Below are 230,686 nucleotides of genomic sequence, written 5' to 3' on the forward strand. Positions count from 1 at the left end.
AACTGAACTCACTACCGAACCCACTAGTAAACTCACTACCAACCCCAACCCAGCATCACCGGTAACCAGTCCCTTTGAAGACTTTATTGCCATGCTCAAGTTGGTATTACGGCCCTTGGTATACAGCTTTATGGGCGCGATGTTTTTGTACGTACTGATCGAACAAGGCATAGGTACCTGGCTGCCCACTTTTAACAGTGAAGTGCTCAGACTACCCGCGAGTATCGCCGTGCAGATCACCAGTTTATTTGCGCTCAGTCTGGCCTTGGGGCGTTTGGGTGCGGGCTGGCTGCTGCGTTTTATTCCCTGGCACCTGTTTCTCGCCGGCTGTATTTTGGCTATGGCAACGCTGGTTATTCTCACCCTGCCCCTCGCCCACAATGTGGAAGCCAAGGCCGACAGCCACTGGTTTAACCTGCCGTTGGCGGCTTATATTTTCCCGCTGATTGGTTTGTTTATGGCGCCCATCTACCCGCTGCTTAATTCGCTAGTGCTCAGCTCCCTGCCCCAGCGCCAACAATCATCCATGACGGGTTTGATTATTATTTTCTCCGCCTTGGGCGGCACTACCGGCTCGATTATCACCGGCACGGTGTTTAATCAGTTCAGTGGCCAAACTGCGTTTTATTTAGCGCTGATACCTATGGCTTGTATTTTTCTGCTTATTTTTCATTTAAAACGCATAAGCAAATAACGTAAACCGGCGCGCGGTTGTATAAAACAAACGACTTACATACCATGCACCCAACAGAATCAGGGTGTTGTTATCTCATGAGTAAAATGTCATCGCCGCCAGTCTCCATTGCCGACATCGCACGACGCGCCGGAGTGGCGGAATCTACCGTCTCCCGCGCACTGAATAACAACCCGATTATCAACGAACAAACGCGGGAAAAAATTCAGGCGCTCGCGCGCGAAATGAATTACAAACTCAACACCGGCGCCCGCAATTTACGCCTGCAACGCAGCCATGCTATTTCAGTCGTAATTAACGCCCAAACCCACGACGGCCAAAAATTTTCTGACCCGTTTATGATGGATATGATCGGCGCAATTGCCGATGAATTACATCAGCATAATTACAGCTTATTGTTTTCCAGCCCCGCCATTACCAGCGACGATTGGCATTCCCATCTGCTCAGCTCCAAACGTTCCGATGGCATTATTGTGATAGGCACAGGGCGCGACGATACGCCGCTGCAAAAACTGCACGCTATGGGTGATGCACTGGTGGTATGGGGCGCCGCAACACCGGATACGCAATATTGCGTGGTGGGCAGCGATAATTATCAGGGCGGCCAAATTGCGGCGCAGCATTTACTCCAACGCGGCTGTAAACGTTTGGTTTTTTTAGGCGATATTGCCCACCCGGAAATTAACCAGCGCTTTCAAGGTTATTTTGATGTCCTCAAAAAAGCGGGATTAGCAACTCAGGAGCGCCACGTGCAAGCGGCGTTTTCCATTGAATCCGGTTTTAATCACGTGAATGAATTACTGCAAGGCGAATTGGATTTTGATGGCATTTTTGCCGCAAGCGACAACATCGCCATGGGTGCGATTAACGCTCTGCAACAACAAGGTTATCGCGTACCAGAGGATGTTTCAGTCGTAGGTTTTGACGATATTCCTATCGCCCCGTTCTTTAGCCCACCGCTGACAACCATTCGCCAGAATATTCACGCGGGCGGAAAATTATTGGTAGAAAAAATTCTTAAACAAATTAACGGCGATGAAACCGTGAGCTCGCAAATGCTCGCCACGGAATTAGTCGTACGCAGCTCTTAATATTGAAAATAATCTTGGGACTGATACCGAGAATGAAGCTGAACTTGATGGGCGACGCGTAATGCGTAATGCGCATCAAGATTTGATTACCCTTTAAATCCCTTACCCACCACATACACTTCGCGCGAACGCGGGCGCGATGCATCGGGCTTACGAATCACCACTTTTTCAAATGAAGTACGCACTTCTTTCACGTAATCATCGTAGCCTTCACCGTGAAAAACCTTGGCGACAAAATCCCCTTTAGGTTTTAACACACTGCGCGCCATATCCAGTGCAAGCTCAACCAGGTACATGGACGATGCTTGATCTACCGCATCCACGCCGCTGATATTGGGCGCCATATCCGAGATCACCACATCAGCGCGGTTACCGCCGAGCTTCTCCATGATTTGATTAAACACCACCTCTTCCGTGAAATCACCCTGAATAAAATCCACGTGCTCCAATGAATCCATCGGCAAAATATCCGACGCGATCACCCGCCCTTTTACCCCGACCAAACGCCCAGCGATTTGCGACCAGCTACCCGGAGCCGACCCCAAATCCACCACCATCATAGCGGGACGAATCAGCTTATCTTTTTCATTCAACTCCAGCAGCTTATAAGCCGCGCGCGCGCGATAGCCGTCCACTTGCGCCTTTTTAACATAGGGATCGTTGACGTGTTCTTCCAACCAACGGTTACTGCTTTTGGATCGAGCCATAAATATCACAAGTGTTCTGGAGAGATGGGCGTAGGCTCACAGAAAATGAGCCCAAAAGGGTTGCTATTGTATGCCCTAAGGAACGATAAAACAAAAGCACTCAGCTACAGCCAGTGACGCATAGCTAGAAACCAGCGTAAAATACGCGCCACTTCATTGCTCTATTATTCTTTTACCTATCCCTTTGCCGGAAAGTTACCGGCCAGGAGCCATTATGATTCGCATTACCGAACTGCAACTGCCGTTGGACCACCCTACCGAAGCTCTGCGCACTGCCATCGTTAAACGCCTGAAAATCAAAGACGCAGATTTGCTTGATTTCACTGTGTTTAAACGCAGTTACGATGCGCGCAAAAAAAATAGCGAGATCATGTTTGTTTACATCATCGATTTAAATGTAACCAACGAAGAGAAAATTCTCAGCCGTTTTGCCGACGACAAAAATATTCGCCCCGCGCCGGACACTAATTACTACCCCGTTGCGGAAGCGCCCACCGATTTAAGCGAGCGCCCGCTGGTGATAGGTTTTGGCCCCTGCGGTTTATTCGCCGCACTCACTCTTGCGCAAATGGGTTTTAAACCGATTGTGTTGGAGCGCGGTAAAGATGTGCGCAGCCGCACCAAGGACACCTGGGCGCTGTGGCGCAACAAGGTACTAACACCCGAATCCAACGTACAGTTCGGTGAAGGTGGTGCCGGTTTATTTTCTGACGGAAAACTCTACAGCCAAATTAAAGATCCAAAGTTTTACGGTCGCAAAGTGATGCACGAATTTGTGCGCGCCGGTGCGCCGGAAGAAATTATGTATGTGAGCAAACCGCACATAGGTACTTTCCGTTTGACCGGCGTAGTTGCCGCGATGCGCGAAGAAATTAAAAGCCTCGGCGGTGAAGTGCGCTTTGAAAGTAGAGTCACTGATTTTCTGATCGAAAATGGCCGCATTGAAGGGGTAACACTGGCCGATGGTGAAACACTGCGCAGCCGTTATGTAGTACTCGCACTCGGCCACAGCTCACGCGATACTTTTCGCAAATTACATGAACGCGGTGTGTATGTAGAAGCAAAACCGTTTGCGGTTGGCTTTCGTATCGAACACCCACAATCATTAATTGATGAGGCGCGTTTGGGCAAATACGCAGGCCACCCTGAACTCGGCGCCGCCGATTATAAAGTTGTCCATCACGCTAAAAATGGCCGCGCGGTGTACAGTTTTTGTATGTGCCCCGGTGGAACCGTGGTAGCCGCCACTTCGGAACCCAATCGCGTTGTTACCAATGGCATGAGCCAATATTCGCGCAACGAACGCAACGCCAACTCCGGCATAGTGGTGGGTATTAATCCCGCAGAAGATTTCCCCGGCGGCCCTCTCGCCGGTGTTGAACTGCAAGAGAAACTCGAATCACACGCTTTTGAATTAGGCGGCAAAGATTACTGCGCACCTGGGCAATTGGTGGGTGATTTTATTCGCGGCAAAGCCTCAACCGAATTTGGGGAAGTCGAACCCTCTTATAAACCTGGCGTGTTGTTGGGTGATTTGGCCTCGTCACTGCCCGATTATGTGATCGAAGCGATACGCGAAGCTCTGCCAGAATTTGGCAAACAAATTCGCGGCTTTGATCGCGACGATGCCATCCTTACCGGCATTGAAACCCGTACCTCATCACCTGTGCGTATTACCCGCGAACATGAATCATTGCAGAGTTTAAATACTCGCGGTTTATACCCCGCCGGTGAGGGTGCTGGTTACGCTGGTGGTATTTTGTCGGCAGGTGTCGATGGTATTAAAGTTGCCGAAGCCGTTGCTAAAGCCATTCTCGCCGATTTACAAGGCCAATAAGATGCAGTTAAAAATCGATGACATTAAAAAACTTCACCAAAAAAAGTACCGTACGGAATTCGGCCATTTTTTGGTGGAAGGTGAACACCTGATTCTGGAGCTGGAAAAAGCCGCCGAGAACAACGCGGCTTTACAAAACTGTGAATTATTTGTAACTGAAAACTACCAACACTTTTCCAGCCGGTTTAAAAAGAATCTGGTCAGCGAAAAAAATATGGCACAGCTATCGGACACCAAAACTCCGCAAGGTATTATCGCCGTCGCACCGCTGTTGCCATCTGCAAAAACCAGCAACCAAAATGAACGTGCGATTTACCTGCATGAAGTGCAAGACCCGGGTAACCTCGGGACTATTTTGCGCAGCCTCGCCTGGTTCGGTAATTTTCGCTGCCTGCTAAGCCCCGGCTCGGTAGACCCCTACAATCCCAAAGTGATTCGCTCCAGCATGGGCGCGATTTTTCATGTACCAATGGAATTGGATGTACCGCTAGAGTCTATCGCGTCGCGTTTTCAATCCATCGCCACCCTAGACATGAACGGAAAATCGCTCAGCGATAATAGCTTCAAACATTTTGATTGTTACGTGTTTGGCAACGAAGCACGCGGTGTGCCACGCGAGGCACTGCAGGCGATGAATGCACAAGCGTTTACCATTGCTGGCTGTGGAGCAATTGAATCGCTGAATTTAGCGTCTGCGGTAAATATGTGTGTATATGAGTTGATGCGTTAAAAACAAAATGCGCAGTTAACCCGTGTAGTCATACTGCGCATTTTGGCCCAATGATTGGATCATCGGTATTAGATAGCTACGCCATCTTTTTTATTAAACAGCCACCACAAGCCTTGTATTGCCGTTGTTGGGAATGCGGTCTCATGGTTGGCTGATTCAATTACTCGCAATTCCAATTTCATCTTGGGCAATTGCCTTAGTTTTAACTGTTCATGGAATCTACGTGCATCACCACGCAAATCATTCTTGGTACTTTCGGAATTCGCATATTCATCCATTCCTACGGAAATAAATACATTAGCAACGACACCACTCGTCAGCGCTTTGGTTTTCGCTTCAAGCGCAAAAATGGTTTTATTGTCCCACCAGAATGAAGGGCTGCCCAAAATATAATTCGCAAAGGTTTCCGGGTGCGTTAATAAAATATAAGCACCAAACAACCCGCCATAAGAATTCCCCAAATAGGTACGGTTCGCAGGATCAACCGAGTAGTTTCCCTCGATATGACCAATAATGGATTCGCGAATAAACCTGAGATGTTTATCTGCTTCACCCGTTGGATCTCTATAACCCTTGGTCACTATTGTGGGTGTGTAATCGCGCTGACGGCTAAACCCCGGACTTACATCGGTCTGCCATGAAATGCCCACATACAGAACATCCTCCATCTTTTTAGCATTTGCCGGATACCGTGCCGCACCAACGGCAATGGGAAATGTATAAGGTGAATCTGTCATATACACCACCGGATACTTTTTCTCCGGCGTATAACTGATGGGAAGCTGGATATGAATCTCATAGCTACGTTTTGTAGCCGGATCTTGCAATATTTCCACCTTGGTACGTGGCATTGTAAATTGATTGGATTCAAGTGCATATGATGCTATTGAAAACATGACCAACGAAATAAGCAACGAAAAACTAATTAAATTCATGTATATAACTTTAACTTTAACCGATTAATTTTTCAGAGGAATTGCCGCCATCAAACCACGAGATAATAATCCGGGAAATACACTGTGATGATTTTCTCCTTTTATAATTTCAACCTGCAAATCCAGCCCGGCATAATTACGCGAGCGCAAGACTTTTTCAAAAGCCAATACATCATCAGCCATTTGTTTATTATTCAAGCTGCTATCATTTTGATCAGCATAAATCATTGCATGTGCACTTAAGGATTTATTTTTTTCTGCGTATCGCTTCTCCATCTCAAAAATCACTTTGTTGTCATACCACAATGAAGGACTGCCAATAATATAGTGATCAAATATCTCAGGTCTGTTGACCAAAATATAGCAACCTAACAAGCCACTAAATGAATGACCAACGAGAATTTTATTATTAGCATCGACACGATAAGAATTTTTCAATAACGGAATAACCTGATCAGCAAGAAAAGCAGTGTACTCTTTCGCATGACCAGAGGCTTTACGTGCTGCTGATGAATGACCGTTAGACTCCTCAGGGGAATAGGTTGGAGTATAATCCCGCGTACGACTGATCGTGCGATCATCACCCTTTGAATAAGAAACACCTACAACAATAGCCTCTTTTACTACATTCCCACCCATTAGAGCCATAGCACCATTGGTAATCGGAAAGCCCCAACTAGTGTCATTAACGATGATTAGCGGATAAGCAGTTTTAGTGTCCCAATAAGACTTTGGCAGCTGTATATAAAGCTCATAATCCTTATTATTGCTATTCGCATGAATACTTCTTGTTTCATACGCAGGATAACCAAAAGGCGGTATTTCGCTGGCATAAACACTAGTTGCAACACTATTAGCTCCTAAAATGCAGGACAACAAAAACACCTTCTTGAATGACATTTAATTTCCTTAGTTATTGGTGATTAGCAATTATTGATTGGTTATTTCGATTTACTGACTAGAGATCAACAAGCACACCCGCTTTCGCAAAAGCCTGATCAAGATACTGTTCATTTTCCGATGGATGACGCAATTCAGACTCAGGAACACCTTTGCTATTGGCGATAGCAGCAACTCGGCCCTGCTTGTGAAATACAGTATTGGGAAAGTTACGGGCGATAGGATCCTCATAGGCTTTTTGAGGAGTAATAATTTTCCAACCTTTAGCGCGCAAATGCGCAATAAGATCACCGACAAACAATGCTGCCGCATCGTTTTCGTGTAAAAGCATTACATGCCGTGGCGAACGCCCGAGAGTTTTTTTAGCGATTGCGTCATAAAACTCGATGGATTCATACAGTGTATCCACATAAAATTTTCGCGCGTTATCGTAATTGAGTGTTTTTTTATCTTCTGCGGCTTTAGTTAGCAGCGAACTAATGTACCAATCAAAATTATCAATAGTAACGTAACCGTCTTTATACCCCAGATCAGTAAGCGACTGCTGCAAAGCAATGATAGCCGCCAAGTCTTTACCGTAATGCAAGTACGGAAAACGATGGTAAGGTAAAAAATTTTTTTGTGACTTCAATAATAAATGCGCTTTATAAACATCGGCAGGGTAATCCAGCAATCCCAGCTCACTGGCTGATTGATGGCTATAGCTGTGATTGGCAAGATGGAAACCAGCAGCAGCGTACTGTTCCAAACGTTGTTGCGTATCTTTATTTATGTAGTCCGCTTTCACGAAAAATAATGTATCTGGAACTTTGGCTTTCACCAATATATCGATCAGCTTTCGGGTTCGCTCGGCGCCGGTCATTAATGCTGAATCGGGTGTTGGCGCATCGTCAAAGGTAAGGGCGATTTCACGAGCATGGCAAAGTGAGCTAGCAAACAGCAGCACGAGGGCTGTTAGGAGAAAATAGTTCATCGCTGATCCAGATTATTATTGGTTATTCCAAAAAGGCACGAGTAAATGACACGAACAGTAATAATAAGTTCCATTACAGCGAAATTCAGGTTTTAGCCTTTAAAACACCGTAGAATGATGTTCTCGCCAAGCGCCCCAGTCTTTCGCATGAGCTGCTTTGTATCACTTTTTATAGGCAAATCATGACAACCCTTCGCGTTCGCTACCAAACCCTTGAGTTTGGCACCACTGATATCCATATTCGTAGCCTGCGCGATAATCAGGAATTTTCTGATGATGAGGGTGCTGCCGCTGCCTTGGGTATTTCGTCGGCATCCTGGCCGATATTTGGCATTGTATGGCCATCGGGTGAAGTGCTGGCACATTTAATGGCGGAATTTGATTTTGCAGGAAAACGAATTTTAGAAGTGGGCTGTGGCATCGCGCTGGCGAGTTTAATCCTTAATCATCGCCGTGCCGATATTACGGCTACAGATTATCACCCTGGCGTGGCAGATTTTCTCAACAAAAATACCCAGCTAAATAAAGATCGTTTGATTCCATTTGTACGCACAGGTTGGAGTGATGCGCTGAGCGACCTGGGCTTGTTTGATGTGATTATTGGCAGCGATTTGCTCTATGAAGCAGAGCATGTTGAATTGCTGGCAGGATTTATCAATCAACATGCAGCAGCCCAATGCCAAGTTATTCTGATTGATCCAGGTCGCGGCCATCACGCCAAATTCAGTAAAAAAATGCTCTCACTGGGTTACTCACACAGCCAAAACAAGGTGCAGGTACACACTCAAGAAGGGCGCCAAAACTTTAGCGGTCAAATTCTTCGCTACCAGCGCATTTGAATCAATTTCAATAGTCAGGTTTTTGCAGCGGACAGTGATAACTTTGTTTTATCTCACCACCATCCACCGAATGCAAATGCACATCAAACCCCCACAAACGGTGCAAATGTTTTAGTACTTCATGGGTTGAGCCAGCCAATGGACGGCGATTATGCATGTAGTGATGTAGGGTCAACGACCTGTCGCCGCGCACATCAACACTGTAAACCTGGATATTGGGTTCGCGATTACCCAAATTGTATTGTCCCGCCAAATTTTCGCGCAGCTTCTTAAAGCCTTTTTCGTTGTGGATTGCATCCACCCGGATTTTTTCTTGTTCGTCATCATCGACAATACTGAACAGTTTTAAATCACGCATTACTTTGGGCGACAGAAATTGCAAAATAAAACTTTCATCTTTGAAATTTTTCATCGCAAACTGCAATGTCTCTTTCCAATTGGAGCCGGCAATTTCCGGGAACCAGTGCCTGTCTTCGTCCGTAGGATTTTCGCAGATGCGGCGAATATCGCTCATCATCGCAAAACCCAGTGCGTAAGGATTAATCCCACTGAAATAAGGATGATCATAAGCAGGCTGGGCCACTACACTGGTATGGGATTGTAAAAACTCCAGAATAAACCCATCAGTTACATAACCGCGCGTATAAAGTTCATTCAATAAAGTGTAATGCCAAAAGGTTGCCCAGCCTTCATTCATGACCTGGGTTTGCCGTTGGGGGTAAAAATACTGGGCAATTTTACGCACTATGCGGATAATTTCCCGCTGCCATGGCTCAAGTAGCGGTGAATTTTTTTCCAGAAAATATAAAATATTCTCTTGGGGTTCAGGGGGGTACCGTGGTACGTTTTTTTCAGGATCTTGCACGGCCGACTTGGGAATGGTGCGCCACAAATCATTGACATGTTTTTGTAAATACTCCTCACGCTCACTTTGGCGGCGCTCCTCTTCATGGGCCGAAATGGGCGAGGGACGTTTATAGCGATCGACCCCATAATTCATAAGCGCATGACACGAGTCCAGAATATTTTCCACTTCACTAACACCATAACGCTCTTCACACTTACTGATATAATTTTTAGCAAACACTAGATAATCAATAATCGAACTGGCATCAGTCCAGGTACGAAATAAATAGTTCCCCTTAAAAAAAGAATTGTGCCCATAACAGGCATGAGCAATGACCAGCGTCTGCATGGTCATGGTATTTTCTTCCATTAAATAGGCAATGCAGGGGTTGGAGTTAATCACAATCTCATAAGCCAGCCCCATTTGACCACGTTTATAGGAGTGCTCCGTACTTAACAGTTGTTTTCCGTAGGACCAATGGTGGTAGCCAATTGGCATACCTACCGATGAATAGGCATCCATCATTTGCTCAGAGCTAATCACTTCAATTTGATTGGGGTAAGTATCCAAACCAAATTCGGCAGCCAGCTCACTCAGCACTGCATCGACATCCCGAATTAAATCAAAACTCCATTCTGATGTGGTAAACAGTGGTTTACTCATGCGACCTTCTTATGAAAAAGTTCACGAAACACCGGGTAGATATCACTAGCATCGCGAATATGCTGCAGCGCAAAACGCTCAGGATATTCTGCATGAATGGTATCGTAGGTTTCCCAGAGCGCTTGATGTTGGTTTTGAGTAATTTCTATGTAGGAAAAATATTGGCAATTGGGTAATAACTCATCAATCAAAATATCGCGGCAAAGATCTGAATCCTCTCCCCAGTTATCGCCATCTGACGCTTGTGCGCCATAAATATTCCAAATTTCGGGAGAGTAACGATCCTGAATAATTTCCTGCATTAAACGCAGTGCGCTGGATACGACTGTGCCTCCTGTTTCACGCGAATGGAAAAAATCGTCTTCATTAACTTCTTTGGCAATGGTGTGATGGCGGATAAAAACTATTTCTATTTTTTCGTAATTTCGCTGCAAAAATAAATACAACAAAATAAAAAAACGTTTTGCAATATCTTTAGTGCCTTGATCCATGGAGCCAGATACATCCATCAAACAAAACATCACGGCTTTGGAACGTGGAATAGGCTGTTTGATATGCAAGTTGTATTTGAGGTCAAAGGTATCCAACCAGGGAATACGGCCAATCGCCTTTTCTAACTTGGCAACAGCTTCCAATAATTCACTCATGCGGGCTTTTTTTGCAGGGGAATCGGGTTGTTTATCCAGAGCGACCAACTCAGCATGCAATTCATCTAACTGGCGCCGCTTGCCCGCGGTTAAGGCGATACGGCGCATGTTCGCCGAGCGTAAAGAGCGCACAATATTAATACGTCCCGGCTGGCCTTCATTGGCGATACCAGCGCGCACGGTTTTAAATTCTTCAAGACCAGACAACTGGCGCTTAACCAGATTAGGTAATTCCAGTCCTTCAAACATAAAGTCCAGAAACTCCTCTTGCGATAAGGTAAACGAAAAGTCGTCCTCCCCCTCACCGGAGTCGCTGGCTTGGCCGCCGCTGCCCTGCCCTTCACCACCCTGCGGGCGCGCAATTTTATCGCCTTCGGAATACTGCTTATTGCCTGGCAATACGCGCTCGTTATACCCACCTTGACCGTGATAAATAGTGGGCTCATTGATATCCCGTGTGGGAATACTGACCTTGCCCCCCTTATCTATGTCGGTAATGGAGCGTTGATTAACCGCATCAGACACAGCTTTTTGAATTTGTTGGCGATAGCGCTGTAAAAATCGCTGACGATTTACCGCGCTTTTATTTTTGGCATTGAGGCGTCGATCAATAATGTAACTCATATTTCAACCTTAAGGTTTACTCACCCACTCCGGCGGCTATTGATGCGAAAACACACATCAATAACCGCCCGATAATCAGTTACTGGGATTTTCTTACTCTCAAATACCACTCAGATAGCAAGCGCACTTGTTTTTCGGTATAGCCGCGCTCCACCATACGCTGTACAAAGTCCTGATGTTTTTTCTTGTCCTGCACCGAGGCTTTGGCATTGAAAGAAATAACCGGCAGTAGATCCTCGGTATTGGAGAACATTTTTTTCTCAATCACTATGCGCAATTTTTCATAGCTACGCCAATCCGGGTTTTTACCGGCGTTATTGGCTTTGGCACGCAACACAAAATTGACAATTTCGTTGCGGAAATCCTTAGGGTTACTAATGCCCGCTGGTTTTTCAATTTTCTCCAGCTCGTCGTTTAATGAAGCACGATTAAGAATTTCACCGGTTTCATGATCGCGATACTCTTGATCCTGAATCCAGAAATCCGCATAGGTAACATAGCGATCAAAAATATTTTGCCCATACTCCGCGTAGGACTCCAGATAGGCGGTTTGAATCTCTTTACCGATAAAGTCCACGTACTTGGGCGAAATGTATTCTTTTAAGGCATTGAGATATTTGTCTTGCACCTCTTTGGGGAATTGTTCCTGTTCAATTTGCTGCTCCAACACATACATTAAATGTACTGGGTTAGCGGCAATTTCTGTTGGATCAAAATTAAACACTTTGGATAAAATCTTAAACGCAAAGCGGGTAGACAAACCTGTCATACCTTCGTCCACACCAGCAGCGTCCTTGTACTCCTGCAAAGATTTTGCGCGAGGATCTGTATCCTTTAAATTTTCCCCGTCATAAATTCGCATTTTGGAGAAAATATTGGAGTTCTCCGGTTCTTTAATACGAGACAACACCGTAAATTGCGCAAGCATACGCAAGGTGTCGGGAGCACAGGGCGCTTTGGAGAGCGAACTGTTTTGCAACAATTTCTCGTAAATTTTCATCTCCTCCGTCACACGCAAACAATAAGGCACTTTGACGATATAAACCCGATCGATAAAGGCCTCATTGTTTTTGTTGTTGCGGAAGTTTTGCCACTCGGATTCGTTGGAGTGCGCCAGAATAATTCCATCAAATGGAATAGCGCCCAGCCCTTCGGTACTATTGAAGTTACCCTCTTGCGTTGCGGTTAAAAGTGGATGCAAGACCTTGATGGGTGCCTTGAACATTTCCACAAATTCCATCAACCCCTGATTGGCGCGACACAAGCCGCCGCTGAAGCTGTAGGCATCCGGATCGTTCTGCGGAAATTCTTCTAGCTGACGAATATCCACCTTACCTACGAGCGATGAAATATCCTGATTGTTTTCATCACCCGGCTCGGTTTTAGTAATCGCAATTTGCTCAAGAATAGAGGGGTAAACCTTCACTACTTTGAATTGGGTAATATCGCCATTAAACTCCCGCAGCCGTTTGGCGGCCCAAGGCGACATAATAGTTTTTAAATAGCGCCGCTGGATACCGTAATCCTCTTGCAGGATTTTTCCATCCTCATCGGCGTTAAACAAACCTAAGGGCGATTCAAAAACCGGCGAACCCTTGATGCAATAGATGGGCATTTTTTCCATTAAGGATTTAAGCATTTCTGCCAGCGAGGATTTACCGCCGCCCACCGGACCAAGCAAATACAAAATTTGCTTTTTCTCCTCCAAACCTTGTGCAGCGTGCTTGAAAAACGAGACTATCTGCTGAATAGCCTCTTCCATACCGTAGAATTCATTAAAGACCTTATAACGCTTCATTATCTTGTTAGAAAAAATTCGACTGAGGCGCGGGTCTTGTGAGGTGTCAACCATCTCGGGTTCACCGATGGCCATTAACATACGCTCCGCAGCGGACGCGTAGACACTGGGGTCTTTTTTGCAGAGCTCCAAATATTCCTGAATTGATAATTCTTCCTGCTGTGTCGTTTCGAAACGCTCGCGGTAATGACTAAAAATACTCATGATCTACCTCGGGTTAGCAACTTAAGCGGCAAAAGACAGACAATCAAACCATTAACAAAATTCCACCCTAAAACGCATTTAAATATTAGGTTCATTCATACTACTAAGCATAGCCCTAAAATTTACAAGCACTCAATGCAATAACAATTTATTGACTCGTATCTCACTGGAAATTTACACTCAAAAAACGCGCCAACTACAGATAAAAATGCGCGATTATTTTTATCCGAGCGTGATTTGAATACACTTATTGATATAGCCATCGCTTATCTATAAACCTATTAATATATACGTAAGTTTTTCAAAATAGGATTGCATGACTTCACTTAGCTGGTTAGATACTAACAACCTCTGGTTTCCCGACCCGTCGCAAGCATTAGAAGATCCGGATGGCCTGGTCGCTGCTGGGGGCGATCTATCACCCGAACGGATTCTGGCGGCTTATCGCAAAGGAATATTTCCCTGGTTTAATCCCGGCGATCCTATTCTTTGGTGGAGCCCCAACCCGCGCACAGTCATCTTTCCCGAACAATTGCACCTATCCAAAAGCCTGAGCAAAACCCTGCGCAAAGGAATATACCGGGTGACTTTTGATTATTGTTTTGAAGCGGTAATGCGCGCCTGCGCTGCGCCGCGCAGTTATGCCGACGGCACTTGGATCAGCGAAGAGATTATTGCGGGCTATTGCGCGTTACATAAACGCGGTTTTGCTCACTCGGTGGAAGTTTGGCAGAACAATGAATTAGTAGGCGGGTTGTATGGCATTGCTTTAGGACGGGTATTTTTTGGGGAATCCATGTTCAGCCGTGCCGATAATGCATCAAAAGTAGGCTTTGCTCATTTGGTGCGGCAGTTACGCCATTGGGATTTTCAATTAATCGACTGCCAAGTGGCTAACGATCATTTATTTAGTTTGGGGGCAATTGAAATCCCGCGTGAAGAATTTCAGCAAATACTGATAAACTTTACTCAGGAACCTGCAGTGTATTCTTTGCCTTGGTCAAGCCTTACGATTGAACCCTGGGCATAACACGGATCTGCGCGAGGCAATCATGTCCGATCTATCTACCCTCAAGTTATTTGCCACCCAACCTCATCCCTGTAGCTATTTGGATGGGCAAGAGGCAACGACGGTTTTTGTGGATCCGGCAGCCGAAATAGACCCTTCGCTTTATACCCAATTGTCACAACTTGGCTTTCGTCGTAGCGGCGCACATTTGTATCGCCCGCAATGCCTGCGTTGTCAGGCTTGCGTGTCCTGCCGTATTCCCGTCAGGTTATTTAAACCTAATCGTTCACAGCGCCGCTGTTTACAGCAGAACAGCGATATTTCACTGAATATCACTAACAATATAAATACTGAAGAGCACTACAGCCTCTATGCGCGCTACATCGAAAACCGCCACCAAAGCGGTGATATGTATCCGCCCTCGGAAGAGCAATACAAGGCATTTTTAACCAGTGAATGGGGAATCACCCAGTTTATTGAGCTGCGGTTAGGTGAAAAACTTATTGGGGTTTGTGTTTGCGACCAACTGGGGGACGGATTGTCAGCGGTTTACACCTTCTACGAGGCTGGGCTTGATCAGCGCAGCTTGGGCAAGTTCGCCATACTGGCGCAGATTGAAAAAGCACGCAGCATGAATCTGGATTATGTCTATTTGGGTTATTGGATAAAGGAATGCGACAAGATGAAATACAAGATCCAATACCGCCCGCTGGAACTATTGGTCAACCGCCGCTGGATGCGACTTAACTAGGCCATTACCGCAGCCGCACAGATCACCGCACGATCTGTGCTCATATTTGCAGCGAAGTTACTGCATAATTCACTCAAAAACTGCCTTTTATGGGCTTTCCCCTTGGCGCCGCTGGTTAATTAAGGCACAATTCACGCCTATTTTTTTACCCCCTCCTGTCGCACCCTGCAACAGGCAAGAACTATTGAAAACCTGAGGAAACTGCCGCATGGCAAAAGACGATTGCATTGAATTTGAAGGCGAAGTGGTTGATACACTGCCCAACACTACCTTCCGCGTAAAATTGGAAAATGGACATGTGGTTATTGCACACATCTCCGGCAAGATGCGCAAAAACTATATCCGTATTCTTACTGGCGACAAGGTCAAGGTTGAGATGACTCCCTATGACCTGACTAAAGGTCGTATTACTTACCGCGCTCGTTAATCCCCCAAGCCCTGCTGAAATGGCAGGACTGATAGAAAAATACCGCGAGTAAGCAACAAAAAAGCCGCAATTAGCGGCTTTTTTGTTTTTTCCCTTTTTCGAATCAGAGCAGATCAAGCTGGTTGTGCGTGCTTGGCATTGACCTCAATAGTGAGCTTGTCTTCCACCGCATCCACATCTACCGTAACCGTTCCACCACCGTGAGACAAAGAGCCAAACAATATCTCCTCCGCCATTGGTTTTTTCAGCTTGTCTTGAATCAACCGTGCCATAGGGCGAGCCCCCATTTTTACGTCGTAACCGTGAATTGCCAGCCACTCACGCGCCGCATCGCTAATGTCGAGCGTTACGTGCTTATCGTCCAACTGGGTTTGCAATTCCATCAAGAACTTATCAACTACCGTTTTGATGGTATTCAAGGTTAGTGATGCAAACTGCACAATCGCATCCAGTCGGTTGCGGAACTCCGGCGTAAACATCTTTTTAATCGCTTCCATACCATCGGTGGTGTGGTCTTGATGGGTAAAGCCGATGGACGCCCGGCTCATCACTTCAGCACCCGCGTTGGTGGTCATAATCAAAATGACATTGCGGAAATCCGCTTTGCGCCCATTGTTATCGGTCAGACTACCGTGATCCATAACCTGCAACAGTAAGTTAAAGACTTCTGGATGCGCCTTTTCAATTTCATCTAACAACAACACGCAATGGGGTTGTTTGGTGATGGCATCCGTCAACAAACCACCCTGATCAAAACCGACATAACCCGGTGGGGCACCAATCAAACGCGATACTGTATGGCGCTCCATATATTCGGACATATCGAAGCGAATTAACTCCATACCCATACATTGCGCCAACTGGCGGCAGACTTCGGTTTTACCTACCCCGGTGGGGCCTGCAAACAGGAAGGAACCAATAGGTTTCTCCGCTGAACCCAAACCGGCGCGCGACAGTTTAATCGCGGTGGACAGGGTGTCGATGGCCTCATCCTGACCAAATACGGTCATCTTCAAATTCTGATCCAGCTTACGCAGCTGTTCTTTGTCGGAAGACGACACACTTTTTGGAGGAATGCGCGCGATTTTGGCAACGACGTTTTCCACATCTGTTACGCCGATTGTTTTTTTGCGCTTGCTGGGCGTTTGCAATTGTTGATACGCACCGGCTTCATCAATTACATCGATTGCCTTATCGGGCAGGAAGCGATCGTTAATATAACGCTCCGCAAGTTCAGCTGCCGCACGCAAGGCAGCATCGGTGTAACGCAAATTGTGATGCTTCTCGAAACGGCTCTTTAACCCTTTCAATATTTGGTATGTTTCGTCGACAGTCGGCTCATTAACATCCACTTTTTGGAAACGACGGGAAAGCGCGCGATCCTTATCAAAAATACCGCGGTATTCCTGATAAGTGGTTGAGCCCATGCAGCGGATTTCGCCGGATGACAACAGTGGCTTAAGCAAATTGGAAGCATCCATTACCCCGCCCGATGCAGCGCCTGCACCGATAATGGTGTGAATTTCATCGATAAACAAAATAGAGTTCTTTTGCTTTTTCAGTTCATTCAGCAAACTTTTGAAGCGCTTTTCAAAATCACCGCGATATTTGGTACCGGCCAATAAAGCACCCAAGTCCAGCGAATAGACAACACTATCCGCCAAGGTCTCGGGCACATCACCATCCACAATGCGCTTTGCCAAACCTTCTGCAATAGCGGTTTTACCCACACCGGATTCACCCACCAACAGGGGGTTATTTTTGCGGCGACGAGCGAGAATTTGACAGACACGCTCCACTTCAAATTCACGACCAACCAACGGGTCGATGCGCCCCTGCATTGCGGCTTCGTTTAAATTACTGGCGAAATTTTCCAGTGGGCTTTGTGAACTTGATTCGCCACTAACGGATTCTTCATCCTGATTTTCTTGCGGAGCTTGATGATCGTGGCTGTGATCGCTACTGCCACTTACTTTGTGAATACCATGGGTGATGTAATTCACCACATCGATACGCGCAATGCTTTGTTGTTTGAGGTAGTAAACAGCCTGGCTTTCCTGTTCACTGAAAATCGCAACCAGCACATTCGCGCCAGTAACTTCTTGTTTGCCAGAAGACTGCACATGAAACACGGCGCGTTGTAATACACGCTGAAAACCGAGCGTAGGTTGGGTTTCCCGCTCAGAGTCGTGTTCGGGGATCAAAGGGGTGGTGGAATCGACAAATTCGATCAGCTCTTTACGTAAACTGATTAAATCTGCCCCACACGCACGCAACACATTCGCAGCCGAATCATTATCGATGAGCGCCAGAAGTAAATGCTCAACAGTCATAAATTCGTGACGCTTGGAGCGCGCACCTTTGAAAGCAAGATTTAAGGTTACTTCCAGATCTTTACTTAACATTGCGCATACCCTCTTCTAACCAACAAATTTAAAATCTCTTCGCACTGCAGTGACCTTATCTAAACCTTCAACAGCTGAATAACATCTGAACAATCCCATAAGCAATCGATATTACAGCCCTAAAAAGATTGTCAAACTTCTTTAGTCACTATCTTCTACCGCTTCTATTTCACACAGCAGCGGGTGCTGATTCTCTCTTGCATATTGATTCACTTGCGCGGCTTTAGTTTCAGCTATATCCCGAGTATAGATGCCACAAACCGCTTTGCCGTGAACATGTACCGTTAACATCACATGTGTTGCTTTCTCGCGCGACATGGAAAAAAACACTTCCAATATTTCCACCACAAAATCCATTGGGGTGTAATCGTCATTTAGCAACATCACCTTGTACATGGGTGGTCGTTTTAGCTTCGGCTTTTCCGTTAGAACAGCAAGGCCGCCATCCGACTCATCAACAGAATGATCATCGTCTTTAGCTAAGGTTAGTTGAAGGTTTTGGAGATTGCCCATAGAGATTCAATACAAAATAAAAATGATTGGTCGACAAGCCGCATTGTACCCCATTGGCATAACAAGCCCTAATGGGCGTTGATACGGATGAATGCTTGACTTTGGGTCAAATGTTGGATAAAAAAAGACCGCCGACGTACACAAATACGTCATATTGTGCAGATTGCGCCTAAATCGTTTTAGTAGGCCGCACAATGCGCATGCTTCACCTGGAGTAGAGCACCAAGTCCATACCCCCGAGTTGTTATAACACTTGGGAAAATAATAACGATAGCGATACCAATTTTTCCTGGTATCGCGCGGACAAAAGGATTCAATCATGCCTACAGGCACAGTTAAGTGGTTCAATAACGCAAAAGGTTATGGCTTTATCCTGGCGGACGAGGGTGGCGAAGATCTATTTGCACACTATTCGGCCATCGCGATGGAAGGTTATAAAACCTTGAAAGCCGGACAGGCCGTTAGCTTTGAGATTACCAAGGGCGACAAAGGCTTGCATGCCGTCGAGATCAAAGTACCTGAAGCCACCGCACAGCCAATTAGCCATCACGCCAAGGCTGTCCCTGCCTAGCTAATAAAAAAGGCATCAAGAAGAAAGCCCCCCGTATCACTACGGAGGGCTTTTCGCGTTGTTCACACTTAATGCAACGCTTTAGAGCTATTACACCAAGCTGGCCAATACCGCATTAAAGGTTGCACTTGGGCGCAAAGCCGCAGAGGCTTTGGCCACATCGGGACGGTAGTAACCACCCAAATCAACCGGCTTGCCAGAAGCAGCTTTGAGTTCATCCACAATCTTGGCTTCGTTTTCAGTCAAGGTTTTGGCTACCGGTGCAAATTGCGCTTGCAATGCAGCATCTTCAGTTTGGGCTGCCAGAGCTTGCGCCCAGTACAAAGCCAGATAGAAGTGGCTGCCACGGTTATCCAATTCACCCGCCGCACGACCGGGAGATTTGTTTTCATCGAGGAACTTGCCGTTGGCTTGATCCAAGGTCTTGGCGAATACTTTGGCTTTGGCGTTGTGAGTCACATTGCCAAAGTGATCCAGGGATTCAGCCAGAGCCAGGAACTCACCCAGTGAGTCCCAGCGCAGATGACCTTCCTCTACAAACTGTTGCACGTGCTTCGGTGCGGAACCACCAGCGCCAGTTTCAAACAGACCGCCGCCGTTCATTAAGGGAACAATCGACAACATTTTTGCCGATGTGCCCAGTTCCATAATGGGGAACAGATCGGTGAGGTAATCGCGTAATACGTTACCGGTCACAGAGATGGTGTCTTTACCGGCACGGATACGGTCGAGCGAGTATTGAATCGCCTCTTCCGGGGTTTTGATGTAAATCTCAAGGCCGCTGGTATCGTGGTCTTTCAGGTAGGTAGTTACCTTGGCGATCAGTTGGGCGTCGTGCGCGCGTTTTGGATCCAACCAGAACACCGCTGGAGTGCCTGATGCGCGGGCGCGATTAACGGCCAGTTTTACCCAATCCTGGATGGGTGCATCTTTCACTTGGCACATACGGAAGATATCGCCCTGCTCAACCGTTTGTTCAATCAACACTTTGCCCGCTGCATCTACTACACGTACAACACCGTCAGCAGCGATTTGGAAAGTTTTGTCGTGTGAACCGTATTCCTCAGCGGCTTGCGCCATCAGGCCTACGTTAGGCACGCTGCCCATAGTGGTTGGGTTAAACGCACCGTGTTTTTTACAATCGTCGATAACCACTTGGTAGATACCGGCGTAGCAGCGATCAGGAATACAGGCTTTGGTATCTTGCAGTTTGCCTTCGGTATTCCACATTTTGCCGGAATCGCGAATCATCGCTGGCATGGAGGCATCTACAATCACGTCGCTCGGTACGTGCAGGTTGGTGATGCCCTTGTCTGAATTCACCATCGCCAATGCGGGGCGAGTGGCGTACAGCGCTTTGATGTCGCCTTCAATTTCCGCTTGTTTATCCGCTGGCAGGGATTTGATTTTAGCGTAGAGATCGCCCAAACCGTTGTTCAGGTCTACGCCCAACTCGCTCAATACCGCCGCGTGTTTTTCCAACACTGGCGCGTAGAACACCGAGACAAAGTGACCGAAGATAATCGGGTCAGACACTTTCATCATGGTGGCTTTCAGGTGTACAGAGAGCAATACACCTTGGTTTTTAGCGTCTTCAATTTGCGCGGCGATATAGCTGCGCAGTGCTTTTTTGCTCAGTACCGAGGCATCAATAATTTCGCCAGCGAGGACTTTTACTGTCTCTTTCAATACTTTAGTGCTGCCATCGTTGGCAACCAATTCGATTTTTACACTGCCCGCCTCAGCGATCAGCGCTGACTTTTCGCTGCCGTAGAAATCACCCGCCGTCATGTGCGCCACGTGAGATTTGGAGTCAGCCGCCCAAGCACCCATTTTGTGTGGGTTTTTGCGCGCGTAGTTTTTTACTGACAGTGGTGCACGGCGATCCGAGTTACCTTCACGCAATACCGGGTTTACCGCAGAACCTTTAATTTTGTCATAGCGTGCTTTGGCGTCTTTTTCATCGTCATTCGATGGTACTTCAGGGTAATCAGGCAGGTTGTAACCCTGTGATTGCAATTCTTTAATCGCGGCCTTCAGTTGCGGGATAGACGCACTGATATTAGGCAGCTTGATAATGTTGGCTTCAGGCGTAGTAGCCAGCTTGCCCAATTCAGCCAGGTGATCACCAATACGCTGGGCTTCGGTCAAACGCTCGGGGAATGCAGCAATGATGCGGCCAGAGAGCGAAATGTCGCGAGTCTCGATGGCAATGCCGGCGGTTTTGGTAAAGGATTGGACTATGGGGAGTAAAGAGTAAGTTGCTAAGGCTGGGGCTTCGTCAGTTTGGGTATAGATAATTTTTGAATCAGTCATTTACAGATGGCTCCATCAATTCATGCGGCTCGGCCTTGTGAGCTCTACCATTAACAGTATGAAAATTTAGAAAAAGAGCCCCGCCACAGGGAACTCCCCCTTGCCAGAGCGCGGCGATTCTACACCTCCACCGCTTTTTATGCATGGATTAGTTGCTATGGCAGTGGGCGCGATCTCGGATAGAATCGCGTTTTTGGTTGATGCCCCGCTCGTTCCCTGTCAATTGTGTAGTGATTTATGGCCACCCTGATTCTGTTCAATAAGCCCTTTGGCGTGCTCTCGCAATTCACCGATGGTGAAGGCCGCGCCACACTCAAAGACTATATCAACGTACCTCAGGTCTATCCCGCTGGGCGGCTCGACCATGATTCCGAGGGCTTGCTACTGCTCACCGACGATGGCGATTTGCAGCACTACATTAGCCACCCCGCCCACAAACAGCCCAAAACCTACTGGGTGCAAGTCGAGGGGGCGCCCAACAGCTATGCCCTGACTAAATTGCGCCAGGGTGTTGAACTGAACGATGGCATGACCCAACCCGCCGAAGTGCGCTTGATTGCCACCCCCAAACTCTGGGAGCGGGTTCCGCCGATCCGCACACGGGTAAATATTCCCACCCAATGGTTGGAAATTGTGATCACTGAAGGGCGCAATCGCCAAGTGCGACGTATGACAGCCGCGGTCGGTCACCCTACCCTGCGTTTAGTGCGGGTTAAAATTGGCAACTGGACACTGGAGGGAATCGAACAAGGTAAATACAAGACTGAAACCGTCAATATTCCCGCATCGGCGATTAAATCCGTTGGGCGAGCAGTGCCACGCAACAAATCGCAACGCCCTGCGCACAATAAACCAGCGGGCAACCAACAGCGGCCAGAGGCTAATCACAAGAGTGATAAACCCGCTCGCCCAGGCACCAACGCGGGCGCCGGCAAAAATCGCACTAGTAAACCGAACGGACAAAAACCCGCCACCCCCAAACCGGCGGTTAAAACTCTAGTGATCCAAAAACCCAAGCGCAAATTGGATACAGACCAATAACGAAAACACCAACAAAAAAGGCGCCAGAGAGGCGCCTTTTTTGTTACTAATCTAACTACCGCTTTGTGCCGCGAACCGCAGCTACTGCTGTTTTGCCTCATCCCAGAGCAGATTCATTTCATCAATCGTCGCGTCGGTTAAGGGTTTGGGCGAATGCGTTTCGATATAGTGAAAACGCTGCTCAAACTTGTGATTGGCGCGACGCAATGCCTGTTCCGGGTCGATTTTTTGGTAGCGGGCAATGTTTACTACCGCAAACAATAAATCACCCAGCTCTTCTTCCAGCGCCTGTTGATCACCCGAGTCCAACTCGGCTTCCACTTCCAGCAATTCTTCACGCACTTTGGCGATGGGGCCGTACACATCATCCCAATCAAAACCCACACTCGCGGCGCGTTTTTGCAGTTTGGCCGCACGGCTCAGCGAGGGAAGATTTAACGGCACATCGGCCAGTAAACCCTGCGCACCTTTGGCAGCACGCTCCTGCTGTTTGATTGCCTCCCAGCGCGCTTTGACATCGACCGGCAAGGTATGGCGATTGTCTACGCGGCTGTGCAAGGTTCCATCGGGAAAGACATGTGGGTGGCGACGAATCAGTTTGGCGACCAAATCCGATACTACGCTCGCAAACTCAAAACGCTGCTCCTCTTTGCCCAACTGACTGTAGAAAATTACCTGAAACAGTAAATCACCCAACTCTTCTTTTAAGTGGACAAAATCCTGCTTTTCAATCGCATCAACCACTTCATAGGCCTCTTCCAACGTGGAGGGGGCGATGCTGGCGTAGTCCTGTTTGATATCCCAGGGGCAGCCGGCTTCAGGGTCGCGCAGGCGCGCCATTAAATAGAGCAAATCGTCGATGCTGTACTGACTCACAAGTTATTCCTGATATTTGCAGCGCGCCTAGTGTTTACGGCGCGCGGAGGCGATGTTGGGCAGCTGGTTGAGTTTGGTGAGTATGCGACTCAACTCATCAAAGCCGCGAATCTCCACGGTCACCTGCATATCCACGGTATTTTTGCGTTTATCCGACAAGGTTTGCATAGCAACAATATTGATGCGCTCGGTATCCAGCAACACGGTGATGTCTTTGAGCAGGCCATAGCGGTCGTAAGCTTCAATCACTATATCCACCGAGTAGAGACTCTGCGGTGTTTCGCCCCACTCCACTTTGATAATGCGCTGGGGTTCATCGGCCTGCAGCTGCAGAATGTTGTTGCAATCCTGACGGTGAATGGACACACCTTTGCCCAGGGTGATGTAGCCAGTGATGGCATCACCCGGCACCGGATTACAACAGTTGGCGATTTGGGTAAGCAAGTTGCCCACACCTTCGATGTAAAAATCCGAATCCTTTTTCTGGCGCGTCGCCTTACTGCTTTTAAACGGAATCAGCGGCTGCTGCGGATTGGCGTCATCCAGTTGTTTTTGCGCGGCATTTAATACCTGACCGACACCAATATCGCTGGCGCCAACGGCGGCGTAGAGGTCATCAAGGCTATTGAAGTGCAGCTTTTGCGCCAGCGCTTCGAAGTCCAAATCCAGCAGCGCCAGACGTTTGAATTCGCGATCCAGCAGCGCCTGACCTTCGGCGATATTTTTATCGCGCGCTTGCTGTTTAAACCAGTGCTGGATTTTGGCGCGGGCGCGCCCCGTATTCACATAACCCAAGGCCATGTTGAGCCAGTCGCGACTGGGTGATTCCAATTTACCGGTAAGAATTTCCACCTGATCGGCATTGGTAAGCTGGTAATTGAGCGGCACTATGCGGTTGTTGACCTTGGCGCCGCGGCAGCGATGGCCGACATCGGTGTGGATTTTGTAAGCAAAATCGAGCGGTGTGGCAGTGCGGGGTAAATCCACCACATGGCCTTCCGGCGTAAAGACGTAGATACGATCCTGATTCACCGCGCGCAGGTCATCCTGCAGGTGAGATGGATCCCCCCCCAACTCCTCATGCCATTCCAGCACCTGGCGCAACCAGGCGATTTTCTGCTCGTAGCCGTCCTGGGTCGCTTTGGTGTCGGTGCCCTTGTAACGCCAGTGCGCACAAACTCCCAGCTCCGATTCCTCATGCATTTCCTGGGTGCGGATCTGGATTTCCAGCACCTTGTTTTCCGGCCCCCACACGGCGGTATGCAGCGAGCGGTAGCCGTTCTCTTTGGGCGAGGCGATGTAGTCGTCAAACTCGTGGGGAATATTGCGCCAGAGGCTATGGACTATGCCCAGTACGGCGTAACAATCGCGCACCGTGGGCACCAAAATACGCACCGCGCGAATATCGTACACCTGTGAAAAGGGAATGCCCTTGCGCTGCATTTTGCGCCAGATGCTGTAAATGTGTTTGGCCCGCCCGCCCACCGAACCTTCAATGCCGGCTTTTTTCAACTCACTGCGCAGCCGCTCCAACAGCTTATCGATATATTCCTGGCGCGCTAACCGGCGCTCGTCCAACAACTTGGCGATGCGTTTGTAATCTTCGGGTTGCAGGTAGCGGAAGGACAAATCCTCCAATTCCCATTTGATATGACCAATACCCAAGCGATGGGCGAGCGGCGCATAAATATCCGCCACTTCACGCGCCACCTGGCGACGGCGGTCAGCTTCGGCGTTTTTCACCGAGCGGATAGCACAGGTGCGCTCGGCCAATTTGATCAGCGCAACACGCACATCATCCACCATGGACACCAGCATTTTGCGGATCTTTTCCGCCTGCTCGACTGCCTGTGAACCTAATACCCGGTCTTCGTGTTCATTGCGTTGATAACTGATGGCCGCCATACGCAGCACACCTTTCACCAGCTTGGCCACGGTTTCACCAAAGCGGTTTTGCAATTCCACCAGCGTAATTTTGTGTTCGCGCACGGCGCGGTAGAGAATCGCGGCCACCAGAGCATCTTGATCCAGCTGTAAATCCGCAAGGATTTCCGCCATCTCCAAGCCGATGCGAAAACAGGAGAAATCCTCGCCCCAGTTGTGATCGTCTTCGGCGTGGATGTCCACCAGCGATAAACTGAGCTCCGCCGCACGACGCAGCTCAGCGCGACTGGTATCGGATTGCAGGGAGGATTTATTCAAGCGGTCGATCCAGGCATCTATATCCACCTGACCATCGGCGGCTATAGGGTGATCTGCTCTGACTTTAACCATGAGGTTCGCCTTACTTATTCTTGCGTGCCACCGGCCGCGCAGGCCGGTCAACACTTAAATTCAATCGAGGTTTGCATGCCCTTCGCTAACAACAGGCGAATGGGTAGTTTTATTTCTTCAGCAAGAACAGCGCCATAGACTCAACATGACTGGTGTGCGGGAACATATCCAGCACACCCACCGCATCCAGCTCATAACCCACCTCGGCGAGCAGCGCTGAATCCCGCGCCAAAGTCGCCGGGTTGCAACTGACGTAGACAATTCGCTTAGGTGAAAGTTGCTTACCTGTTACCCAGCGCTGAATACTGGCAATAATATCTTTTGCACCATCGCGGGGCGGGTCTAACAAGAGCGCATTAATGTTGCCACCCAAGCGCTGCAATTGAGTATGGGTCATATCCGTCAGGTTCGCGGCGATAAATTTTGCGTTGCCGATATGCAAGGTCTCCGCATTTTTGCGCCCACGCAACACCATGGATTCGACCGCCTCAATGCCCACTACCTCCGCGCACTGGCGCGCCATGGGCAGGGTGAAATTACCTATGCCGCAGAATAAATCGAGCGCGCGGTCATCCGGTTTCAGTGCCAATAATTCCAGCGCTTGGGCAACCATCAACTGGTTAACGTGCGGGTTAACCTGGGTGAAATCCTGCGGGTGATAGGCGAGCTTCAGGCCCGCCACTTCATAATGCAAACGTGGGTCGCAGCTATTGCCCTGCAGATCCGTGAGCCCCAGATTGCCATTCGGCTCAAGCCAGACACTCACCTGCTGTTGTGCCGCCAACTGTGCCAGCGAGTGCAGATCCGCCTCAGCCAGTTTTTTAGTGTGGCGAATAATAATCGCGCTATTACTGAGCGAACCATCGGCCTGCCCTTTAACCAGTTCGACATGGGTGACCGCTTTGGCCGCGCGCAATTCGGTGAGCCACACACGCAGTGGCGCGAGCAATTGGTTCAACTCGGGCGCCAATACCAAACACTGATCGACCTGGGTAATTTGGTTGCTGTAGTGCTGACGAAAGCCAAGGCTCACACTGCCATCATCTTCATACCAAACGCCCAAACGCGCACGGCTGCGATAACCGGTATCCGCCAAGGTAATCGGCGCAAGCACACGTTTCGGTTCTACCCCGCCCCAGCGTTTTAATTGCTGCAGCAGCGAATCCTGTTTCATCAGCAACTGCTGGGCCGGTTGCATATGTTGCAACTGACAACCGCCGCACTGTGCGTAATGCACGCAAGGTGGCGCAACCCGCTCAGGCGATGCCTCAATCAGCTGATCAACCCGTGCATCGATAAAACGTGCATGTTCTTCAACCAAGCGTGCACTGACTTTTTCATTCACCAATGCACCGGCGATAAAAATGGTTTTTCCGTCCAGATCGGCCACACCTCGACCATCGTGACTTAAACGGTCGATAGTGAATTCACCCAGGCGTTTATTAAATTGTGGCAACACCTTTTCCGCCGCGCGCGGTTGATTGCGGCGCGGTGCGTCATCGCGCACATAGACTTTGCCATCCGCTTTTTTGGGACGCGGCTTTTTGCCTAATAAACTAGCGCCTTTTTTAGGCGTACCGCCTTTGGATGAGCTGCTATTTTTACCACTGCGATTGGACATTAAAAATTCCCGGTATTACAGAAAGTGACGGGGCGTTGTGCACCGTCGACATAATTACTGACTGAATTGTTCATCAATCCATTCATAACGCTCTCGCTGCCAGCGAATCAACTCATTGACTTCAGTCTCATAGCTGCCCGTGGCGCGAGAGGGATGCATAATCCACGACTCAAAATCAGTGATATCCCAGATTGAATAGTTTTTCTCTTGTGGCTTATCCAACCAAGTTGCACGGGCTTGTGCGTACTGAAAAATTTCTTCCAGCTTGCCCTGGGTTTTTAACAATTGCCATTGCGCTTTGACTTTTGCTTCAAATGCGGGGTCTTGAAATAAACGGTTAAACCAGGGAGCCGGACGGATATGCCAGCCCTCGGTTTTATCGACATTGTCATAACCGGCGTTGCCCATGGCTAAATCGAAATCCCAAATCGGGCCAAAAAATAATTTGCCGTTGCGCTTTTTATACAGATAAAAACTCGCTACAGCGCCATCGGGATTTTTAAACAATTCATTCACTAAAAAATACTGAATAGCAGAATCGACATCGATATAAGCCGCATAGCCAGTATTCGGGTCAGCAAAATTATCACCAAATAATGCAGTTTCAGTATCGGTGATGTATTGCTCAATATAATTGCGCTGTGCAGCCCACGCTGGCTCCAGCAAAGTCTCCGGTGTATCAAGGCAGAAAGGATTCATGCCATGAGCCGAATCCACACAGAAGGTTTCTTCACGCGCTAAATTAACGCCATTTACGCAGTAGCTTTCCCAGAATGCGGTTTGGCAATAATCCCTATGCATACGGAAATCCACTTCCAACAAGTAGCCGCCGGTAATATTGGGAGTCGCTGTATCGCTGTCTTTTAATTCAACAATATTCACGCGATCCCTGGCGACGCGAATATGCTCAGTCAGTTGATAAATACCTTGATACTGACCATTCAAATGCAATTCAACATATTGATTACGCGGGCTGTACTCCATACCCAAACTACGCCCAAAACGAAAGGCAATATCATTGCGCATCAGTGTTTTGTCGGCGTAGTTCGCTAACAAGACCCAGTGCCTGCTCGCCGGCATTCCCAATAATTGGGCGGAGCTGGTTAATTTGAGTCGATAAGGCTTTTTAACCCATGACCAGGTGGAATTACCGCGCCCGCGAATTTCCAACTCACCACTCAGGGTATTTTGTTCATCGCCCGAGAGCGAAAAATTACCAGTGAGGTAATTCTCTTTGGACACAATTGGCGCTGCTCCTGTGGTGGTAATGTCCAAGACCGGCAAGGCCTCCGCTGTTCCCGACGGAAAGTCAGTCGGAATACTGGACTGACTGGCGCTGCTCGTGGACTCAACGGATGACACCGATGCCGAAGTCGCCGCCGAGCTGGTTTGCTCGCTGCTCGACGATGCCAGACTGATCGACAAACTACTGGAGGACAGCACCACACTGCTCTGCTGACTACTTGATGAGAGCGTCGCAGTACTACTTTGCTGGCTGCTAGTGGCTCCCGGCGCAGTTGATCCGGAACCGCCACCGCATGCTTGCAACACACACATAAAAATACTGAGTGAAACCCAACGCATTACCGTCGTCATTGCCGTCATAGTTTTATCCTGATTTATTATTATTTAACAAATGTATGATTATCTAACGAATGACATCCGGGTGCATTCCATGCGTTGCGATCAGCTACCAACCACATCCATATCACTGATTAAACAATCCGGACGATAAATAACGGTCACCGCGATCACAAATAATCGCCACTATCACGGCATTTTCCACCTGTTGGCTCAGTTCCAATGCCGCCGCCACTGAGCCACCGGATGACACGCCGCAAAAAATACCTTCTTTGCGCGCCAGCTCGCGCATGGTTTGCTCTGCCAAGGCTTGGGGCATATTTACAATGCCATCCACGCGGTCGCGCTCGTAAATTTTGGGCAGATAGGCTTCTGGCCAGCGGCGAATGCCAGGAATTTGCGCCCCTTCAGACGGCTGCAAACCAATAATCTGAATAGCCGGATTTTTTTCTTTGAGAAAACGCGAGGTCCCCATAATAGTACCGGTGGTGCCCATGGAGCTGACAAAATGGGTGATGGTGCCACCGGTCTGTTGCCACAATTCCGGGCCAGTAGTGGTGTAGTGGGCAAGCGGATTATCGGCGTTACCAAATTGATCGAGCACCTTGCCCTTACCCTCTGCTTGCATTTTTAGGGCGAGATCACGCGCGCCTTCCATGCCCGCTTCTTTGCTGACTAAAATTAGCTCCGCACCATAAGCCAACATGGAGGCCTTGCGCTCCGCAGTGGAATTGTCGGGCATGATTAAAATCATGCGGTAGCCTTTGATCGCCGCCACCATCGCCAGGGCGATGCCGGTATTGCCGCTGGTTGCTTCAATTAAGGTATCGCCTGGTTTGATGTCGCCGCGCAATTCGGCGCGACTGATCATGGACAGTGCGGGACGATCTTTTACCGAGCCCGCCGGATTATTGCCCTCCAGCTTCACCAGCAAGGTATTGCTGGTCACACCGGGCAGGCGCTGCAAGCGCACCAGCGGAGTATTACCAACAAATGCTTCAATGGTGGGGAATTCCATACTGACCTCGGAGTGGTTAAATCAGGTTACGAGCCGGCTTTTATTTGGCGGAAGGGGCTATGCTTTTCCACGCTACCGTTGCGCAGCCGCGCGGGAGGCGGCTATTCTACCCGCGATCACCCTGCCTGCGAACACTTGGTGTTAAAACTTACTGCTCGCCACTGGACTATTAGCCAATTTCCGGATTACCACAAAAATAAGGCCCGCGTTGTTATGAATCCTGTCAGCAAAAATAAACACAGCAATATTAAATCTGATGTCTGGCGCCTGATTTTTATCCCCTCGTTTATCATCATTATTCTCATCGCCACCAGCCTGACCTATTTGTGTATCTCGCAAATTAATAAATTTATCGATTTACGCGGGAGCTTGCTTGCACAAAAGACTGCGCACCTGCTGCACAAACCCATCCTTGAAAACAATGCCGAATTAATCCAGCACATTTTGGATGCCTCGATTGAAGAACCTTATATACGTGCAATACGCGCTTACCATGCAGATGCCAAACAACATTTTCATAGCGGCCCACAATTTATGGGGGGCGATGATGCAAGTGCCCCGAGCATGGATGCCCCCACCGAATACCGTACCTATCGCACCCTGCGTTTTTCTCACCCACTGGTCAGTCGCGACAATACCAATGCTATCGGTTGGGTTGAGCTGGAATTATTAACCGCGCCGTTTGCAGTAGTGCGCTACGAAGCCATTGTACTCACCATTGCTATTACTATTTTATGTTTGATTATCGGCGCTTACTTTGCGATCTCACTCTACTACCGCATTACTGAACCATTAGAACACATCAATAATGTGGTGCAGGGCTTGGCGCGCGGTCGACTCAATGAGCGGGTTGAGCAACAACACTCGCGCGAGTTTTTAGGGCTTGCTGAATCAATCAATACCATGGCGGATTACATGGAAGCGGCGCAAGCGGATATGCAATCGCATATCGACCACGCGATTGAAGACCTGCGCGAAACGTTGGAAACCATTGAAATTCAAAACGTGGAATTGGACCTTGCGCGCAAAGAAGCCTTGGAAGCCAGCCGAGTGAAATCCGAATTCCTTGCCAATACCAGCCATGAAATTCGCACGCCGCTCAATGGCATTTTAGGGTTTATCAACCTTGCGTTAAAAACGGACCTTAATGAACAGCAGCGCGAATATATGGAAACGATTCGCGACTCTGCGCAAAACCTGTTGACTGTGATTAACGGTATTCTCGATTTCTCCAAGATTGAGTCCGGTAAGCTCACACTGGATTACGCACCGCTGCCGATTCGCCACTCCATCGATGAAGTGCTACATATTTTTGCACCGGATGCACACGATAAAAATTTGGAATTGATAAATTATGTAGAGCGCTGCATCCCTAAAAACTTATTGGGTGATGCATTGCGCTTTAAACAAGTGCTATCCAATTTGGTGAGCAATGCTATCAAATACAGTACGTCAGGTAACATCATCATTGATGTCAGTATTTTGCAGCGTCAGGAAACACAAATCACGCTCAAAGTCTGTGTGAGCGATGAAGGCATAGGGCTGTCGCGCGAAGAGCAGGAGCAATTGTTTAGTCCCTTTATTCAAGCCGATTCCTCCAGCAGTCGCGAGCACGAAGGCACCGGACTTGGCCTCGCGATTTGCAAAGGTTTGGTAGAGCGCATGAACGGCGAAATAGGCGTAGTGAGCGAGCCAGATAAGGGTTCCACCTTTTGGTTTACGGCACGCCTTGGCATAGACAAACGCCAACCTGCCCCCAATCAATTGGCCAACCTGAGCGAATATCGCATTTTGTTGTGTGGCGAAAATCCCGCATCCATCAAACAATTAAATAACTTATTGCACGAGTGGAATGCCAATACGCAGAGCATTCCCGCCATACATGACTGCTTCCCTATGCTGCGCAGTGCCCGCGATGAACATAAAAGTTTTGATTTGTTGATTTTGGATATCCCACCCAACGAGCGCAAAATCCCACCCATTTTATTAAATAATCTCGCTGAGCAACTGCATACTGAATTTAACTGCACACTCATTGCCTGCTGCACCACAGCGCATCAACGATTGTTCCGCTCCTATGCAGAAAAATCCCGCGTATTATTTATTAACAAACCTACATCCTATGATGCACTGCTGCAAACGCTCGGGCGACAACTGGATTTGCACATTAAAGATCTGCGCGAGCAGGATGACGAAGAAGCGCTGCGCCCTAGCGCCAGCGTGTTATTAGTGGATGATAATCCGGCCAATTTGCAGTTGGCTTCAGAATTATTGCGCGGCTTAAATACTCAGGTAGTGCAAGCAAACAGCGGCAAGCAAGCGATTGAAGCCTGCAGCGAACACGAATTCGATGTGATTTTTATGGACATCCAAATGCCCGGCATGGATGGCATGGAAGCGACACGCCATATTCGCGCACTCGAACAAGGTAAACGTCGCACGCCAATTATTGCGCTAACAGCACATACCATTACTGAGCAAAAAGCGGAACTATTAATTGCGGGCATGGATGACTGCATCAGTAAACCCGTCAACGAATCACAACTGGCGCACATTATTAATCGCTGGGCCACGCTTACCGGCAAAAAAGAAGTCGTCATCCAGATCGAAGAAAAAAGCACTAACAAACCAGGAATTCCCACGGAGGATCACACTGGCTCAGTAGATATAAACCTCTGCTTAAAACTCGCCAACAATAAACCGGCGCTGGCACGCGACATGTTAAGTATGCTGTTGGCGGGATTAGAAAGTGAAAAACAACAAATTAATGATGCGCTTAACAACGGTGATTTTGATGAGGCTGGGGAATTGATTCACCGTCTCTATGGCAGTAGCTGTTATTGCGGCGTGCCCCGGTTAAAACACATCAGTGGCCTACTGGACAAATTATTCCAAAGCACACAATACGAACAGGCACGCGATGCAATTCCCGCACTTAATCACGCATTGGATGATTTAATTCGCTGGGGAACCAATAAAGATATAGACGCGCTTTTTGGTTTGGAGAAAACACTCGCCTGATTAATTCAGACAGCATTCTGACCTGCAGTCACCTGACCGCTACGCGGTTTTACTCTGTAGGCTTGTGCTGAACAAATAATTCGCGACTATTGAGTGGACGACTACCAAGCAGTGGTTTGAGTAAGCGTCGCGCTAGTTGTTTGGCAGTAAGGCGAGTGATAGAGCTGGAATAGTCACCGACAGCAATTGCCAATAGCGCTTCACCTTTTAGTAAAAAGTGTTCAGGAATATCAGGAGCCGCACTGAAAAAACCCTCTTGAATATGACACTCATACCACCCTTCCGGCACTATAGCGCAATGGTTACGTGCATCCTGGGTGAAATCCAAGCCATAACCCAACTCCTCCAGCAATCTAAATTCAAAGGCACGCAACAAGGGCTCTATATCCTCACCCATTTGCAGCGCCTGCAAACTATGCTCATAAGCATGATAAATGCCATTATGGCTATCCATCTCTGGCAACAAACGCACCAGTAATTCATTCAGGTAAAAACCCGAATACAAGTGATTCGCCGTGAGTGAGAGGAAAAGGTTGTCCGATTCAAAACTAGTCAGCAACTTCATATCCGTTTTGCCCTGCCATGATACGAGCAGACGGCTAAAAGGATTGAGCAGTTGACGCTTGGGGGTTTTATTTTTACGCACACCACGCGCTACAGCGGTGACACGCCCATAATCGGGCGTGAGCAAATCGATAAGCAAACTGGTATCGCGATAGGGACGCGTGTGAAGGATATATGCGAGCTGCAGATCAACACGCATAAGCAGGCATTAAAACTCGTTATAACCGAGACTGCGCAAGGCGCGCTCATCATCTGACCAACCGGATTTTACCTTGACCCACAATTTGAGCATGATTTTCATCTCAAATAGCTTTTCCATATCAACACGCGCTTCGGTGCCGATTAATTTGATACGCGCACCCTTATCGCCAATCAGAATTTTTTTCTGGCCGTCGCGCTCCACCAAAATAAGCGCAGAGATATTGAGCAAATTACCTTCTTGTTTGAACTCTTCAATCTCAACTGCCATTTCATAGGGCAATTCATCGCCCAATTGACGGGTAATTTTTTCACGCACAATTTCTGCCGCCATAAAGCGCGAGCTGCGATCGGTAATCTGGTCATCCGGGTACATATGCACACCTTCGGGCAAACGCTCGGTGATCAGCGCCTCCAAACGATCCAAATTGGTATTGCGCAGCGCAGACATGGGTACAATTTCCGCGACGTTGAGTTTTTCTGACAGGGTTTGCAAGTGAGGAAGAAGGCTTTCTTTGTCTTCAATTTGATCCACTTTGTTCACGGCCAAAATAATCGGGCAAGGCAAGTGCTGCAATTTTTCAGCAACCGCTTCATCCTCTTCCGTCCAGATAAAACGATCCACAACAAACACCACTACATCGACATCTTTCATCGCGCTGGTGGCCGCTTTGTTCATGTAACGGTTAATCGCTTTCTGTTGCCCAAGGTGCATGCCAGGAGTATCGACAAAAATAATCTGTACATCGCCTTCGGTTTTAATTCCCACCACCGCATTACGCGTTGTTTGTGGTTTGCGCGAGGTAATACTGATTTTTTGCCCAAGTATATGATTGAGCAATGTCGACTTACCCACATTAGGACGACCGACAATGGCGACATAACCGCAGCGACTGGCCGATGAATGTTCTGTATCTGAAGTGAAGGTCATAGAATTACTAAATAAGGGATTAGTTGTAAAAAAGCGCGTAGGTGAACAGGAAGAATCAATCGATTTTTAATTGCGCTAACATTAACGCAGCTGCTTGTTTTTCGGCTTCACGGCGGTTTGATGCTATAGCGCGGGTCGGTTGTTTAGCGAGCACAACGCGGCATTCAATAGTAAACACCTGAGCATGTCCTTCACCACCTACTTCAGCAACTACGTATTCAGGCAAGGGTTGGCGCTGTGACTGCAAATATTCCTGCAAACGGGATTTGGAGTCTTTAGCGCTGGTATTTGCGCTCAACTCATTGAGCCGTGGAGCAAACCAGGTGAGCACTCGCTCGCGGCAAAGATCCAGACCGCTCTCCAAATAGATTGCACCAATAATAGCTTCTACACTATCGGCCAAAATGGAATCGCGGCTCTTGCCACCGGACTTAAGTTCACCTTCACCTAAAATCAGGCAATCACCCAACTCAAACTCTCGCGCCAATAAGGCAAGTGTATCGCCCTTTACAATTTGTGAGCGCAAGCGACTTAACTGACCTTCACGCGCCTCGGGCAAACGTGTAAATAAAGCTTCACCAATAATAAAATTCAGAATGGAGTCGCCCAGGAATTCAAGGCGTTCATTATTGGTAGCGCCATGACTGCGATGGGTTAGCGCCAGCTGTAACTGGCGCTGGTCTTTAAAAGAGTAGCCGAGACGTTGTTCAAGGCGTTGGTATTTAAGTGTTAACACAAGTTATTTGGTCGCTGTAGCAGGCTTACAACATTGACCGGGACGGGAGCTGTCCAGATGATTTTGGAAACTCAACACCAAATCAATATTATAAAAAAGAGGAACACGGGTTTCGTAGTCAATTGTAATCAGCAGGTCTTCACTACGACGGTCAATTTTGATGTTTTTGGTCGGACCTTCACTGCGTACATTGTTGATCAGATAGAAATTACTGAGTTTCTTTTTAATTTCAGCATCGGTCATTTGCTCTACTTTTTCGCCACCCGTTTCCAGCGAACGCAAGGCGGATTCAACGTAACGATTCTCCGCGTAGAGCGGGACCACTTTAAATGCAAACAACAAAAAGAAACCAGCAACCGCGATCACCAGCGCCCACTGCAACATACCTAAACCGCGCTGGCGTTTAATCGTTTTATATTGATTGGCTCGCATCAGGTTTAACTCCGGAGTTGAAAGGATAATAAATTATTGAATTACGCCCGCACGATCAAACGAGGGAATACTGAAGAACGAATCCCAATGCATCCAGACTGCAAAGGCTTTACCCACAATCGCGTCTTCCGACACCATACCCCATTCGCGACTATCCAAACTGTTATCGCGATTATCACCCATCATAAAGTAGTGCCCCGCCGGTACTACCCATGAACCCTGCATGCTTAACCGGCTGGGTCTTAGATATTTATGGGTGGTGAATGTCTTATCGTCAATTTTTTCGCTCGTCATTTTCAACACTGGTGCGCCGGCAGGTAATTGGGCGATCAGCTTCTCTTCCACAACCGTGCCATTAATAGTCAGCTGATGATTGTTGTAAGTGATGTGATCCCCGGGGATACCGATCACCCGCTTAATATAGTATGTCTCTGGCGCATGGGGAGGAAAGAACACCATCACATCGCCACGCTGCGGTTTACCGATGGGGATTATTTCTTTATTTAATACCGGTGCGCGCACACCATAAGCGAATTTATTCACCAGAATAAAATCGCCTACTTCCAAGGTCGGAATCATGGAGCCGGAAGGAATTTGAAAAGGCTCAACCAAAAACGAACGCAGAAAGAAAACAATAAACAGTACCGGAAAAAACGATTTGGAATACTCAACCAGCATCGGCTCTTTGGCAGCAACCGCTTTGGCCTCCTCGTAAGCAGTTTTTTGCTGCTCGGATTCCAACACCATACCGCCAAATTGTTTTTCAACAGCCGCCACCTTTTGCTTGCGCGGGCGAGATAACACCAAGGCATCAAACAACCACACCAGACCAGTAATCAATACCGCGAGCGTGAGGATCAGAGGAAGGTTAATACTGCTCATCAAGTTTCCTTAGTGGGTTATTGGTCTGCGATGACTATTATCGATATTTACTAGCTATCAATTTTCAGTACAGCAAAGAAAGCGGCTTGCGGAATTTCAACGCTGCCCACTTGCTTCATGCGCTTCTTACCGGCTTTTTGTTTTTCCAATAGCTTTTTCTTACGCGTAGCATCGCCACCGTAACATTTGGCTGTTACATCTTTACGCAACGCCTTCACCGTTGAACGCGCAACGATTTGTCCACCAATAGCGGCCTGGATCGCAACGTCATACATCTGACGCGGAATCAGCTCTTTCATTTTCTCGGTGAGTGAACGGCCCATACTGTGGGCTTTATCGCGATGCACAATAATCGCCAAAGCATCAACTTTTTCACTGTTGATCAATACGTCCAAACGCACGAGACTCGCCGCCTGGAAGCGAACAAAACTGTAATCCAACGAGGCATAACCACGACTCACAGATTTCAGTCGGTCAAAGAAATCGGTAACCACTTCATTCATCGGCAACTCATAGCGCACACGCACTTGGGAACCGGTGAACTGCAGATCTTTCTGCACACCGCGCTTTTCGATACACAGAGTGATCACGTTACCCAAATGCTCTTGCGGAACGAGGATATTGGCTTCAACAATCGGCTCACGCATTTCTTCGATAGAACCTGGATCCGGCAATTTGGATGGGTTATCAACAAAGATCACTTCGCCACCACGCTTCACCACCTCAAATACTACCGTTGGCGCGGTAGTAATTAGGTCGAGATCGTATTCACGCTCCAAACGCTCCTGAATGATCTCCATGTGCAACATGCCCAGGAAGCCAACACGGAAACCAAAACCCAGTGCATCTGAACTTTCGGGTTCGTAAAACAAGGAAGCATCGTTCAATGTCAGCTTAGCCAAGGCTTCGCGGAAATCTTCGAAGTCGTCGGAGCTGATCGGGAACATACCGGCATAAACTTGCGGCTTGATCTTCTGGAAACCTTCCAGCGCCTCAACATCAGGGGTTTGCGCGTGGGTGATGGTATCGCCCACGGGCGCGCCGTGAATGTCTTTGATACCGGCAACGACAAAGCCTACTTCACCCGCCTTGAGTTCTTTTAACTGGGTAGGTTTGGGGCTGAATACGCCCACACCGTCAACAATCTGCGCTTTGCCGATGGTTTTGGTAATGATTTTGTCTTTAAGGCGCAGGGTGCCCTGCTTTACGCGCACCAATGAGACAACGCCGAGGTAGTTATCAAACCAGGAATCGATAATCAATGCTTGCAGCGGTGCATCCACATCGCCAACGGGTGGCGGAACCAAGCGCACCAACTCTTCCAATACATCTTCCATACCCAAGCCGGACTTGGCTGAACAACGAACGGCTTCGGTGGCATCAATGCCGATAATGTCTTCGATTTCCTGAGCAACACGATCTGGCTCTGCCTGCGGTAAATCCATCTTGTTCAAGACCGGAATTACCTCCAGCCCCTGCTCGATTGCGGTGTAGCAGTTGGCAACTGACTGGGCTTCTACACCCTGCCCGGCATCCACAACCAACAACGCCCCCTCACAGGCCGCCAGTGAGCGCGATACTTCATAAGTGAAGTCCACATGGCCTGGGGTATCAATGAAGTTGAGCTGGTAGGTTTTACCATCGCGCGCCGTGTAATAAAGGGTCACGCTGTGGGCCTTAATAGTAATGCCGCGCTCGCGCTCCAGATCCATGGAATCAAGCACTTGCGCTTCCATTTCACGGTCACTCAGGCCACCGCACATTTGGATGAAGCGGTCGGCGATGGTGGATTTACCGTGGTCAATGTGGGCGATGATGGAAAAGTTACGGATATGGCTCAGGTCAGTCACAGGCGCTTAACTACTTTAAGATGATTAAAAAGATGAACCCCAACCAGGTTGGGACATGAAAAGAATGGGCGGCATTCTAGCCTATTTGCAGGGTGGGTGCTACGCGACCACTGGACGAGCCGTGACTTATGTTAAACCGCTACCGGGCGCCGTTATTCGCCCGACAGCGGTAGGCAACCGCTAAGGTTTATTTGATGATAATTGACCTGAATACCGGGCGATTTTCGCGATAGAAGCGAATCGCTTGCGGTTCATTTTTAGGCAAACCTTTAACAATTTTGGCGTAATCACCCGTGGATTTGATATCGCTAAACGCCAACTGGGTAATGATATCCCCAACCTGCAACCCGGCTTCTGCCGCAGGGCTGCCCGCTTTTACCTGCTGCACCACTACCCCGGCATCAGCGCCACCGCGCTGGGTACGATCCAAAGGGGCAACAATCAAGCCCAAACTATCCACTGTATTTTGGACAGGTGCTGATGCAGGGCGGCTCGCGGCTTCCTGAGGCGATACCGGCAAAATACCCACAGTAACGTTAAGTGACTGCTGTTTGCCCTTGCGCATAATTACCACCGGCACTTTGGATTTTGGCGCAGTGCGCCCGACCAAATAGGGCAAATCGCTGGATGTATTTACCGCCTGACCGTTGAATTTAATGATCAGGTCACCGGCTTCCAAGCCCGATTTGGCCGCGGGACCGTCGGGGTCAACCTCACTGATGAGGGCACCCATCGGCTTGTCCATCCCCAGCGAACTGGCGAGGTTTTTATCCACATCCTGAATCATCACCCCCAACCAACCGCGATCCACCCGGCCTTTGTCTTTCAACTGGGCAACCACATCGATAGCCAATGACGCCGGAATCGCAAAGGATAAACCGACCGAGCCACCACTGGGTGAGTAGATCTGGGAGTTAATACCCACTACCTCGCCATCCATATTGAATAGCGGGCCACCGGAGTTACCGGGGTTGATGGCAACATCCGTTTGGATAAACGGCACATAATTGCTCTCGCTATGCGCCGAGGGAATACTGCGCCCGATAGCACTGACAATGCCAGCGCTGGCCGAGTAGTCCAAACCAAAAGGCGAACCAATCGCCACCACCCACTGACCTACTTTCAAGGTTTCGTCTTTTGCCAAGGCCAGGGTCGGTAAATTTTTAGCATCGATTTTAAGTAGCGCCAAATCCGAGCGTTCGTCGCTACCGACCAACGTCGCGCTGTACTCGCGCTGGTCATTTAGGATCACGGTGATACTGTCCATTTTGTCGACCACATGGTCATTGGTCAGCACATAGCCATCGGCAGAAATAATAAAACCAGACCCCAATGAACCGCGATCACGCGGCGCTTGGCGGCGCTCCAACAGTTCGCGGAAAATATCTGGCAAGCCTTGCATATCCGGAGGTAAGGCGCGCTGGGGTTCAACAGCCAGACCTTTAGACACAGCGGTAATTTTTACCACCGCCGGTGAATGCTGCTCAATAAGCTGGGTGAAATCCGGCAACTCCGCCGCCTGACTCACCAACGAAACAACACTGATACTCACGATTGCAATAACTGTTTTGATGCCGGACGCCCATTTGGCAGTCAATGTGTGCATGGATGGCTCCTTAGATAAGATGAATTCAGGTCGCAAAGACACTGGCTCGCACATTGAGACTAATGGCAGATAAAATAATTCCAACCCGATCCTGAAAACCGGGTTAAGAATGATTTGGGAATTGTGGTTAAAAAATGCAAGTCCGCGCGCAGCGAGGTGAGGAAAAATTACAGATCGGGCTGTTTGCCGTTATTGAGGTTTTGCTGCTCCACCAACTCTTCCAGCTGACTGGTAGTGACGGACGACGCCCCACTCGCCGCTTGTTTTTCCGCCTCCGCTGCCGCTTTTGCTGCCTGTTCTGCAGCGACTTTTTCCTCCGCTGCTTTTCGTGCAGCAACACGACGCTCCATGTCCTTGCGGGTAGATTCATTTTCAAGGCGCAGGGTGATGCGGCGATTTTTCGCTTGACCTACCTTGTGTTGATTATCGGCAATCGGAAACTGATCGCCGTGCCAGCGTGTGGTGATGGATGCGGCGGGCAAGCCTTTATCAATTAAATAATCAGTCACTAATTCCGCTTGCTGTTGCGACAACTGCTCTGCCGCTTCAGCAGTTTCACGCCTGTCGCTATGCGCATCCACCAAAATACCCAGAACTTTATTGTCGGCTTTAGTGTAACGCACAATTTTGTCCAATTGAGCTTTGGCTGCAGAGCTTAAGGTTGATGCATCGCCCGCGTAATAAATTACCGTACGCGACAGCTGACCAAAAGTATAAGGAATTAAATTGGCAAGGCAGCGCTTATAAGTGGTGTAGCTGGCGGCAAAATTGCGCGCATCAACTATCACCCGCACACTGGTGCCATCCTCATTGGTGCCGGCGCTGCTGAATACCAGATTGGTACCACTTTCGAGTGAAGCAACCATAGTCTTGAGCTGCTCCGCATTTAATCGTACTGGCGTTGTTTGCACGGTAAACAGGGTTTGCGGTGCAACATCGCTACGCCACAAGGGTGGCACTGATTCCAGTTTTACTGCACCCGCAGGAAAGCCTTTTTTAACGCCACGAAACTCAAAAAAACCGGCTGACCCGGCGTTTTGGCCAAAATAAGCGGTGCCAAAAGCGGGAATGTCATGACTGAGACTGCAAGCAAAGGGACCTGACTTGGTACTCCACTCGGCATCCGCAAAGCCAGAGGCATAAGTCTGCGCCTGGCTGAAAGCTGCAGCCAAGGAAGACAAAACGACAAAAACAGCGAGGGTCGTGCATCTGGAGAACAAAAACATGCAATCTCAGCTCAAGCAAAGGGACAGTGTTTGCAGTATAGCCAGCAAGCTACCAATTGCCGATCAGAATTAGGGCTGCGGAGATATGCCGTTTTTGGTAGCATGCGGCCACTTTTCTGCTGTTTATTGCTCACCGCTAGGGAATCACCACTCATGACCCAAACACTGACGCTCACCCGCCCCGACGATTGGCACATTCACTTGCGCGATGGCGCTGCACTGGGCCGCACAGTAGGCGATGCCGCCGGGCAATTTGCGCGGGCGATAGTGATGCCCAATCTGGTGCCACCGGTAATGAATGCGGAGCAAGCGCTGGATTACAAAGCGCGTATTTTGGCAGCACGCCCAGCCGGGAGTCATTTTGAGCCGCTGATGGTGCTCTACCTCACCGACAATACTGACCCAGCCGAAATCGCGCGCGCCAAAGCGGCGGGCGTAAAAGCCTGCAAACTCTACCCTGCTGGCGCCACCACCAATTCGGCCTCGGGTGTGACGGATTTAAACAAGATTTACCCGGTGCTGGAGGCCATGCAAAAAGAAGGTATGCACTTTTTATTGCACGGCGAAGTGACCGACAGTGCAATTGATATTTTTGATCGCGAAAAAGTATTTTTGGATCGCACTTTTAGCCAGGTAGTGCGCGACTTTCCTGCGTTGAAGATGGTGCTGGAGCACATTACCACCGCCGATGCTGCGGAATTTGTTGCCGCCGCCCCCGCCAATGTTGCGGCGACCATCACCGCACATCACTTGCTCTACAATCGCAACCACATGCTCGCCGGTGGTATTCGCCCGCATTATTACTGTCTGCCGATTTTGAAACGCGGCACCCACCAGCAAGCGCTGATCAAAGCCGCTACCAGTGGCAGCCCGAAATTCTTTTTGGGAACCGATTCGGCTCCGCACGCCAAAGACAAAAAAGAAGCCGCCTGTGGTTGCGCCGGCAGCTACACCGCGTTTGCCGCGATCGAACTTTATGCCGAAGCCTTTGAAGATGCAGGCGCACTCGACAAACTGGAAGGTTTTGCCAGCCATTTTGGCGCAGACTTTTACAACTTGCCGCGCAACAGCGACAAGATCACGCTGGCAAAACAAGACTGGCAAGTACCCGATAGCCTGATCATGGGCGACCAACCACTGGTGCCGCTGCGCGCCGGTGAAACCCTGCGCTGGAAACTCCAATCCGGCACGACTACCAGCCAGTTGCACACGGCTTAAGGCGATACAGTGAATCCACCTGAAAACTCTCGCGACCCCGACTCTCCACTGGCACAGCGCTTTCGCGGCTTTTTGCCCGTGATTGTGGATGTAGAAACCGGCGGTTTTAACGCCCAGAGCGATGCCCTGCTGGAAATTGCTGCTGTCACTATCCGTATGGATCAGGATGGTTTTTTACATCGCCACGAAACCTTCTCTTTCCATGTTGAGCCCTTTGAAGGTGCCAACATTGAGCAGGCGGCGCTGGATTTTACCGGCATTGATCTGGACAGCCCCGACCGCATGGCAGAACCGGAATTAATGGTGATGACCGACTTGCTTGCCGCCGTGCGCCGTGCAGTCAAAGAAAACGGTTGCACCCGCGCCGTGATTGTCGGCCACAACGCACATTTTGATTTGAACTTTGTAAATGCCGCGGTGGATCGTTGTCACATAAAACGCAGTCCATTCCACCCTTTCTCGGTGTTCGACACAGCTACCCTTGCCGGTCTCGCCTTTGGCCAAACCGTTCTGGCCAAGGCCTGTAAAGCAGCGGGATTAGAATTCAGTAACAGCGCCGCTCATTCCGCCGCGTACGATGCCGAAAAAACTGCTGATTTATTTTGCTTGATAGCAAACCGGTGGAAAGAGCTGGGAGGTTGGAACCCGGGACTGGATGAGGAGGATGAATAGTCGCAAATCGCGCAGATATTGCCCCCGGTAAGTAAAGAAAATTAAACACACTGGCCTCACCTGATCGAGGCCAGCTAGTGTCGCGTAATGAGCACATGCCATCACTAACGCCGGAAACCTGCCTATGTACAACCGCTCAAATCACTTCGCACGCCTCACCAATCAACACTGCAATCACCTACTAGTCAGCACCCTTATCGCCCTGAGTGCGGGTCTGGCCTTTGCCGCGGAACCGGCCACCGCACCGGCAACTGTAGGACCGCAAGAGCTGATCCAAACATTTGAGGCCGTTTCAGGCGTTCACAAAGGCGTGAGGCGAGGTCACGCCAAGGGCTTTTGTGCAAAAGGCGCTTTTACGGGGTTAGCGGGAGCAAATACATACTCCACATCGCCGATTTTTAATGGCAAAACACATCCCGTAACAGTGCGCTTCTCTCTGGGCGGTGGCAATCCCGCCGCCAGTGACTCTGCCCGTGGCCCTAGGGGTATGGCACTGCAAATCAAATTACCTGATGGCCAATCGCACAATATGGCCATGCTAAGCACCCCCATGTTTCCAGCCAAAAACCCTGCAGTATTTAACGGCCTGCTGCAAACCTTTATTCCTGACCCCAAAACTGGCAAACCTGACCCGGCCAAAACCGCAGCCTATCGCGCAGCAAACCCGGATACCCAGGCCCAAGCTGCATGGCTTGCAAGCCACAATCCCTCGTGGAGCTATGGATCAACTAGTTATTACGGTATTCACACCTTCTTTTTTACTGGTAGCGACTCACAGCGCCACAAGGTGCGCTGGCAATTTACGCCAACAGCAGGTGAAAGATTGCTGAGTGATGACGCACTCGCCAGCGCCGGTACTGACTTTTTGATGAACAACCTGCGCGAACAACTCACGCAGGGGGCCGTCGGCTGGGATATGGAGATCAGTTTGGGAGAGGCAAGCGATAGCGAAGTTGATCCCTCGCAAACCTGGCCCGACACGCGCACCAAAGTCAAAGTGGCGCGATTGGAGATCAGCGCTGCTGATGCCAATGATAGAGATTGTGATGGCGTAAACTTTGACCCCAACCGAGTGACCGCAGGGGTAACGCCGAGTGCAGATCCAGTGCTGCAAATGCGCTCGGCAGCCTATGCCATTTCATTTGGAAAACGCCTAAGCGGTCAATAAACCGGCAAAAGCCTGTCGAGGTCGGATAATCAAGTGCCGAGCTGAATCTCGGGTACATGCCCCGGCGCCAGCGATTGCTTTAACGCTGGCGCTATGACTTCGGCAACACCCTTGGCGATTAATTTTCCGTCCTGATTGTGCGCCTCGCAGTCCAGCGTCACTAACTTAATCTTTTCTTTTATTTCCGCTACCGTGAGAGTTACCGTCACCGTATCGCCAATTTTTACCGGGTGTTTAAAGCTCAAACTTTGGCTGCGATACACGGAACCAGGGCCAGGCAAGCGGGTTGCAATGGCTGCAGAAACCAAGGCACCTGTCCACATTCCATGGCCAATTGGCTCACCAAACTGGGTGGTCGCAGCATAGGTTTTATCCAGATGCACAGGATTTACATCACCGGAACAGGCGGCGAACAGAATTACATCGCGCTCAGTTAAGGTCTTGCTGTAGGTCGCTGTCTGGCCAATAGCGATCGCATCGATTGGGTGGTTTTCAAGCAAATTCATAGTCTTATCCAAAGCGCCGTGTAAAAAAGGCGTACAGTTTAATCCATATCAACTTTATTTAACCGCTATCGCCTGTAGCAGGTGGCTTTCGCGCTGTAAAAACCCCATGGGGGTTGCTATGCTAGCCCCAACGAAAAAATAACAACCTAACTTTTTAGGGAACCAGTAGGAGCCAGTATGTCAAAGTCACAAAAGCTGTTTGTTGTTGTTGACCCCAACGACACCCATCACATCGCACTTGAGCGCGCCATTATTGTTTCTTCCTTAATCCAAGGCACCAAGCCCAAGGTTCACGCCTTTGTCGCTGTGGATGGCGATGCGGTAGATACTCGCTCCGTTAACGATAACCTGTTCCGCGACCTGACCTGGTTCGAACAAAACATCAAGAGCCCGCTGGCCAATGCCGGTATCGAGTACACATTGGAAGTCTCATGGTCGAGCGAGTGGCAAAAATCCATCATGGAATCCGCCAAACGTTTTGATGCCGATTTGATTTACCTGCCAGTACACGCCAAAACCAACAACAGCCGCTTCAGTTTCTCTGAATCCAAGTGGGAACTGTTAAAAGGCGCATACTGCCCTGTGGTATTGATCCGTCCGGGCGCAAAAGCACAGCGTAAAGTGATTCTTGCTGCCGTGAATATGCAAGCACAGCGCGATGTACAAATTGAGCTGAACAAAAAAATCATTGAACAAGCCAAATTCTATGCGGATACCTACGGCGCCGATTTGCACGTCATCAATGGTTATCTGGACTCGCTGAGCTACCCGGATCGCGGCCGTCTGGTTGCACTGACTGGTTTGCCCAACGACAAGATCCATGTGGAAAATGGTTATACCTCTGATGTAGTGTCTGCCCTGGCAGAAGAAATCAGCGCTGACCTGATTGTAATGGGTACTCTGGGTCAAAATGGTATGACCAAAACCCGTCGCGGTAATACCGCCGAGCGCTTGATCGCCGCTGTTGATACCGATGTGATGGTTATCAACCACGGCTAAGTTTTATCCGCTTAATAAAAAACCCGATTATCAAAAGATAATCGGGTTTTTTATTGGCAAGAGATAATCACACTATTATTTTAGCCTCATAAAAATGGCAACCACACCGGCCGCCATTTTTCAATTACATGGACTCGATCAGGATTAGTGCATTGATTCGCCAATCACATTGATCAATTCACCATTACTGGTATCACCACTTAATTCCCAGAAGAAAGTACCGCCCAGGTTTTGTTGATGTACATAGTCCATTTTACCGACCATGGTTTGCGGGGTGTCGTAACTCCACCAATTGCCACCACAGAAAGCGTATGCGGTGCCACCAATAATTCCCGTCGCCGGGCAGGTATTTTTCAATACTTTGTAGTCTTCAATGCCCGCCTCATAACTACCGGTTGCCGCACCAGTCGCTGCACCACCGGGAGCTGCCTGGGTTACCCCAGACCAGCCGCGGCCATAAAAACCTACACCCAACAGAATCTTACTGGCAGGAATACCTTTGGCTTTTAGCAATTGTACTGCCGCGTCCGAGTAGAACTCCGCGGCGGGAATACCAGAGTAACCATAGAGCGCTGAATGCGGGGCAGTTGGCCCTTTAGCCGCAAATGCGCCGAAATAGTCATAGGTCATGGGCATGATGAAATCCAGGTATTGCGCAGCACCGGCATAATCAGCGGCGTTGATTTTTGAAGGCGCTGCCCCAATTGCGGAGGTGACCAGTGCATTGGCACCAAACCGGGTACGCAGTGCCTGAATCAGGTTTTTGTAGGCCGAGAAACCGCTGGTATCGCAGGTCAGACCGCAGTCATTGGGGTATTCCCAATCTATGTCGATACCATCAAATACATCAGCCCAACGTGGATCTTCCACCAGGTTGTAGCAAGAATTGGCGAATGCAGTTGGGTTAGCGGCTGCTTGACCAAAACCACCAGACCAGGTCCAGCCACCGAATGACCAGATAACCTTAATGTTGGGATAGGCTTTTTTCAGTTTACGCAGCTGGTTGAAGCTACCGCGCAAGGGTTGGTCCCAGGTATCCGCAACACCATCAACACTCAAATTGGCGTCGTAGGCGCGCTCATAATCCGCGTAAGCGTCACCAATTACGCACTGGCCATTCTGCACATTACCGAACGCGTACAGAATATGGGTGAGTTGTGCCGCTGAACCACTAGTCGCAATATTTTTCACATGGTAGTTCCGGGCATAAGTCCCCCACTGTGCAAAATAGCCCACTACTTTTTTACCGCCCGCTGAGCCTACTGAACTGCTTGAAACGCTGGATGCAATAGAGCTAGCCACAGAGCTGGAGGATGACGTAGTGATTGAACTTGCTACAGACGAGCTACCCACAGAACTGGTCACCGACGAGGCAGAAGACGTTGAGCACTGACCTTTGTTTGCCCATACACCATCCGCTGAGGAATTTGTTACAGGGTCCTGGCCTTGAGTCCACCACTTGGCTTGATACTTGACGCCATTGCGCGATACCTCGTTGCCACCGGTATAAACCGCCGTGCTATTCCAGGCAGATAAACCCGCACAACCGGCAACCGACGTTACTGATGAGGCAACCGAGGACACCTGACTCACTGCAGAGCTGGCGACTGAACTTGGCGCCACGCTGGATACCGATGAAGAGCTTTCAGTACCACCAGAACAAGCACCCAGACCGCTCCAGGCATTTGTCCATGCCCAACCAGTTCCCGGGGCATAGGGGCCACCGACCGTGCACCAACCACCAACAGTACACGAATATGCACTGCCACCATTTTGTACTACAGCACCCGTTGCGTAGGTACTGCCCGCTTGATAAGGCGCCACACCTGCGCAGTTATACGCCTGTGCCTGAGCAGCAAACAGACCTGCGGTTGATAGCAACCCGACAGTTGATAATAGTTTTAATACCTTAGGGGATTTCATTGACACTTTCCTCAGCATAATTTTTTTATTACGCCGTTTGGTAATTACTGCCCTACCAAACGGACGCCCGATATACCCTCACAGTGATGCGCTCAACACTTATTGCGATGCACACTAAAAACCACATCAGCAAAAAGTCGCGCTCCTTGTAGTATTTTTTCGTCCGCTAACAGCATCCTGCACACCCTCGTCCGCACCAATTTCACTCACAAAAAACGCCCTAAAATGCGCTTTTTATGGGCAAAACAATTCCTTCAGGCGATAACAAACCCTGAGCAAAATCTCAAAAACAGAAAATAAAATTTGGAGAAAAACGCGCCCAACCCTGTAAAAAAAACAGAGCAAAAAAAACAGCACAGAAACAGCAAAAAAACAAACGAACTACAGCTGAAAATAACAGCAGGTTTTTTTAAAACCTGTGTTTTTTATCGATCCCTGGTTTTCTACCTCATTGTTATCGTTGTTATAGCAATAGCAAAACCAACATAAGCTCGAAAAATACACCCAACAGGACAACGTTGTCAACAGGTTGTCATAAAGTTGTTTTATGAATCACAGTTTTATTGGCTGCAGGATTTTGAATGGAAGACTAGGCAGAATGCAGCGATCGTCACTGCTTATAATTTTTGCGCGGAATGAATCACAAAAATAACGGTTACATCCCACAAGAGGCTATAACCGTTTGCAAAGGAATAGAAAATTACTGGCGGGATTTTTTAATCAGATCGTAAGCAGCTTGTATTTCCTGGGAGCGCTCGGTAGCGGCTTTGATCATATCTTCAGGCATGCCCTGCCCGATAAGTTTGTCGGGGTGGTACTCACTCATTAATTTACGATAGGCTTTTTTTAATTCCGCATCACTCGCGCTTTTATCAACTCCCAAGGCTTGATACGCGAGCGTTAGCTCATCGCCACGCACTGCTTCACCGTAGCTGCCACGTTCACGATTAAATGCATCCTGCGCATTTAACATTCTCAATAATTGCTCAAAAGCAAAACGCGAAAAACCAATGCGCTCGGCTAATTGACGTAACACCTGCACTTCTTGTTCATCAAGCACACCATCCGCCATGGCCAAATTCACCAAATTGACCAATAACATGTTATTCAAGTTAGGGCTTACACCGCAGACCTGTTTAAATTCGGCAACTGTCGCATCAAAATCAAAACCGGCTGCGGCCCCCTGTTTAAATAAACGAATGGCTTCGCGACGATGCTCCGGCGTCAGGCCCATTTTTACCATCAACGCTTCTGTTAGTTGCACTTCCGTTTCACTGACTCGACCATCCGATTTGGCAAGGTGACCGAGCAGTAAAAAGACACTATTAAAAAAAGTGGTTTGAATGTGTTCGCGTTGCTGCGCAGTGAGGTTCGGTGTACTTTTATAGCGCCGCCACAACAGAAACACCGCACCGAACACAGCGCCCAGTAATACCCCAACCAAACCAACCAGCAGCAAAATGCCACGTAACACTATGCGCAACACCGCGCCCAATACTTTAATCATGTTTCTCTCGCGAGGGTTAAAAGGAATTATATAAATAGGGAGTTTGCAGTGCGGCTTTTTGAATTGCAGTGTTACGAACTGCAAGACAGCATGGAACAACCGGCCTTGTGCCGCGCCCACTCAGGTCTCTTGGCATAATAGGATTCAAATTCAGGCTGCTCAGCGTAGGGGTTGCGCAACAGCTGTAACAATCGCTCAATTTCAGAGGCATCACCAAGGGTCGCCTTATCGATTGCCTGCTGTGCCAAATAATTGCGCAACACATATTTGGGATTTGTGCGATTCATGAGTGCGCGCCGCGCTTCGTCCGACACATTATGTAACACCGCATCCTGCTGTAAACGCTGCCCATACGCACGCAACCAACTGATCATCGTGCTTTTGGCATCCCTAGTCGGCTCTTGATAATAGGCGAATGCCACTTTATCAAACCATTGTTGATCGCTGTACTGATCAATGTCATCCACTGAATATTGCGCAAGCTGGCGATAAAAAATTGTCATATCAATTTCTGCGGATTGCAGCGCGAGCAATAAATTGTCTGTTAGAGTTTCGTCCTGTGCGGGGTCAAATTGATATAAACCTAATTTGCTCGCCATGTCGCGCTGGGCACAGCGCTCATACTCAATACGGTATTGCTCTAATGCAATTTGCAAAGGTTCGACAGCATTGATGAGCGGATAAATAGCATTGGCCAATTGCGTTAAATTCCACAGCGCAATCCGCGGTTGATTGCCAAAGCGATAACGGCGACCTTGCGCATCGGTAGTATTGGGAGTCCAATCGGGGTCATAACCTTCCAGCCAACCGTAAGGGCCGTAATCAATCGTCAATCCAAGAATCGACATATTGTCTGTATTCATCACACCATGAACAAATCCAACGCGCATCCAGTGCGCGATCAATTGCGCTGTAGCAATACAGACTTCAGTAAACCACTGCACATATATATCGACACCAATGTCATTATTTTTGGCAGACAATAAATGCGGAAAATCGGTGCGGATGGTGAAATCTGCCAAACGTTTTAATAATTGATTGTCACCGCGTGCGGATAAAATTTCAAAATTACCAAAGCGGGTAAAACTGGGCGCAACACGACATACAATCGCACCCTGCTCAAATTCAGGGTTGCCGTCATAAAACATATCGCGCCTGACTTTTTCACCAGTAGTCACCAAACTGAGTGCACGGGTGGTGGGAACACCCAAGTGAAACATAGCTTCACTGCATAAAAATTCGCGCACCGATGAGCGTAATACTGCCAAGCCATCCGCACTGCGCGAGTAAGGTGTGGGGCCAGCGCCTTTTAATTGCAGTGTCCAGTGCTCGCCTTTGCTATTGATCACTTCACCCAAATTAATCGCGCGCCCATCGCCCAACTGCCCTGCCCAATTCCCAAATTGATGACCACCGTAGCAACAGGCGTGAGGCTCCATCCCAGCGAGCAATTGATTGCCCGCAAATACCTGCGCGAATTCCGCTTGTTGAAATATAGCGGCAGGCAAATCTACTAACGCTGCCACTTCTGCTGCGCCCGCCAGAAGTTGCGGATTAGTTACCGATGTAGGATTTACTCGCGAATAAATGGCGCCAACAACCTGACGACGAAAATTTTCAGTTTCCGGATCAGCGGGTAATTGATGCACCAGACGATTATCGAACAGTAGATCATGCAGGGAAGATTTCATAAGGGTTTACGCAAGAAGCGCCCGGCTCCAGACAATAATTAATTTAAAAAATGAGATTAAAACCGAAGCGAAACTTGATGTAGCGAGTGATAAAAAAATAATTACTTTATGCCAAGTAATTCAATTTTGTAGCCATCCGGGTCTTCAACAAACGCGAGGATTGTTGTGCCGTGCATCATGGGGCCCGGTTCACGCACAATTTTTCCACCGCTCGCACGGATTTTGTCGCAAGTGGCATAAACATCATCACACCCTAAAGCAATATGACCGTAGCCCTTACCCAGATCATAACTTTCCACACCATAGTTATAGGTTAGCTCGATCACGCTATTGTTTGCTTCATCGCCATAACCAACAAACGCAAGGGTAAATTTTCCTTCCGGATAATCATGCTGACGCAATAATTTCATGCCCAACACTTGAGTATAAAAGTCGATTGATTTTTGCAAGTTACCCACTCGCAACATGGTGTGAAGAATACGCATCAGATTACCTTTTCATAAACGACATAAAAATGTTAAAAGCGTTGCTTCGCACCGATGGTAATTTGATATTTGCCCAAACCTTCGCGCGCGGTAGTGGGGGTCGCCACATCAATATGCACAACGTTCCCAATACGCACTTTGCTGGAACTTAAACGCAGACCAAAACCGACATTGCTCAGCAGCGGGCTGTAACCATATTGTTCAATGCCCCACGCCTTGCCCATATCAAAAAACACCACGGTGCCGACCCGCATCAGGTTGAAAATGTGGAGATCTGAGAAGTAGCGATGCTCCACGGTAAACACATAGCTTTCATTGCCGCGCTGGTAGTCGGTGGGATAGCCGCGCAAGCCCGTAATATCACCCAAGGTTATCTCTTCGTATTGGGCGAGATCCTGCCCCAGATCGTAACGAAGGCCCATGTACCAACGGCGCTTTTCATCCTGAAAGTAGTTGTAGTTAACATTGAAGCTGACAATGGTTGTATTGACGTCATCCAAACTCGAATAGTGGCGACCGTCCAGAGTAAGGCCAGCTTCCAGGATGTGATGTTTACTCACCTCCATCACGTTGGTGTAAGTGCCTATATAGCGAATGACATCAGCACTATTATCTAGTGTGCGGCCGCCATAACCTACACGCATGGTCATATTTTGCCCGAGTGCAATATCTTCCGGGCGCTGGATTTGGTTTACGTTTTTGAAGACACCGAAACGATTTTCCAGAAATTGGTATTCAACCCAGGGGTAAACCGCTTTGCGTTGTTCGGGGATAGCCTGCAGGGTTTCAGGCGAGGGATAAAAGTTATCTTCCTCGTTAGAAAAACCCACCAACCAGCGCTGGGTATAGTTGGTGCTTATATCACTCGCAATACCAAAATAAACCTGATTGTTCATGGTTTGGTGTTGGAATTCGTTGATCTCGACATCCATATGTCGGATGGTTTCTTCGAGTGTTACATCCTGGGTATAAAAACCAGCAGACCACGGACTCTTCAGTGAATAGAAAGGGCGAGAGACATCGATGATGGTATCGCGGCCATCACTGGTATCGGCGTAATAAAACTTGACTGCAATTTGGGAATTGAAGATATGCGGGTTGCGGAAGTCGTAATTCACTAAATTGCGCTGGGCGTTTTCTTCATAGCCCACAGTAAGACTATTGCCCGACCCCAGAATGTTGCCGTCGGAAATAGCAAAACCCGAGTTGGTTCCCTCGGACTCCTTACTGACCGAAAATTGCGGCTCTAATGCCCAGGCGTCTTGAGTGACGACCACCAAATCGACCTGCTCATCGCACACACTGAGCGGCAAAATATAAGCATTGGTTAAGTAGGGGCGCTTGCGCAGAATACGCTCGCTCTCTTGTACCTGCGATACATCCAAAGGCTGCCCCTCTTCAAAGAGCAGCTGCGCCTCAATTACATGAGGGCGTGTATTGACGTGTAGTTTATTCAGGAAGAGATAGAGGCTGTTATTTTCACGCGGGTCATCCTTATCAAAAATCGACAGGCTGTTGTATTGAATATGGCGAATCCGCTTGCCTTCCATGCCGGCAAATACATTCGTTTCGACACGGGCATGGGCATCGGTAATAGCAAGTTTTTTAGCGCGACTTGAATCAAATGGTACACAGCTGGAATCATCTGCCATAGCAGGCTTATCCGCTTCTGCACTGGCAGCCACTGATAAGGTGGCCAATACCGCCAAGCACCAACATCCAGTTGTACTCAATAACCCTTTACCCGGGGTTTTGCTCATCATAGTGTCTCAGACGCTCGCTTTAGATGACGACAGACAGGTAAACCTTGGACTCAGCAATCACTAGTTAAGTTCAGGATAACAGGCGCGCACCTTAGCATAGGGTAATTCAGGCGCCTAGCAACGCGCTGTAAAGGCTTGTTAGTGATGGTGATGTTCGTGCGCGTCAGTGTTTTCTGCCGCAGATGATGACTGCTGGTGATGTTCATGGGATGGTGAATCGGTAGCCGCAGGTTCCTGGTGGTTGTGATGGTGCCCATGCCCTCCGGAGCCCCAGAGCGTCCAGAGGCCAAAGAGGATAATCATAATCGCCATAGCCCAACGCAGATGACGCAGTTGCAATAGCCTATTAAGCTGTTGGGCTGCCAACCCCGCGAGCAGTAAACTCGGCAAGGTTCCAGCGCCAAATGCCAACATGGTGAAGCCACTCAGTGCCCAGTGCCCCTGCGCCATACTGTAAGCCAGTGCGGAGTAAACCAAACCACACGGCAACCACCCCCAGAGCGCGCCGAGCAATAAGCCTTTGCCGGGATGATTAACGGGCATCAGTCTTTTACCAATAGGCTGGAGATAAGCCCATAGATAGCGGCCAGCAGACTCCAGATAGGTTAATCCATGCCACCAGTTGGCTAAATACAGCCCCATGGCAATCAACAGCAACCCTGCCAGCCAACGCAACCACGCAGCACCTCCCGAGGCGGTAATTTGCTGGGCAAACACACCGACCAACCCCCCCATCAGTACATAACTCAGCAGGCGGCCAATATTGTAGGAGCAGAGGATAATAAAACGACGTCGCGACTCTTGTGCAGGCACCGCCATACTCAAAGCGCCCATGATGCCGCCACACATACCAATGCAATGGGCACTGCTAAACAGCCCCAATAAAAATGCAGTGACCATGACCGACCAATCAATACTCATTCCGCTGTTTTCTCTGCGTCAGTTTTGGCAGAGTCATCTTTTTTAGGCTGTTCAGCATCAAACAGTATGCGATGAGCTTCGGTATCCAGATTGTCGTACTGGCCATTATTGATCGCCCAAAACAGCGCTTTTACCGCCAGCGCGATAAATACAAGCGCACAGGGAACCAAAAAATACAGACTTTCCATCAATAGACCCAGAGTAAAGACACTCGTTTTAAAGGAGGTTAATCCATCAAACGCAGTGCGTTGAAAATCACCACTAGCGAACTGGCAGTCATGCCAATTGCTGCCAACCAGGGCGGAATCATACCCGCCGCAGCCAAGGGTAACGCGAGCAGATTATAGACAAGCGAGTAGCGCAAATTCTGGCGAATAATACCTTTGGTGCGCCGCGCTATATCCAAAGCCTCAGCCAATACCGCCAGACGATCATTGAGCAATACCGCATCGGCACGGGTTTGGGCCAAATCCGACGCGGAAGCCATAGCGACCGACACATCAGCCCCGGATAACACCGGTATATCGTTGATGCCATCGCCAATCATCAGTACTTTATCACCTGCCGCTTGACGCTGACTCAAGTGCGACAATTTGTCGCCCGGTTTGGCACCCGCCATAAACTCATCAATACCGAGATTCCGTGCAAGATGGGCAACAGCGCCGCTCTGGTCACCGCTGAGCAACTCCACCGCAATCCCACGCGACTTGAGGCTGGTGATAAGCGCCGCTGCATCGGGCCGCACTTCATCGATCAAACCTATCCAGGCCAAGGGCTGCTGTTCACTGGCGAGCAACAACCAAAGATGTTGATCATCAGGTAAGGCCAATGGGGGCGTCCCTACAGCAGAACCAAACTGACCGGCAAACTCAATAGTACCCAAGCGATAACCCACACCATCAATTTGCCCTTCCACGCCAGCCGCGGTGGTTTGTTTCACCGCTGTTGCGGTGTAGACATCTTGCCAAGGCATAAACGCCGCCGCCAGCGGATGGTTAGAGCCCGCCTCCAATGCTGCTGCTATGCCCAACAATCTATCGCGCGACAGCGCCACTGATTCAAATAACCGCACGTCCGCCAAGGCAAACTGGCCTTTGGTGAGGGTGCCGGTTTTATCAAAAATAACGCGATTCACACTGTTCAGCGTTTCTATCACGTGGCCGCGCGCTACCAAAAACCCGCGTTTACGCAGGTTGGCGGTTGCTGCCGACAGTGCGGCGGGCATCGCCAAGGCCAGAGCACAAGGGCAAGTCACCACCAGTACCGATAGTGTCACCCAAAGGGCATGCTCGGGGCGATACCAGAACCAAAACGCAAATACGGCGGCACAAACCACCAACAAACGGGCAATAAAAAATCGCGCGATACGGTCAGCACTCAGCACTTGTAGCGGTTTATCGTCAGCGGCCTGGCTGGCCAAGCGCTCAATGGCCGACAACTGGGTGGCAGCACCAAGCGCAGTTACTTCAACTTTCAATGGACTGTGATTATTCAAGGTGCCAGCAATCACCGAATCACCCGGTTTTTTAGTGACGGGCTGGGACTCACCGGTAAGCAACGCCTCAACAACTGCACTTTCACCGGCAACCACCCGTCCATCGCATGGAAACGTATCGCCCGCTTTAACTAAAATAAGATCACCCAATTGCAGGGTTTTGATGGGCATTGATTCTTCGATTTCACAGCCATTTTCCGTGTGCAAACAGCAGGCGGTTAACGGCATGAGTTGGGCGAGATTGCCAAACGCCAACCGGTTGCGATGACGCGCGCGCAACTCCACATAACGCCCCACCAACAAAAACAGGGTGAACATGGATACCGATTCAAAATACACCTCGCCGGTGCTAGTGACGGTGGCCCACACGCTCGCCAGATAGGCAAGGCCAATCGCCAGCGCGACCGGTACATCCATCACTAAATGACGCATCTGAATACTGCGCCATGCGGCCTGGAAAAATGGCCAAGCCGAAAAAAACACCACAGGGGTGGCAACTAACATGGACAGCCAGCGCAAAAAATCCAACCAGAAATCCGTCGCGCCGGTGTACATACCCACCGCCACCATCATCGCCTGCATAGTGCCAAAACCGGCGACACCAATACGGAACAAGGCGATGCGGTTTTCTTTTTTAATTAATTGTTGCTGTTGGTCGTCCGTTGCCGGGCGCGGCACATAACCAATGGCATGGAGCGCAGCGAAGATCTCGCTCAAGGGCGCCTGTTCATCCCAAATCACCATGCAGCGATGCGTAGTGAGGTTCACCGTAACTGATTTAACCGCCGGATTTTGTTTGAGATGGGTTTCGATTAACCAGCTACAGGCCGCACAAGTTATACCTTCCAGCAGCAAGTTAGCCTGTTTGAGGCCGCCCGCTAACGGCAGCACAAACTCGGATTGCACTTCAGGTAAGTCATAAATTGCCCAGCGCTGGGCTACCCCTTGTGGTGATTCGCCGAAGGCTTCCGGGCGCTCACTGGTGGAAGTCCGAAACTGATAAAAACTATCCAAACCGCCATCCACAATCGCCATCGCCACCGCCTGACAGCCGGGACAACACATGAGGCGGATCTCACCTTGAATTTGTACGGGATAATAACTGGCAGCAGGAACCGGCAAGCCGCAGTGATAGCAAGCCTGAGCAGAAGTCGCTGAGGAGGCTGGTGACGCCATGAATGACTCGACTATTTGACGCGTGGCGCCAACCCGGTTTTGTCACTAATACGAAAATCAATTTCTCCACTGAGGGTCCAGGGAGCTTGTTTACGCTGGGCAATGTCGCCGATAGGATAAAGCGTTAGATACCAGGAATACTGGGGCTCAGTAGCCAAAGTGCCACGATATTGGCCTGGCGCAATGGCCTTGAGGTGGATAATTTGATCCTTTTCCTCCTTAACCGGATGTCCCATCATTAACAGGATAGTATCTGGCAAGGACGCAGTATCGCCCACAGCACTGGTAAGGCTAATCATCACATCGCCACTGGTGCGATCAAAACGCAAATCCGCGAGCAACCCTAAATCCCGTGCACGCTGATCCTGCTCCAGTGCCTGGTTGATCATGCGCCCTTCCTTGTAGTAATTATCGATAATCACATCGTCTGCCCCCTTGAGGGCAATGGTAACGGTGATGCTGCACATGATGATGATATAAATCAGCGGGCTGAATACAAACCAAAACCAAAACTCCCGATACCAGGGCTTGGCATTTTCTGCGACTAATTCACTCATAACAAAATACCTGTTAAATCTGGTTAAAGGCCGCTGCCCAATAAAGGATTAAGGCCCAATAAAAGTAGTGGTGTTAATGGCCGTAAGCTCGGGGTTCTCACGTGCACGCACGCGGAAACGAATTTCGCTTTTTCGCGTTTTTAATTCAGATTTGGGAATAGTGACACGTACCGGTACGGTTAGCACCTCCCCTTCCAGCGCAGGCATTGCCCGATACCCCTCAATCACAAAAGGATAATCACCCTCAACTTCCAGGTCGTAAGTATGGGTACTGCGATCCATATTACTGATTTTGATGGTGTAGACGTTCTGGATATCGCTACCCACTACTCGATACATGCGCACACCGCGATCACGTTGGGCTTCAAGCCCGACCGGCACGCGGGTTGCAATCGAATAAACAAAAAGCGAGATCATGATGGTTAACATCAAACCATAGCCCAGCAGCCGCGGCCGGAAGACTTTAGTTTTGCCATTTTGAATTGCATCCTCGGTGGTGAAACTGATCAGACCGCGCGGATAATCCATTTTATCCATCACGCTGTTACAGGCGTCCACGCAGAGGCCGCAATCGATACATTCAGCCTGCAGACCATCGCGAATATCGATATCTACCGGACACACCTGCACACACCAGGAACAGTCAATACAATCGCCCAATCCCTGCGCCTTATAGTCATCACCCACTTTACGTGGGCCGCGCTTTTCTCCACGCAGCGGATTGTAGGAAACAGTGAGGGTATCCTGATCGTACATTACCGCTTGAAAACGCGCGTAGGGGCAGATGTATTTACAAAACTGCTCGCGCATAAAACCGGCGTTCATATAGGTAGCACCAACAAATAATGCAACCCAGAAAAAAGGGACCAGATCCAAATTAAAGGTGAAGAAACTCACTACCAGCTCGCGAATTGGAGTGAAGTAGCCCACAAATGTCAGGGAAGTAATAATGCTAATCGCGATCCAAATAAATTGTTTGGCGCCCTTGCGCCACAACTTCTCAAAACCCCAGGGCTTGGCATCCAGTTTGATGCGCTTGTTACGATCGCCCTCGCAGACAAATTCCGCCCAGATAAACATTTGGGTCCATACCGTTTGTGGGCAGGTAAAACCACACCATACACGCCCCACCAGCACGGTTACCGTAAACAATAAAAAGGCGGCGATTACCAGTAGCCAAGCGAGATACATCGCATCCTGCGGCCAAAATGTCAGCCACAAAATGTGGAACTTGCGCTCAGGCAAATCAAATAACATGGCCGGGCGACCATCAATCACCAACCAGGGTAATAACAAGAAACCCAGCATCAGGGGTACGCCTGTGTAACGGCGCAGGCGCTGGTAAAAACCGGTGATACGGCGCATGTAAATTTTGTCATCCGCCTCGTAGAGATTTACATAGCGGATAACTGGCTCGGACGGCTTATTGTCAGGGGAATTGCTGGCAGGTTTTTCACTCAAGGGAACCACCTCATTGGCTAGCCTCCCGGATAATCCGGGCGAGCTAAACAGATATCAAAAAAAACAGGGCGAAAAAAAAGGCAGGCCTGGGCCCGCCTTCCTTGTATAACAACCAGTTCGCCGGAATCTAGTTGTTGTCTTCTAACGACAAGCTGTACACATAGGCCGCTAGCAAATGGATACGGTCTTCTTTCAGCAGATCTTTCTGCGCCGGCATTACACCATTGCGGCCATGGCGCAAGGTCTGGCGGATAGTGGCAGGCTCGCCACCGTAAAGCCAAATATCATCCGTCAGGTTGGGAGCACCCAGCAATTGGTTGCCCTTACCATCCAGACCATGGCAAGCCGCGCAATTCACATCAAAGTGCTTTTTACCTGCATCTGCTTTGGTTGCATCATGCTCAGCACCGGACAAACTCAATACATATTCAGTGGTTTCCGCGATGCCTTTTTCACCCAACAAGGCAGCCCATGCAGGCATTGCTGCTTTACGGCCATGATTCAAGGTTTCCAGAATTTTGTCTGGTGTGCCGCCATAGAGCCAGTCTTTATCAGTCAAATTCGGAAAGCCTGGGTTGCCACCACCGTCTGAACCGTGGCAAACAGCACAGTTATTAACAAACAAACGGAAGCCCATTTTGAGCGCATCAGGGTTTCTGGCGAGTTCTTCAATCGGCATTTTTGAGTAGACGCCATACGTTTCGGCATAGACTTTTTCCGCCTCAGCCTGATCCCCACGCAACTCCCCTACTGAGGTCCAAGCTCCGGTATCTTTCCACTCTATACCTTTATAAGAACCCAAGCCTGGGTAAATAACCAAATAGACAGCACTGAATATAAATGTCAGCAAGAACATATAGAACCACCACCGAGGTAGAGGGTTATCATACTCCTCAATACCATCGTATTCGTGGCCGGTAGTTTTTGCTTCCGTGCTCTCTTCACCCACCACCGCGCGCTTGCGATTGGCAAAAAGAATCCATAACAGCAACACCAGATTGGTGACTGTCAGGATAATGATCCAAAGACTCCAAAAAGTACTCATAGTTAAATCCGCCCTAATCGATGATTACTTGTGATCATCAGTCTGCTTGTTGTCTGGCTGCTTGGTGTTAGGCTCATCGTCCGCAAAAGGTAACTTTGCATCCTCTTCAAAGCGCTTTTTGAGCTTGGGCGAAAAAGCCCAAAAGCACACGCCGAAGAAGGCGATGGTAACTAACACGGTTGAAATAGCACCAAGTGTACCCGTATCCATTAACGCTTCTCTTTGAGCAAAATGCCCAGGTTCTGTAAGTAAGCAACCAATGCATCCATCTCAGTCACGCCTTTAACTGCAGCTTCAGCACCAGCAATATCTTCCTCTGTATAAGGAACTCCCACTGAGGCTAAAGCACGCATTTTGGCGGCAGTATGTTTGCCATCGAGCTTGTTGTCATACAGCCAAGGGTAAGCAGGCATGATCGACTCAGGCACAACAATACGCGGGTTAAACAAATGCACTTTATGCCAGTCATCGGAATAACGGCCACCTACGCGCGCCAAATCCGGACCGGTTCTCTTGGAACCCCACAAGAACGGGTGCTCGTACACAGACTCACCGGCGACCGAATAGTGACCATAACGCTCGACTTCAGCGCGTAGCGGACGCACCATCTGGGTGTGGCAAACGTGGCAACCTTCACGAATGTAGATATCACGACCTTCCAACTGCACGGCGGTGTAAGGCTTCAAACCTTCGATCGGGGTGGTAGTCTCTTTCAAGAAGAACTGCGGAACAATCTCCACCAAACCACCGAAGCTAATAGCGACGACCATAAATACAGTCATCAAACCAATATTTTTCTCAACTATTTCATGACCTTTCATGGCATTCCCCTTAAACAGCTGGTGCCTGAACAGGCTGGGTAGCATTTGCAGCTGCTTCTTTTTTGGAAGCGCTTACAGTGCGATAAGTGTTGTAGGCCATCACGAGCATACCGGTCAGGAAGAAAGCACCACCAATAAGACGCATGATGTAACCCCCTTTACTGAACACGACGGTTTCAATAAAGCTGTAGGTCAAAGAACCATCGGGGTTGAATGCACGCCACATCAAACCTTGACCGATACCGTTAATCCACATAGCCACTACATAAAGAACAGTACCCACAGTGGCCAACCAGAAGTGCATATTGATCAATTTAACGCTGTGCATTTCTTCACGATTAAAGAGTTTCGGAATCATGTGGTACAGGGCGCCGATAGAAATCATTGCCACCCAACCGAGTGCGCCAGAGTGAACGTGACCCACAGTCCAGTCAGTATTGTGAGAGAGTGCGTTTACGTTTTTAATGGCCATCATTGGGCCTTCGAAGGTAGACATACCGTAGAAGGACAAAGCAACAACGAGGAAGCGCAGGGTTGGGTCAGTGCGCAGCTTATGCCAAGCGCCAGACAGGGTCATAATACCGTTGATCATACCGCCCCAGCTTGGAGCCAACAGAATCAATGACATCACCATACCTAATGATTGAGTCCAATCCGGTAAAGCGGAGTAATGCAAATGGTGAGAACCAGCCCATATGTAAAGGGAGATCAACGCCCAGAAATGCACGATAGACAACTGATAGGAGTAAACAGGGCGACCCGCTTGTTTGGGTACAAAGTAGTACATCATGCCAAGGAAGCCAGCGGTCAAGAAGAAACCTACTGCGTTGTGACCGTACCACCATTGGACCATAGCATCGGCAGCACCGGCATAGGCAGAGTAAGATTTGGTCAGAGTTACTGGCACTGCAGCACTGTTGACAATATGCAGCACGGCAACGGTAAGAATGAAGCCGCCGTAGAACCAGTTAGCTACATAAATATGGGAAGTTTTACGCTTAACAATGGTGCCGAAGAAAACAATCGCATAAGAAATCCAAACGAGTGCAATAAGAATATCAATTGGCCATTCCAGCTCTGCATACTCTTTAGAGGAGGTCATGCCCAGCGGCAAAGTAATTACGGCCAATACAATAACGGCTTGCCAACCCCAGAAAGTAAATGGCACTAACCAACCACCAAACAAACTGGTCTGACAGGTACGTTGCACAACGTAGTAAGAAGTCGCAAACAGCGCACAGCCACCAAACGCAAAAATTACTGCATTAGTGTGCAGGGGGCGCAAACGGCCGAAATGTGTGTAGGGTTGCAGCAAGTCATTCAAACCTGGCCACACCAATTGTGATGCGATAAGCACACCAACGCCCATACCCACTATGCCCCATACAATGGTCATAATGGAGAACTTGCGTACTATATCGAAGTCGTATACTGGAGGATCCCCAGCTACAGTCGCATGACTACCCATAGGACTTTCCTGTTACTTAAAGAGAAATGAAAACTTGTTTGTCTCTGGCCGTGCAACTTACCGCACGGAGCTTCACGGCAATCATCAAGCCTATAACCCTACTGAAGGTGCGGCATTTTGCCTCATGTGTGGCATTTTGTCCCACGCAAGTAGTTACAGGATTGATATTTATCAAATTATTTATACGGAATTAACCCGAACACTTTATTTACCCAGGTAAATAAAGTACCTGCGCTCACAGGAGCGCAGGTTAAAAAGGAAATTACTTCAGCACACGGCCCTTGTTAGCAGCAATACGCATACGCAATGCATTCAGTTTAATGAAACCTTCTGCATCTTTTTGGTTGTATGCACCAGCATCATCTTCAAAAGTCGCTATTTTTTCATCAAACAAGCTGTCGGGAGAACGACGACCGACAACACTCACTGAGCCTTTGTACAGCTTCACGCGTACATCACCGTTTACATGAGTTTGTGACTGATCGATCATCGCCTGCATCATCAGACGCTCAGGACTCCACCAGTAACCGTTGTAAATCATGTCCGCATACTTGGGAATCAAGCTGTCCTTCAAATGGGCAACTTCGCGATCCAGAGTAATAGATTCAATTGCACGGTGCGCACGCATCATGATGGTGCCACCAGGGGTTTCATAGCAGCCGCGAGATTTCATACCCACATAGCGGTTTTCCACGATATCCAGACGACCAACACCGTTCTCACCGCCAACCTTATTCAGGTAAGCCAGTACGGTAGCAGGAGACATTGGCTTGCCGTCGATAGCAACGATATCGCCTTTCTCATAGGTCAACTCAAGGTAAGTCGCCTTGTCTGGAGCTGCTTCAGGGGCAACAGTCCAGCGCCACATATCTTCTTCGGCTTCAGTCCACGGGTTCTCCAGAACCTTGCCTTCGTAAGAGATATGCAGCAGGTTGGCATCCATAGAGTAAGGTGATTTTTTCTTCTTGGAGTAATCAACCGGAATATTGTGCTTCTCACAATACGCCATCAAGGTTTCGCGGGAGGTCAAATCCCACTCTCGCCATGGGGCGATTACTTTGATGCCGGGTTTCAATGCATAGGCACCCAATTCAAAACGCACCTGATCGTTACCTTTACCGGTAGCGCCGTGGGAAATGGCATCTGCACCTACTTCATTAGCGATTTCAATCAAACGCTTTGCAATCAAAGGGCGGGCAATAGAGGTGCCGAGCAGGTACTCACCTTCATAGATGGTATTAGCGCGGAACATAGGGAATACGAAATCGCGGACAAACTCTTCGCGCAAATCGTCAATGTAAATTTGCTTAACGCCTAGCGCCTCAGCTTTAGCGCGGGCCGGCTCAACTTCTTCGCCCTGACCAATGTCAGCGGTAAAGGTGATCACTTCACAGTTGTAGTTTTCCTGCAACCACTTAACGATTACAGACGTGTCAAGGCCACCGGAATAGGCCAACACTACTTTTTTGATAGATGACATGGGGACTCCCGCTAACACTCGTTGACAATTCACAGGGCACGATCACGAGTCGCAATCCGCAGACCGGTACCTTCTTGGGCGCGGGATTGTACTCGCAAGCAGACCAAATTCCCACACTTGCGGCCGTTAAAACCCTGTGCAAAGTCAAATTGAACCCTGTTTTACCCAGCTGCCATCAACTGCTTGCCATACGCGGCTAATTGCTGCAAAAGCAGACGCTGCTCAGCACTGGTGGACTCCGCCTCACTGAGCGTTTTTATCCGCAGATCAAACTCCATCAAAGTCAGAGAAGATTGCGCCTCAGGTGAAGTCAGCCGCCAACGGCAGAATTCCTGCCAGCGTTGCAGCTCTTCGGCACTGAGGCTGGCAGGAAAATTGCGGGCGCGATAGCGAAACAATATTTCCCCCAAACGCGGGTCATTGAATGGAAAGGCGGTATTAGCCAATGTTTCAGGATCAGCATTGCGCACGCGGGTCATTAAACGCTTGTCGTGATCATCAAAAAAACCGCTGTAAAGCAGTTGCTCAGGATCTGTTTTTTCCGCAAAAGAGTTGCTCGAATACAATTGATATAAACGCTGCAGCAAGGATTCGCGCTCACTTAACGTCAGATTGCGCAGAACTTGCCAATGCGCCTCGCAACGCTGCTTATCAATGTGCAAACGCTGGGCAGTGGCATCATCTAGCATCGCTGCCGGTAGTAGCATCGGGGTTTTATTCATGTGCACTTCTTTGAGCGCCAACCGCTCTACCCCTTCGGGTAAATCCTCGGTGCGGGTATAAAGCCGCAGCTGTAATTCCTCGACCGGCAAACTGAGCAAGGCTTGTGGATCGGCGCTCAGATTGTAAGCGATCACCGAATTCTTATTGGTGGGGTGCATAGCTAAAGGCACAATCAACGCCGCGTTGCCGTTCTCACCGGGAAAACGGGAGGAAATGTGCAGCAGCGGTTTGGCAGCATCGATATCAATCATACTGGCGGCAAAACGTTTGTCGCGCAGACGATAAGCGTAATCATAGAGTTTAGGCTGGCGGGTTTTAATCAGCTTGGCCACAGCGATGGTGGCATACACGTCAGAGAGCGCATCATGTGCAGCCTCGTGTTTGAGATTGTTCGCCTGGCTCAGCATTTCCAGCTTGAAGCAAGGGCGACCATCCTCATAATTAGGCCATTCGATCCCTTCCGGTCGCAACGCACGGGTCATGCGCACCATATCTATAATGTCCCAGCGCGAATTACCGTTGCGCCACTCGCGCTCATAGGGATCATAAAAGTTGCGATAGAGGGTATAACGCGTTACTTCATCATCAAAACGGATCGAGTTATACCCCACACCGCAAGTCCCCGGACGCGCGAGCTGACGATGAATAGCGGCAATAAATTCGCACTCTGGCAAGCCCTTGCTCTGGGCGACTTGCGGCAATAATCCGGTAATTAAACAAGCTTCCGGTTTTGGCAATACATCAGGCGCTGGCTGACAATAAATCATTAAAGGCTCATCGATCACATTGAGCGACTCATCCGTGCGCACACCGGCAAACTGCGAAGGGCGATCAATCGCCGGCACTTCGCCCCAAGTTTCGTAATCGTGCCAATAGAGACTAACCGACGATTCATTCTTCATATTATTTATTCCACAATTTTGCCAGACACTCACAGCACCTCACTGCACCAACAACGGGCAATCTAACACCTCCCAAGCAGTTTCCCCTATACTGCCGCCTGATTTTTGTGACCGGATTTTTTAAATTACAAAACCTGCTTTTGATCTGAAATCCCGTCTTTCATTTAACCGCTAAGTCCCGCCTTGGAGCCACTATGAGTGATTTAGATAGCCTGTTTGCCAGCAATGTAAAATGGGCCGAAGATATCAAACGCAAAGAGCCTGACTTTTTTTCCAACCTGGCCAAACAGCAAGCGCCAGAATATTTATGGATAGGCTGCTCGGATAGCCGCGTACCCGCCAACCAAATTGTTGACCTCGCCCCCGGTGAATTATTTGTACACCGCAATGTGGCCAACGTGGTCATTCACACCGACCTCAACTGCATGACTGTACTTAATTACGCCGTTGAGTTTCTCAAAGTAAAACATGTAATGGTAACCGGCCACTATGGCTGCGGCGGTGTAAAAGCAGCACTGGAAAATCGCAAACTGGGGCTAATTGATTACTGGTTGCGCAATATTCGCGATGTTTATTACAACAACAAAGAAATCATGGATCAAATCAGTGATCCCGATGAACGAGTCAACCGCTTGTGCGAGTTAAATGTAGTGCAACAAGTAGAAAATATTGCGCGCAGCAACATAGTCCAAAATGCCTGGGCGCGCGGTCAGGAACTGAGCATTCACGGTTGGATTTACGATATTCACGACGGCATTCTGCACAAACTGATGCCGCCGGTTGATTCAGTAGAACAAATTCCCGAGCAGTATCGCCTCTACTAAGTAGTAAAGACGCCCGTCTTTACCGAGCACCACCTGCATCACTGTGCTTAGCGGTGATGCAGTAATCCCCCGTAATACCCTGCCATAAAACCTATTGTTAGAATCTTTCCCATCGCCCTAGAAAGCCTTGGGTGCTGATCTATACTTGAACCGACTACCACCTCACCCGCAACTGACGAGATAAGCGATGCCCGACGATTCACTGCCCCCCGGCCATCAAAACTCAGCCACACATGTTGCCCGGGAGTCTTCGTCCTATTCATTTGAACGCGAACACCTTGAGCCGGAACAGGTGCGCCAACTCTACAAAGGTTTTCCACTCTCGCTGATCGCCTCTTTGGTTATAGCGCTTATGCTCAGCGTATCCCAGTGGAAAGTAATCGCCCACGCCGACATTATTTTGTGGAATCTGATTTTGAGTAGCGTGTTATTAGCACGCCTCGTGCTCTGGCTCAGCTGGAATAATCTGCATCAGCTCTATTCGACACGCTTTTGGTTAAACAGCTTTCGTGTGGGCGCCTGGCTTACCGGTCTGGCATGGGGTTCAGCCGCTTTTTTATTATTTGCGCCCGAAGCCAGTATTTATCAGGCGCTACTAGCATTTACACTTGCAGGTATTGCAACCGGCTCTATTACTTCACTCACCGTCGACAAATATTGCAGCATCGGTTTTGTGATACTGGCCATAAGCCCACTCAGCGTGGTGATGTTATTACAAGACGGCCCCACGGCCTTTTTCATGTCAGGCATGACGGTCATTTTTATATTTTTTGTCATTGCCGGTACAGCGCGCACTCGCAACACAATGATTGACCAACTCACCAAACAATTTGATTTGCTACGCCTAAGCGAAGCACTGGACAAAAAACAACGGCTCGATCAAATTGTTAACAGCGCACAATCTATCTTTATCAATGAAAATAAAATTCAGGCCGCACTGGAAAATTTATTGCGTGATACGCTGCCATTATGCGATAGCAAACTCGGCTTTATAGGTCAGGTAAATAAAGATGAACAAGGGCAGCCCTATATGCGGGCACTGGTATTTTCCAGCAGCAAAAGCAACGACCTACAGCTGAGTTTGTTTCGTGAAAAAAACCTGCCCACAAATGGAGAGTATCGCAATCTCACCACCATGTTTGGCAGCATAATGCTATCGGGAAAACCGCTGATTACCAGTCACTTGGGGCGCGACTTGCGTGCAGCAGTTCTCCCCCCCGGTCACCCTGCTATTGAAAGTTTTATTGGCATTCCCATTTTTAATGGCAAAGAACAGGTTGCCATGCTCGGGCTGGCCAACGCCCCTGCGGGCTACAGCAGCGACACCATTACCGATCTTGAGCCCATTCTGAAAAGTATCGCCCAATTTGTGCAAACGCTTAATCACCAACAACAGCATGAACAAGATCAAGCCGCACTGGAGGCGAGTAACCAACAGCATCAAACCATTTTGAATGACATTGCAGATGGTGTAGTGATCATTAATAAATTGGGCATTATTGAAAGTTTTAATCACGCTGCAGAAACCATCTTTGGTTATCGCGCCCCGCAAATTATTGGAAAAAATGTCAGCGTGCTCATGCCCGAACCCTATCAATCCATGCACGATGGCTATTTAAAAAATCACCTGCATACCGGCAAGAAAAATATTATTGGTATTGGCCGTGAAGTACGGGGACTACGTCGCAACGGCCAGGAGTTTCCGATGGATCTCATGGTGTCGCGGGTCTATCAACAAGGCGAACCGGTATTTATCGGAATTGTTCGCGATATTACTGAAAAAAAACGTATCGACGATTTACGCACTCAATTTATCAGCGCTGCCAGCCGCGAAATTCTTGGGCCGCTCAACCTTATTAGTGAAGCTATTACACTATTACGCAAACGCGCCGTAGAGGAATTGCCCGAACACATTGCCAACCTCACTGAAATCGCACAAACCAATAGCTATCAACTGCAAAAGCTTATGGGTGATTTGATTGAAATGCAGAATCTTTCCCGTGGAGATATGCCCTTTAATTTAAGCCATCAAGCAGCTTTGCCATTAATTCGCGCAGCGATAAGCCAGCAGCAGACCTTTAGTGATATTTACCAGAGTAAAGCGATTATTACCGAAAACCTGAACAATCCAATGATCCACACCGATGCGCACCGTTTTGAGCAAGCAATTGGTCATATATTGCAATTCTTGTTAAAAGTATCAGGTCGCCATGGTGTGGTGCCGATTGCGCTGTCGGAAGAGCGCGGGCATATAAAAATAGAAATGCGAAGTAATAATCACAAACTGGATACAGATGCGCGCAGCAATCTGCAACAACAACTGGGCAAACGCCCAGGCATTACCCACAGCAATTACAACAACGGCAGCGAATTAGGCCTAACAATAGCCAAAGAAATTATTGAAAAAATGCACGGAAAAATCGAATTGCAGGATTCAGCAGAGGTATTAAATTTCGCGCTAACCTTCCCTCAAGCACCGCAATCCTATTAAAGGCGGTTGCCACTGCCCATGGTTTTTATTTTCTCCAGCAATAGTTCACCCATTTTATCCAAGGCAACTACCTGATCCACACCACCAATTTGCACGGCTTCTTTCGGCATACCATAAACCACACAGCTCGCCTCATCCTGTGCGAGCGTATAACCACCCTGCTGACGAATCGCCAACATACCCTTGGCACCGTCTTTGCCCATACCAGTCAGTAAAACTCCCACTACATTTTTACCGCCCGCGAGCGCTACCGATTCCATCATTACATCCACCGCCGGGCGATGGCGGTGTACCGGCTCTGCATCAGAAAGTTTGACCACATAATCAGCTCCAGAACGCGCCACAATTAAATGATGCCCACCGGGTGCAAGAAACGCATGCCCCGGCAAAATGCGCTCACCGCCCTTGGCCTCAACAACATGCAACCGTGTCAGCTTATTTAATCGCTCGGCAAAAGTGCGTGTAAATCCCGGCGGCATATGTTGGGTCATCACAATACCGGGCATAGCAGCAGGCAACTGCATTAATAAATCCTTAATCGCTTCGGTGCCGCCAGTCGAAGCACCAATTGCGATTATTTTTTCCGTGCTTTGCAAACGTCCGGCAATAGCTATTTTCTGTTCCGGCTTGACGTTGGGGCTTGCATCGCCCTTAAACGGTTTAACTTTTATGGTGGCAGCCGTTTTAATCTTTTCTACAATCAGCTCGGCATATTCACGAATACCACTAGCGATTCCCAATTTTGGCTTGGGAATAAAATCCACTGCTCCCAACTCCAACGCCTGTAAGGTCGCCTCTGCACCGACTTCTGTTAAGGTGGAAATCATAATCACCGGCGTCGGGCGCGCCCGCATCAGCTTTTCCAAAAAACTCAACCCATCCATGCGTGGCATTTCTATATCAAGCGTAATCACATCGGGCACAAACTGCTTTACCATATCCCGTGCAACATAAGCATCGGGTGCCAAACCAACCAACTCAAGACCAGGCGCGGCGCGAATAATTTCCGCCAGCAAACTGCGCACTAATGCGGAATCATCAACAACAAGTACTTTTATCGCCAAAACTATCACCCCATAAAAAAACACTAGGTAAACAATTCGACATCACCGCTTTTGGGTGTGTATTTAACGCGCATACGGTATTCACTTTCACGATCAAGAATAGTGGAGTTGTGAATAGATTTAATTTTCTTAATAAGTACTTTTCCGGTCTGTGGGAAAAAATATACTTTGCGTGGATAAGGCCCAAGCAAGTCCTGCGCCACGATTGGAATACCTTCGTTATGCAAATAATCCAATACAAACTCCGCATTGCGTTCGCCCACATTATTAATTGTTAGGCCGCGCAGCACATTTCCCCCGCCAAATACTTTGGCCTCAAGCCTATTGCGATTGGCGCCAATTTTAAGCAAATGGTTAATTAACAACTCCATAGCGTAACTGCCATAGCGAGCCGACTCAGTTAGCAGGCCGGTTTGGTTACTCTCATCATTCGGCAATAAAAAATGATTCATGCCCCCGGACCCCGAGTAGCGATCACGCAAACAAACGGCGACACAGGAGCCCAGCACAGTAACAATCATTTTATTGGCGGCAGTCACACAATATTCGCCAGGTAAAATTTTTACCGCGTCGCAATCGAAATAACGGTCGTAATAGACATTGGGAGCGAAATGGACATTCTGTTCAAAGTTCATGCCCAACACCTTCAGCCATAGTCCTTGCTGGCTGATAGGTGGTTTTATTCACCAATTTCACCAAGTGACTAGCCTGCGCAAAACTTTCAGAGTGCCCGGCAATATACAAACCATTCGGTCGCAGTAAGCGAACCATACGTTCCAGCAAACTTAGCTGGGTCGGTTTATCAAAATAAATCATTACATTGCGGCAAAAAATAACATCAAACACACCCTGTAATGGCCAATGCCGATCGAGTAAATTAATTTTTTTAAATTCAACCAACCGCCGCAAAGGCTCAATAACTTTAGCCTTGCCAGCATTGCCACCTTTACCGCGAAGAAAAAACTGTTTTTTTTGCTGTAGCGATAAAGAGTCAATGCGATCCATGGAATAAATTCCACGACTCGCTTCAGCCAATACATTGCTATCTATATCTGAGGCGATAATTTCAACCGGAGGATCGTAACGGCCAAATGCCTCAACCAGCGTAATCGCAATGGAATAAGGTTCTTCACCGGTACTGGATGCAGCACACCACACCCGCAATTTGGGTGAACCACTGCGATGTGTTTTGGCATAATCAGCCAGTATATTGAAATGATGGGATTCGCGAAAAAATGCCGTCAGGTTTGTTGTCAGTGCATTAACAAACTCTTCCTGCTCGGCAGGTGTTTGCTCTAAATGATTTAAATAAACGGCAAAATCAACCAGCCCCAACACCCGCAAACGACGCGCCAAACGGCTATAGACCAACTGTTTTTTGCTATCCCCCAAATGAATGCCAGCCTTACGATAAATAATCGCTTTGATTCGCTCAAAATCAGCGTCGCGATAATTAAACTCGCGGTCACGCATTAAAACTCTTCCCATTCATCTTCCTGAGCTGCTTTGGGCGGTGCGAGTTTTTTTGCAGGAGCAGCTTTAACAGGTTTCTTACCGGGCGCACTTAACCGTTTTTTTGGCGCAGGCTCTACAGCGCTATCTACTGCAAGATGAAACTGTGCAACACTTTGGGTTAACTGATCCGCTTGTGCTTGCAAGCTTTCGGCTGCCGCTGCTGCCTGTTCCACTAGCGCCGCATTCTGCTGAGTCATTTCATCCATTTGTGATACAGCAGTAGAAACCTCCTCAATACCAGTGGACTGCTCAGCCGAAGCAGCGGCAATCTCAGCCATAATGTCATTCACACGTTTTATCGCATTCACAATTTCTTTCATGGTATCGCCGGATTTTCCAACCAACTGATTACCACTATCAATTTTTTGTACTGAATCCGATATCAGCGCTTTAATATCTTTTGCTGCATTAGCCGAGCGCTGCGCCAGGGTTCGCACCTCGGATGCAACCACTGCAAAACCACGCCCCTGATCGCCGGCACGCGCCGCCTCTACCGCTGCATTGAGCGCAAGAATGTTAGTCTGGAACGCGATACCATCAATAACACCAATAATGTCAGAGATTTTCCGCGCCGATTCATTAATTGCATTCATGGTGGTGACAACTTGCTGAATCAAAGTACCGCCATCTGTCGCAACTGCCGATGCCTGTTCCGCCAGTACGTTAGCCTGTTTGGCGTTATCGGCATTTAATTTAACGGTGGAGGTTAATTCTTCCATAGAGGAAGCCGTCTCTTCCAAATTTGCCGCTTGCTGTTCAGTGCGGCTGGAAAGATCGGCATTGCCTTGGGCAATTTCACTGGAGGCAGTGAAAATAGTATCCGCTGCCATACGAATTTCACCGAGCATACTGGTGAGACTGGAGGTTGTTTCATTACAATAATTTTTCAAATCGCCAAAGGTGCCCGAATAATCAGCATCAATAGTCTCGGTAAGATTGCCCTGTGCAATCGCGCCCAACACCCGAGCTACGTCTTTCAGGCCTTTATCAGCAGTGGTGACCAAACTATTTAGCCCTTCCGCCAGCTTGAGGAAAAAACCATTTTTACCTTCGGTTTTCAGTCGCACACTAAAATCGCCTGCAGCCGCAGCTTCAACCAAATGATTAACTTCCTGCTCAACCGCAACTTCTTCAGTGCGATCCAACCATTCAACGACAGATCCGAGGCGCGCACCATCTTTGGAAAAAATGGGGTTGGCAACCAACCGAAATGAACGCTTGCCAACAACAATATTGCCGGTGTACGTAGTGGTTAAATTTTCTAGCAACTTCATTTGATGTGCGGGGTTTTTATGGAATATATCCATATTACTACCAACGATTTTATCCACAGAAAAATGCGGTAACACGGACTTAATATCTGCCTCTGCAATACGCAGCATCATCTCCACCGATTTATTCATGTAAATAATTTTTCGTTCCGGGTCGGCGATCATCACATTGGTAGTCGTGGTTTCAAGCGCACCAAGAATCCGGCTCATTTCATGCTCGGCAGCCACCTCTTTGGTTCTGTCTATCCATTCCACAACGGAACCCAAACGCTCGCCAGAATCCGAAAAGATAGGATTGGCAATCAAGCGAAAACTGCAGCCAGCCACTACTATATTACCCACATAGGTATCACGGAGATTGGCGAGCAATTGACTTTGATGTGCAGGGTTGCGATGAAAAATATCCATATTACTGCCCAGCACTTTATCCACCGAAAAATGTGGCAATGCTTTGCGTAATTCGTTTTCTACTGCGCGCAACATTTTTTCGACAGCCTTGTTCATGTAAATAATAGTGCGATCATTGTCAGCAACCATGACATTGGAAGAGGTTGAATCAAGCGCACTTAAAATACGATCCATCTCGCGCTGCGCATTGACATTCTTAATAGCGTTTTGGGTGATATCAGTCGCGTATTTCACAACTTTAATCACTCGCCCATCGGTATCAAGGATTGGATTATAACTAGCCTGAATCCAGACTTCTTTGCCACCCTTGCCGATGCGTTTATATTGGCCAGCCTCAAAATCGCCGCGCGCCAAACATTCCCAAAACTTTCGGTAGGCGTCACTCGCACGATATTCAGGATCTACAAACATACTGTGATGGCGACCTTTAACTTCATCCAAACTATATCCGGTTAACGCCAGAAAATTTTGATTGGCATTGAGGATGGTGCCATCCAATGAAAATTCAATAACCGCTTGCACGCGATGAATCGCCGCCAATTGGCCGCGGACATTCTCCAATTCTTGTGCGTTGACTTTAATCAGATCTTTATCGCCAGCAAATAATTCAAATAGTTTCATGGGTAATTTTCCTTAGTTTTTTGTCGCCGGTGCGTCTGCTGTATCGAATAATCCCAACTCTTCGCTGGATATAAGTTCGTTAATATCAACCAAAATAATCATCTGCTCATTAACACTTGCCAGCCCCAACAAATAACGGCTGTTAAACGCCACGCCAAAATCGGGTGGCGGTCGCAACTGTTCCTTACTCAAACCGACAACATCTGATACGCCGTCTACCACAATGCCCACAATGCGGCTGCGAATATGCAGCACTATCACAATCGTAAATTCGTCGTAAGTTACCTGTCCTACGTTGAATTTAATGCGCAAATCAACAATTGGAACTATATCGCCACGCAGATTAATCACCCCCTTAATAAAGGGCGGTGCATTAGCAATTTTTGTTACCGACTCATAACCGCGAATTTCTTTTACGGTCAGAATATCAATTGCATAATTTTCATCACCCAAACTAAAAGTGAGGAATTCCTGCACGGTACTCGCAGAAATTGATTGCGACAGTTGATCCATACACACGCACTCCCAAACAGAGGTATTGCTAAAGTTTAGCTAGCAGCAGCCAAATGCACCGATTGATTAATCGATAGCGCCAGGGATTCCACATCCAAAATCAATGCAACACTGCCATCGCCTAAAATGGTGGCACCGGCAACACCCTCAACACGTTTGTAATGCTGCTCCAGGCTTTTAATGACCACTTGCTGTTGGCCAACCAAGGCATCCACAAACAATGCAAACCGATGTTTCGCAGTTTCAACCAATACCACAATGCCTTTGGAAACTTCGCTAAAAACAGGCTCCAATTGCATAATGCTGTGCAGCCGTAAGATGGGCCAATATTCATTGCGCACCTGCAGCAACTGATCGTTACTACCTAAGGTTTTAATGTCCTTTTGCGCTGGTTGAATGGATTCCACAATAGAAACCAGTGGAATAATAAATGTTTGATCGCCAACAGATACGCACATGCCATCCACAATGGCCAAGGTCAATGGCAAATGAATAGTAAAACTGGAACCCTGTCCCGCGCGGGATTCAATGTGAATGCGCCCACCTAAACTTTGCACATTGCGCTTCACCACATCCATTCCCACTCCGCGCCCGGAAATATCAGTCACAGCGGCAGCAGTTGAAAAACCTGGCGCAAAAATTAATTGCCATACCTCTTCATCTTTTGGGTTGTCACTAACAGGGATATTATTTTCATAGGCTTTTTCCAGAATGCGCTCGCGATTCAAACCGCCACCATCATCGCTGATACTGATAACAATATTACCGCCCTGCTGCGCGGCGCGAAGCGTCACCTTACCTGCCGGATCTTTACCGCGTTCGCGGCGCACCTCGGGTGATTCAATGCCGTGATCAATACTATTGCGCACCAAATGCGTCAGTGGGTCCACTAACTTTTCGGTTAGGCCTTTATCCAATTCGGTATCGCCGCCCTCGATAATTAACTCAATTTGTTTTCCCAACTTACCGGCAAGGTCGCGCACAACACGCGGGAAACGATTAAACACAAAGGATACTGGCAACATGCGGATTGACATAACCGCTTCCTGAATTTCCCGCGTGTTACGCTCCAATTCACTGGCAACTGCTTGAAATTTTTCAGCAATCGCCCCTTCAAGGCTTTGCCCTAACAAGTTCATCATGGATTGGGTGATAACAATTTCACCCACGAGATTAATGAGCTGATCAACCTTGGCAACATCTACACGAATGGATGAACTCTCTACCGCCACCGATTCTGCGGTTTTATGTTTTACCGGTTTGTGAGAGAGTTCAGTATTTTTTTCTGCAACAGGAATTGCAGCAGATACTGGCGCTATCACTGGTGGTATTGCAGGAACCACTATTGGCGCCGCCGGGACGGATGGAATTTCGTCAAAAAAACCAAAACCTTCATCATCACTAGCAGCCAACAAGCTATCAACAAATCCAAACACCGTATCTTTGTTTTCTGGCACTGATGGCTCATCAAAAAAACCAAAGGATTCCTCGTCGGAAACGGTCGCCGACTCTTCAAAAAAACCATAAGCTTCACTTTCGGACGCAGGAGAGGTTTCGGTAAAAAAACCATAGGCGGGGTTTTCATTTACCGAAGGGTTTGGAAGTGTAGCAGCGCCCGAGGTCACTACTTCAAGCTGTTCAGTGAGTTGATGTACACCAGCCCAATCGATTGCGTCACCATGGCGATAAGCGAGCAGAATTTCTTTTAGTTTATCGACAGCCTGTAAAAATAAATCAACCATGGCTGCAGTAATGGCGAGATTGCCTTTGCGGATTTTATCCAGCAACCCTTCCATAATATGTGTTGCACTGGTTAGCGCATCAAAACCAAAAATTCCGCTACCGCCTTTTATCGAGTGAGCGGCACGAAAGATGCTGTTAAGCATTTCAGCGTCAGGGCTTGTGATATCAAGCTCCAACAGCAGCTGCTCCATCTCATCCAAGTGCTCTTGGCTCTCGTCAAAAAAGACGGTGTGAAATTGTTTCATGTCTATCGACATTTCTCACATCCTTCGCAATACCTTCAGCATTTCCGTAAAGGCGCCGTTTGCTGCGCCCTGATTATTCACCGCAATAAGCGCCCCTACCCCATCACTTTTTTAGCAATTTCCAACAATTTATTGGGATCAAAAGGTTTTACCATCCAACCTGTTGCGCCAGCGGCTCGCCCTTGTGCTTTCATGGCATCGCTAGCTTCAGTGGTGAGCACGACAATCGGTGTGCGCATGTGAGCAGGTAAGGTACGTAAGGATTTAATCAGCGTTAAACCATCCATATTCGGCATGTTCTGATCGGTTAACACAAAGTCATAGCTTTTTGTTTTGCACAAATTCAACGCTTCCAAACCATCTTTCGCAGCAGTAACCGTATAACCGGCGGATTTTAATGTTGCCTCTACCATTTGCCTTACCGATACTGAATCATCGACGATCAATACATGTTTACTCATAGCGCTAGCCCCAAATATATTTCCATTAAAAAGAACTAATTACTGCCCGAATCAAATTACCGGGCGGCACAATCTCCACTGATTGCGCCAAGCCGCGAATTAAATACAAACCGCGCCCGGAAAGTTGATCATCATTATTTTTATCTAACACGGCGGGATCATAACCAACCCCGGTGTCTTTTACGGTGATCATCAAGCTCGGGGTGGCGACATCTTTTAGCCATTCAAGCGATAAGGAAATTGTATCTTTTTCGGTTAATCGCTTTAACCGGCGCTCGCGCTCCTGAAAATAAAACTCAAAGCCATCGGCATTTTCTTTAAACTCAGAGTCAAGCCGTAAAATGCCATGATCAATTGCATTGCTAACCATTTCACTCACAATTAAAAACACTATCTGGCAGACATTTTGATCGACACCCAAATATTGCAGAAACTTATTTACAAGTGGAGGAATTTCACATTCTGCAATCTTGCGCCCAGACAGCTCCACCGCCCAGGAAAAATGGCCAATTCCCGGCTCAATTCGTCTATGCAAAATACCGTCTGTGAGTAGCCGCGAACTACCCAGGAGCATTGCTGCAGGTGTTAAAGTGCACATGGAGACATCATCACTGTAAGTCGCACATCCTGTATGGGCATGTAGCGCTGCTACCAATTGCGCATGCAAATCAGCAGGCTCAGACTCGATAACATCCACCACCCGCTGCATGGAAAAGCAATCTCCAGCGGGGTTTCTCTCTTCTAGCAAACCGTCGGTACAGGCGAAAAAAAATCCGCTTTTAGGAAAACGATAGGTTTCAACAGTTGCTTCAAACTGGTCATCATCAAGAATACCCAAGGCCATGTGACGCGAGCGAAAAGTTTGCTGAATTACACCATTGCTAACCCAGTGCGCAGTTGGCATTCCACCATTCCACACGTGGAGTTCACCTTGATCTTTTTGTACCTGCACAATAATGGCAGCAACAAATCGATCAGGAGGGGTATCGCGGCAGAGTTTTTTATTGAGTTCAGTCACTATGGGCTGCAGATGAAACCCCTTGGCCACCATGCTATTAAAGATGGATACCGCCGGCATTATGGTAATTGCCGCCGAGAGACCATGACCGGTCGCATCTGCCAACATAAAATATAAATCGCCACCGGGAGAGGTGCGCGCCATTGCGATATCGCCACTGAATGAAGCAGAGGATTGCAACCAGGTTTCAACACCTTGAACTTTTTGACTGTTTTGCCCGAGCAAATATTCATAAATGAATTTAGCAATTGCCTCTTCGCGCTCAGCTTCTTTTTTAAACCGCGCCAATTCGGCATTTTGCAAGCTGATGAGTTTTTGCATGGACACCGAATTAATAAGTGCCCTTACTTTTAAAGCCAACAACGACAAATTGATGGGCTTGATAATGTAATCGGCAATACCGCACGCAAAACAATTTTGCAGAAAATCCGGATCCTCATTGACACTAATCATAATGACCGGTGGTATTGAAATATTTTCATTGGCCAGATCGCGCATCAAATTCAGGCCAGTACCATCACCCAACTCGTAATCCAGCAATACCAAATCGATTACAGAGTTATTACTTAGCTCGCGCTTGGCATCGGAAAAGCTGAACGCAGAATGGGTTTGCAGATCCTTACTGTGCAAAAATTCGCATAGCAGTTCATTTAGCAGTTGATCATCATCAACAACTAAAATACGCAGCGTTTTGTCCGACAGTAATTCAGTCATAAGCTTCCAGTGCAGGCAACCATAAAAACAGTAACAACACCAAGTGTTGAGTGAGCAAACTCTACGACAAGAACACTATATGTAGTCGAAAATACGCTGCATGTTGGCCATCGCTAATATTTGTGCAGTAGCTCCCTTTGCACCCTTGATATACATTTTCTTATTAGAGGCCGCAGCGCGACGCTGCCACATCATCATCATGCCCAAGGCAGCACTATCTAAATACTCGACGGCACCAAAGTCGAACACAATTTTGGTGATTCCATTGCCTTCCAGACACTCGGTACACTTTCGTTGGAATTCTTTGTGATAGCCGTAATCAAAACGGTTAGGTAGTATCACAACAGCCTGATTAGTCATAACTACTCCAGTTAAAAGCGCCAAATAAATTAATCAATATCAATAATTTTTTGAATATTTGCCAACCCAAGAATCTCTTTGGGTGCTGATTTCAGATTTTGCATAATTAGCTTGGCATTTTTTGCCTGTACTTTTTTATGCGACATAACCAGCAAGCCAATGCCTGCGCTGTCGATATACTCCATTTCAATACAGTCCAATGTCACATTGCCACCAAAATCCAGGGCAGCAGCAATAGCAGCGTTGAATTCACTGCTGGATGAATAATCAAAACGTTTTGGCATGCGAATTACAGCGGCTGACTGAGTCATTGTTAACTCCCGGATAATTTAAAAAAGATCTACAGAACCGCTTTCTATCGAGGAAGCAGATACTGGATTGTGTTTTTGGCGCGCACCGCTATTCCTGTAGCTAGCAACTTCTTTTTCAAGCCGCTCAGGAAAATTTGCTGCTTGTGTTAACTGTGCAACCAGAGGTTTCAGATCATTTAATTGCGAAATGCTGTAATCGATGTTTTGTCGCGACATATCTTCAAATTGCAAGGCACGGGTTGCATTGTTCAACGCCACAACCAATTGCGCCAAAATGCCTTCCATTTGATGTGTTATCGTTTGATCCGCATCCGCCTTTTGGATTAATTGGGAGCTGATTCTTTGCATTTCTGCCTTGGCCAGTAACACATAGGTCATGTCCTGGGAGGCAACTTGCCCAACCACTTGATCAAGGTCTGCAATTGCCGTAGCAATAGTTCTTAGCTGTTGCTGTATATCGCGACTGAAACCTGCTGAGCGATTGGAAAGTGCGCGTACTTCGTCGGCAACCACGGCAAAGCCACGCCCGGCTTCACCGGCACGCGCAGCCTCAATCGCAGCATTAAGTGCCAGCAAATTAGTTTGGGAGGCTATTTGATCTATGTCTTTTAGCGCACGGATAACGGTAGGCATTTGCTCGGCAATGGCGCCCACTTTTTCCACTAGTTCCATAGACGAAGCGCTAATTTCAACCGTGGTATCTACAAAGCGGTTGAGCAGATCATAGGTGTTTTCTGCAAACAAACTCATGCGCGCTGAAATGGTATTTTTATCCGTTTCATTATCATAAAGCAGGTTATGGATATGGTTTTGCTGCTCATCCAGCAAGGTTTTAATGGCATCAAAAGACTGGACTAACAAGCCAATTGCGTCGGCTTGAATCGCAATTTGTGCGTGTAAACTTTTCTGGGTTTCTGCAACAACCTCGCCCATTATCAGGCTGGCATCCTGCAGGGGGGCAGCGTTGTCTTGCCGTTGAGTGTGGCTGTCGCCACCGCCAACCAATTCAGGCCTGGCATATGAATTGAGCGACAAAACCAATACCACCATAACCAAGGTACTAAATACTGCCGCTAATAAAGGATGAACCCAAACTCCAAGTGCTCCACCGCCAACAAAGGCTGCAGCAATAACGATAATCTGCTTGGTTGGCATAACGGTGGAGATCCCCTGCTTGCTTGCAAAAGAAATGGCGACAGCCGCTGTCACCCCGGTCAATATGATTTAAAAGTAGCAGGTTTATTTTTAGATGCGCGATTCAGCAAGAAACTGAAACAAAATTAATAACGCAAACGATGAGATGGGTAATTCAATACAAGATAAAAACTTAAAAAATATTATTTATATAGCGAAAAACAATTTAAACAGTAGCTCTAAAAAAAAACGGCAACTTGATAGCTGCCGTTTTTCATTTGAGAAGTAATTGCACTTGGGATAATTATTGAACCGAAAGTACACCTTCTTCAATTTTGGCCTTCCAGATTTTCGGCCCGGTGTTATGTACCGATTCTCCGCGCGAATCCACCGCGACAGTTACCGGCATATCTTTTACGTCGAACTCATAAATGGCTTCCATCCCCAACTCAGGAAAGCCGAGCACCTTGGCAGACTTAATCGCCTGGGCTACTAAATAGGCGGCGCCGCCCACGGCCATCAAGTACACCGACTTGTTATCGCGGATTGCTTCTATCGCCGCCGGGCCGCGCTCGGATTTACCGATCATGCCAAGCAAACCAGTTTGTTCGAGCATGGTGCGAGTGAATTTATCCATCCGCGTGGCGGTGGTGGGGCCTGCCGGGCCAACCACTTCGTCGCGGATTGGATCAACGGGGCCGACGTAATAAATGAAGCGGCCTTTCATGCTCACCGGTAATTCTTCACCCTTGGCGAGCATATCGGTCATTTTCTTGTGCGCGGCATCGCGGCCAGTGAGCATCTTGCCGGAGAGCAAAATCGTCTCACCGGTTTTCCAATCCAACACGTCTTCTGGCTTCACTGTATCCAGATTTACGCGGCGCACGCTGTCGCCCACTTCCCAGGTGATATCTGGATAGTCTTCCAACGCTGGCGGCGTTTGGAAGGCCGGGCCGGAGCCATCCAGTACAAAGTGGGCGTGACGGGTTGCCGCGCAGTTGGGAATAATAGCGATGGCTTTGTTGGCCGCGTGGGTTGGATAGTCTTTGACTTTAATGTCCACTACGGTGGTCAAGCCACCCAGGCCTTGTGCACCAATCCCCAAGCGATTCACTTTGTCGTACAGCTCAATGCGCAATTCTTCCGCGCGATTACTCGCCCCGCGCGCTTGCAACTCTTGGATATCCACCGGTTCCAGCAAAGCTTCTTTCGCCAACAGCATGGCTTTTTCGGCAGTACCGCCAATGCCGATACCCAACATGCCGGGTGGGCACCAACCAGCCCCCATTTCCGGCACGACTTTTAATACCCAGTCCACTACTGAATCAGACGGGTTCAACATGGCAAATTTGGTTTTGGCTTCTGAACCACCACCCTTGGCGGCCACATGCACATCAACTGTATTACCGGGAACGATGTTGTAGTGAATTATCGCAGGCGTGTTATCGCCAGTATTTTTACGGGCACCATCCGGGTCGGCGAGAATTGAAGCGCGCAGCACGTTATCGGGGTTCATATAAGCGCGGCGCACGCCTTCGTTGACCATATCGGTCAGGCTCATTTGCGCGTCCCATTGCACATCCATACCCACGGTGACAAACACGGTAACTATGCCGGTGTCCTGGCAAATGGGGCGATGGCCCATGGCACACATGCGCGAGTTAATCAGGATTTGCGCCATCGCATCTTTAGCGGCTTTGCTCTCTTCGCGCTCGTAGGCTTTGTGGATGGCCTGGATGAAATCAACGGGATGGTAGTAGGAAATAAATTGCAGCGCATCGGCGACGCTGTCGATCAGATCTTGCTGGCGAATCACGGTTGGCATAAGCGCATCTCTTGTTGTAGATAAAAAAGTGGCGCCAATTCTACACCATCAACCCCACAACAGGCGCTTGGGTAAATGACTTTATCAGCTTAAAAATTGTGCAATTCGCCAACTAACAACTAGGCTGAATTTAGCGCCACCCTTTAAGGAAGCACCACCTATGAATGCCCTATCACTCCGTTTCAAGCTCAGCCTGAGTATTGCGCTGATCCTCGCATTTAGCATGGGCACCTTGAGTTTCGTCGCCTGGCGTTCGATGTCGAACAACGCGCAAGAATCCATTGCGCGCAGCGCGGAATCCATGAAGGCGACTATTGATAACCGCCTGTTGGAAATCGCCCAGGTGAGCGCGCTGGAAACCAGCTCGCTGCTCAATCGCAACTTTGATGTGGCACTGCACCTGGCCAGTATTTTAAGTGGCACCGCCCACGGCAGTGGCACACCCTACACGCGTGTACAAGTTAAAAAAATGACTTACGACATGCTGGTTGCCACGCCGTCGGCATCATCCATTTACGCCCAGTTTGATAGCAACGGCTACGACAACCTCGACAGTGAATTTTTGGGCGATGCCGAGTACAGCTCGGAAACAGGCAGCCTGGGAATTTACTGGGTCGCAAACACCCAAGGCCCAGTCTCCAGCCAAGTCAGTTACGCCGATCAATACGATGCCACCATTGACACCAATGGCCTGCGTAAAGCCGAGTGGTATTTATGCAGCCGCGACACACGTAAACCCTGCCTGATGGAACCTTATCTTTACGAGGTAACTCCGGGCAATAAAGTTTTACTTACCTCACTGGTTGCACCGGTTTTAGTGAACAATGAATTTCGCGGTGTTGCCGGTATCGATATAGACCTGCCGGTGTTACAAAAAAATATTCTCGCGCAATCTGCCAATTTATATGACGGCCAAACCAGTATGTATTTACTGAGCGAACGCAATAATGTGGTAGCCAGCAGTATGCACCCTGAGTTTGTTGGCAAAGCACTTGTGGCCGGTGATAAAGACTTATTTGATGCACTCGCCGCCAGTAACAAAAACCAATTTATTTACAAGGATCAAATTATCACTGTACAACCCATTAAAGCCGATGCTGTGCGTAGCGAGTGGAAAATGGTGATAGTGACGCCCTCCATTATCGCGTACGACGTGGTGGATGAACTGAGCCAATCACTGCAGGAAAGTAGCTTATCTACAGCAACCAATATGATTGGTCTGGCGTTAATTCTGTTGGTAGTTTTTGTTGGTGTGGTGTCGCTGTGGATTAAACAATCGACCAAACCTATCGTCAACATGAGCAATATGATGCGTGAGCTCGCCAGTTCAGATGGCGATTTAACACGCAAATTAATTCCCTCGAATGACAAGGAATTAATTGATATGGCAGATGGCTTTAATAACTTCACTGAAAAATTACGCACAATGATTCTCGCCTTAAAACAGGATTCCATTCGCCTCAAAGAGCAAAGTAACAGCCTGACCGGAACCTCCAAAAATACACGCTCGGCAACCGAAATACAGGTGGAGCAAATTCAAAATATTATGACGGCGATTCACCAAATGTCAGCTACCGCCAATGAAGTCGCCAAACTCGCCAGTAATACTTCAAGCGATTCACAAGCTTCAGTAAAAGAGATTAATAACGCGCGGGATTTATTCCAACGCACCGTAGAAGAATTTAAAGGCGTAGCGACCGACTTCTCCAACTCCAGTCAAAAAATCCAGCTGGTAGCCGAAAGCAGCAATAAAATCAGTGGCATTACCGATGTTATTCAAAGCATTGCCGCACAAACCAATCTACTCGCATTAAATGCAGCGATTGAAGCGGCGCGCGCCGGTGAACAAGGGCGTGGTTTTGCGGTAGTAGCCGATGAAGTGCGTTCACTCGCGGCACGCACCCAACAGTCCACCGAGGAAATTAAAAATTTAATTCAGGGTTTACAACAACAAGTTGATCAAACCGTTGTACAAATAAACCAAAACACCCAGCGGGTTGGTGACACGCTCGTGGAAGCGGAACATGCCTACGAGCGCCTGACGACAGCTACTCAAGGTATTAATTCGATTACTGATAGCGCCTATCAAGTCGCGGCCGCCGCGGAAGAGCAAAATCAGGTTACAGAAGAAATTAATCGCAACATCTCCGCCATTGGCGATGCAACGCAAGAACTTGAACGCTTGTCGCACAGCGTATTTTCCGCGAGTGGCAATGTGGACAAAATCACGCAGGATATTGACGGGCATTTGTCGCAACTACGCTGCTAGCAAATAGCTATTGCCGTGCATTAAATAAATCACCACCGGACAGGAGATTGACCGTGAAGCTTATTGGTACTTATCAGCTGGCGGCACTGTGTTTAGCAACCGTAAATCTGGCGGCACCAGTGCAAGCAGAGGTATCAGGCAAAGTCTCGTTTGTTAGCAATTATCTCTCCTATGGTTTATCACAAACACAGGATGACCCGGCACTGCAATTCACCACCACCTGGTCGGGCGAATCAGGTTTATATCTAAGCGGTTGGGCATCACAAGTAGATTTTGGAGAGGAGACCGATACCGAAATCGGCGTCTATGCCGGGTACTACAACACATTTTCCGACACACTATCGCTTGACGCAGGCGTCGCCCAATTTTTGTATGAGGGCGCAGATATCAGTGACGATTACAGCTACAACGAAGTTTATGCCACCTTACACACTTCACTATTAAGCCTTGGGTTTCATTACGCATGGGATTATTTTGGCAGCGGAGCCGAGTACACCGTAGTGCAAGTTTCCAAACAATTTCCGCTTAACGATTGGTTCAACTTAACTCTGGGAGCTGACTACGCAGTCACGGGCGATGAAAATAAATATTCAATTCTGGGGGAATCTGATTATTTGCATTATTTTCTTCGTGCAGAAAAAGACTGGCGTGGTTTGCAGTGGAGTTTGAGTGTGCATGAAACCACTATGCCTGAAACAGAAACCGATGAGGCGCGCGCAGTTGCAGGTATTGGTTGGGCTTTTTAAAGAAAAATAGCGAAGAAAATAAGCAGAGTAAAAGCGCCCCGGTAAAAAACCCGGGGCACTGGTGTGGGTGTTTAGGGCTTGGCGGTTAGCTGTTGTTTAATCTGCAACAGCTCGCGATTGGTGCTGCGACGGAAGTCATCAATAGCCGCAATCGCCTCATCATGATTGCGGATACGTGTCGCCAAGCTATCCAACGCTGTCATTTCCAGCGACATTTTGTCCAACTGCTCTTTCAGCTGCTGAACACTTTGGGTTTGCTGGCTAACACTGGTAGCCATGCCATCAATTTTTGCAGCCGCGCCATCGGCAACAGTTTTATTAGCCGCTAGCTCTTGCTTGAGGGAGGCCGCCGTTGTTTTTGCATCTGTTGCGGTTTTTTGTGCATTGGCAACATCTCGCCCCACCGCCGTCGTTTTTTCTGTATTGGCAGCGATTGCTTTGCGATTGGTTTCAACCAAACCAGCGATACGACGCACTTCACCGTCTATTTTCTTCAAGTTGGACTGCAGCGTCACTACCGATGCACTGGACTCCTCAGACGTCATACTCAACTGCTGTTCCAAGCCCTGGATACGTGCATCCGCCTGTTTCAACATGGCTTGCGCTTGAAATAGCTGCCACCCTAAAAAACCTGCACCCGCTGCCGCAACCAACGCGATAACCAGAGCAACAGCTGGCAAACTACTGGATGGCGCTTGAGCATAAACAGGGGCCGATGCCGCTTTACGTGCAGGGCGAGCAGATGCAGGCTCGTCATCATGATCGCGAAGCGGCGCTTGCGGGCGACGCGATGTAGATTCCGCTGGTTCAGACACAGCGCCAGTGGACAATGTGGGTTCTCTGCGTTCCATAACAACAGCTACCTTAACGATGAGTCAGTGAAATAAATGGGTAATAAGTGCGCGCATTTTATAGCAGCAGCCCGCACAAACATAGGCTGCGATTTTTATTTCACGCAATAAAAAACGGGCCCGCAGGCCCGTTTCCAGTGCAAACAACTAATTACTTGGCGTAGTTAGCGTTCACAAATTCCCAGTTCACTAACGCCCAGAAAGCGTTCATGTAGGTTGGGCGCGCATTGCGGTAGTCGATGTAGTAAGCGTGTTCCCACAAATCCACAGTCAGAATGGGGGTCACAGACGCGTCAGTCAATGGAGTAGCTGCGTTGCTAGTGTTAACAATAGCTACTGAACCATCGGCTTTTTTCACCAACCAGGTCCAGCTTGAACCGAAATTGTTGATGGCAGAGTTAGTGAACTCTTCTTTAAATTTGTCGAATGAACCAAAGGCTGCATTGATTGCATCTGCTACTGCGCCAGTTGCTGCGCCGCCACCGTTGGGGCTCAGGCAGTGCCAGTAGAAGGTGTGGTTCCAAATTTGCGCAGCATTATTGAATACACCGCCAGAAGAAGTTTTGATCACATCTTCCAGGCTTTTGCCTTCAAATTCGGTGCCGGGAACCAAACCGTTCAACTTATCAACATAAGTTTTATGGTGCTTGCCGTGGTGAAATTCCAGAGTTTCTTTAGAAATGTGAGGAGCCAGAGCGTCAATTGCGTAAGGCAATGCGGGTAATTCAAAAGCCATGATGTTTCTCCTAATTCACGGTTGTGTAAATTTAGCGTTGTTCAAAATCCGGGGCAAATAATACCAACTAAATGATTTTGGCATTATTAAAAATTTGCTATCGCTATTTAAAAAAAGGTAGAGGCCGAAAACAATTGCGGCCCACTAGGGGCCGCAACTATCGATGGGTCGATTTACATCATACCGCCCATACCACCCATACCGCCCATATCTGGTGCAGCAGGTTTATCTTCTGGCAAATCAGCAACCATTGCTTCGGTAGTGATCATCAAACCAGCGATAGAACCAGCAGCTTGCAAGGCTGAACGGGTTACTTTGGCTGGGTCGAGAATACCCATTTCCAGCATATCGCCGTATACACCAGTCGCGGCGTTGTAACCGTAGTTACCAGTACCTTTCTTCACCTGGTCAGCAACAACAGACGGCTCATCACCAGCGTTGGCAACGATTTGACGCAGTGGAGCTTCCATTGCACGACGAGCAATACCGATACCGGCATTTTGATCTTCGTTGTCACCTTTCAGGTCAGCGATAGCCGCAACAGCACGGATCAGTGCAGTACCACCGCCGGGAACCACGCCTTCTTCTACCGCTGCACGAGTTGCATGCAGAGCATCTTCAACGCGTGCTTTTTTCTCTTTCATTTCAACTTCAGTCGCTGCGCCGACTTTAATTACCGCAACACCGCCAGCCAATTTTGCTACGCGCTCTTGCAGTTTTTCACGGTCGTAGTCAGAAGAAGTTTCTTCGATTTGTACGCGAATTTGTTGAACGCGTGATTTGATTTCTTCCGCGTTACCAGCACCGTCAACAATTACGGTGTTGTCTTTGTTCATGGTTACGCGTTTTGCAGTACCCAAGTGCTCGATGGTAGCGCTTTCCAAATCCAGACCAACTTCTTCTGAAATCACAGTACCGCCGGTCAATACAGCGATGTCTTGCAACATAGCTTTACGGCGGTCACCGAAACCAGGTGCCTTAACAGCAGCTACTTTCACGATACCGCGAATGTTGTTCACGACTAAAGTTGCCAAGGCTTCGCCTTCAACGTCTTCAGCAACGATTACCAGTGGCTTGCCTGACTTGGCAACGCCTTCCAGTACGGGCAGCAATTCGCGGATGTTGGAGATTTTTTTGTCAACCAACAGGATGAATGGATGATCGTGCTCAACGCTCATGTTGTCCTGGTTGTTGATGAAGTAAGGAGACAAGTAGCCACGGTCAAACTGCATACCTTCTACCACGTCCAACTCGTTGTCGAGACTGGTGCCTTCTTCAACAGTGATCACGCCTTCTTTGCCTACTTTTTCCATGGCTTCAGCAATCAACTCACCCACAGAAGTATCGCTATTAGCAGAGATGCTACCGACTTGAGAGATAGACTTGGTATCAACGCATGGCTGGGCGATAGATTTAACGTGAGCAACTGCAGCAGTGATTGCTTTGTCGATCCCGCGCTTCAAATCCATTGGGTTCATACCCGCCGCAACAGATTTCAAACCTTCGTTCACAATAGCTTGTGCCAATACAGTAGCGGTGGTGGTACCGTCACCGGCGTCGTCAGAAGCGCGAGAAGCTACTTCTTTCAACATTTGTGCACCCATATTTTCAAACTTGTCTTTCAGGCTGATTTCTTTGGCAACTGATACGCCATCTTTAGTGATGGTGGGAGCGCCGAAGGACTTCTCCAACACCACGTTGCGGCCTTTAGGGCCAAGCGTCGCTTTAACTGCATCGGCCAGAATATTTACACCGGCCAACATGCGTTGACGTGCGTTATCACCAAATTTCACTTCTTTAGCTGACATATTTTCAATTCCTACAAACTTTTGTTAACCCAAGGAGATCGACGCAATGCGACCTCACCTTACATTTTTTGCAGCGTCTGGTTTACACCAATACGGCTTTGATATCTGACTCGTTGAGGATAACCAACTCTTCGCCATCAATAGTGATAGTGTCGCTACCGGCATATTTACCGAATACCACTACGTCACCTACTTTTACATCCAATGGGCGCAGCTCACCGCTCGCCAATACGCGGCCATTACCTACAGCAACCACTTCGCCTTGATTAGGCTTTTCTTTCGCAGCGCCAGACAAAATGATGCCACCGGCAGTTTTGGTTTCTTCTTCTTTGCGACGAATAACAACGCGATCGTGTAACGGACGAATTTTCATGAACATTTGTCTCCTAAACAAACAGGTTAAACGAGCGAAGAGCCAGACTCTTGATCACAAGAGCGCATGGCTCAGGCTTGATGACATATAGGGATGGTCTTGAAGGTTTCAAGGCCCATCAGTAAGGCCACCGATCTACAGGGTCAACCCGGAAACCGGTAGCCAATAAAGCGGTGAAACCTATGTGGGGTTAGCAATGGGGATTTCAACCTGAGGGGGCAAAAAATCTTGCAATAAAAGTGGTTTCTTTCATTTACGGCAGAAATCAGGGCATCTTTGGCCCTATTGAGCGAAAGGTTATTTAGCAGGGAGCTGTATTAGTTAGAGGGACGCTTATCGTCAGGTGATGCATCGGCTGGCTGATCGATCAATAGACCTTGGTGTTTGGGGTCGCTCTCATCATCGCGGGCAGCAGGCCCTTGATGCTCATAGACAGTGCCCCGCCCAGCAGCGGTGGCGTCACGCTTAAAACCTGCCGGGGTAAAACCCGCCGTGTAAAAGCCACTTGCCGAGGCGCGCATCGCCATTTTGGCCAGCCAACGTTTTAACAGCAACTGCCGAACCAGCGGAATAAAACAGAGCAACGCCAAAAGATCGGTGAGGAAACCAGGGATTATCAACAGCACTGCACCCACCGCTTTAAACAGATTGCCGGCCAACGCCTGCGCGGGCAACTCGCCCTCCATTCGCATGTTTTGCGCGGTGCGCAGCATGCTGGAGGCTCCCAGGTAGCGAAGCAGGTTCACACCAAGTACGATCATCAATGCCAACCAGCCAATCACTGCCAAAGCGCCCACTTCACTGCCGATTTCAATCATCAACCAGAGTTCGATAATGGGCAGTAACAGAATTAGCAGTGGCAGACGCATAACAGATTTCCAATACACATGGCCGGGCAGTTTACCACTTGTAACTCACCCCCAGCGACATTCGCGTGTCCTTGTCCTGACGGGTGGGTTGCGGGTCGGTATCCAACCAGTAATCAATTTTAAATTCAGAATAAATCCGCTCAAGAATCTTGGAACTTAGGCCGGTCGAGGTTTTTAACTGTAGGTTAGGGTCTTGTTCGGTCGACTGCAGCAGTTCGTTATTGTGAAAAAAACCAACCCCCCAAGGAAGGTTGTAACGAAAATCCAGCGCCATGCCCAAGGCCATAAAGTCATCCTCAAGGGCATAGTCGCCCACCAAATCGGCAGGTAATTGGTAGGATTCCTGATGCAACGCCAAACCCGACCTCAGTGATAACGCCATGGTTTTGTTATCAAAGAACTGATAGCCCGTGCCAGAACCAAAGCGCTGGTAGGTACGCATGCCCCGTTGTGGGTCGGCACCGGCAAGCACACTGTTGTACCAAAACCAATGCTCCCCAAAAAACCAATCCAGGGCGTAACGGCTATTCCAGCGCTTTTGGGGGCGCGAGTAGTTCCATGAGGCCCGCGAGAACTCGCCGCCAAACAGGTGGCGAAAATCGTTGCGGCGCAGACTGAATTCCCCTTGGGCATTCCATTCATCCCGCACTTCATTACCGCGCGAGTATGCCCCCCACAGGTTGATCCGCCCCTGATGGGTATAGCTGCCTTTTTTAAACTCTTCATAAGGCATGAGCGTTTTTATGCGCAGCAGAGATGCACGCTTGATGCGGTTGGGATCACCACAGTGATAACGCAAAAACTCCGCATCCATTGGTTGCAAATGACAAGGTAATTTATTGCCATTGATTTTTAATGCAACGTCGCTATGGATATTTTTGATATTGGTCTTTTTAATCTGCTGCTCGCCAAAGTTGGTGGAACGCCACAGCAGATGCTCCTCATCAATACTCACTAACTCGCCTTCCAATCGGTCGCCGTTGAGCAGCTCAACAACGCCGGCAAGGGCGACATCAACCTGCAGCAACAACAGCAAAACAATAAGTGATGTGGTTTTTTTCACAGCGAGACCTTTTACAAGGAATGGTTTATTGGACGGCTAATTATCATTAAAGTGACGCCACACCAGCACTGCAATGCCAGAAATGTTAATAGTGTTAACTTAAGTTTCCTCGGGTTTATTGATGTAAATTCAATATTCACTTGAGCAAAATAGCGAGCCAACTACGCCCCATGAGTAATTCCAGCCAACACAAGGAAGCCATCTACCTTGCATTAATGACCATTCCCGCCGGAAAAGTGGTGACTTATGGCGAATTGGCCAGGCTCGCAGGCTTGCCTGGCGCCGCTCGTCTTGCAGGTACACTCATGGCAGGTTTGAGCGAGAACACCGCCCTGCCCTGGCACAGGGTTATAAATGCACAGGGGCGAATTTCACTACCGGAAAATTCCCCCGCACGAAACATGCAACAGACGCGGTTAGAAGCAGAGGGCGTGATATTTGAGCGAGGGAAAATTAATCTGCGGATTTACAGTTACAATGCTGAGCCAACCCGCTCAAACACTCACAAAAAATGAACACCCGCCCTATGAATTCACCCCAACAAAGCAGTTCCAGTAATACCAATTACAAAGGCTGGCGCGGTATCAAACGCGCCTTTGCTACGCCCTCGGCACTCACTATGCTGTTTTTAGGTTTTGGCTCGGGCTTACCGTTTTTATTGGTGGGCGCCACGCTCTCCACCTGGTTGCGCGATACGGGTGTAGCACTGAGTGTGATTGGCTTGATCAGTTATGCCAGTTTTTTTTACGTGCTGAAATTTTTGTGGGCCCCCTTGGTTGACCGCTACCCGCTGCCATTTTTAGGGCGCCGAAAAGGTTGGCTCGCGCTGTCGCAATTAATGCTAATGGGTGCGCTCGCGGGCATGGCACTAATGGGCCCGCAATCGTCGCTACTATTATTTGTTGTACTGGCGGGGCTGGTTGCGTTTGCCGGCGCTACACAAGACATAGTGGTTGATGCTTATCGCATTGAAGTAGCTCCGGTGGAGTCGCAAGCAGCGCTCGCGGCAACCTATATTTTGGGCTATCGCTTCGGGTTGATTTTATCAGGCGCCATCGCATTGTATTTAGCAGAACTCACTGGTTGGACGGTTGCTTATTTAATAATGGCCACCTGCGTTTTGCTGCCGCTCTTTGCAGGGCTTTTATCCAAAGAACCGGCTGCACAGGAATTAATTGTGCGCGAAATTCGTTTGTGGGATGCATTTATAAAACCGTTTCAGGAGTTTTTCTCGCGCAATGGAATTTGGCTCGGTTTGGCTTTATTAGCGTTCGTCGGGCTATTCAAACTACCGGATCAAATGATTGGCGTCTTGGCCGGGCCATTTTATTTAGACTCTGGCTACACCAAAGCCGATATAGCGACAGTCTCAAAAATTTACGGTGTTTGGATTGGTATCGCAGGCGCATTTCTGGGTGGGATTTGTATAGCCGCATTTAGTTTGCGTTCAATGCTAGTGGTAGCGGCACTTGCGGTATCTATTTCTAACATCACTTATCTATTGATGGCTTACAACCCCGGCCAAAGCTGGGCTTTCTTTGCCACGATCAGTGCCGACAATTTATCGCAAGGCTTTGCGGGTGTTGTGTTAGTCGCGTTTATGTCGAGTCTCACAAATCGCAACTTCACCGCAACGCAGTATGCGTTACTCGTTTCTCTCGCACATTTACCGGGTAAATTTATTGGCGGTTTGTCAGGCTATATCGTGGAAGCCAGCAGCTATTCCGCCTTTTTTATCCTGAGTACATTTTCGGTCGTACCTACCCTGCTACTGCTTGCGTGGATATGGCATCGCATCAAAGACGATAACCAGCAGTAAATCAAGGCATACAGCAATAAAAAGGCCGCCGGATTTCTCCGGCGGCCTTTCAGTTTACAAACAATGTTTTCGAAAACATTTGAATTCTATAAAGCTAGTCCCTGAAGTTTTCAAACTGCAATGGCATATCTATATCTTCTGCGGCACGCAACATGGCTATTGCCTCTTGCAGGTCGTCGCGCTTCTTGCCGGTAATACGCACTTGATCGCCCTGAATAGAAGCTTGCACTTTTAGCTTGCCATCTTTAACCATGCGCACAATTTTTTTCGCCAATTCAGTTTCCACGCCAGTGCGCACCACAATATCTTTTTTTACTTGCTTGCCTGACGTTTTAACCGGCTTAACTTCCAAACATGAAACCCCGATACCATTTTTGTGCAAAGCACTGCGCAGAGAATCCAACATTGCATCGAGCTGATATTCATTATCCGCTGTAATCGTAATTTCATATTCTTTGCGATCAAACTTGGCATCGACACCCTTGAAATCATAGCGACTAGTAATCACTTTACTTGCCTGATCCACCGCGTTGGTAAGCGCATGTTTATCAACTTCGGAAACCACATCAAATGACGGCATAACTAACCTCTTTCATACAAAATTAAATCATTAATAAACCAACAACGGTCACACAACCAGCGTTGCAAACGCAATCGCACAAATCCAGAACAATAGCGAACGCGAATAGAGCGGTAAGCTCGATTTCACCAAGGCAAAAGAATAAGCGGGCTCGGTATGGGTGGTTATTACGTCGCCAGTAAGATCCTCGATAATATCCTGCGTCTCTTCCGCCATTTCCTCTTCCATTTCGGCTTTTTCTTCGCTGTTCATTTGTGCCATAGCCGCTGTTGAACAGTCCGTTGGGGCACCCAGTGCACCGCGCAAACATTCATTCAAGACATAGTCGGATGGACTTTGGGTATCCAATAAATTTTTGCGCAAAGGGCAGGTTTCAAAATTACCGACAAACGCCCAGGTTACGCCCATTAAACGTACCGCCGGCAGTTCAAGTAACCACAACCACTTGCTCGCTGTACCGAAAGCATCACTTTCCAGTGGCGAAAAATCGCGATAGAGCACACTTAAACGATAGAGCAAAGCACCAAATGGTCCCGCGATAAAAAACCAGAAAAGTACAGCAAAACTGCGCTCAAACCCGCGATAGGCAATGACCTTCAATGCCTCCGTATGCAATTCGCGCCAATCTGAAACTTCAGCGCTGTTATGATCCGCCGGAGCATTGCCGCGTAGACGATCAATCAACTGCGCCGCCGCCACACCATCACCCCGTGTTGCAAGTGCAATATATTCGCGTGCATCAACCAAAATGTTGCCGCGCCCCAAGCTATACAACAACACCGGAACATAGAGGAAAAACAACCAGTGTTTACCTGCAAATTCATTGATCAGTAAGAAAATAAATATCAACGCTACCAATGGAATTAGCAGCGCCAAGAGTAGCGGAGGAATGGGCGATGCGGAAAATCCGGGGATTTTTTGCAGGCGGTTGATTAGCCATTTAAACCAGCCATCGTAATGAATGAAGCTGGCAGAACCGAGCCAGTAAACGATTGCAAGAACAACAACCAAGCTGAGAAAAATCATTGTGTTTTATCACTCATCGGTCAATAAATGTGAAGCGAGGGCTTTATTCAAGCGCTCTGCGAAAACGCTGCCAATCAAAGGCGGGGCCCGGGTCGGTCTTGCGTCCGGGCGCTATATGCTCATGACCAGTGATGCGCTCAGGCGTTAGTTTAGGATAAGTCAGCATCAACTGGCGAGTAACTTTCTCCAGCGCGCGATATTGGGCATCGCTGTAAGGCAGCTCATCGGTGCCCTCCAGCTCTATGCCAATACTGTAATCATTACAGTTGGGAACCCCATCAAAACTGGAGGCACCCGCATGCCAGGCACGCGCAGTAAATGGGGCAAATTGGGTAATTGCACCATCGCGCTCAATAAATAAATGTGCAGAAACGGTTAAACCAGCAATAGTCGAAAAATAAGGATGTACATTCGCATCGAGCTTATTTTGAAAAAATGCCTGCACATAACCACCACCAAATTCACCCGGCGGCAAACTGATATTGTGCACCACGAGCAAACTGATATCCGCCGTCTCCGGTCGCTCATTAATATTGGGCGATGGACAAATGCGGGCACCACTTAGCCAACCATCGCAAATCTCAAAAGCATTATTTATCGTCATGATGCACCTGTTTATGCGGGAATGGTGCGATCTTCCGCCCAGCGCCGCAATTGTGAAATCTGCTCAGCCATCACCACCGACAAGGGGCTAGTAGCCGCGATTTCACCTAACAAAATATCAGTAGTCAGCGCCCGCGCTTCTGCGGCTGCTGAATAAAGCGCCGCGATAATCGCCTGCTCAATTTCTGAACCCGAGAAACCGTCACTCGCATCCGCCAAACGCAGCAAATCAAATTGCTGCGCATCGCAGCCACGCTTGCGCAGATGAATGGCAAAAATATCCTGCCGCACGGCTGCCTCTGGCAAATCGACGAAAAAGATTTCATCCAACCGACCTTTGCGGATCAATTCCGGCGGTAAACGCGAAATATCATTACTGGTGGCAACAATAAACACCCGCGAACGACGCTCTGCCATCCAGGTCAATAATGTGCCCAATAAACGTTGCGACACGCCATTATCGTTGCCGTCTTGCGCCATGCCTTTTTCAATTTCATCCAACCAGAGCACACAGGGCGACATGGCATCCGCCAATTTGAGCGCCTCGCGTAGGTTGCGCTCGGTTTCTCCGTGAAATTTATTGTAGAGCGCACCAACATCCATACGCATTAATGGCAAACCCCAAAGCCCCGCTACAGCTTTGGCGGCGAGACTTTTACCACCACCCTGTACGCCGAGTAGCAAAATGCCCTTAGGGCGATCAAGTTTGGAATCTTCATCATTAAAGGCGCCGCGTCGCGTGAGTAGCCAGCGCTTTAGGTTATGTAAACCACCGACATTGGAGAAATCCTCCGTCTGCTGCTCAAAGCTGACCACGCCCTCCATATCCAGTAGCGCAAATTTGGATTTATTGATTTTGGGCAAGTCGTCTTCATTGAGCGAACCATCATTCCAAATCGCGCTGCGCACGAGACGACGCACATCACTGATACTCATGCCCTGCAGATTGTTTACCACTTTTTTGAGGGTGATATTATCGGTTTTCACCCGCGCACCCGCGTGGCGATCCGACCAGTCTTTGGCTTCCTCTCGAATGATCTCCATAATTTTGTCGTCACTCGGCAACGTCAATGCATAGGACGCACTGTAGCGTGACAACTCCGGCGGCAAGCGCAGTTGATAGCTCAGCAGTACCAGCGTATGAGGCACCGCAAAATGATTGAGCGCGATATCTTTTAGCAGGCGCACCACTTGCGCGTTATCCGCCAGAAATGGATGCAAATCGCACAAGGCGAACATAGCGGGCTGGTGCAATTGCTTGATATGACGCAGCATTTCCTCAGGATCATTTAACGCGCTGGCCTTGGGCACCAACTGCGGGCCAAAACTCAAACGAGCCAAACCATCGGTGAGCGACCAGCGATGCAAATCTTTGCCCTGGGTATTTGCTACTTTCAACAATACATCCAGTGCTTTTTTCTCTTCGAAGGTTTCTATCACTACCAATGGGATACGGGCATCCAACAGCAGTTTTATTTCGTTTACATCTTGCACGCTTGTCTCCTTCGAGCAGGAAATGAATTCAAGACGCAAGCATGCAGTGCGACATGCCGGCTTGCAATGGTTTGATGCAACGCAAACAAATGCACCAAGGCATAAGTGCCGAGCCCGGCGATTTCTGTTTAAATAGCCCTATTATTGTTTCAAGGTGACGCACCATGTCCCAGATTAGACACAGTTTCATCGACAACCTGATTATTAATGCCGACCGCGCCCTGCGCACTCTCGCAGCCGGAAGTGACATGTCATGCGAGCGCCCATCACCGGCACAACCCCTGGATGAAGCGGCGCTATCAGAGGCCGAGCGAAAAAAATCTGCAGCACTGATGCGCGTAAATCACACCGGTGAAGTCTGCGCCCAAGCGCTCTATCAAGGGCAAGCTCTCACCGCCAAGCTGCCCCATGTGCGCGCTGAAATGGAACATGCTGCCGCCGAGGAAATTGATCATTTAGTCTGGTGCCAGCAACGTATCGACGCTTTAGGTAGCCATACCAGTTATTTAAATCCAGTATGGTACGGCCTCTCATTCATGATTGGCGCAGGTGCAGGTTTGGTCAGCGACAAGGTGAGTTTAGGCTTTGTCGCCGCAACGGAAGATCAGGTTTGTAAGCATCTGCAACATCACTTGGCTGAGCTACCGCAGGAAGATCTGCGCAGCCGAGCAGTAGTAGAACAAATGCTGGAAGATGAAGCGCGCCATGCCGATATGGCACTCAGCGCTGGCGGTTATCGTTTCCCGGCGCCGGTAAAAGGAGTGATGACACTGGTATCCAAACTGATGACCAGCACCAGCTATCGCATTTAGCTGCCTATCAAACAAAGCTCCTCTACCACCCTGTCAAAAACAACAATGCCCGCACTAAGCGGGCATTGTTATTTTTTGATTCCAGAGCCGCAGTGCGGAAGAAAATCAGGCCTCACGAATCTCATAGGAATGGGTAATTTCCACGCCCCCCGCTTCCAACATGATAGAAGCAGAGCAATATTTGGTCGCCGATAATTCAACCGCACGTTTCACTTGCGCTTCTTTAAGCTCTTTTCCTGTCACCAAAAACTTCATATGAATTTTGGTAAAGGGTGAAGGAACGCCCTCAGCACGCTCGGCTTCCAGTTCACAACGGCAGTCGGTGACTTGCTGACGCGCTTTGGTGAGAATACTCATCACATCGAACGAAGAGCAGCCACCCAAGCCAATCAACAACATTTCCATTGGGCGCACACCGGTATTACGTCCACCGTGATCGGGAGGACCATCCATTAATACTGCGTGACCACTACCTGACTCACCTAAAAATTGAGCACCATCTACCCACTTAACTACTGCTTGCATAGGATTGTACCGCCAGAAAAATCGTGTTTAAAAATAGGCGCTTAGCGTAACACAGCGACCATAGAAATCGAAAATGTCACGAAAATCAACGTACAGCACAGATTTAGCGTTTTTTTGTAGACAATTCATTTGTCTGAGCTTATAACTGCATCACAAATTTTAAGGTTGTTTTGGCATATCTCTAGCTGTACTTTAAGCCTGTGTCATAATAAATTTTATATCCGAAATAGTGATATAAATACTAACTAATTATTACCTTTTATCATTGGAGCCACACCTTGGTCGCTGTCTCACTCACACCGCACATTAAGAATGTGGAAGAATTTCTGGTTCATTGTCATCGCCGTCGTTATCCAGCCAAGAGTACTATTATCTACGCCGGCGACAAAAGCGACTCGCTCTACTACATAGTCAAAGGTTCAGTGACCGTACTGATTGAAGACGATGAAGGCCACGAAATGATCGTTGCCTATCTCAATGACGGTGACTTTTTTGGCGAAATGGGGTTGTTCGATGACAAAGACTCCCGCAGCGCTTGGGTGCGTGCAAAATCGGAATGTGAAGTCGCTGAAATCAGCTATGCCAAATTTCAGGAGATTTCTGAAGACCATCCTGAGTTTTTGTTTGCACTTGGCAGCCAAATGGCGCGCCGCTTGCGCGCAACTACGCGTAAAGTGGGCGATTTAGCATTTTTGGATGTAACCGGTCGCGTTGCCCGTACGCTGCTGGAGCTGTGTAAGGAACCAGACGCAATGACCCACCCCGACGGCATGCAAATTAAAATCACGCGTCAGGAAATTGGTCGCATAGTGGGCTGTTCGCGCGAAATGGTTGGCCGCGTACTCAAGACCTTAGAAGAACAAGGCTTGGTGATGGTGAAAGGCAAAACCATGGTGGTTTACGGTACTCGCTAATACTTTTGCTTAGCTAAAAAACAAAGCCCGCTGAATGCGGGCTTTGTTTTTTCTACTACCGGAAAATCGGCCAATCAATGTAATGCAGTTAAGCGAAAAACTCCGCAAGTGCTGCACCCGGCTCATCCGCACGCATAAATGCCTCACCCACCAAAAATGCATTTACATTCTTGCTGCGCATAGCATGTACATCGGCTGGAGCGAGAATTCCGCTTTCTGTTACCACGATACGGTCGCTACCGATTTTATCCAGCAACTTATATGTCGTTTCCAGTGTTACATCAAAGGTATGCAAATTGCGGTTATTAATACCGATTAATTTATTCGGCAATTCCAGCGCGACATCCAGCTCGGCTTCATCGTGGACTTCCACCAAGACATCCAACCCGATTGATTGTGCCAGCGTATTAAGCTCTGTTAACTTCTCAGGAGTGAGCGCTGCAACAATCAACAATACGCAATCTGCACCCATGGCTCTGGCTTCGTAGATCTGGTACTCATCCACCAGGAAGTCTTTGCGAATCACGGGCAAACTCACTGCAGCGCGAGCTTGTTGCAAATATTCATCAGCCCCTTGGAAAAAATCCACATCGGTTAAGATCGACAAACAGGCGGCACCGCCCTGCTCATAGGAACGAGCGAGTTCGGCGGGCACAAAGTGCTCGCGAATCACACCTTTACTAGGTGATGCTTTTTTAATTTCTGCAATCACACCGGCTTTGCCTTGTGCGATTTTGCTTTCGATCGCTTTTACAAAACCACGCGCAGGCGCTTGTAATGCAGCCTTTGCCTTTAATTGCTCCAGTGAAACCTGCGCTTTGCGCTCCGCAATTTCTTCCCACTTTCGCGCAATAATTTTACGCAGTACGGTTGGTGTGTCGGACATGAATAATTTCCAGAAACAATCGATAAGGTTATTGCAAATATTGGGTAAAAGCAGCGAGCTCACGGATCTTTTCGCCAGCCAAACTGCTGCCAATCGCATCGCGCGCCATTTCCACGCCATCCGACAAGCTGCTCGCCACACCGCTAACATAAATCGCCGCGCCGGCATTGAGCGCAATGATATCCGCCGCTTTTTCAGCATATTGGCCGCGCCGATTACCCAGCGCATCGCGGATCAACAGGAGTGAATCTTCAGCATTGCTAACACTTAAGCCAATCAAACTTTTGGACTGCATACCAAAATCTTCCGGCTTAATAATGTACTCACGAATCTCGCCATTTTTTAATTCGGCGATTTGGGTTTCGGTCGCAAGGCTAATCTCATCCAAGCCATCTTTCGCATGCACCACCATCACATGCTCGCTGCCTAAACGACCCAACACTTCCGCCATAGGTTTGCAAAGCTCGCCATTGAATACACCAATTACCTGACGCTTTACATTGGCAGGATTTGTCATTGGGCCGAGCATATTAAAAATAGTGCGCATTCCCAGTTCTTTGCGCGGGCCAATGGCGTGACGCATTGCGCTGTGATGAGCAGGCGCGAACATAAAACCCACACCAATTTCACGCACGCAGCGCGCAACTTGCTCGGCAGTAATATCCAATTTAATGCCTGCTGCCTCCAATACATCAGCACTACCGGTGGAGCTGGATACCGAACGATTGCCATGCTTAGCCACGCGACCACCCGCTGCCGCCACTACAAATGCACTCGCGGTTGAGACGTTGAATAAATTGGCTCCATCACCGCCAGTGCCACAGGTATCAACCAGGAAATCGACATTAATATCTACCGGTGTTGCCAACTCGCGCATAACCATAGCCGCGCCGGTGATTTCATCCAGGGTTTCACCCTTCATACGCAGGGCAACCAAAAAACCACCAATTTGGGCGGGCGTGGCTCCGCCAGTCATCACAATACGCATCACGGAAATCATTTCTTCCGTGGTCAAATCGATTCGCGCCACCAGTTTTGTTAAGGCTTGTTTGATATCCATTGCCATTACCCTTTTTAGAATGAGCACAGACTTAAAGAATGCGCTGTTTTTGTAGTCAGTAAGTCAGGAGCGATAAATTCAATTTTAATATGCCGTTAAAAAATTGCGCAGCATATCGTGACCATGTTCGGTCAAGATGGATTCAGGGTGAAACTGTACCCCTTCCACAGCCAGGGTTTTATGCTTAACACCCATAATTTCCGCCACGCTACCGTCATCGTTTTGGGTCCAGGCGGTAATTTCCAAACAATCGGGCAGCGACTCCTTTTCAATAACCAACGAGTGATAACGCGTTGCTTGAAATGGATTACTCAAACCCTTAAAAACGCCGAGATTGCTGTGGTACACAGGCGAAGTTTTACCATGCATCACATAGGGCGCACGAATTACCTTGCCACCAAACGCTTGCCCAATACTCTGGTGCCCCAGACAAACACCCAATAAGGGAATTTTACCCGCAAAAGTTTTTATGGTTTCAACCGATATCCCAGCCTCAGAGGGTGTGCAAGGGCCGGGAGAAATGACGATTTTTTCTGGCGCTAAAACAGCTATCTCGGCTACGGTAATTTCATCATTGCGCACCACTTTGATATCAGCACCAAGCTCACCAAAATATTGCACCAGGTTGTAGGTAAAGGAATCGTAGTTATCAATCATCAAAATCATTTTGTTTCACCTTTCACCGCAGACTCACCCACCATATCAACAGCCTTAAATATAGCGCGCGCTTTGTTCATGGTTTCTTTCCACTCCAGTGCCGGCACGGAGTCAGCTACTACACCCGCTCCTGCCTGCACATAGAGCTTGCCGCTTTTAATCACTGCCGTGCGGATAGCAATCGCAGTATCCATATTGCCGTTCCAGGAGATATAACCTACTGCGCCACCATAAATACCGCGCTTTTCAGTTTCCAATTCGTCGATAATTTCCATCGCGCGAATTTTGGGGGCGCCACTCAATGTGCCTGCTGGTAGTGCCGCACGCAATACATCCATTGCCCGCAATCCGTCTTTCAGTTTTCCAGTAACGTTAGAAGTGATGTGCATTACATGGGAATAGCGCTCCACTACCATCTTATCGGTTAGTTTCACACTGCCGATTTTCGCTACACGGCCCACATCATTGCGCCCCAAATCAATCAGCATTAAATGCTCAGCAATTTCTTTGGGGTCATTGACCAATTCAATTTCCAGCGCTTTATCTTCTTCCAGCGTGCGACCGCGGCGACGGGTTCCGGCAATGGGGCGAACCGTCACTTCACCGTCTTCCAACCGGGCAAGAATTTCCGGACTGGAGCCAACGACATGATGATCACCCAAATCCATAAAATACATGTAGGGCGACGGATTCAAGTTGCGTAAGGCGCGATAGAGATTGATTGGCTCGCCTGCAAAATCAATCGACATACGCTGGGATACAACCACCTGCATGGTGTCGCCCGCCAAAATATAGTCTTTAATTTTATTGACGTGATTGTGAAAGTTTTCTTCGCCACAATTAGAAGTGAACAGCGGCTCGCTATTGCGATTATTACCGAGCGATAAATCAGGCGTCACTGGAATTTCGCCGCGCAGTTTTTGCTCCAACTCATCTAACCGCGCACTTGCTTTTACAAACGCATTTTCCACTTCGGGATTGGCATGAATCACAAAAATTAATTTGCCTGCCAGATTATCGAACACCAGCACTTCATCGGACACGCTCAATAAAATATCCGGTGTACCTATGACATCTTTGGGCGAACTCGCTTTTAAATGCGGTTCCACATAACGCACGCAATCATAAGCAAAGTAACCGACCAAACCACCGGTGAACCGTGGTAAGCCAGGCAGTTCCGGTGCTCGATAACGCTCTTTAAAGGCTTCCACAAAAGCAAGTGCATCGGCGCACTCATGGATTTCAATGACTTGGCCATCACGCTCGACCGTAATCTTATCGCCCAGCGCTTTCAATACCGTGCGCGCTGGCAAACCGATCATGGAGTAACGCCCCCACTTTTCGCCACCTTGTACAGATTCGAATAAATAAGAGTATGGGCCAGCTGCGAGTTTGAGGTAAGACGAGAGTGGCGTATCCAAATCGGCAAGGACTTCGCGCATCACCGGAATACGGTTGTAACCTTGCGCAGCTAATTGAGCAAACTGTTCGGAGTTCATGGGATTACCTTTTGCTTGTCACCCAAGCGAGGACAAGACTTTATCGTTATCGGAAATTCGATTTTTTACTGAGCGCTCAGCTCCATTAACAGGAGCTCGTTACGCAAACAGAGAGAAGGCAGGCCGTAAATCAGCAAAAATGACATACGACTAGATGAACTAGCGGCGCCATCGGGCGGCAAGGTAGGTAGCGCACTCTGTAATGAAGAAAGTAGCGTTGTTCACGAGGATGATTCCTGTTGATCGTGAGGGCAAGTGTACTGAATTAATCTGCACGTGCCTACCCTCATTCCACGCAAGAATCTGGAAATTAAACCTGCGCTAATTGCGCGCGCATCTCGGTAATCACCGCATGGTAGTCAGGGGCGTTAAAGATCGCAGATCCAGCCACAAAAGTATCTGCACCCGCCTCCGCCACCTCACGAATATTGGTAAGTCCAACACCACCATCCACTTCTAACCGAATCGGGTACCCGCTGGCATCGATTAATGAACGCGCCGCGCGCAGCTTATCAAGCACATAGGGAATAAACTTCTGCCCGCCAAAACCGGGGTTTACCGACATCAGCAACAACATATCCAGCTTATCCATCACATAATGAAGCTGCTCAAGAGAACTGGCAGGGTTAAGTACTAAACCCGCCTTGCAGCCCTTGTCTCTAATTAACTGCAATGAGCGATCCACATGGCGGGATGCTTCAGGATGAAAGGTAATATATGTCGCACCTGCATCAGCAAACTGTACGATAAGGTCATCAACAGGCTCGACCATTAAATGCACATCAATCGGCGCTGTTACACCATAGTTACGCAGTGCCTTACACACCATGGGGCCAACTGTTAAATTGGGCACATAGTGGTTATCCATCACGTCAAAATGGATAAAGTCAGCGCCTGCTTCAAGCACAGCATCAACCTCTGCCCCTAAACGCGCAAAGTCAGCCGAGAGAATTGAAGGTGCAATTTTGTAATCCCGTTTAAAGTTCTGCATAAATATCCCGATATGAATCAATAGCGGACGACATTCTAGGCGAAAAGCCTGACAACCTACAGCCTGCAAGGTCAAACCATGCCATTATCACGGAATCAAAAACTAATTAGTTTTGCCAATCTCAGTGGTTGGCTGCTCATCACGCTGATATTGATGATAACGAATGTCTATAGCCAAGAACCCGAGAGCGACCAACAGCAAATCAATGAACAACAAGTCGAAGCACAGGCCAGCAACTCCTCAGTGGAAGCAGCGCCTTATGCATCGCGTGCCATACGCGACAAGACCCTCATTGCAAATGCCCTGCAAGACGAAAGCATATGGCTAGACACCGAATACGGAAAAATACTGGCATTGCATCGAATCACAGAGGCAAAGTCGACCTTTGGCGTATTGATATTGCTCCATGCGGCAGAAGATCCACAGCACTGGCCACCCGCCCTGGAAAATTTACGTGCAAACCTGCCACGCTACGGATGGGAAACATTGGCACTGGCAATGCCACCACAAACACCTATGTCAATTCCCGCAAGACCATCTTCTTCATCGTCGAGTGAGCACAACAGTGAAAATATCGACAGCACAACGAATGATAACGACAAGCCAAATCAAACAGCTGAAAACAACTCCGTATCAAGCGCATCAAGCTCCAGCACCAGCTCAGCAAGTATTTCCCGCGAATTTTTGATCTCTGCCTACATAGATGCCGCCATTACGTATTTATCGCAGAAGAACCAATTCAATGTGGTTGTGCTTACTGACAACAGCAGTGCCTATTACAGCTTGGGCAAGTTACTGCCGATGGTTAAGGACAACCCAAAAGATCCAAATACCATTGATGGCCCATTTCAGGCTCTCATAATTGCCAACCTGCAACAGCAGGAACCGCTAACCAAAACCGAGCTGGAAAGTATATTTAACAACGCTCAACTACCGGTAATGGATATATTTTTTGCGGGCGACTATTCAGAACAACAAACAGCACGCAATCTTCACGGGGCGGTTGCTATGCGCCAAAAACTAAACGACTACCAACAACTGAAACTTAACAATCAGCCAACCGTTACCGAAACAGATTTTCAAAGTTTTTTATTGGGGCGAGTGCGCGGCTTTATGCAGAAAAAGGCTAGTGGCGTAGAACTGAAAAAAGAAGAAGATTGATTGGAATGACAAAGAAATACCGCGAAATAAAAAAGCGGTATCAGCATACGCCGAAACCGCCGTTCATTGCTCACTCGATAGTGTACATCCTGTCCACATCGAGTAATTCCCTCTCCCTACTCATCGAGTGAGTGCTCGCATTAGGCGCTTCCCTTGACCCTGCTTGGCCAACCTACCTTCCCTGACGACCTCCTTGTTAGATGCCATTGTCCAGCAAGCAACCATTTCAGAACAGTCGCAAAGTTCACTGTTTTTTGTAGGATATTGCCGCCAATGGTTAGCCGCCATTAGCGCTTTTTTTGCGCGATATTAGCACCATGCATTATCGGTAATTCAGCATACGCAGATGTAACTCACCGATAATCGGGGGCTGTGTCGCACGAGTTGCCAGATAATGGAGGTTAAATAACTGAAAATAATCAATTAGTGCATCTGCCACACATGGTTCGCGCGCCATTTGCAAACATAGACCCGCCGCCTCAGCAGTTGACAAATAATGCTCCTGATGTGATTTGCGCACCGCATAACCTCGCACCAGAACATCCGGCAACTGGACACAGGGCACAGCATCCAACCAACGACTGAGATGAAACATTCTGCCACTTTGCTTCCAGGTGCCATCCAACAGAATAAACGTTGTAATTTTGCCATCCTCAGGCAACGTATAAATTACCTCATGGGGCTTGGAAGCAGTAGTTGCCGCCTCCGTTGGAAATACCAAAACACAACGCCGACGCTCATCATTCAACAGCGCCAACAAGTCTTCCGCAGGCTCAGTTCTGCTCCAACAAAACACATGGGTTTGACCCGGCAAAATATCTGCAATAAGCCGCCCGGTATTAGTAGGTTTGAAAATTTCATCACTGTGCATCAGGAGCACAAACTCACAATTTGTTGACATAGTCGGGCGCCATGGACAAATACAAGCAAATTGCGCCAACTGACATGACTCACAGCGCAAAACAGATTTTCCTCTGGCGAGAAATTCACGGGTTGACCGCGCCAATCGCTGTGCACGCAAATGCAAATATTGATTCGCATATTCACTCACCATGTCATCCACTCCAACCAAGTCAAATCAAAACTCTGGCATTACCCAAAAAATAACAGACGAAAAAAAAGCGCTCAATAAGAGCGCTTTTTTGTTTGGTGCCCTGGGCCGGACTCGAACCGGCACAGCTTTCGCCACTACGACCTCAACATAGCGTGTCTACCAATTCCACCACCGGGGCAAATACGTTAATTACTCTTTTTCTCTTCAACCTGACTAGTACTTGGAGCAGCTTCATTTTGTACTGCAGGCACATCAGAAGGAGCAGGTGCTACGGGAATCTCGCTAGCAGGAACATCAGATGCTGCAGGGATATGTTGCTGCTGTACTGTAGCCGGAACAACCAAACCTTGGGTTGCGACTTGCGACTGATTTTTTGCAATAACTGCCAAACCAAAGCTTGTGCAAAAGAAAATTGTTGCGATTATTGCTGTAGCACGCGTAAAAAAGTTACCACTACCTTCACTTCCAAAAACTGTTTGTGAAGCACCAGCACCAAATGATGCACCAGCGGCAGCCCCTTTACCTTGTTGCAACAAAATCAGACCAATGATGGCAATTGCAGCAAGTGAATGAATAATAAGTACTAATTTTTCCATTGCAAAGCTCTCTTGAGCGTTTGATGTAAAGCAACTATTCAGCAGCTTTACAGATTGCTAAAAACTCGTCGGCATCAAGTGAAGCGCCGCCAAGCAAGGCACCGTCAATATCAGCTAATGCGAATAAATCTTTTGCATTGTGCGCTTTGACGCTACCACCATACAGAATTCTTACTTCTTGGCCTATCTCACCAAGCTGCTTACGTATAAAACGATGAACCTCTTCAGCTTGACAAGGCGTAGCTGTTTTACCTGTACCTACAGCCCACACAGGCTCGTAAGCTACTACTGCATTGCAAAAAACTGACCGATCTACAAGATCAAATATAGCATTAAGCTGTCGACCTATAGTTTGAAGATACAAACCCTTATCACGATCTTCAGTTGATTCGCCAACGCATAGTATTGGGATCAAACCCGCGCCTTGGCATTGAACAAATTTTTCTGCAATTTCACGATCTGACTCGCGCTGCATTCGGCGGCGCTCATTGTGACCAATTATTACAAATTTGCAATCCAAATCTGCAAGCATTAAAGCAGAAACTTCACCCGTGTATGCGCCTTTTTTATACTCGCTTACTGTTTGTGCACCGGTCATAATTTCAGAACCAGAGAGCAAATTCGCAGTGTGCGCGAGATACGGGAAAGGAGGGCAAATTACAACATCGGCGCCGTGCTTACCTTGCCATTCGCCGACAATTGCTTTCAGCAACAGTCCATTTGCATTCAAGTTACCGTTCATTTTCCAGTTGCCAACCACAAGTTGGCGGCGCTTGGCGTTACTTGCTTTAGTCAACAGCAATACCTCCCCCAAAGCGGGCGCTAATGTTAGCCAAGATGATTTCAACATACAACAAAATCTTGGCTTAACATCTGATTTTTATCTGTTTTTTTGTTTTATTGGAGGAAAAATTTTACCACTGAATACAACTCAAGCTGACTGAGCGTATTTTGCACACCCATAACAGAGTGCAACCTCCACCCCCATCAGCAGCCATCAGTTCAATGCGGCTTCGACAGTAGCCGCCAATTCCTGCGCCAATTCTTTTACTTGTTTCTTATCTTCACCTTCCACCATTACACGCACTACCGGCTCAGTACCTGATGGACGCAACAAAACACGCCCGGTACCTGCAAGCTTGTCTTCAGTAAGTTTAACTGCGGCTAGAACGCTGGGATTGCTACTTAAATCAACACGCTTAGTCATATGTACATTGATCATCACTTGCGGCAACTTGGTCATGGATTTTTTAATGCGGTGAAGTGGCTCACCCATAGTGGTAACCGCAAGCAACACTTGAAGTGCAGCAATAATCCCATCACCGGTAGTGGTTACATTGCTACATACGATATGGCCTGAGTTCTCGCCGCCCAAGCGCCAACCATTTTGACGCATCAATTCAATCACATAGCGATCACCCACTTTAGCGCGGGCGAAGGGGACATTGAGTTTTTTAAGGCCCAACTCAAAACCAAAATTACTCATGAGTGTGCCCACAACACCATCACAACCACCAGCGTATTCATGCTGATAAGCTGCAATGATGTAAAGCAATTCATCACCATCAATCAATTCACCTTTGTGATCAACAAAGACCACACGATCACCATCACCATCAAATGCGATCCCCAAATCAGCACCCAACTCAACGACTTTTTCCTGCAAGGCTTCTGGCTTGGTAGAACCGCAACTGCGGTTGATATTTGTACCATTAGGCTCAACAAACAAGGTGGTGATGCGCGCACCCAGCTCAGTAAAAACATCAGGGGCAATATGGTAGGTAGCGCCATTGGCGCAATCCAGAACAATATGCATACCCTTCAGGTTAAATCCCCAAGGCATAGTGCCTTTACAAAACTCGACGTAGCGCCCAGAGGCATCCGCAATGCGACGCGCTTTACCCAATTTTTCAGCAGTCGACATTTGCCCTTCAAGCTGCTGCTCGATCAGAATCTCCAGCTCATCAGGTAATTTACTGCCATTACCACCAAAAAATTTGATGCCATTGTCGACATAGCTATTGTGAGAGGCGCTGATTACTATGCCTGCCTGCGCCTTGAAGGTACGCGTCAAATAAGCAACGCCCGGTGTTGGCATTGGTCCCAACAGACCCACATCTACCCCAGCATTGATCAGGCCGGCTTGCAGTGCAGATTCAAACATATAGCCAGAAATGCGCGTGTCTTTACCGATCAAAATCATATTCTGACCATCAAAGCGATCTTTCAACACACAGCCAGCAGCCCAACCCAGCTTAAGCATAAAGTCCGGGGTTATGGGAAACTCCCCTACCAAACCACGAATACCATCAGTACCAAAATACTTACGAGACATACTTCCTTACTCCGCTAACAATGAGTTACTGCACCCAGCTATTGGTTTACAGCAGCAAGAACCTTTAAGACATCGACCGTTTCGGCGACATCATGAACCCTAATAATCGCAGCACCTCGCTCGGCGGCAAGCATTGCCAACGCAAGACTACCGGCCAATCGCTGCTCTACTGGCCGACCGAGTAACTGCGCAACCATGGACTTCCGCGACATTCCAACCAATAACGGCAATCCAAATCGCGCGAACTCTGGCAGGTGCTTTAAAAGCGCGAGATTATGCGCGAGTGTTTTGCCAAAGCCAAACCCTGGATCGAGCAGGATTTGTTCGCGAGCAATTCCAGCGGCCTGACAAACCGCAAGGCGAGCCTCCAAAAAGCCAAACACCTGCTCAACCACATCACTGTAATTTGGGTTTTGCTGCATAGTGTCCGGTTCACCCTGCATGTGCATCAAACAGACAGGCAACCCCGTCTCCGCAGCTGCAGCAACCGCACCCTCACGCTGGAGGGCTCGCACATCATTAATCAAACTCGCGCCGCGACTAGCAGACTCGCGAATAACCGATGCCGAGCTTGTATCAACCGACACCAGCGCGCCCAATTGCCCGACCACAGCTTCCACCACCGGAATAACGCGATCCAGCTCTTCCTGCACCGAGACAATCGGAGCGCCAGGGCGGGTTGACTCCCCACCAACATCAATTATTTGTGCCCCATCCAACAACATTTGTTCGGCACGACGCAGAGCAAGATCCAATGAGAGCCGGTGATTTTTGTAGTAGCTCCCACCATCGGAAAAAGAGTCGGGCGTGGTATTTAAAATACCCATCACCACAGGGCGGGTCAGATCTAATAAATGCTTACCGCAACACAAACTTGTGACAGAGGGGGAAATTGGTTTCATAGAAAATGATTATTGAAAGTAAGCAGTTATTCTAAAACAAGAACCCCGAGCAAGCTCGGGGTTCTTGTTTGCCACGCCAAGAGATCAATGAGTATTGGCAGGGCCACCGATAGGACCGGCCGGGTTATCGCCTGAACTCCCCTTATCCTTTTCTTTTTCGTCTTTTTCTCGTAGATGACTATTGAAGTCATCGTCATTCCAATCACGTGGTGGGCGCACTTTTCGGCGAGCCATCAAATCATCAACTTGGTCAGCATCAATAGTTTCATATTCCATCAATGCATCTTTCATCGCCTCAAGGATATCGCGATTATCTTCAAGAATCTTTCGCGCGCGCGCGTAACAATCTTCAATGATACGCCGAACTTCTTCATCAATATGCTTTGAAGTATCATCAGAATATTGCTGGCTGGCCATGCCGGGATACATACCCTCCTCTTCACCATAGTGAAGAGGACCCAATTTGGATGACAAGCCCCATTTTGTCACCATGTTGCGCGCAATCGCGGTTGCACGCTCAATATCGTTTGATGCACCAGTAGTGATGCCATCTTCACCAAGGGTCATCAATTCGGCAATTCGGCCACCAAACAAAGTACATATACTGGATTCCAGCGCACGGCGGCTCATGCTGTATTTGTCTGCTTCTGGCAGGAACTGGGTAACCCCCAGAGCACGCCCACGCGGAATAATAGTGACTTTGTGGACTGGATCGTGCTCCGGTACTATGCGACCAACGATGGCATGACCTGCTTCATGATAAGCGGTGTTTTCTTTTTCCTTCTCACTCATCACCATGGTACGGCGTTCAGCCCCCATCATAATTTTGTCACGTGCCTTCTCAAAATCCTCCATGGTAACCAGACGTTTATTACCGCGAGCAGCCATCAGAGCGGCTTCGTTTACCAGGTTTGCAAGCTCCGCCCCTGAAAAGCCTGGAGTGCCACGAGCGATGATAGACGCGCTGATACGCTCATCCAATGGAACCTTACGCATGTGAACTTTCAAAATTTGCTCACGCCCACGGATATCAGGCAGACCAACATACACTTGACGATCGAAGCGACCTGGACGCAACAACGCTTTATCGAGCACGTCAGCACGGTTGGTTGCAGCGATAATAATTACGCCATCGTTGCCCTCAAAGCCATCCATCTCAACCAGTAATTGGTTCAAGGTTTGTTCACGCTCATCGTGACCACCGCCATGACCACCGCCACGATGGCGACCAACCGCATCAATTTCATCGATAAAAATAATACATGGCGCCTGCTTCTTGGCCTGCTCAAACATATCGCGCACACGGCTTGCGCCGACACCCACAAACATCTCAACAAAGTCAGAACCGGAGATTGAAAAGAAAGGCACTTTGGCTTCGCCCGCAATTGCTTTAGCCAGTAGGGTTTTACCGGTGCCTGGTGGGCCAACCATCAGCACACCGCGTGGAATTTGGCCACCTAACCGCTGAAATTTTGAAGGGTCACGCAGGTACTGCACCAGCTCCTGCACTTCTTCTTTAGCCTCATCCACACCGGCAACATCAGCAAAGGTAGTTTTAATTTGGTCTTCACCGAGCAAGCGCGCCTTGCTTTTGCCAAAACTCATAGGGCCGCCCTTACCGCCAGCACCGCCTTGCATCTGGCGCATAAAAAACCAGAAAACCGCGATAATAATAAGTATAGGGAAGCTTGCCACCAACAACTGATTCAAGAGGCTCGGTTGCTCAACCTCGCGCCCTTTAATAGTAACGTTGTGGTTATACAGATCATCAATAAGCTTGGGATCCTGCACCTGAGGGCGTATCGTTTTAAATGTCGTGCTATCTCTATTTATCCCTTCGATAACCAGACCATCTATGGTTACCTCTTTTACCCGATCTTCGCGTACGCTGGCGATAAAATCTGAGTAATTCAACGTGTTACTCGCTGACTGCTTATTGAAGCCCTCAAATACACTAAACAGGACTACGGCGATTACCAGCCAGAGCACGAGATTCTTGGTTATATCGTTCAAGGAAAAATCCTCACAGTTACATCATTTTGGTGAAAGCATCAAACCCCAGCATAGCTCCACAACTTGCGAAACCCCAATGGAATTAGCTAATTCTTACACATCTGCGACATGAAATCGCCGATTTTTCCAAGAATACTCTTGGATATATACCTCCAATTCTATTTCATGAAGGCTTTGATATTGAGTGAATGATTGGGGCCCTAGGAGACGAAAACAAGGTCAAAATAAAATTATCCCAGTGAAAGCACCCACTTTCACCAAAACAGTTCCCCCTAAAAACAAGCCTTGCCCAATGGAATGAAGTAGAATGCGTGCCATTATTTCATTATTACTTCAGGTACATTTATGCCGATCAGCCCAGAGCGCAAAAAACAGTTTCGCACCATTGGCCACAAACTAAACCCTATAGTCACCATCGCCGGCAATGGCCTGAGTGATGGCGTAATAGCAGAGCTTAATCGTGCACTGGATGACCACGAACTGATTAAAGTGAAACTGGCGTTGGCTGAACGCGAAGAGCGCAAGGAAGTAGTCACCAAACTCTTAAACCTGCCTAATGTTGAGCTGATTCAGGAGATTGGCAAAGTAGTTTTACTTTATCGCCACAATAAAAAAGCCAACCCCAAATTATCCAATCTACATCGTTAATAAAAAACCGCCCAACGGCGGTTTTTTTATGACCTGAATTCAACAGCCTAGATGTGCTCAACCTTGTCAATTTCGTAGTCGACATCACCACCTGGTGTTTTTACTACCACCACATCTCCCTCCTCTTTACCTATCAGCGCGCGCGCAATAGGTGAGTTAACGGAAATTTTGTTGGATTTAACATCCGCCTCGTCGTCACCCACAATCTGGTAGGTCATAGACTGCTCAGTATCCAGATTGATCATAGTGACAGTAGTGCCAAACAATACTTTGCCGCTGTGGGGGATTTTAGTTACATCAATAATTTGGGCATTGGAAAGCTTGCCTTCAATTTCATTAATACGCCCCTCACAGAAGCTCTGCTGTTCGCGCGCGGCAGAGTATTCGGCATTTTCTTTTAAATCGCCGTGGGCACGAGCCTCGGCAATGGCGTTAACTATGCGCGGGCGCTGAACTTTTTTCAGGTCTTCCAGCTCAAGGCGCAGCTTTTCTGCGCCCTGTTCTGTCATCGGAAATTTAGTGCTCATGCCTAATCCTTTTAAACGATTCGACTGTGCAAGTCTTGCAGACGGCGCACTTCGATCTCTTTAACTTCTTTAAGTGCCATACACACCGCCAAACCAGCTGCCAGGGTAGTGTTGTAGTACACACGATGGTTTTCTGCGCTGCGGCGAATCGATGATGAATCACGGGTAGCTTGACGCCCTTCAACCGTGTTGATGATCAAATCAATTTCATCGTTTTTGATCATATCAACAATGTGTGGGCGACCCTCCTGTACTTTATTAACAACCTGTACAGTCAAGCCAGCTTGCTCCAACACAGTGGCAGTACCGCGTGTTGCCACGAGTTTAAAGCCAAGCTCAGCCAGATCCTGGCCAACACTGACAATGCCAGCTTTATCCATGTCGCGCACGCTAATAAACGCAGTACCCGAAGTGGGAATGCGGTTGTTGGCGCCCAATTGCGATTTACCATAGGCTTCACCGAAACTGTTACCTACACCCATCACTTCACCGGTGGACTTCATTTCTGGCCCGAGAATAGGGTCGACCGCCGGGAACTTGTTAAAGGGGAATACCGCCTCTTTAACACTGAAATAGTCAGGAATAATCTCTTTGGTGAACCCCTGCTCCGCCAACGACGTGCCCGCTTGACAGCGCGCAGCCACTTTTGCCAGTGACACCCCAATACACTTGGATACAAAAGGTACAGTGCGCGAGGCGCGAGGATTCACCTCAATCACGTAAATCTTGCCGTCTTGATAGGCCAGCTGGGTATTCATCAGGCCGATTACACCCAACTCAATCGCCATTTGTTTTACTTGTTCACGCATAGCGTCCTGCACATCAGCAGGTAGTGAGTAAGGTGGCAATGAACAGGCTGAGTCACCGGAGTGGACACCGCATTGCTCGATATGTTGCATGATGCCGCCAATGACCACTTGTTTACCGTCAGATACCGAATCTATATCCACTTCGATGGCATTATTCAGGAAGTGATCGAGCAACACCGGTGCATCTTCTGACACTTGTACCGCAGTGCGCATATAGGTGCGTAACTCATCTTCTTTGTAGACAATTTCCATCGCGCGGCCGCCCAATACATAGGACGGACGAACTACCAATGGATAGCCAACTTTATCAGCAGCAAGTAAAGCTTCTTCCAGCGAACGAACAATCGCATTTGGCGGCTGCAACAGACCCAACTTGTGGATCATCTGCTGGAAGCGCTCGCGGTCTTCGGCTTTATCAATAGCATCGGGGCTGGTGCCGATAATAGGTACGCCTTCCGCTTCCAGCGCGCGCGCTAATTTCAGCGGAGTTTGCCCACCGAATTGCACAATCACGCCGACTGGTTTTTCTTTATGAACGATTTCAAGTACGTCTTCCAATGTCACTGGTTCAAAGAACAACCGATCAGACGTGTCATAATCGGTCGATACAGTTTCCGGATTACAGTTAACCATAATGGTTTCGTAACCGTCTTCGCGCATCGCCAGTGCCGCGTGTACGCAGCAGTAATCAAACTCGATACCCTGACCGATACGGTTAGGACCGCCGCCAATAACCAAAATCTTTTTCTTATCGCTCGGATTCGCTTCGCACTCTTCTTCATAGGTTGAGTACATGTACGCAGTCGAGGTGGAAAATTCAGCCGCGCAAGTATCAACACGCTTGTATGCCGGGCGAATATTCAAACCTTGACGGTAGTGACGCACCGCCTTTTCGCTAGCCCCAAGGAGCAACGCCAAACGTTTGTCGGAGAAGCCTTTACGCTTGAGCTTGAACAGCTGATCTGCATCCAAATCATTCAGTGACTTACCGCGCAGTGACTGCTCTATATCGATAAGCTCTTTGACTTGTACGAGGAACCAGGGATCAATTTTTGACAGGTTGAAAGCATCGTTAACGCTCATACCCATACGGAAAGCATCACCCACATACCAGATACGCTCGGCACCAGCAGTGGTCAATTCGCGGCGAACTTTGGCAGCGCCCTCTTCGGTGGTGTAATCCACTTTAGATTCAAAACCGGCCGAACCAACCTCCAAACCGCGCAGGGCTTTTTGCAGCGATTCCTGGAAAGTACGGCCAATCGCCATCACTTCGCCCACTGATTTCATCTGGGTAGTCAGGCGTGCATCCGCCTCACCGAATTTTTCAAAGGTAAAGCGCGGCACTTTAGTAACGACATAATCGATTGATGGTTCAAATGAAGCAGGAGTTGCACCACCGGTAATTTCGTTTTGCAATTCGTCAAGGGTATAACCAATCGCCAACTTGGCAGCAATTTTTGCAATCGGAAAGCCCGTCGCTTTGGATGCAAGTGCGGATGAACGCGATACACGCGGATTCATCTCGATCACTACCATACGACCATCAACTGGATTCACCGCAAATTGCACGTTGGAACCGCCCGTTTCCACACCGATTTCACGCAATACCGCAATCGACGCATTGCGCATGATTTGGTATTCCTTATCGGTAAGGGTTTGCGCTGGAGCAACGGTGATCGAGTCGCCAGTGTGAACGCCCATCGGATCAAAGTTTTCAATCGAGCAGACGATGATGCAGTTGTCGTTTTTGTCACGCACAACTTCCATCTCGTACTCTTTCCAACCGAGCAGAGATTCGTCAATCAACAATTCATTGGTTGGTGACAAATCCAAACCGCGCGTACAAATTTCTTCAAACTCGTCCCAGTTGTAAGCGATACCACCACCTGAACCGCCCATGGTAAATGACGGGCGAATGATGCATGGGAAACCGAATTCTTTCGGTGCTTCTTTTGCTTCTTCCAAGGTATGAACGATTTTCGCGCGGGCGCATGAAAGGCCAATGCGCTTCATGGCTTGGTCGAACAAGTTGCGGTCTTCTGCCATATTGATGGCTTCTTCTTTCGCGCCAATCAACTCAACATTGTACTTTTCCAACACGCCGTGTTTAGCAAGCGCCAACGCACAGTTGAGCGCCGTTTGGCCGCCCATGGTGGGCAGGATTACATCGGGGCGTTCTTTTTCAATAATTTTTTCTACGGTTTGCCATTCAATCGGCTCGATGTAGGTTGCATCCGCCATCGCCGGGTCGGTCATGATGGTGGCTGGATTGGAGTTCACCAAAATAACGCGGTAACCCTCTTCACGCAGGGCTTTACAGGCTTGCGCGCCTGAGTAGTCAAATTCACACGCCTGGCCGATTACGATCGGGCCAGCGCCGAGAATCAATACACTGTTTATGTCTGTACGTTTTGGCATGTCTGCTCCGATTAGGACGCCTTGCGCGCTTGCATCAATTCAATAAAGTGGTCGAATAAGGTATCGGCATCGTGTGGGCCGGGGCTGGCTTCAGGGTGACCCTGGAAGCTGAACGCGGCCTTATCGGTGCGATGAATACCTTGCAAGGAACCATCGAATAAGGATTTATGTGTCGCCCTGAGGTTTGCGGGCAAGCTGGATTCTTCCACCGCAAAACCGTGGTTCTGCGCGGTGATCATCACGCGTTTGGATTCCAGATCCTGTACCGGATGATTACCGCCGTGATGGCCAAATTTCATCTTGATGGTTTTGGCACCCGAGGCCAGCGCCAATAATTGGTGACCAAGGCAGATACCAAATACTGGGGTATCGGTTTCCAGAATATTTTTAATCGCTTCGATGGCGTAAGTGCATGGCTCAGGGTCGCCAGGGCCGTTGGAGAGGAAAACACCGTCCGGATTCAGTGCCAGTACTTCAGCCGCTGTGGTTTTTGCGGGCACAACAATCAACTCGCAATCGCGATCCGCGAGCATGCGCAGGATATTGCGCTTAACACCGTAGTCGTACGCGACTACTTTAAATTTCTTGGCTCCAGTCAGGGCTTTATGGCCCTCGCCCAACGTCCAACTACTCTCATTCCATGTGTATGACTCACTCACGGTCACTTCTTTGGCGAGATCCAAGCCCTTCAAACCGCCGAAGGCTTTGGCAGCAGCCAGTGCTTTGGCTTCATCAATGTCATCTCCTGCCATCAGGCAGCCGTTCTGGGCACCTTTGTCGCGCAGGATACGGGTCAAGCGGCGGGTATCGATATCGGCGATACCGATCACATTGCGTGCTTTGAGATAGTCAGAAAGGTTTTCTTGATTACGGAAGTTGCTGGCTAACAAAGGCAAATCGCGAATCACCAGACCAGTAGCCCAAATGCGCTCGCATTCTTCGTCTTCGCTGTTGGTACCGGTATTGCCGATATGGGGATAAGTAAGGGTAACAATTTGCTGGGCATAGGATGGATCGGTAAGGATTTCCTGATAACCGGTAATTGCGGTATTAAATACCACCTCACCAACAGACAAACCTTCAGCACCAATTGCGGTACCACGGAACACACTACCGTCGGCGAGGACCAAAATGGCCTTCTTCGGGGCAGCAAGGGATTCCTGAGTAGTCAAAACAACCTCCTGAGCTGGTTGGGTTTTGGCTTGGAGAACACCAGCAGTCACAAACCCTGCGGGATACCCTTAAAGCAAGCTAATAAATCGTTGTAGGTTCGTCATCCAAATCGCACAGACGTTCAGTTTTTTCAGGCTCAAAAAGTCAGTCGCATTGGCACTTAAAAAGTGAACATCGCGATAAGTTATTGAGTCAAAAGGCAAAATTGATCTGGCTATAAAACGTCTGGTTGTAAAAAAGCGAGATGAAACTCTGATCTCATCTCGCTTTTTTATGTTCTTGTGCGAACCGTTTTGTATTCTTTTGTTGCCCGATATCTGGTCGGGCACAATCTGGCTGCGAATTCTACGGGACTCGCCAGCGGCTGTCCATGGGAATCTGCCTTGATTCGGGCGAAGTCACCTCCCCCCCTTGCAGAACCCTCGTCATGTCCGTTAATTAACCTCACTTAAATAATTATTACTGAGCACCTCCCTAACTCGAGGCTCATAGGAGCAACGCTCGGCATAGTCCATCACAGTAATATTTTCTGTGGCGCTTAGCTGTAAGGACGGATTTGCCCCCAAACTCAACAACAAGGCAACCATATCAGCATTGCAATTATCTATTGCCTTCACCAACGGCTGGGCAACACCGGCATTGACCTCCGTAACCGGCAAACCCTGTCGGTATAAAAACTTCACCATAGTTAAATCATTTTCATAAATAGCATCATTAATAAGACTTCTCTTACTCTGACGGAGTGCAACATCGGCGCTCATCAGGTCTGCACCACCCGCGAGCAGATATTGCACCAAGGCTAATTTTTTATTCGTTACCGCTTTGCGAACTAGTGAGTTATCGTGATGTTTTATCTGCGGGTCCATGCCGCTTTCTAACAGATACTGCAACAAAGAGGGACTTTCATAGAGCACAGCATCCTCTAATAATTTTTGATAGATGCGTAAATTTTCGGCTGAAAAACCGGTGGCGCGCTTACTGACAATATTGATAGGCACCCAAGCCGCAAATTGTTTTTTAAGGGAACTCTTTTGATAGTGGTTGTCGTAATCACAATCCGTCTTACTAGCCGATGAATAATTCCTGCTAATAGCGCCATTGTGGGCAGGACGGCCATTTATATAAAGCTTGGCCTGAACCTCCCAAATGGGATCCCGCCCAAGATCAAGACTATCGACATAACTTTTAAGTTGATACTCGCTATTGGTGACCAGATACTCCTCTGTTTTTACCAGACGCCAAGTATCCTTGTAACTTTGCCTGACAGACCATTCCAGCTTTACTTTCTTCACTGGAATATCCACCAGTGTGGCCAACAACCACATTCGCTGCCCCGGCTGGATATAACATTGGGTAGGCGTATCTCCCTGCAACTCCGATGCAATCACCATCCGATAAACGCTCCAGGATGGAGAAAACCGCTCCATCGCCTTCTCTAACAACAAGACCGCACCGGAGTACCCCGACTCCTGCGCTATATCCACAGCCTGGCGCCCAGCATAATCAACATGATAAGGATCTTGATAAGGCAGCGATTCGGATTCTTCTACCATAGCATCCAAACCGACAAGACCAATGATCGCAAACTCATCACCGGATGCAGCAGCGCGCATCAATGAGGTTTCGCCCAAACGATTACGCCCACCAAGGTAAGCGTAATTACCGCTGGATAAAATGTTCGCAAAACTGATGTCGCTCCATCCGGCACGCTCAACCGAATTGCCGGAGATCATGTGCTCCAGAAGCATTTCAACCAACATTCTATTTTTTGCAGCCAGCGCCAAATCCAGGGGCGAGCGATTCTCCGCATCGCGGATAAATGGATTGGCGCCAATTGCCAGCAAACTCTTGATGGTGTTTTGGCTATTGTTTTTAATTGCCTCCAATAGCACCGTATCACCACCCGCTGTTTTGCGATTGATATTCACATCAGAATAATTAAGCACAACCCCACCTTTTGCGGAGGGCAGTGGGAGCGCTTCATCGCGTTCAACATACCGGCTAAAAACATCGCGCGTTAACTCGTTGCGTAGCTGATTTTCAATATCAATATAGATTTTTGGATTTAACCGTTTTTCATCAAAACGATAAACCAAGGCGGTATTGTTAACCTCTTGCGAATACTGGAATGCACTTGATACATCACCGAGGGTTTTATTGTAATAATCAAAATAACTCGCAGATTGATCGAGGTGGATTGCATGTGCATCAGCAGAAAAATGAATCTTGTCCGCATGAACCATACATTGGCCGGACCAAATTTCAACGGTTAATGGCAGGGTTTTATGCAGCTGCACATCCGGTTTAGTTAACCCATTAATGGCTGACCAAACCCGCCAACGTATCCCCTTCACATCAACCTGTTCACGGTAAAATTCCGCCCCACCCTTGCTCCACCTGAATTCTACCGATGGAGTTTTAATACCAATCAATTCGGAAAAATACACCAGGGAATCACGCTCAGGTTCTACTGCATCCAACAAAAATTCCGGCAGGCGCGCTTTAATACCTGATGTAAAAGTCGCATTCAAGGCAAATCCAGCCTTGGTGCAGGGATTGGTTTCAACCACTATGGAAGATACTGATGAGGATGATGCAGCTGCAACAACTTGCACTGGTGCTGGAGCAGGATTTAAAAACTCAAGCAGTCCGATGCCCTCATGGTTCATCCGGTAATTCACATCGGCTAACTGGAACAGGCCAAATGCGATAAAGGCAGTTACTAATATTTTTTTAGTCATCGAAACTCCATATTCTATCAACTGATCAAATGCATTAAAGGGCGAGGGGAAAAACTTACTGATATTTCTGTTTATACTTTTGCTTCATTTGCTGCAACTCATACTCCAACAACAAGCTTTCATCTTCTGGTGTTAAGGTATCCCCCGCGTTTTTGAGTGCAATGACCCGTCCTATGTCCGAACTGTATTCACCTTTACATTCCTGGTTATGATTAGTGTGTCGGGCAATAAATGTGGCTTCATTTAAAAACACCTCCAGGTCAGCACAATAAATTTGTGTTGTATCCGGCATATCCACAGCCTTCAAAGTGGCAATAGACAACAGCGGTTTAATGCTGTTCGGTTGATTTCCGGAAAGACGAATTTCTTTTAAGTTGGGAAGTGTGGCGAGTGCCTCAAGGCTGGTAACCGCATTATTGGAAAGATCTAGGTTTTCAAGTTCACGCAACTGCGCCAATACATTGATATTGACTATCGCGTTATCGCGCAGGTCAATGGAAGAAAGCTGCTTTAATGCTTCAATACCATCAAGGCTGGCAATGCCTTTATTGGCACACCCCAGCCATTGGAGCTCAACGACAGAATCTATACCGCCTGAACTGGAGGGAGGAATTTTAGCCTGCTCAAGTGCCTGCTCACAGATACAGTTAAACAGTGCAGGATCAGTGAGCTGAAGTTTTTTTAACGAAAGAGTGACCAACTGGACTCTATTTTCAACTTGCTCATCCAGAGCCGAATAATGCGCTTGCTCTTTGCGCTCAGCAAGCCAGAACATAAAGTTCATTCCCAGCACCGGCAACAAGAAAACACTGATCACAATAATAAGAATAATGGCAGAGAAGGTTTTAGAAATTTTAATCTCATTTAGCTTCATTGATGAAATCCATTTAGCAATATTCTTGGAGCCCCGCCACAGGAGTAGAAATTAATAGCTAGTCACAATATGCATTAAACATATTAATGTAAAAATGTTAATTTTTCTTTTTAACAATCCATAATACGACATTGACAACAACAAGCACCAGCGCACCAATCGCCACCCCGGCAACACCATTCAATAGCGATGAAGTGAACCAACCCACTGGTTCAGTCGCAGTGGCTGCATGCTCAATCCAATGATGAATCACGGGAATACTGTGCGTCACGATCCCGCCACCCACCATAAACATGGCGGCAGTGCCCAGTACGGATAAGAGTTTCATCAGGCGCGGCGCGGCGGCTAATAAAAAGTTACCGCAGACCTGTGCGACAGGATTCGACTTTTTACACAGGTGCATACCTATATCGTCCAGCTTCACAATCAACGCAACAAAACCGTAGACACCCACCGTCATCAACACAGCAATGCTCACGACTACGGCAGCTTGTTTGGCAAATGTCGCCGCAGCCACCGAACCCAAGGCGATAACAATAATTTCAGCGGAGAGGATAAAGTCCGTGCGCACAGCGCCTTTGATTTTGTCTTTTTCGAAGGCAACCATATCCACTTCAGGGTTGGCAACCGCTTCGATTAACTCGCGGTGATGCTGGGCTTCTTCTTGCTGAGAATGAAAATACTTGTGTGCGAGCTTTTCAAATCCTTCAAAACACAAATAAGCACCGCCAATCATTAACAGCGGGACGATCAACCAAGGGACAAATGCGCTAATGAATAACGCGGCAGGCACCAGAATCGCTTTATTGAGTGCCGAGCCTTTGGCGACTGCCCATACAACAGGTAACTCACGCTCAGCGCGCACACCGGACACTTGCTGCGCATTGAGCGCCAGATCATCGCCTAACACCCCAGCGGTTTTTTTCGCGGCGACTTTGGTCATTACTGCCACGTCATCAAGCACAGTGGCGATATCATCGAGCAACATCAATAAACTGGAACCCGCCATCGTCTACTCCCTTGGATGATAATTAAAAAAATTAACGCAAACCCAACACATCTTGCATATCAAACAAACCGGACTTTTGCTGTTGCAACCAAACGGCCGCACGCACGGCGCCGTTAGCAAATGCCAATCGACTGGATGCCTTGTGGGTAATTTCTACGCGTTCACCGTCGGCCATAAACATGACGGTGTGATCGCCCACCACATCGCCGCCGCGCACTGTGGCAAAACCTATAGTGTCGCGCGGGCGCGGACCAATTTGACCTTCGCGACCATAGACGGCGACCTTATCCAGATCACGCTCCAATGCATTGGCCAGCACTTCCCCCATACGCATGGCGGTACCTGAAGGTGAATCCACTTTATGGCGGTGATGCGCTTCGTAGACTTCCACATCGTATTCATCGCCCAGCACCCGTGCCGCCAAATCGAGCAATTTAAAACACAGGTTTACACCGGTGGAAAAATTGGCCGAGAGCAGCAAAGGAATTTGTGTTTGATAAGAAAGCAGCTCGGCTTTTTCTGCGGCACTAAAACCAGTGGTGCCAATAACAATTGGTTTGTTGTGCGCAGCGCAAATTTTTACATTATCGAGTGTTGCGAGCGGCGAACTAAAATCAATTAATACATCAAACTGGTCGACCACAGCGGCAATATTATCCACTAAGGTTACGCCCAACTTTCCAACATTGCCCAGCTCACCGGCGTCTACACCAATCAGTGAGCTGCCCGCACGCACAGTTGCGGCGCCCAGAGTGGTTTGCGGATTTTTTTGGGTGGCTTCAATCAGCGCCTTCCCCATACGGCCAGCGGCACCGGCGATTGCAATTCGTGTCATTGCGTTACTCTCAGTAAAAAAGTGATTTCAAAAATTATTCGTCGTCGGCAGCATTAAATAAATGCCCGAGCTTACCTTTTTTGGTTTCAAGGTATTTAGCGTTATGGGGATTGCGCCCGGTTTGATGGGGCAAACGCTCTACAATATTCACACCCATTTCCTGCAGGGCTTTTACCTTGCGCGGATTATTGGTGAGCAATTTGAGTGATTTAATCTGCAGGTGTTCAATCATCGGTTTGAGAATAGAGTAGTCGCGCATGTCAGCGCCAAAACCTAATTGCTCATTGGCTTCAACTGTGTCCGCGCCCTGATCCTGCAAATGGTAGGCACGGATTTTATTGAGCAAACCAATACCGCGCCCCTCCTGACGTAGATAAAAAATCACCCCGCGCCCTGCTAGAGCAATTTTATGCATGGCCGCCTGTAATTGCGGGCCGCAGTCGCAGCGCATGCTAAACAGTGCATCGCCGGTTAAACATTCGGAATGAACGCGCGCCAGAACCGGTTCGTCGCTGCTAACATCCCCCATGGTGAGCACCACATGCTCTTTATCATTTTCGGCATCACAAAAACCGTGCATCACAAAAATGCCCCAGGGGGTTGGCAACTTGGATGATTCCACAAAACGAACAGTCACAGAAACCTCACAGAATAGGCGATGAGTTGCAGCACAAGCAGTGCGTAAATTCCGGCCAATACATCATCGATCATAATGCCGAAACCACCGTGAACTTTTTTATCCAGCCAATTAATTGGCCAGGGTTTGATAATGTCAAAAAAACGAAACAGTACAAATCCAATGACTATCCAGATCCAACCGGCGGGCGCCATAAACATGGTGATCCAGAAACCGACAAATTCATCCCACACTATACCGCCGTGATCGTGTACGCCGAGCGCTTTGGATGAACGATCACACCACAGAACCCCTAATGCAAAAGTCACCAACAGCCAACTCAAATAAATCGGCCAGGATAAATCTTGCAGCAATATAAAAAATGGAATCGCTGCCATAGTGCCAACCGTGCCCGGCGCCTTAGGTGCCAAGCCACTGCCAAAACCGAAAGCAAATAAATGATTCGGGTTTTCCAGCAATTGTTTGAAGCTGGGTGTATGAAGCGCTGCTTTCGCCATAAAAAATCTAATTAAAAGTGTTGGTATCCGGTGCGAACCATCGTGTAGGGCTCGCCATTTAATTCACACACAACCTTGCCGCCTGCAATCATTTCACCAATGACTGTCGCGTGTAATTTGCCCTGCGCGATTAACATAGCAAGTTCAGGCATATTTTCAGGGGCGATACTAAAACACAGCTCGTAGTCATCACCACCGCTAAGCGCCCATTGGCGTGCTTGTGTCACATCATCCAAGGATTGCAGCGCGGGTGACAGTGGTAAATCCTCCACATAAATCACCGCACCCAAATCGCTGGCATCACAAATATGCTGCAAGTCAGCCACCAAGCCATCGGAAATATCCAGGGCGCTGCTGGCGATTGCACGAATCAATGTCGATTCCGATAAGCGCGGTGTCGGGCGATAAAAACGCTGCTGCAAATACGCTGCGTGCTCAACGTTAAATTTATGGGTGTTTTGGATTGCAGCCAAGGCGGCGGCGCCGTCACCCACAAAGTTGGTCACTACAATAAAATCGCCGATATTGGCACCATCGCGCCGCAAGGTCTGTTGCGGTTGGGTCGCGCCCATCACTTGAATCGTAATCGACAGCGGGCCAGAGGTTGTATCGCCACCAACCAAGGCAATGCCAAATTCGCGCGCGCACGCGAATAAGCCACGACTAAAACGACGCAACCAGTCTTCGTTTGCTGCAGGTAGTGTCAGTGCGAGGGTAAACCACAGCGGGTCAGCGCCCATGGCGGCGAGGTCACTTAAATTGGTTCTTAAGGCGCGCTCGGCGATTAAACCTGGATCTGCATCCGCTGGGAAATGTACATCAGCGACCAGTGTATCCACTGATACCGCCAATTGTTTTCCCGAGGGAACTTGCAGCAGTGCGCAATCATCGCCAATCCCCAGCAATACCCCTTCGGCAGGCTGTTCAGCTTGCTCGCGCTGGAAAAACTGCTGGATTAACTGAAATTCACTGGGCACTGTTTTACGCCGGAAATGAATAAGACGGGGAGAAAAAGGTGAGCACTGCCCACCTTGGAAATGAATACAAACTAGCGGCTGTTGCGCTCAGCGTTAACTTCTAACGCCCGCACCACCGCAGCGGTTTTATCCAACACACCATTAATAAATTTGTGACTGTCTTCCGCGCCGAATTTTTTAGCCAGGGCTACTGCCTCATTAATCACGACTTTGTAGGGCACATCGATGCGGAATTTAAATTCGTAGGTTGCCATACGCAGCAGTGCGCGGGTAATTGCATCCAGCTCCGCCAGTGAACGGTCAACCAAAAAGGGCGTAAACAGCGCTTCAAGCTCACTGAGATGTTCAGGCACGGCGTGCAAAATTTCGTGGAAATACTCCACATCCACTTTGCTCATATCGTTGTCGGTGCGAAATTCCGCTTCAATGGCATTGATGCTGGAACCTGCCATCTGCCATTGGTAGAGCGCCTGCATAGCATAGTGGCGCGCCATACGGCGAGTAGCAGCGGTGTGGCCTTTTTGCTGGCCGGAAGAAGTGCTCATGAACAATTACCTGATAAAGAACTTGAATGCAGAATTTGAATAACCGGTGCGATGGTTAACAATTAAATCTTGCCGAGCTTAAATTTTTCCAAACAGGGAGACCATTTCCAATGCAGTGGATGCCGCCTCTACACCTTTGTTACCTGCTTTAGTGCCAGAGCGTTCAATGGCCTGCTCGATGGAGTCTACCGTCAACACACCAAAGGTCACCGGTACGCCGTATTGCAGTGACACTTGCGCCAACCCTTTGGTGCATTCACCGGCAACATAATCAAAGTGCGGAGTACCGCCGCGAATTACCGCACCCAAGGCGATGATTGCGTCGAACTCATTTTTGGCGGCGATTTTCTGTGCCGTCAGCGGGAATTCAAATGCGCCCGGAGCGTAATAAATAGTGACGTTTTCATCTTTGATGCCGTGACGACGCAGGGTATCGAGCGCGCCATCTTTCAAACTTTCCACGACAAAACTATTCCAACGGCTAACGATTAATGCATATTTGCCAGCAGATGCAGAAAAATCACCTTCAACAACTTTGATATTGCTCATACTCTTTTCTCTTTAAATTTTCCAATTTTTAAATTCGTTTACCTCCTCCCAACTTCTCCCTTTTTAAAGGGAGGGTTGGGAGGAGGTTACTCGCCTTCAGGGAAAACCTTTCAGTCACCCTCCGGGCAAACATAGTCAACCACTTCCAAATCAAAACCGGAGAGCGCGGAGTAACGCATTGGTGCAGACATCACACGCATTTTGCGCACACCCAAGTCGCGCAGGATTTGCGAGCCGGTGCCCACTTGTTTGTAGAGGACTTCCGAGCTGCGGCGCATTTGTTTGCCAGAGATCAGCCAATCGATGCTGTCCTCTACTTCTTTGGTGGATTCATCGTGGCAGATTAACAGCACGACCCCCTTGCCCTCTTCACTGACTTTTTGCAGTGCATCCTGATAGGTCCAGCTTTTACCGCCAGCAACCGAAGTGCGTTTGAGGCTGAGCACATCGCGCGCTATATCCATCACATGCACCCGCACCAAGGTTGGCTCAGCGTCTATCTCGCCTTTGGTCATCACAAAGTGCAAATCGCCGCGCGCGGTATCGCGGTAGGTGTGCAAATCAAACTCGCCGTAAAGGGTATCCACTTTGCGGCTGTTGATGCACTCCACGGTTTTTTCTTTAGTGGCGCGGTAGTGAATCAGGTCGGCAATGGTACCGATTTTCAGGTGATGTTGCTCAGCAAATTGCTCAAGATCCGCCCGACGCGCCATAGTGCCATCGGGGTTCATTACCTCCACGATAACCGCTGCTGGTTCAAAGCCGGCCAGGCGCGCCAGGTCGCAACCGGCCTCAGTATGACCGGCACGGCTCATTACACCACCCGGCTGCGACATCAGCGGAAAGATATGGCCCGGTTGAACTATATCCGTTGCTTTGGCATTGGCTTTTACCGCCGCACGTATTGTTAAGGCGCGATCAGCAGCGGAAATACCGGTGCTAACACCTTCGGCCGCTTCAATCGAGACAGTAAAATTGGTGGTGTGCTGGGATTTGTTGTCGCTCACCATCAGCGGCAAATCCAATTGCTTGCAGCGCTCGGCGGTGAGCGTGAGGCAAATCAGGCCGCGTGCGTGGGTTGCCATAAAGTTGATATCTTCCGGGCGCACCTGTTCGGCGACCATAATCAAATCGCCTTCATTTTCACGGTCTTCGTCATCCATCAGGATAACCATCTTGCCGTGACGTAAGTCTTCGATCAGTTCTTCAATGGTGTTGAGTTGCATAGAGAATCCCGAGTTACCAATTCCTATTAGGAAATGCCGATTACATAAAACCGTTTTTTGCCAAAAACTCCAGGGTGATGCCCTGCCCTTCGCCTTCAGCGGCTTTTTCGCCCAACATCAACCGCTCCAGATAGCGCGCGAGCACATCCACTTCCAGATTGATTTTGCTGCCCGCTTGATAGGACTCCATGATCGTCCACTTGAGCGTGTGCGGCACAATATTGAGTTCAAACTCGGCGCCATCCACTTTATTAACGGTAAGACTAGTACCATCCACCGTAATTGACCCTTTGTGGGCGATATATTTCGCCAACTCTTTCGGCGCGCGAATGCGAAAACGCTCGGAGCGTGCATCCGGGTGGCGGCTGACTACCTCGCCCACACCATCCACATGGCCACTAACGATATGGCCACCGAGGCGGGTTTGCGGGGTGAGTGCTTTTTCCAGATTCACCCGCTGCCCAATTTTCCAACCGGGTAAAGTGGTGTTATCCAGGGTTTCGCGCGAGACATCGGCCCAATAGCCATCGCCGGGTAAATCAACAACGGTGAGACAGACGCCGTTGGTGGCAATCGAATCGCCCAAATGCACGTCAGCCAAGTTCAAATTGTTCGTTTTGATACGCAGGCGCAGGTCGCCATTTTTAGGCTGCAACGCCACCACTTCGCCAATGGCTTCAATAATACCGGTGAACATAACTGAGCTCCGAATCTGCGCCGTAAATAACAGCGCTGTAAACATCAGCGCCGCACATAAAGGGCTTATGTAAAGTGGCTTATACGATGATGCTAGTGGGTTTGGTCTGGCTGTGACTAACGGGAATTTTCAGATCAATCACTTTGGTTTTAGCGAGGTGATCGTGGATGCAGCGTCTGTCTTCGCGGAAAATCGCTAGCACATCCGCCAAGCGCAGCAAAATACCAATGACCGGCACCATGCCCATCAACCACTGGGATACATAACGTTGCAGAATCAGCAACAGAAAGGCAGGTTTTTGGTTATCCATAGTGACTATGGCGATACCAATAATGCGTTTACCAATCGTTTGTCCGTATTGATGCAGTAAAAAGCCGTGCAGCACAAAAAACATCATCAACTGAAATAACACCAACTTCAACGCCAGCTCCGGCGGAATGGTGCCCTGCTTTTCGGCGATCTCCATCAAACCCTGACTTTGCGCAAAGGGAAAGATACAGACCATCATAATTACCACGTCGATAACCATGGCCTGAAAACGTTTACCCAATGAAGCGGTATTGTCTATAACCGGGCCAGAAGGCGGTGGCGTAAACGGGGAAGATTGTTGTTCATCACTCACAAGCAAAAACCTTTAGGGGAAATTGGGTTTACAAAAAAGCCTTAATATTCGGTATCGGGCGCGGCGGTAATGCGCCAGTCACGGCCCACGGCGCGAATATCTTTGATTTTTAATGCCAGCGATGACGACATGGTATCCAGCGGCAAATCAAAGATGGGGCGCGCATTGCTGCCCAGTAGCTTGGGCGCCATATAAATAATGATTTCGTCGAGCAGGCCACGACGTAAAAAACTGCCCGCCAGAGTCGCGCCGGTTTCTACCAACACTTCATTGCACTGGCGCTTCGCTAACTCGCGCAACAGCGCAGTTAAATCGATACGGTCATCTTTCGCGGGCACAGCTAACAGTTCGACAAACTCCGGCCAGCCCTCACATTGAGCCGCATCTACCGAGCCGTTATGAACCAACAAGATGGGGCTGAGTTGTTTGAATAACAAGGCGTTGCGCGACAAACGCAGGGTTGAATCCAGAATCACGCGTAGCGGATGTTTGGCGGCTGCCTCTTGCGCATTGGGCAAATCCAATTCGTCTACACGCACAGTCAGGGAGGAATTATCCTGCAGAATCGAATCGACACCGGAAATAATTGCACAGGAACGCGCGCGCAAGCGCTGAACATCAGCCCGCGCGTTGGGGCCAGTAATCCATTTGCTTTCACCGGATTCCATCGCTGTGCGGCCATCGAGACTCATGGCCAATTTGCAGCGCACAAAGGGCAACTTGCGCTCCATGCGTTTGATATAGCCGGGATTCAATGCGCGTGCATCGTCTTCTAATAAAGAGCCATCCACCTGCACACCCGCGGCGCGCAACATGGCGATGCCATCACCAGACACTAATGGGTTAGGGTCTTCCATCGCATAAACTACGCGCGCCACACCCGCATCAATCAGCGCTTGAGAACAGGGGCCTGTGCGGCCGGTATGACTGCAAGGTTCAAGGCTGACATAAGCCGTTGCACCGCGTGCGTTCTCTCCCGCTGCACGCAAGGCATTGACCTCAGCGTGAGCTTCACCGGCGCGAATATGCCAGCCCTCGGCAATAATCTGCCCATCTTTTACCAGCACACAACCCACGCGTGGATTGGGCATGGTGGTATAGAGGCCGCGCTCCGCCAAACGGAACGCCTGCGCCATAAAATCAAAATCGACTGAAGTAATAGCCATTAGGGGATTATTCGCGTCCGCTTACTGTTCGTGTTCGGGTTGCTGTTCAAGGCGATCAATTTCCTGACGGAATTCGTTTAAATCTTTAAAGCGGCGATAAACAGAGGCAAAACGCACATAGGCGACCTCATCCAGTTTCTGCAATTGCTCCATTACTTTTTCACCGACCAACAAGGCTTTTACTTCACGTTCGCCCGTGGCCTGCAAAAAGTGTTTGATATGGTTAATGGCAGACTCAATCGCCTCAATACTCACAGGGCGTTTTTCCAGCGCACGCAATAAACCGGCGCGCAGTTTGTTTTCGTCGAAGGGTTCGCGGGTGCCGTTTTGTTTGATGATGCGCGGCATCACCAATTCAGCCACTTCAAAAGTGGTGAAGCGCTCATGGCAGGATAAACACTCGCGGCGGCGGCGCACTTGATCGCCCTCGGCCACCAAACGGGAATCGATAACTTTCGTATCTTCCGCACTACAAAACGGACAATGCATAATCATTAGCCCCAGCGATTAAAAACTGGCGCGCAGTCTAGCACAAAAACCGGTGAATCTTGCCGTCGTAACAGCCACCACCAGCACACGTCGGAGCGCAAAAAAAGAAGCGCTTGCAGCTCACCCTTTCGCAGGCGCTTTGTTCGCTGGCGCACCGCGCTCGTCAAGCTTACTGCCTATACTCCTCCCAAATTAAACGAAAGACGACTTGCCTGAGGTGTTGGTAGATCCAAGCAGCGCTTCACTTTTCTACTGTAATTACATTTTTATTACGCGGAAAAATAACTGCTCTACATTTCCTCGCAAAACGAATCTTGTTTACTTGTCTGCGCTGTCCTAAAGGCTCTCTCGCCTTAAAACTGCCGTTAACTCACACTCACAGAAAAGGCACCTTATGAAACACTCACTTCTTTTATTAACCTTAATTGGCGCGATTAGCCTTGCTGCGTGCGAACGCCAAACAGACACAGTAGTAGTTGCAGTCCCTGGCCCGGCCGGCGAAAAGGGTGCCACCGGTGATACAGGTAACACCGGAAATACCGGCAACAAAGGCGCAACGGGCAACGAAGGTGTACAAGGCGCGACGGGAAATACTGGTGACACTGGCGCAACCGGTGATACAGGTAGCACGGGCGATACCGGTGCAACCGGAAACACAGGAAATACCGGGAACACAGGCGCAACCGGAGATACGGGTTCGGCTGGCTCTGCAGGTTCAACTGGCAACACCGTGATTGTAGTGCCCCAGTAACCAAAAATTTGATTGATATTGGCAAAGGAAATTAATGCCAAAAACAAAAAGGCAGCCACAGAGGCTGCCTTTTTGTGATCAAGGACCCCCCCCGTATGCAGATAGCGAGGGTTCCTTAGTAGGGGCTATTACTCAGCGTAAACGGGGAACTGCTTGCACAGCGCAGATACCTTGGCTTTTACCTCGGCAATCACTGCATCGGCATTACCGGCTTCCAGTGCAGCAAAAATATCGCAAATCCAGTTAGTCAATTGCACGCACTCAGCCTCTTTGAAACCACGGGTAGTCACCGCCGGAGTACCAACACGGATACCGGAGGTCACAAAGGGTGAGCGTGGGTCGTTAGGCACGGCGTTTTTGTTCACGGTGATGTGCGCTTTGCCCAAGGCTTCATCCGCATCTTTACCGCTGTAGGATTTGCCAATCAAATCAACCAGCATCAAGTGGTTTTCAGTACCACCAGAAACAATATTAATACCGCGCTCAATAAAAGTTTTGGCCATCGCCTTGGCGTTTACTACTACTTGTTTCTGATAAGCCTTGTACTCGGGGGTCATGGCTTCTTTGAAGCTGATCGCTTTGGCAGCGATAACATGCATCAAGGGGCCACCTTGGCCGCCGGGGAATACTGCAGAATTGAGTTTTTTCTCAATTTCTTCGTTGGCTTTGGCCAGAATCAAACCACCGCGAGGGCCACGCAGGGTTTTGTGTGTGGTGGTAGTGGTGACATCAGCAATTTGCACCGGGTTAGGGTACAGGCCAGCTGCAACCAGACCGGCAACGTGCGCCATATCCACAAACAAATAGGCACCCACTTTGTCGGCGATGTCGCGGAAACGCTGCCAATCCACTACCTGTGAATAGGCGGAGAAACCTGCTACTACCACTTTTGGCTTGTGTTCCAGGGCCAGACGCTCTACTTCGTCATAATCGATCAAACCGGTTTCGGGGTTCAGGCCGTACTGGATGGCGTTGTAATACTTGCCCGATGAACTGACCTTGGCTCCGTGAGTCAAGTGACCACCGTGCGCGAGGCTCATGCCCAAAATAGTATCGCCCGGGCTACACAGCGCCGCGTAAACCGCTTGGTTAGCTTGTGAACCGGCATGTGGCTGCACGTTCGCGTAGTCGGCACCGAACAGCTCTTTGGCGCGCGAAATAGCTAATGCTTCAGTCACATCGACGTATTCACAACCACCGTAATAACGCTTACCTGGATAGCCTTCAGCATATTTGTTGGTCAGCTTGGTGCCTTGCGCCACCATCACCATGGGACTGGTGTAGTTTTCCGAGGCGATCAACTCGATGTGCTCTTCCTGACGTTGACCTTCGCTCTGGATAGACGCCCAAATTTCGGGATCAAAAGAAGCAATAGTTTGGTTTTTATCAAACATAAATAGTTCCTGTGGAAAGTTCCTGAGTTAACCGCGCGCCATGAGATGGGCGGGGATGTGGATGGGAAGGTGAAAAAGGGAGGCGCGCATTGTACACCAAGCACCCAAAGCCCTTCCACGCAAAAAACTCATCCACAGCGTTAAATAGATTCATGTAGCTTTTGCACTAAATCCTGCCCTTCGGGCACCGTCGCACCAAAAAGATACAAAAATTAATTTCCTATTTACAAAAATGACTCTGGGAAATTTCATCATTTCGCCATCAAAACCAAGAAGAATCATTCATCTGACACGAAAGCCCGCTTTATTTATGCCTTGGTCTGCATTTTTGTGATTTTTTTATATCAATTGTATGAGTGGGCCTCGCTTTTGCAGGAGCAAAGCTAGATATCGTTTTATTCCCCGAACTTCGGTGGATAGATCATTAAGGACAGTTGAAATGATTCGTTGTTATCCCATTGGTCGTTCCGGTCACTACCTCACCGCAGCTATTTTATTGCTGTTCAGTACGCTGGTATGGGCAGAGTCGTCAATCGCACCGCGCAGTTATCTGATCGGGAGCGGTGATGAAGTGCGCATCACTGTATATGGTCAACAAGAACTCGCCGCCGACGCCCAAGTCAGCGCGACAGGCACAGTGCAAGTCCCCTTGCTGGGCACCATGATCGTCGCCGGTAAAACCAGTGCCGAAGCGGCGCGAATGATTGCTGAACGGTATGAGGCCGGCAATTTTCTCAAAAATGCCCAAGTTAACCTATTGGTTACCAAGTATCGCAGCCAAGTGGTCGCCATTCTGGGGCGAGTTAATAGCCCCGGAAAACTGGTTCTGGAAGGCCCCACCAGCCTGACCCAGGCGTTGGCATGGGCCGGCGGTATAGCCCCTACTGGCAGCGAAAGGTTAATTCTTACCCGCACCCTAGCTAATGGTCGTCAGGAGCGCACCGAATATGACCTGCAGCAAATGCTAAACCACGCTGCGGAACAGCAGCCAACGGTGTGGCTTAGAGATGGCGACACAATATATGTGCCCAATGCTGGCCGTTTTTATATTAATGGTGAAGTTCACTCACCAGGAATGTACCCCCTTGATCGCCCTTTAAATATCCGTCAGGCACTCAGTGCCGGTGGCGGCCCCACCGCGCGCGCCAGCGACAGCAAGGTAAAGGTGTTTCGTGAAGCTGCCGACGGTTCAGTACAGGAATTAGTTGCCAAACCCGATGATCGAGTGATGGACGGAGATGTGTTGGTGGTGAGAGAAAGCCTGTTCTAGCCGCCCCTGAAAAGTAGGAACTGACGTATGAATCTGAATACACTGATGGGCATCTTACTGGCGCGGAAGTGGGCGATTATCGCCAGCTGTGCCTTGGCGCTGCTGGCAGCAGCGATACTGATTTTGCTAACCCCCAAGTCTTACACCGCCTCCATCGACCTATTGGTGGATAGCCGTGGGCTCGATCCGATCAGCGGCCAATCACAACCAGCTCGAATGACGGGCGCTTATCTCGCAACCCAGAGCGATATCATTCGCAGTCGCAATGTGGCCGGCAAAGTGATTGATCAGCTGGCACTGGGTAGCTCTCCTGCCATGATCAAAGCGGCCAAACTCACCGGTGAACCCGAGCGCGATCAGCGCCGCATGCTCAGCTTCCTCGCAAAGGGTTTAATTGTGGTGCCCAAACGGGATAGCAGTGTGTTGAGCATCGCCTTCAAGGCTCAAGACCCACAGCTTGCCGCGCAAATCGCCGATGCCTACGCAGAGGCATACATGTACACCAACCTCGAACTGCGTATTGAACCCGCCAAACAAACTACCCAGTGGTACAACCAGCAATTAACCGGAATGCGGCAGGAGCTGATCGAGAAGCAGGATGCACTTTCCAGTTATCAAGAGGAACACGGTATTCTCGTGTCTTCTGACCGATTGGATCTTGAATCCAACAAGCTCGCCGAGCTGTCGTCTATGTTGATCGCCGTGCAGAACGAACGCCTGAACTCCCAAAGCCGCAGTGACCAGATTGCCAATACCAAGCGCGGCCAGCTGGAAACCCGCGCGTTGGATAACCCTCAAGTACAAAAGCTGGCAACGGATCTGGCGCAAGCCCAGGCACGGCTGGCCGAGCTGGCTACCCAAGTCGGTGAAAACCACCCCCAATACCGTCAGGCACGCAGTGAAGTGGGCGCACTCAAACAACAAATGAACCGCATGTTGGAGCTGATCAGTGGCAGCCTGCAGTCTTCTGTAGAACTGTCGCAAACCCGCGAAGACCAGCTCAAAGCCGAGCTAACACGGCAAAAAGAACTGGTGCTACAACTCAGCCGTAATCGCAATGAACTCAACCTGCTCAAGCAGGAAGTGGATAACGCCCAAGCCGCTTACGACGCCGCACTCGCCCGTTCGGTACAAACCCGGTTGGAAAGCCAGATTGCCGCCACCGATGTCGCGGTACTCAACAGCGCACTGGTACCTACAAGCCCAACATCCCCCAAACCCGCCCTGATCATCCTGCTCGCTGCCATGGCAGGCCTGCTATCCGGTATTGCTATCGCACTCTGTTGGGAATGGTTGGATCAACGTATTCGCAGCGTTTTGGATCTTGAACAAGGGTTGGGTTTGCCGGTGCTGGCCCATATTCCGCGCTGACCGCCAGACGCAGACTTAGATATAGCAGGAGCTCGCACCATGAATGATCGTTTGCAAATACTGGATCGCGAACAGGCGCTTGCCCAGGCAATGCAGCTCGGCCAGTCATCCCGGATGGGACCAATGCTGGTGGCAATGGGCAAGCTCAGCCCCAAAGACTTGAACACCATTCTGGCGACCCAAAAGAAACAGGGACTGCGCTTTGGCGATGCCGCGCTGAAATTGGGGCTGGTCAGCGCCGATGACATTAACGCCATTCTGGCTGAGCAGTTTGCTTACACCCAGACACCTGCGGCATCGAGCAAACTTGACCGCCGCCTGAGCGCACTCTTTCAACCGGACAGCACCCAGGCAGAAGCACTGCGTAGCCTGCGCAGCGAGTTAATGTTGCGCTACTTCAACCCCCAACCACACCATGCGCTGGCGATAGTCAGCGCCGAAAATGCGACGACCACAGCAATCACTGCCGCCAATCTGGCGATCAGTTTTGCGCAACTCGGCCTGCGCACCCTGCTGATCGACAGCAACCTGCGTACGCCACAACTCAACGCCCTGTTTAACCTGCAGGAGCACGCGCCCGGTTTGTCCGACTGGATTGCCGAGCGCACTTCGGTGGCCCCCACGGCCATAGAGCAAGTGCGCTCACTGTGGGTGTTACCTGCCGGCACCCGCGCGCCCAACCCTCAGGAATTGCTCGCCAGCAAACACTATCAGGAGCGGGTGAACCCGCTGATCCAGCACTTTGATATCACCCTGATCAGCACCGCACCGATGGACTCAAATCGCGATGCACAACTGGTCGCCGCACAGGCGGGAGCAGCCCTGTTAATTGCGCAACAACATGTCACTCACACCAAAGCGCTGGTTGCCATTGGCAACCGCTTGCGCGAATTAGGTGTGCGCCTGTTGGGCACAACCCTGCTCGGCTAGTGGCGGTTGCAGACGATACACACGAGGTAAGGATGAACTACCCGCAGGCCTGCCCGACTATTCCCCCCCTGCCCGCCAGTGCGCATCTGGTGCGGGAGCAACGCTGGCTGAACGATCAGCGACTGGTCACTTTTATCATTGTCGCCAGTGTCGGCTACCAGGCGGTGTTGTGCCTGCTCAATACCCTCGTCCTGCCTATGTCACGCTCGCTCGTGGGTTTGGCCGAGGCAATTATCCTGATGGCATGTGTGCCGCTATTGGTACGGCGGCTATTGCCGGGGGTGGTCATTCTCGCCTGTCTCGCCGCTGCCATGCTGTGTTTGCTGAGCATCATCAACAACCAGGTTAACGTCAAAGCGTTTCGCGATATTGCCATACCCCTCTGCTACTTCTGGCTGGGGTGTAACATCGGGCGGCTGGAGCTGGCTGATCGCGCGCTTAAAGTGGCGATTTGCATGGTCTTGGCGATGGGCATGTTTGAGTTGCTGCTACTTGATCGCTACACCCGCTGGTTTGATATTTTCAGCTACTACGTCAGCATCGGCTCTATTGATCCTGCGATGGACTTTGTCCGGGAAGACCGCCTGCAAGCCAATGGTATGCGCCCCGAAGGTATAGGCCGCACCCTGCTCCCCGGCCTGCTTGGCCCGCATCGGGTCTCCTCGGTTTTCCTCGAACCGGTATCGCTCGGCAACTTTGCCAGCCTTTGCGCCGCTTGGGGGCTTGCCCGCACACACTGGCGCGATGGGATATTTTTTGTAGTGGCCGCGGTGATAATGATGGTGCTGTGCGATTCGCGATTCGCGCTGATGACCGTGAGTAGCTTTGTAGTGCTGCGCCTGCTGGTGCACGGCAGCCTGCTTAATTTTTGTATCTTCGCCCCTATCGCCGCCATCCTCCTGCTCTTGGTCATTGGCTACACAACCCCCAACGAAACAGGGCGGATTCTCAATGACGACTTGCAAGGGCGCCTCGCCTACAGCGGTTGGTCGCTACTGCAATTTGACGCCCTCAAACTACTCGGTATAGGTCACACCAAGGTTTATTACGATGAGGGCTATGCCCATACCCTGGCCACGTTTGGGCTACCAATGGCGCTGGTGTTTTGGTGCAGCTTCTGGCTATTACCCATCAGCTCCGCTACCAGCCAGCGTTTTCGGGCGATGGTATCGCTCTACATCGCGCTGATTCTCTGTATCAGTGGCTTTTCATTTTTTGCACTCAAAAGCGCCGGCTTACTCTGGTTTTTAGTGGGTTGCAGCCTGCAAAAGCCTGCACCTACTCCCGGGCAACCCAGCTATACCGGAGGAAAAGATGCCAGTTAGCTCCCCCATTAAAGTCACCCACATAGTGCGCCAATACCTGCCGTCCATTGGCGGGATGGAAGAAGTGGTGCGCAATATTGCTCGCCACCAGTTACATCAAGGCCAAGGCGCCACGCGGATCATTACCCTCAATCGCCTGTTTCGTAACTCCAGTGAGTTGTTGCCCCAGCAAGAGACGATTGAGGGAATTGAAGTCATCCGCCTGCCCTACATGGGTTCCAGCCGCTACCCCCTGTGCCCCGGCGTTTTTAAATACCTGAAGGATGCCGATGTAATACATGTGCATGGCGTGGACTTTTTTTACGACTTCCTCGCTGCCACCAAATGGCTACATCGTCGCCCGCTGGTGCTATCCACCCATGGAGGGTTCTTCCATACCCGCTTTGCCTCGCGCGCCAAACAGGCGTATTTCCACAGTGTTACGCGCCTCTCCGCCAATGCTTACAACCGGGTGGTTGCCACCAGTGCCAATGACGGCGACTTGTTTGGACAAATCATGGATCAGCACAAACTGCAGGTCATTGAGAATGGGGTGGATGTGGAAAAGTATGCAGGTAGCGCCGCACCACAACTCACACCAACGCTGATGTATTTTGGCCGCTGGTCATCCAATAAAGGGCTGATTCCTGCATTGGAATTGTTCGCTGAACTGCTGCGGCAGCGCCCCGAATGGCGCTTGATTATCGCCGGGCGCGAATACGATCACAGCCTCGCCGAGCTGCAAGCAGCCACGCAATCCTTGGGTATTAGCCATGCTGTGACCTTGGCCGCTAACCCCAGCGACGAGGAAATCAAACACCTGCTCAACCAAGCCAGCTATTTCATCTGCCTGTCGGATCACGAAGGTTTTGGTATAGCGCCGATAGAAGCAATGAGTGCCGGGCTCACACCCATTCTCAGTGCGATTCCACCCTTTCGGCGGCTGCATGGGGAATCTGGCTTGGGGTTCTGTTTTGAGCCGGCAACGCAACAGCACGCGGCAATCGCCCAGCTGCTGGAACTTCACGATCAAGGCGAGCAGGCTTACCAGCAGCGCGTGAAAGCCGCGCAGGCGTTTGCGATTCGCTATGCCTGGCCGCAAGTGGCTGATCGCTACCTCGCGCTTTACGATCAATTGCGGAAGGCATCATGAATATTCTCCGGTGTCCTCCCCCCCTGAAGCGCGCCTTGGGCTTATTGAGTCTGATGTTGACGATGGTTGGCTCACCTTCACAGGCGGGTTGTTTGGATCAAGCGCGGCTGACCGGCGTCAATCTCGCCGGGGCGGAGTTCAATACCAAAGCCTTGCCGGGCATCGTCTATAAAAATTACACCTATCCCAGCACCGCGGAATTGAATTACATCGCCGCCCAGGGCGCCAATATGATTCGCCTGCCCTTTCGCTGGGAGCGCCTGCAACAAACGGTTAATGGCCCACTCGACCCGGCCGAGCTGGGGCGTTTGCACACTACAGTCAATAACGCCAGCGCCGCTGGGTTATGTGTACTGCTGGACGTACACAACTACGCCAAATACTACCAATACAAACTGGGCGACCCACTGCCTACACCTTCGCCCGAAGGCACCACCTTAACCACTATGTTTATCGCCTTTTGGCTGGCGCTAGCCGCCGAATTTCCGGACGCCAATAAAGTCGCCTTCGGGTTGATGAACGAACCGGCCAATATTCCGTTGAACAGCTGGGCAGTTATCGCCAAACAAACCCTCGCCGAACTGCGCGCGGCAGATGCGACCAATCTGGTCTTTGTCAGCGGTGGCCGCTGGAGTGGCCTGCACGATTGGTTTTCCGGCCTGGAATACAGCAACGCCAGCGAATTTAGTGACCTGCATGACCCGCTCAACCGCGCCATTATCGAAGTCCACCAGTACACCGACAGTGACTACTCAGGCACCCACACTACCAGCACTGGCACAGGGTGCCGCCCCGCCGATCAATTTAATGCGAAATTCGAGCGCATTACCGAGTGGGCCAAAACCCATCAGCAAACGCTGTTTTTAGGGGAGTTTGGTGTGCCGCGTAGCAGCGAATGCCTGCTCACGCTCACTCGCTTTCTGGAGTTGATGGACAACAACACCTGGCGCGGCTGGAGTTACTGGGCAGCTGGTAGTTGGTGGGGTAGCTACCCACTTGCCCTAAGCGGTGCTAACCAGGCACCTGCACCGCAATGGGAACCGTTGAAAGCCTTTTTCTTTCGCGACGGGGAAGATGAAACCAGTCCGCCGCAACCACCTGTTCCTCACCCAGCGAATCCCTAATGCTGTGAATGAAGGCCTTAATGCAGTAACCGAAGGAGAGCATCGTGACCGCACCAGAAATACTTACCCACACAGATGAATCATCCCTGACCAGCGCTCCCACGGCGCCGCAACAGAAATACCTGCTGCTCTCCGCGCACGACTACCGCTCGCCGCGCAAAGCGGGCATTCACTTTGTGGCGAGTGAATTAGCCAAAATGGGGCCGACACGCTTCTTCTCGCTGCGTTACAGCTTTTTATCGCGCTATAAACACGACCCGCGTCTGTCGCTGGACGATCAGGCAAACAAAATAGTGAACCATCAGGGTGTTGATTGTTATTTGTGGAAAACCTTGATCCACCCTATTCGCATTCGCCCGTTTGAATCACTGATGTATCACCTTTACAGCTTCGGCTTTAACGCGGTGTTACGCCGTTGGATAAAAGAATCGGATGTGATTATTTTGGAGAGCGGTGTTGCACCGATTTTTTTCGATTTAATTAAAAAATTAAATGCGCGCGCAAAAATACTTTACCGCGCCTCCGATGCACTGGACACGATTGACGCCGCAGACTATATCCGCAACACCTTTGCCCGCATCGCCAAAGAGATAGACACCATAGTCATGCCCTCCAAAGCGCTGGCCGACTCCATGCCGTCAACGCATAATCTCGCATTTGTACCGCAGGGAATTGATTATTCTGTTAATGAAAAGGCCAACCCATCGCCCTATGGCGAAGGCATACATGCGGTATCGGTTGGCTCCATGTTGTTTGATCCACAATTTTTTATTCTTGCGGGCAAGCGCTTTCCACATATTCATTTTCATATTATTGGTTCTTGCCAACCGCGCCACCCGGAGTACGGTGAAAATATCAGCGTGTACGGTGAAATGCCGTTTGATAAAACCCTTCCTTACATCAAACACGCCACACTCGGTATTGCGCCTTACGCCAGCGTGAACCTGCCCGCTTATTTACGCGATACCTCACTTAAACTCACGCAATATGAATTTTTTGGTTTACCCGCGATTTGCCCACATTTTATCGCCGCCGATTACCCCACCCGTTTTGGTTATGACATTGGCGATGAAAATTCCATTGCCCAAGCGATTTCACGTGCACTAAACCCACCGCAACCGCTCACCAAACGCACAGTACTGGATTGGGCGCAAGTGACCGAACGCATGCTCGCGCCCAAAAAATTCAGCGACACAGAGGTATTTGCATAATGACTACGGACACAATTAATGCAATTTCACCGGATGACATTATCCCCCTTGGCGGATTCCCTATAGTGCGCACCACCAGCGCCGCATTAATTCCGCTTTTGCAAGAAAAAATGCAGCAGCAACAAATCGCTTTATTATTTGCCAACACTAATTTTATTGTGAAATGCCAAGCCGAAAAGACCGCTCTGGCAGGCAGTGACACAATTATTGTCAACGACGGCATTGGGCTGGACATTGCCACTTGGCTCGTGCATCGCCGTCGCTTTATTGAAAATTTAAATGGTACTGATTTCACCCCGCAGTTTTTACAACAACTGGGCGCAAGTACACGGGTTTTTTTGCTCGGCGCCAAACCCGGTATTGCACAGCGCGCCGCGCAAACACTGACAACTCAATATCAGGTTAAGGTAGTCGGTGTACGCAACGGTTACGATGAAGCGCGCAACAGCGAAGAACTTATTGCCGCGATTAATGCCAGCAATGCGAATGTAGTGTTGGTCGCCATGGGCAACCCTTATCAAGAACAATGGATTTTAAAACATCGCCGCCAATTAAATGCGCCAGTGTTGATGGGTGTTGGCGCGCTACTGGATTTTCTGGCAGGCGACAAAACCCGCGCGCCCGCGTTGGTGCAACGTTTGCGATTGGAATGGTTTTATCGCTTATGCCTTGAACCTTCGCGTTTATTGCGGCGCTACACAGTGGATATCGTGCAGTTCCTCTTACTCTGCTTGCGCAGCGGTAATCGCATAGATCACCTGCGTCACTCGGAAGGATAAGACTATGAAAATTTTTGCGGCACCCGCCTTTAGCAATGAAAAGGTTAACCCCTACAACGCATTGCTCTATCGCGAATTACAACAACTCAATGCAAACGTTGAAGAATATCGCCACAGCAAAGCCCTGCGCACGCACTCTGACATAGTGCATTTTCATTGGCCGGACGGTGATATTAATCGCCCCAGCCTTGGCAAAAGCATACAGCGCATGCTGCTCCTGGCAGTCACTGTGTGTGCATTAAAATTAAAAGGTACCAAAATCGTATGGACAGTGCACAACACAGCACCTCACGATGCGCGCCGCCCGCGTTTATCAAACGCATTTATGCAGTGGTTTGCACGGCGCTGCGACGGTTTTATTTTTATGAGCGAAGCCAATCGCGCGGCGTTTTATCAGTTGTACAAAACCTCCCCCACCAGTCATTACGCCATTATTCCCCACGGTCACTATCGCGGCTGTTATCCCCCAGCCATTGATCAACAGGTTGCAAAAACCCAATTGGGGTTAGATCCAACAAAAAAAGTATTATTGTTTGTCGGGATGATAAAACCGTACAAAAATATCGACGGTTTAATGCAAGCATTTAATCAAGCCGAACTCGCGGATTATCAATTGGTTGTAGCAGGCACTGCAGACACGGCACCTACCGAGTTGCGTAGCACCATGGAAACGCTAAAAAATGCCAACACCCATTTATTCCTGCGTTTTATTCCCGACAGTGAATTGGCACTGTTTATGAGCGCAGCCGATGTAGTGATTTTGCCCTACAAAGCGATTCTCAATTCCGGGGCATTATTATTGGCGCTCTCTTACAACCGCCCGGTGATTGCACCGCATATGGGTGCCGTTGCAGAACTGCAAAAAAAACTGGGGTTGCATTGGATTTACGGTTACGCCAGTGACTTGACACCGGCAAGCCTGCAACATGCTTTACTTGCCCTCGAGCACAGCAGCCGCCCGCAAGTATGCCCGCTAGATAATTACAACTGGGATAAACTCGCGGCACAAACTCTGGATTTTTATGGTCAACTAGGCACATCGGCACACACAGCGGCCGCCTTGTCTGATTCCAAAAAAATACCCTGACTCCAATAGTGTTTGTATGAGCATTCAAAACCTATGAAAAATCTCGCGCGTCATATTTACCGCCGCATTCGTGCGCAGCTATTGCAGCGTATGATTCCCAAAAGCGACGCGCCGCTCCCCCTTAACATCGCCGAGTTGCGCATAGAAGTGATTGGATTTTTTCACAGCATTTCCGGCATTGGTGAATCTGCCCGCTTGTGCGCGCAACAATTAGCGGCAGACGGTTATCAGGTGCAATGCACCAGTGTAGAAAAGTTTTTTCACAAACCCGAAGATCTAGCATGGGACTGGCCGGCACAAAAGCCTAATTCCAGCGGGGCAACTGCCATTAATTGCCGAATCTATCACTTGAACCCACCTATGTTGCCGCCGGTGATTTTCCAAATGGGAATCACCCATTTTAAAAAAACCTACAACATCGGTTATTGGGCATGGGAGTTGGAGGCCATACCCAGCGAATGGGTTAATGCTATTCGCTATATGAATGCGATTATCACACCCTCGCGTTTTACGACTGATGTTATCCAGCGTTACACAGATTACCCGGTACTGACGGCGACCCACCCGGTTACGCGCGGTGAAGCTACCCAAGGTATGCGTGGCAAATTAAACATCCCCGAGCAGGCATTTTTGGTATCCAGCATTTTTAGTTTTGGCAGCGCGATGGAACGCAAGAATCCCCTCGCATTAGTCGCTGCGTTTAAACAAGCATTTGCTCATACGCCCGATGCTTATTTAGTGCTAAAAGCGAATACCGGTGGCGATTCACCTGAAAAGCAGCAACTGCTTGATGCTATCGCCGGGCACCCAAATATCTGTTTAATCGATCAACATTGGAGTCGCGCCGATGTGCTCGGTTTAATTCAGAGTTCCGATCTCTATGCGTCACTGCACCGCTCGGAAGGTTTTGGTTTAACACTTGCCGAAGCCATGTTGTTAGACACCCCCGTACTCGCAACCGCCTGGTCAGGGAATGTGGATTTTTGTACGGCAGAAAATAGTTTTTTAGTGCCCTGCACACCCATTGCGGTTAACTCCAATCACCCGGAGTTTCAGGAAGTTGATAACATCACTTGGGCCGATGCCGACAGTCAGGCAGCAGCACAAATACTGGGCGACATTTATCGCGATCGCACATTACTTGCCAACAGAAAATCCTGCTGTGCACAGCAAATGCAAAACTGTATCGACAGCAACAAATATGAACATGCCTTGCAGCAGTTAGTTAACGCGCGAATCAATCCTCTATGAGCCTGAAAAAAAATTTTGGTAAAAGCAGCGTCTGGATGAGTACCGCCGCGAGCGGTAATAGCCTCATCAGCCTGGTGATTTTTATTATTCTTTCCCGCCTGTTGGCGCCGGAAGAAATTGGCTTGGTTGCCTTTGCATTAATTGTGGTTGAGTTGGGTAGAGTCATTGTCAATGCCGGCTTCTCACAAGCCATCGTGCGCCACCCCGAATGGGATGAACACTACGCGGCCACTGGTTTTTATCTCAACCTGTTATTGGCATTGGTGGTTACTGCGGTTGCATTTTGGGTAGTAGCGCCACTGGTCGCTTTTTACTATGACCCGCGCGCCGAATTATTAGTACAGGTGCTTTCCGTGATCTTTTTTTTGGAGGGCGCCAAAGCAGTACATGAAGGCAAACTCAAACGAGAGTTTAATTTTCGTGCGATTGCGCTGCGCACTGTCATTGCAAGCTTGGTATCCGGCATCGCGGGGGTAGCACTGGCCTTTTTGGGCTACGGTGTTTGGGCGTTGGTATGGCAACAATTAATTAACCAGATATTCATTACCCTGCTCACTTGGAAAAGCGCACACTGGTTTCCCAGTTTGCATTTTTCTTTCCTACACACACGATCACTATTAGGTTTTTCTGCGCCGCTGACACTTGCACAACTGGTGAGTAATCTCGCGAGTAAAATATACGAATTATTGATAGGCCTCTTAATTGGCCCCGCTGCATTAGGGTTTTTCCGCGTGGGTGGGCGCGTGCTATTTATCATGCAAGAAATTGTAATAAAGCCTTTCGAGCAGGCGCTGCTACCGGCATTGTCGCGATTGAACGAGCGCGACGCACGCGCGCAGGCCACACTGCGCGTAATGCGCATCAGTGCTTATTTTACTTTCCCGATTTTTTTTGGCGCTGCGGCGCTGGGGCCTGAGTTTATTGAACTCGCCTTTACCGATAAATGGGCACAAAGCGGCCAGGTAATGACCATGTTGGCACTGGGGATTGCCCCCATGGTAATTAGTGCACAAGTGAATTCCGCACTGACCGCGAGCGGCCATACGAACTACGTTATGCTACTGGCAGTTATCACATTTGTACTGAATTGCCTGCTCGGTTTTCTGCTAGTACCTTTCGGTATCGTAGTGGCTGCGGCGGGTTATGCATTGCGCGCGTATCTAAGCATTATTTTCAATATGTTATTTTTCAAAAACATATTTAAGGTGGGCGTACTGCAACAGTTGCGCATTATAGCGCCCACGTTCACCGCAGCGTTAATCATGTTTACGCTAGTACAACTAACAAAATTTGTGTTGCCTGCTGACTGGGCGCTTGGTGTACGTTTACTGCTGCTCGCCGGTTTGGGTGGGCTGATTTATATTTTTATCATGTCGTGCATTTTTCGCGATGAAACGAAACACTTTTTAGGCGAGAGTGCGGCCATGGCGCCCGCCAAAGCAAAACCTGCTATAGAGTTTTTGCAGCGGTTGTTACGCCTGGCCTAAATTAATAGTTAAAAAATTTAATTCCATAAGTGGAGCGGAAACGCATCCAACAGCGATTGATGATCAAAACGCAACCCAGGCATGCCGCCCATTTCTTGACCTTCAGCAATTGAATTGGCAAATTGAAATTCAGATTCCAACCGCCCGGAGCCAAAATAATAGTCTTTGTATTTAAACAAGTCTTCAGTTTGCGATAAGCGCACATAGCGCGCTGGAATACCATAAGCCTCCGCAATGACCAACCCGTGGAGTGAACTCGCCAGTACCAATTTAGCTTCCAGAATTTGTTCAATCACGCGGTTCCACCCTTGCAAAGGTGAAATAACATTCGGGGTCTTGGGTGGCAATATAGATAGATCGTGTAGATTGGGTACAAATACATAATCGCGGCAGGGATTGGGCGTAAAACGTCCTTTAAATAAATGCGGCATCAGCAGTGCAGGATCACCATAAACTTTCGGTACGGTAAAACCACGGCTGCGCAAAAACTCACGGGTCAATGGGCCACGCACTGCATGCAGGTTCAAGCGTTTGGATTTGAACATGATCTCGGGTACTTTGCCATTCCAACCTGTACCCCAAATATGGTCATCATTTGCACTGTATTGCAAGATTGAACCAATGGCTAACAAGCGCGCACTTTTTGAAACTTCCTGATCCAAACTTAATCCCTGTAGTGCCAACAATTGGCGTGTAACAATTTCTGAAAGATGGTCACCAAAATTTACCCGCCCGTCACCTGGCGCCCAGTTATATAAATCCACATAAGGAAAAGGTAAACGCGGTTTCAGTTCAGTAGGGGTTTCCCAATAAGCAGCCAGACGTTTAAACATGAATATTCCACTCATATAAGTTAAGCGTTAAAAAATTATTTTTAAAATACCAGCGCGACGCCAAGGCTTGCCTGAGCATAATCATAATCGCGATACTCTAATGGCGATTCGCGATCCACCCACTGGCTACTGAGGCGAAACTTGAGCATTTCAGAGAATTGATAAGTAAGTGCGATAGGGCTGAGTGTCGTGATGTGTTCGTCGCGGGCGGGTTCGGTTAACCGCTGCACATAAGCCTGAGTGCTGTAACCCGCCGCCATGGAGAGCGACCATTTAGCCGAAGGCTCCCACCCCAGGCTAATTCTGCTGGCGCGAACATCAGCCGGCGAGTCAGAGGTTTCACCCACCGCTGGTTCGCTTTGGCTGTAACTCAAGGACAGTGTGAGTTTTTCACTCACGGCCCAATCCAAATCCACTACGGCTTGGGTACCTGTACCGGCATTAATCTCCCCTTCGCGCTTGAAGCGCCCCAGGGTAAATCCAAGTTGCGTTTTGCGGGTCAGCGCCCAGGAACTTTCCACTTCCAGTTGGCGATAATCAAAATCCAATGAGGTAAGTGCATCAGGCAAAGGGTTTTCATAAACTCGCTCACCTTCTCGCAAACGCAAACTCAAAAACGATTTATTTGCCGTAGTGTAAGTACTGGCAACAAACCATTCATCATCATCAAAATCCAGACTTTCGCGCAGCTCATTGGAATGCGTTTGCGCTACTTGCCGCGCGCCAACAGTAAATCCAAGGCGCTGCCCTACCCCCATAGTCAATTGGCCCGCAAAGTTATCGCGTGCAACAACATCTTTATCGGCAAATTCCAAGCGATCCACCGCGTAGGCATCACGCACCCAGGTAAAATCTGTTTTTACCCGTGTGCTCCAGTCACTGCGCCAACGTGCATTGCCTTCATAAAAACTTACGTCCAAATCATCACGCTCAGCATAAGCATAATGGTTGCCACTTACGCCCAATGAAAAATCCTGTTTACTCAGGCGCTCATTAAGTGCAACTGAAATAACCGAGTGAGTGTAATGCTCGGAATCCACATCTGCACTGCGCGCAAAATTGCTGTCCCAGTGTTCATTCGCGCCCAACGACAAAGTAAAGCGATCCATCGCATAAGCAGTTGAGTTGGTCAGCCCAGCGAACAGAATTAACGCCATACCCCGCTTAACGCTGACAAGTATGGTGTTCATTTTGTTCGTGCAGCATTTAATTTCATCTGGATTAATAAACATTCTCGCCAACAAAACCTTTAAAGATTGTTTTCCATAAAATTTTTATGTCCAACAAAATTGACCAGTTACGAATATATTCCAAGTCATACGCGATGCGTCCGGACATTTTATCCAGCGTTTCCGTTTCACCACGAAAACCATTCACCTGCGCCAATCCAGTAATGCCTGGTTTTACTTTATGGCGCAACATGTAGCCTTTGATTTGCCCGCGATAAAATTCATTGTGCGCAACGGCGTGGGGGCGCGGGCCTACCAGCGACATACTGCCGGACAATACATTGAATAGCTGGGGCAATTCATCAAGCGACGTGCGGCGTAAAAAATTGCCAAACGGCGTAATGCGTGGATCGGCGCGTTTGGCTTGGGCAACACTATTGCCATCCTCACACACGGTCATGGAGCGAAATTTCCACACTTTTATTTTTTCACCCCCCATGCCATAACGCGTTTGTTTAAAAAACACGGGACCAGGCGATGTCACTTTCACACCAATCGCCACGGCTAACATAGGGATTGCCAATAAAAGTAAAATTCCAGCACCCAACACCACATCTTCCAAACGCTTCACCCAACCGTTATCAACCAGTGGCGAATCGTAAATACTCAGTGCGGGAATGCCTTGTAAACACGTGAGGCGCGAATGCAACAAATCAAAACTAAATACATCGGGTATAACATAGGGCGATACGGTAGTATCAGCCAAGCGATCAATCACAGTACGCATGCGCATTTCAGCGCGCATTGGTAAACCGACAAAAACCATGTCCAATTTGCCATCATGGGCGTCTTGATAAAGCTGCTCAAGCCCACCTTTTACTTCAATATTGTCGCCAATCAACCGCCGCCCCACTTCATGGGAGGGTGAGCGATCGTCGTAAAAGCCAATCACTTTGTAGCCCAACCATGGCATTACTTTCATGGAATTGATTAACCGTAAACCCAATTCATTGGCACCGACAATCGCTACACGGCGCGGCTCGGTTGGATGAGAGCGCAATTTGGCAAGCAGCAAACGCCGCCCAATATGCATACCCGTCATTAATACCGGCGTTGCAACCAACCAACAGACAAACGCCAATAATTCCATGGATTTAAATGGATAAATCACCAGCGCCGCAAGAATGATAAAAATAGCCGTTACCAGCCAGGCAAATAATATTCGACCAGCCAAATCCAGCATGGAATGACCGCGCCACAAATAATAAACTTCATTGCCCTCGGCAAAAAAACCAAAAACAATAACGGCGGTAATTGCAAAGGTAGTGTAAAGATTTGTCCACTCAAGCCCTAGCATGTTAAGCCCGAGCCAAAGTATGGATACGATCAGCGCGCTATCAATCGCACGAAATAGCGCGAGGATTTTTGAATGGTGAAGCCGTATAACCGGCGGTTCATTTGATAAGGTTACAGGGCTAACAAGCGCCCGATTGACCGATAGATTGCTCATACTCCCTCCACGCAATGTACTTCATCATGCCATCAGCATTTGTTTACTAGCAGGATATAGAAGGCATTAATCAGGCCATAAAGAATGCAACATCACGATTACGTGACGAAGTTTTAAAAAAATCGATATTTGTCGCCAAATCAACTAAAATTGACGCCAAAAACAGCAATCATCAATCCGCTTTTGATAAAAATATTTGTAATTTTTATAATTTTTCTGCCCCAGCAAAACGCACTGTTTTTTTTAAAAGCACCGATCCAACGCAAAAACATTTTTCTTTATGAACACTAACTGAATAATCACTCTAAAAATTAATTAAGACGCCATGACAGCACTGAAATATTTAACCGGCTACTCCGCCGATACACTGCAAAAAGTGAACACGCTTATTGAAGAGAAAAAGCTGGCTGAGGTATTACTAAAACGCTACCCAAATGTTCATCAAGTGCGCACTGATGGTGCGCTATATCAATATACGCAACAAATTAAAGCGGATTTTATGGGCAAGACCCAACCTTTGAACCGGGTCAGTTATGACAGCAAAATAAAAGTGATCCAGCATGCACTGGGGCAACACCACTACATTAGCCGCATTCACGGAGGGAAACTTAAAACCGTGAACGAGATCAAAATTGCCAGTGTATTCAGAACCGCACCAGAAGCATTTTTAAAAATGATTATCGTACATGAGCTGGCACATTTTAAAGAGAAGGAGCACAACAAAGCGTTTTATCAACTCTGCTGTCATATGGAGCCACAGTATCACCAATATGAATTTGATCTTCGTCTGTACTTAACCCAACTGGATTTATTTGGGGATATATATACCTAAATTATTACCGCCCTATTACCTTGCTTAACAAGAGCCAGAAAAAAACATGAAAGACTTGATGCACACCGCCTTGAATTATCTTGGCATTCCAAACAACGAATATGCTTATCTCGCGGCCGTTATTCTTGTCATCTTATTTACGTCACTTGTTATTCATTGGCTCTTGCATAAAGTGGTGATGGGTTTATTGCGTGCCAATGCCAAAAGCGCAGAACAGTTGTGGAAACGTTCATTTTATAAAAATAGATTGTTTACCCGCGTCGCCCTTACCTTGCAAGGTTTGATTATTTTTATGCAAGCACGCCTCTGGCTGGATGCGGATGATAGCGCCCTGCCAGTCATCGCCGTTATTACCAGTTTATGGGTACTACTCTACGGGCTGCTGTCAGTTTATTCGCTGCTGGATACGCTGGAAGATATTTCAAACACTAACCCTGCAGGACGTCGCCTGCCGCTACGTGGAATTTTCCAAAGCATCAAATTAATTGGCGCAACAGTGGCAATTATTTTTGCGCTGGCGTTATTGATTGGTAAATCGCCCGTGATTTTATTTAGCGGTCTTGGCGCCATGACTGCAATTTTATTATTGGTATTTAAGGATCCTATTCTCGGCTTGGTAGCAGGCATTCAACTTTCCGCCAATAAAATGTTGGCGGTGGGCGATTGGCTGGAAATGCCAAAATACGGAGCGGATGGTGAAGTGACGGACATTAACCTCACCACAGTCAAAGTCCGCAACTGGGATAAAACCATTACAACGATTCCCACTTATGCACTGATTGCTGACTCATTTAAAAATTGGCGAGGCATGGCGGAAGCGGGTGGTCGCCGTATAAAACGCGCTATCAATATCGATGCAACCAGCGTTCACTTTCTTAGCGAGGAGGATGTAATGCGTTTGCGTAAAGCAAAATTACTGACTGACTATATTGAACAAAAAGCCAGGGAGATCACCGACTACAATACACAACATCAAGTTGATACCAGCTTCCCGGTCAATGGTCGTCGCTTGACGAATTTAGGAACCTTTCGCGCTTATTTGACCGCTTACATCAAAGCCAATCCTCATATTCATTTGGGTATGACGCATATGGTGCGACAACTTAGCCCCAGCGCTGAAGGTATTCCCATTGAGGTGTACGCGTTTACCAATAACACGGAATGGCTGGCTTACGAAAATATTCAGTCAGATATTTTTGATCATATTTTTGCAGTGCTGGCAGAATTTGATTTGCGGATTTATCAAGCACCCAGCGGCTATGACATGCGCCAAATCATCACTGGCAGCACTCAAAGCCACTGAGCATCCTCACAAACTTTTAATATATTCCACTAATGCCCAACGCTCTTCATCACTCAATGCCGTGCCATATTCATGGCCGGCATTGGAATTGCCCGGCAGACCTGTATCAAAAAAGCTGGTATCGGGAGCCGCACTGGAAACATGGCCAACTTTGATTACATCCAATTCAATATTACCCACATAAAATTGCGACGGGCGCTGTGCCGCGGGCAACAGTAAATCGTAAATCGTTGGCACCGAGCCATTGTGCAAATAAGGTGCAGAGGCCCATATGCCATTGATTGGGCGAGCTTTATAGCTATCGACACTGGGGGTATCGGCAGAAAGATTGGAATGATATTCACGCACAATAGTTTTGAGGGTTTGCCAGGGTTTGTTTAATAAAGTCCCCATAGCCGCATGAGTGACCAGGTCAAGTGAACTGGCTTCTGCAGTTAACTTTTTCCCAACCAACACCATGCTGCGCTCGCCTTCCAGCACCCCGGTTTTTACTTTGCGCTGACTGAAATTATGCGCCATCAATGGATCCGTCCCCACCTCCGCAACCGGCGTTAGTACCGCCCGCAGTTTGCGTTTTTTATCTGCTGCATCGACATGTGTATGGCACTCCACACAGTGCTGTTGATAAAGTTTTTTACCGGCAACTAATTTGGTTTCATCCAACTTCCCGGCAAATTCTTGCGGCCATCGCGGTGCAGTTAATTGATAAAAGGCTTTTTGAAGATCGGCAAGGTGATTAATACGAATCGAGGATGAATAGGTTAAGTGTTCTTTTTTAATTTCAATCGTGCCATAAACCGCTAGTGCAGTGATTGCATTTTGAAACAACGGGCCAGGTTCTTTATTGGGTGCTGAGGCATTCCATTGCACCAAATCCAGATGGGATGCATCCCACATCACCGGATAACTGGTGGGTGCATTAGGTGAATGAATATTTTCTGGCATATTTAACGCTTCAACTGCAATCGCATTAAAAATTTGCCCAAAGGCGTCCAAGCGACCATGACCATAAGGCACATCGGTTTTGTTATTTTCCAATCGCTGTTGCAACTGCTGCAATCGCCCATGCATTTGGACTTGTAGAGCTTGGGTAGTAAGTGAGGCTGAAGCGATGGCGCTGACCGACGGCGCTGTCCGCACATTGGAATAAAAGCGCGCAAATTTTTCGGTATCATCCAGCGTAGCCTGCAATGCAGCTACCAGTGCTGTTTCAAACGCGGTGAAATCGATCAGCGCTTGGCCGCCATCAATTCGAATACGCTGGCCGTTAATCATTACTTGACCGGTATGACAAGCCGCGCAAGTCAGGCCAACATAATCACCATGTTTTTTATCCTTATCGCGTACCACACCAATGGGTAAGCCATCCGGATTATATTTATCGGCGGCAGCAACGATAAAACCCAGCGCCGACATATGCGCCGGATCGCGAAACAGCGCTGGATTATTCGCTTGCTCCAACACGATAAACCAGTCATAGGGAATAAGCCGCGAACCAAAAGAGGTAAATGACAGTTGTTGGCGAGTTTCATGCTCCCAGCCCTGCGCAAGGTAATGGGTATCCTGCATGCTGGATACAGTGGTCGAGGCAAGTGCTGCAGTACCGCACAAGGCAAGCCACGCAAACCCGATACAACACTGGTGATGACTAACGCGAGCCAGTACTGAACCGATTTTTTTACTGTGTTTTTTGTTGTTTTTCATGCTGCATCCTCAACATTTTTATACTGCCCCTATCCGGGGCAGAAGCACACCTTAAAAATTGACTCCTTTCACTATAAGCCTCTTATTAGTCTCCTTCTATTACACCAGGTAACAAACTACACCCAACCAATACCGACACAACACCACGCGTAATTTAACGTCGCCCTCCCAACAGAGAACCAAGAATCCCGCGTACAATTTGACGGCCCAAATTACTACCAATTGCACGCGCCGCACTTTTTGCCAGCGCTTCAGTGGCCGATTCACGTCGGCTCTCAGCACGCTGTGCTTGCTGCTGGGCTTTTAGCTGTTCTTTTTGCCAGCGCTCTTGCTGTTTTTGCTGCTCTTTAGCGATGCGTTCTTGTTCGGCGCGCTGCTGTGCATTTAATTTTTCTTGCTCTGCCTGAAGCTGCTCCTGCTGCACAATCTGTGCCTGCTGGTTAACGCGCTGTTTTAAAATTTCATACGCCGACTCGCGATCCACCAGTTGCGAGTAAATGGCTTTATAAGGGGAGCGCGCCATCACTTCTGCACGCTCCTCTGCTGTTAACGGCCCAATACGTGATGCTGGCGGAGCAACCATCACCCGCTCAACCGGTGTGGGCGAGCCTTTTTCATCCAACACCGATACCAGCGCTTCTCCAATACCCAATTCAGTAATTACCGTCTCGGTAGAAAATGCCGGATTGGGGCGAAAAGTTTGCGCAGCAATTTTTACCGCCTGCTGATCTTTAGGAGTGTAGGCACGCAATGCATGTTGAATACGGTTGCCTAATTGCCCTAATACGGTATCAGGAATATCCGCCGGGCTTTGTGAGATAAAATAAATCCCTACACCCTTGGAGCGAATCAAGCGCACCACTTGTTCGATTTTGTCCACCAATAATTTGGGTGCGCCATCGAACAACAAATGTGCTTCATCAAAAAAGAATACCAGTTTGGGTTTATCGGCATCGCCCTGTTCAGGCAAATTCTCAAATAATTCGGAAATTAACCAAAGTAAAAAAATTGCATAAAGTTTTGGCTGATTAACCAAGGTGGTGGCATCGAGAATATTAATCACACCCGTGCCTTCCAAAGTGACTTGCATCAGGTGATTAAGGTCCAGCGCTGGCTCACCAAAAAATTTATCCGCCCCCTCCTGTTCCAACATCATCAAGCGGCGCTGAATAGCGGCAATGCTTGCCTCACTTAAACCGCCGTATTCGTCTTCCAGATTTTTGCGCTCATCCTTCATCCAATTGAGCATGGCTTGTAAATCTTTTAAATCCAGCAACAACATGCCCTGGTCATCGGCAATTTTAAACGCGGCATAGAGCACGCCGGTTTGGGTTTCATTCAAATCAAAAAAGTTGGCGAGCAATAGCGGGCCAAAATCAGAAATAGTGGCGCGTACCGGATGGCCTTGTTTGGCATACAAATCCCAGAATACACAGGGAAATAACCGCTGCTGGTAATCGCTGATATTCATCAGCTGCACTCGCTCATCCACTTTAGGGTGAGGTTTGCCCGCTTTGGCAAGGCCAGAGAGGTCGCCCTTGATATCCGCCATAAATACCGGCACGCCGGCCTTGGCAAAACCTTCGGCGAGCACCTGTAAACTCACCGTTTTGCCCGTGCCCGTGGCACCGGCAATCAAACCGTGGCGATTTGCCATACGCAGATTTAAATGCACCGACTGGGTGCCGTTGCCGCCAATAAGATAATGTTGGGTCATAAATTCTCCGTCACTCTGCACGAAATCAATTTATTAGTGTTGCGCGTAAAGTTTACGCAATTGATGTTTGGGCGTTTTTGTTAGTTGGTGCATAAAACCAAAGGATAGATCATTGAGCCCCTGCTGCGCACGCAGCTCCTCCAATAAACTCAACCACAAATGCGCGGTGACCTCTGCATCAGCCAAAGCGCGGTGATAGACACCCTCGGTCGGTAAGTTTTTATAGGCAGCCAAAGTAGCTAATTGATGATTGGGCGCCTGTTGAAATATTCGGCGCGCCGCCAATAAACTGCAGGCAATACCTGACGAAAAGTATTTTTTGATCCGCTTGAATTCGGCGCGTAGAAACCGCTCGTCAAAACTGGCGTTGTGCGCAACCAGATTGTGACCGGCGATAAAATCGTAAAAATCGCTCATTACCTCGGCATTATTGCGCGCCTCTTTTACCATCGCATTGGTGATACCGGTGAGATTTTCAATAAACAGTGGAATACGCACACCAGGATTCATCACCTGCTGGAAGCGATCAGTGATACGCCCATGCTCAATTAATACTGCACCAATTTCTATCGCGCGATCGCCCATATCAGGCGACAAGCCGGTAGTTTCAAAGTCGAAAACTATTACACTGGCAGCGGAACGCCGGTGAAAATCCAATGTTGTCATTTAATAGCCCAGCAATTACCCGATGAAAATTGAACAAAGAAAAAAGAGCGCCAATGCGCTCTTTTAAATTGAAATTATTGCGCCGATGGCACCAGCTGCACCCGCGGGGGGCCGCCTAATTTAATGTCGCCACGCACGCGATAGCCCGGCAAGGCGTCGCGCATTTTTTGATAGATCCAGCGCCCCTCTACATCACTGCGAGCGATAATCATGGCCAGGCTATCCGTCGCTTTGAGTTTTTGTGCAATTTCATTAATGCGCGCTAATATTTGTGGATCATCTTTTCCCAGCAAGCTGGCTTCTAATAAAAATTCATTGGCACCGCCACGATAAGGCTCTACGGGTGGCGCGGATTTAATTTGCTCGGTAAGCGCCGCCGAAACCTCCTTAATTAACAAGTTGTTCGGGTCGACGATGCGGGCATTGTTGAGCATGGTCGTCGCTTGGGTGTAGTTGCCGCGGGCTGCAGCCTGACGAGCCAGATCTACATAGCGCATAACGATGCCCTGCAACCCACCCTTGGCGCGCTGGTTGTTGGGATCGAGTTTTAACACTGCATGGAAAAAATCATAAGCGTTGTCATTGGCAGGCGTGAGCAATTGATCTCGCGACAGGGTGTACTCCCCGTTAAGTAGCAGCATGCGAACCACCTGCTGCTCTTTGGTGATCACCGGAACCGGTGGTGCTACTGGCGCAGGTGCTACAGGAGCGGGTTTTTTCTGATTCGCATAAAAAGGAAGCTGACAGGCACTGAGGCTGAAAAACACTGCCATACACAATGCACTGCGACCAACAAAATTAAACATAACGCCTTTTCTCTGTACTGAAAGATGAGTTGTGTGTTGCGTTAGAAAAATCGAACATCGCATAGAATGATTGCGATTACCGATTGTCTAGAAGGCTGCGTATGTTACTGTAAGTCGCGCCCAAGGACACCAGAACCTGGGCACTCCCCAGCCAATTTGATCAAGATACGTTTCCATGTATATGAGAATGCAAAAGACTCGCCACCCATTTATCAAATTCCCGAGCTGCACTGGCGTCATCGCCCTGCTGCTCGCCAGTGTTATCTCATTTGCTGCGCCTGCTTATGCCCAGGATCCCTTTGCTAAAAACACCAGCACTAACAACAGCAATAGCCTGCTGGGCGCACAGGATGAATTTTTGCCGGTTGCCGAGGCATTCAAACCGAGCTTCGAGATATCCCGCGAACAGCTGACATTAAGCTGGACTATTGCAGATAAATACTACCTTTATGAAGAGCGCTTTAAGTTTAAAGCCGATCAAGCCATCACGCTGACCCCCATCTATAGCCCAGGCAAGATGAAGTATGACGAGTTGTTTGAGCGCGAAACCATGGTGCACTACCAACAAGTCAGTGCGACATTTGATATCAGCGCGATTCAACAATCTTTTACGCTGAAGCTTGAATACCAAGGCTGCGCCGATGCTGGCCTCTGTTATCCACCACAAAAACTTACCTTGAGAGTTGACCCTGTTGCACTGACCGTAACGGAGCAAATCCCCACCGCATCATTAATAGCCCCAACAACTCCAGCAACTACCGACACACCGACAACAGATTCAAACTGGCTACTGCAAGCCATGCTGCTCGCCTTGTTAGGCGGCATGATTCTGAACCTGATGCCCTGCGTTTTTCCGGTGCTATCTATTAAGGTGATGAGCCTTGCGGCTGCCGATCGCAGCCGGTTAGCACTGCACGGCTGGGTTTACACGCTGGGTATTGTGGTGTGTTTTGTGGGATTTGCCATCGCGTTGATTCTGGCACGCAAAGGTGGTGAAGCGGTGGGCTGGGGCTTTCAATTGCAATCGCCCGGGTTAATTGCCGCACTGGCCTATTTATTTTTTGTGATGGGCTTGAGCATGTCCGGACTGATTCATTTTGGCGGCAGCTTGATGGGCGCCGGCCAGCGATTGACACAAAAGCCTGGCTTGAGCGGTTCATTTTTTACCGGCGTATTAGCGGCCGTAGTTGCCAGCCCCTGTACCGCTCCGTTTATGGGCGCCGCACTCGGATTTGCGCTCACTCAACCACCACTGGTCTGTATTGCTGTTTTTGCCGCGCTGGGTTTTGGTATGGCACTACCGCTGTTGCTCTTGTGCTACCTGCCTGCCTTAGCTAACCGTCTGCCCAAACCTGGCGTGTGGATGGACAACCTGAAACAGCTGCTCGCTTTCCCCCTGTACCTAAGCGCAATTTGGTTACTCTGGGTTTATGGTCGCCAGACAGGCGTTAACGGCATGGCAAGTTTGTGTATTGGCGCCGTGCTGATTGCTTTTGGCTGCTGGTTATCAGGCCGCCATACCACCGGTTTATGGCTTTGGCTGCGCCGTTTGGCGATTGCGGCCAGTTGGATTATCGCTCTTTCATTCATTTTCCAAACACCCGCTCTAAACAACCAAGCGCAGCCCCAAGGACGCTGGCAACCTTACAGCCCCGAACTACTGGCGGATTTACGCAGCCAAGGCCGCCCGGTATTTGTAAACCTGACGGCAGATTGGTGCCTCACTTGTCTGGCCAATGAACGAATCGCACTGGACACAGCTGCTGTGGAAGCCGTATTTGATGAGCTTAATGTGGCAACCATTAAAGGTGACTGGACAAATACTGACCCCAAAATCACCGAGTTACTGCAAGAATATGGCCGCAGCGGCGTTCCTCTATACCTCTGGTTTCCGGCCAACCACGCGGGCAAAGGCCAGTTATTACCCCAACTACTCACCAAAGAGTTGGTTATCAACACCTTGAAAGGCGAAGATAGGCCATAGATTCATACTTTTTGATGAAATTAGCAGCACTTACCGTCAACTTTACAAAACTTCCCGCATCGTGCCGCTATCGTGGGGGCATGATGCGGGGATAATCATGCAAAAGTGTTATTTAAGTGCCGCTTTTTAGCATCACCCTGACTAACTTCTTCAATCATGCTGGCATTTTCTGCCAACTCAACAAAATTTCGCTGCTATCGTGGACAGATCCCGGTTTTTGCGGCAAACTCTTCTCACTTTCAATCCAGACAGGCCGAGACTCGCCAGATATTGGTGAGTTCGCGCACAAAAACAGAATATCACTGCAGGATCACAGTCAATGGCAACCATTTTGGTACTTCACGGCCCCAACCTGAACCTTTTAGGGCTGCGCGAACCAGGCATCTATGGCGCCACCACACTGGAAGACATCAACCGTAAACTGACCCAAACCGCGCTTGATGCCGGCCACCACCTGCAAACCCTGCAAAGCAATGCCGAATACGAATTAATTGATCGCATTCACGATGCACGCAAAGAAGGTGTCGATTTCATCATCATCAACCCCGCCGCCTTTACCCACACTAGCGTTGCACTGCGCGATGCGTTACTTGGCGTTGGCATTCCGTTTATCGAAGTGCACTTATCCAACGTGCACAAGCGCGAGGCCTTCCGCCACCACTCCTATTTCTCTGATGTCGCCCAAGGCGTCATCTGTGGATTTGGCGCCACCAGTTACGACCTGGCGCTGCAAGCTGCTTTCACCCTGATCAAATAGCACCCTATTTATCGGGTCCAATTCAATATCAACCAACAACCTAATGTTGCCAAAGAGGACACTATGGATATTCGCAAAATTAAAAAACTGATCGAGCTGCTCGAAGAATCCAATATCGGCGAGCTGGAAATCAAAGAGGGCGAAGAATCTGTGCGTATCGCACGCAACAGTGGCACTACTCAATACTTCACTGCACCGCAAGGCTTTGCGGCACCCGCTCCCGCAGCGGCGGCACCCGTTGCGGCCCCCGCAGCCGCCGCACCTGCTGCTGCCCCTGTTGCAGCGGCCCCCTCTGGCCACTTGGTAAAATCACCCATGGTTGGCACCTTTTATCGCTCACCAAGCCCAGGCTCACCTTCATTCATTGAAGTGGGCAAACACGTTAAAGCGGGCGATGTCATTTGCATCATTGAAGCGATGAAAATGATGAACCAAATCGAAGCTGACAAGACTGGCGTGATCGAAGCCATTTTGGTTGAAGACGGCAGCCCCGTTGAATTCGACCAACCTCTAGTGACTATTGCCTAACCATTTGTTGTGGCTGTCGCACGCCCCTTTTTGCGCGGGCGACCTACTCACTAATCGCTGAGGATTTGGTTTATGTTCGATAAAATTTTGATCGCCAACCGTGGCGAAATCGCGTTGCGCGTGTTGCGCGCCTGTAAAGAGTTAGGCATCAAGACTGTTGCTGTTCACTCACAGGTTGACCGCGATTTAAAACACGTTCGCCTGGCGGACGAATCGGTGTGTATCGGGCCAAACCCGTCACCCAAAAGCTACCTGAACGTTCCGGCGATTATTTCCGCCATGGAGATCACTGACGCGGAAGCCGTTCACCCGGGTTATGGTTTCCTTGCTGAAAACGCCGATTTTGCCGAGCGCGTGCAAAACAGCGGTTTTACCTTTATCGGCCCGGATCCTGCGGTTATTCGCATGATGGGCGACAAGGTAGAAGCGATTAAAGCGATGAAAAAAGCTGGCGTGCCTACGGTTCCGGGTTCCGACGGCCCACTGCCAGAAGACCCCGAAGAGTGCATGAAAATCGCCAAGCGTATTGGCTACCCAATTATCATCAAAGCGGCAGCTGGTGGCGGTGGTCGCGGTATGCGCGTAGTACACACCGAAGCAGCGCTGATCAGCTCCATCCATGTTACTCAGGGTGAAGCCAAAGCAGCATTTGGCGATGGCACTGTGTACATGGAGAAATTCCTGCAAAATCCGCGTCACGTAGAAGTACAAATCCTGTCTGACGGCCAGGGTCACGCCATCCACTTGGGTGATCGTGATTGCTCACTGCAGCGCCGCCACCAAAAAGTGTTGGAAGAGGCACCCGCACCCGGCATTCCACAAGAAATCCGCGAGGAAACCTACGCCGCTTGTGTAAAAGCGTGTATCGATATTGGTTACAAGGGCGCCGGTACTTTTGAGTTTTTGTACGAAGATGGCCGCTTCTACTTTATCGAGATGAACACCCGTATCCAGGTGGAACATCCGGTTTCAGAAATGGTAACCGGCATCGATTTGATCAAAGAGCAAATTCGCGTTTGCTCAGGTTTACCACTTTCATACAAGCAGTCCGATGTGATTATTCGCGGCCACTCGTTTGAATGCCGTATCAACGCTGAAGACCCAAAAACCTTTATGCCCTGCCCTGGTTTGGTTAAAGGCTTTCACGCCCCCGGCGGCTTGGGTGTACGCGTGGATTCACACCTGTACAACGGCTACACAGTGCCGCCAAACTACGATTCCATGATCGCCAAAATCATCACCTTTGGTGACACCCGCGAGATCGCCTTGAACCGTATGCGCAACGCACTGGATGAGACCATTGTGGACGGTATCCGCACCAACATTCCGCTGCAGCAGATGTTGGTACGCGATACTGAATTCCGTAAAGGCGGCGTGAACATTCACTACCTTGAGAAAAAATTGGCTGAGTAATATCAGCCGATGACTAAAGGGCGCGATTTATCGCGCCCTTTTACGTTTAGCCCCCGAAAATCAGATTCCTTTATCACCAAGAGCAGAATTCCTATGCCCTGGCTGCAACTCAAAATTATCACCTCGCGCCGCTATGCCGAATCCCTTGAGGATTCATTACTGGCGTGTGGTGCTGCATCGGTAACACTACAAGACAATGCCGACCAACCCATTCTCGAGCCGGGTTTGGGCGAAACCCCCTTGTGGGACAGTGTGAAAATCACCGGCCTGTTTGATGCGGAAATCGATACCGCCAAGACAATCACCATCGCCGAGCGACGCTTTGGCAACCCACTGCCTGAACACTATTGGGAACAGCTGGAGGACAAAGATTGGGAGCGCGAGTGGATGACCAATTATCACGCGATCCGCTGCGGTGAGCGCCTGTGGATTTGCCCCAGCTGGCAACAGCCGCCAGAGCCAGACAAAGTCAACCTGATGCTCGACCCAGGCCTCGCCTTTGGCACCGGCACCCACCCCACCACATTTTTATGTATGCAGTGGATCGACCAGCAGGACTTTAACGGACTTGAGGTAGTGGACTACGGCTGCGGTTCGGGCATTTTAGGTATTGCTGCTTTATTGCTGGGCGCCAAACGCGTTATTGGTGTCGATATAGATCCGCAAGCACTGCTCGCTACCACGGAAAACGCCAAGCGCAACAATCTGCCTGCAGATGCCATGCCCGTCTATTTACCACCGAACTGCCCTGCCGTAAAAGTAGACGTGATGCTTGCCAATATTCTCGCTGGGCCACTGGCCGAACTGGCACCGGCGTTAAATGCCATGACCAAAGTTGGCGGCAAACTGTGCTTATCCGGGATTTTATCGGTACAGGCCAAATCGGTTATGGCTGCTTACAAACCATGGTTTGAGTTTGATCCCATCGCCGAGCAAGAAGAATGGGTGCGCTTAACCGCCACAAAGGTGAGATAGTTGGCATTGCGATACGAGAACCTGAAACCGGTCTCGCGTCGCAATTTACCGCATGGCGCGTGAAAAGCTACACTGTGCTATTCAACAGATTGACCCGACAGGTTTAAGAGCCCACAGACATGACCTCCGCCAACAACCAGATGATCACCCGCTGCCCGAAATGTGGAACTGCATTTCGTGTAACCCAAAGCCAACTGCAATCCGCCAAGGGTGCAGTGCGCTGCGGCTCCTGCCTGAATGTTTTTAAAGCGCAGGAATATTTGGTTGACGTCAAACCCAAAACCCCACCTGCGGCACCAAACACTGTAGTAACACCGGCAATGGCGGCTACTCAAGGTAGTGCGAGCACTGCAACAATCACAGCGCAGCAACCTAAACCGCAACCGCAACTGCAAAAACCCATACTCACACGTAATGCCGCCCCCACAGTACAAGCGCAACCCGAAACTGCGCCGGTCACACGTGCGATGGAACTGAAAAAGCCAGACTTCAGCACTGCGAAGCATTTATCCCCACCGGTGGAAAAACCAGCGAGCCCGGTCCGCAGCTTTAAACCGATTCAGCTCGACGATGGCGATGACATGTTGATCAGCGATGACATGGAAGAGCCATCAGCAAGTGAGAACAAATACGAGTTTGATAGTTTTATGGATATCGACGTAAAACCGACAACCGATGTTTCACTGTTCGAGCGCAAGATCCGCCCCGAAAATGAAGATAAGGCGATCCAGGATGCCGATGAATCCTGGGCGGAAATGTTGATTGAAGACGAGGAAGAAGAGGAGCCGCAATTAGGCATAGCGCGCCCCAAATCCGACGAGGAATTGGCCGATGAAGCACTGCTTGCCAGCCACAGTACCGAGCACTATTTAGCGCAAGACAACCAGGAAACTGGCACCAGTAAACCGGCAGCACCCAAGCTGGTATTTAGCCTTATCGGGGAATCTGAACAACAAACACCGCCCTCCGATGAGCTGGTTTTTAGCGATGAGCTGGCACAAATTCCCAGCCATCAGGGGTTCAAACCCGCCATAGACGCTCGCGATGAAAGCGACGAAATGGCGGCGAATACAGCAGCAATCGGAGAAGAAGCTGCCGCAAGCGAAGACAACAATAAACGCCAAGTGAAAACCCAACCCAAAATTCGCGCCTATGATGGCTCCCGCGCCGCACTCTTGATGAATATTATTCCGGCGCCGATTGAATTCACTGCCAAAAGCATGCGCCGTTGGTACCAGCGCAAGCTTTGGACAACACTGAGCTTACTGGGGTTAATCGCATTGGCAGTGCAGATTGCCTGGTTCAAGTTCGACTCGCTTAGCCGCATTGAACCCTACCGTACCGCCTACCTGTTCGCCTGCCCTTACCTTGGCTGCGAATTACCTACACTGATTGATACCAAGCAAATTACCACCTCCAATCTGGTAGTGCGCGAACATCCCGATGCAGAGAATGCACTGGCTGTTGATGTAATGCTGGTTAACAGCGCCCCTTTCGACCAACCCTTCCCGGATCTGGTGCTAATCTTCAGTGATCTGGACAACAATCTCGTTGCCTCCCGCCGCTTCACCCCAAAAGATTATCTGGGAGGCGAACTGGCCGGCAAAGATTTAATGCCGCAGAACCAAAAGGTCTATATCACACTGGATATAGTCGACCCTGGCACAGAAGCTGTGAATTATCGTATTTACATTCCCTAGCAGCTGTCGATTGAACTCCAGTAGTTAAGCGTTAGTGGAAAAAAAGGGGGAAGTGCAATGCCGTATTCAAATCCCCCCTTTATCTGGAAACACTCCATTCTGCATGTATATCGATTACTACCGGTGCTACAGATCCTCATTGCCACCCTGGTCTACGTCTTCACCTGTACAAACCTTGCGCTTGCTGACAACAACCTCAAAGCCTCTAGCCCACTGCTAGTCACTCATAAGTTACCCGAGCTGGGCAGTAGCGAGCGCTCGCTGCACGAAGTGGAAGTACTTCGCTTAGCGCTGGACAAAACCGTCGCTGAATTTGGCCCATATGAATTGCGCGGTATCCCTCCTATGAATCGCGCCAGAACACTGGTGAGCCTCAGCCACAACCTTTACCCCAATCTCGTACTGCAAATGAGCTACGAGGACGAACTACCCGAGAAACAAAATTTAAGTTACATCCCCTTCCCCCTGGACTTGGGCGCTTTCAGCTACAGAGTCTGTTTTGCGCGCGACGAACTGCAAAACAGAAAAAAACCGATTAGCCAATTCAATGATCTGAAAAACTACACCTTCGGCTCCGGTATAGGTTGGTCAGACAGCAAGATTCTCCGCGCCAACGGCCTGAACGTTGTTGAATCCAATAGCGTGATTAGTTTGTTCCGTATGACCAAAGCAGGGCGAGTCGATTTTTTCTGCCGCGCACCGATGGAAATGGCTTTTGAGCAGCAGTTTCAAGGCAACCTGGGGCTCACTGCTGACCAGGAAATAGCCCTTTATTACCCCTTACCCAAATTCTTTTTTACCCACAAAGGCAATAAAGCCTTGCTAGCTCGCATCCAAAAGGGCTTGGAAATCGCCTATGCAGACGGCTCTTTTCATCAACTCTGGCGCAGCCGCCATGGAAAAGGCATAGAGCAAGCCAAACTAAACCAGCGCAGAATATTCAAACTGAGCAATCCATTGGTCAAAAACTTACCTCACAACTACGAAATCTACCTCCATGACCCCCTCAGCCCAGAGTAAGCAGTCGCACTGCCCCAAATCGCGTTTATTTGCAACCCAAAATCACTAAAAAAGCCTGTTTTTATCGCTCAAAAAAACGCCGTTTTTTGTATTTTTTGCGTTCCCAACCCCACCCCAAACGGGTATCATGGCGCCCCTTTGAAGCAGGCCAATAGTTCATTTTTTGTGCGGCTTTACCTAGGCTAAATCCGGAGTTTCCGGCATGAGCACAATCGCGACACCCCAATCACGTGTTTAGTATCGGTCCCTACACTATCGACAGCCAAATCATCCTTGCACCTATGGCAGGTGTGACTGATCGGCCTTTTCGTCAATTGTGTCGCTCACTGGGCGCGGGTTTGGTGATATCGGAAATGCTCACCGCCGATGCAAGCTTGTGGGGTAGTCGCAAAAGCACCCTGCGTATGGATCACACTGGCGAGGTTGAGCCTATAGCCGTGCAAATTGCCGGTGGCGACCCGCAGATGATGGCCGAAGCAGCGCGTTTAAACGCTGCCAATGGCGCCCAGATTATCGATATCAACATGGGTTGCCCGGCCAAAAAGGTGTGTAAAAAAGCCGCTGGTTCTGCGCTGCTAAAAGACGAACAACTGGTCGGCGATATTTTGCAAGCGGTGGTAAGCGCAGTAGATATTCCAGTCACGCTGAAGTTTCGCACCGGCTGGAGTACCGAAGAACGCAATGCCATTCGTATCGCCCGCATCGCGGAAGATGCCGGCATACAAGCACTGGCCTTACATGGCCGCACCCGTGCCGATGCTTTTGCCGGCGCGGCCGAATACGACACCATCGCCAGCGTAGTCAATGCCGTGAAAATTCCGGTATTTGCCAATGGCGATATAGATTCACCGCACAAAGCCAAAACCGTACTGGATTACACCGGTGCCGCGGCGGTGATGATTGGACGAGCCGCTCAAGGGCGGCCGTGGATTTTCCGGGAGATTGCGCATTACCTGCAAACCGGTGAGCAATTACCCGAACCATCTTTGACTGAAGTCAGGGATATTTTATCTAGCCATCTGCGCGAGTTATACCGTTTTTATGGTGAGTTTATGGGCCCGCGTATCGCTCGCAAACATGCGAGTTGGTATTTGCATACGGTTCCTGGCAGCGATGAATTTCGCAAAACCTTTAACGCTATAGATAACGCAGAAGAACAACAAACCAGCATTCAAAATTTCTTTGAACAGCTGCTTACGAAAGAGGAAAAAGCCGCATGAATACCGCAACTTTCTTTGCTGATGCAACTCCAGCACAAGCTGCCCCCGCTCAACCAGTACAAGCTCAATCGCTGCGCGGCTGCGTAGAGCAAGCCGTTGAAAATTATTTCAAACACCTCGACGGTCAAGACGTCAGTAATGTTTACGAAATGGTATTGGCAGAAGTAGAAGCACCGATGCTGGAAATCGTCTTGAAATACACCCGTCACAACCAAACTCGCGCGGCACAAGTGTTAGGTTTGAACCGTGGCACACTGCGTAAAAAATTAAAGCAATACGGCCTTCTGTAATTTTTTACTACGCCTTGGGAGGTTAAAAACCCTAGCGCAAATCAAAAAGGGGTGGTGATTCGTTTCCACCCCTTTTGCTTTTTAGCCGATTCCATTTTTACGACTTCATCTTTTTTACGACTTCATCTTCACAGGAAATGCGTATGTCTACTACTTCTGATCTTGTTGCAGTAAAACGCGCGCTTATTAGCGTGTCTGATAAAACCGGCATTGTTGAATTTGCCCAAGCCCTTCACGCCCAAGGCGTGGAAATTTTATCAACCGGTGGCACTTTTAAATTGCTGACCGACAACAAGATCCCTGCCATTGAAGTGTCTGACTACACCGGCTTCCCGGAGATGATGGACGGCCGTGTTAAAACCCTGCACCCCAAAGTACACGGCGGCATCTTGGGTCGTCGCGGCACCGATGAAGCCATCATGCGCGAACACGGCATCAACGCTATCGACATGGTAGTAGTGAATCTCTACCCCTTCGAAAAAACCGTTGCCAATAAAGATTGCTCGCTTGAAGACGCAGTAGAAAATATTGATATCGGCGGCCCAACCATGGTTCGCGCGGCAGCAAAAAATCACGCCCATGTAAATATCGTTGTTAACGCTGCTGACTACGCGACTATTCTCGCGGAAATGCAAGCCAACAACGGCAGCACCTCATTAAAAACCCGTTTCAATTTGGCGATTAAAGCCTACGAACACACAGCAGCTTACGATGGTGCCATCGCCAATTATTTTGGCCGTTTGGTAGAAGGCGGCAGCGCCGATTTTCCACGCACCTTCAACAGCCAATTTATCAAAGCGCAAGAAATGCGTTACGGTGAAAACCCACATCAAAAAGCAGCGTTTTATGTGGAAAAAAATCCCCAGGAAGCAAGCATTGCCACTGCCAGACAATTGCAAGGTAAAGAGCTGTCCTACAACAACGTGGCGGATACCGATGCCGCACTGGAAACTGTTAAGTGTTTCACTGAGCCAGCATGTGTCATTGTTAAACACGCCAACCCCTGCGGTGTGGCAGTTGCCACCAACATTAAAGATGCCTACGACCTGGCTTACGCGACCGATACCGAATCGGCTTTCGGCGGGATTATCGCCTTTAACCGCGAATTGGATGCCGCGACCGCACAGGCGATTGTTGAGCGTCAATTTGTTGAAGTGATTATCGCCCCGAGCGTTTCTGCAGAGGCGGTTGAAGTAGTAAAAGCCAAACAAAACGTGCGTCTGCTTGCCTGTGGCGAATGGGGCACCGAGCGTATCGGCGGATTGGATTACAAACGCGTCAACGGCGGCTTGTTAGTACAGGATCGCGACAACGGTATGATCACCGCCGCCGATTTAAAAATCGTTACCCAACGTGTTCCCACCGAAGACGAACTGCGCGATTTATTATTTGCTTGGAAAGTTGCCAAATTTGTTAAATCCAACGCAATTGTCTATGTCAAAAATTCACAGACCATTGGTGTAGGCGCAGGTCAAATGAGCCGCGTGAACTCTGCGCGTATCGCCGCGATTAAAGCGGAACACGCCGGTTTGCAAGTGGCGGGTTCAGTGATGGCTTCCGATGCCTTCTTCCCCTTCCGCGACGGTATTGATAACGCTGCAAAAGTAGGTATTGCCGCAGTCATTCAACCTGGCGGTTCAATGCGCGATGAAGAAGTGATCGCCGCTGCCAACGAACACGGCATGGCGATGGTATTTACCGGTATGCGTCACTTCCGTCATTAATTGAATTCGATAATTTCGTAGATTGGGCAGCAATGCCCAATGTAGTCACAAAATTAATTGGTGTTGGGCATTGCTGCCCAACCTATGTAAACGACTCAAAAAGATATTAATTCTATGAATGTATTAATTATTGGCAGCGGCGGCCGCGAACATGCTCTCGCATGGAAAGCCGCACAAAGCGCGCAAGTCGAAAAAGTATTTGTTGCACCGGGTAATGCGGGCACAGCGCTGGAACCCAAATTAGAAAATGTTGCTATAGACGTTTTGAATTTTGAAGCACTCGCCAATTTTGCTGAAAATAATAATGTCGGCTTAACCATTGTTGGCCCCGAAGTGCCACTGGTTGCCGGTGTGGTGGATTATTTTCAAACACGCCAATTATTGTGTTTTGGCCCCAGCAAAGGCGCCGCGCAACTGGAAGGTTCTAAAGCCTTTACTAAAGATTTTCTTGCGCGTCACAAAATTCCGACTGCCGATTACCAAAACTTTATCGAAGTGGAACCTGCGCTCGCCTACCTGCGTGAGAAAGGTGCACCGATTGTAATCAAGGCCGACGGCCTCGCGGCAGGCAAAGGTGTAATCGTTGCCGAAACCCTGCAACAAGCCGAAGACGCCGTGCGCGATATGCTCTCTGGCAATGCATTTGGTGATGCCGGTTGCCGCGTAGTGATTGAAGAGTTTCTCGCCGGTGAAGAAGCCAGTTTTATTGTGATGGTGGATGGTAAAAACGTATTACCCATGGCCACCAGCCAGGATCACAAACGTGTTGGCGATGGCGACAGCGGCCCCAATACTGGCGGTATGGGCGCCTACTCTCCCGCTCCCGTAGTCACCCAAGCGGTGCACGATCGTGTAATGCAAGAAATTATTTACCCAACAGTCAACGGCATGGCGGCAGAAGGTAATACTTACGTCGGCTTTTTGTACGCGGGTTTAATGATCGATGCAGCGGGCAATTCCAAAGTGATCGAATATAACTGCCGTTTTGGCGACCCGGAAACCCAACCCATTATGTTGCGTTTACAATCGGATTTGGTGGAGTTGTGTTTAGCCGCGTTAAAAGGTGATTTGGATAAAACCACGGCCGAGTGGGATGCTCGCGCATCAGTTGGCATTGTACTTGCGGCAGGCGGTTACCCTGAGGCTTACGACAAAGGCGATGTAATTTCTGGTTTGCCCACCACCGAAGTGGCTGGCGAAAAAGTCTTTCACGCTGGTACCAGCACCAAAGAGGGCAACACCGTCACCAATGGCGGCCGTGTGCTCTGTGCCACCGCATTGGGCAACACGGTATTAGAAGCGCAGCAGCGCGCTTACCAGTTAGCAAAACGTATCAGCTGGAAAGGTATGTTTTATCGCAATGATATCGCCTACCGCGCGATTGCGCGCGAGCAAACGAAATAAGTTTGCCACCCAATAGCAGCACAAAAAAAGGAACCTTCGGGTTCCATTTTTTTATCCGCTAAATATTGATTGCAGCAACAATAAACCCTTCGCTAAAAATTCACCTTGGATTAGACTAAAAAAATAACCGTCACCCGAACACTGATATCAACAACGGCAGCAATATGATCGCAACTATTATCAGTCACCCACTCTGCCATGCGCATCAAATGCCTGAAACGCACCCGGAATGCCCTGCGCGATTGGATGCCATTAACAATCAGTTAATGGCAAATGGAATAGATGGCCTACTCTATTACCGTGATGCGCTACCTGCGAGCGACGAACAACTATTGCGCGTACATACCCCGGAACACCTACAAAAAATCGCCGCCGCTATACCCGAGCAAGGCATTCATTTTTTTGCCGATGATGTATATTTATCGCCCGCCAGCTTAACGGCAGCACGCCATGCTGCCGGCGCGGCGGTAATGGGTGTGGATATGATTATGGCAGGTACAACCGATGCGGTATTTTGCAATGTACGCCCGCCCGGTCATCACGCTGAACGCGCTCGCGCTATGGGTTTTTGCATTATTAACAATATTGCAGTGGCCGCTGCACACGCGCTGGAACACTATGGATTAAGCCGGGTGGCCATTATTGATTTTGATGTACACCACGGCAACGGTACGCAAGATATTTTTTTTAATGATGCGCGCATTTTATTTTGCTCCAGCTTTCAGTATCCGTTTTACCCACACACTAATATCGACGATGTACCTGCCCATATTATTAATACTCCACTGCCCGCAACCTGCCGCAGCCAAGGCTTTCGCGATGCCATCACTGCGCAGTGGTTACCGGCATTGAAGCAATTTAAACCGCAAATGATTTTTATCTCCGCCGGGTTTGATGCCTATATTGATGACGACATGTCGTCAATTAGTTTGGTGGAGCAAGATTACGGGTGGATCACCCAGGAATTACGCAAGCTGATGGAGGAAAGCAAAAGTGTTGCACCGCCAGACCAATGTCACGGCATAGTGTCAGTATTGGAAGGTGGATATGATTTATTAGGACTTGGGCGTTGCGCCGTTGCCCATATTAAAGCACTGGCAAAAATTCAGGGCTAATCGATAAATTTAAAACAATCACATCATCGCGATCTTATAAAACCAATACCATATCAATCAAACCTTCATCGCGATTGTACTTCACACTAAATCCCAGCTTGCGCGCCAGGTTAGCCATGCCAGAGTTTTCCAGCATAGTGCAGCCAATTAATTGTTGCGTGCCCTGCCCGCGTGCGTAATCAATCATTTTTTGCAGCATGCGCGAACCCAAACCAATGCCTTTTAAATCGCTGCGAATCGCCATGGCAAATTCAGCAAAGGTATTATCCGGGTCGCGCTGTGCACGCACCACACCTAAAATTTCTTCATTGCCACTCGCGTTTTGCGTAACTGCCACAAACGCCATCTCTCGCTCGTAATCAATTTGGGTAAGTCTCGCCAGTTGTTCATGGGAGAATTGTGGCAGCTCGGCAAAATAACGTTTGTATCTATCCTCCTTGCTTTGCGAATTATCAAACGCCTGTAAATTTAATTCATCTTCCGGGCGAATCGGGCGCAGCAATACACTGCACTCATTGCGCAGCAAAAATATTTCTTCCAACTCTTTTGGATAAGGGCGAATAGCCAGGGGGTAGGGATTTTTTTCAGCGCTGATATGAATGCTCGCTTCACTTACCACAATATTTTCTCCGGCAACTAATACCGGATTAATCAACAAACTGCGCAGCGCGGGGTGATCAATGACAATTTGACTTATTTGTGTCAGCAACAAACAAATTGATGGCATATCCAAGGGAACATACAATTCACGCTCACGAATTTTCCCCTCCGCCAAAGCCTGAATCACCATATAGCGTGCAAGCGCCATATTCAACGGTGGCAAAGCGACAACGGCATTGCGGCGAATACTCCAGTGGCTGGCCGCTTCACCCAATAGAATCACCGGGCCAAATACTGGATCAAGCTGCACTTCAACACGCAATGGAAGGGCATTATGCGTTTGTTTAATTGCTGTTTCTGCTGCAGCAACATGATTAGTTGTATTAATACCGTAATCACTTAAGAATTGCTGTGTTTCGCTGTTATCGAGCTGAGTGCGCCCCTGCGCTAATACCTGTGCAATAATCTGCTGCGCCAGTTGTGGTTGATAGGGCACTTTGTCGCTAATAGAATCCGGTGTTTCGGATAATAATTTTTGGTTGCGGCGATACTGCACCATGTGCATAAATGCACCCACTGCTCCTTCAGGTGTGCGAAAAGACGCTATACCGGCATCGGCAAAACGCAACCGTGCATTTTGTGCGGCATCCTCGCCCATCCAATTGGAAAAAATATTGGGTTTACGTCCGGTGTAATTTTTGTAAGTAGAAATAATTGCATCGGCATACACCTCACCGGGTGTAAGCGCCGAAGGTGCCTGCATAATTAATAAATTATCAACACTGTTGCTCTGTAAAATAACTTGCAATACTTTTTGATAGGTTTCCGGCGAGGCGTCCCCCAGGAGATTAATCGGATTGTTTGCCCTGCCACCGGAGTGAATCAGCGCTTGAATTTGTCCAACCAATTTTTCATCCAACACCGCTAAACGGCCACCGCGCTGCAACAGCGCATCAGTTGCCATGGCACTGGGGCCATTGCCATTGGCAATAATTACCAACTGTTCGCTGTAAATCGGCTTGCCATTCGCCAGGGTTTCTACTGCCGCTAATAATTCGCGTAGATCGCCCACCCGCAACATACCCGCACGCCGAAACGCCGCGTCATATACCGCATCGTTGCCAATTTTTTCAGCGGGCAACCGCGAGGTTAACGCGCTGGTTTCGGCATAGCTGCCCGCCTTGATAACCAGAATCGGTTTGTTAAAGGATGCGGCGCGCGCCGCGGACAAAAAGGCGCGACCGTCATAAATAGCATCGATATACAATAAAATTGCCGCCGTTTTTGTATCACGCCCGAGATAATCCAGCAGCTCATCAAAATCTATATCGACACCTTCGCCCAGCGAAATAAATTGCGAAAAACCAATTCGGCGACGGCGTGCCCAATCCAATAGGGTCACACATACCGCAGAGGATTGTGACACCACCGCAATTTTTCCCGGCGCGGCATTAATGTGGGCATAACTCGCATTTAAACCCAACTCCGGCACCAGAATACCGAGCGAATCCGGCCCGAGAATACGCACGCCCCACTCCTTGGCAATTGCCAACATTTGTTGCTGCAAATTCGTGCCTTGCGCGGTAAATAGATTATCCAGCCCCGCAGCAATGACGATGGCATTACGTGTGCCTTTGCGCCCCAACTGCAAAATGATCGCGGGCACCCGTGTCGCACGCGTACAAATAATTGCGAGATCCGGCACTAGGGGTAATTCATCTATTGAGCGATAAGCCAATACACCATTGACCGATTTGTAATGCGGCGAGACTGGCATAATCGGACCATCGAACTGGCCCTGTAACAAATTGCGCATCACTGCATTACCCGGACGATTGGGCTGATTGGAGGCACCAATCACCGCAATCGAATGAGGTTTCAGTAGTTGTTCGATGGTTTTCAGGCTCATTGTGTTTCCTTATTGTTGTTGTTTTTTCTTATTGTTTTTTCTTTTTTATTCCGCGCCATCTTCATCATCTATTTTTTGTAAACTCAATTCACCAAAACCGCTGGGCACCGCACTGGCTGCCTTGACTACCGGCGCCTCTGCAGCTGCGGGAGCAGCACCATCGGTTGCCAGCTTTATGCGCAAACGCAAATTGTTGGGTGAGTCGGCATTGGCTATAGCATCATCAAAACTGATTTTTCCGGCCATATACAATTTAAAAATCGCCCCATCAAATGTTTGCATACCGAGATTTTCAGATTTCTCCATAATCTCTTTAATTTCGGTAAACCGATTTTTAAAAATTAATTCCTGAATTGTTTTGGTGCCGAGCAATACTTCAACTGCCGCGCAGCGTTTGCCATCCACAGTGGGCACTAAACGCTGGGAGACAAAAGCGCGCAAGTTTTGCGACAGGCCCATTAATAATTGCGGGCGGCGTTCCTCGGGAAATAAATTCACAATGCGCTCCAGTGCCTGGTTGGCGTTATTGGCGTGCAAGGTGGAAATAGCCAAATGTCCGGTTTCAGCAAATTCCAGCGCGTGTTCCATGGTTTCACGATCACGAATTTCACCAATCAAAATCACATCGGGTGCTTGACGCAGAGTATTTTTAAGTGCCGCTTTGTAGCTGCGAGTATCCACGCCGACTTCGCGCTGATTGATCACACTGCGTTTGTGTTTATGGACAAACTCAACCGGATCCTCAATGGTAATAATATGACCGCCGCTGGACGAATTGCGATGGTCAATCAGTGCTGCCAGCGATGTCGATTTACCCGAGCCGGTGCCACCGACAAACAGCACCAAACCGCGTTTGGTCATAATCACATCTTTTAATACCTCGGGCAGGCCGAGGTCATCAAATTGGGGAATATCAGTTTTAATATTGCGCGCTACAATCGCCACTTCATTGCGTTGTTTAAAAATATTAATGCGGAAGCGACCGACACCGTGAATCGAAATCGCCAGATTCATTTCCAGCTCTTGCGCAAAAATATTGCGCTGCTCCTCATCCATAATGGCATTGGCGATGCGCTCAATTTCACCGGGTTTAAACGGCTCGGAGGTGAGCGGTTTTAATACCCCCTGAAATTTTGCACAGGGTGGTGCACCGGTGCTGAGATATAAATCCGAGCCATCTTTTTTAGCGAGAATATTCAGGTATTGATCGATAGGCGTTGCCATACAAAAGTCCTGTCACAATGAAATTCCTGCCGTTCAGGCAATAGCAAAAGTATAGGCACTAATCGCTAATCAGCCCGATTGATTTTACTCAGCGCTCTATGGCAAAAGTGCAGCAACAAAAGCGATTTCCACCAACATCGCCGGATCGAGCAGTTCCACCTTAATGCAGGCACGCGAAGGTGCGCAGCCCTCAGGCAGCCAAGCCTCCCAAGCCGCATTGAGCGCGGCGATATTTTCTTTATCAGTCAGATAAATAGTGGCCGACAGCAGACGGGTTTTATCGCTGCCAATCGCCGCCAGTGTCAACTCTGCCTGCACCAAAATTTGCGCTATCTGTTCAACCATTGTGCAGCCGGTATTATTGGGCACCTCTACAAAGTGTGCGATGCCATTAAAAATAGTGGCATCTGACCAGCGCGAGGCAGGGTTTAAACGTTGGATCGTCATATCAGTTCCCAATTTCTTGTGTGTGTAAAAAGATTGTGGCGCCTATAATAGCCGCCTTTGCCAAACCCCTCCCATGAATCTATTGATGAAGCGATTACTCTTATGGCCCTAACCTCGATTGTTGCTCACCGTATTTATCGCCACAGCCCCGGTGGCGCATTTGAGTTACAGCTGCGCAGCGAGGTATTTGAACTCAATGGCAAACTCGAAGAGCTGGCCTATGAATTAAAAACCCAATTTATCCGCAAGGGCGGCAAGAGCTACGGCCGCTTCTCCGATGAGCTGGGTGAGTTTCCCCTGCCCGCTTGGTTGCGCGACTGCCGCGAAGAGCGTTTGGGTTTTCTCAGTTTCAGCCACAAAGCCATGCAACAATTCCAACAGGCGCTGGAAAAAGCCGAATCGCTGTTGGATGCCTATATCGTTTTTGTCGAAGAGAAGCTGGAAGTGGGTGATACCTTGAGTGTGTATCTGGTTGAACACCAAAGCGGTTTGTATCTGGATGGAGAACTGGCGCTTGATGAATCACTCTTTCTGGATACCAGCGGCTTTACCCTCGCCGCTAAAATCCAACTGAATGACTGGACTAGTGGTGACTCCACCACCTATTTGACACTGATGCGCGCGCGTAGCGATAAAGATATCGCCGAAGCCTTCACCCACTTTATCGCTTTCACCGATAAGCAGGATATCAAACAGGAAACCGCTGAATTTTTAAAAGTGGTCGATGACTTCAGCAATACACTGGATGAAAGCACCGCCCGCATCACCCGCACCAAGGTAGTTGATTACTGTTTGGAGCAAAATAAAGCCGGCAAGGCGGTGACTATTGCCGATCTATCCACCACCCTTGCAGAAGAAGTAAAAAGCTACGAACCGGAGCGGTTTGTACGCTATGTGGAGAGCACCAAACCCGACATCAAACCCGAATTTATTCCACACGCGGGTCAGATCCGCAGCTATGTCCGTATCAGTGGCCGCAATGATTCACTCAGCATGAGTTTTGCGTCAGATTGTTTGGGGCGCGAGATAGAATATGATCCAGAGCAGGATACCCTCACCATTCGCAATTTACCGCCAGCTCTTAAAGCTCGGTTAATTAAGCATTTGAAAGAAGCGCAGTAATCCGCTCTAATCTGTTGCGTGACTCGCATCACACAACAGACTTCAATCAATGAAAGAACTAATAATAATGATCGCCCAAGCCATAGCACCAAAAGCTCACATCCTATAACCAAATAAACTAACCCATCGCTTGAAAAAGCAGACGACTGGTCATATATTAACACCATGAGTAAACGCGAACTGAAAAAAGATCATCTCCTTGACGCTGGCCTGAAGGTTATGGCTACCCGTGGCTACAATGGCACCAGCATTCAGGACATAGTCAACGCCGCCGATGTACCCAAAGGCTCCTTCTATACCTACTTCAAAAGCAAAGAAGATTTTGCGATTGAAGCACTAGAGAAAGTGACCGAAGAGCGCATGATTCAAAATCGCCACCTACTCAACGACCGCAGTATTCCGCCGCAGGAACGACTTATCCGCTTTTTTGTAGCAAATATTGGCGGCTGTGAGGAAAACCTCAATGGTGGCTGCTTTATTGGCAACATGTGTCAGGAGATGTCGGAATCAAGCGAAGCCATTCGCTTGAAAGTACGGCAGATGCTGCGCAACAGCACACAAGCTATCGAAGATGTGCTGGAAGAAGCGCGGCTCAAAGATGGCCTTGAAAGCCAATTGCCCTCCGCTATTTTGGCAGAATTTTTATTTAATGCCTGGGAGGGTACGGTAATGCGCATGAAAGCATCAAAATGTCGCGAACCGTTAAACGCCTTTTTAACTGTACTACCCGAAATATTTACCAAAAAATAGCTCAAACAGGCGTAAAACTCGCCTGGATATCAAAGCTATAACAAAAGCGTTGTAAGAACGCTTTTGTCTTCATAAGAATAAGATGACCAGTCAGCTTTTTAACTAATGAGGCAAAGCTTCAATTTAGGCGATTTTTTTCGCCTATTTTTTGGCACAAAAAGAAGACGACTGGTCATTTAATTGACGCTAATTTAAATACAGGTAACAAAAAGAAGGAGTTACCAATGAATACTCGCCCCGGTACACAAGCCCACCATAAATCATTGGTGTTGGTTCAAGCTGTTGTAATTCAGCTTATTGCACTCAGTCTTTTAATCAGTATTAGCAGTTTCGCCGATGCTAAAACTGATGACTACTTGCGCTCACAACAGCCCGAATGGTTGAAGCTCGCATCCGTAGTTGAGGATGAAAAGCGCCCACTGCTTCAGCTAGACTACCCTGACATCAACAGCCATCGAAGCTGGGCTTTTGCATTTGACAATGATTTTTTAGTACCCGGTCACAGAGACCAGGACTATACCTATGGCCTGAACTTTACCCAAACGGGTCCATCAGCTGCAGAGAGCAAGTTGGGATTGAACAACTTATTAACCAATATCGATAACTGGCTCGGCAATAAACATGCGTCAATCAGCCAGCAAGAGATTACCAGTCGTGAGATAGGTGCTTTTGGTTTCACTCCAGAAGACATAGCTGTCTTCATTGCAAACCCCGAGGATCGCCCCTACGCAAGTTTGGTGTATCTATCAAATACACGGGAACAAATTGACTTGGTGGAGAATGTCGCGTGGAAAAGCACACTGACCCTTGGCGTTCTTGGACTCGATGTGGTCGGAGAATTGCAAAACCATGTGCATAAAGCAGTAGCCGGCAAACAGGCACAGGGTTGGGACAATCAAATCAGTGACGGTGGTGAATTAACCGGTCGTTATGTTCTAGCGCGCCAACAATATTTTGACCAGCTGTCGGATAAGGTTGAGATCAAAAGCACTATTCAAGGATCTATAGGTTACCTGACAGAAGCAAGTTGGGGGCTCAGCTTGCGCGCGGGTCGCATTCACAGTCCTTGGTCATCATTCAACCCTGAATTGGCAAGTTATGGGGAGAAGTCGTCTTATTCAAGCAGTGCAAAAGCAGTTAATGAACGTTATTTCTGGACCGGATTCACCATCAAGGCCCGCGCTTATAATGCATTTTTACAAGGACAATTTCGCAATAGTGCGGTCACGTACGAACACAGTCAATTGCGCCCTTTACTAGTGGAGGCTTGGGCCGGTTACACTTTTGCATTTCAAAATGGTTATCGAATCAGCTATGTAATACGTGGACACAGCTCGGAAATTAAATACGGTGCAGGTGATCGCAGCTTGGTGTGGGGCGGAATTATTGTTGCGCGCAGTATTTAAGACTGCGCGCAACAAATCAATCACTTCAATAACGGCGAGTTCAGTGCATTGATATCAGAACCGACAAGCTTTTCAGTTGCCGCGCGTAAATCATCAAAAGAAACTTTGCGTTTTTCCATTAATTGGCGAGTGACATCATCCAAGTCATATTTTTTATTACTGCGTTTTTTTATCTCCTTATCGAGTTCATCGAACAGCACCACTGCTCGTGCAGTGACCGGCCCAGTTGATTTACTTTTACGCAAATGTTTTACTTCAGCACCCCATTTCTCCAGACCTTTTATAATTCTTGTGCGACGCGCTTTAGTCATACCATCGGCACGATAAAGTAATTCAAATGAATAGAACTCTGCCAGACCTTCTGCAATCCAGTCATCATTAGCCGTATCAGTTTCCACTCCAGTAATTCGCGTGACCATATGCGTTAGCTCATGCAATAAAGGACTTGTGCCATTTTCACTAACAAGCGGCCTATGAGAATGTAAGAACAACGAATTGGACGCAGACAGTCCGCCTCGCCACATTGGATCTGCGGCGCCTACAACCAAGAGTTTTTCTGGCGTTTCCCCGAAGGCTTTTGCAACCTCAGGCCATACAAAATTAAAAAATACTAACGCATCCATACGCCTAAAATTTTCACCTTTGGGGCCACTCACAGCGATCGCTGTTTTGGAAATACTAGCGCGACGGGAGCCTATATCACCCGCAATTATCCAACCAACAGGGCGATCAAATCGTCGCTCCGGATTATCAATTTTAAAAATATTACCCTTTTTCCGCGGCCATCCAGTTTCAACACTTTTCCATGAATCGGGAAGAATGAACTCAAGTGTCGCAGCAGCATGCGCACCTGGCGCCTCAAATGTATGAATAGCTGGAATCAAATCATCACCGCGAAACAATGCCCACTCTTTAGTTACTCGAGCATCGAATTTACCGGGACTACGCTCATGTGTCAGTTTCACAAAATAAGTTAATCGTGCATTGCCCGAAGGTAACTCCCAGGTAACACGTTTATCTTTTAATGTTAATTTCCCGGTACCGCGAATATCGGAATAGATCGCATGGTTATTTGAAAATTGTATTTTCTTGAGTAGCTCACCCTTATCGACGCTAATTAAAACTGAAGCCCCCTCTCTCTCAGGTTCCAAAGTCACTTGATAGCGAAGTTTATATTCAAGCGCGGAATCGCCATCACTTGCAGCATTGGCAACAGAATTAACCGTAGCAAGCAAACTCCAAAGGACAACCAGCGAAAAATACCTTAACGGTATTAAAAATGGTGAAGTCATGTATTGAACCCCCATAAGCCTAAAACACAGTGCAAAAAAACATTCATGCACTTTACCCGAATCAGATTACTCAGCCTAACAAAAACAACCTTAACAGAGACCTAATTGATTACACGACTGTCAGTTTATGCCGACTTGCTCTGTAGTCATTTTCCTACAAACATTTGCGAGATTTGTGACTATTTCGAACCTCGACCTAAGGGCATAATGATTTCACAGGGAAGAGAGAAGGGAGTCGTAAGTCAAAAAGGAAATCGTTTGCAGGATGCAAACAAATACCAGTTGATGGAATCAGCTCACACGGATGATAAAGGATTAATGTCACTACAAGGAGTAACTGACTGAGCACGGGGTAGGCTATGGATAAAGCTGAAGTCCCACCAACTCATCCACTACAGGAAGGAGTCACAGAAGTAGCAATGGACAGTGGAATTGAGCTTTCAGCAGGAGGCTGAGGCAAACGAGAGGGAACGTTTGCTGCAGTTCAATACTGGATACACAATGGGGATTTCCGAAAGGAAATCCCCTTTCTTTTAGAGGGATAAATTAAACAATTGATTGACAGACAAAGCTATAAATTAGGAGAACGCTGATATTTTATAGCTATTAATATTTTAAAAGTTATCACTAATAAATTTTGAGGCCAATCTGGCAGCATCGGTGTTCCCAGCGGCAAGCTGACTTAATAACGACTTAGCTTTAACCTTATCACCCATCAGGAAATATACCTTTCCTAAATCCAATTGGGCATCAGGTACTTTTGCAGCGGAAGGAAAATTTGCGATCAAATCCGTGAACCAGGATTTTGCTTGAGGATAATCTTTTTTTAGCATTGCGATTTTACCAAGCCAATAATGACTATTACTTGCAAAATCACCGCTAGGAAAACGGGTTAAGTGATCCTTGAACGCACTTTCTGCACCAGTAAAATCTTTTTGATTCAATAAATCATAAGCTGCTTTATAAACATCAGCTTCACTGGCATTGTCATCAACAACAGAGGCAGAGGGCGAAACAAGAGGCTCATCCGAAGGGGCTGGTGCAGCTGATTGCGAACCACCGGATATCCGACGATCCAAATCAATATAATTATCTAGCTGTAATTGCTTGAGCTGCTTAAGCTCATAGGCTTGCTCTTCAACAAGGCCACGCAAGGTAGCTATTTCTTCTTGCAGAGAGCGAATTTGAGAGTAAACGTCAGATTCAACGGAGGCAGGCATATTGGGTTGAGCCACCCCAGAGCCAAAGCCCTGAGGTGAAGACTCAACAACCCGTACTTGTGCCTGTAGGACTGGAGCCGAAGCTATTAAGGCAACAGCAATCAGATTTTTAAGCATACGGGTTTAGACTCTTAGTACTTAACTTCTACGCGACGGTTTTGAGCCCAAGAGGCTTCATCACTACCGGTAGCAGCTGGTTGTTCTTCGCCGAAGCTTACAACTTCCAGAGAAGAACCGTTAACGCCTTGAGTCACGAGGAAATCGCGAACAGCGTTAGCACGTTTTTCGCCCAGAGCCATGTTGTATTCACGCGAACCGCGCTCATCAGCGTGACCTTCCAAACGCACAGCAACTGAAGCACCTTTCAGTTTGTCAGCATGAGCCAACAAAACAGCACGGCTTTCAGCGGTCAAAGCGTATTGATCGAAGTCAAAGTAAACAACATTTGACAAAGTAGCTTCTGTAGCGCTGGTGTCAGTTACTGCAGTACCAGTAGTTGGAGCTTCGGTAGTTGCGTTGTCGCTGCTTGAACAGCCAACCAGGAAAGACATAACAACAGCCAAAGTAAGACCTTGCTTGATTGCCTTGGTGATCATGTGTGTGTAACTCCAATGAAGTTTTGATCTAGTTTGAACGGGGATTTAGTTAAAGAATGGCGACCATGCGGGTTCCCGCACATCACCCTGTTTTGGGGGCTGGAGGATTTTGACACGCGCATCCAAGGACACGGCCGCCAATACTCCTTTACCACCAGAACGAGTCGCATACATCAGCATAGCGCCATTGGGCGCTATAGTAGGTGATTCATCAAGGTTTGTCTCGGACAAAATACGTAAATTTCCAGATTTTATATCCTGTGCAGCAATATGATGTGTGGTACCTGGACGCTTGTTTAACATAACAAGGCTTTTGCCGTCAGGAGAAACCCGTGCACGTGCATTATAGTCACCATCAAAGGTAACTCGCTCCTGCTGCATACTAGTCAAATGAACCTGATAAATTTGTGGCTTACCACCTCTGTCCGAAGTGAAAAAGAGTGATGCGCCATCCGCCGACCAACTAGGTTCATGATCGATTGCAAAATGATTAGTTACCCGTGTCAATTGTCGGGTTAGCACATTCATTACGTAGATTTCGGGATTACCGTCTTTTGATAAAGCCATTGCCAATTTTTGGCCATCAGGCGACCACGCAGGAGCACCATTGAGACCTCGAAAATTGGTCATTTGTTGACGCCGGCCAGTTGCTATGTCTTGAATATAAATTGCGGGTTTATTGTCTGCCTCAAAGGATACATAGGCGACGCGCTGACCATTAGGTGACCATACAGGGGATAACAAGGGAAAGCGCGACTCAAGTAACAACCTGGAACGAAAACCATCAATATCGGAAATCATCAGTCGATACTTTTGCGGTTGCTTGAATGCCTCTACATAAATTAATTTAGTGGAAAAAATACCGCGGATTCCAGTGATAGTTTCATAGACCTTGTCGCTGATATGATGCGCCATATCACGCAATTGGGCAGAAGAACCATCTACCGTTAGCTTGGCAAATACGCGTTTTTGCTGCACCACATCGAATAACTCGTAACTTGCGTAATAACGGCCTGCCTGTTGAGTGACAGAGCCAATTAACAAGTATTCTGCCCCTAATGCCTTCCAATCGCGATAGTGAACTTCTGTTTCAGCGCGAGGGAACGATAACATACGCTCGGGTGAAGTAGCCTCAAACTGCCCTGAAAACTCCAGATCATTACCAACAATTTTGGCGATATCTTCAGGTAATTTTCCACCCGCCCATGCAAAAGGAACCACAGCAATTTTTGTGGGATTATCCACTCCCTTAGTAACACGCAAATTTAATTGTGCTTGGGCTAAGCCAGTCACAAAAATAAGACACAGCAATAAATAACGTTTCACGACCTTAAGTCCTCTGGGCTGAATGTAAATCTGAATACACGAAAATACTTTTCAAAAATGTCAGGGGGAATCTGCATAGCCTCTGTGAAACGATCAACCCTTTTCACAGCCTGTTCCGCCGAGCGGTCAAAAGCGGGATCACCACTACTCCTGACAACACGCAAACCAGTCACGATACCGTTAGGAAGCATATTTACTTCCAACACCACCTCAAGACCGTTTCTTGCAGAGGGTGGGCGACTCCAATTTTGCTGTACACGCTCAATCAGCATTTCTTCATAGCTTTTAGTATTGGCATCATCATTAGTATCACTAATGTGCTTTGCTTCCTTCTGCAAAGCTGCCTGAACTCGTCGCTGCTCCTCCTGAGCTTCTTGTTCGCGCTTGGTCTTTTTAGCTGCCTCTGCTTTTTGTTTAGCTAATTCATCTGCCTTGCGTTTTTTTTCTGCCGCTTCCTTTTCTGCTTTCGCTTTTGCGATTTTTGCCTGTTCCTCTTTAACTTTTTGCTGTTTTACCTTTTCTGCTTCTGCAGCTTTAGCCTCCTGCTCTTTTTTCTGCTGCACGAGAGCCTCAGCTTCTTTACGGCGCTGCTCATCCTGTTTTTTGTTGTTTTTTAAATCTTCATAAGCCTTTGAGTCCAATACTTGCTCTTTGGTTTGTTGCGGTGCCGCTTTTGCCTTTGGCTTCAGATCAACCAAAGTAGCTGTGACATAATGGGGCTTATAGGGTTCCGGTTCTTTTTTAAAAAAGTTCCAATCACCTAAAAATAAAACCAACAACAATGTGTGCAGCGAGACACTTAGAAATACGGGAAGTGAAAATGATTTTTCCAGTCTCATAAAAAACCTAACGCGGAGGCTCCGTAATCAAACCCACCGAAGGTGCTCCTGCCAACTTCAACTCACCCATCAAGGTAACAACGACACCATACTCAACTTTTTTATCACCTTGAACAAAAACCAGAGTGTTGGGTTTTTCCGCCAGAACCTTGCTGACAATAGCCTTGATCTCGGCAAGTGGGCGAGCCTGCTCTGGATCACCACCCAAATCGATGTAATAACTACCATCAGCCTTTACGGATACCGTAATTGGCTCGTCATCTTTTGACTCAACTGGTTCTGATGCAGCCTGTGGCAATTCAACTTTTATCCCCTGAGTCATCATGGGTGCGGCAATCATAAAAACAATCAGCAATACCAACATGACGTCAATAAGCGGAACCACATTGATTTCCGCCTTAAGTTTCTTTTTTACCGGTGGACCAAATCCAGACATGTTTTTAACCTGTTAACCAATCAACGTGACGCAGTATTATTTACTGTGAACCTGGCGATGCAGAATGGCTGAAAATTCTTCAGCAAAGGTTTGATAATTACTCATCAAATTTTCAGCGCGTGCCGAGAATTTGTTGTAAGCCAAGACCGCCGGAATTGCGGCAAACAACCCCATCGCGGTGGCGATCAATGCTTCGGCAATACCAGGGGCAACGGTTGCAAGACTAGGCTGACCAGCATTAGCGATATTTAGGAAGGACACCATAATGCCCCACACAGTACCAAACAAACCAATATAGGGGCTAACTGAAGCCACGCTGGCAAGGAATGGCAGATTCTCCTCCAGTTTTTCATGTTCGCGGGCAAGTGCAACGCGCATGGCACGCATCGAGCCCTCCATAATTGCATCCGAGTCGGCGCCAGCCTGCTGACGCAAACGAGTAAACTCTTTAAACCCGGCGCGAAAAATACTTTCAATACTCTCTACCGCTTCATTGCGGCTATTACCTTGGCGATAGAGTTGATTCAAATCGATACCAGACCAAAATTGCTTTTCAAAATACACAAACGCGGCAGATGCTTTGCGTTGGTATACCTCGCGCTGAAAAATCATGACCCAGGAAATGACTGATGCCAAAAATAGAATCACCATCACCATTTGCACTAAAAAACTGGCCTCAAGCATGAGGTGCAGGATCGACAGACTTTGATTAGCTTCCGACATAAATATGTTTAACTCTTACTGGTTCAACTGGGAAAAAAACAGGGGCCATCATAGCCTAAAGTGCGCTGAAATACTCATGACTGGATAAGAGCTTTATTCCGCACTGTCTTGCAATCGTTTAGGTACCGGCACACCAAAATAAAGGTAAGCATTGTTGGTCAAAATACGACCGCGCGGTGTGCGCGCCATAAACCCCTGCTGAATAAGATAAGGCTCTATCACATCCTCGATAGTTCCGCGATCCTCGCTAATTGCGGCAGCAAGACTTTCTACACCAACAGGACCACCATCAAAATTGTGCATCATTGCGGCCAATAAGCGACGATCCATATGGTCGAAACCACGCTCATCCACGTTGAGCATATTGAGTGCACTGTCAGCCATTTTTGCAGTGACAGTCCCATCGCCCTTCATTTCGGCAAAATCGCGCACGCGGCGCAACAATCGGTTCGCAATTCGTGGAGTTCCACGCGAGCGTTTAGCCACTTCGGCTGCACCTTCAATATCCATTTGTACACCCAAAAGTGCAGATGAACGCGCCACGATATGCGTCAAATCGGCGACATTATAAAACTCCAAACGCTGAACAATACCAAAACGATCGCGTAAGGGTGAGGTCAATAAACCTGCCCGTGTAGTGGCTCCCACCAGCGTAAATTGCGGCAAATCCAGTTTAATCGAACGTGCGGCAGGCCCCTCGCCAATCATGATATCCAACTGGAAATCCTCCATCGCCGGGTAGAGTATCTCTTCCACCACCGGACTCAAACGGTGAATCTCATCGATAAACAGCACATCGCCTGGCTCAAGGTTGGTAAGCAGTGCCGCCAAATCGCCTGCCTTTTCCAGCACTGGGCCGGAGGTGCTTTTGAGCGAGACATTCATCTCGTTGGCGATAATATTGGCAAGCGTGGTTTTACCTAGTCCGGGCGGACCAAATACCAGTGTGTGATCCAATGCCTCGCCGCGTTTTTTTGCGGCGCCGATAAAAATTTCCATCTGCTCCCGCACAGCGGGCTGCCCCACATAATCCGCCAAGGACTTGGGGCGCACCGTGCGATCCAAGTGATCCTCGCGCTCTTTGGCAACAGGGGCTATCAGGCGATCGGTTTCAATCATCGTTATTTAACCTGCTAAAAATTATCCAGCGATAGCGCGCAGCGACATACGAATTAACTCTTCGCTGGTTGCATCAGGCTTCTGTTTGGCCGCCAGGGAAACCATTTTCGCGGCATCAGCGGGTTTGTAACCTAGAGCAATCAAGGCGCTTTCAGCTTCGACAAAGATATCGTTATCCGTCGCAATACTTTGGATCTCACTATGCGCAAGCAAATCATTTTGCGGCATATCCCAATTTTTCAGGCGATCGCGTAACTCAATGACCAAACGCTCAGCCGTTTTTTTGCCAATACCAGGGACTTTCGTCAACGCGGTAATATTATCGTCACGCACACAGCGGGCAATATCATCCGCCTCCATACCCGACAAAATAGAAATGGCCAATTTAGGACCAACACCATTCACTTTTATGAGCGTGCGAAATAGCGAGCGATCACGTTGCTCAGCAAACCCAAATAACTGGTGCAGATTTTCAGTGATGGATAAGTGGGTATGCAACACTACATCCTGACCAATCGCAGGCAGGCGATAAAAAGTCGTCATAGGTGCTTGCAACTCATACCCCACTCCCTGCACATCCAAGAGCAAATAAGGAGGCTGTTTTTCCACTAATGTCCCACGCAAGCGTCCAATCATAATGCTTCTCTTTTAATGACTTGTTTGTATTCTCGACTCAATAGATAAATGTTAAACAATGCGTCCGCGACGGAAACTGGACGAGCCCGCCATACGAATTAAGTGATCGCGAGTATTGGCATGGCAAAGGGCGACAGCCAATGCATCAGCCGCATCTTCTTGCGGTGCGGCGGGCAAGCGCAACAATGTTTTCACCATATGCTGCACCTGCAGTTTATCGGCCGCACCATTACCCACTACTGATTGTTTCACTTTGCGCGCCTCATACTCTGAAACCGGTACATTTAGCGCGGTAGCGGCAACAATCGCTGCGCCACGTGCTTGCCCCAGCTTCAATGCAGAGGACGCATTTTTGGCCATAAACACCTGCTCGATCGCCATTTCCTGTGGGCAATATTGCTCAATGATATGGGTCAGGGAATCGAAGATGACTTTGAGGCGTGCGGGTAATTCATCCGTATCCTTCATACGAATAACGCCGCTGGTGATGTATTCCTGCTTGCTACCGATGACATTAATAATGCCAAATCCGGTTTTGCGGGAGCCGGGGTCTATACCGAGGATAAGCGCCATAGGTTGTATCTATATACAGTAGTTATGGCGCAGTGTTGCATGCAATATCTGCAGGTGCAAGGGTGAAATTAAAAATCAGATTTAAAGCTCAGCTGCAACCGACCGCTGGAATGGGTATCCAGATGGATTGCGGCCAATTCGTTATCCGCAATCAGGATGGAGGGGGACGAAATCAATAGGTAATCGCCATCAATGAAATCATATATTTCTGTCGACAACAGCAACCCCTGATTGTGGCGAACAGTTCTTACAAGCAAGCGAAATTGATGATTAAACCTTACCTCGCTCTGCGCCCCCAGCTCATTCAGGAATTGCATTTCACCCTCGGTACTGGCACCAGATTCCGCCTTTACCGATAAATTAATCATCACCTGTTCAGCTGCTGCTGTTGACCACCACCCCAGAGAAACGATTAATGAGGTAAGAATTCCCACCAACCCCCACCAGCGGCGATTACTGGTGTGCCGAGTGGAGCTTGAATTTGATTGTATTAATAAGTCGGCCAAGTCCATATCCAATGCACTCGCCAACGCCATGGCAGACTCTTTGGCTGCAATACCATTGCGCTCTATACGTTGTACTGTACGCATACTCAAGCTGGCAACTTCGGCGAGCTGATTTTGAGTCCAGGCACGCTGTTCGCGCTGCCGACGGAGTAACTTATGATTGATTTTCATATCCATGACACTTGCCTCGCTTTGATTAAAAGCCGCCAGATTTCGCTATATCTATCGTTTTGTATACGACAGCAATACGACATGGCGACTTTGTGCACCAAGGAGATACGAGTTAACCAATCTGCTCCATAATTTCTTCGGCAATATCCGCATTGGTATAGACGTTTTGCACATCATCCAAATCTTCGAGTGCGTCAATCAAGGCAAGAATTTTTTCGGCGGCTTCCTTATCCAAATTGACTGTGAGCGAGGGAATTTGGGTAATTTCAGCAGAAGCCGGGGTTAACCCGGCGCTGGCGAGCGCATCTTTTACGCGGAAAAAATCCTCGAAGGCGGTCATCACATCGGCCGAACCGTCATCATTAATCACCACATCATCAGCACCCGCTTCGAGTGCAGCTTCCATCAAAGCGTCTTCATTGATACCTGGCTCAAAACTGATTTGGCCTTTGCGCGCAAAGAGGTAGGCAACAGAACCGCTAGTGCCGAGATTACCGCCCTTTTTGTCAAACGCATGACGAACATCACCTGCGGTACGGTTGCGATTATCAGTCATGCACTCAACGATAAAGGCGACACCGTTTACACCGTAGCCTTCATAAGTCAGCTCTTCGTAAGCATCGGATTCGTTGGTGCCGGCACCGCGGGCTATAGCGCGTTCGACCACGTCTTTTTTGAGATTGTTTAAGTAAGCTTTTTCAACCGCAGCGCGCAGGCGCGGGTTGTCGGCGGGATTCGCTCCACCTTTGGCAGCGACGGTTAATTCGCGGATAATTTTGGTGAAGATTTTGGTGCGCTTGGCGTCCTGACGCGCCTTGCGGTGTTTCATGTTTGCCCATTTGGAATGTCCGGCCATTGCACAGCTCCAACTTGCAGATTATTAACGTGGGGGAATAAAAAAGGGCGGGCAATGCCCACCCTTTTCAGATCAACAAAAGTTACATGCCGTATTCGGGCGCGTCTTCGGCAACTACTGCTTTTTCTTTCTTGCGCAAGCGGATGTGCAGATCGCGCAATTGCAGTTCGTCTACCGTGCCAGGTGCATCTGTCATCACACAGGCAGCGCTTTGAGTTTTGGGGAAAGCGATAACGTCGCGGATTGAGCTTGCGCCCACCATCAACATAATCAGACGATCCAAACCGAACGCCAAACCGCCGTGTGGTGGTGCGCCGTAGGCAAGTGCGTCGAGCAGGAAGCCAAACTTCTCGCGTTGCTCTTCCGGTGAAATACCAAGGATTTTAAATACCGCTTGTTGCATGGTCGATGAGTGGATACGCACCGAACCACCACCCAACTCAGTACCGTTCAGTACCAAATCGTAAGCACGGGACAAGGCCGCGCCTGGGTTTGCAACCAACTCTTCTGGAGTACAGCTGGGTGAAGTGAACGGGTGGTGAATGGATGTCCAGCCGCCTTTGTCATCCTCTTCAAACATCGGGAAGTCAACAACCCACAAAGGTGCCCATTGGGTGGTGTACAACTCAAGGTCAGCGCCCAGTTTGCAGCGCAATGCGCCCAACGCTTCGGTTACTACTTTGTGTTTGTCGGCGCCGAAGAAAATCAGGTCGCCATTTTCAGCACCAACGCGTTCCAAAATGGCCGCGCGCACGGGCACGGGCAAGTTTTTCACGATCGGCGATTGCAAGCCTTCTTCCAGATCAGATTTGTCGTTGACCTTGATGTACGCCAAACCTTTCGCACCGTAGATGCCAACAAACTTGGTGTAGTCGTCGATTTGTTTACGGGTCAACTTCTCGTTACCGCCGGGTACTTTCAATGCGGTAACACGGGATTTTGGATCGTTAGCCGGGCCAGCGAAGACTTTGAAATCCACTTCGGTAACCAGATCTTTAATATCAACCAATTCCAACGGGATACGCATATCCGGCTTGTCTGAACCGTATTTGGCAATTGCTTCCGAGAACGGCATGTGGTTGATTTCAGCAAACTCAACCCCGAGCAAATCTTTAAACAATTCGCGGAACATACCTTCGGTAATTTCCATGATTTGTTCTTGCGACATGAAAGAGGTTTCTATGTCGATCTGAGTGAATTCCGGCTGACGGTCAGCGCGCAAGTCTTCGTCGCGAAAGCACTTGGCGATTTGGTAGTAGCGGTCATAACCAGCCACCATCAACAGCTGCTTGAACAACTGGGGCGATTGCGGCAGCGCAAAGAATTTACCGTCGTGAGTACGTGATGGCACCAGGTAATCGCGCGCACCTTCTGGCGTAGCGCGAGTCAGGATTGGGGTTTCAACATCGAGGAAACCGTTGCGATCCAGATAATTGCGGATCACGCTGGTCACTTTGCTGCGGAAGCGCAGGTTTTTCTGCATTTCGGTACGACGCAAATCGAGGAAGCGGTATTTCAAACGCGTCTCTTCGCCAACATTGGAGTAGGCATCCAAGGGGAACGGCATGGTTTCCGCTTCGTTCAGAATCGTCAGCGCGGTGCCGTAAACTTCGATCTCGCCAGTTGCCATATTCGGGTTAACGGTGGACGGCGCACGGGCACGCACTTTACCGGTCAACTGCAATACGTATTCGCCGCGCACTTTATCGGCCAAGGCAAAATTCTCTTTGGCATCCGGATCGAACACCACTTGCACAATACCTTCGCGGTCGCGCAGGTCGATAAAGATCACACCACCGTGATCACGACGACGATCAACCCATCCGCAGAGGGTCACTTCTTGATCGATAAACGAGGCATTTAAAGCGCCACAGTATTGGCTGCGCATAGCGAGTTCCTGATGTTTATAAGTAAAGTATTTGTATGAAAGTGTTCTATGAACCTTGGGGGCGACATCTGTCGCCCCCAAGGTTAAGCTTGACCGGTTTAGCTGGCAGCAGTTGTCCCAGAGCCAGAACTGCCCGCATCGCCAGCGATATTCTTTTTCTTGCCCGATTTAAAATCGGTCTCGTACCAGCCGCCGCCCGACAAGCGGAAACCAGCGGCTGAAATTTGTTTTTTGAGGCTGGATTTGCCGCAGGCGGGACAATCCACCAAGGGGGCATCACTCAACTTTTGCAGGGCTTCAAGGTTATGGCTGCAAGATTCACATTGGTATTCATAAATAGGCACGTCTATCACCTCGGTTACAACAAGATAGTTACAACAATTAGCTAAACAGGATACCAAGACCCCAAAAGGGTCGCGATTGTAACGCAAAACCCGTGCGGCGAGAACCGCGCCATACAAGAACGGCGCAAGAACCGCGCGCCGGCAAATATGGTTGCGGGTGTAGGAATTTAAAGGGGGCCGCTTAGGGAATCTGCGAATTACGCATCCGCGCCTGCACGCGAGAGGCATGCCGGATCACCCAGGCGGGCATGGCTTTTTCATATTGACGAGGATTGGGCAACATAACCGCCATGCGCGCCGCTGCCGATGGGCCTATCTGCGATGCTGGAACACGGTAGTAATGGCGCGCGGCTGCTTCGGCACCAAACACTCCATTGCCCCACTCCACCACATTTAAATACACCTCCAAAATGCGGCGTTTATCCCACAGCAGCTCAATCATGAGTGCGATAACCGCCTCCTGCCCTTTGCGCAGGTAAGAGCGAGAGGGTGATAAAAACAAGTTTTTAGCCAACTGTTGGGTAATGGATGACCCCCCGGCGACGGATTTGCCTTTGCGTTGGTTCTTTTTCAGCGCCTGCTCTATCCCGCGCAAATCAAAACCTTGATGCTGCATAAAACGATCATCTTCAGCAGCAACCACAGCACGTTTCAGGTGGGATGAGATATGCGCGTAATCCACCCATTGATGCTTCAATTCCGCCTTGGGATTTTGCTCGCGCAGCTCATCCAGCCGAATCGACATAAAACTCGTCGCACCCGGATTCACCCATTTCCACACCAGAATATGGGCGAAAAACCATAACTGATAGACCAACACCAATAACATTAGCCATTTGAGAACTCGCCAAGTGGTGCGCCAGAATATTTTCATCGCGGGCTATTGCGCCTGCTCCTGTTGTTGTACGCGCTGTTTCATTGCTTCGGCCGCAGCGCGAGCTTTTTCCAGCGGCGATGAGGTATCGGTAGCCACTTGTTCGGATGTGGGTTCGGGCTTAGACCAACCGGAAGACTCGGGCGCAGAAATGGCATTGCGCGTATCGACTTCAATTTGCTCGGCGTCACTGGCGAGGGGTTTATCACCAAAATGTACCTGACCGTTTGCATCAGTCCATTTATAGACTTTAGTGGGCGCAGGTGTTTCCCGCTTAGATACCTTGTCGGACACGCTTTCCATGGCTTCTTTGGCATCGGCTGCCAACTGATTCGGTGACAATTTATCGGACAACAACTCACGCAGATCGACCAACCAATCATCGCCCATACGCGCATGCATATCGCGCAGCGGCATCTGCCCGGTTTTGAGATAAACCAAATAATTGCCAATGCCGATCATCAATACCAGCACCACCAGGGATTTCATAATTAAACGCGCCATAGCTTTCCTTGTAGTGAATAACTCATTGTTTTGTGGTTAATAATTCATTGTTGCTTAAAAACTCAGTAAGAACTTGCTTCAACCCCAAGCATGTTCCCTTCATAAATTAGCGGGATAAATTGCAATCGCTGACTGCACGCGGGATTAGCGGAGCGCCCGCTACTCAAATCAAACTCCATGCCATGCAGGGGGCAGCGGATCGCATTGCCAGTACACGTTGCATAGGTGAGCGCAGCACCAGCATGGGGGCAGCTATTTTTGATCAACAGGGTTTTGCCGTTCTCCTGCAATAACAGTAGCGGCTGGCCATCCAGTGTAAAGGCTTTGCGGTAACCATCGTAAAGCTGATGTAATTTTTCCAGCGCCACAAACGGCATAAACCCATTCCTCTGTTAGCTAACCAACATTAAACCCTGTGCATTTTGGCGATTTATCCACCGCTATGCCAGAGGTGTCGTGGCGAGGTATAAATACTCGCCACAAATCATCTGCAAACGGCTAGAATGCGCGCCGTTCAAAGCCGTCTGCGCCCGGCACCTGGCTGCCCCCTTTTGTGGCATTCCGACTATGACCGATTCACTTTATCTGGAGCGATTGAAACAACTTTCAACGCGCCTGGTCTCCCTGCAAAAACCCATTCGTATCCTCGATGCCATCAAGTGGCCAGCAGGAATCGAACAGCGTTTTCGTGCCGAACAAGGTAGAGAACTGCCTGGATTGGAGGCGGATTTTTATCAGCGCCAAGCACTGGCATTTGATCCACGCAATGTCAGTCAACTACTGAAAGAATTGAAAAGCGATGTGCGTCGCCAATTGGGGCACCATGATGCGCTGGGCAAAATCCTGCAGGCCACCATTGATCAATACCAAATTGTGATTGAGCTGTTGCGCGCGCGCGGCACCCAACAGTTCGGCCATTTCAGCAAACAACTCTACGGTTCGGCGAGTGACAATATTCGCGGCGATCGCAAAACCCTGCGCCAAATGGGTGAGCGTTTGTGCCATATTTTTTCGCTGCCAGCCGTCGAGCACCTAAACCGCCCTTACACCAATCACATCAATGCTGAAGATGCAGTCACTATGCTCAGCGGGCGCATGCGTGATTATTTCGGCGCCGGTGAAGTGCGAGTGCAGATAAGCGATGACATAGTGTCCGACGCGTCTGCCGGTGGCGACTGCATTAAAATTAATCGCCGCTCGCTGTTTTCCGAGCTGGATATCCAGGTGCTGGAAGTGCATGAAGGTTGGGTTCACATCGGCACCACCCTGAACGGCCGTGAACAGCCTTGGGCAACCTGGCTAAGTGTTGGATCGCCGCGAATTACTGCAATTCAGGAAGGCATGGCTGTACTGCTGGAAACGCTGACATTCAGCTCTTTTCCGCAGCGTGCACGACGCATTAGCGACCGGGTTGTCGCGGTGGATTTAGCCGAGCAAGGCGCCGATTTTTGCGAAGTCTATCGCTACTTTTTAGAGCGCGGCATTAGTGAGCACGACAGCTATCGCGTCACCCAACGCGTGTTTCGCGGCGGCACCTTAACCGGCGGCTCGGTGTTCACCAAAGATATTTCCTACGTAAAAGGATTTGTTGAAAACGTAAACTTTATTCGCAGCGCGATTCAATCCGGTGTACCGGAAATTATCCCAATGCTGTTTGTCGGCAAAGTCACACTGGATGATTTACCGCTGCTCTATGAACGCTATTTGGACGGGGTGATTGTCGCTCCAAAACATTTGCCACCGATGTTTAAAAACCTGAACGGGCTGTATGTTTGGTTTGGATTTTCGAGCAGCATGTCAGAGATGAATATTGCGCGCGTGCAACAGCACTTTAATAAATTGTTTCAACAACTACCCTCGGCAACACCTATTCACCAAAATACCGATGCAGAATTGGATTGAGTTAAATTAGTTGATCATGACCTACTACAAAGTTGTACTTTCCGGCGAAGATATTTTTTTTGAAAATGCTTCACGCATTGATAACGACAATGCTGAACCAGTGATTGGTTTTATCAGTTGCAAACCTATCAGTGCAGAGACTCCGGCGTTAGCGCTAGCCATCGCCAAACGCGATTTATTAGTGCACTGGAACCACAGTTTTAATTTTGATCGCAAGATGGGTATGCCCACATTAACTCTCGAATATATGGGCGAAATGCGTGGCTGGTTTAAACCTAAAAGTAGTCAGGACTATTACTGGTTTACTAACGAGGAGCACAAGCAGACATTGTTGGCGCAACTAACCCAGCTGCCGCGCCAACGCTTGTGGCGCAAAGAGACGCCGATAACCATTGATACTTAAGCGTAGCTTCCAAACAACCTGCTCAAGCGATCGCAGCGGGAGCAGGCTCAATAACGTCTAATAAAGCAGCACGCAGCACCGGTGAGACAATTTCTTCGCTGCGCGCGGACAGCGGTGAATTACCCACCCACTCAAAACGCCAGCGATACAAATGAAGGCCTTCCGCTGTTTCGCGCACTTCCACTAATTCAAAACGGCGCGCATCCAACTCAAAACGCTCGCGCAATTGAAACGCAAAGGGTTCAGCATTTTTTCCGACAAAACTGGAAGCATGTTGGGTAGGTGCAGCCACCATTACGTAATCGCGGCCTTGAAATTGCAGATGACAAACGCTCAGACTTACCGGTTGCCCAAGGCGGTTATTTAACACTGTATCGACAAAAAAAGAGTTCATCACCATAAAAGATCCCGCTGCGTTCTTATGGTTTTCCGCCACAACGACATTGGCCGAAAACTGGTTGATTATTCGCCACCCGGTTCTAATAAAAGCGTCCCTCTACGCGGCGAGGCGGCAGTCTACGCACAATTTGTTACAGTTCAAGCAAAAGCTTGCTGTCACACCACCCCGTTCACACCCGCAAAGATTTTGTTACTTTATTGCCAGATTCTTGGTAGCAGCAGTGACAAATTCACCTCACCGCTTTCGCCCGTCTGGGCACAATCTGATAAAGTTCTTAGCTAAGGCTGTTGGAATACTGAATAGTTCCTTAACCATAAGGCCTTTTTAGCGATTCTTTTGCGTGTGTTTTTTGCTTTTACCCATTCACTTTTTACTGCACGTTTTTCCACAACGACAGTACACAACTACAGTTCACAACTATCATCAGGATTTGAAAGGAATGATCACGACCTTCACCAGTGCTTCTGCACGACTGTTATGGGGGGCAACCCTCGCTTTATTCACACTGCTTCAAGGTTGTAGTTATTTATCGCAGGGGGTTTTGGTTGATGGCGACCGCTACGCCAAAGCGACTACAACAGATAGCTTTGGTGATAGCGCCGAGCAGGTGGTTTACCCCGAACAAAACTGGAGCGCAGCCCAAAGCCTGTGGTTTTACAATGTCACCCAAGGCTCCAACCTGATTCCCTACGATATTTTCCTGCATCTGGAAGTATCTGACAGCGAACAATTATTCCGCAGCGATAAGCATATGAATCGCCTGCGTTACCTGCCCCAATCGGCCTCACTCGCCAACCCGGATGGACTGCCGGTGGGCTGGGTAAAAGATGAACATCTCGGCAAAAATTATATTGGCCTGACTTGCGCAGCTTGCCATACCAGCCAGATCAATTATCAGGGCGCAGCCATACGCATTGACGGCGGGGCAACGCTGGCAGATATGGAAAAGATGCTAAAGAGTTTGTCTGCCGCGCTGAATACCAGCCTCGACGAGCCAGCCAAATTTGAGCGGCTTGCGAAAAACGTATTAAAAGCCCGATATCCCGCCGATCAAGAAGCCTTTCGTGTGGAGCTGAGCGAGGTCGCCGCGCAAATCGCTCATTACAACCAGATCAATGAGCCGCGCCACGGCAATCAAAGCGTCGCTTATGGTTACGGGCGCCTCGATGCCTTTGGGCGCATTTACAACCGTATTCTCGCCCACCTTACCCCCAAAGAGCCCAACTTTAATCCCGCCAGTGCACCAGTGAGCTACCCCTATTTATGGGATACCCCACAGCACGACTTTGTGCAGTGGAACGGTGTGGGCGATAACGAATTAGCAGGGCCATTGGGGCGTAATACGGGCGAAGCACTCGGTGTCTTTGCACAGTTTGATCTGGATAAAAAGCCAGGTGATCTGGGCTACCGCTCCTCAGTAGTGGTGCGCAACCTGACACGTATGGAGCGTCACCTTGAAAGTCTGTGGTCGCCCAGCTGGCAACAATTGGCCGAGCAAAATGTATTGCCTGCCATTAGCCAGCATTTGGCCGAGCAAGGCAGGGAGATATTTATTGAATACCAGTGCCACACCTGTCATGAAGCCATTGAGCGCACCGACCCCAAACGACGTGTGATATCTCAATTTGCCAGCCTGCAAACCATCGGTACTGATCCATACATGGCGATGAATGCACTCAACTACACTGGCAAAAGCGGCTACCTTGAAGGCGACAAAATCAAACCGCTCGATCCCCGCTCGCCGCGTTTTAGCGCCAATACGCCGGTCTTACCTGCCCTGAGTGCAGCAGTTGAGGGAGTTTTGCTGGAGCCGGATCACGATAAAACGTTTATCCGCCGCTGGGCGGAGAAACTCTATGACTTGGTGACTTCCATCGGCGATAACCCGATTAAAAAAACCGAGCGGCATCTGGACTTTGAAATCGTCAACAAAAACAACCCCGCCACACTCGCTGCTTACAAAGCGCGCCCGCTCAATGGCATTTGGGCTACAGCACCTTATTTACACAACGGCTCAGTGCCCAGCTTGTATGAACTGTTTATGCCCAGCTGCAGTGATGCTGAAATCATCAGTGGCAAGACCTGTCGCCCCAACAAATTTACGATAGGGGTGCGCGAACTGGACCCAGTAAAAGTAGGTATGGTAGGGCGTGACCCGGCGCAATACCCCGACTTGTTTGTGTTTGATACCAGCCTGCCTAGCAACTCCAATAAAGGTCATGAATATGCCGCTGGCGTGACGCCGGTATTTATTCTGGATGCACAGGGGCGCCCATTGAAGGATGCACAAGGCAAACCCAAAATGCGCCAGCTAAACCCTATCAACCATGCACAGCGTTTGGCACTGGTTGAATACCTGAAAACGCTTTAACCTGCCCTCCCGCTACATGGCGCCCGCACACTCACAGGGCGCCATTCACTCGCACAATTGCTAACAACTCACCCCACCCAAGTTCGTTAGATTTAACACCGCATAAAATCACTGAACCAATTGCCTGTTTTCACGGTCTCTATGCGGCTTCTATTTATTAAGCAGCCAAGCCTAAATGCGGGCGATTTGATTGACACCAAGCGCCGCGACACACAGAATCACCGACCAGTTTTAAACCTCAGGAACACGCTGAATGAATATTGATCGTTTATCCCCGCTATTACAGCGCACCACCTTGCTGCTCTCTCTCGCAGCCGGTTCATTTTTGCTCACTGCCTGTGGCGGCGGAAGCGACAACAAATCATCAGCCAGCAGCTCTTCTATTAGCAGCAGCTCATCACTGCGCAGCAGCTTTAGCAGTGCCTCCGTACCAGCCAATGGCTCAGGCATTTGGCCCAGCGTAAAAGTGGAAGCACAAAGCCCCAAAGTACTCACTTTTCAGTGGAGCGCGGTAGAAGGTGCAACCCACTACAAACTTTACAAACAAGACGCTGAAAACGGCGCAGTGCTGTTAGCTGACAACATCACCACCACCAGTGCCAGCGATGAAATTGGCGTACACATTCACGACTGGGTAAATACCCGTTATTGGGTGGATGCCTGTGTTGCGGACGACTGCAGCCAGCGCTCGGACATGACATTTACCGCCACCGAAATGATCAAAGCCATCGGCTATTTCAAAGCCTCCAATACCGGCTCATTTGACTGGTTCGGTTGGAGTATTACCCTCTCAAGCGATGGCATGACCATGGCGATTGGCGCTCCTGCAGAGGACAGTAAAGCGGTTGGTATTAATGGTGATCAAACCAACAACGAAATAGTAAATGCCGGTGCAGTTTATGTGTTTGTGAAAGAGGATGGGCTTTGGGTACAGCAGGCCTACCTCAAAGCGTCCAATACCGAGCAGCCTAATTTAAATGGCCTTCGCGTGCTGCCGAATGATCGTTTTGGTTACCGTGTGGCATTGTCTGACGACGGCAATACCTTGGCAGTATCGGCCTTATTGGAAGACAGCCCATCTTATGGCGTCAACTGTAATCAGGACAATTATGAACAGGTCATCAGCTCTGCCGCTTCCTCAGGCGGTACTGGTAATTTGCTGGCAGCAAGAACTCTTGATGTTGGCGCGGTCTACATCTTTACCCGCAGCGCAGGCACCTGGACACAAGATGCTTATGTAAAACCGATTTTCTCTACACTTCACGCCTTTGCCCAATCAGCGGTTGCGCTACGTTTTGGAGAATCGTTAGCACTTTCCGGTGATGGTAAAACCCTTGCGGTTGGCACGTCTGAGGACTTCATCAGTAGAAGCGGCGTTTTCAACTTTAACGCTTCAAGCAGTATGTCATCACTGGCGTGTTTGGAGTTTTACCCCTCCAGCAGCTCATCTACCAGCAGCACCAGCAGTTCAAGCAGCAGCACTACTTCAAGCAGCTCTTCCGCCGGTAGCAGCTATCGCGGTGGCTCAGCCTCAGGTGCGATCTATACCTTCCGTTTAGGCGAGAATGGCTGGAAGGAAGAGTCCCATGTTAAAGCATCCAATGCGGAACAAAACGACGCCTTTGGTGTGAGCATTGCCCTGTCTACCGATGGCAATACCATGGTGGTTGGCGCAATCAGTGAAGATAGTAATGCAACCGGTGTTAATGGCGATCAATCCAAGAACTCTTGCTATTACTTCAACGAAGGCGCCTATGTGATTGACGCCGAGTGCGAAGAAGCTGGTCGCTACCAAGTGCGCGGCGTAATTGATAACGGTGCAGCTTATGTCTTTAAGCGCACAGCAGACTTGTGGAATCAGGAAGCCTACTTAAAACCTGCCAGCACTTATATGTACACTGCCTTTGGCACCAGCGTGGATGTTTCTGGCGATGGCAATACCCTGGTGATCGGTGCACCTGGTGATGCGAGCAAAGCAACAACTATTAATGGCGATGTCGCACAAGATATTGAATTTGCCAATACCGGCGCAGCCTATGTGTTTGCCAAGTCGGGCGAAAGTTGGTCGCAAGAAGCAATCGTTAAACCTTCAACACTAACCAAACACACTGGTATCAGTTTGGTAGCCGTTACCAGTGTGACTTACAGCATCCAGATAAACGGCGGTGGTCAATTTGGTAATAGTGTAAGCCTGTCTGACGACGGCAATATCCTGGCTGTCGGTTCATTCCGTGAAAGCAGCTATGCCACCGGTATTAATGGCGATGAAGGTGATACCAGCAAAGCGGATGCCGGCGCCGTGTTTGTATTCACCCGCAACAATACCGTTTGGTCACAAAAGAGTTATGTAAAAGCATCCAACCCTGATGCAAGTGATCGCTTTGGGTTGAATGTTGAACTCTCGGGTGATGGTAAAAATATGTTGGTTGGCGCGCACCGCGAATCGGGTCGTGGCTACACCTCCGTTGCTGCCTCCAGCGGCGCCAGTACCAGTTCAGCCGCTAGCAGCGCAGGTCTGGATCAGAGCGACAACAACCTCGAAGCCTCAGGTGCAGTCTATCTCTACTAAGTAATTAACTGCCCTTCGTAAAAACGGGATGCTGATGCATCCCGTTTTTATTGGTGGCCTCAGTGCGCGCAAGCGCCTGCAGGGCAACTCATATGACTTTAATTGAGCGACTATTCCGCACCACACGTCCACACCAATCGATAACCTGCTTCATCACACCCTGCCACAAACCCATCACAAACCCATAAATCCCCCACCGCCACCAGTTCATCGCCGCTATAGACCAGCGGCAACTGCTCGCGCAGCCAGGGTTCCAAACTGTATTCCTGCAACAATTTTTTCAGGGTTTGGGAGTGGTTGCGCCCGGCCGGTTTGCAGCGCTCGCCGCCCACCCGGGTGCGAATATGCAGATTGGGTAAACCTATTTTCAAACGGAGCGATTGATTGTCACTCGTCTCGATCAATGTCAGCGCCATTTCTGGTAATGGTACGGGCAGCAAATACAAACGCGCGCGAAATACCCGCAGCGATACATCGCCCCAGTTCACATTGGCTTCAGCATCCTCGCGCCCCTGTAATAACTGTGCCTGGATTTGCTGCCAATGGCTTTGCTCTGGCATGCAATAACCCGCGTTGCGCAGCCAATAGCGCAGCAAGTTTTGCTGGCGCACGGGCGATAGGGAACGCAGAAAGACTAAATCCATACTCTGCCCGATTCGCGCGGCGCGCGGCGTGCTGCAGGTTAAATCCTCTTGCGCAATAGTCTCTAACAGCAACTCCTGTTCGGCACAAAGCTCGGCAGTCTGCTGCCATTTACGCATAAATCCCGGCCAGCGTATCGCCAGCAGCGGCAGTACCTGATTGCGCAGAAAGTTGCGGTCGTAAGCATCATCCTGATTGCTTTCATCCTCCACCCACTGCAGCTGATGTTCACGGGCATAGCTTTCCAATTGCCCGCGCGAAAAATTCAGTAGTGGTCGCACCAACGTCGCTTGGCCCAAGGGCCGCTGTGCAGCCATTGCTGCCAGCCCACGCGGGCCGGTACCGCGCAATAAGCGCAGCAGTAATGTCTCGGCTTGATCGTTGGCGTGATGGGCAGTGAGCAGAAAATCGCCCGCACTCACATAGCGCTCAAATACTGCGTAGCGCGCTGCGCGTGCGGCATCTTCTATACCTTTACCGCTGTTGATAACGCTGACTTTTTCTGCCGTAAACTCAATACCCAACTGCGCGCAAATTGCCGCACACCGAGCCTGCCACTGATCGGCATGGGGCGAAATTTGGTGGTTGATATGCAGCGCGCGAATAGTCACCGGCAGTGGCAATTGCACCAGCGCATGCAGCAGCACGGTAGAATCCAACCCGCCGCTAAAACCCACCCAATAGACCGCGTCTGCGCTATTACCGCCATCCGGTAAATAAGTACGCAGTGCTGCGGGCGAAAAAATGGGGGCAGAGGAAGTCATAGCAGTACCTGATTGATGCGCGCATTAAAGCCCAACGGTCACATAAATAAAACCCAACGCCCGGTAAATACCATCCACCTCAAGTAAATAAAAGGTCTGCCTTCCCCTGCCGGCATCCGGCGGGCAAAATGCCCCACTCCCACGCCCGTTATTAAATGGATTGCAGATGTTATGACCCAGCCCAGTTACGGCCATTGGCCATCACCTATCACCGCCGACTTGCTCACCAGTCAAGGTATACGTTTGAGCGACCCGCAAGCGGTGGGCGATACACTTTACTGGCTGGAAAGCCGCCCGCAGGAAAAAGGCCGCAGTGTGTTGGTGTGTGAAAAACAGGGCGAGCGCCGTGATTTACTGCCCGCCCCCCATAGCATTCGCACCCGCATTCAGGAATACGGCGGCGCGCCCTACTTGGCCACCGCCGATGTGATTTTTTATGTGCTGGATAGCGACCAACGCATTTACGCCTACGATTTACACACTCAAACCAGCCGTGCACTGACCCCGGAAGGCGCTTATCGCTACGCCGATTTTTGTATTGACCCAAGACGCAACCGCCTGCTGGCAATACGCGAGAATTGCAGCAGTGATAACCAGCATCCTACCAGTGAGATTATCGCTATCCCGCTGGATAATGTGCAGCTTGAGGTATTGGTTTCCGGCGCCGATTTTTATTCCAACCCGCGCTTGTCACCCAACGGCGAGCAACTCAGTTTTTTGCGCTGGTTTCACCCCCATATGCCCTGGGATAACACGGAGTGTGTTATCGCCCAATTAAATGCGCAGGGTGACATTATTAGCAGCGTGGCAATTGCCGGCGGAAATAATGAATCTATTTTTCAGCCGCAATGGTCACCGGCCGGCGAATTATTTTTTGTGTCGGATCGCAGCAACTGGTGGAATATTTATCGCTGGACGGGTGCAGAGGCCGAAGCCATTTGTGCACTCGATGCCGAATTCGCCACACCGCAATGGGTGTTTGGCATGAGCACTTACGGTTTTTTATCCGCGAGTGAAATTTTTTGCTGTTTTAGCCAGCAAGGCGTGTGGCAATTGGGCGTTATTAATATCGCGCAAAAAACCTTGCAGCAAATTGCACAACCCCTGCGCGATATTTCAGCTGTGTGTTGCCAAGCCATGAATAATGGAGACAGTGAAAACAAAGGCCAAGCTTATTTTCTCGGCGCAACGGCAACCCAGGGGGCGCAGCTGTGGTTTTATGAATCAGGACACTATCACTCAGGTGTTTGCGCGCCGCTACATAACACTCAATTTGCACTGGACAGTCGCTACCTCTCCCAAGCCGAAGCAATTACTTTTCCCACGCGCGATGGAGAAACTGCGCACGGATTTTTTTACGCTCCGACCAATGCCGACTATAAAATTGCGCCAGCTAATTTACCGCCGCTGTTGGTGATGTGTCATGGCGGCCCTACCGGCGCCACCGAGACCTCGCTTAATTTAAAAATCCAATTTTGGACCAGCCGCGGTTTTGCGGTGCTGGATGTGAATTATCGCGGCAGCACCGGTTACGGCAGAGCATATCGCGACCGGTTAAAAAATAATTGGGGCATCACCGATGTCATCGACGTGTGCAGCGGGGTGGATTATTTGGTGGCGCAGCAGCGCATCGACAAAAATAAAGTTGCCATTCGCGGCTCCAGCGCTGGCGGTTATACCGTGCTCGCCGCCCTGACTTTTGGCGATGTGTTTAAAGCCGGTGCGAGTTTATACGGCATAGGCGATTTGGAAGCCCTCGCGCGCGACACCCATAAATTTGAAGCGCATTATTTGGATTCGCTGGTGGGTGAATACCCCGCGCAACAAAAGATTTATCGCGACCGCTCACCCATTTATCACATAGAACAACTCAATTGCCCGGTGATTTTTTTGCAGGGGCTGCAAGACAAAGTCGTACCACCTGCACAAGCAGAAGCCATGGTCGCTGCACTACAAGAAAAAGGCATAATGACCCGCTACGTAACCTTTGAAGAAGAGGGTCACGGCTTTCGTCAGGCGCAAAATATGCAACGCGCACTCAATGAAGAGTTAGCGTTTTATCACACTGTTTTTAGTAACCATTGATTGTTGGAGAGAAGTCATGGGACGTTGGCGCCCGCCCAGTGCAAAAGGTTCAACCTATATCACCGCCGCCGGTTTTAAACGCATGAAAGATGAGGTTACCCAGCTGTGGAAAATAGAACGCCCCCAAGTCACCCAGGTAGTGCACGAAGCCGCCAAAAACGGCGACCGGAGTGAAAATGGCGATTACATCTACGGTAAACGTCGCCTACGTGAAATTGATTCGCGCGTGCGTTTTTTATCCAAGCGTATGGAAGTACTCACGGTGGTTGATCGTTTACCCGAAGACCACAGCAAAGTTTTTTTTGGCGCTTGGGTGACTCTGGAAGATGAAGACGGCAATGAAAAAACTTACCAAATCGTCGGCCCCGACGAATTTGATGTCGCGCGGCAAAAACTCAGTATGGATTCACCGCTCGCCAAAGCCATGCTCGGCAAGCGCCTGGACGATGAAATTGTGCTGAAAAAACCGGAGGGGGAAGAGCTGTTTTACATCACCGCGATTGAATACAAACCCTACGATCAGGATTAGTCGCGCCACAGCTGCAGCACAAAATGCTATAGTGCGCCCCATTTTTTCGGCTGGCTGCTGCCAGCTCCAGATTTCAGCGTTGACAGGTTTTTATCCATGACTCACTCATCCAACAATCATGCTCGTAAGATTTTAGTTACCAGCGCCCTGCCCTATGCCAATGGTGCTATTCACCTCGGCCATTTGGTGGAATATATCCAGACCGACATTTGGGTGCGCTTCCAAAAACTGCGCGGTGTGGATTGCACTTACGTATGCGCCGACGATGCCCACGGCACAGCGATCATGCTCAAAGCCGAGCAGTTGGGTCACTCGGCCGAGCAGCAAATCGCCAATGTTAAAGCCGAGCATGAGGCGGATTTCGCTGCGTTTAATATCGCCTTTGATAATTACCATTCAACGCACAGCACTGAAAACCACGAACTTTCGAACATGATTTATGGCCGGTTGAAGGCCAATGGCCATATCGCCAGCAAGAGCATCACCCAGGCTTATGATCCGGAAAAGCAGCTGTTCCTCGCCGACCGTTACATCAAAGGCACTTGCCCGAAATGTAAAACCGAAGATCAATATGGCGATAACTGCGAGAAGTGCGGTGCTACCTATTCGCCCATGGATTTGATCAATCCCAAATCGGCCATCTCCGGTGCAACACCCGTCGCTAAAGATTCCGAGCACTTCTTTTTTACCCTGCCGGAATTCAGTGATTTCCTCAAAGGCTGGACGCGTGCTGGTCATTTACAAGATGAAGTCGCCAACAAGATGGCTGAGTGGTTGGATGCCGGTTTGCAGGCGTGGGATATCTCCCGCGACGCGCCCTACTTCGGTTTTGAAATTCCCGGCGAGCCGGGCAAATATTTTTATGTCTGGCTGGATGCGCCCATCGGTTATATCGCCAGCTTGAAAAACTTGCTCGATAAGAAAGGCGAAGATTGGTACGACTACTGGAAGCCGGATTCTACCGCCGAGGTGTATCACTTTATCGGCAAGGACATAGTGAATTTCCACGCGCTGTTCTGGCCTGCAATGTTGCATTCCGCCAATTTGCGCACGCCAACCAAAATCTGTGTGCACGGATTCCTGACCGTGAACGGCACCAAGATGAGCAAGTCGCGCGGCACCTTTATTAATGCGCGCACTTACCTCGACCATTTGAATCCGGAATACCTGCGTTACTACTTCGCCGCCAAACTGACCAGCAATGTGGACGATATCGACCTGAATCTGGAAGATTTTATCCAGCGTGTGAATTCGGATCTGGTCGGCAAGGTAGTGAATATCGCCAGCCGCACAGCCAAATTCATCAATAACGCCGGTGGCGTGCTGACCAACGAGATTGCCGATGCTGACTTGTGGCAAAAATTTGTGGATGGCGGCGAGACTATTGCCAATTACTACGAAACTCGCGACTACAGTAAAGCCATGCGCGAAATTATGGCGTTGGCCGATGCCGCCAACGAATATATCGCTACCCAAGAGCCGTGGAAGCTGGCCAAACAAGCCGGTGCCGAAGCGCAAACCCAAGCGGTTTGCACTCTGGGTATCAATATGTTCCGTGCCTTACTGACTTATTTGAAGCCGGTATTACCCGCGCTGACCGCCGATGCCGAAGCCTTTTTGGGTGAAACCCTGAGCTGGAATGCGCCGATCAGTTTCCGTGCCGGTGAGAAGATCAACGAGTTCAAACCACTGCTCACCCGCATTGAAAAAGACAAGGTAGATGCCATGATCGACGCCAGTAAAGAAGCCTTGGCGACTGCTGCGCCAAAAGCGGAAGAGAAAACCTCAGACGTTGAACCTATCGCCGCTGAAATCGACTTTACTGATTTTGCCAAGGTGGATTTACGTATAGCCCTGATCGCCAACGCTGAACATGTAGAGGGTTCCGACAAACTGTTGCGTTTAACTCTGGATTTGGGCGGCGAAACCCGCAACGTGTTCTCCGGCATCAAAAGCGCTTACGACCCGAAAGACTTGGTCGGCAAGCTAACTGTAGTAGTTGCCAACCTCAAGCCGCGCAAAATGAAGTTCGGTATGAGCGAAGGCATGGTGCTGGCCGCTGGCCCTGGCGATAAAGAGATTTATTTGCTGGAACCGCATGCTGGCGCAAAGCCGGGCCAACGGGTTATGTAAATCACTCCCCTCGCCGGGCGCCAACCTCCCCCTTTTTTAAAGGGGAGGAGCTCCCGTCATAAGGATATAAACAAACAAGCTAAACCTTTAGCGCTTTATTTATTGAGAATGCCTCTCTACTTGCCGATAATACGCAGCCCTTTGACTCCGGGCATTCACTTCAGCGGCTTTCCTTCATTGGACAAACATCATGAGTTTCAGCGAATTAGCAATCATTTTGCTCAGTACCGTGCTGGTGAATAACTTTGTATTGGCGCAATTCCTCGGCCTCTGCCCGTTTATGGGCGTATCCAATAAGTTGGAGAGCGCCATCGGCATGGCGGGTGCAACTACCTTTGTAATGACCCTCGCTTCTATTTGTACCTATCTGGTGGACACCTGGGTGCTGGCGCCGCTGGAGCTGCAATATTTACGCACTATCGCCTTTATTTTGGTAATCGCGGCGGTGGTGCAATTCGTCAAAATGTTTATGGAAAAGACCAGCCCGCTGCTCTATCGCGTACTTGGTGTGTTTCTGCCGCTAATTACTGTGAACTGCGCCGTGCTCGGTGTTGCCTTGCTGAACACGCAAAAAGCTCACAGCTTTTTTGAATCCACAATGTATGGTTTTGGCGGCGCCCTCGGTTTTGCGATGGTGTTGGTATTGTTTTCCGCGATGCGTGAGCGTTTAGCGGTAGCCGATGTGCCGGTGCCCTTTAAAGGCGCGGCGATTGGCATGATCACTGCCGGTTTGATGGCACTGGCCTTTATGGGCTTTGGCGGGCTGGTAAGCCTGCAATAACTGACGAGTCTGGCATTCATGATCGAATTTATTTTCCAGAACCCTATCCTCAGCGCCCTGATTGCACTCGGCGGGCTGTCGGCGCTATTTGGCGCGGTATTGGGTTTTGCTGCAGTCAAATTCAAAGTGGAAGGCGACCCCATCGTCGAGCAGATCGACGCGCTGTTGCCGCAAACCCAATGCGGTCAATGCGGCCACCCCGGCTGCCGCCCCTACGCCCAGGCAATCGCTAACGGTGAAGCCATCAACAAATGTCCGCCCGGCGGTCAGGCAACTATTAATGCCCTGGCCGATTTGCTGGATGTAGAGGCTCCCTCCTTGGACTCGGAACACGGCGAACATTTGGACGTGAAACGTGTCGCTTTTATCCGCGAAGACGAATGTATAGGTTGCACCAAATGTATTCAGGCCTGCCCAATGGATGCAATCCTCGGCGCCGCCAAACACATGCACACAGTGATTGCCGATGAATGCACCGGCTGCGACTTGTGCGTGGAGCCCTGCCCGGTGGATTGTATCGATATGATCCCGGTTGAAACTGACCTGAAAACCTGGAAGTGGGATCTACCGGCCACCAACCAAAAACCGGTGTTCCATGTGATCGCCCAGGAAGTGCCGGTAATTCCTTTGGAAACGAATGTAATTGCCACTGACCTTGGCCGTGGTAGCGCGCTAAATAGCGACAAGCCCGACGGTGAAAAAGCTGCCTAAGCGCCGCATTGACGACGAGAAATCTGCATAGATGACAAGCCTGATCAAAGTCTGGGAATTACCGGGCGGTATTCACCCGCCCCAACACAAAAGCCAATCCCTGCAATTGCCGCTGGGCGAAATTCCCCTGCCTCCGTTTCTGGTGATTCCGCTAAATCAACATATGGGCACCCCCGCACGCGCCATTGTGCAAGTGGGTGAGCGCGTGCTCGCCGGGCAATTGATTGGTATCGCCGATGGCACCTTTAGTGCCAATACCCACGCGTCTACCTCGGGGACTGTATTAGCCATTGAGTCCCGTGCGATTCCACATCCGTCCGGCATGAGCAGTGAATCCGTCATTATTGAACCGGATGGCAAACACGAGTGGGTTCAACTAACTCCCTGTGAAGACTACCTACAGCTGGATCGCTTGCAACTGCTGGATAAAATCCGCGCGGCCGGTGTGGCAGGTTTGGGGGGCGCAGGTTTCCCCACTGCCGTAAAACTTGCACCCAAATCGACGCAAGTGATCGACACATTGATCCTCAACGGTGCCGAATGTGAACCTTACATCACCGCCGATGACATGCTGATGCAAACCCAGGCGCAGGAGTTAGTCGCCGGAACCTTGCTGCTGAGTCATATTTTGCATCACCCCAAAAACCTGCTGATTGGCATTGAGGACAACAAACCCACGGCCATTGCTGCGGTAAAAGCTGCAGTTGCTGGCGCCAAAGCCCTGCGCAGCGAAGCCGCCAATATTCAGGTAGTGGTGATTCCCACCAAGTACCCCTCCGGTGGTGCCAAACAGCTGACCCAAATTTTGACCGGGCGGGAGATTCCCAGCGGCCATCACTCGGCCGATGTGGGGGTTATCTGTGTGAATGTCGCCACCGCCGCTGCCGCCTGGCGCGCTGTGCGTTTTGGTGAGCCGCTCATTTCGCGCATTACTACGGTAGTCGGTGAGGCATTAACAACCCAGCGCAATATCAATGTGCTGTTGGGAACACCTATCGACTATGTGCTAGAGCAGCACGGTTTTAACTTGAAACAAGCATCGCGGGTAGTCATGGGGGGGCCGATGATGGGCTTTACCCTGCTGGATTTGGCCGCGCCGGTAATCAAAACCACCAACTGTATTCTGGCGCCCAGCACCCAAGAACTGCCTGAACCACAACCCGCACAAGCCTGTATTCGCTGCGGCATGTGCGCCGAGGTCTGCCCGGCAAGCCTGTTACCACAACAGTTGTTCTGGTATGCACAGGCGGAGGATTTTGATCGGCTCGAATCGCACAACCTGTTCGACTGCATCGAATGCGGCGCCTGCTCCTACGTTTGCCCCAGCACTATTCCGCTGGTGCAGTACTATCGCGCCGCCAAGGGCACTATTCGCCTGCACGAGATCGAGAAAGAAAAATCGGATCGTTCGCGTCAGCGTTTTGAATTCCGCCAGCAGCGCATCGCCAAAGAAGAAGCCGAAAAAGAAGCCAAACGTCTAGCACGTCAAAAGGCAGCGGAAGAAGCCAAAAAGAAACTGGCCGAAAAAGCGGCTGAGGCGGCGAAGAATCCGGCAGCTGCTACTGATGTCATTACCGCAGCCGTGGTTAAAGTGGGTGCGACGCAGGCTTCCAGTGAAGAAGAAAAAGCCAAGCTGGAGCGCCTGCTTAACGCGGCCAAAAATGGCTTGGAGTTTGCGCAAAAAACCTTGGTGCCGAACAAAACCAACCCGGTAATTACCGAAGAACAGCTGGTTAAACAGCAGGCGCGCATCAAACAAGCCGAGCAAAAAGTTGCAGAGGCGGAGAAGAAACTGGCCGAGTTTGTTGCCAATAACTCTGTCACTACCAGCATCGAACCCGGCACCACCGCTGCTCCAGCGGCGGGCGCACCGGCAGTAGACCCCAATGATCCCGTCGCGGCGGCGATTGCCCGCGCGCAGGCAAAACTGACCATGTCACCGGAAGACAAAGCGCGCGCAAATCTGGAATCCCTGCGCTCACGGTTGGCCAAAGCCGAAGAGAAAGTTGCCGCCGCCAAAGCCGACGGCAGCCCCAATTTGGATGCCTTACAACAAGGCGCCGAAAAGCTGCAGCAAAAAATTACGGAAGCGCTGGCTGAACTCAAGGCATTGGGCATTAAAGACGAGCCGGTCGTTGCCGCTGCGCCAGTAACTGCTGAACCTGCGAGCGCAGAGCAAAACGCAGCGCAAGCCGCGATTGAAAAAGCAAAAGCCAAGGCAGCTGCCATGGCGAGTATGAGTGATGAGGAAAAACGCGCCGAGCAGATTCAATCCCTGCAAAACCGTTTAACTAAAGCGCGCGAGCGTTTAGCCAAGGCAGAAACTGAAAACGACGCCAATATCGACGCCTTCCGCGCCGGCGTCACCAAACTGGAAGAAAAGCTGCAAGAACTGGCCTAGGGCAGTGTTCATCACGGCGATTCTTAACGAGATAAACGAATGGCGTTATTAAATATCACCTCACCCCACACCCACGGGGCCAATCGTACCGGGCGCGTTATGCGCTTGGTGGTCTATGCCACGTTTCCCGGTATTGCCGCACTGACTCACTTTTTTGGTATAGGGGTGTTAATCAATGTGTTGCTGGCGAGCTTGAGCTGCATCGCCTTTGAAGCACTGGTGATGAAACTGCGTGAACGTCCGGTGATGTTCTACCTACGCGATTGCAGCGCGTTGGTGACCGGCGTGCTGATCGGTGTATCCCTTCCGCCCTATTGCCCTTGGTGGCTGGTGATCAGCGCCAGTTTTGTCGCGATTGTCTTGGCTAAACAGCTTTACGGCGGCATGGGCTTTAACCCCTTTAATCCGGCGATGGTGGCCTATGTGCTGCTGCTGATTTCCTTTCCGGTACAGATGACCCAATGGGCCACGCCATTACCCATGCTGGCCGATGGACACACTGCACCCAGCTTGGTCGCGGCGCTGGACAAGATCTTTTTTGGCACCCCCATCGACGGCTACAGCTCGGCGACAGTGCTGGACATTATGAAACAAAACTCCGGCCTGACGCTGGATGCCCTCTATCAACAACAGCCTGTATTTACCGAAGGCCGCTGGGCCGGTGCTGGTTGGGAATGGGTCAACATCGCCTTTTTGATTGGCGGCATCTATCTGCTCTACAAAAAAGTCTTTACCTGGCATGCCCCGGTTTCCATGCTGCTGGCGCTGGCGCTGATGGCCGCGCTGTTTTACGACTCAGGCAGCTCCAATTCCGGCGGCTCACCCATTTTTCACCTGCTGTCCGGTGCCACTATGCTCGGCGCATTTTTTATTGTGACCGATCCGGTCAGCTCGGCGGTGAGCACCCGTGGGCGCATTGTTTATGGCGCGTTGATTGGTGTGGTGATTTATGTGATTCGCGCCTGGGGCACCAGCTACCCCGACGGAGTTGGTTTTGCAGTTTTGCTGCTGAATTTCGCCGCCCCCTTTATTGATTACTACACTACTCCGCGCACCTACGGCCACAAAAAACCGCGCCGTGCGACCGACAGTAGCAAACAGGATGGAGGTCACTAATGCTCGGCCAATCCATAAGTAAAAACAGCTTTATCCTCGCCGCTTTTGCGATTTGCACGGCAGGCGCACTGGCGCTGACCAACCTCGGCACCCAGGATCGTATTGCAGCTTCAGAGCGCGCCGCACAACAACGCGCACTATTTGAAATAATTCCCCTGCAAGAACACGATAACGATCTGCTCAATGACACCATACCCGTGCCGAATAGCGCATGGGAGCCGCTGGGTGCCAGCGAATCCAGCAAGATTTATCGCGCGCGCCAGCAAGGGCAAATCACCGCCTTGATCGTTCCCGCCACGGCACACGATGGTTACTCCGGCGATATCAGTATGATTGTCGGGGTAAAAACTGATGGCACCATTGCCGGCGTGCGTGTATTACTGCACAAAGAAACCCCCGGACTGGGCGACAAAATCGAGCTAAAAAAGCATCAGTGGATTTTAAGTTTTAATGGCAAAAGTCTGACTGTTCCTGTTATCGAGGAATGGAAAGTTAAAAAAGATGGCGGTACCTTTGATCAATTTGCCGGTGCCACCATCACTCCGCGCGCCGTAGTGGGACAAGTAAAACGCGTGCTGGAATTTGTGAATACCAACCATCAAACCTTGTTTGATGCGAATCAACAGCCAAGCGCAGGTGAACAACATGAGTAATGGCGTGAATTACACAGAAATTACCCAAAAGGGCCTGTGGGGTAACAACGCCGCGTTAGTGCAGCTTCTCGGCCTCTGCCCCCTGCTTGCGGTCAGCTCTACCGTTGTTAACGCGCTCGGCCTGGGGCTGGCTACATTACTGGTTCTGACCACCACCAACTCAGTGGTTTCACTGATCCGCCACTATGTAAGCGACGCAGTAAGGCTGCCCGCCTTTGTGATGATTATCGCCTCAGCGGTTACCTGTATTGAATTGCTGATGAAAGCTTACACCTACGAGTTGTACCAAATACTTGGATTATTTATCCCGTTAATCGTGACCAACTGCGCCGTATTAGGTCGCGCTGATGCCTTTGCCAGCAAAAATACTCTCCTACCTTCCGCCATCGATGGTTTTATGATGGGGATGGGGTTTCTGTTAGTACTTGTTTGTGTGGGCGCTGTACGCGAACTGCTCGGCACCGGACATCTGTTTGCCGATATGCAATTACTCTTTGGTGAATCCGCACGCAGCTGGCAACTGAATGTCTTTGGCAGCAGTTTTCCCAATGTGATTTTTGCCTTGCTGCCACCGGGAGCGTTTATTGTGGTGGGGTTTTTAATTGCGGCCAAAAACACCATAGATGCCCAACTTAAAAAACGTGCGGACGCCCGTAAAACACACGCGGTGAAAGGCAGTAAACGTGTGCGCACTACCGGCAGTGTTACTTGATAGTCACGCCATACCTGTTTAGCAATCCCAAGGAGATTTGCAATGTTCGACAAGCTTGACCACGCCCAACTGCTGGCGTTTTACGATAAATTTGTAGCTCCGTGGAGTATTAAAATTCTGATTGCCTTGCTGATATTTGTTATCGGCCAGTTAGTCGCAAAATTTGTGGCAGGAATGCTAGGCAAGATCCTCGGGCGCACCAAGCTCGATAAAATTCTGGTGGAATTTATCCAATCGCTGGTAAATGCCCTGCTGTTGGTATTTGTAATTGTTGCCGCCCTGGACCAGCTGGGGGTAAATACCAATTCCGTGATTGCCGTACTCGGTGCTGCTGGCTTGGCGATTGGTTTGGCGCTGCAGGGATCACTGCAAAACTTTGCGGCGGGTTTTATGTTGCTGATATTTCGCCCCTTTAAATCCGGCGACTTTGTTGAGGCTGCCGGCGTATCGGGAATTATCGATAAGATTGGTATTTTCTCCACCATCATGCACACCGGTGACAACAAGCAGGTCATCATTCCCAACGGCACCATTTACAGCAGCAATATCATCAACTACTCCGCCCGTGGCACCCGTCGTATCGACATGGTTTTTGGTATTGGCTACCGCGACGATATACGTTTGGCGCGCGATGTCATTGCCAAAGTAATTAGCGCCGATGCGCGGGTTTTACCCGAGCCGGAACCCTTGATTGCAGTGGGAGAACTGGGTGCACACAGCGTGAACTTCTATGTGCGCCCCTGGGTGAAAGCCGATGAGTTCTGGGATGTGAAATTTGCGTTGACCGAACAAATCAAACTGGCATTTGATGAGAATGGCATCAGCATTCCCTTCCCGCAGATGGATATCCACTGGAACAAACCCACCGAATAAGGCACCACCAGGGCTTACCGGGCGGTGAGACAGAGGTTTCACTGCCCATCCTCCAAGAACGCGCCCCACCTTGGTGCATGATTCACCGTTCGATTTAATGCGCCAAATTAGCCTTGACGCTCACCGCCCCTGCTCTTAACCTACACGCCCTTTTTTTCTTGAGCCCGGTTGCTGTTATGACCTACTGCGTTGCGATTAAAGTCGATGCGGGTCTGATTTTTTGTTCAGATTCACGGACCAATGCGGGTGTTGATCAGGTCAGCACCTACAGCAAGATGTACCATTTTGGTATCGATGGCGACCGCCAACTGGTGATCAACTCTGCTGGCAACCTCGCCACTACCCAATCGGTTATCGCCAAAATTCGCAAGGACATCAAAGAAGGTGCCGATGTAAGCCTCGCGACTGTCGATAGCATCCACGACGCCGCCGACTATGTAGGCGAAATAAGTGTGGCTATTCAAGAGAAACACGCACACAACAACAGTAACGTCAGTTTTGAAGCCAGCTTTTTGCTGGGCGGCCAAATTGGCACGGAAACTCCGGCGGTTATGCTGATTTATCCTCAGGGTAACCACATCACATCGTCCGACCAAACGCCCTACCTGCAAATTGGTGAGAGTAAATACGGCAAACCAATTCTCGACCGTATCCTCAAACCGGAAACCGGGCTGGATACAGCCGCACTCTGCGCCTTGGTGTCCATGGATTCCACAATGAAATCTAATCTCACTGTAGGCCCGCCAATCGAATTGATGAGCTATGTCACCAACAGCGGTCTGATGCAGCACAGTATTTTTGAGGCTGACAATCAATACTTACGCGAACTCACCAAGTCCTGGGATCGCTTGATAGTGGAAGCTTTTTTACAGCTGCCACCGCCACCACAAAACTAATTCCAAACTGCTCATGCCAAAAGCGCCACTATCCTCCGATACTGGCGCTTTTGTGTTTTTAGCGCAGCATTTCATCGCCCAGAGCACTTATGGTGCAGTTATTGCGTGTGATTGACTAACCAGAGCCGCCAGGAAAACCGCACACTAAACACTGGCTTAGCGTAACCGCAAGAGCGTCATATGCTCAGTGGATGATGATAACTTGCCCTTTTCCCCGCCTGGTGCACACTTGAGTGCACCAGCATGATCCATAAACCGCTCGCTGCAGGAAGGAAGACTTTATGGCTATTCGCGTTGCCATCCACCATAAAACTGAATATCAGTTTGATCGCTTGACCACCTTATTTCCCCACGTCCTGCGTTTGCGCCCGGCGCCCCACAGCCGTACCAAAATTCACAGCTACTCACTCAAGGTGACGCCAGAAGACCATTTCCTCAACTGGCAGCAAGATCCCTTTGGCAATTTTCAGGCGCGCCTGGTTTTTCCCGAGCAGACGAAAAGTTTGGCAATTGAAGTAGAAGTCATTGCCGATATGACTTCCATCAACCCCTTTGATTTTTTTGTAGAAGACTACGCGGAAACAATTCCTTTTAGCTACGCCGAACAGCTCCAACGCGAGTTAATTCCTTATTTGGAAGTCACCGAAGCTGGCCCACTGCTGAGTGCGCGAGTCGCGGCGATTAAAGCGGAAATAGCGCAGCGCGAAAAACAAGATAAACCCTGGCATGTGAACGATTTTCTGGTGCAGATAAACCAACAACTGCAACAGGATATTGGCTACGGTGTGCGCTTGGAGCCGGGCATTCAAAGCTGTGAGGAAACCCTAACCCTCGCCAAAGGCTCCTGCCGCGACAGCGCCTGGCTGCTGGTACAAATTTTTCGCCACTTGGGTTACGCCGCGCGTTTTGCCTCGGGTTATTTGGTGCAGCTGACCTCGGATATCAAAGCCCTCGACGGCCCCAGCGGCCCGGAAAAAGATTTCACCGATTTACACGCCTGGACCGAAGTATTTATTCCCGGCGCAGGCTGGGTTGGCCTTGACCCAACCTCGGGTTTGCTGGCTACCGAAGGCCATATTCCCCTCGCCTGCACACCTGACCCCATTTCTGCCGCCCCCATTACCGGCGCCACCAGCAAATGTGAAGTGGAGTTCGCCTACAGCAACGAAGTCTTCCGCATCCTTGAAGACCCGCGGGTCACCAAACCCTATACCGAAGACCAATGGCAAACCATCAATGCACTCGGCGCCGCTGTTGATAAGGAGCTGCTCGAGCAGGACGTGCGTTTAACCACCGGCGGTGAACCCACGTTTGTGTCCATTGATGATATGGAATCCGAGCAGTGGAACACCGGCGCACTGGGCGCCGACAAATTGCGCCTCGCGAAAGATTTATTGCTGCGGATGCGCAACACCTTTGCGCCAAACGGTTTACTGCATTACGGCCAAGGCAAATGGTATCCGGGTGAAGAAGTACCGCGCTGGGCGCTGGGTTGTTTTTGGCGCACCGATGGTGAAGCCCTGTGGAGCAATCCGGATTTACTCGCACGCGCCGATAAAAGTTACGGCCTTACGCATTTGGATGCGAAAAAATTCGCGCAGACACTGTGTGAAAAAATTCGTGTGAATAGCGAGCATTTAATTCCCGCCTATGAGGATGTGCTCTATTACCTTTGGGCCGAACAACAATTGCCCGCCAATATAGATCCCTTAACAGCCGATTTAAAAGATGACCTGGAGCGCCGCCGCATCGCCAAATTATTAACGCGCGGGTTAAATACTGAAAGTGGCTATGTGCTGCCCATCGAATGGAATTATTTGAATCAAAGCTGGCTGAGCGGCCGCTGGAAATTGCGCAATGACAATTTATTTTTAATTCCCGGCGACTCACCACTCGGTTTGCGTTTGCCATTAAATTCACTGGAATTTTCGCAACACAATTACGAACGCTATCAACCGGAAAGTGACCCGCTGCGCTCGCGCGCACCACTGGCAGCCAGCGGGCAACAATTTGCTAATCTCGCCGCACAAAAAATTACCGCGCAGCCCATTGGCAAAAACGACAGCGAAAACAGCACAGAAAAGAACACTGAAAAAAATACGGCGCAAAAAAACAAAGCCAATTATGTGGAAGCGGGCTATGTTATTCGCACCGCCATGTGTTTTGAAGCGCGCGATGGCCGTTTGCATTTATTTTTGCCACCGCTCACCTACCTCGAACATTACGTGGCGTTAATTGAAGCGATTGAAGATACCGCGGCAACACTCAATATGCCGGTGGTACTGGAAGGTTACGAACCGCCCAAAGATTATCGCCTGAAGAAATTTTTAATTACGCCGGACCCGGGTGTGATTGAAGTAAATATTCATCCGGTAGAAACTTGGGCGGATTTGGTCAACAACACCGAAGCGCTGTATGAAGATGCACGCCAATGCCGTTTGGGCACCGAGAAATTTATGCTCGATGGCCGTCACTCCGGCACCGGCGGCGGCAACCATGTCACCTTCGGCGGTTCAACGCCAGCCAATAGCCCGTTTTTGCGCCGCCCGGATTTGCTGCGCAGTTTGGTGACGTTTTGGCAACATCACCCGGGGCTTTCTTATTTATTTTCCGGTTTATTTATCGGGCCGACCAGTCAATCGCCGCGGGTAGATGAAGGCCGTGCGGAAATGCTCTACGAATTGGAAATCGCCTTCCAACAAATGCCTGATGGCATTGTAGAGCAACCCTGGTTAGTGGATCGCCTGATGCGCAATTTATTAATTGACATTACCGGCAATACCCATCGCGCCGAATTTTGTATCGACAAACTTTATTCACCCGGATCAGCCAGCGGTCGCCAAGGCATTCTGGAATTTCGCGGTTTTGAAATGCCGCCCCATGCACGAATGTCGCTAGTACAAGTATTGCTGCTGCGCTGCCTGATCAGCCGTTTCTGGAAAGAGCCCTACAAAAAACCGCTGGTGCGCTGGGGCACGGCGCTGCACGATAAATTTATGTTGCCGCATTATGTGTGGGAAGACCTGCGCGATGTAGTCAATGATTTGAATGAACACGGATATCCCTTCCAACTGGAATGGCTCGCGCCTTTTGAAGAATTTCGTTTCCCTCACTATGGCCGCGTGCAGCTGGATGATATTCAAATTGAATTGCGCTGGGCGATTGAACCCTGGCATGTGCTGGGCGAAGAAGTCAGCAGCTTTGGCACCTCGCGCTATGTGGATTCATCACTGGAGCGTTTACAAGTCAAAGTCACTGGTTTAACGCCGGGCCGTTATGTGCTCGCGTGTAATGGTCGCCGTGTGTGTTTGAATCCCACCGGTAAACACGGTGAATTTGTGGGCGGCGTGCGCTATCGCGCTTGGCAACCGCCTTCCGCATTGCACCCAACCATTGGCATCCACGCGCCGCTGGTATTTGATTTAATCGACACCTGGAACGGCAAGAGCATCGGCGGCTGCACCTATCACGTCAGCCACCCCGGTGGGCGCAGTTACGAGCGCTTCCCGGTGAACGCCAATGAAGCTGAATCGCGCCGTGGTAATCGCTTTTTTGATATCAACTACACACCCGGTGCATTACCGATCACACCGGCGGGAAAAATATTGCGCGAATTTTTTGAACACAAACATCCCCCCAGACCCATGGCGCCACCGCCAGAGGAACCGGCGGATGAATATCCACACACACTGGATTTGCGCAAGTAAAGCGAGGTGAATAGGGTTACAATCGGGGCCATATTCATAACAATTACTGATTATCATGAACCTCTCTTCCGCGCTTATGGACAATCAGGGCAATACAATGAGCAGTAAGGCATTCACTTATCCATCCCCACAGGCGGGGGTGGATGAAGCCTACGATACTGAAGGCGGTATTCGCCCGCATTGGCGCTACCTGTTACACAGCTTACAAACGCTGGGGCACGATGCCATCGAAGAGCGGCAGAAAAAAGCACGCCGCATCCTGCGCGACGATGGTGCCACCTACAAAATTTACGACGAACCGGATGCGAGCCAAAGCTGGCAACTCAATCCTATTCCGCTGTTAATTCACAGCGATGAATGGAACAACATTGAAACCGCACTGGTTGAACGCGCCGAATTATTTAATTTACTGCTGCAAGATATTTACGGCGAACGCAGCCTGGTGCGCCGTGGCGTTATCCCACCAGAATTATTATTTTCCCATCAGGGATTTTTACGCCCCTGTCAAAATATAAAATTGCCCGGCGCACAACAATTAATTGTGCATGGTGCCGATCTGGTGCGTGCGCATGACGGTCAAATGCGGGTGATGGCCGACCGCACCCAAGCGCCTTCCGGCGCAGGTTATGCGCTGGAAAATCGTACGGTCATGAACCGCGTATTCCCCAGTTTGTTTCGCGATAGTCATGTGCATCGCCTGTCATTATTTTTTTCGCGTTTGCGTCAACGCCTGCAGGAATTAAATCCCAACGGTGGCATTGCACGCATTGTTGTACTCACCCCCGGCATTTATAACGAAGCCTATTTTGAACACGCCTATCTCGCCAATTATTTGGGGTTCCAATTAGTACAAGGCGGCGATTTAAGTGTGCGCAATGGTTATGTGTGGATGAAAGCGCTCGACGGTTTAAAACGTGTCGATGTAATTTTGCGCCGCGTGGATGATGTCTATTGCGATCCGGTGGAATTAAAAGGCGATTCACGCCTAGGTGTGCCCGGCCTGCTGGAAGTGGCGCGCCTCGGCCATGTTGCTATCGCCAACCCACTCGGCTCCAGCGTATTGGAAAACCCGGCGCTATTGCGTTATTTACCCGCTGTTGCCCAAGCCTTGCTCGGGCGCGATTTGCAAATGCCCTCGGTGAAAACCTGGTGGTGTGGCAATAGCGACGACCTGGAATATGTGTGTAGCAATTTAAAAAATTTACTGATTAAACCTACCTATCGTCGCCCCGGTTTGTATGAAGTGTACGGCGCGGATCTGGACGATAAAAAATTACAAGCCTGGCAAAATCGCATTCGTAAAAATCCGCTGCAATTTGCGGCGCAGGAATATGTGGCCGGCGCACAAACGCCCACCTGGCATCAGGGGCAAATCCAACCGCGTGCCTCGGTATTGCGCACCTTCGCAGTTGCCAGTGAAAGTTCTTACGCGGTAATGCCCGGCGGCCTTACGCGCGTAAACCTGGATCCGGATAAAAAAATTATTTCCAACCAACGCGGCTCTGTTTCCAAAGACACCTGGGTGCTCGCCTCGGAACCGGAAAAACAAATCAGCCTGCGCACCCTGGACATGCAGTCATCCACCGAAGGCAGCAGTGCACTGCCCAGCCGGGTGGTAGAAAATTTATTTTGGATGGGCCGCTACGCCGAGCGCGCGGAATCTGCCATGCGCTTATTGCGCACGGTATTTATTCAATTAAATAAAACTGAAAAATTACCCGACGCGGTGTGCCGCACACTGCTGAGTGCAGTTACTCACGTCACCGCCACCTACCCCGGCTTTACCAGCTTGCAACCGGAACTGTTCAAGAACCCTGAACCGGAAATGATTTCAATTATTTTGGACAGTCGCCGCCTCGGCAGTGTCGCCAATAATTTAACGGCGATGATTGAAGCCGCTGAACAAGTCAAAGAGCAACTCTCCAGCGATACCCAGCGCGTAATTAACGATGTGGGCGATGAACTTGAGCAATTAAAATTAGCCTTGGAACCCAGCTCGCTTTCCGCACCGGAAGAAGCACTGGCGCCGCTTATTACCACGCTACTTGCTTTTGCCGGATTAATTCACGAAAGCATGACACGCGGCAATGGCTGGCACTTTATGGAAATGGGCCGCCGCCTGGAGCGCGCATTACAAATTATTAATACCCTGCGTTCACTACTCGCCACCGAATTTGATGAGATAGAACAGGAAACGCTTATCGAATCCAGCTTGCTGTGCAGTGAAGCGCTTATTCCTTATCGTCGCCGTTATCAAAATGGCATTCGGTTGGAACAAGCCTTGGAAATGTTAATGCTGAATCGCAAAAATCCGCGCTCGTTGATTTATCAACTCAATGAATTGGAACATCATTTTTCTGACTTGCCCGACGACCGCGAAATTCTCAGCAGCGAACACAAATTATTATTGGAAGCGACTACCGCGTTGAAATTGAGTGACATTAGCGCGCTGGTAAAAACCCACAATAGTATTCGCACCGAACTGGATCAATTGCTGTCGCGCTTGCAGTATTTAATGACGCAAGTGGCCAAGGCCATTGGGCAGCGCTACTTCGATCACACCGAAGGGCCACAGCTGCTGGTAAAAAATACCGAATGGCAAGAGCAGCTCTAGGAAGCCGGGATTATGAAATATCGCATTCGCCATACCACTCGCTATGCCTACGCATTACCGGTGAGCCACTGCTACAACCTGGCCTATGTGTTACCGCGCTCCACTGATCGTCAGCGCGTAGACACTATCGACATCAAACTCTCACCACCGGCCACCACCAGCAATAGCCGCAGCGATTATTTTGGCAATCAGTTTTTACAATTTTCGATTGAAAAAGCGCACAGCGAATTGGATGTCAGTATCACCAGCGAAATCACCATTAAGGACAGCAGCACCAGCATCAACCTGGATTTTGGCAACCCCTGCAGCTACGTAAAATATTTACTGCAACACAGCAAAGATTGGGAAACACTCTGCGCGCGGGAATTTATACTCGACTCACCCATGGTGCAACAGCATCAGGATCTTGCCGATTATGCCGCTGCTTCCTTCAGCGACGACCGCCCGTTTTTATCGGCGGTGATGGATTTAACCCAACGCATATTTACCGATTTCGTTTATGACCCGGAATTTTCCGACGTCGCCACACCACTCGCCGATGTGCTCAAACACAAACGCGGCGTCTGTCAGGATTTCGCCCACCTCGCCATCGGCTGCCTGCGCTCACTCGGCTACCCGGCGCGTTACGTCAGCGGCTATTTGGAAACCCTGCCTGCCCCCGGCCAGGAAAAATTAATCGGCGCCGACGCCACCCACGCCTGGTTCGCCGTTTATTCCCCCGGCGAAGGCTGGTACGAATTTGACCCCACCAACAACAAAGTCACCGGCGAACAACACATCACCACCGCCTGGGGCCGCGACTATTCCGATGTAACCCCACTCAAAGGCGTCATCTTCGGCGGCGGTCACTCCCCCCAATTATTTGTCTCGGTAGATGTAAGAAGAATCGAAGAAGATTTTTTTCAAACACAAAGCCAAAGCCAAGGCTAAATACCCGCCTCACTAGTGACACCTACAGTTACCACATTCTGATTTTTTGGTAACTGTAGGCTCCTGTCAGATAAAAACCCACGAACTCCCCCTTGGTTATATTGTGTAATTGACCTTTTCCTCCGAGCCTATTACCTTTCAGAAAACCCCATTTCACATAAATGGCACAATAAAGGTAGGTTGCTGGTGAGTTCACGAACCGCAACACATTTTAAGGGCAGTAATGTGCCCAAAGCGGAAGTTGGAGGATGACTGCAAAGCTACAGGACTCCAAATTCATTCAACTGTGTATTCTTCGTATACATTGTAGGGCATTGTAACTTGGGTATTTTTTAGTTGAGTTAGACAAGCCTTCCATAAACATGGCTTTATCTGTTAAGTAAAAACTGTCATGAGTAAAAAATGGAGTATTTATGCACCCCAAGGTTTTTGTAAGTCATGCAAGTGAGGATAAAGAAAGATTTGTTATTGATTTTGCAACCAGGTTACGCAAAAACGGTGTAGACGCTTGGTTAGATAAATGGGAGATGCTGCCAGGAGATAGTCTGGTAGATAAGATATTTGAGGAAGGGATTAAAGATGCAGCAGCATTTATCGTCATTCTATCTACCTCAAGTGTGAATAAGCCATGGGTTCACGAAGAACTTAACGCAGCGGTGGTGAAAAGAATAAATAACGGGAGCAAGTTAATTCCAGTTGTTTTGGACAATTGCGAAGTTCCCGAGGTTCTGGCGAGTACGTTATGGGAGCGCGTCCCAGATTTAAACTCTTATAATGCGAGTTTTGATAGGATACTCGCATCTATTTTTAATATTTCTACTAAGCCACCACTCGGGCAATTGCCTCTTTATACTGAATCGCCGATAACGCTTATAAGCGGCATGCATAAAAATGATAGTCTTTTACTTAAAGTGTCATGTGAGAACGCTCTGTTAACGGGAAGTATGTCTATTGATCCAAAGAAATTATTCTTTGTAGATGCGAATCCAATTTTACCAGAGCAAGAACTAAAAGATGCTATGGAAATTATGGATAAATTTGGTTCGATAGAGTTACACCGAACACTTGGATGTGATCTTCACTCATTCAAGATAACAGAAGCTGGATTTGAGCTTTACGCTAGAGACTGCATCTCGAATTATCAAGAAACGATAAAGACCGTTAAGTTTGCTTTGGTGAACAAGCAGCTATCTAAAAATTCTGCGATAGCAGAAGAAGTAAATTCCCCTCTGTTACTAATCGATCACATTTTGAATATTCTGGAGCACAGTGGTGATATCAAACAGTCCAAAATGATTAGTGGCGAATGTCATATAAATTACATTTCACCATCGCTCAGGCGTGCCCTCAATGATTGATAGGAATGTTTCATAAACAATTGAACAGAATTTATCTAAATATTTTTTCTAATTTATAAAAAAAGAGAGTACTTTTCTGAGTAAAAAAATACCAAAAAAATTATATCGCTATCAGAAATTTAATGCACTTTCTCTCGATGCTCTGTGTCAGGATAAGGTATTTTTTTCTCAGCCTGCTAATTTCAACGATCCTTTAGATTGTAAAGCTGATGTTAAACAGGATTCCGATCGATCGACGTTGCGCGATATTTTAGCGGCACTTATTTTCTCTAGGGTCGAACAAGAAATACTCAGCTCTTTAAATGCGGGTAAGGTGGCAGGTAATGGAGCAGCAAGGCATGCAAAAAAACATGCCGATCAGACTACGAGAGCCGAGCTCAGTAATATTTCATATCATGCTACAAATCCAGACTACGATTGTAGCGTCGAAGAAGCTGAGTGTCGCCTTCTGACCTTTGCTATTCAACGTGAGCTTTTAAAGCAAAACAATCGCGGAATTTGTTGCTTCTCCACAACCTATAGCAATCCATTACTGTGGAGCCATTATGCTGATCAGCATTACGGCTTTTGTGCCGGATATTCATTAAATCGAAGCCCTGTGCCAGAAATTCATAAGGTTCTATACGGAGGTGAGCGATTTGTAAAGACCAGTCTAATCGCTACTGCCATCTTAGAAAAAGATGCAGTTGCCCAAAAAAAGTTAGATGAAAATATATTGCTGCGTAAGGCATCGGCATGGCAATACGAAAAAGAGTGGCGAGTTTTCGATCATGTTGGTTTGCAGGACTCACCGCTTTTGCTTGAGGAAATTGTTTTTGGTATCCGTTGTCCTGATACAGTCGTACATGCTGTAGTCTCCGCTCTGATGCCCAGAGAAATTAAATTTTTTGAGATGCATAACGTTTCAGGAAGTTTCACGCTAAAACGAAGCGTTGCTGACTTGGGTGAGTTGAAAGCTTTCTTTCCTCGAACGGCAATGTCTGGACTCGAAATGTTCGGCCCTGTGAGTGACGGTGAATAGTGTCATCATTATTAGGTTGTGCAGGTTTAAATGTCCGCGCTGTGCCGTTTGATGTATCTAGACCGACGCAGTTGTGCCCAAAGCGAACGTTGAGACAACTTAAATCGAAATAAAAAATTGATAAACACAATATTAAGGATCTAGGGCTAATGTATCTAGCGCAATTAAACATTTTTAATTTTAGAAAAATTTTTAAGGCAGAACTTCATTTTCAAAAAGGCCTCAACGTATTGGTTGGTGCAAACAATGTTGGAAAAACGGCTGTGATCGATGCGCTGCGAGCTTTGTTAGCAGGGCATGAAGAGCCATATCCTCGATTGGACACAGAAGACATCCATCGACCGCCAAGCGGTAAGTCTGTCGGTGATATAGTGTTTAATTATATTTTCAAAGATCTAAATGCAGATGAGGAAGCAGATTTTCTCGCAGCGCTGAAGCCGGGCTCTGCGGAAAAAATGGAGGCTCACATAACTATTCGCTATTCCGAAGCCGATAAAACGGGGCGTCTTCGAGCAAAACGTTGGTGTGGTGATTACGAAGAGGTCGGATTAACCGCTGACATGATGGAAAATTTAAGAGGGGTCTACCTACCCGCATTAAGGGATGCCGCTCAAAGTTTAAAACCAAGTCGAACAAGTCAATTGGCAAGGCTATTTCATTTGCTTGCAGATGACGCTGGACGTGATGGAATAAATCAAGCTCTTCAGTCGCTTGATGAAGAGCTTAAAAAACATCAGCCCATCGTAACAACACATGCTGCAATAAGTGGTCGGCATAATTCCATGCTTGGGCCTCAAATGGCTCAACTTTTAAATTTAGGATTGAGCGGGAGCGATTTTCAAAGATTGGCTGCACGCTTGTCTATCATGGTTGATGCTTTTGAAATCGAGCAAAATGGGTTGGGATTTAACAATTTAATCTTTATGGCTGTGGTACTGAGTGAATTAACTAAAAATCCAGAATCTAGTTACAGTGGACTAATCATTGAGGAGCCTGAGGCTCATCTACACCCGCAATTGCAGGCTGTATTACTTAGTTATTTAGAAACAATCCAATCCAAGGAAGGTGAAAGACCTGTTCAGCTGTTCGTAACAAGCCATTCCCCTAATTTCGCTAGCATTGCAAATCTGGATAGTTTGGCCTGCTTAGTAGACGCAGGTGGAAAAGTGGAAACCTTTTTTCCAAGAAACATAAAATTTGAAAAGAAGAAGCGTGAAAAGTTAGAGCGCTATCTTGATGTGACTCGTGCAGAGATTTTTTTTGCGAAACGAGTGATTTTTGTTGAGGGAGCGGCAGAGTTAATGTTGATTAGTGTTTTGGCTGAGAAAGCAGGAGTGAAGTTAAGAGAACATGGAGTAAGTTTGATCAGCGTTGAAGGATTGAATTTTGATTCGTTCATGCCTTTGTTTGGAGAAAAGGCATTAAAGATACCAGTAGCAATCATCACTGATGCTGACCCTATATCTCAACCAACTGATGGGAGTAAGCCTCAAGCTCTTTATCCGACTTTAACTGATGTTGTTACTGTTTCAGACAACACCGCAAAAATGAAAAAAAGTGAGGATGCAATCGTCAAAGTTTTTCACGGAGTAAAGACTCTTGAGTACGATCTCGCACTTCATGCTAATAACAGATTAGCTATGTTGGCAGCACTCAAGGAATTACACCCACAAATAGGAACAGACCTAGAAACAATTGTCGCAGCGGCGACGGATGATGCAGCAAAAGCAAAAGCACTATTTCGGGGAATGTTTGAGAGAGATCAGAAGAATGTTCAAAAAGGCCATTTTGGCCAAGCACTCGCTCAAATATTTTCGGACGGAGCTGATTGTACGGTACCAAACTATATTTTGAATGCCATTAAACATGCTTGCCAAATTGAGGCGAAATGATGAGCGAAAACTCTCAACAACAACAGGACATAATCGATGCGCCATTGACCTCGATGTCAATCATCGCTTGTGCGGGAAGCGGAAAAACGCACACTGCTGTGAGACGGCTTGCAGAGATGCGACGTCAATTGGGAGAGCATCGAGGTCGTGTTGCTTTACTATCTTTTTCAAATGTAGCGGTAGATACATTTACAAAAGGATATCGGGAATTATACGCAGGCACCTCTGTAAGCTCGGCAAGCAATAGGGTTGAAATAGATACTCTAGATAGTTTTATCATCCGAAATGTAATTCACCCTCACGCGCATCGCACGATGCAGTCGAATAAGGCGCCTTATCTCGTAACCGGGGGGGAGCAATTTCTAAATGGATTCACGTTTTGGAATGGAAAGTTTCCGGTGTGTATCAGCCATATGCACGTCGGAATAAGTAATAATATCGAAAACTTTTACTATTCTCAGAATGAAAAAATTGTTCAATTAGATCGTGACTATTCTTTAAAGCTCGTGCAGCGTTTGGGATGTACAGGTGCCTACACGCATAATCTTGGACGTTATTGGTGCTATAGAACTTTAAGAGATCAGCCTGGCGTCCTCCGAGCATTAGTAACGAGATATCCTTATATCCTAATTGATGAGGCTCAAGATATTGGGACAATGCACCAATCGATTATTGAGTTGCTGATGACTGCTGGAGTACGTGTCTCTCTTATTGGTGATCCGAATCAGGGAATTTACGAATTCGCGGGAGCTGATGGAAAATTTCTTTCCGAGTTCGGCAATCGACAAAATGTTGTTTACTATCCAATGACGCGAAATTATCGATCTGTGCCTTTAATTATGGATGTGGCCAACCGAATTTCTGCAAGAAATGATGAGGCTCATCGCAATGCACCGGATTCTCCACATGGCGCTTTTTATATTCCATATAAGACTGCTGATCGAGAGAAAATGATTGAAAGTTTCCGAACGGCTGTGATTGCTGCTGGATTAAGTATCGAAAATTCCGCTGTCTTATGTCGGGGGCGTGAACTAGCCGATAAGTTAGCGGGCAGAACGGCACCTGATGGGCAAGGTCTTATTAAAAGCTTTGCACTAGCATCTTTAAATCGAGACAAGCACCAAGATTACCTCGGGGCGTTTAAGTTAGTTACAAAATGTATTGTTGGATTGTTAGCTGAGCCTCCTTCTGATCTGGTTACGATGATCATCCAGCCAAATCGCTATCCAGAAATTAGGCAAATATCTCGCCTAATCTGGGGTTTTACACGTGATGCCAACATCGGTCTCCCATCTTCGAATTTACGAGCGGATAAAGAATGGCATCCACTACTGTTAGCCAGAGTCAAAGTCCTTTTGATTACTCTGGACCAAAAATACGGACTGAAATCTGCGGAAAACCTAGGAAATAAATTGTCAAAAAAGGGGCTTACTGATGCGCCCTTAATAGACCCTAATGATCTTGTTACTGGTCAAGGTGCTCGCCTGCGCGTAGACACTGTGCACCAAGTTAAAGGGGAAAGTCTTGATGGCGTTCTCTACATAACGACTAAAGAACACATAACTGCGCTATTGGCAGGTGTTAATTCAGAGTTAGGTCGCATTGGATACGTCGCGATTACCCGAGCTAGGAATTTGTTATGGGTAGGTGTACCAGAAAGTTCATTGAAAGAATTTAAGCCGGCCCTTGAAGCGCACGGCTTTCAATTAGTGGGTTCAACATAGCTAATTATCAAACAATAAAACCTCAGGTCAACTAAAAAACGCCAGTTCCATAAAGGAAAACTTATGACGCCTCGTGATTTCAAAATAATTGGTTTAGTAGTTTTGATATTTGGGATTTATCTAATTGTGCTGCTGTGGAATATTTGGCCTATTCAGGAAATTTCTATATCTAAATCTGGAGTTTTTGGTGATAGCTTTGGTGCACTTACCGCACTATTTTCGGGGCTTGCATTTGCGGGTCTACTTGTAACCATTTTTAATCAGAGAGAAGATCTGGGGTTAACAAAAGAGGAATTGCGTTTAACAAGAGAGGATATTAAAGCACAACATCTTGATACAACATTTTTTCATATGCTCAAACTTCAACAAGATATTGTTGCGGGAATTGATTTGCATCGATCAATTAATGGGAACGAAAGGGAAACAAAGGGGCGCGATTGTTTCAAGGTCTTTAGTCGAAGAATTAGGCGAGCTTACGAAAGATTAAAGCCTAATCATTCTACTGGCGAGCAACAAGTTATCGCGGACGCTTACAACCAAATTTGGTTAAAATCACAAAGTGATCTTGGGCACTACTTTCGTAGCTTATACAACTTATTTAAATACCTCTCGGAAAATAATTTTAGCGACAAAAAACAGTTTGGACGTATTGCTAGAGCGCAATTGTCAGATTATGAACTAGTTGTTCTCTTTTACAACTGTGTGAACACCAAAGGTAGTAGCTTCATTCGTTATGCTAAAGAATTTGAAATTTTCGATAATTTGGATATTGCTCTACTGATAAAAAAAGAGCATGTAAAGTTGCTACCTATTAAAGTCTATGGAGAAAATCAGCCAGCTCTTTCGATTCATGCTGGTGAAATACCTCAGTGATTTAATTAGACTTGTGCATTTATGCTTAACTTTTCCAGTTTCTGGAAGTGAAATATGTCCGCTCTTGGCCGAGAACAGAATTAACTTCGCAAAAGCATCAAGAAAGCTTGCATCCAGATTGAAAAGTAAATGGATAACCAATGAAAGCAACAATAGCCCTTCTTATTCTTTCATCATGCGCGACCCTGTGCCTAGCTGACAGCACAGGTAGTTATTACTACAGCCTTAAAAAATACCCAGAAATTACCAAGCTACTAAATGACAACGAAGAATATAGCGACTGCGGAACATTTGTGGATGTCGTGAGCGGGACGGATAAGATAATTAAGTTAGCTTCGATCTGAATTAACGCTTCCTTACCTTTTTCAGATTGAAATTGATAGTGTGAAATATTCATTGCATCAAGAATCTTCTCACTTTTCCGACAATACACTTTCTGTAAATTATGATGTGGCCTGCAAGGAGGGTGATGAGTACCTGCCTCTAGGAATCTGCGCGAGCTTTACCAGTTATACAATTAGCCTAAAATATAAGTTTCAAGATAAAGCGTTTGTTTTGATAGAAAAGTTGGTTTCACCAAATAACAACCCATAGCACTTAGCTCGGACAGTCATACTCAACCTATGGAATAGCCAACTTCCGCTCTTGGCCGAGAGCTCAAATAACGGAAAAGATTAGATTATGCGTGAAAATGTTACACTTTTAATCGGTGATCTTTAAATTTGGATAAAAGGAAAATTCATTATGAAAGCTCTATCTCTAGCAATTTTTATTCTTTCTGGAACAGCAGCCAATGCAATAGCATCACAATTGTATGCGACCTGTAGTGGCGATGACGTTGAAATTATTGTCTACAGTGAGGGCAAGGATTATGGGGCGTATGTAGTGATGGTCGGTGATAACAGTACGTTTCATCAAAGAGCCTGGGAGTACTCCCACAAAGAAAAAAGGAAGTTTGCTGTGGATTATAAAAATTACGTTTCGATTGACACTCATAAAAAAACGGGCGAGGTAGGGATTCAAGGAACGACTTCAAAGTTAAATTGTAAAATCGATGCCCATGCTGCTCCACCTTATAAAAGAGGAAATTGCTATTCGCTACCAGACTGGTTTGCGGGTGCAGAAGATGACGGTTTTCTCTGTCCTGCGGAAAACGCATGGGGCAATTCACAAGGTCTGGACAAATTCATGTGTTGTATGTTTCCACCCATATAATCTGGGTGGAAATATGAGTATTCACTTCTCTCCAATAGATTTATAGCTCTAACAAGAGCTGATGTGAATAACAGAAAAATTCAATATTTAAATTATTTTTCTTCCTCGCAATGAAATCCAATACCAACGTCCGTTATTAGCCGTTCTACAACCTTCGGCGGCTTGCTTCGCGAAGCCGCCCTACTACACTAACCTAATCTGTTATTAATTATTCAAGGAAAATAATGAAACGTTTTTTATCCATATTGTTATTAGGTTTAACTACCAACCTAAGCTATGCGCAGGATGATTTACCGATGGTTATGCAATTTAAATTTGCGCCTTGGGGTACGATCATTGCGGATGAAGATGAGTTTGAGTATTCGGATTATGAAAAATACGATATGGATTTTGAGCGGAGTTTGGGCGTAAAAATTATATTGCCGCGTATACCGGTCTATATTGCCGCGAACCAGAATGTGACGCAGCTGGAGCAAGAGATACCGGATGTAAAAGTGGAAACCTATTCCGTTGGTTTTGGTGGAATTAATTATGATCCCTACGCCTATGACTCCGGTTTGTATTTACTGGGCAGTGTGGGTGCGGGCATTGGTAAATTTAAATTCAAAAACCCTGATTTAAACGACTGGGAAGCGATGTTTGAAGCTAACGGCGAAGTGGGTTTGCGGATTCAGGAAAACCTGCTGCTCGGTGTGGGTGTGGACTACCAATTATTTGGTGAGCCCGGCGATACCAAAGCGCATTACTGGAATTTATATGTGAGTACGGGAATTACGTTTTGAATACAACAAAAACACAACTATAGTGGTATATGATCCGCAAAGGTGCTGTTCTATTGATGATGGCACTTGATTGACCGTTCGCGAAACTCTGTTTGAAATCAAAAGGATAGTTTGCGCCCTGCCGCCTCAGGGTTAAGAGGTATCAAACTGCGCTGGGACGACAAGCCGCAATAACTATCTATTTTTTAATAGACATCGTTAAGCAGGAGCACATGATGAAACAGTATGGCGCTGAGTTTTTTGGTACTTTTTGGTTGATCTTCGGTGGCTGTGGCAGTGCAGTGATTGCAGCAGCGTTCCCCGAGGTTGGTATAGGTTTACTGGGCGTGTCGCTCGCGTTTGGTTTAACCGTACTCACTATGGCATTTGCCATTGGCCACATTTCCGGTTGTCACTTGAACCCCGCCGTTTCAATTGGCCTTTGGGCAGGCGGCCGTTTTCCCGCAACACAATTACTCCCCTACATTATTGCGCAAGTGCTAGGCGGCATAGCTGCAGGAGGGGTTTTATACCTGATTGCCAGCGGTGCACCCGGTTTTGATGTTGCCAGTGGTTTTGCTTCCAATGGCTATGGCGATCACTCCCCCGGCGGTTACTCACTGCAATCTGCACTTATCGCCGAGGTAGTGCTCACTGCATTTTTCCTCATCATTATTTTAGGGGCGACGGATAAACGCGCACCGGCTGGTTTTGCTCCCATCGCAATTGGTTTGGCACTTACTTTGATTCATTTAATCAGCATTCCGGTCACCAACACTTCAGTAAACCCTGCACGCAGTACAGGTGTAGCAATTTATGTGGGGGATTGGGCAACTGCACAACTGTGGGTATTTTGGGTAGCACCGATTGTCGGCGCAATTCTAGGTGCGGTAATTTATCGCTTTATTGGCAGTGAAAAACAATGATGTACAAGTGAAGTACGCTTTATTATTTAGTAAGACGCATAACAAAAAAACCCGGCGTTTTAGTGCCGGGTTTTTTATTGCACCTTCGCTAACAGGTGCTCTATTTTACACTCGCGTTTTACTGCGGATTCAAACCCATAATTTGCAAGACTTTAACAAAGTTTGCTTTTCTATCGGCTAATCCATCCACTGCACCGCTAATCGGGCAAGTAGATTCAGGACAACCGCGGTTAACAATGCCGGAGATTGCATTGATAAACGCATCGCCTTTCAAGCCGCCATCCACATAGGCTTGCAATTGTGCATGGTAATTCCAGTTGTACGCAGGATCGTTGTAGCCTTGTACTTCATTCATCCAGAAGAACAAACCGGCAATCCACTTGATCTCACCGTGTTCTGTCGATGAACAAATCAATTGTGGATTTGAACAGAGATCCATATCGGCATACAAAGGTTCAGTCGGCGCTGGGGTTACTTCAATGCCATCCACCACTTGACCGGCATACGCGGGATCAACATGACTGCGGCCGAGGAAGTGATTCAACTTACCAAAGTTCAAGCGCCCCGTAGTTTGAATTACACCGCGCCCCCACCAGCCACAACCTTCAACACTTTTACCTGCACTGCCGTTCCAGACAAATTTACCGGCTTTTTGACCAT

At 48.8% G+C, this 230,686-nt stretch carries 203 protein-coding genes, 1 tRNA gene and 1 pseudogene (2 of these 205 cut by a window edge); 82 read left to right on the forward strand and 123 right to left on the reverse strand.

Annotated features, from left to right (window positions below; translation table 11 throughout):
* A protein-coding gene (locus O59_RS13900; protein ID WP_007643815.1) for a sugar MFS transporter crosses the window boundary here: on the forward strand, positions 1-694 show its 3' portion. It extends 596 nt beyond the left edge of the window; the window shows 694 of its 1,290 coding nt (coding positions 597-1,290); its start codon lies beyond the left edge, outside the window; the stop codon is at positions 692-694.
* 77 nt (positions 695-771) lie between these two features.
* On the forward strand, positions 772-1,785 hold the full coding sequence (locus O59_RS13905) for a LacI family DNA-binding transcriptional regulator (protein ID WP_007643817.1): 1,014 nt from the start codon (positions 772-774) through the stop codon (positions 1,783-1,785).
* Between the two features lie 86 nt (positions 1,786-1,871).
* Here O59_RS13905 and rlmE read toward each other — a convergent pair whose 3' ends face one another.
* Positions 1,872-2,492 (reverse strand): 23S rRNA (uridine(2552)-2'-O)-methyltransferase RlmE, encoded by a 621-nt coding sequence (gene rlmE / locus O59_RS13910; RefSeq protein WP_007643818.1) that lies wholly within the window; start codon positions 2,490-2,492, stop codon positions 1,872-1,874.
* A 214-nt stretch (positions 2,493-2,706) separates the two neighbouring features.
* Here rlmE and O59_RS13915 point away from each other — a divergent pair, with 214 nt between their 5' ends.
* The gene (locus tag O59_RS13915; RefSeq protein WP_007643825.1) at positions 2,707-4,329 is read left to right on the forward strand and encodes an NAD(P)/FAD-dependent oxidoreductase; all 1,623 of its coding nucleotides are present in this window, start codon (positions 2,707-2,709) and stop codon (positions 4,327-4,329) included.
* Between the two features lies 1 nt (position 4,330).
* On the forward strand, positions 4,331-5,059 hold the full coding sequence (locus O59_RS13920; protein WP_007643827.1) for an RNA methyltransferase: 729 nt from the start codon (positions 4,331-4,333) through the stop codon (positions 5,057-5,059).
* A gap of 68 nt (positions 5,060-5,127) precedes the next feature.
* Here the strand turns inward: O59_RS13920 and O59_RS13925 are convergent, their stop codons facing one another.
* From O59_RS13925 to O59_RS13935, 3 genes are read right to left on the reverse strand one after another with little or no spacing between them, the layout of a single operon-like run.
* Positions 5,128-5,994 (reverse strand): alpha/beta hydrolase, encoded by an 867-nt coding sequence (locus O59_RS13925; protein ID WP_007643829.1) that lies wholly within the window; start codon positions 5,992-5,994, stop codon positions 5,128-5,130.
* 24 nt (positions 5,995-6,018) lie between these two features.
* The gene (locus O59_RS13930; protein WP_007643831.1) at positions 6,019-6,894 is read right to left on the reverse strand and encodes an alpha/beta hydrolase; all 876 of its coding nucleotides are present in this window, start codon (positions 6,892-6,894) and stop codon (positions 6,019-6,021) included.
* Between the two features lie 58 nt (positions 6,895-6,952).
* The gene (locus tag O59_RS13935) at positions 6,953-7,867 is read right to left on the reverse strand and encodes a polysaccharide deacetylase family protein (RefSeq protein WP_040392734.1); all 915 of its coding nucleotides are present in this window, start codon (positions 7,865-7,867) and stop codon (positions 6,953-6,955) included.
* Between the two features lie 182 nt (positions 7,868-8,049).
* Between O59_RS13935 and O59_RS13940 the strand changes: the two genes are divergently transcribed.
* Positions 8,050-8,706 (forward strand): methyltransferase, encoded by a 657-nt coding sequence (locus O59_RS13940; RefSeq protein ID WP_007643834.1) that lies wholly within the window; start codon positions 8,050-8,052, stop codon positions 8,704-8,706.
* Positions 8,707-8,713: 7 nt separating this feature from the next.
* Here O59_RS13940 and O59_RS13945 read toward each other — a convergent pair whose 3' ends face one another.
* From O59_RS13945 to O59_RS13955, 3 genes are all read right to left on the reverse strand, one after another.
* The gene (locus tag O59_RS13945) at positions 8,714-10,216 is read right to left on the reverse strand and encodes a SpoVR family protein (protein WP_007643835.1); all 1,503 of its coding nucleotides are present in this window, start codon (positions 10,214-10,216) and stop codon (positions 8,714-8,716) included.
* Positions 10,213-11,487: a YeaH/YhbH family protein gene (locus O59_RS13950; RefSeq protein ID WP_007643837.1), complete on the reverse strand. Its 1,275-nt coding sequence runs from the start codon at positions 11,485-11,487 to the stop codon at positions 10,213-10,215. Before O59_RS13950 ends, O59_RS13945 begins: the two co-directional genes overlap by 4 nt.
* A 79-nt stretch (positions 11,488-11,566) precedes the next feature.
* The gene (locus O59_RS13955; RefSeq protein WP_007643838.1) at positions 11,567-13,489 is read right to left on the reverse strand and encodes a PrkA family serine protein kinase; all 1,923 of its coding nucleotides are present in this window, start codon (positions 13,487-13,489) and stop codon (positions 11,567-11,569) included.
* Between the two features lie 316 nt (positions 13,490-13,805).
* Here O59_RS13955 and aat point away from each other — a divergent pair, with 316 nt between their 5' ends.
* From aat to infA, 3 genes are all read left to right on the forward strand, one after another.
* On the forward strand, positions 13,806-14,519 hold the full coding sequence (gene aat / locus O59_RS13960; RefSeq protein ID WP_007643839.1) for a leucyl/phenylalanyl-tRNA--protein transferase: 714 nt from the start codon (positions 13,806-13,808) through the stop codon (positions 14,517-14,519).
* A gap of 22 nt (positions 14,520-14,541) precedes the next feature.
* On the forward strand, positions 14,542-15,249 hold the full coding sequence (locus O59_RS13965) for an arginyltransferase (RefSeq protein ID WP_007643840.1): 708 nt from the start codon (positions 14,542-14,544) through the stop codon (positions 15,247-15,249).
* Between the two features lie 208 nt (positions 15,250-15,457).
* Positions 15,458-15,676, forward strand: coding sequence for a translation initiation factor IF-1 (infA, locus tag O59_RS13970; RefSeq protein ID WP_007643841.1), 219 nt, complete (start codon positions 15,458-15,460; stop codon positions 15,674-15,676).
* 113 nt (positions 15,677-15,789) lie between these two features.
* Here infA and clpA read toward each other — a convergent pair whose 3' ends face one another.
* Positions 15,790-18,081: an ATP-dependent Clp protease ATP-binding subunit ClpA gene (gene clpA / locus O59_RS13975; RefSeq protein ID WP_007643842.1), complete on the reverse strand. Its 2,292-nt coding sequence runs from the start codon at positions 18,079-18,081 to the stop codon at positions 15,790-15,792.
* Between the two features lie 141 nt (positions 18,082-18,222).
* The gene (clpS, locus tag O59_RS13980; protein ID WP_040392735.1) at positions 18,223-18,594 is read right to left on the reverse strand and encodes an ATP-dependent Clp protease adapter ClpS; all 372 of its coding nucleotides are present in this window, start codon (positions 18,592-18,594) and stop codon (positions 18,223-18,225) included.
* A 319-nt stretch (positions 18,595-18,913) separates the two neighbouring features.
* On the opposite strand from clpS, the gene cspD reads away from it, so the two are divergent.
* The gene (gene cspD / locus O59_RS13985; protein ID WP_007643844.1) at positions 18,914-19,165 is read left to right on the forward strand and encodes a cold shock domain-containing protein CspD; all 252 of its coding nucleotides are present in this window, start codon (positions 18,914-18,916) and stop codon (positions 19,163-19,165) included.
* A gap of 90 nt (positions 19,166-19,255) precedes the next feature.
* Here the strand turns inward: cspD and O59_RS13990 are convergent, their stop codons facing one another.
* Complete coding sequence (locus O59_RS13990; protein ID WP_007643846.1) at positions 19,256-21,481, reverse strand: NADP-dependent isocitrate dehydrogenase; 2,226 nt, start codon at positions 21,479-21,481, stop codon at positions 19,256-19,258.
* A gap of 237 nt (positions 21,482-21,718) precedes the next feature.
* Between O59_RS13990 and O59_RS13995 the strand changes: the two are divergent.
* A pseudogene (locus O59_RS13995) lies at positions 21,719-22,318 on the forward strand (pseudouridine synthase); the annotation flags it as partial.
* A gap of 285 nt (positions 22,319-22,603) precedes the next feature.
* Here O59_RS13995 and mazG read toward each other — a convergent pair.
* From mazG to cysM, 5 genes are all read right to left on the reverse strand, one after another.
* Positions 22,604-23,398, reverse strand: a complete 795-nt coding sequence (gene mazG / locus O59_RS14000) for a nucleoside triphosphate pyrophosphohydrolase (protein ID WP_007643850.1) — start codon at positions 23,396-23,398, stop codon at positions 22,604-22,606.
* Between the two features lie 27 nt (positions 23,399-23,425).
* Positions 23,426-25,672 (reverse strand): GTP diphosphokinase, encoded by a 2,247-nt coding sequence (gene relA, locus O59_RS14005; protein ID WP_007643852.1) that lies wholly within the window; start codon positions 25,670-25,672, stop codon positions 23,426-23,428.
* Between the two features lie 109 nt (positions 25,673-25,781).
* The gene (gene rlmD, locus O59_RS14010; protein ID WP_007643861.1) at positions 25,782-27,293 is read right to left on the reverse strand and encodes a 23S rRNA (uracil(1939)-C(5))-methyltransferase RlmD; all 1,512 of its coding nucleotides are present in this window, start codon (positions 27,291-27,293) and stop codon (positions 25,782-25,784) included.
* A gap of 54 nt (positions 27,294-27,347) precedes the next feature.
* Positions 27,348-28,898, reverse strand: a complete 1,551-nt coding sequence (locus O59_RS14015; protein ID WP_007643863.1) for a CotH kinase family protein — start codon at positions 28,896-28,898, stop codon at positions 27,348-27,350.
* Positions 28,899-29,001: 103 nt separating this feature from the next.
* Entirely contained in the window at positions 29,002-29,892 is an 891-nt protein-coding gene (gene cysM / locus O59_RS14020; protein ID WP_007643865.1) for a cysteine synthase CysM, read from the reverse strand.
* 213 nt (positions 29,893-30,105) lie between these two features.
* On the opposite strand from cysM, the gene O59_RS14025 reads away from it, so the two are divergent.
* Positions 30,106-32,913 carry a response regulator gene (locus tag O59_RS14025; protein WP_157152584.1) on the forward strand — a complete coding sequence of 936 codons (2,808 nt, stop codon included), beginning with the start codon at positions 30,106-30,108 and terminating at the stop codon, positions 32,911-32,913.
* A gap of 49 nt (positions 32,914-32,962) precedes the next feature.
* Here O59_RS14025 and recO read toward each other — a convergent pair whose 3' ends face one another.
* The 6 genes from recO to lepA are packed head-to-tail and all read right to left on the reverse strand — an operon-like array spanning position 32,963 to position 38,506.
* Positions 32,963-33,676, reverse strand: a complete 714-nt coding sequence (gene recO, locus O59_RS14030; RefSeq protein ID WP_007643873.1) for a DNA repair protein RecO — start codon at positions 33,674-33,676, stop codon at positions 32,963-32,965.
* A 9-nt stretch (positions 33,677-33,685) separates the two neighbouring features.
* Positions 33,686-34,606 (reverse strand): GTPase Era, encoded by a 921-nt coding sequence (gene era / locus O59_RS14035; protein ID WP_007643875.1) that lies wholly within the window; start codon positions 34,604-34,606, stop codon positions 33,686-33,688.
* Between the two features lie 55 nt (positions 34,607-34,661).
* Entirely contained in the window at positions 34,662-35,342 is a 681-nt protein-coding gene (rnc, locus tag O59_RS14040) for a ribonuclease III (protein ID WP_007643877.1), read from the reverse strand.
* Positions 35,343-35,345: 3 nt separating this feature from the next.
* The gene (locus tag O59_RS14045) at positions 35,346-35,774 is read right to left on the reverse strand and encodes a DUF4845 domain-containing protein (protein ID WP_007643879.1); all 429 of its coding nucleotides are present in this window, start codon (positions 35,772-35,774) and stop codon (positions 35,346-35,348) included.
* 33 nt (positions 35,775-35,807) lie between these two features.
* Positions 35,808-36,656, reverse strand: coding sequence for a signal peptidase I (gene lepB, locus O59_RS14050; protein ID WP_007643881.1), 849 nt, complete (start codon positions 36,654-36,656; stop codon positions 35,808-35,810).
* A 50-nt stretch (positions 36,657-36,706) separates the two neighbouring features.
* Positions 36,707-38,506: a translation elongation factor 4 gene (gene lepA, locus O59_RS14055; RefSeq protein ID WP_007643883.1), complete on the reverse strand. Its 1,800-nt coding sequence runs from the start codon at positions 38,504-38,506 to the stop codon at positions 36,707-36,709.
* 55 nt (positions 38,507-38,561) lie between these two features.
* On the opposite strand from lepA, the gene O59_RS22205 reads away from it, so the two are divergent.
* On the forward strand, positions 38,562-38,690 hold the full coding sequence (locus O59_RS22205) for a hypothetical protein (RefSeq protein ID WP_255321713.1): 129 nt from the start codon (positions 38,562-38,564) through the stop codon (positions 38,688-38,690).
* Between the two features lie 3 nt (positions 38,691-38,693).
* On the opposite strand, the gene O59_RS14060 is transcribed toward O59_RS22205, so the two are convergent.
* Complete coding sequence (locus O59_RS14060) at positions 38,694-40,112, reverse strand: Do family serine endopeptidase (RefSeq protein ID WP_007643885.1); 1,419 nt, start codon at positions 40,110-40,112, stop codon at positions 38,694-38,696.
* A 167-nt stretch (positions 40,113-40,279) separates the two neighbouring features.
* Complete coding sequence (locus tag O59_RS14065) at positions 40,280-41,338, reverse strand: OmpA family protein (protein WP_040392736.1); 1,059 nt, start codon at positions 41,336-41,338, stop codon at positions 40,280-40,282.
* A 153-nt stretch (positions 41,339-41,491) separates the two neighbouring features.
* Between O59_RS14065 and pyrC the strand changes: the two genes are divergently transcribed.
* The 3 genes from pyrC to O59_RS14080 all read left to right on the forward strand — a co-directional run bounded on the left by pyrC (position 41,492) and on the right by O59_RS14080 (position 44,396).
* Entirely contained in the window at positions 41,492-42,556 is a 1,065-nt protein-coding gene (gene pyrC / locus O59_RS14070; protein ID WP_007643887.1) for a dihydroorotase, read from the forward strand.
* 9 nt (positions 42,557-42,565) lie between these two features.
* Positions 42,566-43,228 carry a ribonuclease T gene (gene rnt, locus O59_RS14075; protein ID WP_007643888.1) on the forward strand — a complete coding sequence of 221 codons (663 nt, stop codon included), beginning with the start codon at positions 42,566-42,568 and terminating at the stop codon, positions 43,226-43,228.
* A gap of 124 nt (positions 43,229-43,352) precedes the next feature.
* Positions 43,353-44,396: a catalase family peroxidase gene (locus O59_RS14080; protein ID WP_007643889.1), complete on the forward strand. Its 1,044-nt coding sequence runs from the start codon at positions 43,353-43,355 to the stop codon at positions 44,394-44,396.
* Between the two features lie 29 nt (positions 44,397-44,425).
* Here the strand turns inward: O59_RS14080 and O59_RS14085 are convergent, their stop codons facing one another.
* A complete protein-coding gene (locus O59_RS14085) occupies positions 44,426-44,902 on the reverse strand; it encodes a MaoC/PaaZ C-terminal domain-containing protein (protein WP_007643890.1) in 477 nt (158 codons plus the stop codon).
* 177 nt (positions 44,903-45,079) lie between these two features.
* Here O59_RS14085 and O59_RS14090 point away from each other — a divergent pair, with 177 nt between their 5' ends.
* On the forward strand, positions 45,080-45,901 hold the full coding sequence (locus tag O59_RS14090; RefSeq protein WP_007643891.1) for a universal stress protein: 822 nt from the start codon (positions 45,080-45,082) through the stop codon (positions 45,899-45,901).
* Between the two features lie 144 nt (positions 45,902-46,045).
* Here O59_RS14090 and O59_RS14095 read toward each other — a convergent pair whose 3' ends face one another.
* The 16 genes from O59_RS14095 to sbcB all read right to left on the reverse strand — a co-directional run bounded on the left by O59_RS14095 (position 46,046) and on the right by sbcB (position 65,319).
* Positions 46,046-47,824 carry a glycosyl hydrolase family 18 protein gene (locus O59_RS14095; RefSeq protein WP_007643892.1) on the reverse strand — a complete coding sequence of 593 codons (1,779 nt, stop codon included), beginning with the start codon at positions 47,822-47,824 and terminating at the stop codon, positions 46,046-46,048.
* A gap of 700 nt (positions 47,825-48,524) precedes the next feature.
* Positions 48,525-49,331: a co-chaperone DjlA gene (djlA, locus tag O59_RS14105; protein WP_007643895.1), complete on the reverse strand. Its 807-nt coding sequence runs from the start codon at positions 49,329-49,331 to the stop codon at positions 48,525-48,527.
* Between the two features lie 71 nt (positions 49,332-49,402).
* Entirely contained in the window at positions 49,403-51,022 is a 1,620-nt protein-coding gene (locus O59_RS14110; RefSeq protein ID WP_040392737.1) for a YdiU family protein, read from the reverse strand.
* A gap of 101 nt (positions 51,023-51,123) precedes the next feature.
* A complete protein-coding gene (gene gloA / locus O59_RS14115) occupies positions 51,124-51,507 on the reverse strand; it encodes a lactoylglutathione lyase (RefSeq protein ID WP_007643897.1) in 384 nt (127 codons plus the stop codon).
* 32 nt (positions 51,508-51,539) lie between these two features.
* Complete coding sequence (locus O59_RS14120; protein WP_007643898.1) at positions 51,540-53,270, reverse strand: hypothetical protein; 1,731 nt, start codon at positions 53,268-53,270, stop codon at positions 51,540-51,542.
* Positions 53,271-53,408: 138 nt separating this feature from the next.
* Complete coding sequence (locus O59_RS14125) at positions 53,409-54,191, reverse strand: sulfite exporter TauE/SafE family protein (RefSeq protein WP_007643899.1); 783 nt, start codon at positions 54,189-54,191, stop codon at positions 53,409-53,411.
* Positions 54,188-54,379 (reverse strand): cbb3-type cytochrome oxidase assembly protein CcoS, encoded by a 192-nt coding sequence (gene ccoS, locus O59_RS14130; RefSeq protein WP_007643900.1) that lies wholly within the window; start codon positions 54,377-54,379, stop codon positions 54,188-54,190. The genes O59_RS14125 and ccoS overlap by 4 nt, the downstream gene beginning before the upstream one ends.
* Positions 54,380-54,417: 38 nt before the next feature.
* Entirely contained in the window at positions 54,418-56,862 is a 2,445-nt protein-coding gene (locus O59_RS14135) for a heavy metal translocating P-type ATPase (protein WP_050977077.1), read from the reverse strand.
* Between the two features lie 11 nt (positions 56,863-56,873).
* The gene (locus O59_RS14140; RefSeq protein WP_007643902.1) at positions 56,874-57,419 is read right to left on the reverse strand and encodes a FixH family protein; all 546 of its coding nucleotides are present in this window, start codon (positions 57,417-57,419) and stop codon (positions 56,874-56,876) included.
* A 48-nt stretch (positions 57,420-57,467) separates the two neighbouring features.
* Entirely contained in the window at positions 57,468-58,880 is a 1,413-nt protein-coding gene (gene ccoG, locus O59_RS14145) for a cytochrome c oxidase accessory protein CcoG (RefSeq protein ID WP_040392739.1), read from the reverse strand.
* A 127-nt stretch (positions 58,881-59,007) separates the two neighbouring features.
* Positions 59,008-59,925 carry a cytochrome-c oxidase, cbb3-type subunit III gene (gene ccoP / locus O59_RS14150; protein WP_007643906.1) on the reverse strand — a complete coding sequence of 306 codons (918 nt, stop codon included), beginning with the start codon at positions 59,923-59,925 and terminating at the stop codon, positions 59,008-59,010.
* 24 nt (positions 59,926-59,949) lie between these two features.
* On the reverse strand, positions 59,950-60,135 hold the full coding sequence (locus tag O59_RS14155) for a CcoQ/FixQ family Cbb3-type cytochrome c oxidase assembly chaperone (protein WP_007643907.1): 186 nt from the start codon (positions 60,133-60,135) through the stop codon (positions 59,950-59,952).
* The gene (gene ccoO, locus O59_RS14160; protein WP_007643908.1) at positions 60,135-60,746 is read right to left on the reverse strand and encodes a cytochrome-c oxidase, cbb3-type subunit II; all 612 of its coding nucleotides are present in this window, start codon (positions 60,744-60,746) and stop codon (positions 60,135-60,137) included. Before ccoO ends, O59_RS14155 begins: the two co-directional genes overlap by 1 nt.
* A 10-nt stretch (positions 60,747-60,756) precedes the next feature.
* On the reverse strand, positions 60,757-62,214 hold the full coding sequence (gene ccoN / locus O59_RS14165) for a cytochrome-c oxidase, cbb3-type subunit I (RefSeq protein WP_040392740.1): 1,458 nt from the start codon (positions 62,212-62,214) through the stop codon (positions 60,757-60,759).
* Positions 62,215-62,476: 262 nt separating this feature from the next.
* Positions 62,477-63,694 carry an argininosuccinate synthase gene (locus O59_RS14170; protein WP_007643910.1) on the reverse strand — a complete coding sequence of 406 codons (1,218 nt, stop codon included), beginning with the start codon at positions 63,692-63,694 and terminating at the stop codon, positions 62,477-62,479.
* Positions 63,695-63,855: 161 nt separating this feature from the next.
* A complete protein-coding gene (gene sbcB / locus O59_RS14175) occupies positions 63,856-65,319 on the reverse strand; it encodes an exodeoxyribonuclease I (RefSeq protein ID WP_007643911.1) in 1,464 nt (487 codons plus the stop codon).
* Positions 65,320-65,513: 194 nt separating this feature from the next.
* Here sbcB and can point away from each other — a divergent pair, with 194 nt between their 5' ends.
* Positions 65,514-66,143 carry a carbonate dehydratase gene (can, locus tag O59_RS14180; RefSeq protein ID WP_007643912.1) on the forward strand — a complete coding sequence of 210 codons (630 nt, stop codon included), beginning with the start codon at positions 65,514-65,516 and terminating at the stop codon, positions 66,141-66,143.
* A 187-nt stretch (positions 66,144-66,330) separates the two neighbouring features.
* A complete protein-coding gene (locus O59_RS14185; protein WP_007643913.1) occupies positions 66,331-68,634 on the forward strand; it encodes a PAS domain S-box protein in 2,304 nt (767 codons plus the stop codon).
* Here the strand turns inward: O59_RS14185 and O59_RS14190 are convergent.
* From O59_RS14190 to O59_RS14245, 12 genes are all read right to left on the reverse strand, one after another.
* Positions 68,631-69,707, reverse strand: a complete 1,077-nt coding sequence (locus O59_RS14190; protein ID WP_369728751.1) for a chemotaxis response regulator protein-glutamate methylesterase — start codon at positions 69,705-69,707, stop codon at positions 68,631-68,633. The genes O59_RS14185 and O59_RS14190 overlap by 4 nt on opposite strands.
* Positions 69,708-69,721: 14 nt before the next feature.
* Positions 69,722-70,333: a chemoreceptor glutamine deamidase CheD gene (gene cheD, locus O59_RS14195; RefSeq protein WP_007643915.1), complete on the reverse strand. Its 612-nt coding sequence runs from the start codon at positions 70,331-70,333 to the stop codon at positions 69,722-69,724.
* On the reverse strand, positions 70,323-71,186 hold the full coding sequence (locus tag O59_RS14200; protein ID WP_040392742.1) for a CheR family methyltransferase: 864 nt from the start codon (positions 71,184-71,186) through the stop codon (positions 70,323-70,325). The genes cheD and O59_RS14200 overlap by 11 nt, the downstream gene beginning before the upstream one ends.
* Positions 71,171-73,513, reverse strand: a complete 2,343-nt coding sequence (locus tag O59_RS22250) for a methyl-accepting chemotaxis protein (protein WP_007643918.1) — start codon at positions 73,511-73,513, stop codon at positions 71,171-71,173. The genes O59_RS14200 and O59_RS22250 overlap by 16 nt, the downstream gene beginning before the upstream one ends.
* 12 nt (positions 73,514-73,525) lie before the next feature.
* Positions 73,526-74,026, reverse strand: a complete 501-nt coding sequence (locus tag O59_RS14210) for a chemotaxis protein CheW (protein ID WP_007643919.1) — start codon at positions 74,024-74,026, stop codon at positions 73,526-73,528.
* Positions 74,027-74,061: 35 nt separating this feature from the next.
* On the reverse strand, positions 74,062-76,026 hold the full coding sequence (locus tag O59_RS14215; protein ID WP_040392744.1) for a chemotaxis protein CheA: 1,965 nt from the start codon (positions 76,024-76,026) through the stop codon (positions 74,062-74,064).
* 83 nt (positions 76,027-76,109) lie between these two features.
* Positions 76,110-76,475 (reverse strand): response regulator, encoded by a 366-nt coding sequence (locus O59_RS14220; protein WP_040392746.1) that lies wholly within the window; start codon positions 76,473-76,475, stop codon positions 76,110-76,112.
* A 25-nt stretch (positions 76,476-76,500) separates the two neighbouring features.
* Positions 76,501-78,207, reverse strand: a complete 1,707-nt coding sequence (locus O59_RS14225) for a SpoIIE family protein phosphatase (protein ID WP_007643922.1) — start codon at positions 78,205-78,207, stop codon at positions 76,501-76,503.
* Between the two features lie 75 nt (positions 78,208-78,282).
* The gene (locus tag O59_RS14230) at positions 78,283-78,567 is read right to left on the reverse strand and encodes an STAS domain-containing protein (protein ID WP_007643923.1); all 285 of its coding nucleotides are present in this window, start codon (positions 78,565-78,567) and stop codon (positions 78,283-78,285) included.
* Between the two features lie 29 nt (positions 78,568-78,596).
* Positions 78,597-78,878 (reverse strand): STAS domain-containing protein, encoded by a 282-nt coding sequence (locus O59_RS14235; RefSeq protein ID WP_007643924.1) that lies wholly within the window; start codon positions 78,876-78,878, stop codon positions 78,597-78,599.
* An 18-nt stretch (positions 78,879-78,896) separates the two neighbouring features.
* The gene (locus O59_RS22255; RefSeq protein WP_040392749.1) at positions 78,897-80,033 is read right to left on the reverse strand and encodes a methyl-accepting chemotaxis protein; all 1,137 of its coding nucleotides are present in this window, start codon (positions 80,031-80,033) and stop codon (positions 78,897-78,899) included.
* Between the two features lie 283 nt (positions 80,034-80,316).
* On the reverse strand, positions 80,317-81,837 hold the full coding sequence (locus O59_RS14245; RefSeq protein WP_007643929.1) for a fumarate hydratase: 1,521 nt from the start codon (positions 81,835-81,837) through the stop codon (positions 80,317-80,319).
* A 160-nt stretch (positions 81,838-81,997) separates the two neighbouring features.
* Between O59_RS14245 and O59_RS14250 the strand changes: the two genes are divergently transcribed.
* Together O59_RS14250 and O59_RS14255 are read left to right on the forward strand one after the other, a co-directional pair.
* Positions 81,998-84,106 (forward strand): methyl-accepting chemotaxis protein, encoded by a 2,109-nt coding sequence (locus tag O59_RS14250; RefSeq protein WP_007643930.1) that lies wholly within the window; start codon positions 81,998-82,000, stop codon positions 84,104-84,106.
* A gap of 53 nt (positions 84,107-84,159) precedes the next feature.
* Positions 84,160-84,852, forward strand: coding sequence for a TorF family putative porin (locus O59_RS14255; RefSeq protein ID WP_007643933.1), 693 nt, complete (start codon positions 84,160-84,162; stop codon positions 84,850-84,852).
* A gap of 71 nt (positions 84,853-84,923) precedes the next feature.
* Here O59_RS14255 and O59_RS14260 read toward each other — a convergent pair whose 3' ends face one another.
* From O59_RS14260 to O59_RS14285, 6 genes are all read right to left on the reverse strand, one after another.
* Entirely contained in the window at positions 84,924-85,703 is a 780-nt protein-coding gene (locus tag O59_RS14260) for a hypothetical protein (protein ID WP_040392752.1), read from the reverse strand.
* 151 nt (positions 85,704-85,854) lie between these two features.
* Positions 85,855-86,439 carry a Fe-Mn family superoxide dismutase gene (locus tag O59_RS14265; RefSeq protein ID WP_007643938.1) on the reverse strand — a complete coding sequence of 195 codons (585 nt, stop codon included), beginning with the start codon at positions 86,437-86,439 and terminating at the stop codon, positions 85,855-85,857.
* 173 nt (positions 86,440-86,612) lie between these two features.
* A complete protein-coding gene (gene groL / locus O59_RS14270; RefSeq protein WP_007643940.1) occupies positions 86,613-88,247 on the reverse strand; it encodes a chaperonin GroEL in 1,635 nt (544 codons plus the stop codon).
* An 82-nt stretch (positions 88,248-88,329) separates the two neighbouring features.
* Positions 88,330-88,620, reverse strand: a complete 291-nt coding sequence (locus O59_RS14275; protein WP_007643943.1) for a co-chaperone GroES — start codon at positions 88,618-88,620, stop codon at positions 88,330-88,332.
* A 317-nt stretch (positions 88,621-88,937) separates the two neighbouring features.
* Complete coding sequence (locus O59_RS21100) at positions 88,938-89,489, reverse strand: FxsA family protein (RefSeq protein WP_007643944.1); 552 nt, start codon at positions 89,487-89,489, stop codon at positions 88,938-88,940.
* Positions 89,490-89,520: 31 nt separating this feature from the next.
* A complete protein-coding gene (locus tag O59_RS14285) occupies positions 89,521-90,552 on the reverse strand; it encodes a DUF481 domain-containing protein (RefSeq protein WP_007643946.1) in 1,032 nt (343 codons plus the stop codon).
* Positions 90,553-90,722: 170 nt separating this feature from the next.
* On the opposite strand from O59_RS14285, the gene O59_RS14290 reads away from it, so the two are divergent.
* Together O59_RS14290 and O59_RS14295 are read left to right on the forward strand one after the other, a co-directional pair.
* Entirely contained in the window at positions 90,723-91,067 is a 345-nt protein-coding gene (locus O59_RS14290) for an MGMT family protein (RefSeq protein WP_007643947.1), read from the forward strand.
* 11 nt (positions 91,068-91,078) lie between these two features.
* A complete protein-coding gene (locus O59_RS14295) occupies positions 91,079-92,371 on the forward strand; it encodes an MFS transporter (RefSeq protein WP_040392756.1) in 1,293 nt (430 codons plus the stop codon).
* 94 nt (positions 92,372-92,465) lie between these two features.
* Here O59_RS14295 and O59_RS14300 read toward each other — a convergent pair whose 3' ends face one another.
* Genes O59_RS14300 through O59_RS14315 form a run of 4 tightly spaced genes read right to left on the reverse strand, consistent with a single transcriptional unit; the run spans position 92,466 to position 96,074 of the window.
* Entirely contained in the window at positions 92,466-92,951 is a 486-nt protein-coding gene (locus tag O59_RS14300; RefSeq protein WP_007643951.1) for a YajQ family cyclic di-GMP-binding protein, read from the reverse strand.
* A 48-nt stretch (positions 92,952-92,999) separates the two neighbouring features.
* Positions 93,000-93,977: a regulatory signaling modulator protein AmpE gene (gene ampE / locus O59_RS14305; protein WP_007643952.1), complete on the reverse strand. Its 978-nt coding sequence runs from the start codon at positions 93,975-93,977 to the stop codon at positions 93,000-93,002.
* Positions 93,978-94,020: 43 nt separating this feature from the next.
* Positions 94,021-94,581: a 1,6-anhydro-N-acetylmuramyl-L-alanine amidase AmpD gene (gene ampD, locus O59_RS14310; protein ID WP_007643953.1), complete on the reverse strand. Its 561-nt coding sequence runs from the start codon at positions 94,579-94,581 to the stop codon at positions 94,021-94,023.
* An 11-nt stretch (positions 94,582-94,592) separates the two neighbouring features.
* Positions 94,593-96,074, reverse strand: a complete 1,482-nt coding sequence (locus O59_RS14315; RefSeq protein ID WP_007643954.1) for an AAA family ATPase — start codon at positions 96,072-96,074, stop codon at positions 94,593-94,595.
* A 164-nt stretch (positions 96,075-96,238) separates the two neighbouring features.
* Here O59_RS14315 and coq7 point away from each other — a divergent pair, with 164 nt between their 5' ends.
* Complete coding sequence (gene coq7 / locus O59_RS14320) at positions 96,239-96,886, forward strand: 2-polyprenyl-3-methyl-6-methoxy-1,4-benzoquinone monooxygenase (RefSeq protein WP_007643957.1); 648 nt, start codon at positions 96,239-96,241, stop codon at positions 96,884-96,886.
* 105 nt (positions 96,887-96,991) lie between these two features.
* Here coq7 and O59_RS14325 read toward each other — a convergent pair whose 3' ends face one another.
* Positions 96,992-97,411 (reverse strand): OsmC family protein, encoded by a 420-nt coding sequence (locus tag O59_RS14325; protein WP_007643959.1) that lies wholly within the window; start codon positions 97,409-97,411, stop codon positions 96,992-96,994.
* Positions 97,412-97,689: 278 nt separating this feature from the next.
* Here O59_RS14325 and crp point away from each other — a divergent pair, with 278 nt between their 5' ends.
* Complete coding sequence (gene crp, locus O59_RS14330; RefSeq protein ID WP_007643960.1) at positions 97,690-98,325, forward strand: cAMP-activated global transcriptional regulator CRP; 636 nt, start codon at positions 97,690-97,692, stop codon at positions 98,323-98,325.
* Positions 98,326-98,413: 88 nt separating this feature from the next.
* On the opposite strand, the gene trpC is transcribed toward crp, so the two are convergent.
* From trpC to rpe, 5 genes are all read right to left on the reverse strand, one after another.
* A complete protein-coding gene (gene trpC, locus O59_RS14335; protein WP_007643962.1) occupies positions 98,414-99,211 on the reverse strand; it encodes an indole-3-glycerol phosphate synthase TrpC in 798 nt (265 codons plus the stop codon).
* A 28-nt stretch (positions 99,212-99,239) separates the two neighbouring features.
* The gene (gene trpD, locus O59_RS14340; RefSeq protein ID WP_040392758.1) at positions 99,240-100,271 is read right to left on the reverse strand and encodes an anthranilate phosphoribosyltransferase; all 1,032 of its coding nucleotides are present in this window, start codon (positions 100,269-100,271) and stop codon (positions 99,240-99,242) included.
* An 84-nt stretch (positions 100,272-100,355) separates the two neighbouring features.
* Positions 100,356-100,937, reverse strand: a complete 582-nt coding sequence (locus O59_RS14345) for an aminodeoxychorismate/anthranilate synthase component II (protein WP_007643975.1) — start codon at positions 100,935-100,937, stop codon at positions 100,356-100,358.
* Positions 100,934-102,427 carry an anthranilate synthase component I gene (trpE, locus tag O59_RS14350; protein ID WP_007643977.1) on the reverse strand — a complete coding sequence of 498 codons (1,494 nt, stop codon included), beginning with the start codon at positions 102,425-102,427 and terminating at the stop codon, positions 100,934-100,936. Before trpE ends, O59_RS14345 begins: the two co-directional genes overlap by 4 nt.
* Before the next feature lie 310 nt (positions 102,428-102,737).
* Complete coding sequence (rpe, locus tag O59_RS14355; protein WP_007643979.1) at positions 102,738-103,418, reverse strand: ribulose-phosphate 3-epimerase; 681 nt, start codon at positions 103,416-103,418, stop codon at positions 102,738-102,740.
* 78 nt (positions 103,419-103,496) lie between these two features.
* On the opposite strand from rpe, the gene O59_RS14360 reads away from it, so the two are divergent.
* Positions 103,497-104,579, forward strand: coding sequence for a DUF3530 family protein (locus tag O59_RS14360; protein WP_007643981.1), 1,083 nt, complete (start codon positions 103,497-103,499; stop codon positions 104,577-104,579).
* A gap of 322 nt (positions 104,580-104,901) precedes the next feature.
* Here the strand turns inward: O59_RS14360 and O59_RS14365 are convergent, their stop codons facing one another.
* From O59_RS14365 to ftsH, 7 genes are all read right to left on the reverse strand, one after another.
* Positions 104,902-105,480: a tRNA-uridine aminocarboxypropyltransferase gene (locus O59_RS14365; protein ID WP_232283093.1), complete on the reverse strand. Its 579-nt coding sequence runs from the start codon at positions 105,478-105,480 to the stop codon at positions 104,902-104,904.
* Between the two features lie 246 nt (positions 105,481-105,726).
* Positions 105,727-105,811, reverse strand: a tRNA-Leu gene (locus O59_RS14370).
* 7 nt (positions 105,812-105,818) lie between these two features.
* On the reverse strand, positions 105,819-106,229 hold the full coding sequence (secG, locus tag O59_RS14375) for a preprotein translocase subunit SecG (protein ID WP_007643985.1): 411 nt from the start codon (positions 106,227-106,229) through the stop codon (positions 105,819-105,821).
* 34 nt (positions 106,230-106,263) lie between these two features.
* Positions 106,264-107,079 carry a triose-phosphate isomerase gene (gene tpiA, locus O59_RS14380; RefSeq protein WP_081489717.1) on the reverse strand — a complete coding sequence of 272 codons (816 nt, stop codon included), beginning with the start codon at positions 107,077-107,079 and terminating at the stop codon, positions 106,264-106,266.
* A 147-nt stretch (positions 107,080-107,226) separates the two neighbouring features.
* The gene (glmM, locus tag O59_RS14385; protein WP_007643988.1) at positions 107,227-108,564 is read right to left on the reverse strand and encodes a phosphoglucosamine mutase; all 1,338 of its coding nucleotides are present in this window, start codon (positions 108,562-108,564) and stop codon (positions 107,227-107,229) included.
* 38 nt (positions 108,565-108,602) lie between these two features.
* Positions 108,603-109,466 carry a dihydropteroate synthase gene (gene folP / locus O59_RS14390; RefSeq protein ID WP_040392762.1) on the reverse strand — a complete coding sequence of 288 codons (864 nt, stop codon included), beginning with the start codon at positions 109,464-109,466 and terminating at the stop codon, positions 108,603-108,605.
* Positions 109,467-109,550: 84 nt separating this feature from the next.
* A complete protein-coding gene (gene ftsH / locus O59_RS14395) occupies positions 109,551-111,479 on the reverse strand; it encodes an ATP-dependent zinc metalloprotease FtsH (RefSeq protein ID WP_040392765.1) in 1,929 nt (642 codons plus the stop codon).
* A 345-nt stretch (positions 111,480-111,824) separates the two neighbouring features.
* On the opposite strand from ftsH, the gene O59_RS14400 reads away from it, so the two are divergent.
* On the forward strand, positions 111,825-112,127 hold the full coding sequence (locus O59_RS14400; RefSeq protein ID WP_007643992.1) for a YhbY family RNA-binding protein: 303 nt from the start codon (positions 111,825-111,827) through the stop codon (positions 112,125-112,127).
* 47 nt (positions 112,128-112,174) lie between these two features.
* Here the strand turns inward: O59_RS14400 and greA are convergent, their stop codons facing one another.
* From greA to nrdR, 17 genes are all read right to left on the reverse strand, one after another.
* Positions 112,175-112,654: a transcription elongation factor GreA gene (gene greA, locus O59_RS14405; RefSeq protein ID WP_007643994.1), complete on the reverse strand. Its 480-nt coding sequence runs from the start codon at positions 112,652-112,654 to the stop codon at positions 112,175-112,177.
* A gap of 11 nt (positions 112,655-112,665) precedes the next feature.
* The gene (gene carB, locus O59_RS14410; RefSeq protein ID WP_007643996.1) at positions 112,666-115,884 is read right to left on the reverse strand and encodes a carbamoyl-phosphate synthase large subunit; all 3,219 of its coding nucleotides are present in this window, start codon (positions 115,882-115,884) and stop codon (positions 112,666-112,668) included.
* Positions 115,885-115,895: 11 nt separating this feature from the next.
* Entirely contained in the window at positions 115,896-117,056 is a 1,161-nt protein-coding gene (gene carA / locus O59_RS14415) for a glutamine-hydrolyzing carbamoyl-phosphate synthase small subunit (RefSeq protein ID WP_040392767.1), read from the reverse strand.
* Between the two features lie 435 nt (positions 117,057-117,491).
* The gene (locus tag O59_RS14420; RefSeq protein ID WP_007644000.1) at positions 117,492-119,798 is read right to left on the reverse strand and encodes an ankyrin repeat domain-containing protein; all 2,307 of its coding nucleotides are present in this window, start codon (positions 119,796-119,798) and stop codon (positions 117,492-117,494) included.
* Between the two features lie 55 nt (positions 119,799-119,853).
* On the reverse strand, positions 119,854-120,672 hold the full coding sequence (locus O59_RS14425; protein ID WP_007644001.1) for a leucine-rich repeat domain-containing protein: 819 nt from the start codon (positions 120,670-120,672) through the stop codon (positions 119,854-119,856).
* A 97-nt stretch (positions 120,673-120,769) separates the two neighbouring features.
* Positions 120,770-121,681 carry a DUF808 domain-containing protein gene (locus tag O59_RS14430; protein ID WP_007644002.1) on the reverse strand — a complete coding sequence of 304 codons (912 nt, stop codon included), beginning with the start codon at positions 121,679-121,681 and terminating at the stop codon, positions 120,770-120,772.
* 31 nt (positions 121,682-121,712) lie between these two features.
* Positions 121,713-122,516, reverse strand: a complete 804-nt coding sequence (dapB, locus tag O59_RS14435; RefSeq protein ID WP_007644003.1) for a 4-hydroxy-tetrahydrodipicolinate reductase — start codon at positions 122,514-122,516, stop codon at positions 121,713-121,715.
* 34 nt (positions 122,517-122,550) lie between these two features.
* On the reverse strand, positions 122,551-123,153 hold the full coding sequence (ribA, locus tag O59_RS14440; protein ID WP_007644013.1) for a GTP cyclohydrolase II: 603 nt from the start codon (positions 123,151-123,153) through the stop codon (positions 122,551-122,553).
* The gene (locus tag O59_RS14445) at positions 123,150-123,650 is read right to left on the reverse strand and encodes a phosphatidylglycerophosphatase A (protein ID WP_007644015.1); all 501 of its coding nucleotides are present in this window, start codon (positions 123,648-123,650) and stop codon (positions 123,150-123,152) included. Before O59_RS14445 ends, ribA begins: the two co-directional genes overlap by 4 nt.
* Before the next feature lie 11 nt (positions 123,651-123,661).
* On the reverse strand, positions 123,662-124,627 hold the full coding sequence (gene thiL, locus O59_RS14450; protein ID WP_007644017.1) for a thiamine-phosphate kinase: 966 nt from the start codon (positions 124,625-124,627) through the stop codon (positions 123,662-123,664).
* A 71-nt stretch (positions 124,628-124,698) separates the two neighbouring features.
* A complete protein-coding gene (nusB, locus tag O59_RS14455) occupies positions 124,699-125,172 on the reverse strand; it encodes a transcription antitermination factor NusB (RefSeq protein ID WP_007644019.1) in 474 nt (157 codons plus the stop codon).
* 78 nt (positions 125,173-125,250) lie between these two features.
* Positions 125,251-125,721: a 6,7-dimethyl-8-ribityllumazine synthase gene (gene ribE, locus O59_RS14460; RefSeq protein WP_007644020.1), complete on the reverse strand. Its 471-nt coding sequence runs from the start codon at positions 125,719-125,721 to the stop codon at positions 125,251-125,253.
* A 110-nt stretch (positions 125,722-125,831) separates the two neighbouring features.
* Positions 125,832-126,947: a bifunctional 3,4-dihydroxy-2-butanone-4-phosphate synthase/GTP cyclohydrolase II gene (ribBA, locus tag O59_RS14465; RefSeq protein ID WP_007644021.1), complete on the reverse strand. Its 1,116-nt coding sequence runs from the start codon at positions 126,945-126,947 to the stop codon at positions 125,832-125,834.
* Positions 126,948-126,987: 40 nt separating this feature from the next.
* The gene (locus O59_RS14470) at positions 126,988-127,644 is read right to left on the reverse strand and encodes a riboflavin synthase (protein WP_007644022.1); all 657 of its coding nucleotides are present in this window, start codon (positions 127,642-127,644) and stop codon (positions 126,988-126,990) included.
* A 79-nt stretch (positions 127,645-127,723) separates the two neighbouring features.
* Complete coding sequence (locus O59_RS14475) at positions 127,724-128,266, reverse strand: RDD family protein (protein ID WP_007644023.1); 543 nt, start codon at positions 128,264-128,266, stop codon at positions 127,724-127,726.
* 41 nt (positions 128,267-128,307) lie between these two features.
* On the reverse strand, positions 128,308-129,432 hold the full coding sequence (gene ribD / locus O59_RS14480) for a bifunctional diaminohydroxyphosphoribosylaminopyrimidine deaminase/5-amino-6-(5-phosphoribosylamino)uracil reductase RibD (RefSeq protein ID WP_007644024.1): 1,125 nt from the start codon (positions 129,430-129,432) through the stop codon (positions 128,308-128,310).
* 21 nt (positions 129,433-129,453) lie between these two features.
* Positions 129,454-129,921: a transcriptional regulator NrdR gene (gene nrdR, locus O59_RS14485; RefSeq protein ID WP_040392987.1), complete on the reverse strand. Its 468-nt coding sequence runs from the start codon at positions 129,919-129,921 to the stop codon at positions 129,454-129,456.
* 394 nt (positions 129,922-130,315) lie between these two features.
* Here nrdR and O59_RS14490 point away from each other — a divergent pair, with 394 nt between their 5' ends.
* Complete coding sequence (locus O59_RS14490; protein WP_007644035.1) at positions 130,316-130,672, forward strand: collagen-like protein; 357 nt, start codon at positions 130,316-130,318, stop codon at positions 130,670-130,672.
* Positions 130,673-130,800: 128 nt separating this feature from the next.
* Here O59_RS14490 and glyA read toward each other — a convergent pair whose 3' ends face one another.
* On the reverse strand, positions 130,801-132,066 hold the full coding sequence (glyA, locus tag O59_RS14495) for a serine hydroxymethyltransferase (RefSeq protein WP_007644038.1): 1,266 nt from the start codon (positions 132,064-132,066) through the stop codon (positions 130,801-130,803).
* A 439-nt stretch (positions 132,067-132,505) separates the two neighbouring features.
* Between glyA and O59_RS14500 the strand changes: the two genes are divergently transcribed.
* From O59_RS14500 to O59_RS14550, 11 genes are read left to right on the forward strand one after another with little or no spacing between them, the layout of a single operon-like run.
* Positions 132,506-133,336, forward strand: coding sequence for a polysaccharide biosynthesis/export family protein (locus tag O59_RS14500; RefSeq protein WP_007644039.1), 831 nt, complete (start codon positions 132,506-132,508; stop codon positions 133,334-133,336).
* 27 nt (positions 133,337-133,363) lie between these two features.
* Positions 133,364-134,707: a Wzz/FepE/Etk N-terminal domain-containing protein gene (locus O59_RS14505; protein ID WP_007644040.1), complete on the forward strand. Its 1,344-nt coding sequence runs from the start codon at positions 133,364-133,366 to the stop codon at positions 134,705-134,707.
* A gap of 39 nt (positions 134,708-134,746) precedes the next feature.
* Complete coding sequence (locus O59_RS14510; protein WP_007644041.1) at positions 134,747-135,637, forward strand: polysaccharide biosynthesis tyrosine autokinase; 891 nt, start codon at positions 134,747-134,749, stop codon at positions 135,635-135,637.
* Between the two features lie 32 nt (positions 135,638-135,669).
* Positions 135,670-136,962, forward strand: a complete 1,293-nt coding sequence (locus O59_RS14515; protein ID WP_007644042.1) for a hypothetical protein — start codon at positions 135,670-135,672, stop codon at positions 136,960-136,962.
* The gene (locus O59_RS14520; RefSeq protein WP_007644043.1) at positions 136,952-138,094 is read left to right on the forward strand and encodes a glycosyltransferase family 4 protein; all 1,143 of its coding nucleotides are present in this window, start codon (positions 136,952-136,954) and stop codon (positions 138,092-138,094) included. The genes O59_RS14515 and O59_RS14520 overlap by 11 nt, the downstream gene beginning before the upstream one ends.
* Positions 138,091-139,218 carry a glycoside hydrolase family 5 protein gene (locus O59_RS14525; RefSeq protein WP_157152585.1) on the forward strand — a complete coding sequence of 376 codons (1,128 nt, stop codon included), beginning with the start codon at positions 138,091-138,093 and terminating at the stop codon, positions 139,216-139,218. Before O59_RS14520 ends, O59_RS14525 begins: the two co-directional genes overlap by 4 nt.
* Before the next feature lie 44 nt (positions 139,219-139,262).
* Entirely contained in the window at positions 139,263-140,429 is a 1,167-nt protein-coding gene (locus O59_RS14530; RefSeq protein WP_007644045.1) for a glycosyltransferase, read from the forward strand.
* A complete protein-coding gene (locus O59_RS14535) occupies positions 140,429-141,208 on the forward strand; it encodes a WecB/TagA/CpsF family glycosyltransferase (RefSeq protein WP_007644046.1) in 780 nt (259 codons plus the stop codon). Before O59_RS14530 ends, O59_RS14535 begins: the two co-directional genes overlap by 1 nt.
* Before the next feature lie 4 nt (positions 141,209-141,212).
* Positions 141,213-142,295 carry a glycosyltransferase family 4 protein gene (locus tag O59_RS14540; RefSeq protein ID WP_007644048.1) on the forward strand — a complete coding sequence of 361 codons (1,083 nt, stop codon included), beginning with the start codon at positions 141,213-141,215 and terminating at the stop codon, positions 142,293-142,295.
* A gap of 33 nt (positions 142,296-142,328) precedes the next feature.
* Positions 142,329-143,546, forward strand: coding sequence for a glycosyltransferase family 4 protein (locus O59_RS14545; RefSeq protein WP_007644056.1), 1,218 nt, complete (start codon positions 142,329-142,331; stop codon positions 143,544-143,546).
* Positions 143,543-145,033: a lipopolysaccharide biosynthesis protein gene (locus O59_RS14550; protein WP_007644058.1), complete on the forward strand. Its 1,491-nt coding sequence runs from the start codon at positions 143,543-143,545 to the stop codon at positions 145,031-145,033. Before O59_RS14545 ends, O59_RS14550 begins: the two co-directional genes overlap by 4 nt.
* 17 nt (positions 145,034-145,050) lie before the next feature.
* On the opposite strand, the gene O59_RS14555 is transcribed toward O59_RS14550, so the two are convergent.
* From O59_RS14555 to O59_RS14565, 3 genes are read right to left on the reverse strand one after another with little or no spacing between them, the layout of a single operon-like run.
* On the reverse strand, positions 145,051-145,866 hold the full coding sequence (locus tag O59_RS14555) for a polysaccharide pyruvyl transferase family protein (protein WP_007644060.1): 816 nt from the start codon (positions 145,864-145,866) through the stop codon (positions 145,051-145,053).
* A gap of 41 nt (positions 145,867-145,907) precedes the next feature.
* Positions 145,908-147,056 (reverse strand): hypothetical protein, encoded by a 1,149-nt coding sequence (locus O59_RS14560; RefSeq protein WP_040392999.1) that lies wholly within the window; start codon positions 147,054-147,056, stop codon positions 145,908-145,910.
* Between the two features lie 31 nt (positions 147,057-147,087).
* Positions 147,088-148,545 (reverse strand): undecaprenyl-phosphate glucose phosphotransferase, encoded by a 1,458-nt coding sequence (locus tag O59_RS14565; protein WP_007644062.1) that lies wholly within the window; start codon positions 148,543-148,545, stop codon positions 147,088-147,090.
* 325 nt (positions 148,546-148,870) lie between these two features.
* On the opposite strand from O59_RS14565, the gene O59_RS14570 reads away from it, so the two are divergent.
* A complete protein-coding gene (locus tag O59_RS14570; RefSeq protein ID WP_007644064.1) occupies positions 148,871-149,377 on the forward strand; it encodes a M48 family metallopeptidase in 507 nt (168 codons plus the stop codon).
* A gap of 46 nt (positions 149,378-149,423) precedes the next feature.
* Positions 149,424-150,680 carry a mechanosensitive ion channel family protein gene (locus O59_RS14575; RefSeq protein WP_007644065.1) on the forward strand — a complete coding sequence of 419 codons (1,257 nt, stop codon included), beginning with the start codon at positions 149,424-149,426 and terminating at the stop codon, positions 150,678-150,680.
* A 6-nt stretch (positions 150,681-150,686) separates the two neighbouring features.
* Here the strand turns inward: O59_RS14575 and O59_RS14580 are convergent, their stop codons facing one another.
* The 4 genes from O59_RS14580 to O59_RS14595 form a co-directional block, all read right to left on the reverse strand.
* Positions 150,687-152,384 (reverse strand): cytochrome c, encoded by a 1,698-nt coding sequence (locus tag O59_RS14580; RefSeq protein WP_007644067.1) that lies wholly within the window; start codon positions 152,382-152,384, stop codon positions 150,687-150,689.
* A gap of 154 nt (positions 152,385-152,538) precedes the next feature.
* Complete coding sequence (locus tag O59_RS14585) at positions 152,539-154,101, reverse strand: helicase HerA-like domain-containing protein (RefSeq protein ID WP_007644072.1); 1,563 nt, start codon at positions 154,099-154,101, stop codon at positions 152,539-152,541.
* Between the two features lie 33 nt (positions 154,102-154,134).
* The gene (locus O59_RS14590) at positions 154,135-154,767 is read right to left on the reverse strand and encodes a PolC-type DNA polymerase III (RefSeq protein WP_007644074.1); all 633 of its coding nucleotides are present in this window, start codon (positions 154,765-154,767) and stop codon (positions 154,135-154,137) included.
* A 74-nt stretch (positions 154,768-154,841) separates the two neighbouring features.
* Complete coding sequence (locus tag O59_RS14595) at positions 154,842-155,573, reverse strand: hypothetical protein (RefSeq protein WP_007644076.1); 732 nt, start codon at positions 155,571-155,573, stop codon at positions 154,842-154,844.
* A 187-nt stretch (positions 155,574-155,760) separates the two neighbouring features.
* On the opposite strand from O59_RS14595, the gene O59_RS14600 reads away from it, so the two are divergent.
* From O59_RS14600 to O59_RS14655, 12 genes are all read left to right on the forward strand, one after another.
* Complete coding sequence (locus O59_RS14600) at positions 155,761-157,557, forward strand: protein-disulfide reductase DsbD (RefSeq protein ID WP_007644078.1); 1,797 nt, start codon at positions 155,761-155,763, stop codon at positions 157,555-157,557.
* Positions 157,558-157,876: 319 nt separating this feature from the next.
* Positions 157,877-158,314 (forward strand): type II 3-dehydroquinate dehydratase, encoded by a 438-nt coding sequence (aroQ, locus tag O59_RS14605; RefSeq protein WP_007644079.1) that lies wholly within the window; start codon positions 157,877-157,879, stop codon positions 158,312-158,314.
* Between the two features lie 63 nt (positions 158,315-158,377).
* On the forward strand, positions 158,378-158,842 hold the full coding sequence (gene accB / locus O59_RS14610) for an acetyl-CoA carboxylase biotin carboxyl carrier protein (protein ID WP_007644081.1): 465 nt from the start codon (positions 158,378-158,380) through the stop codon (positions 158,840-158,842).
* A 72-nt stretch (positions 158,843-158,914) separates the two neighbouring features.
* Positions 158,915-160,255 (forward strand): acetyl-CoA carboxylase biotin carboxylase subunit, encoded by a 1,341-nt coding sequence (gene accC, locus O59_RS14615; protein WP_007644083.1) that lies wholly within the window; start codon positions 158,915-158,917, stop codon positions 160,253-160,255.
* A 93-nt stretch (positions 160,256-160,348) separates the two neighbouring features.
* Positions 160,349-161,230, forward strand: coding sequence for a 50S ribosomal protein L11 methyltransferase (gene prmA / locus O59_RS14620; RefSeq protein WP_040392773.1), 882 nt, complete (start codon positions 160,349-160,351; stop codon positions 161,228-161,230).
* 119 nt (positions 161,231-161,349) lie between these two features.
* The gene (locus O59_RS21105; RefSeq protein ID WP_007644087.1) at positions 161,350-162,930 is read left to right on the forward strand and encodes a DUF3426 domain-containing protein; all 1,581 of its coding nucleotides are present in this window, start codon (positions 161,350-161,352) and stop codon (positions 162,928-162,930) included.
* Between the two features lie 57 nt (positions 162,931-162,987).
* Positions 162,988-163,950 (forward strand): transporter substrate-binding domain-containing protein, encoded by a 963-nt coding sequence (locus tag O59_RS14630; protein ID WP_157152587.1) that lies wholly within the window; start codon positions 162,988-162,990, stop codon positions 163,948-163,950.
* A 230-nt stretch (positions 163,951-164,180) separates the two neighbouring features.
* Complete coding sequence (gene dusB, locus O59_RS14635; protein ID WP_007644093.1) at positions 164,181-165,170, forward strand: tRNA dihydrouridine synthase DusB; 990 nt, start codon at positions 164,181-164,183, stop codon at positions 165,168-165,170.
* Positions 165,167-165,460 (forward strand): DNA-binding transcriptional regulator Fis, encoded by a 294-nt coding sequence (gene fis / locus O59_RS14640; RefSeq protein WP_007644099.1) that lies wholly within the window; start codon positions 165,167-165,169, stop codon positions 165,458-165,460. Before dusB ends, fis begins: the two co-directional genes overlap by 4 nt.
* A 143-nt stretch (positions 165,461-165,603) precedes the next feature.
* Positions 165,604-167,184: a bifunctional phosphoribosylaminoimidazolecarboxamide formyltransferase/IMP cyclohydrolase gene (gene purH / locus O59_RS14645; RefSeq protein ID WP_040392776.1), complete on the forward strand. Its 1,581-nt coding sequence runs from the start codon at positions 165,604-165,606 to the stop codon at positions 167,182-167,184.
* Between the two features lie 114 nt (positions 167,185-167,298).
* On the forward strand, positions 167,299-168,588 hold the full coding sequence (purD, locus tag O59_RS14650; protein WP_007644103.1) for a phosphoribosylamine--glycine ligase: 1,290 nt from the start codon (positions 167,299-167,301) through the stop codon (positions 168,586-168,588).
* 164 nt (positions 168,589-168,752) lie between these two features.
* A complete protein-coding gene (locus O59_RS14655; protein ID WP_040392777.1) occupies positions 168,753-169,703 on the forward strand; it encodes a histone deacetylase family protein in 951 nt (316 codons plus the stop codon).
* Positions 169,704-169,737: 34 nt separating this feature from the next.
* Here O59_RS14655 and O59_RS14660 read toward each other — a convergent pair whose 3' ends face one another.
* The 3 genes from O59_RS14660 to O59_RS14670 form a co-directional block, all read right to left on the reverse strand.
* Positions 169,738-172,212, reverse strand: coding sequence for a bifunctional acetate--CoA ligase family protein/GNAT family N-acetyltransferase (locus O59_RS14660; RefSeq protein ID WP_007644109.1), 2,475 nt, complete (start codon positions 172,210-172,212; stop codon positions 169,738-169,740).
* Positions 172,213-172,257: 45 nt separating this feature from the next.
* Complete coding sequence (locus tag O59_RS14665; RefSeq protein ID WP_007644111.1) at positions 172,258-173,436, reverse strand: PilT/PilU family type 4a pilus ATPase; 1,179 nt, start codon at positions 173,434-173,436, stop codon at positions 172,258-172,260.
* A 96-nt stretch (positions 173,437-173,532) separates the two neighbouring features.
* A complete protein-coding gene (locus O59_RS14670; protein WP_007644113.1) occupies positions 173,533-173,883 on the reverse strand; it encodes a RidA family protein in 351 nt (116 codons plus the stop codon).
* Between the two features lie 102 nt (positions 173,884-173,985).
* Between O59_RS14670 and O59_RS14675 the strand changes: the two genes are divergently transcribed.
* The 3 genes from O59_RS14675 (at position 173,986) to O59_RS14685 (ending at position 177,161) form a co-directional block, all read left to right on the forward strand.
* The gene (locus tag O59_RS14675) at positions 173,986-175,005 is read left to right on the forward strand and encodes a nucleoid-associated protein (RefSeq protein WP_007644116.1); all 1,020 of its coding nucleotides are present in this window, start codon (positions 173,986-173,988) and stop codon (positions 175,003-175,005) included.
* Positions 175,006-175,170: 165 nt separating this feature from the next.
* Positions 175,171-175,755 (forward strand): TetR/AcrR family transcriptional regulator, encoded by a 585-nt coding sequence (locus O59_RS14680; protein ID WP_007644118.1) that lies wholly within the window; start codon positions 175,171-175,173, stop codon positions 175,753-175,755.
* A gap of 224 nt (positions 175,756-175,979) precedes the next feature.
* Positions 175,980-177,161 (forward strand): lipid A deacylase LpxR family protein, encoded by a 1,182-nt coding sequence (locus O59_RS14685; RefSeq protein ID WP_007644120.1) that lies wholly within the window; start codon positions 175,980-175,982, stop codon positions 177,159-177,161.
* A gap of 20 nt (positions 177,162-177,181) precedes the next feature.
* Here the strand turns inward: O59_RS14685 and O59_RS14690 are convergent, their stop codons facing one another.
* From O59_RS14690 to O59_RS14770, 17 genes are all read right to left on the reverse strand, one after another.
* Positions 177,182-178,453 carry a hypothetical protein gene (locus tag O59_RS14690; protein ID WP_157152588.1) on the reverse strand — a complete coding sequence of 424 codons (1,272 nt, stop codon included), beginning with the start codon at positions 178,451-178,453 and terminating at the stop codon, positions 177,182-177,184.
* Positions 178,454-179,067: 614 nt separating this feature from the next.
* On the reverse strand, positions 179,068-179,790 hold the full coding sequence (locus O59_RS14695; protein WP_040392781.1) for a YbgF trimerization domain-containing protein: 723 nt from the start codon (positions 179,788-179,790) through the stop codon (positions 179,068-179,070).
* A 14-nt stretch (positions 179,791-179,804) separates the two neighbouring features.
* Positions 179,805-180,269, reverse strand: a complete 465-nt coding sequence (gene pal / locus O59_RS14700) for a peptidoglycan-associated lipoprotein Pal (protein WP_007644123.1) — start codon at positions 180,267-180,269, stop codon at positions 179,805-179,807.
* 45 nt (positions 180,270-180,314) lie between these two features.
* Positions 180,315-181,595 carry a Tol-Pal system beta propeller repeat protein TolB gene (gene tolB / locus O59_RS14705; protein ID WP_007644124.1) on the reverse strand — a complete coding sequence of 427 codons (1,281 nt, stop codon included), beginning with the start codon at positions 181,593-181,595 and terminating at the stop codon, positions 180,315-180,317.
* Positions 181,592-182,434 (reverse strand): cell envelope integrity protein TolA, encoded by an 843-nt coding sequence (gene tolA, locus O59_RS14710; protein WP_007644126.1) that lies wholly within the window; start codon positions 182,432-182,434, stop codon positions 181,592-181,594. The genes tolB and tolA overlap by 4 nt, the downstream gene beginning before the upstream one ends.
* Positions 182,435-182,441: 7 nt before the next feature.
* On the reverse strand, positions 182,442-182,870 hold the full coding sequence (gene tolR, locus O59_RS14715; RefSeq protein ID WP_040392783.1) for a protein TolR: 429 nt from the start codon (positions 182,868-182,870) through the stop codon (positions 182,442-182,444).
* 36 nt (positions 182,871-182,906) lie between these two features.
* Positions 182,907-183,593 carry a protein TolQ gene (gene tolQ / locus O59_RS14720; RefSeq protein ID WP_040392784.1) on the reverse strand — a complete coding sequence of 229 codons (687 nt, stop codon included), beginning with the start codon at positions 183,591-183,593 and terminating at the stop codon, positions 182,907-182,909.
* Between the two features lie 93 nt (positions 183,594-183,686).
* Positions 183,687-184,712: a Holliday junction branch migration DNA helicase RuvB gene (gene ruvB, locus O59_RS14725; protein ID WP_007644133.1), complete on the reverse strand. Its 1,026-nt coding sequence runs from the start codon at positions 184,710-184,712 to the stop codon at positions 183,687-183,689.
* Between the two features lie 21 nt (positions 184,713-184,733).
* Complete coding sequence (gene ruvA / locus O59_RS14730) at positions 184,734-185,348, reverse strand: Holliday junction branch migration protein RuvA (protein ID WP_040392786.1); 615 nt, start codon at positions 185,346-185,348, stop codon at positions 184,734-184,736.
* 51 nt (positions 185,349-185,399) lie between these two features.
* Positions 185,400-185,921 (reverse strand): crossover junction endodeoxyribonuclease RuvC, encoded by a 522-nt coding sequence (gene ruvC / locus O59_RS14735; RefSeq protein WP_007644136.1) that lies wholly within the window; start codon positions 185,919-185,921, stop codon positions 185,400-185,402.
* Positions 185,922-185,989: 68 nt separating this feature from the next.
* Positions 185,990-186,598 carry a helix-turn-helix domain-containing protein gene (locus tag O59_RS21110; RefSeq protein WP_198284810.1) on the reverse strand — a complete coding sequence of 203 codons (609 nt, stop codon included), beginning with the start codon at positions 186,596-186,598 and terminating at the stop codon, positions 185,990-185,992.
* Between the two features lie 112 nt (positions 186,599-186,710).
* Positions 186,711-187,454 carry a YebC/PmpR family DNA-binding transcriptional regulator gene (locus O59_RS14745; RefSeq protein ID WP_040392789.1) on the reverse strand — a complete coding sequence of 248 codons (744 nt, stop codon included), beginning with the start codon at positions 187,452-187,454 and terminating at the stop codon, positions 186,711-186,713.
* Positions 187,455-187,536: 82 nt separating this feature from the next.
* Positions 187,537-189,342 (reverse strand): aspartate--tRNA ligase, encoded by a 1,806-nt coding sequence (gene aspS / locus O59_RS14750; RefSeq protein WP_007644143.1) that lies wholly within the window; start codon positions 189,340-189,342, stop codon positions 187,537-187,539.
* 98 nt (positions 189,343-189,440) lie between these two features.
* Positions 189,441-189,686, reverse strand: coding sequence for an FmdB family zinc ribbon protein (locus O59_RS14755; protein ID WP_007644144.1), 246 nt, complete (start codon positions 189,684-189,686; stop codon positions 189,441-189,443).
* A gap of 181 nt (positions 189,687-189,867) precedes the next feature.
* Positions 189,868-190,560: a monofunctional biosynthetic peptidoglycan transglycosylase gene (mtgA, locus tag O59_RS14760; RefSeq protein ID WP_040392792.1), complete on the reverse strand. Its 693-nt coding sequence runs from the start codon at positions 190,558-190,560 to the stop codon at positions 189,868-189,870.
* Between the two features lie 6 nt (positions 190,561-190,566).
* The gene (locus O59_RS14765; RefSeq protein ID WP_007644146.1) at positions 190,567-191,064 is read right to left on the reverse strand and encodes a DUF4124 domain-containing protein; all 498 of its coding nucleotides are present in this window, start codon (positions 191,062-191,064) and stop codon (positions 190,567-190,569) included.
* Between the two features lie 62 nt (positions 191,065-191,126).
* Positions 191,127-191,441: a Rieske (2Fe-2S) protein gene (locus O59_RS14770; protein WP_007644147.1), complete on the reverse strand. Its 315-nt coding sequence runs from the start codon at positions 191,439-191,441 to the stop codon at positions 191,127-191,129.
* A gap of 190 nt (positions 191,442-191,631) precedes the next feature.
* Between O59_RS14770 and O59_RS14775 the strand changes: the two genes are divergently transcribed.
* Positions 191,632-192,966, forward strand: a complete 1,335-nt coding sequence (locus O59_RS14775) for a flavohemoglobin expression-modulating QEGLA motif protein (protein WP_007644148.1) — start codon at positions 191,632-191,634, stop codon at positions 192,964-192,966.
* A 16-nt stretch (positions 192,967-192,982) separates the two neighbouring features.
* The gene (locus tag O59_RS14780) at positions 192,983-193,369 is read left to right on the forward strand and encodes a hypothetical protein (protein WP_007644150.1); all 387 of its coding nucleotides are present in this window, start codon (positions 192,983-192,985) and stop codon (positions 193,367-193,369) included.
* A gap of 22 nt (positions 193,370-193,391) precedes the next feature.
* On the opposite strand, the gene O59_RS14785 is transcribed toward O59_RS14780, so the two are convergent.
* Positions 193,392-193,769 (reverse strand): hypothetical protein, encoded by a 378-nt coding sequence (locus O59_RS14785; RefSeq protein WP_007644151.1) that lies wholly within the window; start codon positions 193,767-193,769, stop codon positions 193,392-193,394.
* Positions 193,770-194,208: 439 nt separating this feature from the next.
* Between O59_RS14785 and O59_RS14790 the strand changes: the two genes are divergently transcribed.
* Positions 194,209-196,140 (forward strand): di-heme-cytochrome C peroxidase, encoded by a 1,932-nt coding sequence (locus tag O59_RS14790; RefSeq protein ID WP_007644152.1) that lies wholly within the window; start codon positions 194,209-194,211, stop codon positions 196,138-196,140.
* A gap of 253 nt (positions 196,141-196,393) precedes the next feature.
* The gene (locus O59_RS21115; RefSeq protein ID WP_007644153.1) at positions 196,394-198,709 is read left to right on the forward strand and encodes a membrane protein; all 2,316 of its coding nucleotides are present in this window, start codon (positions 196,394-196,396) and stop codon (positions 198,707-198,709) included.
* Between the two features lie 110 nt (positions 198,710-198,819).
* Here the strand turns inward: O59_RS21115 and tilS are convergent, their stop codons facing one another.
* Complete coding sequence (gene tilS, locus O59_RS14800) at positions 198,820-200,115, reverse strand: tRNA lysidine(34) synthetase TilS (protein ID WP_007644154.1); 1,296 nt, start codon at positions 200,113-200,115, stop codon at positions 198,820-198,822.
* Between the two features lie 171 nt (positions 200,116-200,286).
* Between tilS and O59_RS14805 the strand changes: the two genes are divergently transcribed.
* The 23 genes from O59_RS14805 (at position 200,287) to aqpZ (ending at position 230,026) form a co-directional block, all read left to right on the forward strand.
* Positions 200,287-202,200 carry a S9 family peptidase gene (locus tag O59_RS14805; protein WP_007644155.1) on the forward strand — a complete coding sequence of 638 codons (1,914 nt, stop codon included), beginning with the start codon at positions 200,287-200,289 and terminating at the stop codon, positions 202,198-202,200.
* Between the two features lie 16 nt (positions 202,201-202,216).
* On the forward strand, positions 202,217-202,729 hold the full coding sequence (greB, locus tag O59_RS14810; protein WP_007644157.1) for a transcription elongation factor GreB: 513 nt from the start codon (positions 202,217-202,219) through the stop codon (positions 202,727-202,729).
* 96 nt (positions 202,730-202,825) lie between these two features.
* Complete coding sequence (metG, locus tag O59_RS14815) at positions 202,826-204,862, forward strand: methionine--tRNA ligase (protein ID WP_007644159.1); 2,037 nt, start codon at positions 202,826-202,828, stop codon at positions 204,860-204,862.
* Between the two features lie 190 nt (positions 204,863-205,052).
* On the forward strand, positions 205,053-205,643 hold the full coding sequence (gene rsxA, locus O59_RS14820; RefSeq protein ID WP_007644160.1) for an electron transport complex subunit RsxA: 591 nt from the start codon (positions 205,053-205,055) through the stop codon (positions 205,641-205,643).
* Positions 205,644-205,661: 18 nt separating this feature from the next.
* Positions 205,662-206,354: an electron transport complex subunit RsxB gene (rsxB, locus tag O59_RS14825; protein WP_007644161.1), complete on the forward strand. Its 693-nt coding sequence runs from the start codon at positions 205,662-205,664 to the stop codon at positions 206,352-206,354.
* Between the two features lie 31 nt (positions 206,355-206,385).
* Entirely contained in the window at positions 206,386-208,755 is a 2,370-nt protein-coding gene (rsxC, locus tag O59_RS14830) for an electron transport complex subunit RsxC (RefSeq protein WP_007644162.1), read from the forward strand.
* A gap of 39 nt (positions 208,756-208,794) precedes the next feature.
* Positions 208,795-209,871, forward strand: a complete 1,077-nt coding sequence (gene rsxD, locus O59_RS14835) for an electron transport complex subunit RsxD (protein ID WP_007644163.1) — start codon at positions 208,795-208,797, stop codon at positions 209,869-209,871.
* Positions 209,871-210,524, forward strand: a complete 654-nt coding sequence (rsxG, locus tag O59_RS14840) for an electron transport complex subunit RsxG (RefSeq protein ID WP_007644164.1) — start codon at positions 209,871-209,873, stop codon at positions 210,522-210,524. The genes rsxD and rsxG overlap by 1 nt, the downstream gene beginning before the upstream one ends.
* A complete protein-coding gene (locus tag O59_RS14845; protein ID WP_040392796.1) occupies positions 210,517-211,236 on the forward strand; it encodes an electron transport complex subunit E in 720 nt (239 codons plus the stop codon). Before rsxG ends, O59_RS14845 begins: the two co-directional genes overlap by 8 nt.
* 42 nt (positions 211,237-211,278) lie before the next feature.
* A complete protein-coding gene (locus O59_RS14850; RefSeq protein ID WP_007644166.1) occupies positions 211,279-212,109 on the forward strand; it encodes a mechanosensitive ion channel family protein in 831 nt (276 codons plus the stop codon).
* 176 nt (positions 212,110-212,285) lie between these two features.
* Complete coding sequence (locus O59_RS14855; protein ID WP_040392799.1) at positions 212,286-213,005, forward strand: peptidase; 720 nt, start codon at positions 212,286-212,288, stop codon at positions 213,003-213,005.
* A gap of 281 nt (positions 213,006-213,286) precedes the next feature.
* Positions 213,287-216,712: a DUF2126 domain-containing protein gene (locus O59_RS14860; RefSeq protein ID WP_007644169.1), complete on the forward strand. Its 3,426-nt coding sequence runs from the start codon at positions 213,287-213,289 to the stop codon at positions 216,710-216,712.
* A gap of 55 nt (positions 216,713-216,767) precedes the next feature.
* Positions 216,768-219,326: a circularly permuted type 2 ATP-grasp protein gene (locus tag O59_RS14865; RefSeq protein ID WP_007644170.1), complete on the forward strand. Its 2,559-nt coding sequence runs from the start codon at positions 216,768-216,770 to the stop codon at positions 219,324-219,326.
* A gap of 12 nt (positions 219,327-219,338) precedes the next feature.
* Positions 219,339-220,256: a transglutaminase family protein gene (locus O59_RS14870; protein ID WP_007644171.1), complete on the forward strand. Its 918-nt coding sequence runs from the start codon at positions 219,339-219,341 to the stop codon at positions 220,254-220,256.
* Positions 220,257-220,669: 413 nt separating this feature from the next.
* Positions 220,670-221,614, forward strand: coding sequence for a toll/interleukin-1 receptor domain-containing protein (locus O59_RS14875; RefSeq protein WP_007644172.1), 945 nt, complete (start codon positions 220,670-220,672; stop codon positions 221,612-221,614).
* A 238-nt stretch (positions 221,615-221,852) separates the two neighbouring features.
* Positions 221,853-222,635 (forward strand): DUF2971 domain-containing protein, encoded by a 783-nt coding sequence (locus O59_RS14880; RefSeq protein ID WP_007644173.1) that lies wholly within the window; start codon positions 221,853-221,855, stop codon positions 222,633-222,635.
* Between the two features lie 149 nt (positions 222,636-222,784).
* Positions 222,785-224,527, forward strand: coding sequence for an ATP-dependent endonuclease (locus O59_RS14885; protein WP_007644174.1), 1,743 nt, complete (start codon positions 222,785-222,787; stop codon positions 224,525-224,527).
* A complete protein-coding gene (locus tag O59_RS14890; protein WP_007644175.1) occupies positions 224,524-226,251 on the forward strand; it encodes a UvrD-helicase domain-containing protein in 1,728 nt (575 codons plus the stop codon). Before O59_RS14885 ends, O59_RS14890 begins: the two co-directional genes overlap by 4 nt.
* Positions 226,252-226,314: 63 nt before the next feature.
* Complete coding sequence (locus tag O59_RS14895; protein WP_007644176.1) at positions 226,315-227,124, forward strand: putative phage abortive infection protein; 810 nt, start codon at positions 226,315-226,317, stop codon at positions 227,122-227,124.
* 140 nt (positions 227,125-227,264) lie between these two features.
* The gene (locus O59_RS14900; RefSeq protein WP_040392810.1) at positions 227,265-227,468 is read left to right on the forward strand and encodes a hypothetical protein; all 204 of its coding nucleotides are present in this window, start codon (positions 227,265-227,267) and stop codon (positions 227,466-227,468) included.
* Between the two features lie 400 nt (positions 227,469-227,868).
* Entirely contained in the window at positions 227,869-228,339 is a 471-nt protein-coding gene (locus O59_RS14905) for a hypothetical protein (RefSeq protein ID WP_040392812.1), read from the forward strand.
* 224 nt (positions 228,340-228,563) lie between these two features.
* Positions 228,564-229,121: a hypothetical protein gene (locus tag O59_RS14910; RefSeq protein WP_007644177.1), complete on the forward strand. Its 558-nt coding sequence runs from the start codon at positions 228,564-228,566 to the stop codon at positions 229,119-229,121.
* A gap of 212 nt (positions 229,122-229,333) precedes the next feature.
* Positions 229,334-230,026 carry an aquaporin Z gene (gene aqpZ, locus O59_RS14915; RefSeq protein ID WP_007644178.1) on the forward strand — a complete coding sequence of 231 codons (693 nt, stop codon included), beginning with the start codon at positions 229,334-229,336 and terminating at the stop codon, positions 230,024-230,026.
* A 118-nt stretch (positions 230,027-230,144) separates the two neighbouring features.
* Here aqpZ and O59_RS22085 read toward each other — a convergent pair whose 3' ends face one another.
* Positions 230,145-230,686 carry the 3' portion of a cellulose-binding domain-containing protein gene (locus O59_RS22085; RefSeq protein ID WP_232283094.1) on the reverse strand. 2,854 nt of this gene lie beyond the right edge of the window, so the window shows 542 of its 3,396 coding nt (coding positions 2,855-3,396); the start codon falls outside the window, past its right edge — the gene reads right to left on this strand; the stop codon is at positions 230,145-230,147.

This window comes from Cellvibrio sp. BR, from assembly GCF_000263355.1.
Taxonomy (GTDB): Bacteria; Pseudomonadota; Gammaproteobacteria; order Pseudomonadales; family Cellvibrionaceae; genus Cellvibrio.

Bases quoted from the DNA above. Each gene is read 5' to 3' on its own strand.
- can (WP_007643912.1), top strand. From the start codon at position 65,514: ATGAGTGATTTAGATAGCCTGTTTGCCAGCAATGTAAAATGGGCCGAA.
- rlmD (WP_007643861.1), bottom strand. From the start codon at position 27,293: ATGTCCAATCGCAGTGGTAAAAATAGCAGCTCATCCAAAGGCGGTACG.
- O59_RS14675 (WP_007644116.1), top strand. From the start codon at position 173,986: ATGGCCCTAACCTCGATTGTTGCTCACCGTATTTATCGCCACAGCCCC.
- cysM (WP_007643865.1), bottom strand. From the start codon at position 29,892: ATGGAATTCCCCACCATTGAAGCATTTGTTGGTAATACTCCGCTGGTG.
- O59_RS14215 (WP_040392744.1), bottom strand. From the start codon at position 76,026: ATGTCGATAGACATGAAACAATTTCACACCGTCTTTTTTGACGAGAGC.
- O59_RS14025 (WP_157152584.1), top strand. From the start codon at position 30,106: ATGAATCCTGTCAGCAAAAATAAACACAGCAATATTAAATCTGATGTC.
- O59_RS14585 (WP_007644072.1), bottom strand. From the start codon at position 154,101: ATGACCCAACATTATCTTATTGGCGGCAACGGCACCCAGTCGGTGCAT.
- O59_RS14905 (WP_040392812.1), top strand. From the start codon at position 227,869: ATGAAAGCTCTATCTCTAGCAATTTTTATTCTTTCTGGAACAGCAGCC.
- trpC (WP_007643962.1), bottom strand. From the start codon at position 99,211: ATGTCCGACACACCAACCGTACTGCGTAAAATTATTGCGCGAAAGTGG.
- O59_RS14325 (WP_007643959.1), bottom strand. From the start codon at position 97,411: ATGCAAGCAGTAGTTAAGTGGGTAGATGGTGCTCAATTTTTAGGTGAG.
- greB (WP_007644157.1), top strand. From the start codon at position 202,217: ATGGGACGTTGGCGCCCGCCCAGTGCAAAAGGTTCAACCTATATCACC.
- O59_RS14245 (WP_007643929.1), bottom strand. From the start codon at position 81,837: ATGCCAACCGTGATTCGCCAGCAAGATCTGATCGACAGCGTCGCCGAT.
- O59_RS14595 (WP_007644076.1), bottom strand. From the start codon at position 155,573: ATGTTTAATTTTGTTGGTCGCAGTGCATTGTGTATGGCAGTGTTTTTC.
- O59_RS13955 (WP_007643838.1), bottom strand. From the start codon at position 13,489: ATGAGTATTTTTAGTCATTACCGCGAGCGTTTCGAAACGACACAGCAG.
- O59_RS14550 (WP_007644058.1), top strand. From the start codon at position 143,543: ATGAGCCTGAAAAAAAATTTTGGTAAAAGCAGCGTCTGGATGAGTACC.
- O59_RS14080 (WP_007643889.1), top strand. From the start codon at position 43,353: ATGTACAACCGCTCAAATCACTTCGCACGCCTCACCAATCAACACTGC.
- O59_RS14500 (WP_007644039.1), top strand. From the start codon at position 132,506: ATGATTCGTTGTTATCCCATTGGTCGTTCCGGTCACTACCTCACCGCA.
- O59_RS14295 (WP_040392756.1), top strand. From the start codon at position 91,079: ATGAATTCACCCCAACAAAGCAGTTCCAGTAATACCAATTACAAAGGC.
- O59_RS14875 (WP_007644172.1), top strand. From the start codon at position 220,670: ATGCACCCCAAGGTTTTTGTAAGTCATGCAAGTGAGGATAAAGAAAGA.
- O59_RS14470 (WP_007644022.1), bottom strand. From the start codon at position 127,644: ATGTTCACCGGTATTATTGAAGCCATTGGCGAAGTGGTGGCGTTGCAG.
- O59_RS14565 (WP_007644062.1), bottom strand. From the start codon at position 148,545: ATGAGCAATCTATCGGTCAATCGGGCGCTTGTTAGCCCTGTAACCTTA.
- O59_RS13945 (WP_007643835.1), bottom strand. From the start codon at position 10,216: ATGAGTAAACCACTGTTTACCACATCAGAATGGAGTTTTGATTTAATT.
- tpiA (WP_081489717.1), bottom strand. From the start codon at position 107,079: ATGTTGAAATCATCTTGGCTAACATTAGCGCCCGCTTTGGGGGAGGTA.
- O59_RS14520 (WP_007644043.1), top strand. From the start codon at position 136,952: ATGCCAGTTAGCTCCCCCATTAAAGTCACCCACATAGTGCGCCAATAC.
- clpA (WP_007643842.1), bottom strand. From the start codon at position 18,081: ATGTTAAGTAAAGATCTGGAAGTAACCTTAAATCTTGCTTTCAAAGGT.
- O59_RS14845 (WP_040392796.1), top strand. From the start codon at position 210,517: ATGAGTAATGGCGTGAATTACACAGAAATTACCCAAAAGGGCCTGTGG.
- ruvC (WP_007644136.1), bottom strand. From the start codon at position 185,921: ATGGCGCTTATCCTCGGTATAGACCCCGGCTCCCGCAAAACCGGATTT.
- O59_RS14505 (WP_007644040.1), top strand. From the start codon at position 133,364: ATGAATCTGAATACACTGATGGGCATCTTACTGGCGCGGAAGTGGGCG.
- O59_RS14225 (WP_007643922.1), bottom strand. From the start codon at position 78,207: ATGACTGAATTACTGTCGGACAAAACGCTGCGTATTTTAGTTGTTGAT.
- lepB (WP_007643881.1), bottom strand. From the start codon at position 36,656: ATGAGCAGTATTAACCTTCCTCTGATCCTCACGCTCGCGGTATTGATT.
- O59_RS14560 (WP_040392999.1), bottom strand. From the start codon at position 147,056: ATGAACACCATACTTGTCAGCGTTAAGCGGGGTATGGCGTTAATTCTG.
- O59_RS14015 (WP_007643863.1), bottom strand. From the start codon at position 28,898: ATGACGGCAATGACGACGGTAATGCGTTGGGTTTCACTCAGTATTTTT.
- rsxA (WP_007644160.1), top strand. From the start codon at position 205,053: ATGAGTTTCAGCGAATTAGCAATCATTTTGCTCAGTACCGTGCTGGTG.
- O59_RS22205 (WP_255321713.1), top strand. From the start codon at position 38,562: ATGAAAAGAATGGGCGGCATTCTAGCCTATTTGCAGGGTGGGTGCTAC.
- O59_RS13930 (WP_007643831.1), bottom strand. From the start codon at position 6,894: ATGTCATTCAAGAAGGTGTTTTTGTTGTCCTGCATTTTAGGAGCTAAT.
- O59_RS13935 (WP_040392734.1), bottom strand. From the start codon at position 7,867: ATGAACTATTTTCTCCTAACAGCCCTCGTGCTGCTGTTTGCTAGCTCA.
- djlA (WP_007643895.1), bottom strand. From the start codon at position 49,331: ATGATTAAAGTATTGGGCGCGGTGTTGCGCATAGTGTTACGTGGCATT.
- O59_RS14185 (WP_007643913.1), top strand. From the start codon at position 66,331: ATGCCCGACGATTCACTGCCCCCCGGCCATCAAAACTCAGCCACACAT.
- rlmE (WP_007643818.1), bottom strand. From the start codon at position 2,492: ATGGCTCGATCCAAAAGCAGTAACCGTTGGTTGGAAGAACACGTCAAC.
- O59_RS13920 (WP_007643827.1), top strand. From the start codon at position 4,331: ATGCAGTTAAAAATCGATGACATTAAAAAACTTCACCAAAAAAAGTAC.
- secG (WP_007643985.1), bottom strand. From the start codon at position 106,229: ATGGAAAAATTAGTACTTATTATTCATTCACTTGCTGCAATTGCCATC.
- fis (WP_007644099.1), top strand. From the start codon at position 165,167: ATGAATACCGCAACTTTCTTTGCTGATGCAACTCCAGCACAAGCTGCC.
- O59_RS14885 (WP_007644174.1), top strand. From the start codon at position 222,785: ATGTATCTAGCGCAATTAAACATTTTTAATTTTAGAAAAATTTTTAAG.
- O59_RS14575 (WP_007644065.1), top strand. From the start codon at position 149,424: ATGAAAGACTTGATGCACACCGCCTTGAATTATCTTGGCATTCCAAAC.
- O59_RS14235 (WP_007643924.1), bottom strand. From the start codon at position 78,878: ATGACTCAGTCAGCCGCTGTAATTCGCATGCCAAAACGTTTTGATTAT.
- ampD (WP_007643953.1), bottom strand. From the start codon at position 94,581: ATGACGATAAATAATGCTTTTGAGATTTGCGATGGTTGGCTAAGTGGT.
- O59_RS14540 (WP_007644048.1), top strand. From the start codon at position 141,213: ATGAAAATTTTTGCGGCACCCGCCTTTAGCAATGAAAAGGTTAACCCC.
- nusB (WP_007644019.1), bottom strand. From the start codon at position 125,172: ATGAGCACTTCTTCCGGCCAGCAAAAAGGCCACACCGCTGCTACTCGC.
- mtgA (WP_040392792.1), bottom strand. From the start codon at position 190,560: ATGAAAATATTCTGGCGCACCACTTGGCGAGTTCTCAAATGGCTAATG.
- O59_RS21100 (WP_007643944.1), bottom strand. From the start codon at position 89,489: ATGCGTCTGCCACTGCTAATTCTGTTACTGCCCATTATCGAACTCTGG.
- O59_RS14155 (WP_007643907.1), bottom strand. From the start codon at position 60,135: ATGGATACGGGTACACTTGGTGCTATTTCAACCGTGTTAGTTACCATC.
- O59_RS21105 (WP_007644087.1), top strand. From the start codon at position 161,350: ATGACCTCCGCCAACAACCAGATGATCACCCGCTGCCCGAAATGTGGA.
- pal (WP_007644123.1), bottom strand. From the start codon at position 180,269: ATGATCACCAAGGCAATCAAGCAAGGTCTTACTTTGGCTGTTGTTATG.
- tolA (WP_007644126.1), bottom strand. From the start codon at position 182,434: ATGAGACTGGAAAAATCATTTTCACTTCCCGTATTTCTAAGTGTCTCG.
- O59_RS14250 (WP_007643930.1), top strand. From the start codon at position 81,998: ATGAATGCCCTATCACTCCGTTTCAAGCTCAGCCTGAGTATTGCGCTG.
- O59_RS14855 (WP_040392799.1), top strand. From the start codon at position 212,286: ATGACCTACTGCGTTGCGATTAAAGTCGATGCGGGTCTGATTTTTTGT.
- O59_RS14095 (WP_007643892.1), bottom strand. From the start codon at position 47,824: ATGAAATCCCCTAAGGTATTAAAACTATTATCAACTGTCGGGTTGCTA.
- O59_RS14360 (WP_007643981.1), top strand. From the start codon at position 103,497: ATGCCATTATCACGGAATCAAAAACTAATTAGTTTTGCCAATCTCAGT.
- O59_RS13915 (WP_007643825.1), top strand. From the start codon at position 2,707: ATGATTCGCATTACCGAACTGCAACTGCCGTTGGACCACCCTACCGAA.
- coq7 (WP_007643957.1), top strand. From the start codon at position 96,239: ATGTCCCAGATTAGACACAGTTTCATCGACAACCTGATTATTAATGCC.
- O59_RS14680 (WP_007644118.1), top strand. From the start codon at position 175,171: ATGAGTAAACGCGAACTGAAAAAAGATCATCTCCTTGACGCTGGCCTG.
- O59_RS14260 (WP_040392752.1), bottom strand. From the start codon at position 85,703: ATGGAACGCAGAGAACCCACATTGTCCACTGGCGCTGTGTCTGAACCA.
- gloA (WP_007643897.1), bottom strand. From the start codon at position 51,507: ATGCGTATTCTTCACACCATGTTGCGAGTGGGTAACTTGCAAAAATCA.
- O59_RS14570 (WP_007644064.1), top strand. From the start codon at position 148,871: ATGACAGCACTGAAATATTTAACCGGCTACTCCGCCGATACACTGCAA.
- O59_RS14630 (WP_157152587.1), top strand. From the start codon at position 162,988: ATGCCGTATTCAAATCCCCCCTTTATCTGGAAACACTCCATTCTGCAT.
- cspD (WP_007643844.1), top strand. From the start codon at position 18,914: ATGCCTACAGGCACAGTTAAGTGGTTCAATAACGCAAAAGGTTATGGC.
- O59_RS14745 (WP_040392789.1), bottom strand. From the start codon at position 187,454: ATGGCCGGACATTCCAAATGGGCAAACATGAAACACCGCAAGGCGCGT.
- glyA (WP_007644038.1), bottom strand. From the start codon at position 132,066: ATGTTTGATAAAAACCAAACTATTGCTTCTTTTGATCCCGAAATTTGG.
- aspS (WP_007644143.1), bottom strand. From the start codon at position 189,342: ATGCGCAGCCAATACTGTGGCGCTTTAAATGCCTCGTTTATCGATCAA.
- ruvB (WP_007644133.1), bottom strand. From the start codon at position 184,712: ATGATTGAAACCGATCGCCTGATAGCCCCTGTTGCCAAAGAGCGCGAG.
- dapB (WP_007644003.1), bottom strand. From the start codon at position 122,516: ATGACACGAATTGCAATCGCCGGTGCCGCTGGCCGTATGGGGAAGGCG.
- O59_RS13940 (WP_007643834.1), top strand. From the start codon at position 8,050: ATGACAACCCTTCGCGTTCGCTACCAAACCCTTGAGTTTGGCACCACT.
- accC (WP_007644083.1), top strand. From the start codon at position 158,915: ATGTTCGATAAAATTTTGATCGCCAACCGTGGCGAAATCGCGTTGCGC.
- O59_RS14045 (WP_007643879.1), bottom strand. From the start codon at position 35,774: ATGCGAGCCAATCAATATAAAACGATTAAACGCCAGCGCGGTTTAGGT.
- cheD (WP_007643915.1), bottom strand. From the start codon at position 70,333: ATGAACTTTGAACAGAATGTCCATTTCGCTCCCAATGTCTATTACGAC.
- metG (WP_007644159.1), top strand. From the start codon at position 202,826: ATGACTCACTCATCCAACAATCATGCTCGTAAGATTTTAGTTACCAGC.
- O59_RS14790 (WP_007644152.1), top strand. From the start codon at position 194,209: ATGATCACGACCTTCACCAGTGCTTCTGCACGACTGTTATGGGGGGCA.
- carB (WP_007643996.1), bottom strand. From the start codon at position 115,884: ATGCCAAAACGTACAGACATAAACAGTGTATTGATTCTCGGCGCTGGC.
- O59_RS14065 (WP_040392736.1), bottom strand. From the start codon at position 41,338: ATGTTTTTGTTCTCCAGATGCACGACCCTCGCTGTTTTTGTCGTTTTG.
- O59_RS14785 (WP_007644151.1), bottom strand. From the start codon at position 193,769: ATGGTGATGAACTCTTTTTTTGTCGATACAGTGTTAAATAACCGCCTT.
- O59_RS14265 (WP_007643938.1), bottom strand. From the start codon at position 86,439: ATGGCTTTTGAATTACCCGCATTGCCTTACGCAATTGACGCTCTGGCT.
- O59_RS14780 (WP_007644150.1), top strand. From the start codon at position 192,983: ATGACCTACTACAAAGTTGTACTTTCCGGCGAAGATATTTTTTTTGAA.
- ruvA (WP_040392786.1), bottom strand. From the start codon at position 185,348: ATGATTGGACGCTTGCGTGGGACATTAGTGGAAAAACAGCCTCCTTAT.
- O59_RS13905 (WP_007643817.1), top strand. From the start codon at position 772: ATGAGTAAAATGTCATCGCCGCCAGTCTCCATTGCCGACATCGCACGA.
- nrdR (WP_040392987.1), bottom strand. From the start codon at position 129,921: ATGCATTGTCCGTTTTGTAGTGCGGAAGATACGAAAGTTATCGATTCC.
- O59_RS14870 (WP_007644171.1), top strand. From the start codon at position 219,339: ATGAAATATCGCATTCGCCATACCACTCGCTATGCCTACGCATTACCG.
- O59_RS22250 (WP_007643918.1), bottom strand. From the start codon at position 73,513: ATGAAACTATTTGAATTATTTGCTGGCGATAAAGATCTGATTAAAGTC.
- rsxB (WP_007644161.1), top strand. From the start codon at position 205,662: ATGATCGAATTTATTTTCCAGAACCCTATCCTCAGCGCCCTGATTGCA.
- O59_RS14765 (WP_007644146.1), bottom strand. From the start codon at position 191,064: ATGGCGCGTTTAATTATGAAATCCCTGGTGGTGCTGGTATTGATGATC.
- recO (WP_007643873.1), bottom strand. From the start codon at position 33,676: ATGCGTGTTGATCTGCAGCTCGCATATATCCTTCACACGCGTCCCTAT.
- O59_RS14865 (WP_007644170.1), top strand. From the start codon at position 216,768: ATGAACCTCTCTTCCGCGCTTATGGACAATCAGGGCAATACAATGAGC.
- O59_RS14125 (WP_007643899.1), bottom strand. From the start codon at position 54,191: ATGAGTATTGATTGGTCGGTCATGGTCACTGCATTTTTATTGGGGCTG.
- sbcB (WP_007643911.1), bottom strand. From the start codon at position 65,319: ATGAAGAATGAATCGTCGGTTAGTCTCTATTGGCACGATTACGAAACT.
- O59_RS14695 (WP_040392781.1), bottom strand. From the start codon at position 179,790: ATGCTTAAAAATCTGATTGCTGTTGCCTTAATAGCTTCGGCTCCAGTC.
- relA (WP_007643852.1), bottom strand. From the start codon at position 25,672: ATGGTTAAAGTCAGAGCAGATCACCCTATAGCCGCCGATGGTCAGGTG.
- O59_RS14135 (WP_050977077.1), bottom strand. From the start codon at position 56,862: ATGGCGTCACCAGCCTCCTCAGCGACTTCTGCTCAGGCTTGCTATCAC.
- purH (WP_040392776.1), top strand. From the start codon at position 165,604: ATGTCTACTACTTCTGATCTTGTTGCAGTAAAACGCGCGCTTATTAGC.
- aroQ (WP_007644079.1), top strand. From the start codon at position 157,877: ATGGCAACCATTTTGGTACTTCACGGCCCCAACCTGAACCTTTTAGGG.
- O59_RS13950 (WP_007643837.1), bottom strand. From the start codon at position 11,487: ATGAGTTACATTATTGATCGACGCCTCAATGCCAAAAATAAAAGCGCG.
- O59_RS14220 (WP_040392746.1), bottom strand. From the start codon at position 76,475: ATGAGTAAACATGTATTGATCGTCGATGATTCAGTATCGGTAAGGCAA.
- ccoN (WP_040392740.1), bottom strand. From the start codon at position 62,214: ATGGGTAGTCATGCGACTGTAGCTGGGGATCCTCCAGTATACGACTTC.
- O59_RS14060 (WP_007643885.1), bottom strand. From the start codon at position 40,112: ATGCACACATTGACTGCCAAATGGGCGTCCGGCATCAAAACAGTTATT.
- groL (WP_007643940.1), bottom strand. From the start codon at position 88,247: ATGTCAGCTAAAGAAGTGAAATTTGGTGATAACGCACGTCAACGCATG.
- O59_RS14400 (WP_007643992.1), top strand. From the start codon at position 111,825: ATGCCGATCAGCCCAGAGCGCAAAAAACAGTTTCGCACCATTGGCCAC.
- O59_RS14445 (WP_007644015.1), bottom strand. From the start codon at position 123,650: ATGGCGAAAGCAGCGCTTCATACACCCAGCTTCAAACAATTGCTGGAA.
- tolQ (WP_040392784.1), bottom strand. From the start codon at position 183,593: ATGTCGGAAGCTAATCAAAGTCTGTCGATCCTGCACCTCATGCTTGAG.
- pyrC (WP_007643887.1), top strand. From the start codon at position 41,492: ATGACCCAAACACTGACGCTCACCCGCCCCGACGATTGGCACATTCAC.
- ccoS (WP_007643900.1), bottom strand. From the start codon at position 54,379: ATGGAAAGTCTGTATTTTTTGGTTCCCTGTGCGCTTGTATTTATCGCG.
- O59_RS14600 (WP_007644078.1), top strand. From the start codon at position 155,761: ATGCAAAAGACTCGCCACCCATTTATCAAATTCCCGAGCTGCACTGGC.
- tilS (WP_007644154.1), bottom strand. From the start codon at position 200,115: ATGACTTCCTCTGCCCCCATTTTTTCGCCCGCAGCACTGCGTACTTAT.
- purD (WP_007644103.1), top strand. From the start codon at position 167,299: ATGAATGTATTAATTATTGGCAGCGGCGGCCGCGAACATGCTCTCGCA.
- folP (WP_040392762.1), bottom strand. From the start codon at position 109,466: ATGAAACCAATTTCCCCCTCTGTCACAAGTTTGTGTTGCGGTAAGCAT.
- O59_RS14525 (WP_157152585.1), top strand. From the start codon at position 138,091: ATGAATATTCTCCGGTGTCCTCCCCCCCTGAAGCGCGCCTTGGGCTTA.
- rpe (WP_007643979.1), bottom strand. From the start codon at position 103,418: ATGCAGAACTTTAAACGGGATTACAAAATTGCACCTTCAATTCTCTCG.
- O59_RS14660 (WP_007644109.1), bottom strand. From the start codon at position 172,212: ATGAGCCTGAAAACCATCGAACAACTACTGAAACCTCATTCGATTGCG.
- O59_RS21115 (WP_007644153.1), top strand. From the start codon at position 196,394: ATGAATATTGATCGTTTATCCCCGCTATTACAGCGCACCACCTTGCTG.
- O59_RS14300 (WP_007643951.1), bottom strand. From the start codon at position 92,951: ATGCCGTCATTTGATGTGGTTTCCGAAGTTGATAAACATGCGCTTACC.
- rsxD (WP_007644163.1), top strand. From the start codon at position 208,795: ATGGCGTTATTAAATATCACCTCACCCCACACCCACGGGGCCAATCGT.
- O59_RS14140 (WP_007643902.1), bottom strand. From the start codon at position 57,419: ATGAGTGAATTAGTCGCAGAAAATGCCAAGCCCTGGTATCGGGAGTTT.
- O59_RS14110 (WP_040392737.1), bottom strand. From the start codon at position 51,022: ATGAAATCTTCCCTGCATGATCTACTGTTCGATAATCGTCTGGTGCAT.
- O59_RS14590 (WP_007644074.1), bottom strand. From the start codon at position 154,767: ATGACAACATTGGATTTTCACCGGCGTTCCGCTGCCAGTGTAATAGTT.
- O59_RS14425 (WP_007644001.1), bottom strand. From the start codon at position 120,672: ATGAAGCTAAATGAGATTAAAATTTCTAAAACCTTCTCTGCCATTATT.
- O59_RS14200 (WP_040392742.1), bottom strand. From the start codon at position 71,186: ATGGGAAGAGTTTTAATGCGTGACCGCGAGTTTAATTATCGCGACGCT.
- O59_RS14275 (WP_007643943.1), bottom strand. From the start codon at position 88,620: ATGAAAATTCGTCCGTTACACGATCGCGTTGTTATTCGTCGCAAAGAA.
- tolR (WP_040392783.1), bottom strand. From the start codon at position 182,870: ATGTCTGGATTTGGTCCACCGGTAAAAAAGAAACTTAAGGCGGAAATC.
- O59_RS14685 (WP_007644120.1), top strand. From the start codon at position 175,980: ATGAATACTCGCCCCGGTACACAAGCCCACCATAAATCATTGGTGTTG.
- O59_RS21110 (WP_198284810.1), bottom strand. From the start codon at position 186,598: ATGAAAATCAATCATAAGTTACTCCGTCGGCAGCGCGAACAGCGTGCC.
- O59_RS22255 (WP_040392749.1), bottom strand. From the start codon at position 80,033: ATGCCAACCAAGCAGATTATCGTTATTGCTGCAGCCTTTGTTGGCGGT.
- era (WP_007643875.1), bottom strand. From the start codon at position 34,606: ATGACCTTCACTTCAGATACAGAACATTCATCGGCCAGTCGCTGCGGT.
- O59_RS14515 (WP_007644042.1), top strand. From the start codon at position 135,670: ATGAACTACCCGCAGGCCTGCCCGACTATTCCCCCCCTGCCCGCCAGT.
- O59_RS14545 (WP_007644056.1), top strand. From the start codon at position 142,329: ATGAAAAATCTCGCGCGTCATATTTACCGCCGCATTCGTGCGCAGCTA.
- O59_RS14090 (WP_007643891.1), top strand. From the start codon at position 45,080: ATGTCAAAGTCACAAAAGCTGTTTGTTGTTGTTGACCCCAACGACACC.
- O59_RS14670 (WP_007644113.1), bottom strand. From the start codon at position 173,883: ATGACGATCCAACGTTTAAACCCTGCCTCGCGCTGGTCAGATGCCACT.
- O59_RS14230 (WP_007643923.1), bottom strand. From the start codon at position 78,567: ATGACTAATCAGGCTGTTGTGATACTACCTAACCGTTTTGATTACGGC.
- rsxC (WP_007644162.1), top strand. From the start codon at position 206,386: ATGACAAGCCTGATCAAAGTCTGGGAATTACCGGGCGGTATTCACCCG.
- O59_RS14665 (WP_007644111.1), bottom strand. From the start codon at position 173,436: ATGGCAACGCCTATCGATCAATACCTGAATATTCTCGCTAAAAAAGAT.
- O59_RS14555 (WP_007644060.1), bottom strand. From the start codon at position 145,866: ATGTTTAAACGTCTGGCTGCTTATTGGGAAACCCCTACTGAACTGAAA.
- glmM (WP_007643988.1), bottom strand. From the start codon at position 108,564: ATGTCTCGTAAGTATTTTGGTACTGATGGTATTCGTGGTTTGGTAGGG.
- O59_RS14900 (WP_040392810.1), top strand. From the start codon at position 227,265: ATGAAAGCAACAATAGCCCTTCTTATTCTTTCATCATGCGCGACCCTG.
- trpE (WP_007643977.1), bottom strand. From the start codon at position 102,427: ATGAACTCCGAACAGTTTGCTCAATTAGCTGCGCAAGGTTACAACCGT.
- O59_RS14365 (WP_232283093.1), bottom strand. From the start codon at position 105,480: ATGTCAACAAATTGTGAGTTTGTGCTCCTGATGCACAGTGATGAAATT.
- O59_RS14420 (WP_007644000.1), bottom strand. From the start codon at position 119,798: ATGACTAAAAAAATATTAGTAACTGCCTTTATCGCATTTGGCCTGTTC.
- O59_RS14580 (WP_007644067.1), bottom strand. From the start codon at position 152,384: ATGAAAAACAACAAAAAACACAGTAAAAAAATCGGTTCAGTACTGGCT.
- O59_RS13990 (WP_007643846.1), bottom strand. From the start codon at position 21,481: ATGACTGATTCAAAAATTATCTATACCCAAACTGACGAAGCCCCAGCC.
- O59_RS14890 (WP_007644175.1), top strand. From the start codon at position 224,524: ATGATGAGCGAAAACTCTCAACAACAACAGGACATAATCGATGCGCCA.
- O59_RS13965 (WP_007643840.1), top strand. From the start codon at position 14,542: ATGTCCGATCTATCTACCCTCAAGTTATTTGCCACCCAACCTCATCCC.
- O59_RS14655 (WP_040392777.1), top strand. From the start codon at position 168,753: ATGATCGCAACTATTATCAGTCACCCACTCTGCCATGCGCATCAAATG.
- ribBA (WP_007644021.1), bottom strand. From the start codon at position 126,947: ATGCAACTCAACACCATTGAAGAACTGATCGAAGACTTACGTCACGGC.
- O59_RS14690 (WP_157152588.1), bottom strand. From the start codon at position 178,453: ATGACTTCACCATTTTTAATACCGTTAAGGTATTTTTCGCTGGTTGTC.
- ccoO (WP_007643908.1), bottom strand. From the start codon at position 60,746: ATGAAAGGTCATGAAATAGTTGAGAAAAATATTGGTTTGATGACTGTA.
- O59_RS14850 (WP_007644166.1), top strand. From the start codon at position 211,279: ATGTTCGACAAGCTTGACCACGCCCAACTGCTGGCGTTTTACGATAAA.
- O59_RS14490 (WP_007644035.1), top strand. From the start codon at position 130,316: ATGAAACACTCACTTCTTTTATTAACCTTAATTGGCGCGATTAGCCTT.
- O59_RS14860 (WP_007644169.1), top strand. From the start codon at position 213,287: ATGGCTATTCGCGTTGCCATCCACCATAAAACTGAATATCAGTTTGAT.
- O59_RS14210 (WP_007643919.1), bottom strand. From the start codon at position 74,026: ATGGATCAACTGTCGCAATCAATTTCTGCGAGTACCGTGCAGGAATTC.
- prmA (WP_040392773.1), top strand. From the start codon at position 160,349: ATGCCCTGGCTGCAACTCAAAATTATCACCTCGCGCCGCTATGCCGAA.
- O59_RS14170 (WP_007643910.1), bottom strand. From the start codon at position 63,694: ATGTCATCTATCAAAAAAGTAGTGTTGGCCTATTCCGGTGGCCTTGAC.
- trpD (WP_040392758.1), bottom strand. From the start codon at position 100,271: ATGGATATCAAACAAGCCTTAACAAAACTGGTGGCGCGAATCGATTTG.
- aqpZ (WP_007644178.1), top strand. From the start codon at position 229,334: ATGATGAAACAGTATGGCGCTGAGTTTTTTGGTACTTTTTGGTTGATC.
- O59_RS14910 (WP_007644177.1), top strand. From the start codon at position 228,564: ATGAAACGTTTTTTATCCATATTGTTATTAGGTTTAACTACCAACCTA.
- aat (WP_007643839.1), top strand. From the start codon at position 13,806: ATGACTTCACTTAGCTGGTTAGATACTAACAACCTCTGGTTTCCCGAC.
- O59_RS14535 (WP_007644046.1), top strand. From the start codon at position 140,429: ATGACTACGGACACAATTAATGCAATTTCACCGGATGACATTATCCCC.
- rsxG (WP_007644164.1), top strand. From the start codon at position 209,871: ATGCTCGGCCAATCCATAAGTAAAAACAGCTTTATCCTCGCCGCTTTT.
- O59_RS14895 (WP_007644176.1), top strand. From the start codon at position 226,315: ATGACGCCTCGTGATTTCAAAATAATTGGTTTAGTAGTTTTGATATTT.
- O59_RS14770 (WP_007644147.1), bottom strand. From the start codon at position 191,441: ATGCCGTTTGTGGCGCTGGAAAAATTACATCAGCTTTACGATGGTTAC.
- clpS (WP_040392735.1), bottom strand. From the start codon at position 18,594: ATGGGCAATCTCCAAAACCTTCAACTAACCTTAGCTAAAGACGATGAT.
- ccoP (WP_007643906.1), bottom strand. From the start codon at position 59,925: ATGAGTACTTTTTGGAGTCTTTGGATCATTATCCTGACAGTCACCAAT.
- O59_RS14805 (WP_007644155.1), top strand. From the start codon at position 200,287: ATGACCCAGCCCAGTTACGGCCATTGGCCATCACCTATCACCGCCGAC.
- ribD (WP_007644024.1), bottom strand. From the start codon at position 129,432: ATGGCTATTACTTCAGTCGATTTTGATTTTATGGCGCAGGCGTTCCGT.
- O59_RS14430 (WP_007644002.1), bottom strand. From the start codon at position 121,681: ATGGCGGGTTCCAGTTTATTGATGTTGCTCGATGATATCGCCACTGTG.
- O59_RS14345 (WP_007643975.1), bottom strand. From the start codon at position 100,937: ATGATTTTGATGATTGATAACTACGATTCCTTTACCTACAACCTGGTG.
- greA (WP_007643994.1), bottom strand. From the start codon at position 112,654: ATGAGCACTAAATTTCCGATGACAGAACAGGGCGCAGAAAAGCTGCGC.
- O59_RS14775 (WP_007644148.1), top strand. From the start codon at position 191,632: ATGACCGATTCACTTTATCTGGAGCGATTGAAACAACTTTCAACGCGC.
- O59_RS14120 (WP_007643898.1), bottom strand. From the start codon at position 53,270: ATGATGAGCAAAACCCCGGGTAAAGGGTTATTGAGTACAACTGGATGT.
- O59_RS14510 (WP_007644041.1), top strand. From the start codon at position 134,747: ATGAATGATCGTTTGCAAATACTGGATCGCGAACAGGCGCTTGCCCAG.
- ampE (WP_007643952.1), bottom strand. From the start codon at position 93,977: ATGATTTTTCTCAGCTTGGTTGTTGTTCTTGCAATCGTTTACTGGCTC.
- O59_RS13925 (WP_007643829.1), bottom strand. From the start codon at position 5,994: ATGAATTTAATTAGTTTTTCGTTGCTTATTTCGTTGGTCATGTTTTCA.
- O59_RS14085 (WP_007643890.1), bottom strand. From the start codon at position 44,902: ATGAATTTGCTTGAAAACCACCCAATCGATGCGATCGCTATTGGCCAG.
- accB (WP_007644081.1), top strand. From the start codon at position 158,378: ATGGATATTCGCAAAATTAAAAAACTGATCGAGCTGCTCGAAGAATCC.
- infA (WP_007643841.1), top strand. From the start codon at position 15,458: ATGGCAAAAGACGATTGCATTGAATTTGAAGGCGAAGTGGTTGATACA.
- O59_RS14290 (WP_007643947.1), top strand. From the start codon at position 90,723: ATGAGTAATTCCAGCCAACACAAGGAAGCCATCTACCTTGCATTAATG.
- ribE (WP_007644020.1), bottom strand. From the start codon at position 125,721: ATGAGCAATATCAAAGTTGTTGAAGGTGATTTTTCTGCATCTGCTGGC.